Below are 228,005 nucleotides of genomic sequence, written 5' to 3'. Positions count from 1 at the left end.
CAATTTGTTCTTCCAGCCGCTGACGACATCACCTTCGCCGTCGAGCATGGCGTCATAGCCGATCCGCGCCACATCGGCCGGATTGTCCTTCTTTGCCTGGCCGATCGACGTATCCATCAAGTCGGTCCGTTTGAAGAATTCCGTTTCAGTCGCACCGGGCATCAAGCAGCTTACGGTTACGCCGCTGCCTCTCAGTTCCTCGCGCAGCGCGAAGGAGAAGCTGTTGATGAAGGCCTTCGTGCCGTTGTAGACGGCCTGGTAGGAGCCCGGCATGAAACCGGCGATCGAACCGGTCAGCAGGATCCGCCCTTCACCACGGGCCCGCATATGATTGCCTATTTGCTGAACGAGATAGATCGTACCGGTGATATTGGTGTCCACCACCTTGCGCACGTCGGCGAAATTCTGATCGAGAAAACCCTTGCCAAGACCACGGCCGGCATTCGCCATCAGGAGATCGACGGACCGACCGTCGGCCTCGATGCGCTCGATCAATCTATCGACGCCCTCAAGAGTCGAAAGGTCAGTCTCGATGGGCTCGACCGCGACACCGAAAGCTTTCAGTCGGGACGCCGCCTGCACGATGCGGGCTTCGTCAGCGGCGAGATCGTAACCATCCCGTGCGGCGCATAAGGCAAGCTCAAAGCCGATGCCGGTGGAGGCACCGGTAATAACGGCCATGCCTTTCGTCGAAGCAGTTTCGGCCATGTTGTTTCTCCTAGGGCTTGAGGACAACCTTGATGCAACCATCCTGTTTGTCGCGAAACGTTTTGTAGAGATCAGGACCGTCCTCCAAAGACGCCCGATGTGTTATGACGAATGAAGGATCGATTTCGCCTTTCTGAATGCGCTCCATCAGAAGCGGCAGGTAGCGTTGGACGGGCGTCTGGGCCATCTTGAACGTCAGGCCACGGTTGATCGCAGAACCCAGCGGGATCTTGTCGAGATAGCCGCCGTAGACGCCGACGATCGAGACCGTGCCGAAGTTCCGGCAGCAATGGATCGCCTGACGCAAGACGTGGGGCCGGTCGGTCCCCATGAAAGTTGCGACCTTGATGCGGTCGATGCGCGAATCCCAGCTTGCCGAGGCGTCCGCCTCGGTGCCTACCGCATCGATGCAGGCATCCGCTCCGCGGCCGCTCGTCAGTTCCATGATCCTGTCGTAGATATCCTCATCCCGGAAATCGAGCGTGATGGCACCCGATCTTTGCGCGAGCGCCATGCGCTCCGGCACGGTGTCGATGGCGATTACCCGTTCGGCCCCAAGAATAAAGGCGGACTTGATCGCCATCTGACCCACTGGCCCGCATCCCCAGACCGCGATCGTCTCGCCCGGCTGGATGTTGCAGAATTCAGCCGCCATGTAGCCGGTCGGAAAGATGTCGGAAAGAAAGAGAACCTGCTCATCGCTCAGACCGTCCGGCACCTTGATCGGACCGACATCGGCATAAGGCACGCGCAGATATTCCGCCTGTCCGCCGCTGTAGCCGCCGAGCAGATGCGTATAGCCGAACAGGCCGGCGGGCGAATTTCCCCACATTTTGGTGACCTTTGAGGGATCGGGATTAGACCGTTCGCAACCTGAGAAGAAGCCCCGCTTGCAGAAGAAGCACTCGCCGCAGGAAATCGTAAAGGGAACGACGACACGATCGCCGACCTTGAGCTTGCGGTTGTCCTTGCCGACTTCGACGACCTCGCCCATCGTTTCGTGGCCCATAATGTCGCCACTATGCATGTCGGGCATGACGCCATTGAAAAGGTGAAGGTCCGAGCCGCAGATGGCGCAGGCGGTAACCTTGATGATCGCGTCGCGACCGTCCTCAATCTCCGGATCGGGTACGCTCTCGCAGCGGATGTCATGTTTGCCGTGCCAGGTAAGCGCCTTCATGCGTCGTCCTCCTCTTGTCAATTCTGCTGCCTTTGTTCCTGCATTGTCGCAAATCGGAAGCCGCTACGGCACGCGACGATCTTTGGCAGGTTCGGTTGATGATCCCAAACCTCAGCGTAGCGACCTTGTTCCCTACAAATCGTTGGCCAGTGCTATTGCGATCGCTTCTTTGGGGTCCAAGGTCGCCGGGTTGGCAAAGGCGCCTTCAGCATTGATGATCGCAGCCATTGCAGGCGGCGCCCACACGCAGTCAGCGCACCGGTTCAATCGGCCCGGCGCCCTAGCGTGTCGGCAACATAGGCGCCGCGTGTGCCCATCGGCCGGGGCGTACCGGTTGTGGTATCCTTTGTCGTCTGATGCTCAAGCTCGGCATTGAGCTCGGCGCCAATGATGAGGATGGTGACGGAGAGCCAGATCCAGACGAGCAGGCCGATCAACGCGCCGAGTGTCCCGTAGGTGGCATTATAGTTGGCGAAGTGGTCCAGATAGAAAGCAAATCCAAGCGACATTGCCGACCAGGCGATCGTCGTCAACACCGCTCCCCAGGTCAGCCAGCGCAACCTTGCTGGTTCGCGGCTCGGTGCGAACCGATAGATCGTCGTGACCGCGCCGGCGACGATGATGAGCAGCAACGGCCAGCGGCCAAGAGGGCGAGCTTCTCTTTCAACCCGTCGAGCCAGACATAGGACAGAATGAGCGGTATGACCGCAATCAGTGCCACGACCGCGATTGCGCCGACGATGGTGCAGAGCGTGAAGGCAAGGCCTATAAGGTTGAGGCGGACGAGCCCGCGTTTTTCCTTTTCCTCGTAAGCTACGTCCATCGCATCAAAAAGGGCGAGCGTGCCGCTATGAGTGCTCCACAGCGCGAAAGCAAGGCCGACGAAAAACGTTATTCCCAGACTTTCTTCCCGTCGGCCGGCGAGCGCCCGGATCTGGTCGGCAACGATGTCAAAGGCGCCGGGTGGCAGCATGATCGCAAGCTTGCGCAGATGATTTGCGATGGTGAGCGGATCGGCGGCGAGGCCGTACAGGGAAACGAGAGCGGCAAGAGCGGGAAACATCGCCAGCAGCAGGTAGAAGGTCACACCCGCCGCGATCAGCATCACCCTGTCTTCGCTGACCTCCCCGACAACGCGCCAGAAAACGTCCCGCAACCCTCGCATTGGGATTTCTTCCGGAACATCGGCCTCTCTGCCGCGACCAACATCGTGACCGGGCGCAGCATTTATCTGAGATCGACCCCTGACCCCTCCAAGAGACAAAGCGAGGCCAGCAACAGCCGCAAGCCCCAACATAATTTTGGGTACGTTGTGCCGTCGCATTCCCATAGTTATGTGCTCCGTTGCTTGCCACTAGGCCCTATGCAATGAGGTCAACCAGATATCAAAGCTATCGTTGATCGCTCGGCACGCGGCTGCTGATGGCGCAATCGTGCAAAAGGCCGATTTGTTCCAATCATCTGATTACTCTTCTGCTCGAGGGTCTGCCTGATCGTCGAGTTCCAAAAAGATGAAGGCGTTAAGACGGAAAGACTCCTGTCTGGCGCCGGGACCATCGCCCCGCGACTGTGTCCTCCGGTGAAACCAAAACCGCCGAAAGTATTAGGGTCACTCGAAGTACAGCCGAATGGACCCGGAGCCTTGTCCGTCGAAACATCGTCCCTTCTTTCCCGTCGGAATTGGCGTTATGCAGCAGGTGCTCGAGCTCGCCATAGGCCAGTATCGGCATGGCCGGGGGAAGCGCCGCCGGGTGGCGCATAGCCACTTTCCTTACTGGATTCAAAGCTGCAAGGACTTCGTTCGCCAGCTGGCTCGGGCTCGGCCGGCGGGCTGTATTTTTCTAGCGCCACAGCAAGAGGTGGGTCGCGTTGCCAGCGCCTCCTACCGTACCAAAGCTTGACTTCTGGTGGTGGCGCAGATGGGCGGTAACTGCATGACCGAGCGCGAGGACGGTACGGCATTGGGCAACATTGTTACGCGCTCAGCGCCGGTCAACGCGATTGCGCGCAGGGCCGAAACGAACAGGCTCGCGGTCGTACCAAGTGATTTTTCACCCGGTCGTGTTGATCAAGTTCACCGGATGGCCAGAACCATCAGCGCGGCTTTCCAACTGTTGGCAAGGTGAAATCCGGCGCCAGTGTGTGGGAAGCTGGAGAAGGCCGAAACCGAAGACGAGTTCAGAGAAAAGCTTCGGAATGCTCGCCTTGGTCCTGTCCGCGTCGCAAGTGCGAACCATCCTAGTCGCGGCTCAGTTTTGTCCCAGGCCACCTCGCCTGAAGTCAGGGGTCCATATATCCGGATGCCCGGATCGTCAGATTGGCCTCGGTGACGGGTATCGAAAAGATCAAGGCGCCCGTTGCCAGCGACTGTGCCGGCACGTAGTCGAATGTCGCTTCCGAGATCTCTGTCCCGCCGTCCAACCTTTTGGCCTCGCCTTGAACGTGCACCGCAGAGGCGGTCTTATTTGCATCATTTTGGACAGCGAAACGGACCTGATGGTCTGAATCCCCCGCCATAGGCGGAAGCCTTTTGATCGAGAGGCGGGGCGGCAAAGGCGATTGTGTAATCGCCTGATAAAAGATGAAACCGATCATGGCTGTCACGAGCAGCGTACTCGCCAGCCCGACCGCCCATTCGACAGGGTGAGGCTTGTTTGCGGTGCCGTTCGGCTTATCGTCCACTGGACTCCTCATAGTATCAGTCGCGCGGCAGCCGCGCCGATCGAACATGGCAGGCCAAGAACGATGACGGCGGTGAGCATCGGCCAGATCGTCGCATCTCCAAAACGCTCGAAAGTCCACAATGCGTATGCGCTGACAAGAAGGGACATCACATATCCCGGCAGTGTGAAGCGGATGACGACATGCCAGGCGGGCACCTCGTCGCCGATCTCATGTCCGCCCTTGAAGGAAACGGCATAGACGAACCCGTGCATGACAAGGAGGGAAAGTGCAACGACAGCCAGGACGTGCCATGGCGTCATTTTGTAGGATAGCAGGATCATCTCCTCGGTCGGCGCGACGTTAAGGCCAAGAAACAGCGCGCCAATCGCCATCAGAAACATCTCGCCGGCATAGTCTGCCGGCCCCTCCTGGATCGGATCGTCGTCGTCCTCGGTGTTGTCTCCCGGATCGCCATTAAGCTGGCTACGGGCGAGAAGTGCGCCGATGCTTGCCGGAACAGCCTGCACGGCGATTTTTCCAACGACCTCGTGAAATGGCTGACCAAACTGCAGGACACCGACCGCGGTCAGGACTGCGGTGGAGGAGACGATGCCAATTGCATAGGCGATGGCCGCGTCCCGGATCGCATCGCTCCAGGTATGGGTAGCCTCGAACCCGACATTGTTGGACAGAACAATGAGCAGCGGAATGTTGAGGAGAAGCAAGATCAGCAATCGGCTACGATCCATGTAGAAGCCAAGTTCCCACATCTCCATCGTCATGAACATCGGCAGGGCAAATATCAGCGCGCCTGCAAGCCCGCGGCCGAGTCCCGCAGCAAATCGGGTGCCGTTCCATTTTCTGGATTGTCTCTGCTGTGCGTTCGAAGCCATCATCGCCATGAAACTAGGCAAGCGGTGGCGCTTGGCCAGTGCCACGAGCGGCGCCAGGCAACATTGGCAAGCTATAAACATATTTGATAGACGCAGGTCGCGTAAGGCTAGGTCTTCACGACGCAAAGTCGAGCATGACCTGGTTCCGGCCAGGACCGTTTAGGACGGCAAGGCATCCTTGAACCGGACCGTTGCGGCAAGCCTTCCTCGTCAACGATTTCGAACGTCTACCCGTCCATTTCCCGGCCGGATTTCAGCCGTTCTGCCATGAGTTCACGCGCATGCGCCTTTGCTTCCTCGATTGCGACGGCAACGTTGGCGCACACGCTTCCTTCGGGGTCGCAGATTAGCTCGTCGCCATTCCTGATTTGAAAACAGTATCGCATGCTTCACCGTTTGGAGTTGCCACGTCCGTTCGCCCCGATCAACCGCTCGTATTCCTGCTCGGGAACGCCATAGGAGCCGGCCGCAAATTCTTCCAGCCCCGCACGGTTGCGGATTATGATCGACCCCCTTAGCGAGCGGATCAGGTGATGGCCTTCAAGGACGTGGAGCGAGGTCGTCACGCCGGGGCGGCGCGCCCCTAACATCAGCGCGATATAGTCGTGCGTTATCGCCATCTCGTCGGTGCGAAGGCGGTCGTGGCACATCAGGATCCAGCGTGCCAGTCGTTGCTCAAGCAGGTAGCGGACATTGGCAAGTGCTGTGTAGGCGACCTGGGTTGCAAAAACATGCATGTATTTGATAAGGGGGACCTGAAAGTTCGAACTCCTCATGGTCGCTTCGCGCATCGCGGCGATCGGAACGCGGTAACCTGCTCCCCCGACATTCATTTCGATCAGGTAAGGGACCGTATCGTCGCCGATGATCGTGGCAGTGGGCACAAAGCCTTCCCAACCGAACATGCCGGCTTCCGCCATCTGGCCTGTCGACGAAACAGTCATGACAGCCCCGACGCCGCTTTCGAGAAAATAGACATGTTCGAGCTTTTCCCGAGGCACGGCAATCCTGAATTGCGACGGGAGATCGACCATCTCCAGGTACGGCGAAAGGAGGCCAAAATCGTCCCGATCGAGAGCCGTCAGCATACGATTGGATATTTTATCCTGGCTAGGGCCCATCTCTTCCTCCCATCGCCACTGGCCAGGAGCACGCCGCAGGGCCGGCCCGGAGGCGTATCAATCTCTATTGAACGCCATTTCAGAGCTCGTGGTTCCGGTCCTGCTCGCAGATAAACATCATTGTCGCCAGAGGCGGAAGATCCGCGAGAAGCGATTGACTACGGCCATGCGCCTCGACGGGCTGCGTGTCCCGGTCGCCAGTTCCTGCGCCCGCTCCGCCATATACGGCCGCATCGGTGTTGAGTATTTGCCGCCAGCGGCCGGAAAATGGGACCCCGATCCGGTAACCGGGCCGTGACATCGGGGTGAAGTTTGAAACCACCAGTATCGCAGAGCGCCGTTCGCGGTCATAGCGCAGCATTGCGAGGACCGAGTTTTCCGCATCGTCGGCAACTGCCCATTCGAAGCCGTCAGCCTCGGTGTCGCCATAGTGCAAGCAGGGAAAATGTCGGTAAACGCGGTTGAGATCCCGCACCAGCCGCTGCAGGCCAGCGTGAACAGGATCATCCAGAAGATCCCATTCGATGGAACCGTCATGGCTCCATTCCGATCTCTGGCCGATCTCGCATCCCATGAAGATGAGCTTCTTGCCGGGGTGGCCCCACATGAAACCGAAGAGGGCGCGCAGATTGGCCATTTTCTGCCACTTGTCCCCCGGCATCTTCGAAAGCATCGACGCTTTCCCGTGAACGACCTCGTCATGGGAGAATGGCAGAACAAAACGCTCGCTATAGGCATAAATCATGCCGAAGGTCATCGAGCCGTGATGATATTTCCGGTAAATCGCATCGTCGGACATGTAATGAAGCGTGTCATGCATCCAACCCATGTTCCATTTCATGTCGAAGCCCAGGCCGCCTGCTTCAGGTGACTTGGTCATGTTTGGAAAGGCGGTCGATTCCTCCGCGATCATCAGTGCATTCGGGTAGCGTTCGTGGACGATGCTGTTGAGGTGCTTGAAGAATTCGATGGCTTCGAGGTTTTCGCGCCCGCCATAGCGGTTCGGTACCCATTCGCCATCCGCGCGGCTATAGTCGCGGTAGAGCATCGATGCGACGGCATCGACGCGCAATCCGTCGATATGATAGTGCTCCAGCCATTCGAGCGCGCTGGCGATGAGAAAGCCTTTGACCTCGTTGCGGCCAAGATTGTAGATCAGGGTATTCCAGTCTTGATGAAACCCTTCTCGCGGGTCTTCATGCTCGTAAAGCGCAGTCCCGTCGAACTGCGCCAGGCCCCACACGTCAGTCGGAAAATGCGCCGGAACCCAATCAAGCAAGACACCGATACCGGCGCCGTGGCAGCGATCGACGAAATAGGCAAAATCTTCGGGTGTGCCGTAGCGACCGGTCGGTGCGAAGAGACCGAGTGGCTGATAGCCCCAAGATCCACCGAAGGGATGCTCCATGATCGGTAGTAGCTCAATGTGAGTGAAGCCCATGTCGCGAACGTAGGGAAGGAGCCGCTGCGACAGCTCTACCCAGTCGAGCGCGCGTGCGCCATCCTGCATGTCGCGCAACCAGGAGCCGGCATGAACCTCGTAGATCGAGAATGGCTCGCCCAGCCGGTCCGCCCGCCGCCGCCCCCCGTCCATCCATGCGGCGTCACTCCAGGAGAACGGGTCGATCGAGGCGACAACGGAGGCGGTCGACGGCGCCGGCTCTGCCGCCCGTGCCACCGGATCAGCCTTCTGGGCGAGAAGATTGCCGTGCCGATCGAGGATCTCGAACTTATAGCGCTCACCAACGGTAAGATGAGGGATGAATATCTCCCATATGCCGGCCTGCGGGCGAAGTCGCATCGGATGACGGCGGCCGTCCCAGGAATTGAAGTCGCCGACGACCGATACGCGCCGAGCATTCGGTGCCCAGACGGCGAAACGTACGCCGGCCACTTTGTCGACTTCAAGCGGGACGGCGCCCAGTACTCTGGTGAGATTATAATGCGTGCCTTCCGAAACGAGATGAAGGTCGAGCTCGCCAAGCAGCGGCCCGAAACTGTAGGGATCATCGGTCAGCTGGACCCCGTCTGGCCAGTGGATCCTCAGACTGTAAGGGCCATGGTCGGCAAGGATCGCTCCAAAGAGGCCGGTCGGGTGAACGAGATCGGCCGAAGCAAGCGGTGCACCACTCTGGCGATCGATCACCTCAAGTCCCAATGCTCCAGGAAGAAAAGCTCTGAAGCTGACGCGGCCGTCACCGGCCGGGTGCATGCCGAGGATCGAAAAAGCATCGCCATGCCTTCCCTCGGTGAGAGCTTGCAGCGCATCCGCCTCCAAACCGAAGAAGATGTCGGCGAGGTCGGTTATCATAAGCGGGTCTCCGAAAGTCGGGTCAGGATGTTGGCAAAGCCATTGAGCGGGATCGGCAGCCATTTCGGACGGTTTCGCGCTTCATAGGCGATCTCGTAGGCGGCCTTTTCGAGGAGGAAAATGTCGAGGACGCGCCGGATCTCTTCCGAGGTCTTCGGCAGATCGGGTGAGGCTGAAAGCGCCTTGACATATGCCTGCAGGAACACCTGTTCTGCGCTTCTGCCAAAACGGGTAATGACCTCACGACGCCGTGCATCGTGATGATCGGATATCGCGTCATTTTCGAGCATGGCAGTCGCCGTCAGGTAGTCCAGCGAACGCAACAGGCCGGCAGCGTCACGGAGTGGGCTTGTCTTGGCCCTTCTTTCAGCGAGGTTGCGTGCCGGTTCTCCCTCGAAATCGATGATGACGGCATCTCCTTCGGTGACCAGGATCTGGCCAAGGTGAAAGTCCCCATGCGTCCGGGTCAGCAGCGTGCCTCTTGCCAGGCCAGCGAGATCTCCGGCGAGTTTGATGATCCGGTCCTGTTTGCCAAGAAGAAGCCCGATACGCTCACGAAGGTCGCCATCGACGTCTTCGCCGATGTCCACCAGTTTGGAAAACGCATAGGCGATTTCGCCGGTGACGGATTTTCTGATGACATCGACGTCCCCATCGCCCGCCCGGAACGGTGAAAATGCCTCGTCTTCGGTCGGTCGTGACAGGAGCACATGCAGTTCACCAAGCCGCTCTCCGACCATGGCAACGAAGGTCAGTAGTGGTTGCAACTGCTCGTCGGCCGTCTCAATTGCGGTTTCGGTCATGACGATCTCGTCGGCAACCCGCCGGAGATTGCCAAGCATCCAATTCCACGCATCACCCTGGTTGCGGATGGCACCCTGGACGATGATCAGGGTCGAGCGCCTGCCTTCGCCATCGGTGCGTACAACCTCGCCAAGCAACGGTGCGGTATGTTCATATCCGTGCTCGGTCAGATGGCGGGTCATTTCGACTTCGGGATGGACGCCGATGAAGATATGGCGGATGAGCTTGATCATCGCCAGGTCGCCGACAATGAGCGAGCTGTTCGACTGTTCGGCCGATAGCCAGCGGATTGGCATGTCGTCGCTCAGCGCCAGACAATCGATCCGGTCGGTACCAACGAACTCGATCTGGCCTGTCCGACCGCTGACGATCGAGCGGTCGCAGAGCCCTCTCAGGATGCCGCGTGCCATTGTTTCGACCGCAAAACCATCGGTTAGGAAGCCGACACGCCTGCCCTGTCTTATACGCGCAAGCGACAGCTGTTGGCCAAGCACGTTCGGCGCCGTGTCGTCCCATTCGGCTGCCAGCGGCAGCTGGTAGGTTTCGACATGATCGGGAAGCACGGCCTCCAGCTCGCCGAGCACGACACCCTCGGCAAACGGAATGGGTGACGCCGAGACAAGCCGCGCCTCTTGAAGGGGCTGGTCCTTGGCGCCGAACCAGCGGCGCTTGGACAGATAGGCCGGCAGAATATCGCGGCTGAGGATCGCCGCATGCTGGGGCTGTTCGACGAGCTCCGTCAGACTGCGCCGGACGACGAGCGTGAGGAAGTCGGCCAATTGCTCGGGCGGGGCCATGCGCCAGGCGGGACCATCTGCTTCGGCATTGAGCTGGAACCAGAAAAATCCATAGGGAGGCAAGGTCAGCAGATAGGTCAGCTGGCCGATCGGCGGGAAAGGCGACATACCGGTCAGCTCGATGGGAATGCGGCCTTCGAAGGCTGATAGGTCGAGCTCGACAGCCTGGGGGAGCCGCGAGAGATTGACCACGCACAGGATGACTTCGTCGTCATGCTCGCGAAGATAGGCAAGAATGCGCCGGTTGCTCGGCGTGAGAAAACGCAGCGTGCCGCGCCCGAAGGCGCTGTGGCGGCCGCGCAATGCCAGCATGCGCCGGGTCCAGTTCAACAGGGAATGGGCATCGGAGACCTGTGCCTCGACATTGAGGGCCTCGAACCCATAGAGCGCATCGGCAACCAGCGGCAAGACGAGGCGAGCGGGATCTGCTCGCGAAAAGCCACCATTGCGGTCGGGCGACCATTGCATCGGCGTTCGCACGCCATCCCGGTCGCCAAGATAGATATTATCGCCCATGCCGATCTCGTCTCCATAGTAGACGACGGGCGTACCGGGCATGGACAGGAGGAGCGCGTTCATCAATTCGATACGCCGGCGATCACGCTCCATCAGCGGCGCCAGGCGGCGACGGATGCCCAGATTGATCCGGGCGCGCTTGTCGGATGCATAGGTCTCCCAGAGATAGTCGCGCTCGGCGTCGGTCACCATTTCCAGTGTTAGCTCGTCATGGTTCCTCAGGAAGATCGCCCATTGGCAGGTCTCGGGTATGTCGGGCGTCTGCCGCATGATGTCGGTGATCGGAAAGCGGTCTTCCTTGGCGATTGCCATGTACATGCGCGGCATCAACGGGAAATGGAAAGCCATGTGGCACTCGTCGCCATTCCCGAAATATTCGCGTGTGTCCTCCGGCCACTGGTTTGCCTCGGCTAGCAGCATCACGCCTGGATGGGTGGCATCTAGCGCTGCGCGGATCTGTTTCAGGATCGCGTGAGTTTCGGGCAGGTTCTCGTTGTTGGTGCCCTCACGCTCCACTAGATAGGGGATCGCGTCGAGCCGAAAGCCGTCGATCCCGGTTTCGAGCCAAAAGCGCATGATATCGATGAGCTCCTCCATCACCCGGGGATTGTCGAAGTTCAGGTCCGGCTGATGGGAATAGAAGCGGTGCCAGTAATAGGCACCGGCGACCGCATCGAAGGTCCAGTTCGATTTTTCCGTATCCAGGAAGATGATGCGGGTCTCGGGAAATTTCTGGTCATTGTCGGACCAGACGTAAAAATCGCGGTCAGGGCTGCCGGCCGGCGACTGCCTGGCTCGCTGGAACCAGGGATGCTGGTCGGATGTATGGTTGATGACGAGCTCGATGATTACCCGGATGTTGCGTTCGTGGGCGGCCGCGACGAATTTGCGGAAATCGTCGATCGTCCCGTAATCGGGACTGACATTGCGATAGTCGGCAATGTCGTAGCCGTCATCGCGCCGTGGCGAGGGAAAGAATGGCAGGAGCCAGATGGCGTTGACGCCGAGCGCGGCGATATGATCGAGTTTCTGATAAAGGCCCTCGAAATCACCGATCCCATCGCCGTTGGCGTCGTAGAAGGACTTGATGTGCAACTGATATATGATCGCATCCTTGTACCAGAGCACGTCGTCAGTGATCGTTTTTCTGTCTTCCGTGAAGGCTATGTCCATCTCAGGCCTCCCCTGCCCTGACCCGCCATATGGCGAAAGGCAAATGGGCCGGGTCCAGCCTGATCGTTTGCCACTTTCCGGTTCGCGTGAAATTCTGGCCAGTGACGAGATCCTCTAATGCGAGCGTGCCTGTATCGGCCACACCGTACTGCCAGAGCGGGAACTCGACGTTGCTTTCCTCGATGCCGTTGGGATTGAGCGTCACCGCGATCAAGAGGGCGTTGTGGCGTCCGGCCCCCGCCTTTTCGAAAAACATGATCTTTTGGTTCGACGAGGGCAGCAGCGTCAGGCCGAGATGCGATTGCAGCGCGAGATTGTCCCTGCGGATCCGGTTCAGCATGGCGATTTCCGCCTTGATATTGCCCGGGCGGTCGTAGTCCCAGGCGCGGATTTCGTATTTTTCGCTGTCGGCATATTCCTTGCGCTTGGCGTCGGGGCGCCCTTCGCAAAGCTCGAAGCCGTTATAGACGCCCCAGAGACCGGAGAGCGTTGCGGCAAGCGCAGCGCGTATGACATAGGCAGGACGCGGCGCGTTCTGCAGGAAATCCGGGTTTATGTCATGCGTGTTGACGAAGAAGTGCGGGCGGAAAAATTCGCGAGCCTCGCTCGTCGTGAGCTCGCTCATATACTGCTCGAGCTCCCATCTTTCGTTGCGCCAGGTGAAGTAGGTGTAGGATTGTGAGAAGCCGATCTTGGCCAGACGATACATGACCTTCGGGCGGGTGAAGGCCTCCGACAGGAATATGACGTCTGGATGGCGCGCCCGGATATCCCCGATCATCCATTCCCAAAAGGGAAAGGGTTTTGTATGCGGGTTGTCGACGCGAAACAGCTTGACCCCTTCATCGACCCACATCTCGACGATGTCGCGCAGTTCCGCCCAGAGCGCTGGTATGGCGTCCTCGGCGTAAAAATCGACATTGACAATGTCCTCGTATTTTTTCGGAGGGTTCTCGGCGTAACGAATGGTGCCGTCGGGGCGCCAGTCGAACCAGCCGGGATGTTCGCTCAGCCAGGGATGGTCGGGAGAGGCCTGGATTGCGAGATCGAGCGCGATTTCTAATCCAAACCGCCTCGCTTCATCAACCAGGCGCTCGAAGTCGTCGAAGGCGCCGAGCTCAGGATGAATGGCCTCGTGGCCGCCGGCTTCCGATCCAATCGCGTAAGGGCTGCCGGGATCGGCGGGGGCGGCGACCAGTGAATTGTTGCGGCCCTTCCTGTTGGTGCGGCCGATCGGATGGATCGGCGGGAAATAAAGAACGTCAAACCCCATGTCGCGGATCGCCGGCAGGCGTGCGATGACGTCCTCAAACGTACCGTGGCGGTTCGGATCGCCGCTCTGCGAGCGCGGAAAAATCTGGTACCAGCTCGCGAAGGCCGCCTCGCGCCGCTCCGACTCGACGCGATACACAGCTGATCGGGACTTGAAGGGCCGCCGATCGGCAAAACTCATCAGCTCGGCCATTCGCGGGGCAAGCAGGATGTCGAGCTTGCCCATGCCTTCACGGCGCTCGAGTTCGGCCAGGAATGCGCCAAGCTCGGTCCGTTGCTCCATCCTCATGGTGTCGGCGGGCTCAGCCGCGGCCCTGGCAATGAGTTCCTGTCCCTCGATCAACTCCAGCCGCAGGTCGAGCCGGGCCTCGTGCTTTTTAAGAAGTTCGTACCGGAAGATGGCGAAGGGGTTTTTCCAGGCTTCCACGCAAAATTCGAAACGGCCTACCCGATCGAGAACGAAACTCCCTTGCCATCGGTCATTTTCGGAAAGTGCCATGCGTGCCTCATGCCATTCCCCTTGGCCGCGTGGACGATAGAGAAGTGCCGCTGACAGGGGGTCGTGACCGTCGGTGAAGATATCGGCCTCGACCATGACGGCCTCGCCGATGATGCGTTTGACAGGAAACCGACCGTCGTCAACCTGCGGCTCGACTTTTTCGATGGCGATGCGGGGCGATCGCGTGGCGTCATTAAGCACCAACTCCCCTGCTTCGGCCGTTATGGCGGGACGAGCTCGGGTTGCAATGACGCAAACCTCGCCGGGGCCGAGACGTCGGCCGGCCGAGACCGCATCGACGGGCACGAATGGCGAGACTAGGCGATTGAGGATCGTTTCGGGGACGGTGCCCGGGCGACGCAAGTCCCTGTTGACTGCTATCAGCCGCACCTCCTCGGCAGTCCTGATATCTGGCCTGTTGGCCTGCGCGATGACCGTCACCTGAGGTGACATCTCGCTTTTGAGAAGCAGTCGCGGCCTGGACGCGTCGTTGTCACCCGATATCAGGTTACGCAACTCGGTCGAAATATCGAAGGCGCCTTCAGCTTTAACACGACGCAGACCGCCACCATGGCCATGCGTCGGATCGAGCGGCAGCATTGCACCGAATTCGAAGCCCATCGGCACGAGAAGTCCGTCGCCGAACTCGACCGCCAAACGCAGCGCGCGGCGCGACCGTCTCTCACGGATCTCCCTGCTTTCCGTGCCGTGAGCAAGCCGCTTGGCGAAAGGCGCTTCCGGAAAGGCAATCTGCGGTCCGAGCGAGCGCTGCAGCCGATATTCCTCCAGGATCCAGCTTTCACGCAGATCCCACCAAGCAAACGACGAGAAGCTGCCATCGAAGCCGCAGTCGCGCAAAGCATGGCGCAGCGCAAAGTCGGTTCCCGGCGTATAGGCAAAATAGCGTGTTGTTGGGTTTGCAGCCCTGGAGGCAGCGATCAACTGCTGCCAGTCGCGGGGCGACAACACATCCAGCCCGACAATCCGGTAGCCGGCAATGCCGCAAGCGGCAAAGACTGCCAACCGAGCCTGCCACTCCTCGATCACGGCGCTTGATGGGAAAGGCCCGGCTTCGAATGGCGTCACCGGCGATCGTCGCGGGTCGAGAGACAGCGATTCCAGATCACGCTCTTCGCCACCCCGGCTGACGGCAAGGTCCAGCATCAATTCGACGCCACGTTCCTTTGCATCCCTTGCAAGGCTGGCGACGGCTTCGTCGCAGGGCCCTTGCAACTGAAGGGCCGGATCGAGCGCCTGGTAATCCAGCGCTGAAAAAAGACTCTCTCCGGTTCTCAGAAATGGTGGGGCTGAGAGTACTGTATCGAAACCCAGAAACCGGGCATGATCGAAGACCTCCAACCATCGGTCCCTGCCAGATAACAAAAGCGGATTGACGTAGTAGATCCGCGGAGGATTGGTGGAAGCGGTCGGTTGAGATGCTGTCGTCATCAGTCGGTGGGTCTCCACGCGTCCAATCGAATGGCCGATCTTGCAATTGCCGAGTTCAACCAGCGAAGGCTTTAGTTGTTCCCTGGCGACGCGACACAGGATGAGGTCGACCGGTGGATGTCGCCGACGGTTCCATTTTATGAAGAGACATTATGTCGGATGGGCTTGGGGAGCCGACGGTTCCCCGCCGACCTCGTCCTGTGCGACTATTAACCCGGCACGCTACCCGTATGGATAGGAACGGTAGCGCGAACTGAAATGGGACAAGCTTGGGCCGCCCGTTTCGATATGATCGGTGACGGTCTTTGCCAGCGCAGCGAAATCGTAGGGCTTGGTCAGAAAAGCAGCACCCCTGATATGCGAAATATCGACCTTGCGCCCTGACGTCACCCATATCGGAACGGATGATCTTGTCCTCCTCACAAGTCCGGCAAGGTCGAGACCTGTCAGGCCGCCAGGCATGTCGACATCCGTGATGAGCGCCTCGATCTTGTCATGTCTGGAAAAAGCAGCCACCGCTTCGAGGACGGTCCCGCATTCGATCACCACGTGCCCCGCATCGATCAACGCGTCGGCGAGCGCGAAGCGGATCAGCATTTCGTCTTCCACGATCAGCACTTTTGCCATTCCCGCACCTCTATGTGTTGAGATGACAGAGGAACGTCGCGATGTCCCATTCCGATACAATTGACGACCAGAGACCTGCGTTTATGGTTAATCAATTGTGAATGAATGGTCGGCCTTGGATTACACGGGCTGACATTTGGAAGTGTGGCTTGTCGAAGGTGCGGAGTGGCAAACTCGATCCGCAGGGAACCACCTGCAAAAACCCCTCCCCGGCCGGGGCCGGTGCGCTATCGCGTCGAGCCGTAAATCCATGCGATGGCTGCGGTGATGGCAACAGCGGCAAGCGGATTGCTTTTGATCCACCCTCTGGCACCGTCAAGAAATCCTTCCTGCTTTTGCGGTTCGCTTGCTGGCGGCGCTCCGGCCACCGACGTGCTGGATTGCGAGACCGGATCGGAGGCTGGAAACGTATCCTCTAGGGCCTGGTCCAGCTCGCCCTTGTTTTCCTGCTCCTTGTTCTTGGCCTTGTCGAGTTCGTATGCCTTTACGGCGGGGGATTTCACGGCGTTCATGTCTTTTCTCCACGTGTTCGCCCTTTTTAACGTCGTCCCGGTTTTGAAGTTCCGCGGCTGGCCGCAAGGGCGCTTTGAGGCCCTGAGACCAGAGACGTTCTGGTGCTTTGCCGGCGCCAGCTTGGCATCTGCTGGCAGCGGCAGATTGGGCGGAGGATGAAGTAGTCGGGATCCTCCATGCCGAAACCGAAAGCTCTTCGGCGTCGGAGATCGCCGACCGGCAGGCACGACCGATCGGCTTGGTCCCGTCTTCTTCGCTACGACGGCGCAGGACGGTTGGGCTTATACGGCTTAGAAAAAGCGCTCCCGATAGGAAAGGACGCCTGGAGGCGGCTCACTGTCCGAGGGCGGCAGACGCGTGATCCAGGTTATCCCGTGTGCGCGGATCGGCGTTCATGTCGCGCTCCGGCTGGTCGGTCGGGCAATTCCAGAACCGATGACACTACGCAGAACCAATGATATTATCGTCGGCCAGCGTCGGTAATCCCGGCTGTTCCTGGCCTCCCGCCGCGCGGCCAAAATCGCTTCTACGATCGGCCGCGATCATCGGCGATCATGTCAACTTCCCGACCAGAGCCGCATAGTCGGAGAACGTGAAACGTTGGCCACGCTGATGGGCCTGGTTCGCCAGGCTTAGGAGGTGGATCGGAACAGGACGGCGGCCTGATTGGCCTCGGATAGCTGATGGGTGTCGTCCTGCTCGACAGCGCTTCTTGCCCGTTCGAGTGCAGCGCCAATTTCCTTGTGCTCCAGCACGTCCCTATCGGCCAGCGTCTCGCAGAGCGAGGCGAGCGCCATGACCATGCCTTCCAGTTGAAGATTGGCGGTATTCAAATTGTCCTCCAGCGATGGGGTTGGTGTGCGATCCTGGCCCGTCAGGCCGTTGGATCGCGAACGGATTTCGGCACTTCTTCGAGCAGCAGTCTGAATTCGGTGATCGGCCGTCGATCTTCATCGAAGAGCTCGACCGAGACTATATTAAGCGGTGCTTCAGGCAGGCCGTCGCGGGCCATCTCGGCAAGGGCAAGCCGTGCCTGCTGCTTTGCATCCTCAAGGCTTGGAAACTCATGTGCAAGTTCGGTCGGTTCCGGGCTCGTGCGATCGATGACCTGAAAGATGAATTTTGGCATCGCGACCTCCATGCCCGACAACATCGGACAGCTCTCTTTGTTCCCGCGCGAGAGGATGCTGCTGTCGACAAGCGATGAAAGTCGACGTGACTTGCCGGCCCAACTTGCCTGTTCGGGTGCTTCAGTGGAAATTGCGGCTTTTGACCTTCAGAGTGTCGATATGCAGGTCCGGGATGAAGATGTCGCGCGACTTCATCGCCGCCGCCGCCGTTTCGCGCGGATCGGCTCTTTCGGGAGAACCATGGGCAAACTCGTCTCCCCTTCCCGTCGCCAGGCGGAATTCCACATCCCGGTCAGCAAGATCGTTCAGGCTGCTCGACATGTCGAAGAGTTGCTGGGCAACGAGATGAACGACATCGCCCTCCCGCTGGATGCGCCCGTTGATCGCCATCATCGAGGCGCCGAGCGCAATCCGTCTCGACCGCTCAAAGAGCTTGGGCCAGATGACGACATTGGCAACCCCTGTCTCGTCTTCCACCGTCAGGAAAATCACACCCTTTGCCGAGCCCGGCCGCTGACGCACCAGGACCAGTCCGGCCGCCATCAACCATCGGCCGTCGGAGGCCGACATTGCCTCCGAACAGGTGACGATGCGGCGCTCGGTAAGCTCTCGACGTAGGAAACTGACCGGATGGTCCCGAAGCGTCAGTCCTGTATGCCCGTAGTCGAGGACGACGTTATGACCCTCAGCCATCGGCCGGAGGTCGACGGCTGGCTCCTGTTGCTCTCCGACCGTCCTTTCCCCCCGTGCGGCGGCCGCCGCAAAGAGCGGCAATGGCTCATCTCTTAGCGCCTTGATCGCCCATAGGGCATCGCGACGCTCGAGGCGGAAGGAGGGTCGGAAAGCATCCGCCTCGGCAAGTTCCACCAGGCAGGCGGCGGGAACACCGGAACGACGCCACATGTCGTCGACACTGTCGAAGGGTTGATCGGCTCTTGCAGCGACGATCCGCGCGGCATCAGCCGTTGCCAGGCCACGTACCATGCGCATGCCGAGCCGAACTGCGAGCCGGTTGGAACCCGCGACCGGTTCCAGCGTGCAATCCCAGCGGGACCGGTTGACGCAGACGGGCCGGATGGCGACGCCGTGTTCCCTTGCGTCGCGCACGATTTGGGCCGGCGCATAAAAACCCATCGGCTGGCTGTTCAACAATGCCGCACAGAAGACATCCGGATGGTGGCACTTCATCCAGTTCGAGGCATAGGCAATCAGCGCAAAGCTTGCGGCATGGCTTTCCGGAAAACCATAGGAACCGAACCCTTCGAGCTGACTGAATGTCTTTTCGGCAAATTCGGGCTCATAGCCGTTGCGGATCATTCCGGAGATCAGCTTGTCCTTGAAGCGGCTCACCCCGCCGGTGAATTTGAAGGTCGCCATGCTTTTTCTGAGCTGATCGGCCTCACCGCCGGTGAAGCCCGCGCAGACCATGGCGACCTTCATGGCGCTTTCTTGAAACAGCGGTACGCCGAGCGTCTTGGCGAGAACGGATTCCAGCTCGGGCGTCGGATATTCGGGCTTCTCCTTGCCCTCCCGGCGACGGAGATAGGGATGCACCATGTCGCCCTGGATTGGACCGGGGCGGACGATCGCGACCTGGATGACGAGATCATAGAAGGTTTCGGGCTTGAGGCGTGGCAGCATCGACATTTGCGCGCGGCTCTCGATCTGGAAGGTGCCCAACGTATCGGCCTTGCGGATCATTGCATAAGTCTTCGCATCTTCCTGCGGGATCGTCGCAAGATCGAGATCTACATTCTTCTCCTTGCGCAGCAAGGCAAAGCTCTTGGCCATGCATGTCAGCATGCCGAGCGCCAGCACGTCGACCTTCATGAATTTGAGTGCCTCGACGTCATCCTTGTCCCACTCGATCACCTGCCGATCGACCATGGAGGCCGGCTCGATCGGCACCAGATCGTCGAGCCGGTCATGCGTCAACACGAAGCCGCCCGGATGCTGGCCGAGATGGCGTGGCGCACCCATCAGCTGCTGGGCAAGGCGGAGGGTGAGTGCAAGCCGGCGGTCGTCGGGATTGAGGTTTAGGTCCCGAACATGTTGTTCACCGACGGCCTCGCTCCAGACCCACACCCCCGATGAAAGTGCCTTGATCAAATCCTCGGGCAGTCCGAGCGCCTTGCCGACGTCACGGATGGCGCCCTTCGTCCGGTAGCGCGTGACAGTGGCGCAGAGTGCCGCCTTATGGCGCCCGTACGTCCTGTAGATCCACTGGATGACCTCCTCGCGCCGTTCGTGTTCAAAGTCGACATCGATGTCGGGCGGCTCGTCGCGTTCCCGGCTGACGAAACGTTCAAACAAAAGGTCGTTGGTGTCAGGGTCGATGCTGGTAATGCCGAGAATGTAGCAGATGGCACTATTGGCGGCCGAGCCCCTCCCTTGACAAAGGATGCCCTGGCTGCGGGCGTAACGAACGATCGAAAACACCGTCAGGAAGTAAGGCGCGTAGCGCATTTCCTTGACGAGATCGAGCTCGTGGCGGATGGAGCAAAGCACCTTCTGCGGCAAGCCATCGGGATATCGCGCCGGGATGTGTTCCCGGACATAGTGTTCAAGCGACTGCTGCGCGTCCATGCCGGCAACAATTGCTTCCTCAGGGTACTGATAGGTCAGTTCTTCCATGGAGAACGTGCAGCGCGCGACAATCTCCATCGTCCGCGCAAGCGCTTGCGGATAGCGTGCAAACAGCCGCTGCATTTCCTCCGGCGACTTGAGGTACCGGTCGGCATGGCGTTCGCGCTCGAAACCGACATCGTCGATCGTCGTGCGGTTTCGAATGCAGGTCACCACGTCCTGCAACTGCCGCCGGGCGGGCTCGTGAAAGAGCACGTCATTGGTGACGACGGTTTTGACCTTGTGGCTGGCAGCCATCACGGCAATTTCGTGCAGCCGGAGCTGATCGTTCGGCCGGCGTCTGAGGCTCAAAGCTGCATAGGCTCTGTTTTGGAAAATCTCCGCCGTCTTTCTGAGCTGGAGGGCGCATGTCTCATCGGCGAGATCCGGCACCAGGATGGCGATCAGCCCTTCCGCATAGAGAGCGACGTCGTCGAGCGTCAGGATGCATTTGGCCTTCCCGCCCCTGCTCTTTCCGAGCGTCAGCAATCGTGCCAGCCGCGAGTAGGCCGCACGGTCTGTCGGGTAGACGAGGATCGACATGCCGTCCGCCAGGTCGAGACGACAGCCGACGACCAGGCGAAGACCGGTGGCTCGCGATGCCTCCAGTGCCCGCACGATACCCGCTAGCGAATTGCGGTCGACAATGCCGAGAGCCTCTATGCCGATGGCCTTGGCGGTCGCAAACAGTTCGTCGGCCGAGGATGCGCCGCGCAAAAAAGAAAAATGCGTCGTGACCTGCAGCTCGGCATAGCTCATGTGAAGATTCCATGCATGAACCAACGATGCGATCCGGTCTCGGGGTCGACACCGTCGCCAGCGCGATAAATCCAGTAGCGTTCACCGGTCTCGTCCGCGACGGTGAAATAGTCGCGCACGGCGACCCATTCCGACGATCGCTGCCACCATTCACCGAAGATGCGCTCGGGCCCGTCGGCCTGTTTCACCCGGTATCGCTTACCGCGCCAGGTGAACCACACGGGAGGGTGGTCGGGCAGCAGCGCCATGACCTCGATCGGTTCCGGGCGATCCATCAGCCGGACCGGGCGCGGCCAGTTCAACGGCCAGCTCTGTCCCTGCTCTTCGGCGACAGGCGAGATGCTTTGCAGTGATCGCTCCGCAACGTCGCTGGCCACGGCGCGACGCGGTAGAGACGGAATTTTCCACGATTGCCGAGAATGTCGACGAAAGCGCCGATATCGACCTTGGCCTCTTCGATTAGGGCGGAAGCAAACTGCCTGTCTTCAAGCGGCTCGACCATGATGGCAGCAAGGCTGAGCTTCTCGATGCCGAAGCCCGGATCGATGCGTTCGATCCGATCGTGCAGGAGTTTGGTCAGCCAGGCAATGTCGCGGACAGGCTTTGCAGTTCCGGCCCTCAGCGCCTGGACCGTATTGTCGACCCGGTGGACGATGAGGTCCGTGCGGCGTACGCCAAGGCCCCTTGCCTGAAGGACACGGCAGAGCCTGTGCACCAGCAGCGAGACATATTTGGCGATCGTCTCCGCAGCGCCGATCGGATCTGCGAAGGACCTTGACACTTCGACGAAGTCGGGCGAGCGGATTGGATCGATGGGCTCGGCTACCCGGCCAAACATCTGGTCGAGCCTGCGCGTGATCTCCGGGCCAAAGCGCAGGGTCAGCGGTGCTCTTGGCGTTGCCGTCAGTTCACCGACGGTGCGAAACCCGAGGATACGCAAACCTGTTACGACCTCCGCGTTGAGACGAAGCGAGGCAATCGGCAGATCGGTCACGGCATCGACTGTCCGGCCTGGTGCCACCACGCTTGTCTCGTTGCCGATCGAGCGCGCCAGCGCATGGGCTGCTCCCCAGCTGTCTGCGACCGCTGCCCGTGCCGCCAGACCTTTGGCGCGGAAGCTGTTGACCAGGCCTGACAGCATAGGCCCCTCCCCGCCCTGCAGATGGTCGGCACCCTCGGTGTCCATGACGATGCCGTCAGGTGGGTCCAAGGCAACGACAGGCGAATATCGGGTAAGCGCCCAAAGGGTGATGCGCTCCAATACCGCAAGATCGCCTGCAGGATCGGCATCGACCATGTTAAGTCCCCGCACGAATGCCTGCGCCTTGGCGGCCGGCATGCCGATAGTCAGGCCAAGCTTTGCGGCGTTTGCGTCGACCGCCGACAGCCATCGCTTCGACCCGCTCTTTGCGACCACGACAAGCGGTGCGTCAGCCGGAAGGGACGGATCGGCGCGTCTGATCCGATCTGTCCGCAGCGTCGGAAGATATACGGAGACGACCCTGGCCATCACATGCCTCGACGATGAAATCTGTACTTTCTCCGGCCTTGATCCTGATCAATTCGGCGAGCCACCTGGCTCTACCGATGCCGGGAACGGGCAGCGGCTCGGACGGCAAGACCGAAACGCGCCAGCGCGAGGCAGCGGCCGTCGGATGCCCGAAATCACTTGCTTCCGTCTGGCGTCGCCAGCGCCGGATGATCAGCCCGAGCGTTCCGGATCTCTCCGCGGCCAGTTGCAGGCGGCGTGAAACGACCATTGGCAAGCGCACCGTTTCGGCCACGACCGCGCCAAGCCCGCCGAAGCGCAAGGCCTCCTCACAGGCCTCAAGCACATATTCCTCGTGAACCGCCTCGACATAGATCACGCGATCCGGATGAAGGCCGGTCTGCGCGAGCGCGGGTGCGAAGAGATCGGGACGCGCCAGGCACCACACGACCGTGCCCTTGGTGCGGGCCGCTATGCCTGCAACAAACAAGGCAGCAGCAGCTCCGTTGACGGCGCCGGCCCCGCCTCCGGCGAATTCGTGGATAGCGCCATAGGCGAGTCCCCCGCCGGGAAGCTTCTCGTCGATTTCGCCGACACCGAAGGGCAAAACCGCCTTCGGACGGGCAGCCGCCCCTTCGAGATGCTGGATGCGCTCTCGAAGCTCGTAGATAATTCGGTTTGCGCCTGGCCGAGCCATTGTCCGGTCTTCATCATATTAAACCTATCCACACCGCAGGAAGGCGGATATGTTCTTTATTTGTTCCTAATTCAGACGTGAGTCAACGTAGCTGTAGAGGTGAATATTCCTAACAGGGCGCTATCCGCGCCTTTAATGGCAAAAAAATAGAGTTAGTTCAACTGAATGGCCGGATTCCAACCAACTTGAAAAATATCGGCATAAGAAAAAATACCTATGTTTGCTGCCCCTCCGGCCTCAACTCTCCGTGGCCGTCTGCAGGCAAATCCAGGAAATCCTTGCTGCCGCAGCAATGATCGAAACAGTCGCCCGACGGGCCGCCCGGCTCCTGACCGGATGGCCAGCTTTTGCTTTTGAAAGCAGGGAACTTTTCGTTTGGTCTGACGTTACAACGCGGCAGATAGTGCGCCGGAGCTGATGGCTGGAAGAATGATGCGCGTCCAAACACCCATTTTGACTGCCTCCGTGCTTGCAATTTTGGTTGCGCTTGTCGCCGTCAATCCATTCGGCCGTCATCTGGTCGACCCCCGCTCGACATCAGCAATTATGAGAGAGGGTCATTGACGAATGCGCCGCTCGATCTCGTCTGCGGCGTGCTCAGCTGTGAACACGCGTGGTCGGACGAAGCTTGATAGCACGGCCAAATGCCTATGATCGCGCTTATATCCCGCCTTTGAAATCCTGTTGCCTCTATCCCGCCATGCTGCCTCGTTCAGCGCAAAAGAACACAAAACCAGGAGAATGATTTGGCCCGTCCAAAAGGCAATCCGATCGACGCTGTCGTTGGACAAAACCTGCAGCGCATTCGAAAAAGCAGAGGAATTAGCCAAACCGCACTTGGTGAGGCGCTCGGCATTTCCTTCCCGCAGATCCAGAAATACGAGACAGGCATCAATCGCGTCAGCGCCAGTGCGCTTTACGAAATGGCGCGCGCCCTCGGGGTGTCACTGGATGACTTGTTCAGCGGGGCCGAACAGATTTTCAGCAACGATCCGACGCGAGAGCCAAACCTCGCCGGACGACGACCGACAGAAATCGATCAGATCCAGAACCCTGCCATTCGCGAGGCGATGCGGAGTCTCATCACGCTGGTATCCGGGCCGGGCACGCAAAATGAGGTCGGAGCGGAAATCGCGCAATAGCGTTGCGACCTGGGTCGTCGTTCACTTAATCGGGCTTTAGCCGAAGCAACCATGTGCTCGCTGTTCTGCCCAAGCGTATTCTCCACAATGACAGTACTGACGGACAAGGGCCTGCGGCACCGGCTGTGCGGCGGCAGTTGGCAGCGAGGTCGCCGTCATTGTTGCGAGACAATGTGCTCTCCAAGGACGTCCCCCACATTCAGATTATAGCTGAACAGGTGAATCTCGATATGCAGCCGCCGCTGAACCTGCTGACGGCGTCCGTGCAAAGTTTACCGAAATGTTTCCCAAGCGATGCCGAGCTACCACCCTTGGGCATCAATCTTGCTGAAAACTTCACCTCCCACACGAGGCGAAACCTCTAAACTGGCTCTGCACTCGTCAGCTCTAGAAAGGGAGGAGACGATGACAGACGCGTTGAGCGGGATTGTATTTTTGACAAGGTCAGACCTCGCTACGAGAGGCTGCGCGCTGACGACCAAGGACGTGCACGAGGCCGCAGCGCGAGCCTGGGCCGAAATCCGGTCCGGGGCTGCGCGCGGCGGCAAGGCGGTCCTGTCCTTGCCCGAAGACGAGTTTTGGTCGGTCCCCGATTTTACCGCCTTCAAGCCTGATTTTGCCCAAGAACGTCTCGGCTGGAAGCTGTCGTCTCTCTATAGCGTCAGCTCGACGCATGGCGGGGTGAAGATCATCGGTGCCAATGCCTTCAATCGCAGCCTCGGGCTTCCGAGATCAACATCGACCTTCATCCTGCTCGACAAGTTCACACTTCGCCCGATTGCGATCCTCGACGAGACGGCGCTTTCGGCAGACCGGACCGGGACCTATGCCTCACTCGTCGCAGAAGCATGTCTTGCCCGTGGCACTGCCTCCTGCGTCTATCTGGTTGGAGCCGGGCCGGTTGCGCAGAGCGTCATCCGGTCGCTTGCCTTTTCCTGCGCGGACAGGATCGAGCAGATCTTCGTCCGCGCCCGCAGATTGGAAAACGCCCGCGCGCTTGCAATTGCGCTCTCGGGCGAAGTCAAGATCCCGCTCGTCCCTGTCGATGATAACCGGACCATGCGCTGCTGCTCCCTGGTCGTCACCGCGTCCAATGCCCGCGAACCAGTCTTTGCGGACGAGGATCTGGCGCAAGAGGCGACCACGCTCCATCTTGGAGGCAACGAGGCGCCGGAAGATTATCTGAAACGGGTGTTTCGAACCGGCCTCATGGTTTGCGACGATCTCCAGACCGTTTCGAGGCGCAATTCGCAAAGCATCGCCCTGCATTTTTCCAGCCGAGGCCTGTCGCTGGAAACGATCGGACCGCTCATCGGCATACGCGAACTCGCAAATCCAGCACCCTGGTACGAAGACAATGCCGGACCGACCTGCGTTACCTGTGTCGGCCTGCCAATGCTCGATCTCTTCGTCGCCCAGGCGAGCTTCGATAAATATTGCCGTGCACATGCAGGATCGGAGGTGGCTCGGACATGTCCTATCTGACCCGCATTCTGGCCGAGCATGTGCGGGCGGCACCGACAGAATATTGTCCTGCCATCGCTGACGTCGCCAGACGTTGTATCCTGGATCTGCTGGGCGCTGCTATCGCAGGCCTAGCCATGCCGAGCGCGGTAGCTGCGCGCACCATGGCCGCACCGGTCTTTGGCAGCGGCGAGGCGCCGATTTGGTGCGCCGGCAGGTGCGCGCCGGCGGGTGCCCTTTTCTGCAATGTCACTGCCGCATCCGCGCTCGACATCGACGACGGCAATCGCGCGGCTCGCGGCCATCCGGGGGCATGCGTCATCCCCGCGGCGTTGCTGATAGCTGGCCAGACCGGAGCGACGGGACGTGAACTGATCAGCGCGATCATCTGCGGCTATGATGTCGGCGCGCGCATCGCCGCCTCGCAGACGACGGACGGAATTCGCACACGCCAGTCCGGTCGCTGGGCAGCCTTCGCTTCGGCCGCGACAGCCGGCCGCCTGTTGCAGCTGGAGCCTGTCCGGCTTTCGCATGCTCTCGCCATTTCGGGCGTGATGGCGCCGAACCAGCTTGCCAATGGCAGTTCCGGCTACTCGCGGCTGACAGGCAACGATGTCAAGGAAGGTATCGCATGGAGCAGCCTGCTCGGCATAACGGCGGCCCATCTCGCGGCTGCCGGTTTTACAGGGCCTGAGGACCTTCTCGATCACCCGGACTATTACGATGGCAGCCGCATTCTCGGCGGGCTCGGTCGCCATTGGGAAATCGCCGACACCTATTTCAAGCCCTATGCCTGTTGTCGCTACATTCACCCCGCACTCGACGCCTATAGCGAGCTCGCCGCAGATACGATTGGTCCCGACGACATCATCGAGGTCGAGGTCCAGACCTTTGCCTGGGCCTTGAAGCTTGCCAACAAGGTATCGCCGGAGAGCCTGGTCGACATGCAATACAGCCTCCCCTTCTGCATGGCGATCCTCGCCGTCGATGGCGTGCAGGCGCTCGCACCGATCGATAAAGCTGCGCTTGGCCGGACGGACCTGATCCGTTTCGCGCAGAAGGTTCGGCTGAGCGTCGATCCCGATCTCGACCGGTTCTTCCCGGCGCAGACTCTGTCGCGCGTCGTCATACGCACCCGGACGCTCGAACTGACCTCTGATATCCACACTCCGCTGGGCGACAAGACGCGGCCGATGGGCTGGGAGGCCATCTGCCGGAAATTCCGCAATCTGACACGCCACCAGCTTCAGGACGCAGAGCAGCAAGACATCATTGGCGCCGTCGCCGCGCTGCCAGGCGGGGGCGCTGCCGCGATTGCTGATCTCCTGCAGGCGCTCCGCCGGACGTGCTAGCAGACTGGGATCTGCTTCAGGCGAGCGGAAAGGACATCAGAAACCGATCCGCCGATCGACCGACGAGGCTTCCATTGAAGACGACGATCCGGCCGGCGACGAGAACGTGACGGACACGGCCATGATTATGGGCCTCGCTGATGACGATATCGGCGCGTTTTCCCGTGGCGATCAAACCGCGGTCGCCGGCCAGTTCGGGCACAATGCGCGCAACATTGCCGGTCGCCAATGCGATCGCCGCTGCGGGCGCGATGAGCCTTTTTTGGACCAGGCGATGAATGGCCTCCAATATGCCGTCCCAGTCGCCGCCGGCATAGTCGGTAGAAAGCGTGTCGGCGAGACCGGCTTCGATCAGGGCATCGAGATTGTCCGGGCCGTTGCGCCATCGCGTGGAAATGCAATCGAGCGTCGACACATCGACGAAGGCGCCGAGATTGCGGAGCGCGCGCGCCGTTTCCAGTGCTTGGCTTGTCGTGAAGGAAGGATGATTGCTGTGACCTGCGACGATGCGTGCCTTGGGATGGATCCTAGCGAGGTCGATCAGCTGTTCGCCCGTCGGCGCCGCATTGTGAAAGATCGCAGGCATGCCCGTGCGCGCGGCCTCCGCGGCGATTTCGGCAAGACCGCGGCGCGCAAGCGCAACTGATGGCATCACCGTATCGTGGATCAAAGTCGCAAGGGTCTCTGCAGAGAAGTGGCCGTCGAGCACGCTTTCCTCGATGATCCGTCGGAGCGCCTCACGGTCTCCGCCATCTTTTCGCTCGAGCCTATGGCCGAGAACAACGTCCTTGAGTTCGCGTGCCAATCTTGGGTGGACAACGACTCCCGAAGTCTTCTCGATCGCGGCTGGAAGAAATCGATAGTCCTGTGCCCCGCCGCCGAGCGTCTGGCCGCCGCCGGCCTCGCCAAGCGCCTTGGCGCCATTTGCGAGCATGTCGTCGATGGTCGCCGTCAGGTGGCGTCCGGAAAGACCGCTCCCGTCAGCGGCCACCGCCGCAGCGAGGCTCGACGGCGTGTGGCCGGTGCTGATGTGGATGTCGAGCGGATGGGACGCGTCTCGCCCGGCGTCGATTTCGTCGGTCAGGGCAAGCCCGCAGACATTCAAGACGGTGGTCGTGCCGGACAGGAGATGGCGGTTACGCTGATAGAGCACATCTTCTTCGCCAAATGGCGGAGATCCGCTCGGCATCGACGGCCCGTGGACACAGCCATGCGCGTGAGCATTGATCATGCCGGGCAGGACCGTGCAGCCAGCAGCATCGATTACGGCATAGTCTGGCGCAACCATTAGGTCATCCGACTGAGTAACGGCTTCGATCGTTTGGCCGGACACGAGCACGCTCGCTCTCTTCAGCACTGTCACGCCGTCACCCGTGATCAGCTCGCCATTTACGATCGCAATCGGGCGATGCGGGCTCATCCGTTTCCCCTTCCTCTCAGGATCCTTTGACATCCAATCCATAACCGATGCCGCGCACGGTGCGGATGATGTCGACCTTCATGATCGGCGAGAGCGCCTTGCGGAGCCGGCCGATGTGGACGTTGACCGTTCGCGGGTCGACAAAGACGCCCTCCGGCCAGGCTCTTGATGCCAGTTCTTCGCGCCGGAAGGCGCGGGTTGGCTCACTGATCATCTGACCCAACAGGGCGAACTCGATCGGTCCAAGATGGATGTCGCGACCTTCATAGGTGATGCGGTGGGCACGAGCGTCGACAATCACTCCTCCATGGCTGATCGTCTGTGGCTCCACGCGCTCTATCGGCTGCTCCTCGTCGGCACCAAGCAGTCGTTTAAGGGCGCGCAGATACCGATCGGGCTCGACCGGGCGCATGAACGCCTCTTCGACGCCGACCTCCAGGAAGGCTTCGAAGCGATGTGCAGCCCCGGCCGGGACAAGCGTCACGATGCGAACATGGTCGGTCGCCGCATCCGCCTTTAGCACCTTGCAGAGACCGACCGCGAACTCGTTCCCGCCGTCGACGATGAGCCCGACATTGTGTTTTTCCTTCACGGCCACGATGGTTTCGACCGGTCCCATCGCAAGGTCGGTGGCAAAACCCTCCACTTCGAGAATATGGCGGACCGACAGGCTGAAGTCGGCGTCGAGCGAGCTTATGACGACACTGGGTTTCACAACAGAACCGCGAGAAATAGAACTTCCCTCGAATTCAGCAACTTATGGATGCAACGATGCCACGAACGTCCACTGACCGCAAACGCTATGATATTAATTATTGTTTCCCGTCCGGGGCCGCGATTTCGCCTCCCCGTTCGACCAAAGCGTCCCCTCAGATCTGCGACTTGAAGCGGCTGGGTTCTATGCTCTCCTCGCCCGATGGAAAAAAAGCGACAGGCGGGCGCCATTCTGATTGCGACCGACGACTTCGCCTCCGTCGGGCGGATCGCCGCCGCTCTTGGCGCCGACAAAATTGCAAGCACAGTGGTCCCGCCCGCCCAGGCGACGCAGGTCTCGGCACACGATGGCTTCCGCATTCTGATCATCTCGACCCTCGTCGAAAATCTGGGTCTCGATCTCTGTCGGGCGATCCGCAGCGCAAGTGCGATGTCTATCATCCTGTTGCTTCCGGCTGACAGGCAGCTCGATGGGGTCGAGGCCGGCGCCGATTACTGTTTGCCTATTGGCACCGAGATGCGCCAGTTGATGGTGCATGTGCGCGCCCTGCTGCGCAGATCCGAACTGGACGAGCAAGAACGCTGGCGCGTGCTGCAGTTCGACGGCTGGCGTATCGATCCGCACCGACGCCTGCTTTCAGCACCCGACGGTTCAAACGTTTCGCTGCTCGCAGCCGAGTTCGAGCTCCTGATTGCGTTCTGTCGCCAGCCCGGAACTGTCCTGTCGCGACGGTTCCTGTTGGATGCGACGCATATCGGTCTCGGCAGACCACTCGAGCGCAGTGTCGATGTTCATATCTGCAGGCTCCGCCGCAAGCTCACCGAAGCCGGGAATGGCGGCGAGCTCATCCAGACCGTGCGTCTTGGTGGCTACGTCCTCGTCGCGCGCGTCAACCCTGAATAAGTACGGATTCCAATTCTCGTCTCATGAGTGTTTAATCCGGCTAATAGGGATATGTCAGTTGCGATTATTGCCTCGGTCGACGGCTGGTTTTGAACGTCGTGCGGCCGGCCAGCGGGAGCGATGTGTCTTGAAGAAGAGATTGGATGATCTGATTGATGTTTTAAGTCTGTCAAACGATGAACGCTCGGCACGCACTGCGCTTTTGACGTTTGCCCAGCAATGCGGCTTCGAACGCTTCGCCTACATGAACGTGCGTTCCGGGGACACCGAAGCTTTCACCAACTATCCGCAGGAGTGGCAGGAGATCTATTTCGCGAACGACTATCAGAAGGTCGACCCTGTCATCACTGCCGCCAAGCGTCTCCTGAAGCCTTTCTATTGGTCAGCAAGCCCCCTGCGGTGGACATCCTCGCCCGAAGAACGAAGATTTTATGAGCATGCTCGTCAATTCGGCATCGTCTCCGGCCTCTCCATGCCAATCCGCATCGAATTTGGTCGGATAGCGGTCTTGACCCTCGCGTCGCATCTGCCCGATTTCAAGGTTAACGGGATGATTGATGACATCCGGGCGACGACCGCGACAGCGTTGGTGCATGCAACGTTAAAAATCAGCGATCCTTCGACTATGAAAAAACCCCAGGTCAGCCTGAGCGTTCGGGAAAAGGAATGTCTGAACTGGGCCGCTCTTGGTAAATCGATGTCGCTGACGGCCGATATCCTCGGAATCAAGAAAAATACCGTTCGCTACTATCTCGATGCCGCGAAGCGGAAGCTCGGTGCCTATAATACGATGAATGCTGTCTATCTGGCGACACGCCTTGGGCTGGTTTAGAAAGCCCGAATTACGCCGAGAAGTAGAACGGAATACCGTTTCCACAAGTTACACGCAAGCGTCAAAGTTTATCACAACCCAGCATTTTAGCGCCAATGCGGGGAGAATTTGATGACAACCATTGCACCAGCATCATATTACGGCACTCGCTATGCCGGCTCCGACAAGACGAATTCGACGAAGTCCGAGCAAGCCTATTCCCTTCCAGGGGACCAGGAGGCCAAAGCGAGGACAGGCTCTGACACGAGGGTCGATTCGAGGCCCTCTTCAGCAACCTTCAAATTCATGGGCCGGGTGATCGATGCGACCAATCTCGCCGTTGACCTCAAGCCGATGAACATCTCCGAGCTGCCGGAGGACGAATATCAGTCCTTTATCGAAGGAGAAGCGGCAAGAATCGAGGCCAACAGAAAGTATCTGGAAATGCAGCACACGCAGTTTCCGGAGCCTCCGGATCTGTCGGACTATCCCGGCAACAAGCCGTATGCAACGGTCACCGTCGACGGACGGGTCGTGGCGACGATTTTCAATGACGGCTCTGTACAGACCGACGACAATGCTCTGGGATCGAAACTCAAGGACATCCTGAAGGGCAGCATCAATGGGACGAACGGACCCGACCTCGCTCAGGACCGGGCCGACCAGATCGCCGACATGTTCGGCGGCAGGATCTCGAAATCAGCGACGGCGCTGACTCAGCCTCAATATGCAGCACTCCCGAAGATCGTCGTCCAGCAGCCGACGATCGACTACGAGGCGATGATGAGCGATCCGCTCTATGCCCAACTTCAGAAACAGACCGGCAATCTCGAGATCTTGAAGCAGCAGAGAGAAGCATTCCTGTCACAACAGTGATGGGACCGCCAATCGGGGCGAGAGCAGTTTAAAAGCCTCGCCCCGATCGAAAACGCCGGCAGCGGCGTTTTCATTAGACTTCTTCAATTAGGCAACCATCGGCGGAATGAGCGCAGGCAGGTTGAAGGCGCCGTCATTGGTCTGAAGGATATCGATCACATAGTGACCGCCCTGGAAGTAATCCTCGATGATCACGGCATTGTCGATGACACCGTCGGCCGTGTCGTTGAGCGAGGTGATCAACAGATCGTCGCCGCCCGAGACGAAGAACTGGACTTCGGCTGCCGCATAGGAGACGATTAGGCGATCCTGCGTGTCGAAGACGGTATCCGTGCGCGGCGCGCCCGTGTCGGTGACGCCGTCGTTGATGACGTCGATGCCAGCACCGGTGAATTGATACTGATCGTTGCCCGCACCACCCCAAAGGCGATCGTTGCCGACGCCGCCATCCATGATGTCGGCACCTGCATCGCCGAAGAAGACGTCGTTGCCAGCTTCACCGAACATCGTGTCGGCTCCGTCACCTCCGACGAACGTATCGTCGCCCGTGCCGCCCGCCATTGTGTCATTGCCGGCATCGCCGGTCAGCCAGTCATTTCCGGCATCGCCGTAAAGCTGGTCGTTGCCCGCACCGCCATAAAGAGAGTCGTCGCCGTTTCCGGCGATCAGCGTATCGGTTCCGTTGCCGCCGTCGAGCAGGTCGTTGCCGTTGAAGCCATATAGGGTGTCGTTGCCCTCGCCGCCTTCGACCCAGTCGTTATAGGCGCTTCCATAGACGGTGTCGTCGCCGCCAAGGGTGTAGATCGACCACCATGCCTGATGATCGGGCCAGCCTGCGGGTGGCGTCGAGGTTTCGCCGCGCAGGTCAACAATATTGACGTTGTTGTCATAGGTACGACTTGGCATGTCCTTCTCCTCTTCGATTGGCAGACGCGCTGCCGTTGCTGCCGACGCAATCTCCCTGGCCTCATACCGGGATATGACGCTTCGACATTCTTGGGATGGGCCGCGCCCATCATGGTTCGTGAGCTATTCCTCCCGAAAAACCCGGGCCGCGTGATCGCGGATGGGTTTGGTGAAATAGGAAAGCACGCTGCGATCGCCGGTGCGGACAAAGGCCTCAACCGGCATTCCGGGCACGAGGGACAGATCGTCCAGGCGCTGGCGTTCGTCATCGGGTATTGCCACGCCTGCGCGATAGAAGCTCGATCTCGTATGTTCGTCCGTTTCGAGATCGGCCGAAATGCGAATGAGTGTTCCCCTCAGCTCCGGCGTGGTATTGCGATTGAAGGCTGTCAGTCGCAGTGTCGCTGCCTGGCCGATCGCAAGCTGGTCGACGTCTTGCGGCGCAACCCTGGCCTCGACAGTCAACGGGCTTTCCTGCGGAACGATCTCCATCAATATCTCGGCGGGTGTTATGACGCCGCCAATCGTGTGGATCGACAGCGCATGAATGGCGCCTGCGATCGGCGCCCTGATGTCGATATGCTTGAGCTGTTCGAGAGCCGTCACCTCCTGCTCCACAAGCTCGGCCTTCTGGTTGTCGACATCACGCAGTTCCGCCGCCACATCAGCGCGCATCGTCTGATCGATCTGTAACAACTGGAGTATCTCCGAAATCCGGCCCCTCGTGGCGGCAATCGAGGCAACAAGAGCACCACGTTCGCCCTCAAGCCGTGTTGCGTCGCGATCAAGGCTGTTGACCCGGTTCAAGCTGGTGAGGCCTTGCGCAAACAGCCGGCGCTGGCCCTCGAGTTCCTTGCCGATCAGCTCGATCTCGCGTGCTTTTGCCGCTTGCTGAACGTCGAGCCCCTTGATCTGCTCTTCCATTTGCCGGCCCTGTTCCCCGAGCCGTGCCTTCTGGCCCTCACGCGAGACGCGACGATCATCACACAGCCTTCGCTCGCTCGTCATGGTCGCTTCCGCGACCTCAGGAGCAAGACGCTCGAGGAGAATGGCCGGGATCATGACCGTGGCGATTCCGTCGCGCTCCGCTTCCAGGCGCGCCTGCCGGGCGTGGAGGTTGTTGAGGCTCTTGGAAACCGCATCGAGATTGGCGCGGATGACGGTGTCATCGAGGCGAATGAGGATTTCGCCGGCGTCAACCAGTTGCCCCTCCTTCATCCGCAATTCGGCAACGATGCCTCCGGACGGATGCTGCACCTTCTTGACATTGCCATCGACCACTAGCGTGCCGACAGCGATCACCGCGCTCGATAGGTCCGTCGTGGCGGCCCATCCGCCGACGCCACCGAACAGCAGGGCGACAGTGGCTATTCCTGCAACGAGATTGCGACGCAGCGACCGCGACAACGAGAGATGCCCATCCGTCGTCATTGCGCCGCCTCCCCTTCAATGACCGTCAGATTGGCAAGCGAAGCGGCGCGCGGCGCGCGCGGCCTCTGCTCCTGAAGGCTTTTCAATACTTGGTCACGCGGCCCGAAGATCTTCGCAGCTCCATTTTCCATGACCAGCAGGAAATTGATCTGTGACAGCACGCTGTTTCGATGAGCGACGACGACGACGATGCCGCCACGCGCCCTGATGGCTGCGATTGCTTCGGCGAGCGCTCTCTCACCTTCACCATCGAGGTCCGAATTCGGTTCGTCGAGCACGACGAGGAACGGGTCTCCATAGAGCGCGCGTGCCAGCGCGACGCGTTGACGTTGACCTGCAGAAAGGTTGCGTCCGCCCTCGCCCACCTGCGTTTCATAACCATCCGGCAGCGCGACGATCATGTCGTGGACGCCGGCGGCCCGGGCAGCGGATATGACCGCAACGTCGTCGGCATCAGGCACCAGCCTGGCGATATTGTCGGCAATCGTGCCGGGAAACAGATCCGACGTCTGCGGCATATAGCCGATATGTCGGCCGCGTTCGCGACTCGACCACTGGTCGAGAGCAGCACCGTCGAGGGCCACCTTGCCTTTTGCAAGCGGCCAGACAGCAGTGATGGCGCGCACAAGCGACGATTTTCCCGAAGCACTCGGCCCGATCACGCCGACCACCGTCCCGGCGCGGGCCTGAAATGACACGTTTTGAACCGTCATTCGCTGGCGCTCGCCCGGAGGAGCCACAAATGCGGCGTCCACCACGAGCGATCTTGTCGGCGCCGGTAGCGCCGTGCGGTCAGCCATCTCCGGGAAGAATGCGAACATGTCCTGCAGCCGTTGCCAGGCCTGGCGTGCTCCGACCATGTTGCGCCAATTGGCGATCACCTGGGGAGTAGGTGCCATGGTTGCAGCGCATTGGTTCTGGACGGACTCTACTGGGCGAAATCGTCTCGTTATTTCGAGGGGCGGACCAACGTCGTCCAGATTTCCACCGTGTTTGGAAGGGACCCGGATTACTGGACCCTTGCACTGCTCGGAACTGACCAGCACGCGATGCAGGTCGAACCCGCGGAGCGGTCTGCGCTCCAGCACGCCGCCGAATAGCGTTGGCCACCGGCTATCGCACGAACTCGGTGGTTTAGCGGCCGACATCGAACGCACGCTGAATTCTGACAATGGCCTGAGAACGGCCGCTACCGCGCTAAACCCGTCCGACCCTTTTCGTCGTGATGCTCGATTATTCGTGCATGCCTGGCAGGACTGAACTCAAGACCTGCCGCACTGTGCCGCGAATGACGCCTTCCTGATTGGGATCACCCTTCATCAGCGTGGTTGTGAGTTTCTTGACCTGCTCAAACGTGAGATGCGGCGGCATCGGCGGGACTTCGGGGTCGGTTTTGACCTCAAGGACAACTGGGCGATCCGAGGCAAGCGCCTCGTCCCAGGCCGGCCCCAAAGCTTCTGGGCGATCGACAAACAGGCCCTTGAGGCCGATGAGTTCGGCAAACCGGTGGTAAGGTATGTTGGGAATGCTTTGCGAGGCCTCGAACTTCGGATCGCCCTCCATCACCCGCTGTTCCCACGTTACCTGGTTGAGGTCTTCATTGTTGTAGACGCAGATGATAAAGCGGTGATCGGTCCAATCACGCCAGTATCTGGAGACGGTGATCAGCTCGGCCATGTTGTTCATCTGCATGGCGCCGTCTCCGACCAGCCCGATGACGGGGCGTTCGGGGTGGGCGTATTTGGCAGCGATGGCGTAAGGAACCGCAGCACCCATTGATGCCAGTCCGCCCGAGAGCGACGCCATCATACCGGTCCGTATCTTGATGTCGCGGGCATACCAGTTCGCGCACGAACCGGAATCGCTGGTCAGTATGACATTGTCCGGCAACCTTGAGGACAGCTCCCATGCGACGAGCTGCGGATTGACGGGATCGGCCTCGGCATGGGCGCGTTTGTCGAGGAGCGCCCACCACGCAGAAACGTTCTTTTCAACAGTGCGACGCCACTTGTCGTCCTTTTGTTCGATAAGGGGCAGCAGCGCCTTCAGGGTTTCCGCGGCGTCCCCGACGAGATTGACGTCCATGGGATAGCGAAGCGACAGCATGCCAGCGTGAATGTCGATCTGGACTGCCTTCGCCTGTCCTTCCGCGGGCAGGAACTCTGAGTAGGGAAACCCGGAACCGATCATCAACAGTGTGTCGCAGTCGCGCATAAGATCCCAGGAGGGTTCGGTTCCGAGCAGGCCGATCGACCCGGTAACCCAGGGCAGCGAGTCTGAAAGGACGGCCTTGCCAAGCAGCGCTTTCGCGGCCCCTGCGCAAAGCCGATCGGCGACGGCGATCACTTCTTCGGTTGCGCCAAGCGCGCCGGCACCCACCAGGATAGCAACCTTCTCACCAGCATTGAGGACATCGGCCGCGGCCTGCAGGTCCTCCTGATATGGCACGATTTTGGGGGCTCGATAGCCAAAGCCGGAATGAACCGTCCCGTGAACGCGCTCCGGCTCCTCGTAGGGCAGCTCCTGCAAATCGTTGGGGAGGATCAATGCCGTCACTGTGCGGTTCGACAATGCGATGCGAACGGCGCGATCGACAAGATGTCGGACCTGCGCAGGCGTTGAAGCCTGATGGACGAAATCCCTAGCGACATCCTTGAACAGGGCGGGGAGATCGACCTCTTGCTGATAGTGTCCGCCAAGCGCGCCGCGCGCCTGTTGTCCGACGATCGCCAGAAGCGGCTGATGGTCGGCCCGGGCATCATACATGCCGGTGACGAGATGGGCCGCCCCTGGGCCTGAGGTCGCGATGCAGACGCCGAGTTCGCCAGAAAACTTTGCGTAGGCAGCGGCCATGAAGGCAGCCATTTCCTCGTGGCGTGCCTGGATGAATTCGATTTTGTCGCTTGCCCGGTTCAACGCTCCGAAGACGCCGTTTATACCGTCGCCGGGGTACCCGAACATGCGCTTGACGCCCCAAAGGTGAAGGCGGGAAACAATAAAGTCACCCACTGTCTGTGCCATGGAAAATGCCTTTCGATGTCATGGTCAGCGTATGTGTCAACAAACCCTCGCCTGGCCGTGTTGGTTCCGCCCGCGAACAGGAGCTGGTCAAAACGCAAGGCGGTGACATCGGCTGCGCCCACCCCGGGGACCATCACCGGAACTTTGCCGCGAAACCGCAGTTTTCCTTTTTTCACATCAGCTAAGGAGATGTTCCATGCCCCAAGGTGACAAGTCCGCCTATACCGACAAGCAAAAGCGCAAGGCTGAGCACATCGAGGAAGGCTACGAAGACCATGGCGTTTCCGAGAAGGAAGCCCAGCGCCGAGCTTGGGCCACCGTCAATAAGGAAAGCGGTGGTGGCAAGAAGTCCGGCTCCGGCCGCGGCCATGCCGAGAACCATGCCTCCTCCGAAAAAGGTGGGCGCAAGGGCGGTGCTTCGGCTGCATCGCGAACTAAGGAGGAGCGTTCGGCTTCCGCCAAAAAGGCGGCGGCAACCCGAAAGCGAAACGAGCACCACGCTCATCACTAGCCTGAAGATGGCGCCATGACCGATGGCGCCTTTCCCTTGAGGAGCCGCCCATGCCGAAAAAAAATCAAAACAGAAATGGTCGCAGGACGTGACCGACAACAGCGATGCGATGGACCTCGAAGGCGGGGTCTTTAAGCAGCGCAGCGCCAAGACGATCGCGCCGACTTTCTGGCCAATGCGGTGAACTGCGCGCTCGCTACTCGCAGCCCTGCGCGCAGCGTCGCGCCTCTGCTGGAATTTGCCCGCACCTGAGCGGCGCAGCCTCTGCGCGCATCGTTCGCCTTGATGGGAGCCGAACCGACGACACGGCATGGCTTCAACACTGGTTTCAGCAAGTTAGAAACGGCTGCAAACGCGCTGAGCTCAATGCCGCTAAACTACGGTTGGGAGTTCAGCGCGCTGTTGAGATCATTCAGCCCGACCATCAGCATCATGGGATCAGATGGCGAAGGTAGAAAGCCGACCGCCTCATAGAAGGTTCGCGCATCATCGGAAATCGCATGCACAAGCAGGCCGCGGATGCCGAGGATCTCAGCGGCATTGAGCAAGCGTAAGCCTGCGTCGCGCACCAATGCTCTGCCGATCCCGCGCCTCTGATAGGACTGATCGATGGCGAGACGACCAAGCACGGCAACCGGAATTGGATCGGGCATGTTGCGCCGAAAACGGCCTGGCGCTTCCGGCTGTTTCACTGCCCCGGAAGCGAGTGCGTAATAGGCGATGACGCGATTTTCTTCACACACGACAAAGGTGCGCGATGCGCCGCCTGCCTGATTGGCGCGGGCGCGGCGACGCAGCCAGTCGTCCAATTCGGGGACACGGGAATTGAATTCTGACAGCTCGTGATGATCGGCCAGTGGGATGGGTGCACTGAGAGTCACGCCTCATCCCACGGCGCTTTGGTGGACATCGTGCGTTTCAGACGCTCATTGGGCTGTGCGGGTGCGTCCAGTCGGGCAAGGTATTCGGCATAAATTTCGGGGCTAACCGTGAATATGGTATGATCAAGCAGCACCTCCTCGGCACGGCGCTCTGAAGCCTCCAGCATGAAATCCGTGCGCGTCTTGCCGAGCAATTCGGCGGCGCGGTCGATCAAGTTGCGGGTCGCAGGTTTGATACGCATATTCAACGGCACGCTGGCGTCCTGGCTTTTACTTGTACGCGAGGGGGTGGGCATAGAAATCTCCTGTCTCCACCAATCATATAGCGTAACGACATCATCTTCACAAGCGCCGTAAAGATGATGTCGTTACAAGTTCCGCTTTGGTGTTTCGGGGTCGAAGTCCAGCTCAGGTGAGGTGACGACATCGGTGTGCTGGACATCCTCGCCTGGATCGTTCTCGTCGTGCTCGTCCTCAGCTCTTCCTCGCCATGCTTCCAGGCATGATTGCCGCACTCGGAACCATCCATGGGCGCAGGCAGTGACCATCGGAGGATGGGTCACGCTGTTCCTGGGCTGTGCGCTCTGGCCCCTGGTGCTCATCTGGGCCTATGTCGGATGGCTTGATGGCGATGTCGTGGCCGCTCTCCGTAACTTGTCCGGCACATCCTCGCTGGGATCGACGGTATCCCTTGGCCACGGTCCTCGTCATCGAGGGATGTTCACTAAAGGGTGGATTACCGCCAGACGGTCCGAGCTCTTGAGGAGAGGTGAACCGACGAGCGGCTAATATTGGCGGTGATCATTTCGTCATAACAAGGGTTTGTGGGGTCGAAGCAGACCGGTAAGACTTTCTTGATGTGAAAGTACCCCAGTCTTCCGCAGTATGAAGAATGCGGTATGCCCACTCCTCGAATTGTCGGTCATGGTTTTCCATCATCCGCGTTGCGGGCTTACATCGAGTGGCTCACCACTAATGGGATGGTCCGCCTCGCCCCTGCGCTTCATCCCCTGGCCCTTTCGATAGGCCAGAGCTTACTTCATAACGCATTGCTTCAACGGGGCAAGGTCATGCGCCAACCGTCACAAAATCGATTGGTCGATACCGTCTTACATATTGTCGATGATCGACGGGACGCCTTCGGAAACCTCGGGAGGTCGCGCGGCATTTTGGATGGCCGGTATAATGTCCTCCACCCGATCGACAACGATTGGCTGGATCAGATGGCGGCTATGCAAAAATCCAACTTTTTCCATGTGTTCGATCATGGAGAGCATCGGATTCCAGAAGCCCAATATATTGGCGAAGACCATAGGCTTCCGATGCTGTCCTAGCTGCGCCCAGGTCATGATTTCAACGATCTCTTCGACAGTGCCTATCCCACCCGGCAACGCGACAAAAGCGTCGGAACGTTGGAACATGGCGTGTTTACGCTCATGCATCGTCTCAGTAATGGTCAAATCATCGAAAATCCTGAGCGCATCAGCGGTCGATTCGCGATTTGTCAGAAACTTGGGGATGATAGCGCCGACCTTGCCGCCGTTTTTCAGCGCTGAGAGGCCGACGGCGCCCATCACGCCGTTGGTGCCACCGCCGTAGATCAGTTCCAGCCCCGCCTTGGCGATGGCAGCACCTAATTTTTCACCGGCTTCAACGAACGCAGGATCGTTGCCCGGTGAAGAACCACAATATACGCAAATCGAATGAATGTTTGTCATTGCATCATAAACGGTAAGGCAGAAGCTCTAGTCAAGAGACGGGATGTTCCGCCGCGTTGGGTCCGCCCTCCCCTCGTCACTCGGCGAGCGCTGAGACCCTCGGAACACTAGAGCGAAGGGAGCGACGACGAGACCGTTCTTATGAACTGTCCCGGGACCGACCGTCACAGCCAAAGCTCGCTATTCGGCCACTTGAGCCCCAACAACGCTGATCTATATGCATCTCACCGCTTATTCATGCTGCATAGGTAAGACATGTCTGAAACATCAGATGAAGTGGAGACGATCGACACGCCGCGCATTTCCACCGGGGTCGCGGGCCTTGATGTGATCCTTGAAGGTGGCTTGGACGAAAACCGGCTTTACCTCTACGAGGGCCGCCCCGGCACAGGCAAAACCACGATAGCCTTGCAATTTCTTCTCGAAGGCGCTCGGCAAGGGGAGCAGGTGCTGTATATAACGCTGTCGGAGACGGAACGCGAACTGCAGCTCGTCGCCAAACGCCACGGCTGGTCGCTCGACGGCGTCAGCCTCTTCGAGCTTGTTCCCCCGGAAACGACGCTCGATCCGGATCGCGAGCTGACGGTGTTTCATCCGGCGGAGATGGAACTGAACGAGACGACGAAGCTCATCCTCGACCGAGTGTCCGAGCTCAACCCAAAGCGGGTCGTCATCGACAGCCTGTCCGAGTTGCGTCTGCTGGCCCATAGTCCTCTGCGTTACCGGCGGCAAGTGCTCGCGCTGAAGCACTATTTCACCAGCCGACAGTGTACGGTCATTCTTCTCGACGATTTATCGTCTCAGCAAAACGACCTTCAGCTCCATTCCATTGCGCATGGTGTCGTCTTGCTGGAGCAGACCGCGATCGACTACGGCGCGGAACGTCGCCGCCTTCGCGTCGTAAAGATGCGCGGGATCAAGTTTCGCGGGGGCTACCATGATTTTATCATCGAGAAGGGCGGGCTCCACGTCTTCCCCCGGCTGATCGCAGCAGATCACCATCTTGCGTTTGAGGAGGAGTTTACCTCGAGCGGCATCGCAGAACTCGATCAGATGCTGGGTGGCGGGCTCGAGCGCGGGACGAACGCCTTGTTTCTCGGCGCGGCCGGGGTGGGAAAATCGTCGCTCGCCCTGACCTATGCTCTGGCGGCCGCCGACCGTGGCGAGCATGCCGTCATCTATGCTTTCGACGAAGGGCGTGGAACCCTGCAGGCGCGGGCCAGGACTCTCGGCTTCGATTTGCAGAAACATTTGCAAAGCGGGATGATCCGCTTGCAGCAGATCGATCCGGCGGAAATGTCGCCAGGCGAATTCACGGCCAACGTCCAGAGAAGCGTCGAGAACGATGGTGCCCGCGTCATCGTCATTGACAGCTTGAACGGTTACATGAATGCAATGCCGGACGAGCGTTTCCTGATCCTGCAGATGCACGAATTGCTGACCTATCTCGGGCAGCGCGGTATCATGTCGATCCTTGTTCTCGCTCAACATGGGCTTGTCGGTCCTCTCGAAGCGCCGCTCGACCTGAGCTACCTCAGCGATGCCGTTGTGATGCTGCGTTATTTCGAGGTGCACGGCACGGTTCGCCGCGCGATCTCGGTCGTCAAAAAGCGAAGCGGCCAGCACGAGCATAGCGTTCGCGAATTCAGCCTGTCGGATAAAGGCATTTGGCTTGGGCCACCGACGGCCGGCTTCATTGGCGTGCTGGCGGGATCGCCCCATTTTACCGCAGCTCCAGCAGTAAATTCAGTTGACGGACGTGATGGCGTTAAGTGAATTCGAGCCCGAACCCGTTCTCGTCTTTGCACCGGTGGGCAGGGATGCGGCCGCGTCCGTCGAGCTGCTCATGCGCAACGGGATCGCTGCCAAAGCATGCGGTGATCTTTACGCGTTTGTGAGAGAACTTGAAGCCGGCGCATCAGCAGCGTTTCTTGCCGAGGAAGCGCTGTTTGGAACAAATGCCAGCTCGTTATACAAATGGGTCGCCGACCAGCCACCGTGGTCGGACCTTCCCTTTATTTTGCTCACCAGCCGCCAGGAGCAGATGGGCATCGAAGGGTGGCGGCAGGACGTGATCGCCAAGCTGCGCAATGTGGCGCTTCTGGAGCGACCGGTCCAGGCGCTCACGCTCGTCAGCAGCTTGCAATCAGCACTTCGTGCAAGGAAACGGCAGTTGCAGCTGCGCGCGCTGCTTGAGGAACGCGAGCGTTCGGCACAGCAGCTTGAGCAACTCGTTGTGGCCCGAACCGAGGCGCTTGAAGCAGCTAACACAGCTCTGCGGGACCAGATACGCGTCCGGGCCGAAGTTGAGGAGAAACTTCGTCAGGCTCAGAAGATCGAAGCCATTGGCCAGTTGACAGGGGGCATCGCTCACGACTTCAACAACCTGCTGATGGTCATTTCCGGAGGCCTCGAAATGCTCGATCGGCAGGCGGACCCGGCGAGGCGCAAGCGGCTGATGGACGGCATGCGGCAAGCTGCTGAAAGAGGATCGGGCCTGACACGCCAGCTGCTGGCTTTCTCCCGGCGTCAGGAGCTCAAACCGCAAACCATCAACCTGGCGCGCCAGATCGGCGGCATGCGGGAGTTGCTGGACCGTAGCTTGAGGGGCGACGTCCACGTCGTCATTGATCTCTCACCAGACTTGTGGCCGGTCGAAGTCGATGCCAGCGAACTCGAACTCGTGGTTTTGAACCTCGCGGTCAACGCGCGCGACGCGATGCCGAAGGGGGGCACGATCAAGATTACCGGCGAGAATAAAGCGGCACGGGCAGAAGCTGACGGTCACGGCGACTTTGTTCGCCTCGTCGTCGCTGACGATGGCTCCGGAATGACGCCTGAGGTGCAGGCGAGGGTATTCGAGCCCTTCTTCACGACGAAAGATATCGGCAAGGGATCGGGTCTTGGTCTCGCGCAGGTTCACGGCTTCGCTCAGCAGTCCGGCGGAACGGTCGAGATAGAAAGTCAAGTTGGGAAAGGAACCACGATCTCGCTACTGCTACCGCGCTCCTCAAACCGTCCAGCGTTTGATCAGCACCACCTGGTCGATCTGCATGTCGCAAGGCGGCGAGCAGAAGCTGCCGGTAACGTCCTGCTGGTCGAAGACGACGACGAAGTCGCGGCGCTCGTTGCTGAGATGCTCGACGAGCTCGGATTTGAGGTGGTGCGGGCAGCGTCGGCTGCAGCTGCACTTGGCGCCTTGGCCAACGGCCGCAGCGTCGACCTCGTGTTCTCGGACATAATGATGCCAGGCGGGATGAACGGTGTGGAGCTCGCGAAGGAGATCCGGCTCCGCCGGAGCGATTTGCCCGTCCTGCTCACTAGCGGTTATTCCGAGGCGGCAAAACAGGACGCGGAGGCACAGGGGATCAAGATCCTGCGCAAGCCCTACCAATTGGCGGAGCTCGAAGAGGCCCTTCGGCGAACCATGGCCGGTGGAGACGGAAATTGAGGGTGCAACAAACAACAGCGGGAGCGGCTCGACGGGTATCTGCTCATCCAAGAAGGACCGTGTGTCCTTTCGCCAGTCATGTGTGTGGGAGTGCGCAGATGGGGAGCACGCCGATCGCGCGCCGTCTTCCGTCGTTCGCCGATTGCTTAACTTCTCGCCATATCCCTCCAATGCAAGTCCACCGCATTGCATCGCGCCGCGCCATCTGCACCTCAACGAGCAGGCCATAGAATGAACACTGCTTCCCATTTCCCCGCCGAACGCCTCCAACAGGTCCTCGACAGCGCAGTCGACACCGGGATCATCATGCTCGACGTCGATGGCATAATCACCGGCTGGAGCAAGGGCGCTGAAGCTCTCCTCGGCTGGTCGCAGGACGAAATGCTGGGCAAAACTCTGGTGGCGATCTTTCCGCCGGAAGGAGGAGCCGCCGCGCTGCTCGAGGCGGAACTGACCGACGCCAGGACCAGCGGAAAGGGAAGCGGCGAAGGATGGCGGCTGCAGAGGGGCGGTGGCCGCATCTGGGCCGTTGGTGAGACAACGCCGATAATGGATGATGAGAGAAAGCTTGTCGGTTTCGTGAAAGTGCTGCGTGATCGCACCGAGCAGCGCGAGACGGAGATCGCGCTGCGAGAGCGTACCCGCGCGCTCGAGATCCTCAATCGAGCCGGAGCAGACCTCGCGCGCGAGAATGACCTGGAGAAGGTTGTTCAACTGGTAACGGATGCCGGTGTCGAGCTTACCGGAGCGCAGTTCGGCGCATTCTTCCACAACGTCATCAATCCATCGGGCGAGAGCTACATGCTCTACACGCTATCCGGTGTACCTCGCGAGGCGTTCTCGAAGTTTCCCATGCCACGCAATACGGCTGTCTTTGCACCGACCTTTCTCGGAGAGGGGATTGTGCGTTCCGCCGATATCACCCAGGACAGCCGGTACGGCAAGAATGAGCCGCGAAAAGGGATGCCGGAAGGTCATCTTCCCGTACGGAGCTATCTGGCCGTGCCAGTCATCTCGCGAATGGGCGAGGTAATTGGTGGACTGTTCTTCGGGCATGCTGACATCGGCGTGTTCGACGAGGCGTCAGAAAGCGGTCTCGCTGGCCTCGCCGGCGAAGCTGCGGTCGCCATCGACAACGCCCGGCTGTACGAGGCCGCACAACGTGAGCTGCAGGAAAGACGCCGCGCTGAAGAAGCACTCAAGGAACTGAACGCCAATCTGGAGCATCTCGTCAAGCAGAAGACGGAGGAGCTGACCCAGAACGCAGAGGCGCTGCGGCAAGCCCAGAAAATGGAGGCGGTTGGGCAGTTGACGGGGGGAGTCGCCCACGATTTCAACAATCTACTGCAGATCATTGTCGGCAATCTCGACACGCTCACGCGGAACCTGCCGCCGGAAGCGGGGCGGTTGCGACGGGCAGCCTCGCAGGCGATGAACGGCGCGAGGCGGGCAGCGGCCCTGACGCAACGGCTTCTCGCCTTTGCCCGGCGGCAGCCGCTCGACCCCAAGCCGATCGATGCCAACAGCCTGATCCGCGGCATGTCCGAACTCCTGCACCGGACGCTCGGCGAGATCTACAACATTGAAGTTGTACTCGCCGCCGGCCTCTGGAAGGCGGAAGCCGATCCCAACGAACTGGAAAGCGCGCTTCTTAATCTCGCAATCAATGCGCGCGACGCGATGCCTGAAGGCGGCAAGCTGACCATCGAGACATTCAACGCTCATCTGGACGAAGCCTATGCTTCAGCGCACGCAGAAGTGATCCCCGGACAGTATAGTGCCATCAGCGTCTCCGACACTGGGTCGGGGATGGACGCCGATACGCTGTCGCACGTGTTCGAGCCGTTCTTTACGACCAAGGACCAGGGCAAGGGCACCGGGCTTGGCCTCAGCCAGGTTTATGGGTTCGTCAAGCAATCGAAGGGCCATGTGAAGATCTACTCGGAAGTCGGAGAGGGAACGACGGTCAAGATCTACCTGCCGCGGCTCTTGTCGGACGGGGCCGATGAAGATGTGGTAGAGGCACCTGCTATCCCCGACGCTGCGCCCGGCGAGGTCATTCTTGTCGTCGAGGACGATCCGGATGTCCGTGCCTATTCGGTCGAATCGCTGCGCGAACTCGGCTACCATGTACTCGAAGCCAAGGACGGCCCTGCGGCTCTGCAGGCGCTGTCGACCCACGGTAAAGTCGATCTGATCTTTTCGGATGTGGTGTTGCCAGGCGGCATGAGCGGCGCAGACGTGGTTGCTAAAGCGCGTGAGACTGACCCGACGCTGAAGGCGTTGTTCACGACAGGCTATTCCCGCAACGCCATCGTTCATCATGGCCGGCTCGACAAGGGCGTGCATTTGCTGCCCAAGCCATTCTCCTTCGAGGATCTGGCCGTACGCGTCCGGGATGTCCTCGACCGTAACTGATGGCTCGACAGCCAGCCTTTCTGGCCGACACGCCCTCCAGCGAGGCGATGCGCTCGCGCAGGTCGGAAATAACCCGTAGACGCCGTCGTTGCGGCCCGCAATTTAGACCGCAACTCTTGGCTGGAAGGAAGCGTTGGAAAGAGGTTTGACACGGAAGGTTCCGACGGGAAGTGGCCGCAGGATTTCATCTTCGGGTACAAGCCGGTCAAGCCAATCCATCCGTTGATCGCGCGTCAGGACCGCCATCTGCCGGTCATGATAGGGCGCGATGTCGGCATTCGCCTCGATCGTCAGTATGGCATAGGCCTCGGGCCAATCTGAAGAGCCCGGCCGCCAGATCCCTGCGAAATAGAACCAGTCGCCGTTGGCGAGCGAGAAAATGAAATTCTTGCCCCCACTGCGATGACGGAACTCGGATGCCGGCACCAGGCAGCGGCGGGTTGAAAACGTCTTTCCTTCAGAGCGGACGACATTGACCGCGCGCGACCCACCATCGAGCGGACGCAGCCCCCAGGGCAGCTCGACCATCTCCACATCGCCGTCCCGCCGTCTTATGATAACGCGACGCTCGTCGAGCGGGGCGTCGGACTGGAAAACCTTCGCGTTCACCATATGTAGAACATAGCAAGAACTCAGCTTCACGACAAGACTGCGAGGAACACATGTGCAATGATTATCGGTTGACGGTGGACGTGGCTTCGATCGTCGAGGATTTCGCCCACCTCAAGATCAAGATCCGTTTTGGTGAAGGTGCACCGAACGTTGATGCACGCGAGGACATCAAGATCACCGACATGGCGCCGATCGTCCGCACGATCGAGGGCGCGCGGGGTGAAGGCGATCTAGTGCAGCGGCGCTGGAGCTGGCCGGGACTAAACAAGCGGCCGGTGTATAACTTTCGATCGGACGGACGCGAGTTCAACTCCAATCGCTGCCTGATCATCGCAGACGGCTTCTACGAGTTCACCGATCCAACGGAAAAGGGGAAAAAGCGCAAGGACAAGTGGCTGTTCACCAAGAAGGAGGAACCGATCTTCTGCGTCGCCGGCATCTGGCGCGACACGGATGACGTCGGGCAAGCCTTCACCATGCTGACAACGGAGCCTGGCCCGGATATCGCACCTTACCATGACCGGCAGATCGCTATCCTTGAGCGGGACGCCTGGGCCGACTGGCTCGATCCCTCTGTCTCGGCGAAATCTCTGATCAGGCCGCTTCCCGCCGGCACCCTCAATGTCGAACAGGTCGGCTGACGCGTTTTCTGTTCCACTACCGCATCTCGACAGGCTGAATTGGAACAAAATGCGCGCTGGGGGCTTCTCAGTTGCGAGGTCGCGTGCCGTCCAACCGGACGTGACAGGGATGATGAACGCGCTCCTTGCGGCCAACGAAACGGCAGCCGAGCGTCCCACCTGTCCGGCCTGCGCCTCAGCTCCGTCGTCATTCGACGCGGATGAAGGAAGTGTACCGGGGATCGCGATGGCCAGCGACAAGCTCTCAACCTACAAGCAGAAGCGCGACTTTCAGAAGACGCAGGAGCCGAACGGCCAGGCGAAGTTGAAGGGTTCGAACCGTCGCCGCTTCGTCATCCAGAAACATGACGCGACCCGATTGCATTACGATCTCCGGCTTGAGCTCGGTGGTGTGTTCAAATCCTGGGCGGTGACCAAAGGCCCGTCTCTCGATCCACACGACAAACGTCTTGCCGTCGAGGTCGAGGATCATCCGCTCGACTACGGGGACTTTGAAGGCACGATTCCGAAAGGCCAATATGGCGGCGGCACGGTGATGCTCTGGGATCGCGGCTATTGGGAGCCGGAAGGCAGCAAGAGCCCCGAGCAGGCTCTTGCTAAGGGCGACTTCAAATTCACCCTCGAAGGCGAGCGACTGCATGGCAGCTTCGTTCTCGTGCGGATGCGTAGTGACCGTGACGGCGGCAAACGCACCAACTGGCTGCTGATCAAACACCACGATGATTTCTCCGTCGAGGACAACGGCGCGGCAGTCCTGGAAGAGAACGCAACCTCTGTTGCCTCCGGCCGGACGATGGAAGCGATCGCTGCCGGCAGGGGCAAGAAGCCAAAACCGTTCATGATCGAAAGTGGCGACGTGCAGGCGGATGCCGTGTGGGACAGCAACCACGGCCTTGCAGCGGAAGAACGCAAAGCAGAAACGAAGCCCAAGAAGAAGCCGACGCCGACAAAGCCAACGAAATCCGCGATCGCGGAGTTTATCGCGCCGCAGCTCTGCGAAACGCGCGAACGTCCACCTACGACGGACGGCTGGATCCACGAGATCAAGTTCGACGGTTACCGGATCCAGATGCGTATCGAAAACGGCGGTGTGACGCTCAAGACCCGCAAGGGCCTCGACTGGACAGGCAAATATCCGGCCATCGCTGCTTCCGCCGCAAACCTGCCCGACGCGATGATTGACGGGGAGATCTGCGCGCTCGATGAAAACGGGGCGCCGGACTTCGCCGCGCTGCAGGCGGCGCTATCGGAAGGCAGGACGGATGCGCTGGTATATTTCGCCTTCGACCTGATGTTTGACGGCAATGAGGATCTTCGAGAGCTGCCGCTGACGGAGCGCAAGGATCGGCTGCAGACATTGCTGAGCGATGCAGGCGACGATCCACGCCTGCGTTTCGTCGAGCATTTCGAAACCGGCGGCGACGCCGTCTTGAAGTCTGCTTGCAAGCTCTCGCTCGAAGGGATCGTCTCAAAGCAGGCCGACGCTCCCTATCAATCTGGCCGCACCGACACCTGGGTCAAATCGAAGTGCCGGGCAGGCCATGAGGTGGTGATCGGCGCATATGCCACGACCAACGGCAAGTTCCGGTCGCTGCTGGTTGGCGTCAACCGCGGCAGCCATTTCGTCTATGTCGGCCGTGTCGGCACGGGCTATGGCGCCGGCAAAGTCGATGTTCTGCTCCCCAAGCTGCGCGCGCTGGAAACGGCCAAGTCACCGTTCACCGGTATCGGGTCGCCGAAGAAGGATGCCAACGTCGTGTGGGTGAAGCCGGACCTGGTGGCGGAGATCGAGTTCGCGGGCTGGACCGCCGATGGCCTTGTCCGCCAGGCAGCGTTTAAGGGCCTGCGGGAAGACAAACCAGCAGCGGAAGTCGTCGCCGAGAAGCCTGCCTCACCCGTAGAAGCCGATGTGCCTGATCCGGAGGCAGAGGCCGAAAAGCCAGCGCCGGCAAAATCCTTCCGGAAGGGCGGCAAGGCAAATGTGATGGGCGTGTTGATCTCCAATCCCGAGAAACCGTTGTGGCCCGACGCTGGCGACGACAGGCCGGTCACCAAGGTTGAGCTTGCGAACTACTACGAAGTCGTCGGACCTTGGCTCATCGACCACATCAAAGGCCGGCCGTGCTCGATCATCCGGACGCCCGATGGCATAGGCAGTGAGCAGTTCTTCCAGCGCCATGCCATGCCCGGAACGTCGAACCTCTTGGAACTGGTGACCGTCTTCGGCGATAAGAAGCCCTACCTGCAGATCGACCGCGTAGAGGGCTTGGCGGCCATCGCCCAGATCGGCGGCGTGGAACTGCACCCCTGGAATTGCGAACCGAAACAGCCCGAGGTCCCGGGTCGGCTCGTCTTCGACCTCGATCCCGGTCCGGACGTACCCTTCTCCACCGTCGTCGAGGCAGCCCGAGAGTTGCGTGATCGGCTGGAGGAACTCGGCCTTGTCAGTTTCTGCAAGACCACGGGCGGCAAGGGGCTGCATGTCGTCACGCCGCTTGCGGTGGCGAAGGGCAAGAAACTGGCATGGCCCGAGGCAAAAGGTTTTGCGCACGACGTCTGCCTGCAGATGGCGCGGGAGAACCCAGAACTTTATTTGATCAAGATGGCGAAGAACCAACGCAACGGCCGCATCTTCCTCGACTATCTGCGCAACGATCGCATGGCGACTGCCGTGGCGCCACTGTCGCCGCGCGCCCGGCCCGGCGCTCCGGTGTCGATGCCTCTCGCATGGAGCCAGGTGAAGACGGATCTCGATCCGAAGCGATTTACCATCCGCACCGTGCCGGCACTCCTGGCGAAGACGAGTGCCTGGCAGGACTACTGCGATGGGCAGCGATCGCTCGAACAGGCGATCAAGCGCCTTGCCAAGTCGATGAATCAGGCCGCCTGAACGCGCGATCGGTCAGATGCCATAGCGCCGGTCGAGTTCTTTAAGGGCAGACTGCACTTCATCGATCGAGACTGGCTCTGGTGTTCCTGGCACCTGGCGGAGGGCTGGCTTTGAATCAACCGCATAAAAATCCGATGCCCAGGCCGCGAGGATTGCTCGCTTGTCATCGACGCAGAGAGACGGCGCTCTCACCACATCGATTGGCCTCCGAAGCTGCGCACCCTGAAGCAGGATCGTTGGTCCCATGGCCATAGCGTTGCTGGCCGCCTGCTGCAACATATCGTGTATCATCGGACCACCTCACCGCACGTGCGGATCTTTGTCCCGCCGCAGGTGCGACGCGGGGATCACGTTATTTTCCGGTGCCAGCAGATCATGTTTCTCGGCAAAGGCGGCGAAGAGCCCACGCGCGGTCTCCGCTTCGATTTCACCGCGCAACGCGGCACTGCATGCCCTGAGCGCCACCGAGTGCGCCGCGTCCCGCAACGAGGCCGGCCATTCGGCAAGATGCCGGTAGGCGTCCATCACGCCGCGAACCTCTGCCGGAAAGCCAAGGCCGACAAGAATGAAAACTGGCTGTCTGAACATATCGGGTTTCATCGCTCTCTCCTTCCCAACCCGGAATGTTGATGGATGGACGCCGTCGCAACGGCGCCCTGTTCTGCGGATAACGCAGTTACGCGGCCTTTTGCGCTTCGATCTGCGCTGGAGCAGCAGACGTCATTGCGGGAGCGCTCTGGATGGAGATCTTGCGCGGCTTCAGTGCCTCCGGGATCTCGCGAACCAGATCGATCGACAAGAGACCGTTGCTGAGGTCGGCCCCGTTCACCATGACATGATCTGCAAGTTCGAACCGATGCTCGAAGGGACGGCCGCCAATGCCGCGATGCAGGTAGCCTTCGTTTGCTGCTTCCTGCTTCTTGCCGGTGACGGTCAGAAGATTGGACTGGAAGGTGATGTCGAGATCGTCCTGCGCGAAGCCCGCCACCGCAATCGAGATCCGGTAGCTGTCGTCACCGGTCTTGACGATGTCATAGGGCGGCCAGTCGCTGATCGAGCGGGCACGCTGGGCGTTTTCGAGAAGATTGAAGACCCGGTCGAAGCCGACGCTCGAGCGGAAGAGGGGTGCATAGTCGTAAGATGTTGCCATAGCCATATCCTCCTTGAAGCAACATGGGTACGGGAGGGCCGAAAGACGACGCCTCCAGCAAAGCCAGCCCTGTCATCAGCGGCTGACGTAATCGATTTGGTTTTTGGCATATTTTGATTCAAGAGTGCGGCCAGAAAAAATTCTGGCCTTTTTGCGTGGGCCGGCCCGCCACTCAATCTAGCGCGTAAACCGCCGCGTTATCCTGAACTTCCCGAAGTCCCTTGTAGGACGCGTGCCGCAAATTGCCGTCGTCGGTCCAGCCCCGGAACTCGATCTCGGCAATCAGCGTCGGCTGGGCGAAGATATAGTTCTTGCCCTTCAGCGGAACCACAGGCGTCCTGGTCTTCAACATATCGAGCGTCGTCTTCAGGTACGTCGCGTCCTTTTCCTTGAAGCCCGTGCCGACGGCGCCGACATAGACCCAGTCATGGCCGCGGCGAGCCGCAAGCAAAAGGCTGCCGATCCCGCCTCGCGCGGCGGCTGACTGCTCGTACCCAATGATCATGAAGCTCTCGCTCTGGACGCACTTGATTTTCAGCCAGTCTCCCGTCCGGCCGGAGCGGTACGGGCTGTCGCGGTGTTTGGCGATGATACCTTCCATCCCAAGCAAGCGGGCGTTTTCCAGAAGCTCGGCGCCGTCGCCTTGCACCTCTTCGGAAAGCTGTATCGCACCAACCGCGCCATCGAGCAGATCTTCTAATAGGTGCCGGCGGAGCGACAGCTCAGTCTTCGTCAGATCGTGCCCATCGAAATACAGGAGGTCGAAGGCGAATAGGATGGACTCTGTCGAGGCCCGTTTGCCGCCGCGTCCGCCTAGCGATCGCTGCAGCGCTCCGAAGTCGGAGCGGCCCTCACCGTTGAGGACGACAGCCTCCCCGTCGAGGATCGCTGTCCCGCCCCCAAGCTCCTTAGCTGCAGCCGCAATTGTTGGGAACCGGTGTGTCCAGTCGTGGCCGCCGCGGGTGATGATCCGAACACCGCCTGGCTCGATGTGAATTGCCAGGCGATAGCCATCCCATTTAATTTCGTAGGCCCAGTTGGGGCCTGCCGGTGGGACGGACTTTAACAGTGCGAGGCATGGCTCGACCCGATCGGGCATTGGATCGAAAGGAAGGTTCGGCTGCGCGGGATCGCGCTTACGGCGCGGCTGGGATTTCGCGGTGAAGCTGTCGTCGTGCAGCAACGGCTTGGCGCGTTTGCTCATTTGCCGTTCCGGCTTTCCGCCGCTACCGACTTTTTCAAGGCATCCATGATATTGATAACGTTACTCGCCGCGGGCGACGAGGCCGGCGTCTTGACCTTGGTCTTCGTTGGCTTCTTCAGCGTCTTCTTCTTTTCGGCGATGATATCGAGCAGCCGGTCCTGCACCGGATCGATCACCATCTTCGGATTCCAGTGCTGCGTCTGCTTTTTGATCAATTGCTGCACCAAAGGCATCATGTCGGAATCCGCCGTCTCATCGCCGATGCCTGCAAAATAGGTATCCTCGTCACGGACTTCATCCCCAAATCGCAATGTCCAAAGCACAATGCCCCTGCCGCGTGGTTCCAGCATGACGGCGCGTTCGCGGCGGGAGATGACCAGCCGGGAGATGCCGACCATGTCCTGGGCTTCCATCGCGTCACGGATGACCGAAAACGCTTCCTGCCCCACCGGGTCGTTGGGCGACAGATAGTAGGGGGTGTCGAGCCAAATCCACTCGACGCTGTCGCGCGGCGTGAACGTCGAGATGTCGATCGTCTTGGTGCTTTCGAGGGCGACGTTCTCCAACTCCTCGTCTTCCAGAATGACGTATTCGTTCTCACCCCGCTGGTAGCCCTTCACCTCGTCTTCGTCCTTCACCTCTTTACCGGTGACGGAGTCGACGTAATGGCTGACCAAGCGGTTCTGGGTCTCGCGGTTCAGGGTATGGAAGCGCACCTTCTCGTTCTCGGAGATCGCTGGCATCATCTGCACGGGACAGGTTACGAGGGAGAGCTTCAGATAGCCTTTCCAGTAGGGGCGGACAGCCATTCCTTCCTCCGATCAGCTCGCGCGGCGCGTCGGCGCAGCAGCAGACTTGGATTTCGCAGCCACAATAGGCTTGGTCGCCTTCTGCCGGCCAGCGCCCTTATTGGCATTGGCGGCGGTGCGTTTCGGCTCCGCTTTCTTCGCGACCAGACCGGCGCTCTCGCGCAGGGCCTGGAGAAGATCGCTCTGCTTGGATTCTGCGGGCGCTTTCTTTTTCGGCAGCGAACGACCTTCGATCTTGGCCTTCACCAGCTCGGCAACGGCTGTTTCGTAGCGATCTTCAAATGTACTGGCGTCGAAGCTTCCCTTCTTGGTGCCAATGATGTGCTCGGCAAGCTCCAGCATCTCGCCTTCGATCTTGAGATCTGGGAGTTCCTCGAAGGCTTCCGCCGATGAGCGGACTTCGTAGTCGAAGTTCAGCGTGGTAGCGATCAAACCCTTGCCATGCGGCCGGATCAGTACCGTGCGCATACGGCGGAAGAGCACCGTACGCGCGATCGCCGCGACTTTGGCTTTCTTCATGCCATCGCGCAGCAGCATGAAGGCATCGGTCCCCATCTTGTCGGGTGCCAGGTAATAGGGCTTGTCGAAATAGACGTCGTCGATTTCGTTGCAGGGAATGAACGCGTTGATCTTCAGGGTCTTGTCGCTCTCGGGTACGGCGGCCGCGACCTCATCCGGCTCGAGAATAATGTACTGGCCGTTTTCGATCTCGTAGCCTTTGACCTGATCGTCCCGCTCGACCGGATCACCCGTTTCGCTGTCGACGAACTCGCGCCTCACACGATTGCCAGTCTTGCGGTTCAGCGTGTTGAAGGCAATGCGGGCCGACGATGATGCGGCGGTGTAGAGAGCCACGGGACAGGCAACCTCTCCGAACTTGATGAAGCCCTTCCAATTCGCTCGCGGAGCAACCATGACGCAATCTCCCTACACGACCTAGGCGATTCAAGCGAATCGGCATGGAATTGTTCCGAGTCGAAACGAATCATTTTTCAATGACTTAGCGCGATTAGGCCCGCCCGTTTTGCGAGTCCTGCGTAGAGTCCTGATTCGCATGCATCTTTTGGACGCCACGCGCGTTTTGGTGTGCAGCAACCACGAAGGAGTCCCGCCATGAGCAAACGCGAACTGATCGACACCGGTACCGACAAACGCTATGTCCGTCGTGACAAGGAAGGGAAGTTCAAGGAAAGCGTCGAGGTCTCGAGGTCGCTGTCAGCCGACGCGCGCCACGATGCCAAATACGACGCCAAGCCGGGCCAGGGCGACAGGGGCGATCGCAAGCACTGACGGATGAAGCTCGCCCCGTACAACGCCAGGGGCATCAACGGACGGGCTCGACGTGCGGCTTCGCTGGCTGGACGAGGCGAAGGCCGACGTCGTTTGCCTGCAGGAACTGAAGGCGCCGCACGAGAAGTCTCCCCCCGAGAGACAGAGCGCGCCTGGTACGGTGCGATCTGGCACGGCCAGAAACCCTTGAATGGCGTTGCGGTCCTCGTCCGCGATCAGGACCCGCGCGAAACGCGTCCAGGACTTCCAGGCGACCCCGACGACAGCCGCAGCCGCTACATCGAAGCGGCGATCGACGGTATCGTCGTGGGTTGTCTTTATCTTGCAAATGGGAATCCCGCGCCTGGCCCAAAGTTCGACGACAAGCTCCGCTGGTTCGAACGGTTGCACGCCTACGCGGATGAACTGCTGGAACTCGATGTGCCAGTGGCGCTCGTCGGCAACTTCAACGTCTGCCGAGAGACCTCGACGTCTACAAGCCGGAGCGGTGGATGGACGACGCGTTGTTTCGTCCGGACGTGAGAGCCGCGTTCGCCGACCTCGTGGCCCTGGGCTGGACAGACGCGATGCGATACCTCCATCCCGATGAGCGCATCTATACATTCTGGAAGTATTTCCGGAACGCCTTCGCTCGTGATGCCGGTTTGCGCATCGACCATTTTCTGCTGAACCCGTCCCTGCCTGGACGGCTAACGGCGTGCGGTGTCGTCAAGTTTGCGCGTTCTTGGGAGCACACGAGTGATCATGCACCCACCTGGATTGAACTCGATGACCGGTAACTTACCTTATGGCCAGATACCCGTCTACCCGCCCCTCTCCCGGGAGTCTGCGGCGGAGATATCAATAGAAGGAGCGATTAGAATACTGAAGCGCGGTTCCGCTTTCCAATGTCGGTAGATTGGCTTCCTCAACCTTTGAGAGATGCAGGAAAACGTCGTCAGTGCCTTCGTCAGGCGTGATGAAACCGAAACCCTTAGCTGGGCTGAACCATTTCACCTTACCCGTGAGCATATATGATTTTCCTCTACGAGGAGAATTGCCTGAATTTTTGCAGCCGCCATTCGCATACGCGGGCGGCAATGGCTCCCTTAAGCACCGGGATTTAGTTCGCGAAAGGTAATCGAATAACGAAGCTTGTCGACCGCAGGGATGGAATGCTCCCAGACAGTTCGTGCATCACCCGCCATCACGTATGCCGATCCAGGTTCGAGAATAATCGAGCTGCGCTGCCACTTGTCGCCGTGGCGTCGCCTTAGCCTGAATGTGCAGGGAGAGAGAAGCGAAATTCCCACCACCCGACCGAAGACAAATTTATCCTTGTGCCAGCCGATCGGAGCGCCGGAACCATATTCGGTCACCAAAGCCTGTTCCAACCGGTCGGGATCGATACCGGCGAAACTGCCGGCAAGCGCGCGCACGGGCAAAAGAAACGGCGGAATATCGTTGCCTTTCCGAACCCGCTGGGTATCGAAGTCGTATTTCCAGCCGTACGAAACCGTCCTGCGCTTGCCTTCGAAGCCGTGGAAATCGAATGCCGCGAACGGAAGTCCGGGCATCGTTTCCAGAAGGGCCCGCTGCAGATTGTCGGGGACGACATCCGGCGTATAACGAAACCCGTTCGGCAGCGCAGGCTCGATTGCACCGAAGAGGTCATGCTGTTCCATTATGCTCATATGCGGCTCTCAAAGTTGCCTATTGCCTCAATGGACGCTCGGCGTTTTCATCACGGTCGCGAAGTCCTCGGCGACCAGTTCGCTGACGGCGATCAGGATCTCCTCGCGCGAGAAACCCGTCTGCAGCGCACTGCGGATCAGGTCCTGAAGCTCAGGTTCTATGACGTCGCGGCAATCCTCCAGGCGCTCTTCGGAAATCGTTAGGCTGGTGAGTTCTTCCATTCGTTTATCCTTTCGAGGACTGTCGCACGGCGTCGGGGCGCGATAGGGCACTACCGAGCGGAGGCCTTCCGCGTCGGCGCGGCGATCAGCCCTTCACGCTGCAGCTTCTTGTGTGCGGCTTTGCGATGGCGGCTGATCGCCTGCGCCTTTTCCCGAACGCGGCGTTCGGACGGCTTTTCGTAAGCGCGCCCTTCCTTCATTTCGCGAAAAAGTCCTTCGCGCTGCATCTTCTTCTTCAGAACCCTGAGGGCCCGACATTGTTGTCTCTGACGAGCACTTGCATTGTCTTCTTCTCTTGTGAGCATCGTAATCAGCCGAGCTGTTCGGCGATAATTTCCTGCAGTTCGCGGCGTGTGAGGAGGCAGGGATATGGTTTCCACTTTCCGGTCGGTCGAACGACGGTCTCATCGCGATCCCGCGGCTTCGCGGCCGCAGGCGCGGCAGCGATGTTTATCTTGTTCAATGAGTTTCCTTTTGCCTGCCAATCGGCAGGCATCATCAGTACTCGTTGGATTGGCCCGTCACGAAACAGTCGGAGGGCGCCAGCTTGCCGTCGGCTAAAAAGACGACGGACGAATCCCAAAGGGTTGTCTGGCAGGTCCAAGACATGGGTACTCGCAAAGAATATTACAATCCCCCGGAGTGGGCATCCGTGCACTGTCACTAAAGGCGGCCACGGCGTTGAGCCCATTTGCAATACGCGAAAACGCGTCCGCCTTCGGCATGCCCCATCGCTACTGATTGCCGGACAGGGCAACGCGTCGTCCATTGCGTTCAGCGTGGGGTAATGCCCAACCAGTTCAGCCGCGAGTACGCGCGTCTATTTGGTCTGCTACCACTGCGAGATCTTGCCCATGCCCGGAACTGAGAGCGCATTGCCAGCGCCTTCCCTTGCTAAAGGTCAATCACAACGCGCCGCAAGATCGCCTTGAAAGGAGCTCGAATCGTCGGCCCCGTCGTTCAGGTGGCTTATATCTGCGTTAAATTTTGAAATACTGCGCCGCACAAAGAAGCTGACCGCAATTCACAGAGCGCATGTGTCATCGAACGAAAGAGGCAAAAGTCATGAGATCTACACTTCGTATTACGCCTATTCTTGTTTTCCTCAGCACCATTCCGGCTTTGGTGGCTTGCTCCGCAGGCTCTGAAATTCCCCGTGGTCGGTGCGATCCCGTAGCTGCACGCGCGCTGGTCGGGCAACCAAAGCCGACCGACAAGGAAGCCGGGCAACAAACTGGGGCAACCGTCGTACGCCAAATTGCACCCGGTCAGCCCGTCACCCATGATTTCCGAGATAACAGGGTGACCCTCGAGACCGATCCGACCTCCGGCCGCGTGGTGGGGGCAACCTGCGGGTAGGCCAGACAACAAGGTTGGCCGGTGCGATTTCGTCCTCGATGGTGATGAACACGGGTGGACCGCACATCCGACTTTAGTGGGGTCAAGGCTTCAATCCCCCGGCTGCACGGTCCGCGCGTGTAACTCGCGACGAAGAGTTTAGTTCCCCGAATCATCCGCGACTGCAACCTCCGACTATTGACTCCCGAAACAACGAGAACATAATAAGAACCCGTTGCAAGGCAAGTGGGCCGCGCGGCGACCTCCTTGCCGCACACTCTCGGAACTCCGCGCGGCCCTCAACCTTGGTCACAACATCATCCCAAAGACGTTTTGACGAGATCCGCCTGCCAAACAAGCAGGTCGTACGCTGGCGCTTGTCGATCACGAAAACCGCTGGGAGATTGCAGCCTACCGCATTCCGTCAGGCAGCGAGCTTCTGATGTTTGTAACTGGCGAGCCAATCCAGCGATCGTCCGCGGGCGGCCCGAACCTTTTGCTGAACAACATTGCGCGAAAACAAAAACGGCAAACGGATGGAACTTTCCGTCCACAACCCCGTTTGACGCGCGGATCGTGCGGCGAACCCTTTCCGTGGTGATCCCTTCAAAGCCCTGCGGTTCGTTGCGCGGTCCACCTCGCCGGGAACTTCTCGCCCTTTTTTCCGTTACAGCAACTCGGTACGCTTTGAGGGACTGAACATGCCGGTTTTTTATTTCCATGTTCGAAATGGCGAAAACTTCGAAGAAGATCCAGAGGGGATTGATCTCCCTACAATTGAGAAGGCGGAAGAGGAAGCTATTCTCGGAGCGAGGGAAATTCTAGCGGAAAGGCTGCGGTCTGGTGAGGTCGTCGACGGCCAGTCCTTCGTCATCACTTCTGAAGATGGTCGCGTTCTTCGCGAGGTCCCTTTCAAATCTGTGTTGAAGTTCGACTAGCGCAGATCGGATAGTATCCTAATTACTTACTTGTCCTGGCGGCCGATGTTTCGTCATATTTACTGCCGGCCCTTACTTTCTGCCCCCGTAGCGAACCGTGCACCCCGAGGCGTTAGGCAGAAATGCGGGACCGGCACCATCGCTTGGCTTCACCTCGTATTCAGTTTCGACCTGCGAGGATCAGCAATAAATGCAGCCTATTTGGTAGGCGAGTGCACGAAGCCAGGTCCGACAGTTTTCATTCGGCCTGAAAGCTTTGCTGGATAGGCATCCAGAAATCGCCCCTTATGGGCCGACGGCAAATCATTTAACCGAACTAATCGAGACCTATGGCGATGCCTTGAGGTCCAGAGAGAAATACCAGACCGATAGCGGTAATCACGGAATAGTTGTCGCTCACTATATAAGCGTCTGCATGAATTGGAGGAGCACCTCCTATAGAGCCTGATCCCCAACAAGCGGTAGTAGCGCTTTATCCGGCGGGTGGCTGGTGAGCTAGCCGCCATTTTGCGCCGCAGACAGCCGCTGGCGCTCCATTCGATCGATCGGTTCTCTCAAGTCGAGCAAGATATCCCGAGCGTCGTAAACCGAGCCCTGAGCCGTCTTGACTTCATCGATCTGGCGCTGCTGGTCGATGAAGCGCTGGTCATAGTTGCCGAACACTCGGTCCAGTTCCTCCCGCGGCACCTGGGCGTCACGTAGTTCCTTGACGCCAGAATCGGCCTGGCGCGGTCTTCTGCGCTGCGCTGAGTGCTCCTTCCGGTTCCTTCCGAGTGACCATCTTGTCAGCGAGGATGCTGACAGACTGCTTCAAGTCGTTGGTCGCCTCCCGGATCGGGATATAAGCCAAGCCGCCCAGCATGACGGCAACGTCCAAGAATTGGGCCCATATCGCAGTACAGCTCGACAGCACGCATTGGCTTGTCATTTTCATCCACGAGAACGGCGTCGTTTCGACGGTGTTGGACAGCGACGATTTCATCGACGTGATCCTAGATCAGGCCAAGAGCGCGACGCTGTGACCGCGGGCACATGTCACGCGGTTTTCACACGACAGTCTGCACCCTCACGTTTAGGTTCTCGCGCGATACGGGTGGCCAGGCGTTTTGTGGAGTTACTACGTTATGAAAATCGACATGTCGACCGAATTTGATCAAGTCATCCTCATCTTCGAGGATCCAAGCCGCCGGCTGATAGTTCGAACCGCTCTTGAGGCTGCCAACGCTTTGATCAAGGAGTGGCCATCAGATGATGGCGAGGAATTTCTAACCGCGGTGAAAGCGTGTCTCGACGTGATGACGGGAAAAACCAGTAGCAGGGAGCTGAGAAGCGCTATTCTCCGGGCAGCTAACGAAGCTGGTGTGGCCGCGGTCGCCGTCATCCATTGAAAATCTCCACCCGCATCGAGGCGCTGGCCGAGCCGGACCCGACCGGCGGGCCCAGTTGCAAATACCGATCGGCCACTGTCACGAGTTGTTGAGTATCGCTGAGCCCGTTCGCCTCTTATCTCTTAGACGTGCTCTCCGACTGCCGCGGAAGGACCCGCCATGGCAAGAATCGACTACGTGGAAGACTCGGTCTACACCGAAATCCTGGGTGCTCCGCAGACCGCCAATCTGCTGCGCGCCATCTTCAATGCGCCGCCTTGGGCCGAAGCATTTGTCAGGCTAGGCATCGTACAGATGACGCGCTCGGCGCTTCCCCTAGAATCGCGAGCTGATCTTCATCCGCATGGTCCACAAGCACCGCACCGGCTATATTCTGCACAACCACCACGATGGCGCAGTAAAATCCGGGCTGACAAGCGAGCAAATGCAGGAATTACAAAAACCGGGCCATGCCCCCGCACATTTTTCGCCGCGCCAGCTCAGCATTCTGGCCCTCGTCGATGCCGCTGGACTGCCGGCAGAGGCCGATGGTGCGTTGGTGCGGGAGGCGAAATCCCATCTGAGCGACGCGGAAATCATCGAGGTGTTCGGGCGTGATCGGCCTTGCCTTCACCGTCTCCTGCATCACCGTTTCGCTGGATATCGCACCGGACGGCGAGCCCTTCAAGCATATGGATGCTCTGAAGTCCGCACTCAGTCCGTGAAGCGCGCCTTCGCCGTAGAGGCCATCATCATCCCACGCTGGACTTATTGGCAATCTATATCACGACAAAAACCCATCAGACGATGATGGGGCGGTGGCGGGATAGCATCTGGTTGTCATTTCATTGACATCCACCGCTTATATGTCGGCCTCGCTGATGCTGCACCATCAGTCGGAGAAGGGTCCCTTCGTCCTAACTCAGGGTCCTTCTCCACCCATCGCAATTTTTGCTCTGCTGGGCCGGCACTCTGACGCGGGCAGTTAGTTGAGAAGCTGCGATCGACTAAGCAAATTTACGGCCGTGCCCTTGAGCGTATCAATCGTGCTCAATGGCGCCTTTGCCTACAATAGCCTGCTCTAACAGCGTGGCAACCTTATCGGCGGCAGGGCCATCACCAGGGACGGGATAAGTACACCTGAGGTCGCGAAGTTGATCTCTCAGTTCCCTGAGGTCCACCGTCATGCGGCACCACGGTCTTCGCACTTGGTCCCAATCAGGCAATGATAGGACGAACCAGGCGACTGACAAAAATTAGCTCCATCATCGGAACTTTACAGGTCTCCCAAAGTTGAGCGCAAGGATCGTGCGGCGAGATCTCCAGTCAACCTGCCCATCAGGCGTCGCGCGATCCCTGTTTAGCCCCCCAAAACTGGCCCGTTTCGGCGGGCTTTTTTTCGATCGCAGCGACCTCTTTATTTTTCTGGGAACCTTTCCTTGAACTTTGCGTTCACGAAGCCGTGGGGATGTACGCATGTCGCGCGCTTCTCCATTTTTCCAGTCCGCTCTCCTAGCCCCGCCCTACGCGGGGCTTTTTTCGCTCGATCGTTTCCCACAACAATTTATAGCCTGTCGCCTCTTTGCGAGGCAAATGATGAGAGGGCGCTAAGGGCGGCCTTTCTAGCATCGGACTTTGGTCCGATTCTATCCGCAAATTTCGTCCTGCTGGCGCCCTGAGGTCTGAATGGGCGCTGGCAACATCAGATTTTTTCCCTGTTCCCTCAGTGTATCAGCGGGAACGCCCTTCGGAAGGTGATAACCGGCACGCGACAACGGCCATCCGCTGCGCTGACGATTGTTTATATTGTCGAGGCTTAGTCAGGCGTTTTCCGGCAATGATCCACGATGAAGATAAACCCTCCGGCACTGCGTTTCCGATTCGTCATCCTCATTGCCGGGGCCGCGATCATCGGCAGTCTGGCATGATCATCGGGCCATCGGACACCAGCACGGTCTGGGTGCCCGATAGTTCAGCCGGCCATCGGTCTCCATTGATGAACATGGCCGTGAGGCGTACTTCATGCCTGTTGCTATCAGCGATTTTCTCCGCGCGACGGCGTCGGGTCGGCTTTGATGTCGGTTCCGACAGCCAGACGAGGCATTCGCGAGGCGTCGACACTTTTCGCCTTCGGCCACGCCGGCGCCTATGACACCTACCTGGAAGGCCTACGCATCGTCGATCTCGGCGACGCCGATATCGTCCATACCGACACGATGAAGAGCCATGCCAATATCGAATATGGCGTGCGAAAGATCCTGGCCGCCGGCGCGCTTCCGGTCGTGTTCGGCGGCGACCATTCGGTCAACATTCCCTGCATCAACGCCTTCAGCGAGCAGGAGCCGATCCATGTCGTGCAGTTTGATGCGCATCTCGACTTCGTTGACGAGCGCCACGGCGTTCGCTTCGGCCATGGCAGTCCGCTGCGCCGCGCCTCGGAAAAACCCTGGGTCACCGGCATGACCCAACTCGGCATCCGCAATGTCTCCTCTACCGCCAAGGAAGGTTATGATTATGCCCGGGCGCAGGGCTCAGATATCGTCTCGGTCCGCCAGATCCGCAAGCTTGGTGTCGATGCCGTTCTGGAGCGTGTTCAGGCTGGGAAACGCTATTACCTGACGATCGATATCGACGGCTTCGATCCGTCGATCGCGCCGGGCACTGGGACCCCGAGCCATGGCGGCTTCATCTACTATGAGGTCCTGGAACTGATCGCCGGGCTTGCCAAACGTGGCACGATCATCGGCGTCGATCTCGTCGAAGTGGCGCCGGATTACGACCATACAGGCTCGACGGCCATCTTGGCAGCCCAGCTGCTGCTCAACACGATTGGCAGAATCTTCATAAACGCGAAGCAGCAGAGTTCTTAGACAAACCCGACACGAGCGCTATTCGGGAAGCCTTATACAAATTGATATGTTTAGTTACAGAGGCGGGTGAAAGGGCGTCGAATAGGAAAGCTAATCGCTCTGCACTCATCAAGTTTGGAAGCAACAAACGCTATCCAAGATGCATCAAAGGGACGCAAAATTGATCGAACGTGCGGTCGGTTACCTTGTTTGCAATAGGACACCAGACGATAGAACGCAGTTAGTGCTTACTTCGTCAAATTTGGTCCGGCTCGGCCGGTTTCTGCGGTCAGTGCGTCCGCGACGACACCACGTGCGGTTTTTGTGGACGCCTATTCTTAGGCGACGCCTCCGATGCGGCGCGATCAATCGCCCAGTCTACTTCTCGAAAGCCGCGGGTGCGCATCCCTCGGGGCCATCGCGTTCGGCGATGATCTTAGCGTCGAACCACCGAGCAAGCTTCTCCCCGCGCTTGTTGCCGCTTGAGGTATTCCCGACGATCGTAGAAAGCCGCAGTCGGCTGAAGCCGTATCCGACCAGCGCTGCGGCCACATCGAGCGCGAGCGCGAAATGGTCCCGTTTTGCGGGAGCGAGTTCGACTCCGAGAACTGGCGCGTCGTCTCTCGACATACGAAGCCCCGCGCAGCCGCACGGCTCTCCCCTTCGTCCGTCGAAGATACCGATCTGGAAATTGTGCGTGGCGTAGCTTTGCTCCATTCGCTGAATAAATCGAAGAGATCATTAGGCCGCTGAACGTCTGAAGCTTCAAAGTCATAGAGCGCGAGATAGCGCGGATCCATCTGGTAACCCAGAAACGCGGCTCGATCCGTATCTGTGAAATCCCCCAAGAGAAAACGGGGATGCTCGATCATCAATGATGTCATTCGGCTCTTTTTCATTGTTTTACCAGTCGCAACGGCTTTGAATTTGGCAGCAGCCCGCATGGCTGCTTCGCGTTTGGCTAGGGGAACCGCGACAGACAGCTAACCATTAGCGCATCCAGGAGAATGGAACAAGAACCGTCTAAATGCATTATGACGGTTCCAATAGACGGGAGAAGCTGTTAGGAGAGAAAAGCATGACAAGACGCGAAATAACTCATCGTCGGGCCGCCATTGGCAGGCATACGCTGTTCCTCCGGGAAGCGGGACCGAGGAGCGCTCCCGTCCTGCTCCTGCCGCACGGATACCCGTGCTCTTCCTATCAGTTCCGGAGGTTGATGCCGGCGCTCGCCGATCAGTGGCGCACCGTAGCCTTCGACTGGCCGGGTTTTGGCTACAGCGACACGCCTGACCCCGCCGAGTTCGGCTATGACTTCGACGCTTACGCCGAGGTGCTCGGCGATGTCGCTGAGGCGCTCCGCCTGGAGCGCTACGCGCTCTGGCTCCACGACTACGGCTCGCAGATCGGTCTCCGGCATGCCATCGCCCAGCCGGAGCGGATCGCCGCGCTGATAATTCAGAACGGCGACATCTACGAAGACGTGCTCGGCCCTAAATACGAGACGATCAAAGCGTGGTGGGCCGACAGGTCGCCCGAGAAGCACCGCCCTCTCGACGCGGCCGTAAGCGAGGACGGATTTCGTAAGGAGTTCGTCGGTGAAGTCTCGGAGGAGGTGGCAAGCCGAGTCCCCCCTGACCTTTGGAAACTGCATTGGCCGCTCATGGACACCCCAACACGCAAAATGGTGTCAGTCGGCCTGATGGAAAAGCTGGAGCAGAACCTCGACTGGTTCCCGCGCTATCAAGCCTATCTGCGCGAGCACCGCCCGCCGACGCTGGTGGTGTGGGGCCCACAGGACGGCTACATGCCGGAGGCGTCGGCGCGAGCCTACCAGCGCGATCTCCCGGACGCCGAGTTCCACATTCTCAACGATGCCGGCCATTGGCTACTGGAAACGCACTTCGAACAGGCGCTACCGCTCGTCCGCGAGTTCCTCTCTCGGGCGCTCCGATGACCGCGCCTCTAAGCGAAATCTCGAACTAGAGGAGACATACATGGTCACAAAGCCCACAATTGCACGTATCTGGCGCGGCCGTACTCGCTGCGACGTCGCCGACAGCTACGAGCCCTATTTGCGAGCCGAGGGCATCGCTCCGCTTCAGGAGGTTGCCTTAGGCGTCCAGCTCTTTCGAGAGGACCGGGACGAGGTGACGTGGTTCACGACTATCTCCTATTGGCCGGACATTGAGGCGATGACCGCCTTCACGAAGGGCGATCCGATCAAGGTTCATCATCTCGATCGCGACGCAGAGTTCTTAATCGAGCTGCCGGAGCGCATCGAGCTCCATCGCATCCTGATTGACAATCAGAGCCTGCGTTGAACTCGCCTCGTTCCAGGGCGACGGCGCCGATTAAGGAAACAAATGAAAGCTACGCGATGTCACTGCCCCACCGCATTTCAGGCAATCTCGCGCTTGATCTCGCCAACACCATCAGTTGGCGCAGCACGGCCTGGGAAGTCGACCATCTGGCGACCTTCGATGACGTCTTGGCGTGGTCGAAAGAAGTCGGCCTGATAGGCGACGAGTTCGTCGCATCGCCGCCGGAGCAAAGGACACTGCTCGAGCAAGTCCTTGCGCTTCGCAAGGCGGTCTATGCGGCGGGTTCGGCGATCGCGAGCGGCCTCGATCCGCTGCGCACGGATTTGGACGTCATTCGCGATATTGCAGCGGTGGCTCTGCGCCATGCTTCGCTTTCCGGATCCCCGTACACATTGCATTTTGAGGGAATCTATCGTGTGACGGGCACCTTCGCATGGTCAGCCCTCGACCTGCTTCGTGGCGACGAACTCTCTCGACTGAAGCAGTGTCCACCGGATGATTGTCACTGGCTTTTCATCGATCGCACGAAGAACGGCTCAAGGCGCTGGTGCGACATGGGCACCTGCGGCAATCGCGCCAAAAAGATGGCGTACAGAAAGGGGCGCGTTAACTCGAAACAACTTCCATGAGCAGATAGCGGGACTCCGCACCGGGGCTGTCACGAAGCCATTTCATGGCACTGTTTCGCGATTTGCTCGGTACAACGCCGCAGGCTTATTTGACGGGATGGCGTTTGACTCTTGCTCGACGGAAGCTCGCCAAAGGAGGGAAGGTGAAGTCAGCGGCGCGTCAAGTCGGCTTTGGCAGCGCGGCGGCCTTCTCCAGCGCATTCTTTCGCAAATTCGGGGACTGGCCATCAGTCCGGTCATAGGCGCGATTGAGGTTGCCGGGCGGTGCTGTTGACCTTAGCGTGCCATCTTTGAACCAAGGTTGCAGAGGCTGTCTCGTTGCGTCCAAGCTCCGCCGCCTTGAGCAGTTCGAACCGGAGACCCCTGGTTTGCGCACATTTGAGAATGTGATTTCAACCGTTTTCGCCGGCGAACAGATTGGCGCAATGGGAGCGTCCTTGGTACCCACATTGAGAAGGACGACCACTTGTTTTATATGATGCTTGATGAGGCGGATATGAGAACGACCGTGGCAATCGACGACGATGTTCTGATCGCCGCAAAAGCGATGGCCACCCAGCAGCACCGGAGCGTCGGCGAGGTCATTTCTGAGCTGGCGAGACGTTCTCTGCGCCGACCGCCCAGCAGCGGCGAGCGCAATTTCATTCCACTGCTCTCAACTCGGCCGGATACGCCGCCAGTGACGCTCGAAATCGTGAACTCCATGCGTGACGAACTGCCGTGACTTTCCTGCTCGACGTCAATCGCGCCAGGGGTGTTTGGATTGTCAGAGCCCATGTGAACTTCACCATGCAATTAGTGATGGTAACGGGTAAAACTGGTTCCGGCGGGACAGGTAAGCCTAATTCCGGTCATGGTCGAATGTAATCAGGGAATTCTGCACTGATAACGTCGATGATAGAAAGGGTACCCGAAAGGTGCTTCTTTAACGCCGCCGCAGCACTCTCCGGCTTGCCGGACGCCACGGCCTCAACAATCGCCTCGTGATCCGCGATCACCATCTGCATTTTTCCAGGCATTGGCAGGTTTAGGCGACGCAGTCGATCGAGGTGAACACTCTGGCGTCGAACATTTGCCCAGAGCTGCAGGATGCCGCTCCTTTCATAGAGTTTTCTGTGAAACTCGCGGTCGATGCCGTCAAATGTGTCGTAGGTTTCGGGCGTTGCCACCGCTTTCTGCCTGGCAAGAATTTCTCCAAGCTCGGCTGCGGTCTCGGCGGGCGCAGCCTCCGTTAACCTTCGCACCGCTTCGAGTTCGATCGATAACCGCAGGAACTGCGCTTGCCTGGCATGGTCGATATCGATCTTCGCCACAACCGTCGCATATTGCGGATAGACATCGACGATCCCCTCTTCCTGCAGCCGCATCAGGGCGTCACGTACCGGCGTCTGGCTGACCCCGAACTCCAACTGCAACGATGCCCGCGACAAAATCGTGCCCGGCACCAATTCCACCTTGAGAATCCGCTCCCGCAGAATTTCATGCACCTGTAGCGCCACCTGCCGCGAACGGTCCAGTTGGCTGCCCCTCATCACACTACCCATGCCATTTCCATCCACTTGCTCGCTAGCGCAGTACTAAAACATAAAAGCGGGGTTGATGCACTGATGTTTTAGTGCTTCAATACATTATTCGCTTTTCACACTAGGCGAAACCCGGGCCGGGAGGGCTCGCACCTTGGGAGGAAAACCATGCGACTGTTGATCAGCGGCGTGACCGCAATTGTTATGGCTCTCGGCTTGGCCTGTCCGAGCCAGGCGCAGGACAAGACCAATATCTCCATCACCCGGCAGCCCGGCATTCTCTATCTTGCCAGCCATGTGATGGAGACGCAGAAACTCATCGAGAAGCAGGCTGCCAAGGAAGGCGTCGAGGGCGTCACCGTCGAATGGCGGACCTTCAGCGGCGGTGGCGCCCAGACCGACGCCCTGCTTGCCGGCAATGTCGATGTCGTCAACACCGGCACCGGCAACCTTCTGCTTCTGTGGGATCGCACCCGCGGCAAGGTGAAGGGCATCATCACCAGCTCAGCTCAGCCGGTGATCATGGTTTCCAACGACCCGCGCATCAAATCGCTGAAGGACATTGGCGAGGGCGACAAGATCGCCGTGCCGACCGTCGGCGTTTCCACCCAGGCGATTCTGCTGCAGATGGCGGCCGCCAAGATGTATGGCGACGATCAGGTCAAGAAATTCGATTCCAACACCGTGCAGCTCGGCCATCCGGATGCAGTGGCAGCCATCGCCAACTCCAAGCATGAAGTGAAGAACCACTTCTCCGCACCACCGTTCCAGTATGTCGAGCTGAAACAGCAAGGTGTCCACAAGGTCACGGATTCCCGCGAAATCCTTGGCGGTGCCCTGACCCAAGCCACCTTCTTCACCACCACGGCCTTCGCAGAAGCCAATCCGAAACTGGTCAAGGCACTGCGAACGGCAACCGAAGAGGCCGTCGCCTTCATCAAGAAGGATCCGAAGGCAGCGCTTGAAGCCTATAAGTCCGTCTCCGGCGACAAGACCAGCCTCGACGATCTTCTCGCCATGCTGAAGGAACCCGGCATGGACGAATGGCGCACCGACCCGCAGGGAACGATGAAGTTTGCCGCACATCTCAACAAGATCGGCACGCTGAAGACCATGCCAAAGGCCTGGACGGACTATTACCTGCCCGACAGCGCCTATCTCAACGGCAACTGAGCCCGTCGCGACACCAGCAGCGGCGGACACGCTCGCCGCTGCTCCTCTTAGGGAGTGAACCCATGATGCAGGCAAATATTGCCGCCGCCGAGCGCATTGCGCTGGCTGCCGACAAGGCACCGCTTCTGTCCGTTGACCACGTGACACTGCGCTACAAGACACCCAACCTTCTCATCACCGCCACCGAAGACGTCAGTTTCAATGTCCGCGAATCCGACCGTTTCGTGCTGCTCGGCCCTTCCGGCTGCGGCAAGTCCACGCTGCTCAAGGCCGTCGGCGGTTACATGACGCCATCTGCAGGCACGATCCACATCAACGGCCGTCAGGTGAAGTGTCCCGGGCCGGATCGCATGATGGTGTTCCAGGAATTCGACCAGTTGATGCCGTGGAAGACGGTGCTGGAAAACGTCATGTTCCCGCTTCTGGTCGCCCGCAAGCTGCCGAAGGCCGAAGCCGAGGCGCTGGCCCGCCAGTATATCGACAAGGTCAAGCTCACCCGCGCTATCAACAGCTATCCGCACACGCTGTCGGGCGGCATGAAACAGCGCGTGGCAATTGCCCGCGGCATGGCCATGCAGCCGGACATCCTGCTGATGGACGAACCGTTCGCCGCCCTTGACGCGTTGACCCGCCGGCAGATGCAGGACGAACTGCTGCAGCTCTGGGAAGACACCAAGTTCACGGTCATCTTCGTTACCCACTCGATCGCCGAGGCGATCAAGATTTCCAACCGAATCCTGCTACTCTCGCCGCATCCCGGCCGGGTGAAGGCAGAGGTCGTCGATGTCGACAAGATCAGCCACGAGGACGGCAGCGCTGCAGCCCTCGAGCGCGACATCCATAACCTGCTGTTCTCGAACGAGCCCGGTCACAAGGAATAGAGCCATGCTGTCCGCAAACATCATTCTGGCGGCCGATGTCGAGGCCAACAAACCCCTTGACAACATCAAGCCGGTGGAACAGAAGCTCAGCGCCTTCGAGACCCTGTGGGGCATCGGAGCATTGCGCAAGACGCTGCTGATCCTGACGCTCGCCATCATCTGGCAGGTCTACTCCTCCTATCTCGACAACCCGTTGCTGTTCCCGACGCTCACCGACACGATCGCCACGCTGATCGACCGCTTTGCCGACGGCACGCTGCTGGCCCGTATCTGGACGACGCTGCAGATCCTGTTCATGGGTTATGCTGTCGGCACCGTGCTTGCCGCGTTCCTGACCGTGCTTGCCATCAACACCCGCATCGGCACCGATTTCCTCGAAACCATGACGGCAATGTTCAACCCACTGCCGGCGATCTCGCTGCTGCCGCTGGCGTTGATCTGGTTCGGGCTGGGTGCCTCCAGCCTGGTTTTCGTGCTCGTCCACTCGGTGCTCTGGGCCGTTGCCCTCAACACGCATTCCGGCTTCCTTGGCGTATCGCGCACCTTGCGCATGGTCGGGGCCAACTATGGTCTCACCGGCATTTCCTACGTGCTACGCATCCTCGTGCCGGCTGCCTTCCCGTCCATCCTCACCGGCCTCAAGATCGGTTGGGCCTTTGCCTGGCGCACGCTGATCGCCGCCGAACTTGTCTTCGGCGTCTCGTCCGGACAGGGCGGTCTCGGCTGGTTCATTTTCGAGAACCGCAACCTGCTCGACATCCCGGCCGTGTTCGCCGGCCTGCTCACCGTCATCATCATCGGCCTTATCGTCGAAAACCTGGTTTTCCAGACGATCGAACGCCACACCATCCAGAAATGGGGCATGAAGGAATAGCGTCAGGCTGTTCCTTCGCATTCCCGAGAAGGTCATTCCCATGACGAAAACAAAGACGCCCGAAACGCTGCGAAGCGCCCGCTGGTTCGCGCCCGACGACCTGCGAAGCTTCGGTCACCGGTCGCGCATGATGCAGCTTGGCTATGCGGAAGAGGACTTTCGCGACAAACCAATCATTGGCATTCTCGATACCTGGTCGGAACTCAACACCTGTCATTCGCATTTCAAGGAACGCGTGCAGGACGTGAAACGCGGCGTCAGCCAGGCCGGCGGCTTCCCGGTGCAGATGCCGTCGCTCTCCGTCGATGAGAGCTTCACCAAGCCGACCTCCATGCTCTACCGCAACATGCTGGCGATGGAAACGGAGGAGATGATCCGCTCGCACCCGCTCGACGGCGTGGTGCTGATGGGCGGTTGCGACAAGACCACGCCCGGCCTCGTGATGGGGGCGATTTCCGCCGGCGTGCCGATGATCTACCTGCCGGCCGGCCCGATGCTGCGCGGCAATTATGCCGGCAAGGTGCTGGGGTCAGGCTCCGACGCTTGGAAATACTGGGACGAACGCCGTGCCGGCAACGTTACCGATGAGGAATGGCTGGGCGTACAGGGCGGCATCGCCCGCTCCGCCGGCACCTGCATGACCATGGGCACCGCCTCGACCATGACCGCGATTGCCGATGCCATGGGCCTGACCCTGCCCGGCGCCTCGTCGATCCCGGCCGTTGATGCCAACCACCAGCGCATGTCGGCCTCTTGCGGCCGTCGCATCGTCGACATGGTCTGGGAAGATCTCACCCCCGACCAGATCATCACCGACGCCGCCTGCCGTAATGCCGCGATCGTTGCCATGGCCACGGGCTGTTCCACCAATGCCATCGTGCACCTGATCGCCATGGCGCGCCGCGCCGGCGTCAACCTGACGCTCGACGACCTTGATGCACTCGGCCGCGTCACGCCTCTCATCGCCAATGTCCGGCCCTCCGGAAAAGACTACCTGATGGAGGACTTTTTCTATGCTGGCGGTTTGCGCGCGCTGATGAAGCAGATCGAGGATCGGCTCGAACTTTCCGCCTTGACCGTTACCGGCAAGACCATGGGTGAAAACCTCGAGGGTGCGCAGGTCTATAACGACGACGTCATCCGCCCGCTTTCCAACCCGGTCTATCATGAGGGATCGCTCGCCGTGGTGCGCGGCAATCTCTGTCCCGACGGGGCTGTGATCAAACCTGCCGCCTGCGATCCGAAGTACCATGTGCACCAGGGCCCGGCCATGGTGTTTGACAGCTACCCGGAGATGAAGAAGGCAATCGACGACGAGAATCTCGATGTCACGCCCGACCATGTTCTCGTGCTGCGCAATGCCGGCCCTCTCGGCGGACCCGGCTTTCCCGAATGGGGCATGTTGCCCATCCCCAAAGCCCTGATCAAAAAAGGCCACCGCGACATGCTGCGCATCTCCGATGCCCGCATGTCCGGCACATCCTACGGTGCCTGCGTGCTGCACGTGTCGCCGGAGAGCTATGTCGGCGGGCCGCTGTCGCTTCTGAAAAACGGCGATATCGTCCGTCTCGATCTGCCCAATCGTCAACTGGACATGCTGGTCGGCGAGGATGAGCTTGCCCGCCGCAAGGCCGAATGGAAGGCGCCTGAACCCCGCTTCCAGCGCGGTTACGGCTGGATGTTCTCCCGCCACGTGACCCAGGCCGACCAAGGCTGCGATTTCGATTTTCTGGAAACCGGTTTCGGCAAAAATGCCGGCGAGCCGGATATCTATTGAGGAAGGGAATACAGATGACCGATTACGTGCTGAGTGACGCGACCCGCGCCAAGTTCAAGAAGATCTCGACCGCCTCGATTGCCACGGCGCTGTTTAAGCGCGGCCTGCGCAACCAGTTCATCCAGGGCGTGGTGCCGGTTGCCGCGAAGGCGGATACCATGGTCGGCCAGGCCTTTACGCTGCGTTATATCGTGGCCCGTGAGGATCGCAACCCGATCACCGTCTTCCGCAACGCCGACCACCCGCAGCGCGTGGCGATCGAGACCTGCCCTGCCGGCCATGTGCTGGTCATGGATAGCCGCAAGGACGCTCGCGCCGCCACCGCCGGTTCCATCCTTATCACCCGACTGGCGCTGCGCGGTGCCGCCGGCGTCGTCACCGATGGCGGCTTCCGTGATGCCGCAGGTATCGGCGCACTCGACATGCCCGCCTATCACGCAAGACCGTCCGCTCCCACCAACCTCACCCTGCACGAAGCGATCGACATCAACGTGCCCATCGCGTGCGGCGACGTCGCCGTGTTCCCGGGAGACGTTGTGGTCGGCGATCGAGACGGCGTGATGGTAATCCCAGCTCATCTTGCGGAAGAACTTGCCGAGGAATGCACGGCGATGGAAAGCTACGAGGATTTTGTCCTCGAGCAGGTCAAGGCTGGCGAAGCCATCATCGGTCTTTACCCGCCCACCAAGGATGAGCACCTAGAAAAATACGAAACCTGGCGACAAACACGTCGGTGCTAAAAGCCGGTTCGTGTAAGCCCTAGGTGGAATTGAACCCATTAACAGTGGTCATGATGACGGGGTCGAACGTCGATGCGCTCGTTTACGTTGTTTATCGATGATAAAGTCAGTTATCATGGATACAAGTTGAGGTAGGGATGTGGCCTTGGCAGTCGGAGCGGCATCGTCAACTTAACGAAGCGTGGATGTCGATGTGAGATGACGGGCCATGACAGACCGTGATCCGCTGTACCGCCGCCATCGCTTTCCCGCTGAAATCATCGCGCATACTGTCTGGCTCTATTTGCGTTTTCCTCTCAGCTTGCGGATGGTCGAAGACATGCTGGCGGCACGAGGGATTATTGTCTCGCATCAAACGGTCCGGCTTTGGGCAGAGAAATTCAGCCGGTCGTCTTGGTGACAAGTGGCACCTCGACGAGGTTGTCGTTTCGATCCGCGGCAAGAAGCACTGGCTCTGGCGCGCCGTCGATCAGGACGGTTTCGTCCTCGACGTTCTGGTGCAAAGTCGTCGCAATGCAAAGGCAGCCAAGCGTCTGATGCGCAAGCTGTTGAAGAGCCAGGCGCGCGCGCCGCGTGTGATGATCACCGACAAGCTTCGATCCTACGACGCTGCAAAACGCGAGATCATGCCAAGTGTCGAACACCGTTCACATAAAGGATTGAACAATCGAGCGGAGAATTCCCATCAGCCAATCCGGCGGCGAGAGCGGATCATGAAGCGCTTCAAGTCACAGCGCCATTTGCAGCGCTTCGTCTCCATCCATGATCCGATTGCCAACCTGTTCCACATCCCCGCCACGACATCTCATCCAGCCATCATCGAGACCTGCGTTCAGAGGCAATGAACCTGTGGGCAAAAATCGCTCGGACGTGAGCCGCCACAGTGCAAGCTGGCTACGACTGCCTCGTGCCCGTTAAGTTTACAATGCCCTTGATAGAGAGCGGCAGCTTGGAATGCGCGTCAAATGCCGATACGGGCTTGCCCCCTGCCTGCGGCAGCTTGAAGAGCAGTGATGTAAAGGCTTTTGAAGCTTCACGTTTCGACATCATCCGTCATTTTAAATGACTTTCCATCGAGAACGACTGTGTTCAATAAGTCATCAACGACTATTGGAGCGGTGACTCGATGGAAAAACCGATCGCGCTGGAGAATATCTCCGAAAATACAGTGTTTCGCAAAGGCGACGTCTTCGTTCTCTTCGGCGAATTGTTCGGTCGCGGCTACGCGACCGGCCTTCTCGACCAAGTCCGGAAAGTCGGAATGCGGATCGTCGGAATTACGGTCGGGCGGCGCGACGAAAAGAATGTCCTGCGGCCTCTGACCGACGATGAGCTCTGTGAAGCGGAAGCAAGGCTCGGCGGAACAATCATAAACGTTCCGCTGATGGCTGGCTTCGATCTCGACGCGCCAGCAGACGGTCCCACGCCTACCGACCTTCTTGCCGGGCTAACGCTCGAAAGCTGGGAGCGTGAAAGGCTCGACTGGGAATATATAGAAAAATGCCAGGCCGTAGGGACGGCACGGTTTACGGATTCATTGTCGCAGGTCATGACCATCCTCGACGGCATCATTGCCGACGGGAGCAACGTTTTCTTTGCCCATACGATGGCCGGAGGCATTCCCAAGGCAAAAGCCTTCCTGGTCGTCGCCAACAGAATCTACAAGGGAACGGGACCGCGACACATGTCGTCGCAAGCCCTGGTCGAAAGCGATATGGGCAAACTGATCCTTCGCAATTTCGACGAGGTGTCGGCAAATACCTTCCGCCATCTTATCGATTTCAGCGCGGCGATCCGGGAGCGCGTGGAAGCCTCGGGCGGCCAGGTTAGGTACACGGCATATGGCTATCACGGCACGGGTATCCTGATCGACGGAGAATACCGGTGGCAGACATACACGAACTACACTCAGGGCTACGCCAAGATGCGCCTTGAAGGTATTGCCGAGGATGCCTGGGCGATGGGCGTGAAGGCGAGCGTCTACAACTGTCCCGAGATCCGGACCAATTCATCCGACGTATTCACGGGCATTGAACTGCCTCTCATACCCCTTCTGCTTGCGCTGAAGAAGGAGAACGGTGGCGAATGGGCGGCCGAACAATGGCGAAAATGCCAAGAGCTTCTGGCGGATGGTTTCACGATAGATGACGTCATCCGCAAGATCAGTGACCTGCAGGCGAGCGAAGTCATGACCCCATTCTATAACTTCTCCGCGTGGCCGATGCCCAACAACCAGGGACAGGCCGACCTGACGATCGGCACGTCGAACCAGATCACCTCGATGCACCGTGACAGCAAAGTCATGATCAGCGATCTCCTGAGCGCTCTGGTCGTGGAAGCGACCGGACAACTTATTTTCGGTGCATCATCTTCACCTTCCGGGCCAGTCCGGTGGCTCAACCACGACATCGTGGCCCGCCGCCTCAATGCTTCCCACGGAGAATACAAGACTACATCGAAAGGTAAAACACGCCGATCGTGTGATGACGCTGCATCAAGCCTGGAGATTGCCTGACTGTTAAATGGCCATGGGGGTCAGGTGCTGGCCAGCAACAATCCCTATGCTAGCAACATCACCTCATTGTTCGGTCGTTCGAACGCGGATCCGCCCTTTCGGAGGAGCCGTCGCAGGCATATCCACCATCCTGTCTGCCGATTGGCACCAAATGAAATCCTCAAGAAACATGAAAATGAAGGTTGCGAATTCTGTTCGGAGATCGGATCGGGAGAGCGGGCTTCCAGACGATCAACTTCTTAGCTCTCACGATGGCGACCGGTACGCGAGCGTGGCCTTCTCGCCAACATAAACCCGTTTGCCGCTCAGTTTTCTTCTGCCCACGTCCCAATCAACATGGTCATGAAGCGCTCTGCCGCCGGCGAAAGCGTCCCACCGCGACGGCGCACAATGCCGATCGTTCGCGAGATTTCAGGATTGCGAATAGGTCTCGTGACGAGGAATGGGTGCTCTTCCTGCGGAGTAGCGAGTTTCGGCAGAACCGAAATTCCAAGCCCGGCCTCCACCAAACCAAGCGATGTTGAAAGATGTGTGACTTCGTAGGACCAACGCAGTTTCAGGTTCGATTTCGCCAGCGCGGCATCGAGAAGCGTACGGTTGCCGCTGGACCGATGTACTGTAATCAGTTGATAGGGCGCCAGATCGTCCCATTCGAGTTCGCTCTTCGCTGCCAGCGGATGATCCTTGCGTGCCGCCAGCACGAATGGATCTTCGATGAGCCTCTCGAAGATGAGGTCGGGATCTGAAAAACCCATGATATTGATGCCGAACTCCACCTCGCCGCGGGCGACTGCCTGCAGACCGTCGGTGGCCGGCAGATCGAGAATGCGAAAACGAATATTCGGATACTCGGCGCTGAACTGCTTAATGACGGTCGGCAAAAAGTAGAAAGCGGCCGTTGGCAGACATGCGATCGTCACAAGGCCGCTGCGCTGAGATCCGACGTCACGCACTGCAAACAGCGACGTGTCGAACTCCTCGAGCATGCGCCGCACCAGGGGGATCAGCTCTGCGCCAAGCGCGGTTGTCGAGACATGACGTGTGGTGCGCTCGAGCAAGGGCGCCCCGATTGCCAGCTCCAGCTTCTGAATTCGACGGCTGAGTGCCGGCTGGGACAGATTGAGCGCTTCGGCAGAGCGATGGAAGTTTTCCAGTTCGACGACCGATAGAAATGCGCGCAGATCCAATATCTCGCAATTAATGCTCATAACGCATCATTCCCTCTGATATTAGCATTTCACATATCAATCATTTTGCCGCTTACTGCAACAAAGAAGCTGATTGATATTTAAATCACATCAGTATGCGGGCACAACCATGAACGACCTGATTTCCATTCCCTGTGTTCTGATGCGAGGTGGCACCTCCAAAGGACCGTTCTTTCTCGCATCCGATCTTCCATCGGATGCGCGTCAACGCGATCAAATCCTGCTTTCGGTCATGGGCTCTGGTCACCCATTGCAAATCGATGGAATCGGCGGCGGAAACCCCGTCACCAGCAAGGTCGCCATCGTCGGTCCAGCAACCCTACCGGATGCCGATGTGGATTATCTGTTCGCCCAAGTTCGCATCGATCAGCAGTTCGTCGATACCTCTCCCAATTGCGGAAACATGCTGGCCGCCGTCGGGCCGTTCGCGATCGAGGCCGGATTGGTCCAATCGACTAGCGGCGTAACCCGCGTGCGTATCCACAATGTCAATACCGGCAAACTGATCGAAGCCGAGGTTCCGACCCCCGATGGCCGTGTCGCCTACTTGGGAGATGCTTCGATCGATGGTGTGCCCGGCAATGCGGCGCCGATCGCCTTGACGTTTATGGATGCTGCAGGGGCATGCACAGGCAAGCTTTTTCCCACCGGCAACCCGCGCGACAGCATTGACGGTATCGATGTCACTTGCATCGATTGCGCTATGCCGATGATGCTGCTTGAGGCCGGCGCCCTCGGCGTGACCGGCAATGAAACCACCGCCGAGCTCAATGCCAACGGTCCATTGCTCCAGCGGCTCGAAACTTTAAGGCTCCAAGCCGGCCGACGCATGGGTATGGGTGACGTCAGCAATCAGGTCACGCCAAAGCCGGTTCTCATCTCCAGGCCCAACAACGGCGGCGATCTCGGCGTGCGCTATTTCATGCCGCATCAGTGCCACCCATCTCTCGCAACGACCGGTGCGGTCGGCATAGCTACGGCCTGCATCAGCGACGGAACCGTCGCCTCGCGGCTGATCGGAGATCGCAAGCCACCGGTCATTCTCGTTCTCGAACATCCAAGCGGCCATTTGGAAGTGAAACTGGATACCCGCGACGGCAAGACAGTTGCTGGAATCCTGCGTACGGCCCGGCGCCTCTTCGAAGGCCAGGTCTTTGCAAAACCTATCGCGCAAATGGTTTGCGCGGCATAATCGAAAGTGGTTGCCGGGAGGGCGCCACGCATCAGGGAGGAATACACATGCGTAAACTATTGCTCGCACTTGCGGCAACGGTCGCTTTCGCCGGTTCGGCTATTGCGGAACCCGTCCGCATCAGCGTCGGGTCCTACAACCTCAACAACCTGCCCTTTCCGGTCGCAGCTGGCCTGGGTCTCTTCGAGAAGGAAGGTCTTGAGGTCACCGTCGAAAACTTCGCATCGGGCGGTTCCAAGACGCTGCAGGCGCTCGTTGCCGGCTCCACGGATATTGCCGTCGGCTTCTACGACCACACCATCCAGATGCAGTCGCAGAACAAGGCTGTTGTCGCCTTCGTGCAACTGGCCCGCAATTCCGGGCTCGTGCTTGCCGGTGGAAAGAACGCTGCGTTCGATCCTTCCAAACCTGAAACGATCAAGGGCGCGAAAATCGGTATCACAGCGCCGGGCTCGTCTTCAGACTTCTTCGTTCGCTATTATCTGCAGCGCCACGACCTATCGGCTGACGACGTCTCGTTGATCGGGGTCGGCTCCGGTTCAGCTGCTGTTGCGGCGCTCGAGCAAGGGAAGGTTGATCTATTGGTCAACTACGATCCGGCGGCGACCTTTATCGAAGCCAAGGGTGTCGGCAAGATTTTGATCGACGCCCGCAGCGACGAGGGTGCCACGGAAATCTACGGTGGGATCTACCCGACCTCCGTCCTTTATGCGACGCAGGCCTATATCGATGAGAATCCGGAAACCATCCAGAAAGTCACAAACGCGACCGTGAAAGCGCTTGCCTGGATGAACACACACAGCGCTGAAGAGATCGTCGAAAAACTGCCGAAGGAATTCATCTCCGGTGACCGGGACACCTATGTGAAGGCCGTCGAGAATGCCAAACCGATCTTCTCGGTCGATGGCAAATTCAGCGAGACGGATACTCAGACACCCCTCGCCGTCCTGAAGAGTTTCAACGAAAAGGTTGCTGCCGCGACCATAGATCTTTCCAAGACCTACACGAACGCATTCGTGGACAAAGTCACCGACAAGACCATCAACTAACCCAGGAGGAGGCCATGGCATTGGCTGTCGTAAAACCCATGTCCGTTCCGTCGGGCGAGCTAAACAAAAGGCCAATGGTATCGATTGACGCGGTCACGATGTCATTCGGCTCCTATGTCGCGGTGCAGGACGTGAACCTGACGGTGGCCGATGGCGAGTTTCTCGCCATCGTGGGACCGACAGGCTGTGGCAAAAGTACCGTTCTCAACGCCATTGCCGGTCTTTTGAAGCCTGCCAATGGAACAGTGGCGATCGACGGCGCTCCGGTTAAGGGCGTCCAGAACGATATCGGCTATCTCTTTCAGCAGGACGCACTGCTGCCATGGAAGACATCGATCGAGAATGTCGAGCTCGGACTGCTGTTCAAAGGTGTGCCAAGTGCCGAGCGGCGCGAGCGTTCTATGAACTGGCTTGCGAAAGTCGGGCTGAAAGGGTTCGAGCATCGCTATCCGCATCAGCTTTCGGGCGGTCAGCGCAAGCGCGTGCAGATGGCGCAGGCCCTGATCTCCGGCCCCAAAGTCATCCTAATGGACGAGCCCTTTTCGGCCCTCGATATCCACACACGGCACCTCATGCAAAACGAACTCCTGCGTCTGTGGCAGGAAGAGCGCAGGGCTGTCGTAATGATCACGCATGACCTCGAAGAAGCAATAGCCCTCGGCGACCGGGTCGCAATTCTTGCAGCTGGCCCCCGTTCACGGGTCATCGAAAGCTTCCCGGTGGAACTCGAGCGCCCCCGCGACGTCGCGGAAATTAAACTCGATCCACGCTTTATGGATCTGTATCGAAATATCTGGGCTTCCCTGCGCGGCGAAGTGGAGAAAAGCTATGAACGTCGTGACTGAACGCATCATCCAGCTCGGGATGCTAATCTTTATCCTCGGCGGCTGGCAGCTCGGCGTAACCGCCGGCTTCATCGATGTTTTCTTCTTTCCAGCCCCGCTCGACATCTTCAACCAGATGATCCGCTGGATTGTTGACCCCAGCTTCTATCGTCATGTGTCAATCACCCTGACGGAGACTGTGCTCGGCTACATCATCGGCACGGGCCTTGGCGTCGCAGCCGGTGTATGGCTCGGTCTCAGCCGCAGTGCGGCACGGATTTTGGACCCCTTCATCAAGGGCCTGAACGCCATTCCGCGCGTCGTGCTTGCCCCAATTTTCGTGCTTTGGCTTGGTCTCGGCCTATGGTCGAAGGTAGCGCTCGCGGTAACGCTTGTCTTCTTCATCACCTTCTTCAACGCCATGCAGGGCGTTCGCGAGGTCAATCAAGTTGTCCTCGCAAATGCAAGGATCCTCGGGGCCAAACGTTCCGATCTGTTGCGGCATGTCTATTTTCCGGCGGCGGCCAGCTGGATCCTGTCCTCCCTTCGCACCTCGGTCGGTTTCGCGGTGGTCGGCGCCATCATTGGTGAATATCTCGGCTCCTCTGCAGGGCTCGGTTACCTGATCGCGCAGGCGGAAGGCAACTTCGACGCGGTTGGAGTGTTTGCCGGCATCATCATCCTGGCCGTGTTCGTGCTCGTCATCGACCGAATCCTCGATGTTCTGGAAGGCCGGCTGATCAAGTGGAGACCGAACGCCGCAGAAGAAAGAGCGGCGTAACTCATCGGATCAGTTTCCATGTGAGTTAGAGTTTGGGGCGCTGTTATCAGCACCCCATTCTTTTTGGCCTTGTGTTCGAAGCGCAACCAGCACCGGCTTGATATGCGGCGCGAGCTTGGACGGCGTCATCTTCTCGCTCCTCTGGATTGCGTTGATCGCGAGCATCGACTTTGTCCCTGCCGCTTTGGCCATCGGCGCGTCATGGCCGCCGTTGTTAGTGTCCTGTCGGTGCTGGTTTTCCGGCACGCACCAAAAGCCTGGGACAGAACCCGGACCTCTTCGAGGGCACCCTCCTCCTCCGGCCGCTGGCGATCCAGGGTGGATCAAGCGGGAGTCGTGTTCAGCGACCGAAAATTCTGACCTTGGCCGATGGCATGATGCTTGGGCTTTTTGCCCAGGTCGGGCTGCTAGCGCATCTGTTCTCGCCTGGTCATTGGCGCCGGGGAACTTGGCATGCCGGTCTTCCCCAATCTAGCGGGTAAAGCCAAAGATTACGATGGGACAACGATCAGCGTCCTGTTACGAGCGGCGACAGTCGAATCCAGCGTCCCGGTAAAACAGCGAGATGTCTCCGAAATACGCGAGCTGGGGATCGAGATCTTTCCGGGCGATATCCTTGCCGCTTCCATTAGCGCATTGGCGGCTGAATGTTTTTTGCGTTTGTTATTCGTGAGGAGAATAATGCGGCTCATTGGCGCGGAAACTACGTTCCGTTAGAAGTTACCACCCCTCAGTCGAGGCATCGCCCGGAATGGCGTGGAGGCAGACCCGTCCTTTAATGTTAGCAGCGTGAGGCCGAGGCAGCAGCCCTCAATCATTCGCCATTCAAATCCCTCAGTGTCGCCAGAGGCATACCCGACTTCGCAACAACAGTCGAAATTATGCGTTCGCCTAACAGGGCTTTGCTTGGGAACTGCTACCTGCAATGCTAGGGATGCAATGCCGGAGCCCTCGCCGGGTAGGAACCTAATACTCTGCCGGCATCGCATACACTTCGGCGGCTGGATCCGCGAGAAACGAGCGCACCGTGGGTGGCAGCTGGCGTGACGACAGCGGCAGAGGCCCGCAGCGCCCAAGAAGTTCGCGGAGGTCAGGCTCGACGCCGACGTGGCGCCAGATAACACGTGAGGCATAGGGGAGGTTTTCCCTTCGCCAGGAAATCCCCATTGTCGTTCCACGCAAATAGACGCGCTGGTATTCATCGAATGGCAGGAGGATTGTCTGCGACAAGATGGAGTTCGGCCCGGTGACACGCTCCGTGATGAAGATCCGGTTACGATAGAAGGCCGCAAGCCCAACGTATTTTGAAAGCTGCTGGATTCCATTTCCGGGATCCCGCAGACGTTCCATTGACTTGACGTGCATCAACCCGCCTTGCTCTGTCAGCCTACTGCATGAGCATACGACCATTTCCGGCCAAGATGGCGAGCGGTGATAGGTCTGGAAGTAGCCGATGTGACGCCTGAGTGCGCGCAGGTTGCCTGGAAACGCGTTGAAAAGCTCGGAACCTTCGTAGGCGCCTACCACCGATTTGCTGAGACGTTCGCGAAAGAGTGTGGGCGCGAGGAAAAAATCCGCTGCTTCGACATCGAAATGGTTAGCAATGCGAGCCAGGTTATGGGCGGACGGTCTCGTCTGGCCGTTGATGTATCGATTGAATTGTTGCCGGTTGATATCGATTGCACGGCACAGATGCGAAATTGAACGCTGCGTTGCGCATGCAATCTTCAGGTTCTCGACCAGGTGAGGCATCGGTAGCTCCGTCTTGACCAAGCTAGCGTAAACTCGCTTAAAAGTGCGTCAAGTCGCGAAATTGCGTGAGTCTGTCTGGCGCTTAACGTCCCTCTTAACAAAACTGAACGAGGGAACTGTCATGACGCATCAAAAGGATCAATTTTCGCAGTTGAAAATCGGCCGCCGGCATTTCCTGGGGGGAGCCGCAGCACTTGGCGTATTGCCAGCCCTTACCTCCGGCCTCCTGATGCCGCTGGATGCCGGCGCGCAGGAAGCGAAGCGTGGCGGCCACCTGAAGCTCGGCCTCAAAGGCGGTGCGACCAGCGATACGCTCGACCCGGCGACGTATAGCGCTTCCGTCTTGTTCGTCATTGGCCGCCTCTGGGGCGACACGCTCCTCGAATCAGATCCCAAGACCGGCGCACCCCTGCCGTCGCTGGCAACGTCCTGGACGCCGTCAGCAGATGCATCCGTGTGGACCTTCAAGATCAGGAACGATGTGCAATTTCACGACGGCAGCAAGATGACCGTCGCCGATATCGTCGCGACGCTGAAGCGGCACGCGGACAAGAACTCGCAGTCGGGCGCTCTTGGACTCATGACCTCGATCACAGGCATTGATGAAAAGGCCGGTGATCTTGTCCTGACGCTGAGCGAAGGCAACGCGGATCTGCCGCTCCTTCTCACCGATTACCACCTGATCATCCAGCCGAAGGGCGGCGTCGACAAGCCGGCGGCGGCCATCGGTACCGGCCCTTACATTCTGAAGAGCTTTGAGCCCGGCGTGCGGGCAACCTTCGAGAAGAACCCGAAGGATTGGCGCGCCAATCGCGGCTTTGTCGACAGCGTCGAAATCCTCGTCATTAACGACAACACCGCCCGCATTGCAGCGCTCGCGTCCGGCCAGGTCCATTTCGTTAATAATGTCGACCCGAAAACCGTACCGATGCTGCAGCGGGCACCGACCGTCGAGATCGTCCGCAATGCCGGCAAGGGCTTCTACTGTTTCCTGATGCATTGCGACAGAGCACCCTTCGACAATAACGACCTTCGCCTTGCGTTGAAATATGCCATCGATCGCCAGTCGATCCTCGACAAGGTTTTGGGCGGCTACGGAACGATCGGCAACGACTATCCGGTCAATTCCAACTATGCGCTTGCGCCGACCGATATCGAGCAGCGCCCTTATGATCCGGACAAGGCCGCCTTTCACTTCAAGAAATCGGGCCTTGACCGTCCGGTTCAGTTGCTGACCTCGGATGCTGCCTTTCCAGGCGCTGTGGATGCGGCAATCCTGTTTCAACAAAGTGCGCGCAAGGCGGGGATTGCGCTCGACGTCAAGCGCGAACCGGAAGACGGCTACTGGACCAACGTCTGGAACAAGCAGCCTTTCTGCGCGTCTTTCTGGGGCGGTCGGCCGACCCAAGATTCACGCTATTCCACCTCCTACCTTTCAACCGCGGAATGGAACGACACGCGTTTCAAGCGTCCGGACTTCGACAAGCTGGTGCTGCAGGCAAGGGCCGAACTCGACGAAACCAAGCGCAAGGTGCTTTATCGACAGCTGGCTCTGATGGTGCGAGATGATGGCGGCTTGATCCTGCCCGTCTTCAACGACTACATCATGGCCTCTTCGAAAACACTGAGGGGCTATGTCGACGATATCGGCAACGATATGTCCAACGGCTATATCGGCAGCCGTGTGTGGTTTAACGCCTAAACCTCTTCGGGATATGTCACCATGACCGAGCACAGCTTCACCACCATCGAAAACCAGTGGATCACGCTCGGCGACGGGACGCGCCTTGCCGCACGCATCTGGATGCCCGACGGTGCGGACGCCGATCCGGTGCCGGCCGTCTTCGAGTTCCTGCCCTATCGCAAGCGCGATGGAACGAGCCTGCGCGATGAGTCGACCTATCCGGTCTTTGCCGCCGCCGGCATTGCCGGAGTGCGTGTCGACATCCGTGGCTCGGGCGAATCCGAAGGCGTGATCGATGGCGAATATACCGAGCTTGAGCTTGCCAATGCCTGCGAGCTGATCGCCTGGATCGCTGCCCAGCCCTGGTCCAATGGCTCGGTCGGCATGATGGGCATTTCCTGGGGCGGGTTCAACAGCCTGCAGGTCGCAGCCCTTCGACCCCCGGCATTGAAGGCCGTCATCTCGATCGCCTCGACCGTCGACCGCTACAATGACGACATCCATTACAAGAACGGCTGTCACCTTTCCGCACAGCTCTCTTGGGCGGCGACCATGCTCGGCTACCAGTCCCGCCCGCCCGATCCTGCCATCGTCGGTGATCGCTGGAAGGACATGTGGCTGGAGCGGCTGGAAAACGAGCCGTTCTTCATGGAGGAGTGGCTTAGCCACCAGCGACGCGACGCGTTCTGGAAACACGGTTCGATCTGTGAGGATTTCTCAAGCGTCGAGATCCCGGCGCTGGTGATTGCCGGCTGGGCCGACGGCTATCGCAATACGCCGCTGAAGGCGATCGCGGGGCTTGGGGCGGGAGCCAAGGCGCTGATTGGTCCCTGGGTTCACAAATATCCGCATTTCGCCTTTCCAAAGCCGCGCGCCGATTTCCATGGCGAAGCGATCGCCTGGTGGAACCGCTGGCTGCGCGGCGAAGAAAACGGTGCGGAAAACACGCCGCAGCTTCGCGCCTATATTCTCGATGCCGTGCGCCCTGCCCCGCGCCGCGATGCCGATCCCGGTTTCTGGGCCGCCGTAGACATATGGCATGCGCCGACAATGCAATTCTTCCACGTCGGTTCGTCGGGCCGGATCGAGGAAGGTAAGGCCGAGCCGCAGGCATTGGCGCACGAGGTCTATCTGCGCTCGCCGCTCGATACAGGAACAGCATCGGGGGAATATTTCACGCTGAAACCGGATGCCGAAATGGCCATCGACCAGCGCGGGGACGATGCCGGTTCGCTCATATTCGAGACCCCACCACTTGCCGAAGATCACGACTATCTCGGCCAGCCTATTGTTACCCTGGCGCTACGCTGTGAGGAGAGGACCGCAAATCTCTGCGTACGGCTCGTCGATGTGCATGAGGACGGTGCCGCGACACGCGTTTCCTTCGGCGTCCTCAATCTTGCTCATCGTGAGGGCAATGCCGAGCCCAGACCCATGAAGAGCGGAGAGCGGACGACGGTGCGCCTGCTGCTCGATGCCTGCGGCTATCGCTTTCGCGCCGGCCATCGCATTCGCCTTTCGCTTTCGACGGCCTATTGGCCGATGATCCTGCCGCCGCCGACTGATCCCGGCCTTGTCATCGATACAGCCTCAATCGAACTTGCCCTGCCGATACTTACCGATCATCGCCTCATCGCCGTGAAGGAGCCGGATAATCCCGATTCACTGCCGAAATATATCGAGCATGCGGCGGGCTCGACGAAGCGGCAAGTGGTGCGCGATCTCTCGGCCGGCGTCACCCGCTATGAAATCCACGAGGATACCGGCCTTTTCGAACATCCCGGCACTGGTCTGTCGACACGGCAGCTGCGCGAAGAGATCTGGTCGATCGCGCTCGACGATCCATTGTCGATGGCGGGCATCTCGACATGGACCTGCGACATGCAACGCCCCGGCTGGTTCGTTCGCACAGTCGCGGTTTCGGCCATATCCTGCACGGCAAAGGATTGGGTGATCAGCGCCTCGGTCGTTGCCTATGAGGGTGAGACGCGGATCTTCGAAAAGGTTTTCGAGAAGAAGCGTATCCCCCGCGACCTGATGTAGATAGATGCGTGTGAAAGCTGCTCCAAGCGCATCCGATGTATCAGCCGGCGGCAACGGACGGTTACTCGCTCGAGCTTTTTTCCCTTCTTCTGAGGTGGAGAAAGACAATATCTAGGCTAAGTCGGGAAGGAGTTGCCTTGCGCGGTTCCTAAGGTGAGACCATCTTAGTGCAGGTTGAGCGCGGCTATTCGGCGGTCTCATCGATGAAGGATGCCCGAGCCCATTCAGTGAGATCAAAGGCGGGCTCAAACCGGATGCTCGTGTCTTCGAGCATGTCTTCCGGGGGTGTTGGTCGCTTAGACATGCCCGCCACTACCAGCACTTGCCTTTGCCAACTCCTGCGCGAACTTCTCATGCCGTGCATTTTTCAGAAGTGGCATTGGGATACCCTGGGAGGATTCAATGAATGATGATGACGAACTGATAGCCGAGATCGCGGCCCGAGCTGACCGGGCAATGGAGAACGCGCCTCGGGAAATGGACCTGAAAGCTCTCTCCGTAGTTCTAGCCCAACGCTTCGGGCATCGGTCACCAGAGGAGATTGAAGAGCAGCTCGTCGCCGTTTGGCGCGCTCGTGGCCTTTATTGGCACATGTGAGAAAGATCCTTTCCTTCCTTGGCCTGCCTGTGGAGAAGTCGAACAACGTGGAAAGCTGGATCTCAGGCTTTCACACCGTGAAGTTGCCGTTTCTCTTCCGCGATTCAATCGGATCTGTCCTGCTCAGCTTGCAACCAACACAGGAGCAGGCAATGCCACACTACATGATTAGCTACGACCTCCGGAAAGTCCGGAACTATGACGGTCTGATAAAGACACTTCGAACCATGAAGTGCATCTCGCCGCTGAAGTCGCTCTGGGTTGGCAGCCTTGTCGGACCTGCCAGCGCTATCCGACAAATCTTGGCCAACGAGATGGATTCTGACGACGGTCTTGTCATCGTTGAAATCAAGCCCGGATCAGACTGGGCGACAAAAGCGCCAAACGAACATGCAAGCACATGGTTTTCCAACAACATTACCAAGGCGGGATAGTTGCAGCGCCCGCCAGATCCCCTCACCGGGTGGCTGATACGACTGGCATGCCGTGAGGAAAGCGGCAGCCATGCAGGAAACAGCTACAACGACCGCCAGGATGAGGAGCGCCCGCTTCCAGTTCGACATGACGCTCCCCTCCTCGATTACTGGCTGACTTTTTCGAATGTCAGGCGATAGACAGCGCCCGGTTCGAACTGCTCGATGGCGGCCGGGTTGGTGACGGTCATGGGAAGCTCGCCCGAGGGCGTATACTTCGACCAGTCTTCATTGCTTTCCGGAAGGCCGCGAAGGTAGGCGCCGAAGGCAGCGGACATCTTCACTTCGACATTGACGTCGCCGGGATTGGTGGTGGCGCGATGGTTGATTTCCTTCGCGTAGAACATTGCCTGTACGCTCATGGCGTCTTCTCCTTGTTGGTCCGGATAGCGCCTGACTCGGGAACGAAAAAACCCCGCCATTTCTGACGGGGTTGTCGAAGGAAGCTGAAACCGCTTAGCGGATGTAGAGCTGGAACACAGACCGCGGGTAGTAGTAGCCGTCGCTGTGGCGACGATAACCCTTGCGGTAGTCCCTGTAACCACGATGACCGTTCCAGTAGCCGCGACGGTCGCGCCCTTGTTCATAACGGTCCCGGCGGTCGTGACGATATTCGCGGCGGCGGTCGTCGCGGTGGTACTGCGCAAGTTCGACGCTCGAAGCGACCTGCGGATGCTGAGCCGCCATGGGGGCGGCTGAGGCCATGCCAAAGCTAGATGCTGCGATAACAGCAGCAACTATAGCAGTACCGATGCGAGAAAAACTATTCATGGTTACGCCTTTCCATTTCTAATGTGGGCGACCATGCTCTTACGGGGATGAACGTTATGTGAACTTGCCGTTCATGTTTACACCCGCCTCGGCGAACCGGGCGGGCTGGTTTTGGTTGCGGAGGGAGGATTCGAACCTCCGCCCTCCAGCTTATGAGGCTGGCGAGCTACCGGGCTGCTCTCCTCCGACATGAGGTCGGCCGCCTCTTGCGCGAAGCTGCAACTTAGGCGATTATATCATGCCCTGACTTTTCTCGCGGTGTAACCAGGAGGATGACTATGAGTGTCAAGGCTCTACTTGGATGTGCGCTTGCACTGGCGGTTTTCGTCTCACCGGTGGCGGTTCCCCGGGAGGCGAGCGCTCAGGTTATCGTCGGCTCGGGCAGCAGCCTAAACCACGGACGAGGTATATCCTGCCCTCAGGGAGCGCGGCTGCTTCGTACCCGAGGCTTTCGCGGTGTCCGTCAGACGAATTGCCGCGGCAGGTACTTTACCTATCGCGGGGTTCGCAGAGGGGTGAGCTACGAGATCGCAATCCGTCAAAGAGATGGGCGCATCGTCAACCAGCGGCGCACTAGCCAAGGGCGGTAACGCCTTCATGCGGCCACCACTAGTGCGGGCCACGACAAAACCCGCCTCGGCGACGGGGCGTGCTGAGAGGTTCTGTCGCAAACTTTTGGAACGGGTACGGAAACAGCTATCGCTGGACACACCTATGCTGCGAGCGCGGCGAATTGCTGAAATGCGGATTGGCCACTCGTTGGAAATTGCCGCTTGCGGATCATATGCGCCACTTCGATGCCATCCAATGTTGCTGACGCAGCCTTGAAGGATTTGAAGCCCTTCATCGGACGGGTCAGCTTCTTAATATACCGATGGTCTTGCTCTAGCATGTTGTTGAGGTATTTGACCTGCAGGATCTCGATCAGCCAGAACCATCCCTGCAACAGCAGGAGCCAGTTCAGGTTTTGCAATCCTGCCAGGTTCGCACCGCTCTTGTCGATGACGACCTTTTCAGGCCAGCCGTTGTTCTCGATTGTGCGGGTGAAGAAGGCGCTGGCCGCAGCCTCATGGCGGTGTTCAGACAGCATGAAATCAAGGGTTTTGCCGAATTTATCGACAGCGCGATAGAAACAGGTCCATTTGCCTTTGACCTGGATATAGGTCTCGTCCATTCGCCAGGAACTGCTGGTCGCGGATTTGCGGCGATGGGCCCGGCAGGCAATAAGTGGCGAATACTTCACAACCCATCTGTTCAGCGTCGCGTGGTCAACGGCAACGCCGCGCTCAGCCACAATCTCTTCCAAATCACGATAGGAGACCACATATCTGACGTAGAAAAACACCGCGTATAAGACCACGTCTTTCGGGTAGTGACTGCCTTTGAAATCGACCATGATCGGGGAACTCAACAATGCCTGCTCATCTTCAACCCAGATCTATGACATGACCATACAGGTTGCAAATCCGCTGGAAAGTTTGCGACAGAACCGATAAACCCGCCATGACTCATGGCCTTATCGAGCTTTCAACGACAACACCAAGGTCATGGGGTTCGCCGGCGAGGCCATAAACCCATAATGCTCATAGAAGGCCTTGGCTTCGTCGGAGATTGCGTGAACGAGGAGACCGCGAATACCCATGATATGCGCTGCCTGTCCGGTGCGCAGCACGGCGTCCTGCAACAGTGCGGATCCGATACCTTTTCCCTGCCAGTTGCGGTCAATGGCCAGACGGCCAAGCACCGTCATGGGAACGGGATCGGGCATGTTGCGCCGGATTGCTCCCGGCGCATCTGCGACCGCGAGCGCTCCCGATGACAGGCAATAATAACCTACAACGCGCTCGCCTTCGCACACCACATAGGTTCGCGAGGCGCCGCTGACCTGATTGGCCCGCGCCCGGCGGCGCAGCCATTCATCGAGGCTGTCGTGCCCGCTGTCAAAGAGCTGGAGATCGTGCGCTTCGCCGAGAAGCACCGGTGCTGACAACATTACGGCTGCCAGGGTTTGGGTGCGTTCATCAGCCGTTCGAAGCCTTCGCCGCCCGGCGGCTGGTCGAGCACGGCCAGATAGTGTTTATAGCTGTCGGGATCGACCTGCACCAATGTCTGGTCGAGAAGCGCGTCTTCGGCGGCGCGGCGCGCGGCATCGATCATGAAATCCGAGCGGGTTTTCCCGTGGGCCTTGGCGGCACGGTCGATCAGGACGCGGACGTCCTCACGAACCTTCAAATTGACGGGGCGTTTATGGCTGGCGGTTGCGTTTTTGCTGGTCATGGCGTTTTTTCCTTCAAGCCAATATAGCACAAACGCATACACAATGTGTATCTATTTCTTGCGGCATCGCGGTTCGATGGCCTTAAGCCGCCATTTCAGCTCTCCGGATATGAGCGTCGATGGCTTCCATGGCGAACGGGTCCGGCATCACTCCCAGTAGCAAGCTCGCCCTCAATCTTAGGAAGCTGCGATAGCCGGTTCGCTGCATCCATCTCGATGTTCACGCTCATGTCCTGAACCTCGATGATGAAACTGCGGTTGGATGTTCGAGCAAAGGGGCGGAAGCCAATGAGCAGCCGGCCCGAAGCGGACTACTGAGGCAAACTGGGTTGACCGATGTTCGGCAACAGAAGCTGCATTGGGTAAGGAAGAGCAAGTTTCGGCATTTCATCGAAAGATGTATATTTCAAGCGGACCGTCTCGGTATCCGTATATCCGCCTGCTTCTCCGCGCGTCAGGCATCTGAATAAAACAACCAGATATTTGACCTCATCTCCGTTCGGATAGGTGTATCGAAACTCTCTACCGCCAAATACCGCCAGAACTTCCGAGCGGTTAACCGTAAGGCCGGTTTCTTCAAGTACTTCACGCTCTATCGCCTGCTCCGGCGTCTCGCCCAACTCGATGGCCCCAGCGGGTAGACTCCACCCTTCACCTGAACCCTTGTCGGGGGCGATATTCATGCTGTCTGTGGCGCTTGTTTTTCTGATAGCGCTCAAGCTTGCGGCACGTGGCAAGCCGGTTGGGTAGAGCGCATTGACATGCTCCCGCTAGGAACGAATGTTTTTGATCGCTGCCGCAAATGGCGGGGCAGAACCTCTATGCCACACGGTCGCCTTGACAGGAGTCGAACCGGCGACCTGGTCTTCGTGTCAGCCTCTCCATTTCAAGGATATAAGACGTGGAGACGTAGGGCACGAGCCAATCCATTTCGGGAAAGCAGGGAAAACGTCGGTGCCAAGATTCGCCTCTTTCGCTTGGCGTTGCTATCTCTCTTAGCCGCCCAGCTAGAAATGCTCCCAACCCAAGCCGCGGGTCCCGCGAACGCACGGCCGAGCATCATGATTGCCTTGTCGGACCCGTCGAGACCGCCTGCCCGACGAAGGAACGCCGCCGACCGGAAACCGGCGCACAGGCTCGCAAGCTGCGCCGCGTAGATACTCACGGTCATCGGTGTTTGGCTCCGCCGATCGACCGAGGCAATGCTGTCGACAACAGAAACCGTGGGGCGTTCAACGTCCGGGGCCTCGATATACTGGAGGATTTGGAGGAGATTCTAGGTGCTCGTCTCAATCTGCCTGACGGTTGGGAAGGACATGCACATTAAAGCAACATCGAGGCGCCGCGGTCGAGATAGGTATCGAGGAATTGTTCAAGGCGGGGGGTTCTCGGCTTCTTAAAGACCTCCTGGGGCGATCCGCTGAAGAGCACCTTGCCGTGGTCGAGAAAGATGATCTGCTGGCCGACGGTCGCAGCAAAACCTATCTCGTGCGAGACAACGACCATGGTCATGCCCTCGGAGGCCAGATCGCGCATGACGTTCAAGACTTCGCCAGTCAACTCCGGGTCAAGCGACGAGGTGGGCTCATCAAACAGCATGATCTTGGGCTTCAGCGCCAGGGCCCGGGCGATCGCCACGCGCTGCTGCTGTCCGCCTGATAGCTGCGAGGGATAGTGCCCGGCCCGGCCCTCGAGACCAACCTTGACGAGCTGGGCCATTGCCCGCTCCTCCGCATCCTTGCGGCTCATCTTGTGAACCGTCTTCAATGCTTCGCTGACATTGCCGAGGGCCGTCATGTGCGGCCAGAGATTGAACTGCTGGAACACCATGCCGATTTGGGCACGGATCGCCCGGTTGGTGGCGGCGGAGATGCGCTCGCGCCGTCCTTGAGAATCCTCGGTAAAGCCAAGCACCTCGCCGTTGATGGAGATCGTCCCGCGCGTTGCCTCCTCAAGAAAAGCCATACAGCGCAAAAGAGTGCTCTTGCCGGAACCGGAAGGGCCGATCAGGCAGGAAACCCGTCCGGGCTCGATAGCGAGATCGATACCATGAAGGACCGTGGTCTCTCCGAAAGTCTTGATGAGATTCCTAACTGCTATTGCGGGGACGCTCATGCGTTAAAAAACCTGAATCTGGAAAGTTTCGTTTCAGCAAGGTTGCCAAGCCAGCCGGTGACTTCGACGAGCACCCAATAGAAAAGCGCCAATGCGGAGAGTGCTTCGACGAAGGCATATTGCTGCGACCCGATTGCACTCAGCGTGGCCGTCAGCTCCGGCACGGTGATAATGGACAAGACCGCCGTCTCCTTCATCAGGATGACCACCATATTCACGGATGGCGGCAGCACCAGCATCGTCATTTCCGGCAATAGAATGCGCCTGACGATCTGCCCCTTTGTCAGGCCGACACACTCGCCAGCCTCGATATGGCCCTTCGGCACAGCCTGGAAGCCGGAGCGGAAGATCTCGCTGAAATAGGCCGCGCCATAGATCGAAATGCCGATCAATCCGGCGGGCAAGGGATCGAGATCAAGGCCGACAAAGGGGCCGCCGTAATAGACCAGGAATATCTGGATGAGAAACGGCGTGCCGCGCAGTACGGCTACGACGGCACCCAGCGCCTTGTTGATCAGCACGCCGCCATATTGCCGGGCGACTGCCGTCAGGAAGCCGATGACGGCTGCAGCGATGGTGCCCAGAATCCATATCATGATCGTCACGCCGGCACCGCTGACGATGGCGGGCCATTGCCCGATGAGGACATTGATGTCGAAGGTCAACGCGGCGCCCCCGGGAGTCTATTTTCGATCAGGCCGCCGGCAAGCGCCATCAACCAGTTGATCACCAGATAGATGAGACCGGCGGATGCGAAGAGCTGCAGCGGCAGGAAGGTGCTGCCGGCAAGGTCCTGGGCCATACGCGTCAGTTCGACGATGCCAACGACTGAGACCAATGACGACGCCTTGAGAATGAGGATCGCCTCGTTGACAAGAGCTGGAAACGTGAGGCGCAAGGCGATCGGAACCTTGATGCGTCGGAAGATCTGGCGCGGCGTCAGACCAACCATTTCCGCCGACTCCACCAAGCCTAGAGGCACGCTGGTAAAGCCGCCGCGCAGGTTCTCGGCCTGGTAGGCTGCCGTGCAGAGCGACAGGCCGATGATCGCGGCCACGATGCTCGGCACATTGATGCCGATGACCGGCAGCAGATTGTAGATCAGCAGCAGTTGCACCAACAGCGGCACGCCGCGAAAGAAGCTGATGAAAATCTGGGCAGGTCGCACGAAAAGCCCTCGCCCCGACAGCAGCATTCCCGACAGAAGGATCGCAATCGCAAAACCGATGAGGATCGACACAACACTGATGGTCACCGTGTAGATCGATGCCTGCAGAAGCAACTCGAAGAGTTTGACGGACATTGTTCAGATTTCGCTCGCTTGGCGGTGAGGAAGATCCGGTCGCATTTCTCGGCCATGCCCCGGCAACACCGCGGGCATGGCCGATTTCCGATGGCCGATCAGAATGCCGGGTCCTTAACGGAATCTGGTGTGTCGAAGCTCGCGCCGAACCACTTCTTCTGTAGCGTCGCCATCCGGCCGTCAGCTTTGATCTTCAGCATGGCGGCGTCGATTGCGTCCATCAGTGGCGCATGATCTGCATCCTTCAGGCCGATAAAGCCGAAATAGGATTTTTTGCCAAAGGGCGGCATCACGACTTCGAACGTGCCTTCGCGCTGCTTGGCGACGAAAGCAATATTCGGCAGTGAATTGGCAACACCGGCGATGCGGCCGGCCGCGAGATCCGCATAGGACTCGGTGAAGGCCGGGTATTCGCGGATATCGACCTTTGTCGGCAGGGCTTCGGAAAACTCCTTGAGCTGATCGAGCTGGGCGGTCGCCTTGCCAACGCCAATCTTCTTGCCAGCGATATCTTCCGGCTTGTTGATCGTCTGGTCGCCGGCCTTTTTCAGGATCGCGATGGTCGCCTCGGCAAGCGGCGGGGTGAAACGATAGCGCTCCATGCGCTTCTTGGTGATCGTTGCTGGGCCTGCGACGACGTCGAACTTGCCGGCTTCGAGCGCCGGGAAGACGCCATCCCAGGGAAGCGTCACCCATTCGATTTTCACGCCGAGTTCCTTGCCGATCTCGCTAAAAAGATCGACGTTCAAGCCGACATGTTCGCCAGCGTCGATGAAATCGAACGGTGCGAAGGCCGTCTCGGTACCGACCTTCATGCTGCCGGCGGCCTTCACGGCGGCAAGCGTGTCCGCCGCATGGGCGGAAATCGTCGCGCCAAACAGAAATGCAGCGCCGACCAGGCCCTTCAGAAGCGAATTCTTCCTCATGTTTTTCTCTCCAGTTTTTAGCCTTCCGGTGGAAGGTCCAAGTTCCCCAATCGTTGTCCCGCCGAGCGGATTTCTCTGATCCGCTTTTGTCTATACAAATAGATACAGGCCGGCCTACACTGTCAAACGCTAAACTCGGCGGAAGCAAGATTTGTGCCGCACAGTGCCAGTAGCGGCGGCTTTGGTGGAAATTGAATGTCATCGCTGGATCGAGGTGAGTTATGGTCTCAATTCATCAGAGAATTTTCGAAGACATCGAAACCAGGATCATGGCTGGTGTTTGGCAACCTGGTCACCGCATCCCCTTCGAACACGAGCTAGTACAAGAGTATCAATGTTCCCGAATGACCGTGAACAAGGCTCTTTCGGCCCTGGCGGGACGCGGAATGATCACACGCCGCCGCAAGGTTGGCTCCTTCGTCGCCTCCCGGCAGATCGACCGCACCGTGATGGATATCCAGGACATTTCCACGGAAGCTGAATTGGCGGGGCATGACCACAGCTACAGGATCCTGCGGCGAAGGCTCGAGACACTGGACGATGCCACCGCGGCAAAGCTCGGCGAGACGACGGGATCGGAGATCCTGCGGCTTCACTGCCTGCACAGCGTGGACGGCAAGCCAAATGCGCTGGAGCGGCGCATTATCATGCTCGCCATGGTACCGTCTGCCAGAACCGAAAGCTTTGCTTCGGTTCCGCCCGGCAAATGGCTGCTGGACATGGTGCCTTGGTCGAAGGCAAGGCATGTCATTCGTGCGGTTTCGGCCGATGCCGCCACGGCACGCCTGCTTGAGACCGAGCGTGGCGAGGCCTGCCTGACTCTGATCCGTCAGACATGGCAGGGCAGCCGGACGGTCACTCACGTCGAGATCATCCATCCCGGCGACCGTTTCCAATTCGCCGGCGACTTTCATCCGACGGAGAGAGGTATCCCAGATCAACCGCCGCGGAGAAGCTCCTTTTGACGGTAAAACAGCCTATCAGGACGGTGCCGCTCAAGGGCTTACAGGCGTTCGAAGCCGTCGGCCGCTGTGGCGGCGTAAGCGCCGCGGCCCTCGAGTTGAAGGTTTCCCCCGGCGCGATAAGTCAGCAGATTCGCAAGATCGAGAGCTTTCTCGGCGTCACCTTGTTGGAGCGCAACGGTCGCACTGTGGAACTCACCCAATGGGGGCGGCTCTATCACCAGGAAATAGCGAAGGGTTTCGAGCAATTCGCGCTCGCGGAACAGATATTGGAACGGGCGCGCAATGAGAATGCTCTGGTTCTCAGCGCCCTGTCTTCCGTTGTCAATAAATGGATAGGGCGCCGGATCTTCGACTGGCAGGCCCTTCACCCGAATGCTCATGTCAGGATTGTCGGCCGCGACAAGGAACCGCGCATGGGCTTCGACGACGTCGATTTCCGCATCAGCTATGGATCGGATGTGCTGCAGCATGAACACTATACGGAACTGTTCCGCGATTGGGTCGTCCCGGCCTGCTCGCCGGCGCTGATCAAGGGCAAGACGCCCTCCGTCGCGCGGCTTCTCGAATATCCACTCCTGCATGTCCAATGGGAGCGGCACTTCACACCCTATCCAAGCTGGCGCGAGTTTGCTGCTAAGACGGGCACCGCGTTCGAGGAGAGCACAGCCGGTCTTTCCTTCACTCTGTCGAGCAGTGCGATTGACGCAGCCGTCAACAAGCGCGGCGTCGTCCTGGCGCAGATGTCTATGATTGCCGATGAGCTCGAGGCACAGACGCTCGTCATCCCCGTCGACACACGCATCGCGCTGCGCGAAAGCTATTATCTCGCCTGGGATCGCGCGGCGTTGCAGAAGCCCCATGGGCGCGAATTCCGCGATTGGCTGGTGGCTGTTTCCCGTCAGCAGGCCCTGACGTCCGCGCCCGCGCCGACACTTTAGAAAAACTAAAACAGAACTCAGCTACGCGATCTTGATGAAAATTTGTGCCTGACGATAATTTGCGCAGGCGGTTTCCCGCGGTGGCATGACCGACATGGCAGGAGAGTTCGATGGCGCGGGCCGACAAGATGAAACTCGGAACTTTCGTCTATACGTTCGGTTTTCATCCCGCCTCCTGGCTGCATCCGGCAAGCGACGTCAATGGCGCCAACGACTTTGCTCATCTGCTCGATGTCGCCAAACGATCCGAGGCGGCCAAATTCGATTTCATGTTCATGGCGGATTCTCCCGCCGCTGCCGTCGGTGACGCGAATGCGCTTGCCCGCATTCCCACAAAGATGAACCGTTTCGAACCCCTCTCGCTGCTTTCGGCTCTGGCGGTCACAACCGATAATCTCGGTCTCGTGGCGACGGTCTCGACGAGCTATTACGAGCCGTACAATGTCGCGCGTCTGTTTTCCTCAATCGACCATCTGAGCAAGGGACGCGCCTGCTGGAACGTCGTCACCTCCGACCACGACGAAACCGGCTACAACTTCAACCGCGAGGGGCTCGACCCACATGCGTTGCGCTATGAGCGCGGCAACGAATTCGTCGACGTCGTGTTCGGTCTTTGGGACAGCTTCGAGGACGGCGCGTTGCTTCTCGACCGTGAAAACGGTGTCTACTATGACAAGAGCAAACACCATACGCTCAATCATAAAGGCAAGCACTTCCAGGTTCGCGGCCCCCTTAACATCGCGCGAACGCCCCAGGGTCGCCCTGTCATCGCCCAGGCGGGCGGTTCTGAACCCGGAATGGACATGGCGGCACGCACGGCCGAGATCGTCTTCAGCCTCGCGTCGAATATCGAGCGCAACCGAGCCTTCTATCAAAACGTCAAAAGCCGGATGCCGGCCTATGGACGCGATCCGGACGATCTGAAAATCATGCCGGGCATCGTTATCAACGTCGGTGAGACCGAAGCCGAGGCCAAGGCGAAGGTGGATTATCTGATCAATAAAATGCATCCGGACGTTGGCCGGCTGATGCTCTCCGAATTCCTGGAAGCGGACCTGCGCGACGTGGCTCTCGACAAGCCTTTCCCCATGGATCGCTTGCCGGCGGCGCCCAAGGGATCGCGCGCCCTGTTCGACGAACTGGTCGATTTCGTCAGAAGCGGCCGCACCGTCGGCGAACTCATCCGGCACTATGCCGAGAAGCATACCGGAAATGGCATGACGGGCACGCCGGTCCAGATTGCCGACTACATGGAGGAATGGTTCGAGACACGCGCCGCCGATGGCTTCATCCTGATGTTTCCGACCTTGCCGTCCAGTCTCGACGACTTCGTGCGGCTCGTTCTGCCGGAGCTTCGCCGCCGCGGGCTGTTCCGCGACGAATACGAGGGCAGAACCTTGCGCGAGAACCTCGGCCTCTCAATGCCGGCGAACCGCTTCGCCAAAACGCAAGCAGCGGGCCTATGAGCGCAGAAACCTTGATCAGCGAAGCGGACTTCAAGCTTTCGATGCGTCATCTGGCAGGTGCCGTCAGCGTGATCACCGTCGGAGACGGGGAAGACCGCACCGGCTTCACCGCGACGTCGGTCTCTTCATTTTCGGCGGAGCGACCCTCCGTCATCGTCAGCGTCAATCGTGCCTCTTCCTCATGGCCAGTGCTGCAACGGTACGGCTGCTTCTGTGTCAACGTGCTCGCCGCCGATCAGCAGACTGTGGCGCAATCCTTTGCCGGCCTAGATGGACGCAAAGGCGCCGAACGCTATGGCGATGCGGGATGGTACCGCCTGAAGACCGGCGCGGCCGTCCTTGAAAAGGCTCTTGCAGTGCTGGATTGCAGGCTTGAAACCGCATTCCACCATCATTCCCATGCAATTTTGATCGGGCATATCTGCGCGATCAAAATCCGAAAGAGCATAGGGCCGCTTCTCTATTGGCGCGGCACTTTTCATCAACTTCCGGCAGAGGCTGAGCGCCGCGGTCTAGAAAAGACGCTCGGACAATAGGCCTATCGACGCGACATCCGCATTGGCAAATGCAAGCCTGAGGTAACGCTCTTGTCCCTCGCCGAAATAGGCGCCGGGTAAACAAACGACGCCGGATTCCCTGGCGAGTTTTTCGGCCACCTCGGAAGACGATCGATCGGCGAAAGGGTGGCGAACAAAGGCGAAATAGGCGCCGATCGCTCCAATCTCCCAGCCTGGCAGCCTGGACACGACCAGCCTCAGCGCATCCGCCCGGCGAGCGATCTCGGCACGGTTGCCGGCCCGCCAGTCGGCGAGCAACGGGATGGCCGATGCAACGGCGATCTGAGCCGAACGCGGTGCGCAGATCTGCATGTTGTCCATCACTTTCGCAATCTCGGCGACGAGTTTGGGTCCTGCCGTGATCGCACCCAGCCTATGGCCAGGAATGCAGAAGGATTTCGAGAAGCTGTAGAGAAGAACGAGCGTATCCTCCCAACCCGGCTCTGACAGCAGCGAGTGCGGCCGTCCGTGATCGGCGCCGAGGAAATCGCGATAGGTCTCATCGAGGATCAGCCAGGCGCCATATTTCCGGCAGAGAACGAAAAGCTCATGAAGCAGCTCCGGCGGATACACTGCCCCGGTCGGATTGTTGGGTGTAACGACCGCCAGCATCTTCGCGCCGGCCGCAAGTGCCGCCTCGGCCGAACGCGTATCGGGAAAGAACCCGTTGGCGGGATCGCAGTCGACCAATCGCCGCCCGATACCCAGCATCGACAGCGTCGTGTCATGATTGAAATAGAAGGGATTGGTGAGCGCTACGGTATCGCCTGCGCCAGCAAGCGCGATCGCGGCACACATGAACGCCTGATTGCAGCCGGCCGTAATGTGAATATTGCCGGCGGAAATGGCCGCGCCGTAAAGCTCGGCAACATGGGCAGCGTAGGTCTTGCGCAATAAAGACTCGCCCTCGATCGGCCCGTATCCCGTCATCGCCTGTTGTCCGGCCGTCTCGCCGAGAAGACGCAGCATCTCCGGATGTGCAGGATAGCCGGGCACGGCTTGCGAAAGATCGATGAGTGGACCCTTCAGCCCTTTGTATTCACGGCCCCATGCAACGACGGACGGAATGGGCGGGGCAGAAAGGCGGGAAACGAGCGAATTGAATTTTGCGGCGGTCATATCGATTTCTCTTTGATCCCGATTGCTACAACGATACCAATGGCTTTCTCAACCTCTTTGTTGGGTCAGACGAAACTGAAGCGGAGACGCATGCCGATGGCGTGGGACAAAATGCGGCTTGAGCAGCTGCGCTCGGAGTTTGCGGACACCAATGGCGGCGAGATATTCGATGAGACGTTTCGAAAAGTGGCGGACAAGATCATCTCCAAAAATGGCACGCGACTGGCGCCATATTCTGGAGTGCCAACGTTCCTCAGCGCACCCTATATGCAGGTCGCTGCCGAAGAGCCGGACTTCGGCAATCTCCAGGTCGCAATCACGGGAATCCCGATGGATCTCGGTGTCACCAATCGCCCAGGCTCCCGTTTCGGACCGCGCGCACTTCGCGCCATCGAAAGGATCGGCCCGTACAATCACGTTCTCGCCACGGCGCCGGTTTTTGATCTTCGGGTCGCCGACATCGGCGACGTTTCATTCCAGAGCCGTTACCGGCTAGAGCTCAGCCACGACGACATCGAAAGGCGCATTGGCCAAATCGTTGATGCCGGCGTCGCCCCGCTTGCGGTCGGAGGCGATCATTCGATCAGCCATCCGATTTTGAGGGCCATCGGCCGGCAACAACCGGTCGGTCTTATCCATATCGATGCCCATTGCGACACAAGCGGTGCATTCGATCGGACAAAGTTTCATCACGGCGGACCGTTCCGGAACGCTGTGCTGGACGGCGCACTCGACCCGACAAGGACAATCCAGATCGGCATCCGCGGTTCGGCCGAATATTTGTGGGAATTCTCCTATGCGTCGGGAATGACCGTGATCCATGCCGAGGAGATCAGCGGAATGGGGATCGCGGCGGTCGTCGCCAAGGCAAAATCCATCGTCGGAGACGGCCCGACCTATCTTTCCTTCGACGTTGACAGCCTTGATCCGAGCTTTGCACCCGGCACGGGCACGCCTGAGATCGGTGGATTGACCACGCGTGAAGTCCTTGAATTGATCCGCGGGCTGAAAGGCGTAAATCTGGTCGGCGGCGACGTCGTCGAAGTTGCACCGCAATATGACGCAACGAGCAACACTGCACACGCCGCAGCGCAGGTGCTCTTCGAGATCCTCAGCCTGATGGTGTTCAGCCCATCAATCGGCAGACGCTGAACATTCTGTTCAAGGAATGCGAGAAATGCGGGCAGTCTCCTGACAAAGCTGTTGAACGCCAACGAACGGTAAAAGCAACATCGCTAGTAAGCAGCGGTTATGGCTGAAGCCGGGGATGATCATAAAATCCGTTCGGCGCTAGAGGGCGCTGGTATCACCTTCGCCTCGGTACATTTGCGCAGATGGCTTTACGGCATTGCAATAGCTGATAACGCAGTGCAATATAACTGTCACAGATCTGCGGAGTCGTCCACCCCCGCGCTCAGGTCAGTGGCATCGCCACTGGACGCATCGGTGTGCCCGTCGCTCCACGCAATTTGATGCATGCGCCGAAGAAGGCAAATTCGTAGAGCTTCTCGCTAGCAAGTTCCTCGAGGTAAGCCATTTCCAGGATGGGAACACCTGCTTCCGCCAGCAGATAGGTGTGTACGGGGAAGAAGTTTAATTCATGCGCCGACGGCGTCTGTTCGAGGGTCAGGTTGTCGGCGCCGATCATGATGGCACCGTGCTTGGAAATATACTCCGCGCCCTCGCGGTTGAGGCCAGGTGTATTCCTAGTGAAGGCCATGTCGGGCCATAACCGCATCTGGCCAGTGCGGAGCAAAACGACATCGCCGGGCAGGATTGTTAGGCCCTGCTTCTTAAGGCAGTCCTCGATGTCGGCTTTGCCGATTGGATGGCTCGGCGGCAGCGTGTCAACGCCATACATGGCCGCGATATCGAGAAGAACACCGCGTGCAAAAATCGGCGGATATTTTTCCGGGCCGCAAATATCCCAGGCACGGCTGCCGAGGTGATCGCGTGCCGTGAAGCCATTGAAGATCTCGCCATTGTAGCCGAAGTGGTTGAACGTATCGATATGCGTGCCGCAATGGGTGTACATCGAGATACTGTCGCCGGAATAGGCGACAAGTTCATTTTGTTCGCGCGTCACGCCCATGGTATTGGCGACGATTTCGCCCTGCGGCGTGTGGGTCATCCATATCTGGTAGGGCTGGTCGCCAGCACCGAACCAGCCGGGCATGCCGACGAAATGGTCGACCGAGAGGTCAAAGACCTTCGACGCGTCGGTGCGGCCGATGATCGCCGAGCGCGACCTGGCGTCGATCAGGTTGAGCATGCCGATCTCGTCGTCACTGCCATAGGGGCTCTTCGTCACCTTATGGAATTCGGCATTGTAAGCGATGATCTTGCTCTTGGTCGCTTCGTCGACATAACAGGCCATGCACATTGCCACTCTCCTTGTTCATCTTCGCAGCCGCCAGCCGGTCGCCTTCAGATCGTTTCGCCGCGAATGACCGGTTCGGCGACAAGCGCCACCGACAGCAGCTGCTCGTCAGTCCGCGCCAGCCCTGACAACAGGAAGCCGACCGGCATGCCGGCGTCACCTGCGCCGCAGGGGATCGACACACCGCACCAGTCGAGGAAATTGCCGAGCAGCGTGTTGCGCAGCGTCTTGCCATTGGTGGCGAGGAAGAGTTGGTCGTCAGTCTTTAGCGGCTCGACCGGCGGCGCCACATGCGCGACGGTCGGGAAGGCGATCAGCCGGCCACCGACCAGCCGGTCCACCGCCTCGATGAGCCGCGTGCGGGCAGACAGAATGTCGAGATAGTGCGAAAGGCTGATCTTCTCGCCGAAGCTGGTACGCGAGACCACGCGCGGATCGATCAGCCCGGCATCCGGCCCGGTAATCCGGGCCTGGTGCAGCCAGTAAGCCTCTGCCGTCACCAGGGCTCCGTGGCTTGCCATCAGCTGCAGAATTTCCGCAAAGGCCGGGATCTCCAGCCGCGTGAATACGACACCGGCGCCCGACATACGCTCGACGGCCGCCTCGAAGGCTGCAAGAACACCCGGCTCGGCATCGTCGAAGACGATGTTGGTGGGAATGACGACCTCCAGTCCGGCAAGCGGATTGTAACTGACCGTCGGTGCCATGGCTCCACGCATCGCCGCGTCGATCCAGACGGCATCCTGCACCGAGCGACAGAGCGGCCCGAGCGAATCGAGGCTAGTGGCAAGCGGAAACACGCCCGCCATGGGATAGCGCCCACGCGTCGCCTTGTAGCCGACGATGCCGTTCAGCGCTGCCGGGATGCGCACCGAACCGCCGGTGTCGGAGCCGATCGAGACCGGCACGACACCAGCCGCCACCGCCACGCCCGAACCGGAGGACGAGCCGCCCGGAATGCGGGCGACGTCCGTGCTGCGGGGGTTTTTCGGCGTCCCGAAATGCGGATTGATGCCAAGGCCGGAGAAGGCGAACTCGCTCATGTTGACCCGGCCCATTGCGAGCATGCCGGCCGCAGCGAGCGCAGAGACGACGGCGGCATCGGCCGCAGCCGGTGCCTGATCGCGAAGAAGCAGCCTGGATCCTGCCGCCGTAACGCTGCCGGCAACATCGAAGAGATCCTTCCAGGCGACCGGAATGCCTTCGAGCAAACCGAGCGAACGACCGTCTTTCAGCCGCTTCGACGAGGCATGCGCCTCCGCCATTGCCCGCTCCCGCGTCAGCGAGATGAAGATCGCTTTGTCGTCATGGTCCTCGATCGCCCCAAAGACCTGCTCCGCCACCGCAACAGGATCGACGCTGCCGCCCTGGATGAGGGTGGACAACTGGGCGATCGAGAGGGAGCCGTAAGAGAGTGTCATTCTGTCGTTTCCAGTTCCACTCACGCCGCCACGAACTGCATCCAGCGGCGCACGAGGTAATTGTGTTCGTCCATGGTCGTGTTCCAGACGGCGATCGAGTTGGCGCGCTGCCAGTAGGAGCCGCCGCTGCGCACGGCACCCGCCTTAACGCGGAGGAGCCCGTCAGGGCCTGGCAGGTCAGTCGCCGCCGGCAGGCCTTCGTACCAATAGTCCCATTCGGCCGGCGTCATGTGCGGCCGCGAGCGTGCCGGCGTCGACATGTAATAGCCCTGCCGGGCCACCACCGCGCCGGGCCAGCCGGAGATCCACCAGTTGAGATAATCGTATGCCGCGTCGAGCATCCGGCCGGAGAGCCGCTTCGACAGGCAGAGCCCGCCATGCCAGGCGCGGTAACCCTCGGCAGGATTGGCGAGTTCGACGGGAAAGCCGCGCAGGTTCAGCTTGCTGATCCCGAGCGACCACATCGACTGGATCTGCGTGTCGCTCTTCGTCATCAGGTTCGCCGCGTCCTCGGCCGAACGCCAGAAGCCGCGGAAAAAGCCGGCCTTCTTGCGCTCTTCCAGAATGTCGAGCAACCGATCGATCTCCTCGATGCTCATGTTGCCGAGATTGTTAAAGGTCATAAGGCCGGCCGACTGCGCCGCAAGTGCTGCATCGAAGATGCCGATCGCCGGCTCGTTGACGAGGGCTGCGCGTCCGTGCCAACGCGGGTCGAGCAGTGCCGCCCAGGAGGTCATCTGGTTGGAATTGGCCGCATCCGTCCGGTAGGCGAAGCTGTCGAAATTATGGGTCGTCGGCAGCATCGAAATGCGCTGCGAGGGCGTCTCGGCAAGCGCCAGGTTCGGCTGGACGAAAAGCTTGGTCACCGGCGCATCGCCCTGCCCAATCCGCGCATTCGGCCCGATGCGGCCCGTCTTGGTCAGATCCGTAATCTCGTCCCAGAGAGTGATCCGCTCGATGTCGATCGGCTGCACGGCGCGCCAGTACCAGACGATGTCGAGGTTGTGGAAACACTGGTCGTAGATGTCGTAAGCCATCGGCTCCAGCGCCGCCTTGTGCTGGGCGGTCATGAAGTCCTGATTGTCGAATTCGATGCCGATGCCGAGATCGCGCTCAGCACCGAGCCGGAGTTCTTCCAGCAGCGAAATCGCCGTGCCCAGGATGCGCAGCTTGATCCGGCCCTCTGTATGGAGGGCGGGCGTCGGGAAACTCTTCGGCGTCGGCATTTTTCTCATGGCTGCGTCTCCTCGACCCGCCGCGGCGCGCGCTGTGCCGCACCCAACCCGTTGAAGGCGTTGAACGATCGCTCGATCGCCGCGGGCGCGATGCCATCGACGATGAAGACGATGCGGGAACGCCGGTCCCCGCCTGGCCAGGATTGCATATGGACGGGCGGATGGACCAGGTGCTGCACCCCGTGAACCGCCACGGGAAAGTCTTCGCCCTTGATGTTGAGAATGCCCTTGACCCGAAGGATGCGGTCGCCGTGCCGGTTGAGCAGCATGGTCAGCCAGATGCCGAAGGCTGTCCAATCGACCGTGCCTTCGCTCACCAGCACGAAGGACCGAATGCCGCCGGAATGTTCGCCGGCAAGACGAGGCCCCGGATCGTCGCAATAGAAGCCGCCCGGCGATTGCATCGCCTCGGCGCGGCCCGTTGTCGTGTCCTCCAGCAGCATGATGACATCAAAGACATCGTCCGTCGAAAGGACGATCGGCGCATCCGGATTGATCTGCCGGATCATCGCCGTGACCTGCGCGACTTGGCCGGCCTCGGCGATATCGGCCTTGGTCAGCACCAGAACATCTGCCACCGCCACTTGCCGCATCGGCTCGCGATAGGCGGCAAGCTGTGTCCCCGCATTGACGGCATCGACCGTGGCAATTACGCCCGAGGACCTGAAATGATGCCGCAACACCGGATCGGCCTTCAGTGTGGAAAGAACGGGAAAAGGATCGGCAAGCCCCGTGCTTTCGATGACGATCCGGTCGAAGGGCGGGACGATGCCGCGCTCGCGCTTCGAATGCAGGTCGCGGATCGCGTCTGCCAGTTCGCCCCGCACCGTGCAGCAAAGGCAACCGGATTGCAGCAGCACCATGTTCTCGTCGATCCGCTCGAGCAGATGATGATCGAGCCCAACCTCGCCGAATTCGTTGATCAGCACCGCAGCCTTCGAGAGCACCGGATCGGTCAACAGCCGTCGCAGCAACGTCGTCTTGCCGGATCCGAGAAAGCCGGTCAGCAGCGTGACGGGCGTGAAGTCCGGAAAGGCATTAGTCATGGCCGCTCGCCTCCAACCGGTCGAGAAGCGGCTCGGCCAATGGATCGAGCGGGCGGCCTGCAAGCCGCTCGGCCGCCGGCCAGAGGTGTCCGAGATCCTCGATGATCTCGGTCTTTCCGGTCCGGGTCGACAGCAGGAAGGAGGATCCCTGCCAGTCGGAGATACCAAGCCCGAAGGCATCGAGAATGCGGTTGGCGATCGCAACACGGCGGGCGCGCTCGCGCCGGCGGTCGATCCGCTCGGCGGTACGGGTATAGACCCCGGGCCGCGCGACCGCGTCGGCCCAGTGCTCGTTGCCACCCAGAATACCGCAGAGCGAACACATCGCCTTGCCTCTTACTTCTTGCGCGGGAAGCGTTTGGCGAAGTCGTCGGCGATCTCGTTCATCGTCACGAACTTGACGCCGGGATGCTTGATCATGTGGGCGTAGAGACGCTCCAGCATCATCAGAACCTGCGGCCGGCCGGCGACATCAGGGTGGATCGTGATCGGAAAGACGGCGTAATCCATCTCGCGATAGACCCAGTCGAACTGGTCGCGCCACATCTGCTCGATGTCATGCGGGTTGACGAAGCCGTGGCTGTTCGGCGCCTTCTTGATGAACATCATGGGCGGCAGGTCATCGAGGTACCAGGATGCCGGAATCTCGATCAGGTCGGTCTCGTGACCGCGCTTCAGCGGCACCATCCAGTCCGACGGTTTCCTCGAATAGTCGATCTTGGTCCAGCTGTCGCCGACGCGGACATAATAAGGCGTGAAGTCGTTGTGCATGAGCGAGTGGTCGTACTTGATGCCGCGCTCGAGCAGGAGCTCGTTGGTGACGTTGGAGAATTCCCACCAGGGCGCCACATAGCCGGTTGGCCGCTTGCCGGAGAGCTTGGTGACGAGGGCGATGCACTTGTCGAGCACCTCCATTTCCTGCTCGCGCGTCATGGCGATCGGATTTTCATGCGTGTAGCCATGGATGCCGATTTCGTGGCCGGCATCGGCGACGGCCTGCATCTGTTCCGGGAACGTCTCGATCGAGTGGCCGGGGATGAACCAGGTGGTCTTGATGCCGAAACGCTCGAAGAGCTTCAACAGCCTCGGGCTGCCGACCTCGCCGGAAAACAGGCCGCGCGAGATGTCGTCCGGCGAATCCTCGCCGCCATACGAGCCGAGCCAGCCGGCGACGGCGTCCACGTCGATGCCGAAGCTGCAGAAGATTTCTTTTGCCATTGCGGGGTCTCCTTGTGATGGTCTCGTTGGTCCGGCTTTGATCGGCCGGTTTTCAGTGGGCGGGAATGACGGTGGCATTTTCCGCCTTGAAGGCGATCGCGACCGGCGCATCGACCGGAAAGGCGCCGGGCGGATACTTGTCGACATGGGCTTCGAGCGCCAGCACGCGTCCGTCCGGCAGAGCGACCGAAAGATGCGAGATATGCCCGACGACGTCGAAGCGGCGGATCCTGGCATCGATGACATTGCCGTCGGCGGCCTGAGCGATCGCTTCGCGGCCGCCCTTGTCGAGCGCATGCACCTCGATCGCTTCCGCAGGGATCACGACACTCACCGCGTCTCCGTCGGCGACCGCGCCGTTGGCATCGCCGGTGAGAAGGCCGAGCGGCGTGTCGACCATGACATGTCCCTTCTCGTGGCCCTTGACCGCACCCTTGAAGATCGTGTTGCGGCCGATGAACTGCGCGACGAAAGGCGTGTTGGGCCGCGTATAGAGCTGGTGCGGCCGACTGATCTGCTCGATCCGGCCCTGGTTCATCACGACGATCCGGTCGGACAGCGCCAGCGCTTCGGACTGGGCGTGGGTGACGAAGACGAAGCTCACGCCGAGCTCGCGCTGAAGCAGCTTCAATTCGCTCTGGATCGTCTTGCGCAGATTGGCGTCCAGGGCGCCGAGCGGCTCGTCGAGCAGCAGGATATCAGGCTCGACCACGAGGCCACGCGCAAGCGCGATGCGCTGTCGCTGGCCGCCGGAAAGCTTGTCGCATCGCTTGTCGGCGATGCCCTCGAGGCCGAGCTTTTCCAGGATACGATCGACCTTTGCATTCCGCTGCGCTTTCGGCATGCGCTTCACCTCGAGGCCGTAGCCGATATTGCTGCGCACCGTCATGTGCGGGAAGAGCGCGTAATTCTGGAAGATCATCGAGGTCGGCCGTTGTGCCGGACCGATATCGTTGATCCGCTCGCCCTTGATCATCAGATTACCGGAGGAGATGCTTTCGAAGCCGGCGATCATCCGCAGCGTCGTCGTCTTGCCGCAGCCCGACGGACCAAGAAAGGCGATGAACTCGCCCTTGTCGACGGCGAGGTTGAAATCGATCACGGCCGGCGTTCCGTTATCGTAGACCTTGCCGATCTGGTAGAGTTCGAGGTCATGTATCATGGCGGTCATTCCGGGTTGCAGGTGGAAGGACAGGCGGCCGGAGCCGCCTGCCAGTTGGCGCCTTCACCACATCGCGGATGGGATGAAGGGGCGCTGGGAGTGACGCATCAGGCGCTGAGGAACTCATCCCACTTCTGGATGAGGTGGTCGTATTCATCCGGCCACTGGTGCCAGTAGGCAACGTTTGCCGCGCGGGTCTCGAGCGAACCGCCATCGCGCAGATCGCCCTCCTTGATGCCGCGCTCCGCCGCACCGACCCATGGCTTGCCTTCGTACCAGAAGGCGTATTTCTCCGGCGCCATCTTCTGCTTGATGTTGGTGGTCGGCGAATAATAACCCTGTTCCGACACTGTGATGCCCGGTTCGCCCGACAGCCAGTAATCCGCATAGGCGACAACGGCTTCCTTGTTGGGCGTGCCCTTCAGCATGGTGTTGCCGATCGACCAGGCGCGATAGCCTTCCTTCGGGATGGCGTATTTGCAGGGTTTTCCCTGCGCCTTGACGGCCATGACGGCCGGCTGCCAGGCGTCGCAGACGACGATTTCGCCGGATGCGAGGAAATTGACGAGTTCGCCGAAATCACCCCAGAGAGCGCGAAACTGGCCGTCCTTCTTCTTCGAGATCAGGAACTTTGCGGCTTCGTCGATTTCCGCGGCGGTCGGATTTCCGGGATTCTTGACGTTGGAGAGGCCGAGCGTGTTCATCGCCATGACCGCCTGGCCGAAAGCCGTCAGCGGGTCGGTATTGAGACCGGACTTGCCTTTGTACTTGCTGTCGAAGATCGCCGTCCAGCTGTTGGCTTCCTCGTCGGAGAGCACGTCCGGATTGTACCCGACGGAGTCGAAATTGAAGACCGAAGGCACCATCCAGAGCGCCGTCTGCTTTTCGTCGGTCCAGATCTGGCCGACGATCTGCGCCTTCGGATCGAACCGCGGATCGGGCTTGGTGAATATCTCGCGGATATTCGACCAGCTCTTCAGACCCGAAGTCTCGATCGGGTCGGCATTGTCGGTCATCACGACCGAGGGAAGGCGCTCGCCAATCGTTTCCCAGACGTCATAATCCTTCGAACCGGAAAGGATGCGGGTCTGCGCATCCGGGAAGGTCGCCGCCGTGCCGGATGTCGTGCCAACGCCGCTGGCCGCCTTGAACTCGGCGAGGATGCGTTCCTGCACAGTGACCGAAAGGCCGATCGTGCGCAGCTGCTCGCCGGCAAGGCCGGTTGCCTGTGCATAGGCTGCCCGCGAGGAGAGGAAGTGTGTGCCGCCGCCGATGGCAAGCGCCATGGCGCCCGCGGATCGTTTCAGCAGCGAACGTCGATTCATGTCCATCGAAAGTGTCATTGTCGTTCTCCGGTTTTTTGTTCCCCGGGATGGCCTCCATGACCACCCATCGTTCTCGTCCGGCCTCGGCGTCAGGGCGGGATCGGTCCTGACGCACCCTCCGTCAGTATCGGCCCACGAGGAGCCCCCCATCCACGACCAGCGTCTGGCCGGTCATGTATCTCGCGTTGTTCGAGGCCAGGAAGACGATCACATCTGCAACGTCTTCCGGTTCGCCGAGCCGCCCCATCGGGATGAAGGCGCTTGCCGCTTCGGCGCCCTTCGGTCCCAGCGAATTTTCTTCCGAGAGAAGCTGTGCGGTGCGGATGTAGCCGGGTGCCATGCCGTTGACGCGGATGCCGTCGCGGGCAAGTTCGACCGCCAGGCCGCGTACGAGGCCGACGACGCCGGCCTTGGCGGCGGAATAATGCACATGTTCGTCCCAGCCGTAGGCGACACCCATGATCGACGAAAGCGCCACCACCGCACCTGATTTACGTGCCTTCATTCCTGGCGCGGCGGCGCGGACCACGCGGAAGATGCCCTTGAGATCGATGTCGAAGGTCAGCTCCCACCTGTCATCGTCGAGCACATCGAGCGGCGCCTTGTGGGCGATGCCGGCATTGGCGATGATGACGTCAAGGCGGCCGTGGCGCTTCTCCACGCTGGCCACCGCAGCATCGACCGCCGATGTCGACCGGACGTCTAGCTCGATGAATTCGGCCGAGCCGCCCGCAGCCTCGATCTCCGCTACGGCAGCGCGCCCTTCGTCCTTCAGGACGTCGGTGACGATCACGTGGTCGCCGAGCTTGGCGAATGCCAATGCGGTCGCCTTGCCGATGCCGATACCGGCGCCGGTGATCAGCACGATGCGGGGTGTCGAAGAAATCGTGGTCATTGTGTTTTCCTGACTAGAGCATGACGTCGCCGGAGTTCGGGCCAAGCGTTTGGCCGACGAACAGGCTGGCGGCAGGCGATGCGAGAAACGAAACGGTGGCGGCAACTTCTTCCGGCTCGCCGAAACGGCCGAGCGGCAGCTCGGCGGCCTTGCGGACGCGCCATTCCTGCGAGAGTTCGCGCACCAGCGGCGTGTTGATTGGCCCGGGGGCGACGGCATTGACGCGCACCCCGCGGCTCGAGACCTCGCGGGCGAGCGATTTCGTCATGCCGATGATCGCCGCCTTGGCGCCGGCATAATGGACGAGCTCGATGCCGCCGATCTGGCCGAGCTGCGACGCGACGTTGACGATGACCCCCTCCCCGGCAGCGAGCATTGATGGCAATGCGAGCTTGGTCATCAGAAAGGTGCCGCGCACATGGATCGCAAACATCCGGTCGAAATCTGCGACCTCGAGGTTCTCGAACAGCGCCTGATGGACGATGCCGGCGCAATTGACGAGCAGTCGCGGATGGCCGAAGGCTGAGACTGCGACCTCGTAGACGCGCGCCGTATCCGTCTCGGCAGAGACGTCGCCGGCAGCCGCTGCCGCCGTGCCGCCGGCAGCGGCGATCTCCTCGGCCACCGCTTGCGCGCGGTCGAGGTGGAGATCGTTGACGAGTACGGCATAACCGTCCTGCGACAGCCGGGTTGCGATTGCGCGGCCGATGCCGGATCCTGCCCCCGTGACGATAGCTGCAGGTATCGACATCACGCCTCCTCCTGGATCGCGACACGCTTGGCGCGGCGTATGGAAAGCATCATGAGGACGGCGTAGATGCCGAGCAGCGCAAAGGAGAAGATCGTCGTCAGCACGCCGAAGGCGAAGACGTTTGGATGCACCTCCACAGAGAAGGTTCCGTAAATGGCGAGTGGCAGCGTCAGGTCGCGGCCGGATGCGAACAGCGTACGCGAGAATTCGTCATAGGACAGGGTGAAGGCAAAGAGCATGGCCGAGAGCACGCCCGGAAAGATCAGCGGGAACGTCACCTTGCGGAAGGTGCGTGCCGGCGACACGCCTAGCGACCACGACGCCTCCTCCACACTCTGGTCGAAGCGGTTGAGGATCGCCAGCATGACGAGAAAGGCGAAGGGATAGGTGTAGACGACGTGCAGCACGAAGGCCGTTCCCCACCAGTGCCGGTCGATGCCGAGCGCATTGGCGACGAGCGCCATGCCGAGCCCGACCAGAACGCCGGGGACCATCATGCCGAGAACGATCAGGTAGAAGACGACGCCTGAGCCGGGGAAGCGCCGACGGAAGGCCTGCGCCGAGGTGACGCCGAGCACGGTGGAGACGATCATCGTCATCACCGAGAGTACGAGCGAGCGCACCAAGGCTTCGTTGATCGGCAGAGGTGCGATGCGCGATGGCGGCGTCAGGCCGAAGAGATGCTTGTACCAATAGGTCGACCATTCGATGATCGGGAATTGCGGTCCGCCTTCCGGTCCCGTCTGGAAGGACAAAATAGCGAGCACCACCATCGGCGCGTAGAGAAAGACGAGGAAGAGCGCCGTGTAGATGCCGAGGGAGAACTTGATGCCACCAGCCTGCATGTCAGAGCTCCTTCCTGAGGTCGACGACGCGCAGCAGCGCGGCGACGACAATGCCCATGAGCACGGTGAGCACGACGCCGACGACGGCAGCGAAGGCCCATTTCAGCGACCCGACCTGGGTAACAATGATGTTGCCGAGAAGGTTCACCTTGCGGCCGGAGAGGGCCGCCGCCGTCGCGAACTCGCCGAGCACCATGACGGAGACGAATATTGCACCGACCACCACGCCCGGCATGGTGAGCGGCAGGATGATGGTGCGGAAGATGCGCCAGAAGCCGGCACCGAGATCCTGCGCCGCCTCGATGACGCTCTGGTCGATGCGGCCCATCATGAAGGCGATAGGCCCGACCATGAAGACACAATAGATCTGCGTCATGCCGATGATGACCGAGAGCTCGGAAAACAGCAGCACCTCGATCGGCTGGTTGATGATGCCTAGACCCTGCAGGATGAGATTGATCGCCCCCTCCTTGCCCAGCATCGGCCGCCAGGCGAGCACGCGGATCAGGAAAGAGGTCCAGAAGGGGATGACGCAGAGAACGAGAAGTGCCGTCTGGATCGTCTTGTTCTTGACGAAGAGACCGACATAGAGCGCTGCCGGGTAACCGACGACCAGCGTCGAGACGAGCACGATCAACCAGATCCTGACGGTCGTCCACAGAGCGCTGAGATAGGTGTCCGTGGTAAAGAAGGTGACCCAGCTCTTGATGGTGAGATCAGGCGTGATCTTGAAGGTCGTCTGCGTCCAGAAGGACACGTAGACCATCATCATGATCGGCGTCACCAGGAAAAGCAGCATCCAGATGACGCCCGGCGCCAACAGCCAGAGCGTCTTGCTGGATGCCTTCTTGACCGGTTTCACGACGCTTTCGGTCTCGGCTGTTGTGGCACTTATCGACATCAATCAGTCTCCCGTCCCGCGTTGTGCGGCAAGAGTGTCAGGCGTAAACGAGGGCATCCCGGCGCTTCCAGACGAGCGCGTAGCGCGAGTGAGGCGTACAGGACGGCGGCTTGCTCCGACTGAGGTGCGATTCCACCTCGAAGACGCGGCCGTCATCGAGCGAGAAGAAGGAGTTGATCGCGGCGCCCGAATATTCGTCGGCGACGAAGGTCGCCTCGATCTTCACCTCGTCGTCGCCGACCGGCGCTTCGGCCGGGCGGATCGCGACACGGTCGTAGCGGATGGCGTAACCGGTGCGGTCATCGCGGAACTGCGGCTGGTCGTCGAGGGGGAAGGCACCGTAAGGCCCGAGGAAACTCTCGCCGGCGAGCCGGCCTTCGAAGAGATTGTAGCAGTTGAGGAAGCCCGCTACCGACAGCGATTTCGGTCGGTTGTAGATCGTGTCGGCGTCTGCCGCCTGCGCAATTCGGCCGCTGTCGAGCACCAGCACCATGTCGCCCATGGCAAGCGCTTCGCTCTCGCTGCCGGTCACGTGCAGGAAGGTAACGCCGCAGCGCTCGCGGATCAGCCTGAGTTCGCCGCGCATGCGGGCGCGAAGATTGGCGTCGAGCGCGCCAAGCGGTTCGTCGAGCAGCACCAGCGACGGTTCGGTGACGAGCGTGCGTGCCAGTGCCACGCGCTGCCGCTGGCCACCGGAAATCTGCGCAACGCCGCGATCCTCCAGGCCCGACAGACCGACAAGCGCGATCATGTCCTTGACCCGGGCCTGCACGATGGCGGGATCGGTTATGGGGTTTTCGACACGATTTTCCAGTCCGAAGGCAATGTTTCCGGAGACCGACAGATGCGGAAAGAGGGCAAAATTCTGGAACACGAAACCGATGTCGCGCAGATGCGGCGGCATTGTCTCGATCCGCTGCCCCTTGAACATGACCGTGCCGAGGTCCGGCTGCTCGAAGCCGGCGATGACGCGCAGCAGTGTCGTCTTTCCCGATCCGCTCGGCCCCAGAAGAGAAACGTAGCTGTCGTTCGGCAGCGACAGGTCGATGCCGGCGAGCGCGTTCAGCACACCGTAGGTCTTGGTGACACCTGCGAGCTTGAGAACCGAAGACAAGAGCCTCTCCATTTGGCGCCAGGCACGGATCGCCCGCCCTGCCGTCGCGCCTTGCGAAACGGCAGACGGAACCGTTCGTGTGCAGCAAAGCACGCGGCGGAAATCGATCGGCAGTCTGGCGTTTTTTGTCGTTCACCTCGGGAATGCTTCTGGCGGCATCCCTATGCTGAATAGATGACATAAATGATTTTTGTATTCAATAGACTTTTTTCTAAAACAACCGGCCTTTTGGATACGTCAACGCGCGGCGGCACTGGATGAGAGGAAGGGCGAACAGCGACGCATCCGAAGCCGCGTCAAACCTGCGCAGTTTTTGAGCATTTTTCCGCTGAAAATCGCGTATTTCTGCACCAAATGCGCGGTTGTCGTGCAGCGGCTCGCGCCGTCTAGACCATTTGCAACGCAGAATGGTCGGGATGGCCGTGATGCACCACATCGTTCAGCATCACCTCACAAATGCAATTTTGGTATGCAAAAGACATTTATTTTGCCATAGTCTGAACTATCAAAATGGACTAAAGAGAATTCCCGCTTTATTGCCATCCGCTCTTGGATGGAGGATGCCCCGCCTCATGATACGCAATCTCCCAGCACAGACGGCCCAGCGTCGGTACGAGATTGCCGAGCACATCCTGCGAGACAATATCGTCGGCGGGCGGCTGCCACTGGGTCTGGTTCTGCTCGAGGGGCCGATCGCCGACATTCTCCAAACGTCCCGCGCACCGGTGCAGCGCGCCCTGCTTCGTCTGGAGGCGGACGGCCTCGTCCACCGCTTCCAGGGACGTGGCTTCCTGGTCGGTCCGCAGGATGCGGGTCTCGTCCCAAACCGCACTGATATCAAGTCCCTCGGCCTTGTCATCGCCCAACATGCCGACGAGGCGCTGCAGAGCCGCTCGTCCTGGGCGCGCATCTACAATACGGTGGAGCGCGACGTGGCCGGCTGCGTCGTCTTCGGCCAGTACCGCATCATCGAGATCGAGCTCGCCAATCATTTCAAGGTCAGCCGTACGGTTGTACGCGACGTCCTGAGCCGTCTGCAGGAACGTGGCCTCGTCCGGAAGAACCAGAGTTCCCACTGGATCGCCGGCCCGCTCACGGCCCAGACGATCAAGGATCATTTCACGCTCCGACGCATGCTGGAGCCCTCGGCGCTCAAGGCTGGCGCTACTGCCGTCGACCGCGAACGCCTGACCGAACTCTTCACCCGCCTGGCCGGTCTCGAAGCTTCGCAGCCGGTCGACCACCTGGAGAAACTCGAGGAGCTTCAGGAACAGATGATCGACATCTGCGTGCTGACGACGTCGAACGAGAAGACACGGGAGCTGATCCGCAACAACCTGCTCCCCGTCAACGCTGCCGAGCGGCTGCTGCGTCATCTCGGCCTGCCTGATGATCCGACCGCCATTACCGAGATGCGGCTTATCGTCGAGCTTCTCATGCGCGGCGCCGTCGACGCTGCCGCCGCCATGCTGGAGACGCATCTCGACGCCTCCATGAAGCGCATGATCGCCCAGATGAAGATCGTCGCCATCATTCCCGGTCCGAGCGTGACCGCCGATTACCTGACGCGCGTCGAGTGATCGGCCAGCCATCATCGTCACCTCATGATAAGCTTTGGCGGAGACGGTCGAGCAGCTTCGCCTGATCGGCCCTCGCCTTCAGCGCCTGGTCCATCGTTACCTCGACGAACCGCGCCGGCGTATGCGGCTGCAACTGACCGATGAGGTCCATGTCCGCCGAAATCACGGTGCCGACCATGAAGTAGCCGCCGCCCGAGACCGCGTCGCGATGGAGGATGATCGGCTCCGTCCCGCCCGGCACCTGAATCGAGCCGTAGGGGTAGCAGCTATCGACGATGTTCGACGGATCGGAACCGGCGCCGAAGGGCTGCTTGCGGTCAAGGAACTCGAGCTTGCGCCCGCCACGAAAGCGGTAGCCCATGCGGTCGGCCTCAGGCGCCACTTTCCATTCGTCGGCGAAGAAGCTTGCCTTGGCCGCATCGGTCAGCCGGTCCCAGTAGAGCCCCGGCAGTACGCGAAGCTCAGCCGGCGTTGCTACGTTACGGCGCAACTCTTCGGTGACGCTTTTTCCGTCTTCGGCAAGGTCGGCTTTTCCGACAGGCAGTTCGTCACCGGCCATCAGTGCCCTGCCCTTGTAGCCGCCGAGTGCACCGATCGGATAGGTGGATCGGCTGCCAAGCGCTTCCGGCACGTCGATACCGCCTGCGACCGCAATCAGGATGCGCGCGCCGGATTTCAGGAAGTCGAAGCTCAACACCTGGCCCGCCCTGACCTTGAAAGCGGTCCAGCCGGGCTGCGCCACGCCGTCGACCTTGGCCGGCATGTCGGCACCGGTGACGGCCACGAGCCGATCCTCGGCAAATTCAAGCTTTGGCCCCATGAAGACCGCCTCCAGACCCGCTGCCCCTTCCTCGTTGCCGACGAGCAGATTGGCGGCACGCATGGCGTAGCGGTCCATGGCACCACCGATCGGGATGCCGAGGTGGAAATAGCCGGGACGGCCGAGATCCTGGACGCTCGTCGATAATCCCGGGTGCAGCACCTTAATGGTCATTGAGAATGCCCTCCAGTGCGGCGTTGTAACCGTCGATGTCCTTGCTGAATTCGCGCAGATCGAACCGGACCTCACGGATCGGCGGGCTGAAGAGCCTTTTGTCGACCTGCTCGACCGCCGTGTCGTATCTGTCGCGATCGACCGGCTTGAACTTGACGATGTCGCCGGGATGGAAGAACACCATGAAATCGCGCAGGTAACTCGTTTGCTGCGTCGGGTCGAAGATCGGCATCGGCGTGACGCCGAACATCTGGTAGCCGCCGGCGCCACGCACCGAATAGATGCAGCTAAAGCAGCCACCATGGCCGACCGTCAGTTTGGGCGTATCGGTGCGTGGCCTCAGATATTTCGGCACTTCGATCTGCCGCTGCCGCTCTACCATCTGGTACATGAAGGGCAGCCCAGCCACGAACCCGACCATCGACACGAACCAGGGAGAACCGGCATGTGCGGTAATGAAATCGTCGACGCCGCCGTAGCCGTTGATTTGCGCGGCATAGTCGAGATCCGTTCCGCCGGGCTCCTGATGCCTCTCACGAAAACGCATCAGCGTCTCATGCGTCCACGGATCATTGTAGAAGACCGGGATCTCGATAATGCGGGTCTTCAGGACCGGCTCGGAATTTTCCGCCACGCCCTCGATCGCCTTGACCTCCCGCAGGATGTCGTCCGGCTTGATGAGATCGGGATTGAACCTCACCTGGAACGACGCGTTGGCCGGGCAGATCTCGCTAACACCCTTGATCTGGCTTTCCCGGACCGCTCTCGCCATGGACAGGCTCTTGAAGAATGCCTCTAGCGACATCTCGTTGCTGCACTCGACGAAGAGGTGTTCGTCACCGCCAAACGTATATCGTGCGGGCATCAGGCAACCTCCTGGGTCCGGCCGGCCAGTGCGGGAAAATCCTGCTCCAGCCATTGTTCGAGAAAGCGAGTGTGAACGGCACCCTTGGCGACACTTGCGTCACGGGCGAGTGCCAGGTGCATCGGCACTGTCGTCGGTACGCCTTCGATCGCCAGTGCTGTGAGCGCCGTGGCGAGCTTTTCGAGGCAGGTCTCGCGTGTCTGCGCGTGCACGATGAGCTTGCCGAGCAGGGAATCATAAAAGGGCGGGATCGTGTAGCCTTCATAGAGCATCGTATCGAAGCGGATCCCTTCTCCTTCCGGGACGGACAGCAACGTGATCGTGCCCGGCGATGGCTGGAAGGCCTTGAATGGGTCCTCGGCATTGATGCGGCACTCGATCGCATGGCCGCGGGCCACGATGTCTCGCTGTGCGACCGACAGGGCCGCACCACCCGCGACCTTGAACATTTCCTGCACCAGATCGAACCCGGTCATCATCTCGGTCACGGGATGCTCGACCTGGATGCGGGTGTTGACCTCGATGAAATAAAAGGCGCCCGTTTCGGCGTCGTAAAGATACTCGACCGTGCCGGCGCCGCGATAGCCGACCTCGCGCGCCAGCGCCACGGCGCTCATGCAAAGCCGTTCGCGCATGTCGGCAGGCAGCAGGAAGGCGGGTGCCTCTTCCCACACCTTCTGGCGCCGCCGCTGCAACGAGCATTCGCGTTCGAAGAAATGCACGAAATTCCGTCCGTCGCCGAAAATCTGCACCTCGACGTGCCGGGCGCGGCTGATGACCTTTTCCATATAAAGTCCGCCGTCGCCGAAGGCGGCCAGCGCCTCGGCCGAAGCCAACGGAAACTGCTGCTCCAACTCAGCGATGTTGCCGACGATCCGGATGCCACGTCCGCCGCCGCCCGCCGCCGCCTTGATCATGACAGGAAAACCGATCTCGGCTGCGAGCAAACGCGCGTTGTCGAGCCCGGCGACCCGCCCGTCGCTGCCGGGCACCGTTGGTACGCCCGCACGTTTTGCCACCTGCCGCGCCGCCACTTTGTCACCGAGCGTGCGGATCGCATCGCCGGGCGGGCCGATGAAGATCATGCCGGCATCGCGCACCGCATCGGCGAAGTCGCCGTTTTCGGACAGAAAGCCGTAGCCCGGATGCACGGCATCGACGCCGGCCGCCTTGGCGGCGGCAATGACCGCCTCGATGTTCAGATAGGATTTCTTGGGCGCCGGCGGGCCGATGTTTACCGCCTCATCGGCCAACTTCACGGCCAGCATGTCCGTGTCTGCTGCGCTATACGCCTGCACGGTCCGGATGCCGAGCGCCTTCGCCGCCTTGATGACGCGAACCGCAATTTCCCCGCGATTGGCGACAAGCACCGAGCCGATCGTCATGCTACGACCTCCGCGATGACCTGTCCGGCCATGACAGGCTCCTCATTGTCGACGAGGAAGGTAATCGCCTTGCCGGCAACACCGGCTGGAACCTCCTGGAATGTCTTCATGACCTCGATGACGCCGATCGTATCGGCCTCGGTGACATCGTCGCCATCCGCTTTGAAAGGCGGCGCATCCGGCGCGGAAGCCCGGTAGAAGGTGCCCGGGAGTGGTGAACGGATTTCAATCTTGCTCATGGTCGGTCTCCGCAAAGTCTAATGGCCAAGGATCTGCGACACCGGCGCGATCCGGATACCGGCGCCGACCAGCAGCTCGCGCACGCTTAGAACGATATCGAGCGCGCCGAGCGTATCGGAATGAAAGCAGATGGATTCAAATTCGATGTCGATGTCCTTGCCCGTGACCGTGCGGACCTTGCCCTCCTGGCAGGCGCGCAGCACTTTCTGGGCCAGCACCATCGGATCGGGACGGCCGGCATCGCGGGTAAAGACGATCGAGCCGCTGTCGTTGTAGTCGCGATCTGCATAGAACTCGCGCACGACCGGCTGTCCCGCATCAAGCGCTGCCCTGTGCGTCGCCGAACCGCCCATGCAGAAGACAAAGGCGTTGGGCGAGACGGTGCGCATATACTGGACGAAGATCTGCGCCAAATCCGGATTGACCGCCATCTCCATGTAGAGCGCTCCATGCGGCTTGACATGCTGCACCGGCACGCTGTGGCGGCGGGCGAACTCGCGCAGAGCCCCCACCTGATAGATGATGTCGTTGACGAGCTCCTTGCTGCTGCCGACAATCTTGCGGCGACCGAAGCCCTGCAAGTCGTTATAGCCGGGATGGGCGCCGACCCCGACGCCATGGGCGGCGGCAAGTGCCACGGTCTCGTTGATGAGATTCGGATCGCCGGCATGGAAGCCGGTGGCGATATTGGCCGAGCTGATGTGGGAGATCAGCAGCGAATCCTTCGTATCGCCGATCCGCCAGCGGCCGAAGGCTTCTCCCATATCGCAGTTGATGTCGATGATGCTCTTCAAACTGTCTATCCGCTTTTGTCCTTTGGTAAAACGCTACGCGACAAAACAGGATTTGAAAAATTCAATTTTTAGGTCATCATTATCGATAAATCAGATACATGCGCCTAAATCTCAGGCAACAGATAAGTGGTAGAGTTCAATAGCTTGGCTAGATTTTGCCTCTAATGCGCGAGGCTCGAGCACGAAACAAATGCACTCGATCAGATTTATTTACGCCGATTTCAGATATTTCGATGGGAGATATAGACGATGAGCCTCAGCTTCCGGCAACTCCGCTATTTCGTCGCAACGGCCGAACAGGGACAGATTTCCTATGCGGCCACACAGCTCTCGATATCGCAGTCGGCAGTGACGACTGCAATCAAGGAGCTGGAAAAATCGATCGGCGTTTCTCTTTTCATCCGCACGCCGCAGGGCATGGAGCTTACCGCCGCCGGCCGGCAGTTTCTTTCCTATGCTTACGAGATCCTCGCCAAGGTCGATGAGGCAACGCATCTGAACTATGTTAGCGGCGATCTCGAAGGAGATCTGACGGTCGCAGCAACCTACACCGTTATCGGCTATTTCCTGCCGCTCCACATCGAACGCATGCGCCGGCTCTATCCCAAGCTCCGAATCCAACTCTACGAGGTGAACCGCGAGTCGATCGAGGAAGGCCTGCTTGCCAACCGCTACGACATTTCGGTGCTGCTGACCTCGAATATCCTCAACAGCGCCCTCACCACGGAAACGCTTTTGCGGTCCATCCGCAGGCTTTGGGTGCCGGCACAGCATCCGCTGCTGAAGCGCGTGGGCGTCGGTTTGCGGGATATCGCCGAGGAGCCCTATATCATGTTGACCGTAGACGAGGCGGCCTATTCATCGCTGAAGTACTGGAGCACGACGCCCTATCAGCCGCGGGTGATGCTGCGCACCTCGTCGATCGAGGCCGTGCGCTCGATGGTTGCCAACAGCCTCGGCGTCGCCATCCTGTCTGATATGGTGCACCGCCCCTGGTCGCTGGAGGGCCGGCGGATCGAGACCGTCAATATCAAGGATCCCGTGCCACCGATGGACGTTGGTCTCGCTTGGCGCGCCAATATCGAGTTCACACCCGCTATGCATGCCTTTCGCCGGTATTTTCAGCAGGCATTCGGCCTGCCGGGTACCAATGCATGAGTTTTGCCCTTTCAAGCGACCATGTCAGTGAGCTGAGCTGCCGAACCCGTCCATAAACGTGGAGTTTTAGAGGAAACACTCCGCGGTTTGATTGCCTTTAGTTCGTCAAGTCTTCAAATAGGTATCGCATTTTCGATATGGGTCTCCGGTTCGGTGGCTGGTTCGGTCGTTGGCCGCGTTACCATGCAGGAGTGCGTCCCGGGCAACATGCGGGCAACGACGGTCGCGTTGTCGATCACGATTTCTGCGATCATCGGAATAGCGACGGGACCGACCCTCGTGCCGATTATCGCCGGACTGTTGCCTGACACCGGCAACGCCCTCCAACCTGCAATCGTGGTTGTTTCCGTGGTGCCAGCCTTGCTCTTGATCGTACGTTCGGCCTCGAGGGTTTCGGCGGCCTCAGCAACGGACAGTTGAACATCTGCTTTGGCCAGATGCTCATGTCATTTGAGCATGATTTGACCTCAGCGCATCATGTGCCGCGGTAATATCCGTGCTGCCGCTACTGTCGCAACGATCGCTCATGTCTTTCAGCTCTGCTAAGGCCGGTGCGGGAACGCCGATTTCGTTCGCGAGCTTGACACGGCTCGTTGCGGCGCGCAGCGCAAATCCGAAGGCGCCACACTCACGACCCAGGTCTATCGCTTCCTGAAGGTGCCGCATCGCGCCGTCTGCATCTCCATCCCGCCAGCACATCAAGCCTCGAAGATGCAGAAATTCGGCGTCGCACCAACGGTCTCCACGCTGCCGACTGTAGTTCATGCCCTCATCGATGCTCCGGCGAGCAACCGCGACTTTATCATGCGAAAGCGCCGCGTGAGCGAGCATCACATACCGCAGGGGTAAATGGATCAGAAAATTGCAGTCGCGAATGGCGGCGATTGCTTCCCTCAACCGTTGGATCGCCTCCACGTCTCCGCGCGCAGCGTCGATCGCTGCCTGATGAAAGCGGGCAAACGGCGGCCAGGTGTCGATCTGGCGGGTCTTCAGGCGCTCGGCCAGCATCGATGCTCGCTCCTGCGCTAAATCAATTCGCCCACATAGCAAGGCTATGGGCGTGGCCGCGACTGCCAGCGAATGCGCGCAAGACAAGTCGTGGTTCAAAGTCAGCGCGGCGTTCAGTGCTTCCTCCGCAATCTCAAGTGCACGCCGATGCTGGCCGACTACCCAAGTGGACAACGAAAGATGATTTCGGAAATTGACGAACCTGTCGATCTGGAACCTCGAGGTCTGACCACGATTGCCGAAAGTCGCGTGCTCGCGAGCCAGGCGCTCGAGACCCGCATGTCCGGATTTGATGTTCCCTTGATAGAATTCGCAGGTAAACAACTCCCGATCGGCATTGGGAGCCGCGGAATAATCGTCTATGGACGCCATGAAGCGGCGGAGATCGGCAATCGTTTCAAACGCCCTTTGATGAAAGCCCATGGCGGTCTGGACCATTGCTAGGCCCATCTTGGTTCGAAGACAGTGTTCCACGCTTCCGGCTTTTAAAGCGAGCTCGAACCCCCTCATCCAAGTCGCTTCGAGTTCGTCATCGAAAGGATAGCGATAACAAAGATTCCAACCATGCGCGGCAACCAGCTTCATCCGGAGCAGGAGGTGATCACCGGACAGGTCGTCCAACGCCGACAGCGCCTTTTCGACGCGTGTTCCGCTTTCCGCCATTGTCGAGAATTCGACCCAGAACGGCAAGGCAGCAACAGTCAGCCGTACCCCGAGCTCGGCCTGCCCATCCGAACCATAGGCCCAATCGATCATGCGGCGGAGGTCAGCGCTCCAGCCGCCGTAGAGCGCCACCCAATCTTCACGCGGCCGCCACGTCCATTCCACTTCCGCCCTTTCGAACAGCGCAAGAATGAAGCGGCCATACGCGATCATGGCCGCCTGCTGCTCGCCCTGCCCTATGAGCCGTTTGTTGGCGAAGGTTCGGGTACTGTCGAGCAACCGGTAACGGCGACGCCTCCCCGTGTAATTGACTGACACCATGGATTTGACCGCGAGGGCTTCCAGCCACGCGGTGACGTCCTGGTCATTCGCCAGATGGCCAAAGGCGTCGATGACATCGTCAAGCGCGAAGGTGCCACCAAAAACGGAAAGGTGACGGAGTAGCCGGGCTTCATTCTCCGGGAGCAGCCGATAACTCCAGTCGAGCGTCGCGGTGAGCGTCTTGTGCCGGTCCATGCCATCTCCGCGCGAGGCAAGCGCTTCGAAATCAAATTCAAGCATTTGCAGCAGCCCCGCAGGACCGTTGGCCGGGAGTTGTGGAACCGCCAGTTCGATCGCCAGCGGGATACCATCGAGACGCTGGCTCAATTTCGTCAGCGCAGGGACATCCGCGTCCTTCAGCCGATAGCCATGTGCCTCCGCGCGTCGAACCAGCAATTCGATCGCCGAAAAGACCATTGCCGATCCGGCATCGAGAATTGCGTCCTCGGGTGGACACCGAAGAGGGGAAAGCCGATGGACGATCTCGAACCTGCATCGTAACGGCTCGCGGCTTGTCGCGATGACTGTCAACCCGCGCAATGCGTGGGTCAGGTGATCTGTTATGCCGGCCACGGTCGCTAAGAGGTGCTCGCAATTATCCAGGACTAGAAGCTGGTTCTGACCGCTCAGCGCATCAACGAGACCATCTAGCGCGTCGATTGGGCTGCTTTCGATGCCGAGCGCACGGCTGATGGCCACGGCGACGAACTGTCCGTTCTCGAGCGCGGCTAGGTCAACGAAACACACGGCCTGCGCCTCGGTATCGCTGATGCTTCGTGCGACTGCGATCGCGATGCTTGTCTTGCCGACGCCGGCGGGTCCAACGATGGATAGCAGCCGTGTCTGGCGCAATGCCTCGGCAATCTCCGCAAGCGCATCGGCGCGCCCGACCAGCGGCCTCGACGGCGGTAGCGCTCCGTCGATCTCCTTGATCGACGGAGGAAGAGTCGACTCGCGCGGACTCAGCACCGTTAGAGGTGCAACGAAGCGATACCCCCGTCCGGGGACGGTCGCTATGCAGGGAACGTCAATGCCGTTGGCCCGCAGCGCGCGACGCAAAGCAGCAATGTTGACCTTGAGGTTACTCTCCGCGACGAACAGGCCAGGCCATGCCGCTTTAAAGAGTTCGTCCTTGTTGACGACCTGGCCCGGTCGACGCACGAGCGCGTGGAGCAAATCCATGGCGCGCGATCCCAGGCGGATCGGGATATTGCCGCAAAGCAGCGATTGCCGCGCGGGCGTGAAACGGCACTTGCCGAAGCAATAGGTCGTGGAATCGATCGCATCAACCCCTTCCACCATTCCTCCTTTCGCGGCTGCGATTGTAACGATGCGATGCGTCGCAGACGCCCGCCCTGACGACGGCGGCTCGCGAGATGGATTCCGAGCCTAATAGTCTTATACCAGCAGATTCACCTTTTTTAACCGGCCATGTCGATGCCGCAGTGATATCAAGGTTGCGGGCTGACCAGGTGAAGGAGATCCGACAAGGTTCGCAAAGGTCCCGCCCGCATTCAGCAGGTTTCCAGCGTCCGGTGGTCGTTGTTGGCCATGGCTGCCCGCGCCTGGACCCGGATTTATCGAGGAACACAAGGTATGCCGCGCGCGCTCAGCACACTGACATTGTCGGACGCCAAACGGATGCTTGAGGCCGGTGAGGCAAAGGCGGCCGAGCTTGGCATTCCCTACAATGTCGCCGTGGTCGATGCGGGTGGTGCGCTGATCGCATTCTCGCGTCAGGACGGCGCGCTGGAAGGAAGCATCGATCTCGCCATCGGTAAGGCGAAGACGGCGCGGATGTTCGACAAGACGACCGAATATCTCGCTGAACTGGCACAGCCTGGAGCGCCTCTGTTCGGGATAGAGCAGAGCAACGGTGGCCGCGTCGTCATTTTCGGCGGCGGCTTGCCCGTCGCGATCGGCGACCAGATCGTCGGAGCCGTCGGCACCAGTGCCGGTTCGGTCGAGCAGGACATCGCGGTCGCAGAGGCGGCGGCCGCGGCGATCGCAAAAGATCCAAAACCCTGAAGGAGGCAGTGATGAAAGCCGCGCGCATTCTTGAATACAAGAAGCCCCTCACACTCGAGGACATCAAGGTTCCAGACATTCAGCCTGACGAGGTCCTCGTAAAGGTCGCTGCCTGCGGCATGTGCCGTTCGGACGTGCTCCTGATCGATGGCTTCTTCCAGGGCTATGGCGATATTCCACCCCCCGTTATTCCCGGCCACGAGATTACTGGCACGGTCGAGAAGGTCGGTGGCGTCGTGGCCAAAGCTGCAGGCCTGGAGGAAGGTGATCACGTCGTCGTGTCACCCGGCTGGGGTGACGGCGTCTGCAAGCATTGTCAAGTCGGCAACACTCACATCTGCCCCAATGTCCGCTGGCCTGGCTTTGGTCCTTATGGTGGCTTTGCCGAATATATCCCGGTGCCGGCTCGTTATGCGATCAAGGTCGCCAGGCATCTCAAGTTCGAGCAACTTGCACCGCTGACGGATGCCGGACTTACCCCCTATCGTGGACTCAAGAAGATCCGCGATGCCGGCGGGCTTGGCCCGGACCGGGTAATCGGCGTATTCGGCATCGGCGGCCTAGGTGCCTACGCCGTCCAGTATGCCAAGCTGCTCGGTGCAGGCGGCCCTGTCGTTGCAGTCGCCAGGAACGAGGAAAAACTCCAGGTCGCAAAAAAATATGGCGCCGACCACATCATCGCGATCGAAGGCAAGTCCTCCGAAGTGGTGGGAAAGGAGCTCAAGAAGGCGACCGGACAGGACAAATTCGACGCGATCATCGACTGCGCCGGTGCGACCGAGATGATGCAGCTCGCCTTCTCGCGTCTCGCGATCGGCGGGCACTATGCCGATGTCGGCTTTATCGGCGACCGGATCAACGTTCCTCTGTTCCCACGCGTCCACGGCGAGCAGACTTTTCACGGCTCGTTCTGGGGAAACAACGCAGATCTGATCGAAGTTATGGCGCTCGCCGCAGAGGGCAAGATCCAGCACACGATCAAGACGATCTCGTTCGATGACATCAATGAGTACATCGATCTCATGCGCGACAACAAGGTCGTCGGGCGCGCGGTCGTCACATTCTGATGCCGTGCATCAAAAGAACAAGTCGAACGAGATGTTTAGGAGACAATCATGACCCAGCATGTTCTGTTCATCGTCACCAATGCGGCTGTGATCGGACCGCATAGTCGAAAAACCGGCTTCTTCTTTGCGGAAGTCGCCCATCCGTTCGATGTGCTCGATGCCGCCGGCATTGCGGTGGAGTTCGCCTCGCCGGTCGGCGGATGGACGCCCTACGACGCCTATGACGAGAAGGATCCCGCGCAGAAGGCGTTCTTCGAGAGCAAGGCCTTTCGGCGGCTCAATCGCAGCCGCAAACTCTGCGAGGTCGACGCTGCTGACTACGATGCCATTCTTGTGCCCGGCGGACTTGGGCCGATGGTCGATATTCAGCGCAATGCTGAGGTGCAGGGAGCAATCGTCCGCGCCTGGACGACCGGCAAACTCGTGACAGCCGTCTGCCATGGACCCTGCGCGCTGCTAGGCGTCGACATCGGTGACGGCAAACCGTTCGTATACGGCAAGAAGCTCACGTCGTTCTCGAAGAAGGAAGAATACGACTATGCGCGCGAGGACGTGCCCTACGAACTCGAGGATGCGCTGAGAGCCCAGGGCGCGGAATACTCGTCGGTTGCCAACTGGCAGCCGCACGTCGTCGTCGATGGGCGCTTGATAACAGGCCAGAACCCGGCGTCAGCAGGTGAACTTGGGAAAAAGCTGCTCGCAGCTTTGCGAGACGTTGCCGCTTCGGCCTGAAGCGGCAACGTCACATGGGAGAACCACCATGTCGCAATCATCGGTGAAAATCACGGCCAGCCTGACGGCTCATCCCGGCAAAGCCGAAGAACTGCGCGAGTTGCTGCTCGGCATGGCGCCGCTTTGTCGGGCAGAACCGGGCAATCTGCGCTGGGATGTCTGGCGGGATACCGCACTGCCCGAGCGCTACGTGCTCGACGAGCTATATCGTGACGCCGAGGCGGCGGAAGCGCACCGCCGGACGCCGCACTACCACGCCTATCTCGCCAGAGTTCCTGCGTTGGCGGATCGCTCCGCGCTCATTCTCGAAGCTGTCGCGCTTGAAGAATAACCGATCCGGAGGGTCTCCATGCTTGAGGTCGTGCAAGCCTATGATCGCCAACATATCGCCGATTTGCCGACGGACGATGCCAGCGCGCTCGAACGCAAGTTCACCGTCGCTCGCGAGCGCTTTGAAGATCGGGACAGCTGGCTGAAACCGCACCAACGCATAGCCGTACTGCATCGGCTTGCGGATCTGGTCCTGCAGCAACGCGAGACGTTCGCGATGCGCATTGCGCGCGAAGGGGGCAAGCCTTACACCGATGCGCTGGTTGAAACCGATCGCGCCATCGACGGGATCCGCGACGCCACCGATCTGCTTCGCACCCGCGGCGGCACCGAGATACCGATGGGGCTGACCCCAGCCAGCGAGGGGCGGCGCGCCTGGACGATCCTAGAACCCATCGGCGTCGTTGCTGCGATCTCGGCGTTCAACCATCCCCTCAACCTCATCGTGCATCAGGTCGCGCCGGCGATCGCCACGGGGTGCCCGGTCATCGTCAAACCCGCGGCCGCGACACCGCTTTGCTGCCTCGAGCTGGTAAAGCTCGTCCATGAGGCCGGCATGCCGGAAGGCTGGGTTCAGACCCTACTCCCCGAGAACCGCGATCTGTCCAGCGCTTTTGCGAGCGATCCGCGAGTCGCCTTCCTGAGCTTTATCGGATCGAGCGCGGTGGGCTGGCACCTGCGGGCCAATCTGGCTCCCGGAACGCGCTGCGCACTCGAGCATGGTGGTGTGGCGCCGGTGATCATAGACCGCACCGCTGATATCGACGCGATTATCGAGCCGCTCGCCAAGGGCGGCTATTACCATGCGGGCCAAGTCTGCGTCTCGGTCCAGCGAATCTATGTCCACGAGGCACTCAGGGATGCCTTCGTCGAACGGTTCGCCGAGCGCGTCGGGCGACTGCGTGTCGGCGATCCCCGCCTTGCCGAAACCGAGGTCGGCCCGCTGATTGAACCGAAGGAAGCCGATCGGGTCGCCAGCTGGGTCGAGGAAGCAGCGTCGGGTGGCACCCGCTTGATCGGAGGTGGACGCCTCAGCGACACGACGCTGGCGCCGGCGATCCTCATCGATCCGCCGAGAAAATCGAAAGTGTCACACGAGGAGGTATTCGGCCCAGTCACCTGCATATTTGCGTTTGCCGACCTTGATGATGCCATCCGCGAGGCAAATTCACTGCCGGTCGCATTTCAAAGCAGTATCTTCACGCGCGATCTCGCCGTCGCGCTCGACGCAGCCGAGCGTCTCGACGCCTCGGCGGTCATGGTCAATGACCACAGTGCCTTCCGCACCGATTGGATGCCGTTCGCCGGCCGGAGGACATCCGGCTATGGCGTCGGTGGCATTCCCTATACCGCCCGCGAGATGACGGCGGAGAAAATGATCGTCTTCAAACGGTGATTGAGACGTCTTACCGAGCACCTGCTCGTCGTTAGCTGGCAAGACGAAGCCAAGTTTGTGTCGGCTGACCTTGCCCCGTACTATCGCGCCTCTCCGTGGATCCTTGTCTCGATGCGGTAGAGACCCTTGGTTGCGGTAATGTAGAGCCAGGTCCGATCACTCTCTGTGGCTAGTGCAATATTGGTCACCGCGCTTACATCTGGCACAGGAACAAATGCAATCTCCTTTCCATCCGGGCTATAAACTCTAACGCCCAACCGACTGGCTGCGGAGACCGCAGCATAGATGTTGCCAGCCGAGTCCACCGCAATGCCATCAGGGCCAGTCTCTTTCCCGTAGTCGACGAGAACTTTCTGATTGCTGGCCGAACCGTCGGCTGCGAGGTCGTAAGCCAGCAGACGCATTGCTCCGCTCGCCTGCGGGACCTTGTCGATGCGCCAGTCACTGAGCAAAGGATCGAGTTCGGCCACGTAAAGGGTCTTCTGATCCGGCGAGAGTGCAATACCGTTTGGCCGAGCTATGTCAGCGAGAATAAGATGGACGGAGCCATCAGGGTCGATGCGATATACGCCCGATACGGGCTGCTCGATTGTCTCATAACCGAAATAGCGCGGGTCGGTGAAGTAAATGCGCCCCCTCTCGTCGATGTCCAGATCATTGGGTGCGTTGAAGGGTCGGCCTTTGTAAAGGCCCGCAAGAATGGTCGAGCGACCGGTTTTCGCGTCGGTCCGGATGACACTTCGACCGCCGAAGTCCGCACCCTCGGTGACCACCATGTTGCCGTCGTGGTCGAACTTGATTCCGGCTGCCATACCGCTCGGCGAGCGGTACAGCGCGGTCTGACCCGTGACAGGATCGTAGACCAGATGTTGCCGGCCTCCATACCTGTGGCAAAAGTCATAGTTAGGTCGCAGAAGTAGACCCTACCGTCCGGGCCAACTGCAGGTCCTTCTGTCCAGTAGCCGCCGTCGAAGAGCTTCTCAAGCTTGGCTCCAGAGGCAACAATCGGACCTGCGACAAGCGGAGCCGTCTTTATCTCGGCTGCGCGGGACAACGTCGCGGTCGTTCCAATGATGACGGCGGCAGCAGCTATGGCATGCCATTTCGGCTTTAGACCCCAAAAACTTTCCAGGCGGGTCATTTGATCACTCCAAGGTTCAGGTGGGATGGATTGGCCATCGGAATAGGCCGGATTATTCGATATCCGTTTTCCCCTAAGCGAGAAAACCACGTGCGCCGCCGCACATAACTGCATAGGGTGCAGCAATAGACATAGAATAGGGGGAAGTTGTCGTATGGAGTTGGATCAAGGTCGCGCGGACGAATATTCAGCTTTGCTGGCCGTGGCTCGAACAGGCTCGTTCAACGCCGCCGGCCTGGCGCTTGCACGTCACCCCACGATCGTTTCGAAGCGCATCGCCGCACTCGAGCGCCGGCTGGGAGTGCGTCTCCTCGAGAGGACGACGAGACGGGTGCGCCTGACGGACGTTGGGGCGCGCCTCACCGACCGCCTGGAGAACGCCGCCGCCGCCATCTTCGAAGCCGAGCAGGAGGCTGCCGCCAGTGGATCAGAATTGCGGGGGCGGCTGCGTCTTGCTTTCCCCGCCGCCATGGGACGGCAATGGCTGGCGCCTGCGCTGCCCGATTTTGCTCACCAGTACCCTGGCCTTAATATCGAGGTGGATTACGCCGAGCGCTTCGTCGACCTCGTCGGTGAGGGCTTCGACGCGGCGGTTCGTCTTGGAACGCTCGGCGACAGCCGGTTGATCGCACGCAAACTTGCAGATCATCGGATCGTTCTTGGCGCGTCTCCAGGCTATCTGGAACGGCGCGGAACTCCTCGCCTTCCCAAGGACCTAGCAGCTCACAATCTGCTGCGCTACACGGGGCCGGTATCATCTCCTGAATGGAAGTTGCGGAAAGGCAGTTTCAGCGAGACAGTCCTGCCTGATGGAAACTATCGCTCGAACGACATCGGTGCGTTGCTCGAAGCAGCAAGGCAGGGCATCGGCATCGTCGCGTTCGGAGACTGGTTGATGTCACGCGATTTCGAGAACGGCGCATTGGTTCAGGTGCTGTCGGATTGGCGGTTTCTTGAAAACGAGGGAATCTATCTTGTGCGACCCTCCAGGGAGTTTGCGCCGGCGAGAACTGAAGCATTTATCCGCTGGATGACCGCTTTATTCGCGAGCGGCGTGCCATGGCACCGCTCAGAGTCGGACTGATTGACATTAAGTGCGGGCTCTGCTGTCGCATGTTGTCGATCACTGAAAGAATCCCGCCCACGACTGTGTGGAGCGGGTCGATGATTGGCGATCGTCAAGCCGCAACAGGGGCTGTGATGGGATCACTTTCCGATATTCAAGTAGGTCTGGCAGGGACGATGGCCGCGCGCCGCACCCGATCTCGCTGGTCATCGATATAAGCCTCGATATCTGGCTTTACGATTAGTGCGTAATTGACCGTAGATATAAGATCTATATCTCATAGTGACGGTCACAGGCCTTTTGCAATCCCGGCCCGATCCCCCCGCTTCCATGAGAGACATCCAGCAAAAGAGCATCACCGTTCGGGGCTTCATGAACGTGGAATTCATTGATCCGCAACCTGCGTCTTTAAAGGAGGCTGCAGGTTGGATCAGCGACGGCAGGTTGAAGTGGCGGGAGGACATTGTTGACGGCCTTGTACATGCCCCGGCCGCATTCATAGGTCTTCTTGAGGGGCATAATTTTGACAAGCTGGTCGGGTGTCGAGCGAGCGGTAGAATGTCGGCCGATGCCAGTCGACTAGTCTCGAACCCGATCGTATTCTTCTTGCGCGCGCTCACGCGGTTCAAATCCAAGCTTGACCAGCTCCGCACTTGCATCGGGGACGTCATCCAAACTCGGTATAGTGATGTCGATGTCGATGATCGGCTTCGCGGCCAAGCCCGGTACGGCAGTGCTGCCGATGTGGTCAACAGACACGACAAATTTCCCGAGTGTCGCTCTCAACAGGACTTCAGTGGCAGAGAAATCATTCGTCCAATTTGATCGAAAGCGGAGAGTTCGACTAAGGTCGGCATGGGCGTACCGTCAACAGAGGAGATAGCTGACGTTAACCGATTCATCTAATCCATGTCTCCTCCTGGCGGAGGATTACCGTCGCGGAGGTCAGCATTTAGCTCTAACGGATGGCGCAATGAGGCGGTATCCGGTTCGGAGCTCATCGTAGCTGCGCCTTGGTGTCAGGTCCCTTCTACTCGGCCGCAATCCTACCAAGCCGGCTCGCCGATTGAATTGTCTCCAAATCATGTAGCCGGACGCTCGGGCAGACCTTCTTGGCGATCTCGGTCAGGTGCTGATGATGCGTCAGATAGATTACCTGCCCACGCCCGGCCATCTCGGTGAACAAACGGAAGGCCTCCTCGGCACGGAAGTCATCGAAGGTTTCCATGATGTCGTCGGCGATGAACGGAATGGGTGCGCGATTGGCAACGAACTCGTGATATCCCGCCACCCGAAGCGCGAGATAGAGCTGGAACCGTGCGCCCTTGGACAGCTCGTCGGCGATCTTCGAACCGCCGTTCGCCGAGACCGCGATCAGGAGTTCTCCATCCTTGCCGGGCTGGGCGGCGACACCCGTGTAGGCACCGCGACTGATGGTCCTGAACGCATCCGACGCCCTTGTCATCATCCCGCTTCGATGCCGATCTCTAAAGAGCTTCAGCGCCTGCTCGGCGGCGGTTATCCCCGCGCGAAGTTCGAGGTAGCGCCCGGCGCGTTCTTCGATCTCCAACAAAATGGTGCGCCGCTGCTCCTCGATTTCCGCGACGACGGAATCGCCGCCTATGGCGTCGAGCGCTTTCTGCATGGTGGAGCGCTCATGGAAGACGTCGTGACATTTTCTGTCCTGGTCTTCGAGGATTGGCGTCAGCAAAGCTAGCTGGCCCTCCAATTCTTCTCTATTCGCCGACGCGAGCCTCTCCTCGACGTCACCGATATCGTTCGCACCACTGATCTCGATGAGTTCTTGCTCGACGTCAGAAATGGAAGTCCGCAGCACCTGCCGCTTCGAGGAAAGCTCGATAAAGGTCTCGACCTCATCTAGCGTGGTACACTCGAAGAACGCTGCCATCTTTCCTATTTGGAGATCGAGTACCTCCTTGGTGACAAGGTATTCGCGCTCTTCTTCTCGCTTCTTGTCGAGATCGCGTCCCAGCTTCTCCCGTTGCTCCCTGCCCCGCTCTGCAACCATGAGACGGTCGGTGATCGTCCGCGTAAGCTCCGTGAGAGAGGCGGATTTCGGGATTTCCAGGCTGTCGCATAATTCGAACACCGAAGCTTCGAACAGTGCGCTATCCTTTTCCATCTTCTGGATTCGATCGCCGAGGCTGTCTTTGGCTTCGATTGCCGAAGCTAGTTTTTCGAGAACGTCGAGGATCCCGTTGACTGCATCTACGTCTGGGAGGATCGACGCCTCCCCTAACCAGCAACCGTTGCAGAGCTCGAACCATCTGGCGTCCCATTCCTGCGCGGCTTTCAACGCATCGGTCATCGCACGGGCGCGCGCGGCGTTATCCTCCTTCAGTCGCACCAGACGGTCTGCCTGATCCATGGCGAGGTTGAAGGCATCGAGGCCCTCTTCGGCGGCTGCGAACAGCGTTGCCAGATCGGCGTCGCCGCGGGCGGCCAGGCCCGTTGCCTTGATAGCCGCAAGCAACTGTTCCTTCGATTGCTGGGTCCTGTCATGGATTTCCGCGACTTCCTGGTCGATGGCCGATAGATCGTCACGTGCCCTTAGGGCAACGGTCCTTCTACGCAGCCATTCTTCCAGTTCTGAGGGATCAACACCAAATTCGGCACTGGACGAAATCGATGCCAACGTTGGGGACATCTCCGCTCGTAGTTCCGCGAGGGAACGTGCGGCCGCTTCAATACGCTCGCGGGCAGTTTCGATATCGGAACCTGCGGATGCTCGGCTCATCATCAACTGCGCCAGCTTGCTGGCCTCTGCGAAATGCAGGAGCCGTTGCGAAACGAGGTGATCGTCCGCTCTCATGGCATGCTCAAAAGCGTCAGCCGATTGCACGTCCATCGCCTGACGATGTGCAACCCATGCCCTTTCACGGGCGGCTCTGCTAGCCGCGACTGAAGGTTCGTCGATCTCCCCTGCCCGAGCGCGGAGGACTTGGATCTCCGCGTCCATCCGTCTGGCGTCCGGCTCAAGGCGCTCAAGTTCGGCGCGCGTTGTCTTCGTCCGCTCCCGACCGTCCTGGTATCGAGTCCTCCAATCGTTCAGCTTTGCGGCCGACGGCACGCTCATTGCCGCCAGGTCGGTCGGACTGCCGGCCCAGGGAGCCAGATGCGCGAGGCTTTCCGACAATACGCCATCCGCGTTCTCGCGCCGCCGCATCAGGGAACGGAACGCGACCTCGTCGCCGGCTTTCGGCAGAGCTTTAACCGTCGCCGCAAGTACTTCGAAAGCCCTGATCCGTGCAGGATCGCGAAACTCCTCGAAGAGCGAAATCCGGTTGCCCTCATCCTGAAGGGCGCGTTCCGAACGGATAAGCTCTTCCTCCGCGGAAGCGCGACGAGCTTCGACCCCGGACCTGGCGCTGATGAGCGATCTGAGTTTGCCGACGGTCGCCGCATCCAGAACCAACCGCGCAGGCGTTTTCTCGTCGGCTTTGCCTAGCTGCAGAAGGAGCGTTTCGACAGAGAGTTCAGCGACCCGGCCAGTAAGCTTCGGGATGTCGACCTGCGCCGTCAGGTATCTGGGTTCGAATGTTTTCGTGAGATCGGCGACGCGCGCCGCGAGGCCAAGAGCGACAGCGTCATCGGCCATCCCGTCAATCTCGTTCTCGATCTCCGCAATAGTACGGGCAACCTCGTCCAGCTTGACGCGGATTTCGATTTCACCCTTGCGGATTGCCGGGAGTTCGATCTTCCACGATTCCGGTGGATCGGACACCGTCTCGAGGGCATCGAGCTGGCCTCGAAGCCCGGTAAGCCTGCGCATCGTCGGAAGCGCTCGTAGGACACGGTTGATCTCGTCAGCCTGGCGCTGGGTGTTCGCACGCTCGGTCAAAGCCTGATTGTAGAGACCGTCGAGGCGCTGCAGTTCAGCCAACCTCTTACGATACTCGGTGGCCTGGAGGTCGAGTTCTTCGCGTTTTTGCTTCAGCTCCGTCAACCGCAGCTTGAGCTCACTCAGTTGGCTGCTGCGTCCCGAAATTTATAGAAGGTGTCCGCATCCCCGCGGATCGTCAGGAGTTGGCGGCTGAGATCGGAAAGCCCGGCGCTGGCGGAGAAAAGCAATTCGCCCAGGTCTCCCTTGCTTGCCAGAATACTTTCACCACCTTTTTCGAGTGTGATGTCGTCCAGCGAAAACATTGTCGAGAACGCGTCACGATCTATTCCGCCAAGGTCGGCCCGGATCTCCGTATCGGCGAGGCTGCGTTCTTCACGATCGAGCAAACTGTTCTGGGGCCGCTTGATACGGACGAAGTCTCTGTCCTGACCTCCCACATGAACGTTCGCCCCTAAGCGCATCGTATTATAGGGGTGCTGGAACCCGTATTTGGTCGTATTGCCGATCCCGAAGGTCAGATCGAGGATCGCGTCGAGCGTGGTCGATTTTCCAGCCTCATTCGGACCGTAAATGACATGGAGGTCTGGAGATCCGACGGGACGCGATCCGAAATCGATGACGGCATCGGTGAACTTCCCGTAACGCGTCAGGTCGAGACGGTTGATGCGCACGCTATTCTCCCTCGCCGCCGCGCAGACGCGCCAAGACCTGCGACGCACCGTCCTTGGCAAATTGCGCCAACAAGTTCTCGAAAGACCCCTCGTCCTTGCCGAAGATCTCGCGGAGCTCGGCCGGGAGCTGGGCCCGCAGTTCGTCGGCGATCGAGCGAACCTCGTCGCGATATTGGGTCGAGCTATGGATCTCGCTGTCGATAATCGCTGCAAGTTCGTCGAGCGCGCTCGGCCGTGCATCTTGCTGTTTGGGCGCAACCGACGACGTCACGACCTTCTCGATCCAGACATTCCCGATCGTCGCACCGCGTGTCTCGAGTTCGGTCCGGAGAAGGTCGGCGTCTCGCCGGATGCGCCACGCGAGTTCGGTGGCTCCGGTTATTTCGACGCGGGCAACCAGTTGGTCGGCGGACACCGCTGAAGAAAGGCGTTCCAGTTTGCCTTTCGCCTCCAGAACCACATCTTTCCAATCAGTCGCCCTGGAGATATCGACGACCAGTCTCTCGAACTGGGCGATGGCGGTTTGGCGTTCTTCGACGACGACGGAGCGGTCATCCCTTATCGTGACGAGGGAGACGGACTTGGGGCCGTCCTCGTTTATATCCCTCCCCTGAGGAATACCGGGCATGACGATCGCGGAGGATGAGTCCTCGACCGCCGACCTCTTGTGAATGTGGCCGAGTGCCCAGTACCGAAATCCCGTTTGGCGGAGGTCGGCGACGCTACATGGAGCGTACAAATCGTGTCCCGCAGAGCCGCCGAGACTGGTGTGCATAATGCCGATGTTCACGGTATCCGGAACAGGAACGGCGTATTGTCGAAGGAGGCTCTCGGGCGCTTGCGGTTTCGCGAAACTCAGTCCGTGGATTGCCACGGGGAACCGGCCGGGAGCTCGGTCGATGGCGATGGTTTCCGCCACGGAACCGAACACTTTGACGGAATCCGGCATAATTAGCTCCGCGGTGATTTTGGAGAGCGCATCGTGGTTGCCGCGAATGATGAACGCCCTGATGCCTGCCTCGTGCAAACGCGCAAGCTGCTCAGCTAGGAACCGCGCGGTCTTCATCGATGTCTGGTCGCCATCGTAGAGATCGCCAGCGATGACCAACGCATCTACCCGTTCATCCAGGCATAGATCGATGATGCGGACAAACGACCGTCGGGTCGCCAATCCAATCAGCTCGGAAAGCTCGGCATTGCGCAGGGCCAGCGTCCGCAGCGGGGAGTCGAGATGAATGTCGGCGGTGTGGATGAATCGATAGACCAAAGCAGAACCTCATCTGTTGGTCGATCTTCGTAGCCCTTACAATTTGCCCGCGCCAGCCCTTATTCTCGGTTTGTTCTGGCAATCCCCAAAAAGCTGGGTGCTATGACGGATGCTCGCAAGGGCTCTGCCATTTCGGGCCTTGACCTGCTCCATACCTTTTGTTCGACACCTCTACGCCGATGGCGCGTGAGCATCCTTCACGAGTTCGGCTTTAAGGCGTGCGGTTTCCAAACCGAGTTCGATGAACTGGCGAGCATGTCGGGCCAAAGCAACATTGTCGTCCCAAAGGTTTCGCCAGATCGCCGTCTTCAACGACAAATCTTTGTCAACGATGGCCGTTGAGAAAGATTCGAACGTGACGTAATCGTCCCATCCGATGGCGACCAGAGCGTCGAAGATGGCGGCAAAATCGATGTTGCCCGTTCCGAGATAACCACGATGGCTTTCGCCGATGTGGACATAGCCGATCTTGTGGGCGGCATTGCGTATTGCCAGTCCGACGTCAGCTTCCTCGATATTCATGTGGAAGGTGTCGAGATGCAGGAAGACGTTCGAGGCACCTGTGTCCTTGATGTACGCTAGGCCTTGGGCTGCCGTATTGAGCATGTTGCTCTCGAAGCGGTTGACGATTTCGAGATTGAGGGTGACGCCGGCTGCCTTCGCACGATCGGCGACCCGCGACAGCGTGGTAACACTCGTTTCCCATCCCTTGCGGGACAACGCATGCTCCTGCTTTCCATGCGAGGAACTCAGGATACCGGCGAGCTTTGTGCCACCTAGATCGCGAACCAACGCAACGGCTCTGTCGAGTATGGCCTCACCGTTGGCGATCACCGACGGATCATCACTGGAGATGTCACCATCGGTCGGAAGACCCATGCTCACCGCGACGTCGAGGCCCAGTTCCCTGATGCGGGACGCGAGCCATTTCACGTCGACCAGCTTTGGATCGAGATAGGAAAACTCCACCAGCTTAAAGCCAAGTTCATGCGATCTGGTAAGTGTACGCTCAAGCTCATCGCGAGACGAGCCAGCACTCCAGACGAACGAGTGGACGCCGATTTTGGACATGACACTAATATCCTGAATTTCATTGAAGCGAAGGCTCGCCAGGCCCGAAGGCGCCGGCGAGCTCCTGGGAGGAAACGTTAGCGGGCTGCGGTCCAGCCCTTGTAATCCTTGACGTTGTCAGCAGTGATCAGCTTCGGGTCGAGCAGGACGGTGTTCTCCGCCGGCTTCTTGCCGTTCAGAACATCGACAGCCATCTTGAGGGCGTCGCCGGCCATGACGTACGGGTCCTGGGAAGCCGAGGCCTTGATCATGGAATTGCCGCTTGCAAGCGACTTTTCGATATCTGGGGCACCGTCAACGGCAGTGATGAAGAACTCGTTGCGGTTCAGCTGCTTGGCGGCAAGCTCGGCACCGATGCCCGTCGGGTCATTGATGGCGAAGACGGCGTCGATCTTGTCGAAGCGCGTCAGCAGGCCCTGCATGACTGCGAGGCCGCCATCACGCGAGCCCTGACCGTTCTGGTCGTCCGACAGGATCTTGATGTCCGGGCTCTTCGCGAGCACGTTCTTGCAACCCTGCACGCGGTCGAGGATCGAGGACGATGCCGGGCCGTTGATGATGACGACGTCGCCCTTGCCCTTGAGCTGATCGACGATGTACTGGCACGCCTCTTCACCTGCCTTGATGTTGTTCGTCATGACCGTGACGTCAGCGCCCGGAGCCGAAACGTCGAAGGCGGCAACGATAACACCTGCAGCCTGGGCCTTCTTGACGGCCGGAGCAATCGCCTTGGCGTCGACGGCGTTCAGCATGATGATGTCAACGCCTGCGGCGATGAAGCTGTCGATCTGCGAAACTTGCTTGTTGAGGTCGTAGTCTGCCGAAACCGAGGTGACCTGTACGTTCGGATTGATTTCCTTGGCGCGATCCTCGATGCCCTTGATGGTCGCAACGAAGAACGGATTGCCAAGCAGACCGACGGAAATGCCGATCTTCTCCAGGTCTTTGGCGGCTGCCGGCATTGCGATGGCTGCGGCCAGAGTGGTCGCTGCGAGCAGTTTCGAAATCATGCGCATATTTTCCTCCTTATGGCGCTTCCTGCGCCCCGTTATCCGGCAACCCCGGTTCCTCCAGTCGCACGTCAGGTGCGGCTAAGTCCTTTGAGCCTGTAGCGGTCGAGCGCTACGGCCACGATGATGACAAGTCCCTTGATGATGTACTGCCAAATGTCGGAAACGCCGACGAGGATGAGGCCGTTGGACAGCACCGCGATGATGAGTGCGCCGATCAGCGTACCCCAGATCGAACCGACACCGCCGACGAAGCTGGTTCCGCCGAGAATGACGGCTGCGATCGCGTCGAGCTCGTAGGATTGACCAAGTTGCAGGCCGTTCGCAGCATACAGGCGGGCTGCGGACATCACGCCGCCAAGCCCCGAGAGCAGACCCGACATCGAGTAGACGAAGAGCAGCACCAGCGGGACCTTGATCCCGGTGAGGCGCGCTGCCTCGACGTTTCCGCCGACAGCGTAGATCCACGTGCCCAATACCGTGCGCTTCAGGATGAACCACGAGATCAGGATGGTCGCCAGAGCGATGATCGCCAGCCATGGCACGCCGAAGAAACTGCCATTGCCGATGAAGTCGAACGGCAAGTCGGGATTGAAAACCGTCGTGTCGCCGCCGAGAAGTCGGGCGATGCCGCGCATAGCGGTCAGCGAGCCGAGCGTGACGATGAAGGGCGGAAGCTTCAGCGCCGAAATGATCGTGCCGTTGACGACACCACAGGCAAGTCCCACGCCGATCGCAGCAGGAATACCCAGCATGCCGACGTCCGGCCAGAGAGACACGATCACGCCAACCATGGCCGAGGCCGCAAGGATAGAACCTACCGACAGGTCAATGCCGCCCGTCAGGATCACGAAGGTCATCCCGGCAGCCAAAACAGTATTGATCGATGCCTGTTGCATCACGATCGACAGGTTGTTGACGCTTAGAAAGCGGCCGCTCAACAGATGAAAGCCGATAGCCAGGATGACGAGCACTGGCAACATACCGAGCGCGGTAAGCGTCGATCTGAATCTTGCCTTGCCTGCGTTCAGCTGGTCGGTTGATGTCGAGGTCATATCTTTATCCCGTCGTCTTTGTTGTCCGGCTTCAGGCGACTTTCGATGCCGATCCGGTGGAAAACGCCATGATGGCTTCCTGGCTGATTGGCTGATCGGGCGTCGCCAGAACTTCACCCGCGATGCGGCCTTCGCGCATGACGAGGACGCGATCGGCGATGCCGATGATTTCCGGCAAGTCACTCGAAATCACGACGATCGCGATGCCTGCCTGCGCGAGCTCGTCGATGATCCGGTAAATCTCGGACTTGGCACCCACATCGACACCGCGCGTCGGCTCGTCGAAGATGATGACCTTGGGCTTCGTTTCGAGGAGTCGTGCAATCAGTGCCTTCTGTTGGTTGCCACCCGACAGAGCGCCGACATTGATGCTTGCACTCGACGTGCGAATGGAAAGCGATTTGATCGCGCGGGTGGCACGCTCCCTGGCGGCGGCGAAATTCAAGATGCCACCGGGGCCGGCGTCCCTGCTGATAACGCCGATATTGATGTTTTCGTTGATCGTCATATCGAGGAAGAGGCCAAGGCCCTTCCGGTCCTCTGTGAGATACGCGATCCCTGCATCCATCGCGTCCCGCGGTCCGCTAATGGCCAGTTCCCGGCCCTCCAAAGACACCGTGCCGGCCGTTTTGGGGTCCGCGCCGAAAACGAGGCGCGCTAGTTCCGTCCGACCGGACCCAACCAGGCCCGCGATGCCGAGGACCTCGCCTGCCCTTGCGTCGAACGAGCATCCGAGAACTCGGCGGCCGTCACCAACATCTTTCACTGAAAGAACCGTCTTGGCCGCCTGCACAGGTGCACGGTGTTCCTTTTTGTAGAAAGTGGAGAGATCGCGACCGACCATCATCGAGACCAGTCGTCCGGCGGACAGTTCTTCGCGCTCGAGCGTGCCGACGTAGGCGCTATCGCGCAGAACGCTGACACGGTCTGCGAGCGCGTAGATCTCTTCCATTCTATGGCTGATGTAGATGATCGCTATGCCGCGCGCCTTAAGCCCCGCGATGACCTCGAAAAGGCGTTCCGTCTCCCTGGAGGTCAGCGAAGTCGTCGGCTCGTCCATGACGATGATCCTCGCGTTGGTGGTCAGGGCACGCGCGATCTCCACCATCTGACGTTCGCCCAACGAGAGCGTTGCCACGAACTGTGACGGTCCGAAGTTAATGCCCAGCTGCTTGAGAATTGGCTCGACACGGGCGCGTGCCGCAGCCTTATCGACGACACCATAGCGCGACGGCTCGGCACCCAGGAACATGTTCTGTGCAACCGTCAGGTTCGGCGCGAGCGACAGTTCCTGATAAATGACCGCGATGCCATTTGCCTTGGCCTTGATCGGATCGCCGGACACGATCGGCTTTCCGTCGACGAGGACAGCACCGCCAGGATCCGCAACATAGGCGCCGGAGAGAACCTTCATCAGCGTCGACTTCCCGGCGCCGTTCTCACCCATCAAGGCATGGACTTCGCCGGGATAGACGGTCAGCGAGACGTTGGTAAGAGCCTTGGTGCTTGCGAACGTCTTGCTGATATTGCGCATCTCCAGGATGGGTGCTTGCGTTTCGGTGTTTGCCGCGCTCATGCGTGGAACTCCTTCCTTGGCTGCGTCGCCTCCGGCCCGTCGACCTCAGCTAGTGTTCGCCACGTGTCGCGGTATGCTTCAAGACCAAAGATTTGCGCCGGCGCTACCTGACTGGTCTCATTTGCGAACGGCTCTAGGCCCATCGTGTCGAAAACAAGAGCCGCGGCACCAAAGGCACTGCCTTCGGCCGTCGCGCTGGTGAAGATCGGCTGCGCGGGCCGCAGTTGGGCGAGTATTTCGGCAAACAACCCGGTCTTGACTAGGCCACCGTCTATGACGATCGCGTTATCGGACCGAATGAGATCGAGGGACAGACTGGTCATGAGAACGACGTATAGAAGCGCGGCGGCCGCCCTCTCCTCGCCTTCCACCTCCGGTCCCACGAACCGGCCTTCGAAGCCTTGCATCGGGCCGCCCAGCGCGAACGACGGCAATGCGAACACGCCTTTTGCGATTACCCGAGACAATGCCTCAAGACTCACAGGCTTGTTCCAACCGCCACTGGCGCGATCGTACTCTCTGCCGCCCATGAAACGGATCGTCGGCGCTGGCTTTCCATCGACCGTAACGTTCGCGAGCATATCCCTATCTTCGTCCAGCGCTTCGAGCGGGCATGCCGAATTGAAGATCACGACCCACGTCCCGGTAGACACGAGGGTGAAGTCCTGGAATCCAACCGAACGATAGTAGTAGAGGGCCGAATTGCTGTCGTGAACGCCATTGTGGACATTGACGGAGCGCGCCTCACCCGTTCCGTCTGTGAGGTTCCAATTGCCCAAAACAGCGCCTGCTTTTTCGAAAGCGGGCATCTTCTCACGCCAACCTCGACTATCGACCAGACTGCTGAAATCACCGCGCAGCGGTGCCCAAAGGTGAGAGTGGCAGCCGATGTAAGATACCTCGGACACCTTGCGGCCAGAGAATTTCCACGACCAGAACTGGGGATAGGGAAGAACAGCATCGGCGCGGCTCAGCGCCTCGGGCTTGACGGCCTCCAGCCAAAGCATGTGCCGCCCGTAGTTGAAACCCAGCGGCAGCCTTGGAGAATATGTCTCGGAGAAAGCCGGGATCGACATGTCGATGCGATCCCCCAGCGACGGAGGAGGTTCCTGTTCATAGTCGAGGATCGGATGCACCAGGTGATCCTCCTCAACGAGCGCAAATGTGCAGCCATGACCGGAAAAGATGACGTGTCCGACCGAGTGCACTTCAATCGCACGCGTCAGCGCGGTCTTCATCCAGCCGAACAGAGCGGCGTCGTCGAGCACGCGAAAACCTTCGTACTCGCCCCATGACGGCTTCGTTCGCGTCTCCGAAAGTACCGAGCCATCCGCTCCGAACACGAAGAGTTTCGAGTTGGTCTTGCCGAGATCGAAGACCGCGATCGCGTTTGGTGGCATCATGACTGACCTCCGACCGTCGCGATCATTATCGTAACCCCCGCATCCTCGAGCATCTTTGCTCCGACGTCCGACAGTCCGTCGTCGATGACGATCGTGCCGATACGGGAAAGCGGGAGAACGACATTGCGCGGTTGAATCGAGAGTTTGCGGCTATCTGCCAGAAGCACGATTTCGTCCGCACAACCGCTCAATTCCCCAATCGCCTTCGTTAACAACGGGTGCGATTCCAGAAGTCCCTCGCTGCTGATACCCTGAGTGCCAAGGAAGAACCGCGAGGCGAAGAAGTCGGGCGCGCCGGCGGACGCATCGTGGATAATTCCGGGCTCTCGATACAGCACCCCGCCCGCCAAGGTCAGATGGCAAGTCCCGTGCTCGCCGACATATGCGGCCAAAGGCATGGAGTTCGTGTAGAGGCGGACGTTGCGGCGAGCCAATTGCAGACCGAGTTGATAGCAGGTCGATCCCGCATGGACGATTATCGAGTCCCCGTCTCGCACCAGACCCGCGGCCATCTCAGCGATCGCACGCTTTGCATCAACAGCAATGTCGCGGTTTTCGTCATATGGCCGAGCAGAAAGGCGCGCCACGGTCGATGACTCGTTAGCGGATATCCCACCGTAGACCTTTCGAGCAATTCCGATGTCGTGAAGCTTATCGATATCTCTTCGGATTGTCGCAGGGGAAACGCCAAGCCGCTTCTGCAGGTCACGCACGGACGCGAAGGGCCGCTCGCGAAGCATTTCTGCGATCAGGCGATGGCGATCGGAATCGTTCAAGACAGTCCTCCACTGACGCTTCTCCCTGAGCGCTTATGACGAACTATAATCACATCATGTATAGGATCGCAACACGAGAGACGCAAAATCTTCATCGTTGACGATCTGCAATCACATTTATAGGATCGAGCAAAAGTTCGCTCATGAGCCAGCCGAACCGGAAGGCGAGTATCAACGCAGCAGGAGGGAAAGATGATATGACCCGACCGGACCCCAGGAACACGGAACTATTCAAGAGTTTTCTCGGGCTTTCCAGCCAGATTGGCAGCGACATCCTCAAGACGCAGGGCGCGGGCGGCAATACGTCGATCAAGAGCGACGGCGTGATGTGGGTGAAGGCATCGGGCACGTGGCTTTCCAAGGCGGATATTGAAGACATCATGGTCCCAGTTGTCGTCGATCCGCTGGTTGCAGCGCTTCGCAATGGCGACGTACGGGCCGAGAAGTCCACCGATTTCGTTGTTTCCGAACTGAATTCCAGCGGCCTTCGGCCATCGATCGAAACCAGTTTTCACGCGGCACTCAAAAGTCCGGTGGTCGCGCACTATCATTGCGTGAACGCAATTGCTCTGGCCGTTCTTGAAGACCGCGAGGCTATGCTGGCTGAATGCATGAGTGCCGTCTCCGATCTCAGATGGGTCACGGTTCCATACAGGCGTCCAGGAACTCCACTCGCCAGGGAGATCGAGAAAGCAGCCGCATCGATGCCGGACGTCCTCATCCTGTTCAATCACGGGATCATCGTTTGCGGTGACACGGTTGAGGAAGTCGCCGGTCGTATCCAGCGTGTCTCGAAGGCCCTTTCACGCCAAACCCGTAACAGCGGTCTGGCCGACGTCGATGCGCTGGAACGGATTGCGAAGAATTCCGGCTATCATCTGGCGCGCGACAGTGAAAGCCACGCCGTCGCGCTTTCGAATGTCAATCGAGGAATTGCACTTGGCGGCTCGCTTTATCCGGACCACGTCATTTTCCTTGGAACGGAGATAGGCGTGCTTTCAGAGGGGCAAAGCGCGGCCGACCTCGAGGCCGCATCTCACCGCGAAGGTCGTGAAGCTCCGAAAATGCTGATCGTCCCGGACAAGGGAGTACTCTTGTCCAGCACCCTCACTGCAGGTGGCGAGGTTATGGCCCGTTGCCTCTCGGAGGTGGTGGGCCGCATCCCTGAAGAGGCGTCGGTAGTGTATCTTTCGAAAGACGACGAATATGAATTGACGCACTGGGAAGCAGAGCAATATCGACAAGCGCTCGACCGAGGCTCCGAAAGGCGGAACGCGTGAGCGCCAAAAATAGCCAACCAGTTGCACTCGGAATCGATATCGGCACGTCCGGCGCTCGGGCCTCGGCTATCGACCGTGCGGGAAATCCGGTCGGCTTCGCCACGGCACCGTTCGTGTCGCCGGACGAGATGCGGCAACCCGCCTGCTGGTGGGACAGGGTCAAGGAGGCGATAGAGCGTCTCGCCGAAGCAACCGACTTCAGCTCGATTGAAGGCGTTGCTGTTGATGGCACGTCCGGGACGGTTCTATCGCTCGATCGTGCCAACGAGCCGACAGGTCAGGTCCTCATGTACAATGATCCCTGCCCTGATGCTGCAATCATCGAAAGCATAGCAAGTGAGGCTCCGGCGACCAGCACGGCAGTCGGCGCGAATTCGGGCCTTGCCCGAGCCATCTATTTGTCGCGCCAGGACCGTGCTCATGCCATCGTACATCAGGCCGACTGGATCCTGATGAAATTGGGTTGCCCAGGGCGGGTCAGTGACGAAAACAACGCACTCAAGACCGGTTTCGATCTGGGAACGGAACGCTGGCCGGATTGGATCGAAGCCGCGGGAATGGACGTATCCAAGCTGCCCATGGTCTATCGTGCGGGCCAAAAGGTCGCTCCGGTCGAGGGATACCTGCTGGAACTGGGTCTGGCCAAATCCGCTTGGTTCCATGCGGGAACGACCGACGGCTGCGCTTCGTTTCTTGCTACGGGAGCATCGGCCATTGGCGACGCGGTAACCGCCCTCGGATCCACGATTGTGCTCAAGCTTGCATCGGACGCTCCGATCAGCGCGCCCGAATATGGCATATACTCGCACCGTGTCGGGCGGTTTTGGCTTGGTGGTGGTGCTTCCAACAGCGGTGGAAACGTCGTGCGCGCCCTACTCGGCGATGACCGTCTGGACGAACTCACCCGAAAAATCGACCCGGACCGCAAACTGGATCTGAATTACTATCCGCTTCTGCGACCCGGCGAGCGTTTTCCGATCAACGATCCTCATTACCCGCCCCGGCTCACGCCGCGTCCCGCCGAGGATCACGCATACTTTCAGGCAATCCTTGAAGGCATGACCGAGATCGAGAGGTTGGGTTATCAGCGGTTAAGCGAGTTGGGAGCGCCAGCAGTGACAAGCCTTCGAACGGTTGGGGGCGGAGCGCGAAATCCCGTTTGGACCGCCATGAGGGCGCAGGCTATGGGGGTGGACACTTTGGCTGCGAAATCGGTCGAGGCAGCCGTCGGTACAGCTGCGCTGGTGCTTTCCCGATTGGATGGCGGAAATGCCTGAACTAACGCCGATCACTCTACCTCAACTCGCGCCGGCATATGACGTTTTCTTCGTCGACCAGTTCGGGGTACTGAGGGACGACGCCGGTCCCTATGAGGGTGCAATCGCTGCCCTGTCCAAGCTCGCATCGGCGGGCCGGAAGGTCGTTATCCTATCCAATTCAGGCAGAAGCGGTGAGTACAATTCCGAGCGGCTCGTTAGCCTCGGTTTTGCTTCAGGAAGCTTCGATTTCTTTGTCACATCGGGAGACGTGGCATTCGATATCCTCTCTCGACCTGAAAAGGCCATACCGAAAAAGGCTCGATGCTTGACGATATCCAGCGGTGGAGACACCAATCTCGCCGATCGGCTTGGGCTCATCTCCATACAAGACGCCTCCGACGCCGAAATTGTCATCATCTCCGGCAGCGAAGCCGAACGAATACCGATGGATGACTACCGCGAAATGCTGCGTCCGGCGGCCGAGAACGGAATCCCCTGTTACTGTACCAATCCCGACATCCATAAATTGAGCAACGGCTCCATCGCGCCGGGCGCAGGCACCATCGCCAAGCTCTACGAGGGGATGGGCGGTCACGTCACCTGGCTTGGAAAACCGTATCCCGAAATCTACGAACACGCATTGAAGCTCGTTGGTGTCACCGACCGTCGTCGCGTAGTCTGCATTGGCGATAGCATCGATCACGATATTCTGGGCGCGAAGTCGGCTGGATTGGATTCCGTGCTGGTGCGTACCGGTATTCTTGCTGACGTCAGCGATGAGCAGATAGAAAAACTCTGCGAAAATGCGCGTGCCTACCCCAGGAATATCCTCCAGCATTTTGCATTTTAGTCCCGGACTTTGGCGCTGGATTTGCGGTCTTGGAAGGGTTGGCGTAGTCCCGAAGGCCGCCGCCAGTCTCGCTAGCAATTGCTCCGCCGGGCGTTAACGCGGAGGGGTTGCGTTTCGGCGCAACGAGCGCCGAAACCAATCGTGGCTATACGCGAGGAAGCTTAGAGGGGCAGTTTTCAGTGAAACCGTTGCCGACATTTAGAAGGCGTAGCAAGCGATACCGGGCGCGGACGAACATTTGAACGGAGAACAAGATGGCGCGAAAAGCACGAGACCCGATCGATGCGGTCGTTGGCGGAAATCTGGCACGTATCCGGAAGACGAAGGGATTAAGCCAATCCGCCATCGCCGAGGCTTTGGGGATTTCGTTTCAGCAGGTGCAAAAGTACGAGAAGGGTTCAAATCGCGTCAGTGCCGGCGTTCTCTACCATCTGTCGCAAGCTCTCAGCGTTTCCATGGACGACTTCTTTAAAGGTGCCGAAACCGTCGAGCGGGATACGATCTCCCTACAGGCGACAGGTCGCGTGTACGTCTCCGGCGACCTTGACCGGGTGAAGAATGCTGGCGTCAGGAAAGCCCATGCGAGCCTTATCAAATGCGTTTCGACAGAAGTGGACGACGATTCACATTGGTCTGCGTCCGGTTCTCAGTGAGCCCGTCGCCTCTGGTACAGCAAGGCTCGTGCTATGAAACCTCCTCGGCACTATGGCGCGAAAGGCACGAGATGTCCCACTAGAGATCTGTTCCCAATTCTTTGGTTAGCACCGGATTATCCCCTGCGGCATCAATGACGGTCCATCCGAGCGCCCGATAAAACCAACAGCATCTCTCGCAGCGTTCACGACCAGTTTCTCGACGCTATGAGATGATGCGAGCGCTTCGAGATGGACCATGAGCGTACGGCCATCCTTTTCGTTGGAAATCCTGCCTGATTCCGACCGTTCGAACACACGCTTCCCTGTCGGCCATCAGATCGAGACGAGCCGCACCGACAGCCCTGCTGCCAAGCATAAGCAGAAACGGGATATGCCCTGGCATACGGTCATCCGGATGGTTTGCGTCCTATCCAGTCAGGCCACGAGCCTCGAACAAGATAGTTCGGCGGATGTCGTGATAGCTCGCCATTGTTCATCCGTGATCACATTGACGACCTCGACGGTTATCCTTGCGTGCCATACAACGACGTGTGTTCGCGTGTGGTGGTCGCGACCTTGAGCTTATCGATCTCGCGCTGGCTCTGGTCAGGGAGACACACGGAAACGACGTGGCGCTAGCTGTCGCGAAGCGGCTGGTCGTGGTCGCACGGCGCCAGGGCGGCCAGTCGCAGTTCAGCCCGTTCCTCATCGCCCCCGCGGATCCGACGTCGCAGATCGCCAGGATCCAGCAGCACGTGATGGACCACCTGCGTGAACGGCACACGCTTGAATCTCTGGGGAAGCTTGTCGGAATGAGCACACGCAGCCGACACTTCGTGCAGGCCACAGACCGCACCCCGCACGAGTTCGTGGAGCGGTCAAGAGTAGACGCCGCGAGGAACCTGCTTGAGGGTAGCGATCTTCAGCTGAAGACGGTCGCCTACGACTGCGGATTTGGCACGGCCGACAGGATGCGGGCCGTCTTCACGCAGCGGCTCACCGTCACTCCAGCCCAGTATCGCGCAAGCTTCCGGAAGACGCGGTGATTGTGCGGCCACACCTAGAGCCGCGACCGTTCGGCCAGTTCCAGAAGCCGGCCGCAAGCCTCGCGGAGATTTCTCTGGGGAGCATTCGCGACGCCCAGAAGCAGCCCCGACTGTGCGTTTCCTGGCGACACGAACCACGGCGAAAGCGGCGCCGGAAACAGACCGAATGGGAGAGCCTTGCTTACCACGGCGACGTCCGAAATGTCGTTCTGCAGCCTGAGCAGGACCGCGAGACCCGGTGTCGAAACATCAACGACGCAGTCGGAGCTCGGAAGGGCAGCAAGCACGGCCTGCTGTCGCGAGGCATAGAGACGCTTCATGCGGCGTAAGTGCCTTAGATAGTGGCCCTCCCTGATGAACTCCGCGACAGCCATCTGCACTGCGGGACCTGGCGCTGGCATGAGGCAGGCGGCCATCTCCGCGAACAACGGCACCAGCGCAGGGGGCGCGATGACGAAGCCGAGCCGGAGCGCCGGGCTGATGGTCTTGCTGAAGGAGCCGATGTGGATGACACGTCCTATTCGATCCAGCGAGGCAAGAGCGGGGGCGGCTCTACCCGTCAGCTGCAGTTCACTCAGGTAGTCGTCTTCCACAACCCATGCATCATTCGCCGCTGCCCAGTCGAGCAGAAGCAGACGTCGTTCGAGGGACAGGGTGTGGCCCAGGGGTGCCTGCTGCCCCGGTGTGACCACCGCGAGCCTCGCGCCGGGGCATGAGCGCATGCCGTGTTCGACGTCGATTCCCTTCGTATCGACCGGGACCGGCGTGACCGAGAGACCGGCAAGTTCGACCCCTCGTCTAGACCAGGGGAAACTTGGCTCTTCCAGCCAGGCGGCGTGCCCGGCCAGCTTCAGGGCGCCGAGTGCAAGCCCCAGACCTGCAGCATATCCGTTGGTCACTATCACCTGGTCCGGCGAACAGTTCATGCCACGGGCTATGGCCAGAAAGGAGGCGATCTCGCGTCTCAGCTCTAGCTCCCCACGCGGATCCGGGTAGAGCAGCGGCGCCCTCGCTCCGCTACGCACCGCCTGGCCGTGCAGACGGGCGAACAATGTTGCCGGGAAGACATCCGTGGCAGGCACGCCCATCTGAAAGAACGCAGGTCCCTGCGTCATTTCCAGATACATTTGCATGAACGCACCGGGATCTACCCGCGTCTGCATATCCGCAACGGCACCCGGCCGCTGCGCCACGCGGGTGCCCGCCGCCCTTGAAGCCTCGATCAGCTGCGCGGCAGCAAGCTTGTCATAGGCGGCCCGGACGGTTCCGCGCGCGACCCCAAGCTCGGCCGAAAGGTCCTGCCAGGAAGGCAGACGCGCTCCCTGTTCCAATACGCCGTCCTCGATCGCCTTCCTGATTCCGGAGTGGATCTGTTCCGAGAGCGATGTCCGTGCGGAGCGGTCGATGGAAAGGCTAAGTTTGGTTCCCATGGGTTCATGGTACACTGTTTCTGCATGTTCTTGGTTCTTTTCTTTGTGCCACGGCAGCGGCATCTTCAGGCCATCGAAAGGAGCACGTCCATGAAGATGAAAAACCTGTTGCCCGCCGCCTTCGCGGCACTGTCCTGCATCATGGCGTCGCAAGCATTGGCGCATGATCCGCGGTCCGAAACGGTCACTCCCAGATTCCGGGAGGCTATCCCGAACGTACCGGGCAAGTCGCTTGTCGCCGTCGAAGTCGACTACGAGCCTGGTGCGGCCTCCCAGCCGCATACCCATGCCAACTCAGCCTTCATCTACGCTTACGTCCTTTCTGGCGAGGTCGAGTCGAAGGTCAACGACGGCCCGGCTCGCATCTACAAGGCCGGAGAAGGCTGGTCGGAGCCGCCTGGCGCAATTCATTCCATTAGCCGCAATGCGAGCTCGACGGAGCCAGCCAGGCTGCTTGCCGTCTTCGTCACCGATACCACTGAAACGAAGCTCACTTTCCCCGTGAAGCAGAAGTAAGGAGAACCGACATGACACAGAGGCTTGATTACAACCAGGTGGCCCCGAACGGAGCGAAGGCTCTTGGAGGCGTATATGGATACATCACCCAGAGCGGCCTGTCGGGAGAACTTGTCGACCTCGTCTATCTGCGCGTATCGCAGATCAACAACTGCGCCTACTGCCTTGACATGCACACCCGCGAGCTGGTCAAGCGGGGCGTCAGGGCCGAGAAGCTGGCCCTCCTTCAGGCCTGGGAAGAAGGCGGCAACCTCTTTTCCGAGACGGAGCGTGCAGCTCTCGCATGGGCGGAGAGCGTTACCCTCGTGGCGCAGACGGGCGTGCCGGACAGCGCCTATCAGGCGGCGCGGAAGGTTTTCGACGAGAAGCAGCTCGTCGACCTCACCATCGCGATCAGCCTGATGAACAGCTATAATCGCATGGCCATCAGCTTCCGCAACACGCCGCAGGCAGTGCGGTAAGCCGGCCGAAAGTCGGTCCCAATCAACCGATGAATGGAGCGTGCCATGATCCCGCTGGAGATAGCCGGCATACGCATTCCTGACAGCAAGCTCGCAGGGGATGTCACCCAGCTTATACGCGACACGGAGAGCGAGCTGCTCTTTCACCACTCGTGTCGCGTCTACTTCTGGGGAGCCATGAGCGGGAAAAGCAAACGGCTCGTCTACGATCCCGAGCTGCTCTACGTCGCCTCCATGTTTCATGATCTCGGACTAACGGCGCAGTTTGCAGACAGCCGCCTTCGCTTCGAAGTGAATGGGGCAAATGCCGCGCGCGACTTCCTGCACGCGCGTGGCATCTCAGAGGGCGACATCGAAACGGTGTGGAACGCGGTCGCCTTGCATACGACGCCCGGAATTCCAGAGTTCATGCGTCCCGAAATTGCGCTGCTCCAGGCCGGAGCCGGGATGGACGTCGCCGGGCGAGGATTCGAACATTACACAGAGGCGCAGCGTAATGCTGTCGTCGCGGCGTTTCCTCGCGAAGCCGACTTCAAAGACGGGATCGTCGACGCGTTCTACCAGGGCATGAAGCATAGGCCGGAGACCACCTTTGGAACCTTCAATGATGACTTTCTGGCCGCGAAGGATCCGCAGTTCAAGCGGGTGAATATGTGCTCGGTTATCTGCCATTCGCACTGGGAACACTGAAACCTTCCTGAAGCGTGAGCAGAAGCGTCAGGACACACCAACAGGCCTTCCGTGGCAGCTGCATCCCGCGAAATCTCGGCGGGAGGCAGACGTCGGGAGGATCTCGTCACAGCGTTCGACCGGCGCTCCGGAGGACGGCCAGACAGCAACCTTCTCACTCACCGCATGAGCCATCTGCAGCGACCACCCAACCGGCGCACAGGTCAGGTGTGTCCTTGGACACGGTTCGGCAATAGCGTGACATTCTACGATGACAGGTACAGACATGACTGAACGAAATTTCCTGGTGACAGGTGCAAGCAAGGGCATCGGTCGCGCACTTTCAAATCGCCTCGCCGCCGCAAGCCACCATGTGGCCGGCATCGCCCGCGGAAAGGATCCTGACTTCCCTGGTACTTTGGTCTCAGTTGATCTCAATGATACACAGGCCTCAGAAGTGCATTCAGGGAACTAGCGCAGCTCTACTCCTTCGACGGCGTTATCAGCAATGACGACGGGGACCCCGCTCCGATAATCAGTCCCTTCAGAAGGAAGTCGAAGACCGGTTCAGGCTGTCCCTGGACCGTGATGACCACTGACGGCATCCGGTGTCAATCATAAGGAGATAGGCAGGTTCTACGAGGTCCCACATAGGACTGGTAGCTGTTGTCCCATTCGCGATAGGATACATAATGGTCATAGCACCATTGCGCATGCGCTGCGGCGAGACGCCCGCGCTTGGACGGAGGCGGACTTGTTGCGATCGCTCCCGCCGCTACGCCGGCGGCGAAGGCGGTCGCCGGAAACCAGTAGCCGTTATAGTAGCGATAGCCCGGCCGAAAGCCGAAGACGCCTCTGTATCCGTTGTAGTAGTAGAAGCCGCCCGCCGCATAGAAACCGCGGCGGAAGTAAACCGCCGTCACATTGTCCGTGCTGATCAAGGCATCGGAGATCGGCTGCATCGGGATCGCCTCGGCCGGCTGTATCGTGGTCGCGAGCGTCAGCAGGCCCGATCCGATCGTCGTTGAAATTTTCATCATGGTCTTGGTCCTGCCAAATACGAAATGCGCGTGTTACCGGCGCAGCGACCGCAATTCCCTGAGCGACAGCGCCCGGTCGCCATCAATATCCGCCTTGACCAGACGCTCGGGAATGAAGTTGGCGAACTCATCGCGCGAAATCTTGCCATCGCCATTCCTGTCCATTATGGCCTTGCGCTGCTGCAGGTCGGCGAGCTGCGCACCGGCGCTGCCACCCGTTGCGGATTTTGCACGGTCGACCGCCGCCTGGATCTCCTGCGGATCGAGAACACCGTTACGATTGGCATCCAACCGATCGAACAGTTTCGCTCTGCCCGCTTCGATCTCGCTGAATGCGAGCTTCCTGTCGCCGTTCGTGTCCAGCTCGCGAAACATGTCCCCCGCGCGCTCCCGCTCGGAGGCCATAGCGCTGCAGCTCCCAAGCAGCACTGATCCGAGGATTGCGATCGTTCTTTTCATTCTCGTCTCCATTCCAAAGACAGATGGCCCACCGCGGGCCGTCCTTCTGCAGGCGTCTACGCAGCGACGGCCCGGCTCCTACGCGGGGTGTCAAACTTTGACCGACATCGAAGTCGACCGCGCCGAACCCACGGGCGAGACTATTTTCGATGACGGCGTAGGAGGATGGACGGGATGACGTATCGGCATACGAGGTCGCCAACAGTGCGGCCGAACCGATACGAAAGGATCGTTATCATGAATACTTCGACCATCGTCGCGGCGCTGCTCATGGCGCTTGCCTCGTTCTCCATTGCGCATGCGCAGGACGCGACCAGCGACCGCGTCTTCCGCAAGGCCGACACAAACGGCGACGGCAAGGTCTCGGCTGACGAGTTCCGCGCCGATACATCCCTCTTCGATCTCACCGACCGCAACGTCGACGGCAAGATCTCTCCCGCCGAGGCCGCCTTCATCCGCAACCTCTTTGGGAATCCTCACGGCTGAACCCACGGACCTCAAACGAAGGAATTCAAGAAATGCTGACCTCTTTCAAATTCTCCTTGCTCTCGCTCGCCACGCTTGTCGCCATTTCGGCGGCCGGTCCAGTCGCTGCCGAGGAATGGACGAGGACAACCCCGCGCGGCGGCCAGATCAGCCGGAGCGTGACCAATGACGGCGACGGCGTCTATTCGGGAACGACCACGCGGACCGGCGCCAAGGGCGGCAGCTATACCTCCAGCTCCAGCTGCGGGGCAGGCGTTGTGACACGCTGCTCGAGGAGCTATTCCGGCGTAACCGCAAACGGTAAGACCTTCTCTGGCGAACGGCTGTCGGCGCACGGACCTTACAACACGCGCTCGGTCGGCAGCTTTACCGGCCCGGGTGGCAATCGTTACGTTGGGTTTCGCCGCTTTCGCCGCTGACACTAAGAGCCGTATCGTCGTGGAAAAACCGAGGCAGCGCGAAGATGACGATCTGCTGGGCCGTATTGCGGCTGGCAGTCAGGGCGCGCTTGCCCAGTTGATTGCTCGTCACGGCCGCGGCCTGCGGATTTTTGCCGCGCGCTATCTCGGCAATGCGAGCGATGCGGAGGACGTGGTGCAGGACGTGTTCGTAACCGTGTGGAAAAACGCCGGCCGCTTCGATCCGCAGAAGGCGCGCGTCTCGACCTGGCTTTACAAGATCACGGCCAATCGGTGCATCGACCAGCGCCGCCGGCGATTCCTGCGCAATTTCATCGGCCTCGACGATCTCGACTGCGACCCGGCATCGGAAGCGCCCGACGCCGAGGCGCGGGTTTCGGACCGGCAGGAACTGTCGATCGTGCGCGGCGGCATCGCCGCCCTCCCCCAGCGCCAGCGCATGGCGCTGCTGCTGAAGGTGGTGGCGGACCTTGACGTCCCCGCCATTGCCGAGGTCATGGGGACCAGTACCGGCTCGGTGGAACAGTTGCTCGTGCGCGCACGACGCGGGCTGCGGAATCATGTGGCGGCTCATGAGGGCCGCGAAAGGAACGTGTGATGACAGAGGACGAATTCGCGCAGCTGACACGTCGCTTCGGCAAGGACGTCACGGCGTGGCCGGCGCCCTATCGGCAGCAGGCATTGCTTTTGTCCGCGGGGAGGCAAGACTCGTTGTCCGATCGGGACGAGGCGCTGGATCGCCTGGTTCTGGAAGCGGCATTGGACGATACCGACGAACAGCGCCTGGCCAGCCAGGTGCTGGCGCGCATCGACGCCGACCGGGGCCGGACGTTCGGCACGCGCCTTTCGTCCTTTCTGCTTCGGCCGGCCACGATGACAGCGTGCAGTGCACTGCTGTTCCTGGCACTGGCTGCTGGCGGCTATCAGCTGGCAGCCTCTGAGGGCAATGCCCTCGACGCGAAGCTACTGGCGCTGGCCACGGGTTCACCGGCAAACACCGGGCTTCTTGATCTTTCCCCCGATGACGGCACGGAGAATGCGCTATGACGCGGCGATCGATCTGGACAGTAGTTCTCATCCTGCTTGGCCTTTCGGTCGCGCTCAACGTTTTCCTGATCGGCTATACCGCTCACGGCTTGCGCGAGGGAGTGTCAGCCCGCAGCCTCGTCGAGAACGTCGCCAGCATTTACCCGCCCGACGTCAGGCAGGAATTTCGCAGCGTCATGCGCGAGAACCGACCGCGCACCTTCGCGGCATTGCGCGATCTTCGTCGTGCCCGCACCAGTCTGGCCGCTAAGATCGCCGCTTCACCCTTCGACGAGGTCGCCGTCCAGGCCGCGATGAAGGACGTCCGCGACGCGACCGACAATCTGCAGGCCGTCATCCAGGATTATCTCTTAACGGCGCTGAAACGCAGCAAGAGCAAATCCGCGTCCTGAAGCCCGGCCGGACATGACAGGAACACAATCCGCCATTGAATTCCGGTGCGGCAGGGCGATGCCGAGCCGGCCAGGCAGGAAGAGTGATCAATGAAGCACGACAGGCTCATCCTAAGCCTGCTGCAGCAGGAAGTGCTGGGCTCACTCCGGTCGCTGCGCCGCGGCGATCTCGCGTGGATTATCCTCGGCGGCGGCGCGGTTATGGCCTATGCCGCAGCCGATGCCGTTGTGGCCCTGCATGCCGCCGCGCCGCTGCTGCGGAATTCGCGATGGCTTTGGTTCGCTGGCCTTCCGGCTGGAGCATTTCTGCTAGGGTTTTTCGCCGGTCTCGGGGCCATCCATCTCGCTTTGTCGCGCGCCTATGCGCCGTTTATGGCGGCTCTTCCCGTCTCCAACAGGGAGCGGCGGCGCATGGCGATTTTGGCGATCGCCTGCATCGGAACCGGTTTGGCAGTGCTTGTCGTCGGCTTTACCGCGTTGGCCTGCGTCTTGATCGCCAAGTCGGATTCGTTCATGTGGGCTATTGTCGCCGCGCCTCCTTTTGCCGCCGGTTTTGCGGCAGCAGTTGCTGCGCAGCTTCGCGTCCCCTCTTTTCTGCCAGCACGCAATGGCGATCATGAAACCGGCGGGGACAGACCGCTACTGACGCTCAACCGCTTAGACCGCGCCCGGCCGAGCTGGGCCGCCGCCTGGGCCTGGAACCTGCGCGCCGGCACTGTGATGCTGTCATGGCGCATTTTCGGAGCCGGCTCAGTGATGGGCCTTGCTGTTCTGATCTCGGCCGTCGGCGCGCTCGCCTATCATCGGGCCGCCCCAGGCGCGATCACCGGTCTGGTAGGTGGGCTCACCGTCTTCATGCTCGCAATGCGCTATCATCCGCTTGGCTCACCTGTGCTGCGCACCGCGCCGATTGGCTTCGGGCGGGCATGGCTGCGGTTCTTGTGGCTTCCACTGCAGTTGTCGACAGTCTTCTTCCTGTTGCCAACCGGGGCTGTGCTGGCGGCGGAACCATCCTCGTGGTCGTTACTCGCGGCGAGCGGGGTGTGGCTGTTGATGCTGAACGGCGCCTATGCGGTTTTCGCCGCCTATTTCATGGCGAAACCTCGGATCGCGGCGTTCAGCTTCCTGGCGGCGATCGCCTATGCCACCTACGAATTCTCCGAATACGGCCGCACGGTCGTTCTCGGGTTTCTCGCCCTTGTCATATGGCTGTTCTACCGAACGCGTCGGAGGTTCTATTATGGATGACAGCGCCCATGGATCCACGGACATGAGGGAGCTTCTGCGCCTATCCAACCTGAGCGCGGGTTACGGCGGCCGCGCTGTCATCGCCGGCGTCGATCTGACGATGCGGAGCGGCGAAATCCTCGGACTTCTCGGCGCCAACGGGTCGGGCAAATCGACGCTGATCAAGTCCATCACCGGGCAGCTCCGTCCGCGGACCGGGGCCATCGCCATCGACGGCATCGATCTCGCCCGGACGCCGGAGCAGGCCAAGGCGCGGTTTGGGCTGGCCATCGACGTCACAGACTTGCCGGCATCGCTTTCGGGACGCCAATATCTCGACCTCGTCGCCTCGCTTCGTTCATGCGCCCCCACCGACTGGCGAGACCGTGACTTGCCGGCACGACTGGGTATAACGGCCTGGCTTGATCGGCCAATCGCTGAATATTCACTCGGCACACGCGCAAAGATCGCAATCACAGCAGCCCTGATCGGCTCGCCACCGCTGCTGATCTTCGACGAGTCCCTGAATGGCCTGGATCCGCTCGCCGCTTGGGAGATGAAGTCGCTGTTGATCGAGCTCGCCGCCAGCGGAAGACATGCCGTCCTCATCTCCACGCACGTCGTGGAAACCATACCCCGCCTTTGCAATCGAGCCGTGTTCCTCGCCAAAGGCAAAGTCTCGCAATCATGGGAAAGTGATGATCTTGCCAAAATGCGGGCAACACCTGGCGCTTTCGAAGAATGCCTTATCAGCATGCTCAGGCTCAACTGCAGGTCCCGCGTCCTGGGGAGCCCGGAGACGGCCTAACTCGCAAATCCGTTTCAATTGAAGGATGAACCACAGATCCATCATGAGCGGCTGCGCTCCGATCAGAAGGAGAAGACCAAGCAGGCAAGCTAGTGCAGCGTTCCACTGATGACCATCTTGGAGACGAACGCTGACAGGAGCTTGTGGTCGAAATGTCCGGGAGAGTTCATCATCATGTTGATTGCCTCAGCCTGTGAGAAAGCCGGCTTGTACGGGCGGATGGTTGTCAGCGCCTCGTATACGTCGCAAATGGCAGCAACGCGAGCAACATAAGGGATCTTCCTGCCCGACAGGCGATCGGGATAACCGCTGCCATCATAGCGCTCATGATGGAAACGGCAGATATCGAGCACTTCATGCGGCGCCGAGCCCGCTTTCGCCACCATCTCGTAACCCTTTTGCGGGTGAGCGCGGACAAGATCCATTTCCTCGGCGGTTAGCTTCCCTGGTTTGTTCAGGATCTCATCAGGAATTATCATCTTTCCGAGATCGTGTATGAGACCGCCTAGGCCAAGAACACGCACTTCCTCTTGCCCATGACCGAGAACGCGCCCGAACGCGATCATCAAGGCGCTGACCGCAAGCGAATGAAGAAACGTGGTTTCATCCTTCTCCTTCAGCTTGGCAACAGCAATCAGCGCGCCAGTGTTGTCGAGCGTTTCCAACATGATGCGCTCAACCGCACTGCTCGCTGCCTCGTCTGCAAAACAACCGTTTGCGCGAGCATCCTCCAGCACATGACGAAGATGCGGTCCGATCTCCTGAATGGATTGTCTCGCGCGGCTGATCTCAGCCTTTGAAAAGATGGCCAGCAATTGCGCCTCAAAGCTTGCCATAGCGTTGCGTTGCGGCGCTCCTTCGACATCTACGCCCTTCGTGATGTCAATGACCACGCTTCTTACATGTCCATTGGCAAGCCTTCTGACATCATCGCCTTTGGAGACCAGAAAAGGCTTGAACCGAGCGGCATCCACTTGGGTCGTAAACTCCATATCGTTGATGAACATGCCGACCCGGAGCTGATTCAATTGGATGCGTTTGAGCATTTATGATCTTCCTGAAAATCTTGCATTATCGATTGATGAAACGAAGCCGGAGAAACAGAAGATCTATCTCAGCTGGAGTACCTGAGTGGCTCCGAGAAGGACCCGCGACGCACGAGCCGCTGGCCGCGCGCGCTTAGGAACTGACCCGCCTTCAGGGCGTCCATCGCTCTGGCGAAGAGATAGCCCTGACCCAGCCTGCAACCGAATGCTTCGAGACGGCGGGCCTGTTCCTCGTCCTCGATGCCTTCCGCCACCACGCGGATGCCAAGCTTACCTGCGATCGAAAGCACGCCTTCGACGATCACCATCCCGGCGTCATCAATGCTCGTTCGGTCAATGAAGGATTTGTCGATTTTGATGATGTCGACGGGCACCGTCAGAAGATGGGTCAAGGAGGCATAGCCGGTCCCGAAGTCGTCGAGCGCGACTTTCAGGCCCTCCAAGCGCAAGGCTTTGATCTCATCCGCCACCACGTGGTCTCGCTGTCCGAGGTAAACAGATTCCGTCACCTCGAGGATCAGGTGATCAAGGGGGACATCCGCATCTTCGAAGACTCGGCAAATTTTGTCACGCAATCCTCCCTTGCGAAAGTCGGCAGCTGACAGATTTACGCCGACATGCTGTAGAGGAAGCCCGTCGTCGAGCCATGTCCGCATGTCCTTCGCAACTTTGGCCAACATCCGCTCCGTCAGCGTTGAAGCAACGTGGGCGTCTTTGGTCGCCTCATGAAAATGAGCGGCTGCAACAACGTCGCCGGAGTTGGTCTTCATCCGGCACAAGGCCTCCAGACCGACAGCCTCGCGCGTATCAAGGCGCACGATCGGCTGGTAGTAAGCCTCGATGCGGTTCTCGGATAGTGCAAGGCTGACGTCCCTTACCGCCCTGAAGCGGCGCGTCAACGCTGTCCCGAGTCCCGAATGGTACTCGACGAATTGTCCACGGGCATGCTCTTTGGCGTGGTAGAGCGCGATGTCTGCATTTTGTCGGACTTGCTCAGGATCGATATCGTCGGTCGCCAAGGCACCGCCGAGTGTCGCCGCAGGAAAGACGACGTGGCCCGCGCAATCTGTTGGAGGTTCGAGTACCCTCAGGATCTGAATCGCTTTCCGCTGCAGATCAAGTTCGCCTTCGCCGACGGCGATGATTGCGAATTCGTCGCCGCCCAGCCGATAGGTCCTTTCCCTGCCCGCGGCTGTCGCGATGCGCTCCGCCAGAACGCGGATCAGAGCATCGCCAGCCGCGTGACCAAACGTATCGTTCACCGGCTTCAGATTGTCGACATCGGCTATTATAATGCCCCAGCCGTGATTTGCAGGCGGCGTCAGGGTTCGAAGAGCGAGATCGAAGGCAGCCCGGTTATGGAGCCCTGTAAGTCCATCCGTGTATGTCAGACGCTGACGCTCGGCTACCCGTTCTTCACGCTCGATTGCGATCGAGCACAGATGCACACATGCATCCACAATCGTTTGCTCAAGCTCGCTTGGTCCCCGGTTCTCCCGGTAATAGAAGGCGAAGGTACCGATGACGCGGTCGCCGCTCTTGATCGGGCTTGACCAACAAGCCTTCAAGCCAAGCGCGAGAGCAAGGGCAGCATAGTCGGTCCATATTGGGTTCGTTTCTATATCGGTGACGACAACCGGCGACCCAAGGAAGGCGGCGGTCCCGCAAGAACCTGCATAAGGCCCTATTTTGACGCCGTCCACCGCGGCGGAATATGATGTTGGGAGCGACGGCGCCGCCAGCGTCGACAAACGGACGCCATCGGACTTGAGGACTGTGGCCGCAATGCCCGGAATCGCTGCTTCAACCTTTGAGCACAATGCTGAAAGCGTGGTCGCCAGCGGCTGGCCTTTGGCAATCATTTCAAGAATGGCATTCTGCAATTCTAGGATCATGAAAGGGCGTCTCGAAAGGGAAGCCCTCTTTAACAGCCGCAGTTTCCGATCAAGTTACCGTATCGATTAAATATTGATCAATTTGGCGGCTGGGTTGGTGGGTCAGTCGATGTCCCCGCTCAGATTCGGCGGCGACGTATAATCAGTCCATCGCCGCTCGCGCCAGCAATGAACATCTCTCGGAACCGAGGCGCGCCCGCGTTGGAAAATCCGAAAATCGGGACGATCAGGAAGGCTACCGGCTTGTGAAGGCCGTGCTCCAATTTATGGCCGGCGCCATGATGATTGCCGGAGCCTTGACGCGGATTTCCGCGCCGGTGGGTTTGTTTATCGATGCCATTGGTGGCTCGCCGGTGTTTCCGGCGGTATAGGTAGACAAGCGACAGCTCAAATGCGCCTGCGTCGGCGGCGACTGCAGGCTTCCGCTGGGTTTCATCTGCCTTGCGGAGAACCTGATGATGGTCGCGGGTGGCGGTCTGTGCGGCCATTTACAGGCTCCAGACGACAAGACTGCGAATTTCAAATCTGGTTTCAGATGGTGACAAGTGTTGAGGGAACCGGCCCCGATTTGTGCTCGTTTCGCCCTTGAAAGGAGCGACTACACAAATGCCAGCCACAGCAGATAAAGAATATACGCCCTCCACCCTCCACGACCGCTACCAGATGGACCTCGGCGAAGCCAAAAGGCTGATCAACAGTTTCGGCAGCAATCGCCTCGAGCTAGATCGTCTTCTCGGATCGCGGGACAGGTCATCGCCTCAGGCCGGCGAAGAAAACGCGGCCGCAGCCTGAGGCGGATCGCTGGCTGGGTGCATTGGAAGATCGATATCATCGGCCCTCGTCGTGATAGCCCTCATCGCCAACCACTTTAGAGCTTGGCTTGGTCGACGTCGCTGAGGCGCAACGCTCTGCCGTCTGCCGCGACTATGGCGTCCATCTCCTCTGCAAGCGCGTCGCGATCATCGACACCACGCAAGAGGCGGCCGGCTAGAGTATCGAAACGTCCGGCGGCGATGTCGGCAATCAAGAGTGCAGCCCGCGACGGTTCGATGTTGACGCCATCATCGAAAAGCTTCTGGATCCCGGGCAGGTAGGTTTTTCCTGCTTCTGAAAAAAGCTGCATTTCGGTCATCGCACTCCGAACGAGGCCGGGATCGACCGCAAATGCGCGCACCCCCTGGCCGATGGTGGTGTCGTTCAGGCATTCCGTGAGCCGCATGACGGCGGCTTTGCTGGACGCGTAGCCAGAGCCATGGGGAAAGCTGTTGCCCGTTCCGCCACCAACGAGGTTTACAATCCGGCCCCTACCCCGCGCCAACATCATAGGGGCGGCCGAGCGGCAAGCATTGAAAGTGCCTCGCAGATTGATCTCGACATCCCGCCACCACACAAGAGGGTCACAGTCCCAAATCGGGCCAAAGCCCTGGAACGAGCCGTGATTGTTGATCAGAATGTCAACAGGACCCAATTCGGTCGCCACCCGGGTAAGGGCATTTTCAACAGCGGCAAGGTCGACGATGTCCGTCGAAATAGCGATCGCTTCCCCGCCCTCTCCCTCGATGAGAGAGACTGTTTCCTCAATCTCGGTCACCGTTCGCGCCAGCACGGCAACCTTTGCTCCCTCCCTCGCCTGCTCTAGAGCGATTTCTCGACCTATCCCCCTGCCACCGCCAGTTACGACCGCGACCGTATTCGAAAGGCGGGCCATGCTAACTCCTATGCATTGCCAAAATGATCTGGTGATAGAACTATGTGTGCGGCGGCGGCTGATGACAATGCCGCCCCCTGGCTTTTTTGGCTTGGGCTAATCCAGCGGTCGTCTTAGCCGACAAGGTCGCATAGCGCTACGCGGCGACCGAGAGGCTCGGGTCGGGCGCGAGATCGTTGGCTTCAGGAACCCGTTTGGATCCCTGCTGCGACGACAGCGCCGTGCCCGCTTGGCGCACAGGCAATCTCGTCAGGAATATTCATGACGCTTCAAGCTCTGCCGCAGCAGGGCCTCACCTACAGCGAGATTGCAAGGAGGATCGGGTTCGAGCGCAGCTGCTGAATTATCCGCCGCGATAGCATTGCCTCGGCAGGTCACAATTTTTACGAACCATTTCGCTCTTCGGCCGCTCTTAGTATATTCAGAGCTTGCCGGCATCCATGTGCCGCAATGGAGAATCGTCCGGAAGGTACAGGACGGACTGACGACCGATGTCCTCTATGGTTTCCTGACCACGGACCCGAACGATCTCGTGAAGCCGATCCATGAGAAGGCCATGCCGATGCTGTTGCTGTCGAAGGAAGAGACCGACACCTGGATGCGGGGGCCCTGGCCCGCCGTCTGCCAACTGACGCGCTCATCATCTCCTCGCGCGAACCGTACGGATCCACGATCGTCTCGACATCCGAAGAGCCGATGGAACAGGGCAGTGTGCTTTGACGCCTGAACTCTAAGCTTGATTGCGTCGGAAACGAAAAAGCCTGCCGCGGGAGGAGGTGCGGCGGGCCTCTCGAAATATTGAACATCGGCTGGGAGGAGGATTGCCGCGGCCATCTATTGCGCGTCGAAATCCAGCTTTGGAAGAACACCAATGCGCAGGCGGCAGACAGGGTGTCGGCCCGGGTCTAGCGTCAGTAGGTTAAGTTCTGTGAGATGACATTGACTTCGTCTCGATAGTGGCCGACCTCCTATCCTGGGCGTTCGTTGGAGTGCCATAATGACCGACCTCATCGTAATCGGAGATCAAGCATGTTCACCCACGTCATGATTGGCAGTAACGACTTGGAGAAGGCCAGGGCGTTTTACGACGCGACGTTCGTTGCTCTTGGTGGGCAGCGCGGCGAGATGGATGCCAGAGGCAGGCTGATTTATGTCCATGAGGGTGGCAGGTTGATGATCACGAAGCCGATTGACGGCAAGCCGGCGACTGCGGCGAACGGTGGGACAATAGGAATTGCCGCCGCAAGTCCCGACCATGTTCTGGCGTGGCATGTCGCCGGCACCGCCAACGGCGGCACGTCCATCGAAACCCCGCCTGTGGAGCGTCCGAACGGGGCGTTTGTCGCCTATCTTCGCGATCCGGACGGCAACAAACTCACGGCACGGTCTTCACCAACGAAATGAACAGGAGCAACAACTCCTTTAAGCTAACGAGCGCTTATCGGAAGCACCCCGAACGAGACCGCTCGAGGAAAAGCTGGCAGTTACACTTGGAGTGCCTCAACAAAGGTGAAGTGTGGTGGAATCCAAGAGTCCCGCTCATCGTCCTCGCTGTCAAACAAGTTAACCTTCTGGGTTGAGAGGCCTTGCCGAAGCCTTCATTTTACGGCGACCTGTGTCTTTCACTGCCTTGTCCCGACCTCGATACGAGTTTTCGTCGCTAAGCGGTTACTAAGCGAACGAAACGCGTTTTGCCGTCCAATCAGGAGCAGCAAACCATTGCCGTGGTAAACCTGTGCGCTAATTGCAGAAGAGCAAGTAAGAAGACCCTTATCGGCTCTTCGAGCTACCCCAGGGAGGCGGAAGTGGAAAATGACCTCGGCGGCCCCCGCCGCGTCTATTCGATCTCGCCCTCCTCGCCGTCAAGGATGCCGGCATTTGCGAGTGTACTCGCAGTTATCGCCATTCTCTATTTTGCCAAGGAAGTGCTTCTTCCTCTCGCAATTGCAGTCCTGTTGACGTTTGCATTGGGTCCGATTTCCTCTCGGCTGCGCAAGCTGGGTGTTCCCAAGATTTTGGCGGTCATAATCACCGTCGTGCTTGCTTTCCTCGCTCTCATCCTGTTCGGGCTTGTTGTGGCGGGACACGTTGCTGAGGTCGCTCAAAACCTCCCAGCTTATCAAGGCAACATCATAGCAAAGATCCGGGCGCTCCAGGAAAGTGGAACCGATAACGGCATTGTTCGGCGCCTGACGTCAGTCGTGGAGAGCGTCGGACGCGAACTCAACAGCGCCGAGCAGAGGTCAGCTACTCCAGGTGGTGGTTTCACGCCAAGGGAGCCTCTGCTAGTCGAAATATTCGCGCCTAGCCGGCCGATCGAAACGCTTACAAGCCTGATAGGTCCCTTGCTCGGTCCCATTGCGTCATTGGGCTTGATCATAGTCGTCGTTATATTCATGCTTCTAGAGCGAGAGGAGCTTCGCGATCGCTTTATCCGACTCGTTGGCTATGGAGACCTGCATCGCACCACTGAAGCAATCCAGGAAGCGGGCAGCCGCGTCGCCCGTTATCTTCTCATGCAGTTGGTTGTGAACTGCGCCTACGGCGTGCCCCTGGCCGTCGGTTTGTGGGTGGTTGGCATTCCCAATGCGGCGCTGTGGGGAATGCTTGCGATCGTCCTTCGATTTGTCCCCTACATCGGCCCCGTCATTGCGATGGTTCTACCGCTGTTCCTGGCCTTCGCAGTCGACCCGGGCTGGAGCCTCGTTCTTTGGGTTGGGGCCATCTTTCTCGTGCTGGAACTGACAAGCAACAACATCGTGGAGCCCTGGCTCTATGGTTCACGTACCGGGCTCTCTCCATTGGCGATCATTGTGGCGGCGATTTTTTGGGCGTGGCTTTGGGGACCGGTCGGTCTGATCCTTTCGACGCCGCTGACCGTATGCCTGGCTGTTTTGGGGCGGTACGTCCCACAGTTCGAGTTTCTAGAAGTTCTTTTCGGCAGCAACCCGGTACTCGATCCCAAGGAGCGCCTCTACCAGAGGCTTCTTGCTGGGGATCCTGACGAGGCGACCGATCTCGCGGAAGAAATCCTGGAGGAGGATTATCTGGAGGACTACTACGGCAAGGTTGCCATTCCGGCTCTTCTGCTCGCCGAGAAGGATCGGCGTCGGGGTGTTTTGACGGCAGAGCAGATGGAAAAGGTGTTTGGGGCCGCCATTGCTCTGATCTCGAACCTGGCCGAAATTGCCCAGGAAGAAGAGCAGGAAGAAGACGGTCAGGAAGAGAAAGAGTCGGCAAGTGGGCAACCCTCCACCCCCGCCAAGGAAGGTCATGGGATTGAAAGGGAACTGCCGGACGGGCGTGGCAAAACCGTCGTCTGCATCGGAGGCAGAGGCTCGCTCGATGACGCGTCAGCTGCGATGCTCGCCCAGGTCCTCCAGGTGCAAGGTGCCGACGTGGTCGCAGCAAGACATTCCGAAATTGCCAATCGCCGCGCCATGAGCCCCGTTCCGAAGCAAGCGAACGCCGTCGTGGTGTGCTTCCTCAACGAGGATTCGGCCAGGCATGCGGGCATACTCATTCGCCGGTTCAAGCGTATGTATCCGGCAATGCGCGTCGGCGCAGTCCTATGGGCGGAAGGCGAAGAGGATAGGCAATCGTCCGCGCTCGCGGAGGCTGACTTCATTGCCTCCACCTTGACCTCGGCGGCCCGCGAGGCACTGTCCAATGCACCGCCGTCAACATCGGTGGCACCGCCGCGCAAAATTCGGGTCAGACGGTCGCTCAACACGACAAACGCTGCCGCCGTGCAGTCACTTTGACATGTAGCGGCCTCACGGTTTGCCATTCTGACGACCAAATGCCGAAACGACATCCTCCACAGGGTCGTCGGGTAGTGCCGGCCCCGCATCTCCGGCCAACGGCCAGGGGTGTGCGCCGGGGACAGGAAGCTTGGGGCCGGCAAGAAATGTGACGAAACCAATGATCCTCGGGCAAGTCACTAATAGGACTTATTCACGTAGCATCAGTTCCGACTGTTGGCGAAACGGCGAGAGGGCGAAGTGGGGGTCTGCGCGTCATCGGATTGGGCGAGGTCCTCGCTACCGCGAAGTTGTGCGATCCCGAGCTGAACGACCTTGATCATGTCGGTCATCCGCTGCCCGCGGCTGTCCTGGTACTGTTCCAACGTGGGGGTATTACGAGCCACGTCGATCAGCGCAGAGATGCGATTTTCCCTAACCACTTTGGCGCCTGCAGCCCAAACCCGTTCGAACAATATTCGATCTGATTCAATAATTGGCATGATGTTCCGCTAGTCGATTGACCATAACGCAGAAGAGCTAGAGACAGGTCTCCCGCTTTTCAAGTGCGACAAAATTATGATTTCGTCACAACATTTTCCGTTGTTGTTGCGATACATCATTTATAGCTAAATAAGCGATAGTGCATATTAAATAAGCTACCCTGTAGCGGCTATATACTTACCTGATTTCCGGCCGGCACGATTTGTTCAGCCATACCAAGATCCAGGTTGGTGGACCGCGCAAACGAACCCCAGGGCTTAGAAGGGATCATCAGAGGGACAGGTTCGCCGCGCGATCCGCGCGCAAAACGCCGATCGTGACTGAAAGTTCCATTTCACCGATCGCCTGCCGTTTTTTGCATTCGCGAAATGTTCTTCAGCCAAACGTGAGGCGGCGCGCGCTGTCTCTGCCCATCCCTTTTACGACCAGATCCGCTCGCGCACCAAACTGACAAAACCGCCGTTCTAGCGGCCAAGCTCTTGTTCGATATGCTGTAGCATCTTGGGATTGAATTAATTGAGACTCTACACGCAAAAAGGAGTACGGTCCTCTCGTCGGCCCGGAAGTACAACGGTAGAGGCCGGTTGGGAGACCATGGGTGCTCTTGCCGCAACATTAGGTGCCGGCGATGTCTCTACTCCATCTGCTTTCGTTGCAGGACGAAGAAATCGATCTCATTACAGCAGTGGTTCAGAAATGGTCTTCCGCCCATCGGACACCCGTGGACAGTCAACGTGGACGCCGGGCAATGTGTGAGGCGGTGAGCATGGTCCTTCTTGCCAAGCAATCGCATGAACTTCTCTATGCAGAGCTTAGCCGCCACATGGACAAGCCCGTTATAGAGTTCGAAACGCACGCGCCTCCACTCGACAATATCCTGTCAGTTGAAACGGCAGGCCTGAAACTCATTCTGTTCGAGATGAAGGCTGCCGAGCGTGATCGAGGGCGCTAGCCAGTGCACCAATCGGTTTTAGGTGCGGAGCATGTCCTGGCAAATCCCCCCTTGAGCAGTTTGGGCCCGATCTCTTCCCCATTCGGTGCTTCGGCGTATCGTCGTAGCCCTTGATTTCGATCTGTAGCCCGCGTTCTTCCAAACGTTCTTTCAGCCGTCCCTTGGCGATCAGCGCCATCTTCCGTTCCTTGATGCACTTTGCGTGTGATCCTATCTCCGGGGTATCTATTCCCCACTGGAACGGCACTCCTCCTCCCAGCAATCGCATTGGCTTCCAGTCGCAGCGCACGGTGTCGCCGTCGACCGCCGTCAGGCTGGCGCACTTCAACATAGCGGTGATCATTGTATCGTGGCGCCATGCCGCGGCCATCCACGATAATTTAGCGGTTGATGCTTCTTGCACTACCAGAGCGTGATTGCCTTATTCTCCTCAAAGCCGTAGCAGCCCCGTTGCGGGCAGCGCGTGCCGACTGGCTCCTCATGGTCGCAATAGTGTTCCACGATCACGTTTGCGCCGGGCGTTGTCGAATGGCCTTCGTTACACATTGATCCACGCCTTCCACAAAGTGGCCTGATGCTCGTCGGTCTAACCGGCTGACGACTGCGTGGGACTAGAAAAGCCCCATGTCATTGCGAATGCGCCGGACCGTCCGATCGATGAGCGACGGCTGCGTGCCACGCTCTAGGGCTCGGGGCCATGCCTGGCTCTAGGTCTTCATATGCCTGGCGGCAGCAACAATGGTCGCCCCGATATCCGCAAATCCGAGCCCCGCCGGCCTGGTCGAGATCCACCGAGGGGCATGGGGCAAGTGCGGCACTATCGGCAGGATATTGTTCACGCCGCGGCGTCACGCCCCCCCGTCGTTCTCGTCAGCAGCGGAATGCCGATTGCTGCTCGAGAGACAGGATTTTCTCGCTGACACAGGATGGCGACAGACCGCGACGCTTGCGGTCGCGCGGGAGCCCCCACTGTCGAGTTTGTATGGGCCCGAGACCGGGCCAGCAATTGCTATGGGCTCAGACCGCGGATCCGCTCACCCAGGAGAAATTCGATGCCACTCGGATGAACAATTGACAAAAGACCTGATGTGATGGGGTTCGCTCCGACAACCGCTGGTTAAATGCTTACTGCAATCCGCGAGATCCGGCTATGCGATTAATTATTTAAACTAGGTTGTCCAATCTTCCACTCGTAGCCCGGGCACGCGATCAAATTCCCGGCGGTTATTGGTAACCATAATCAGTCCCCGCGAGCGCGCATGTCCCGCAATCAATTGATCATATGGACCAATCGGAGTTCCGCTACGCGCCAATTCAGCTCGCAGTTGACCGCTATGGTTTGCTGCCATTTCGTCGTACGGCAATACCTCGAGACGCGCTACGAAGCCCTCCACAACGGAAAGGTTCTTTTCAGGACTGGCTGACCTTTCCGCTCCGTAAATCAATTCCATTAGGCAAACCGAGCTGATGCACAGCTGATCATGGGAACGATTAAACGCGTCTCGAACCTGCTGCGGTCGATTTTTGATCGTAAAAATGCAGATATTGGTGTCGAGCATGTACTTCAGCATCAAAATGCCTCACGCTCCTGCAAAGCAGGTTGATCACGCTCGCTCATGAAGTCGGATGTCGCCTCCGCTCCTTCAAACCAGCTGTCCCAGATCTCACCAGCTGGTGCAATGATACGAGTGCGTCCCACCGCAACGATGTCGACACGCTTTACATCATCAGGCAAAGCAAGCGCCTTTGGCAAACGGATCGCTTGGCTACGATTGCTTTGGAATACTGCACCCTGCTCCATCTGCACGTCTCCGAATTGCATTGATTATGACGTAACCTAAATGGCTCTCTTGATGGGATATGTCAATGGGATATACGACTTAGGTCTGCTACCCACCATGCGATCCATGCCGCACCAGACGCCTTCGCCTTGACTGGAATCGAACCGAAGACCCGCGCCTTAGATGCTAAGTGAATGCAGGCCCACCGAACCGGCGCACGGAGGCGGGGTACCTCGTAGCGTCCTTCTATGGGACCGCGTTACTTCGAGATTGTTGCCCCTGGCCCCCCGACCGCTAACGAAATCGTCACGGCACGCACCTAGATCCATTGAAATGCTCCACCGGCGAGGCAATTTCAGAATCGAATACGCTCAAGTCGGGTCGAGCGATCTTTCCGGCGGGGTGGGTAGAACTCAGTGCTTCGAGGGCGCCCGTGATCCAAACGAAAATTGACACTCTCTGGCTCAGACAGTGCTGCGCTTTTCACCTTCAATATTTTCCCGACACTCCGCTTCTATCAAAGCTCTGCGACTTGCAGAATCGCATCGAGCAGCAGAGTACCGCGCCGCTTCTGCGTGTCCCCCTTCAAAGCCTGCACATGACGGTCGTCACGTTGATCGACGCGAGGAGTCAATTTAGGGTTCCAAATCATGAGGTCTGGAAGCTGGAAGGCGCTCGATGGACAGAGATCATCGATAGGCTAGTTGAGAAGACGCCGCCGGTTGATCTTGAATTCAGCGAGGTAGCTACTTCGGAGGCCGCTGTCTTCATTAAGGCAAAAGAGCCGCCAGAATTGCACAGACTGCGTGCGGACATTTCACATGCCATCTGCTTCGAGGATTGGCGTCCGAGACCACCTCAGATCGCCCACATCACGCTGTTTAGGTTTCATGCTGCAAAATCGATATCAAAGGTCAAAGTGAACGCCCGATTTGTCCCGATAGCGGCCACAGTTCGATCTCTTCAATTGCTAGAGGAACTGGTTTATCCGAGTATCGAGATCACCAGGCTGAGTGCGCCGCTACTACTGGGCGTGTGGGATGAAGCTTCGTAAACGTACCGGCAAACGTCTTGTTTTACCCTCTCGGTCAGCTCGCCTAGCGCCATAGGCATTCTGATGATCCGACCAATATCAATACTCCGATCTTGAGGTGACCAGTCGCGATGCGTCTCATAAGCCGATGGCAGAATTCCGCAGGGGAGCGTGTGCGGATTGCCCTTCGCCTGAAGGGTATCGATTACACCTATATCCCAGTCAGTTCGCTGGAACACGGCCAATTTAGCGAGCTCAACCCGCAGGGGCTGCTGCCTGCACTCGATGTCGGCGGCCGCATCATCGCCCAGTCGGCCGCCATTCTCGATTATCTTGAAACGACGTTTCCGGAACCAAGCCTGTTGCCTGCTGATCCGGTGACCCGCGCTCAAGCGAAGGCATTCGCAGCCCTGGTCTCTTCTGAAATGCATTCCCTGACGGTGCAGCGGGTGAGACGGTTTCTGACGAATGAATACGGCGTCGACGACAAGGGCGTCGAGTGCTGGGTTCATCATTGGCTGACATTGGGCCTCGAGGCGCTGGAGGCCACGCTTAAGCAACGGGCAGTTCACTCGGTCTTCGCTTTTGGCGACCGCCCGGGCTGGGCCGATTTGCATCTCATACCGCAGCTCAGCGCGGCGCGCCGGTTGCAGTGCGATCTAAGCCCTTACCCCCAGCTCCTGGAAGTGGAACAGCATTGCGTTGTCCTTGACGCCTTTCGCATGTCACGCCCTGAAGCCCAGCCGGATTTCCCGTCTTCACCGTGATCGAGGAGGCGGCTTTACGGTGAAGGCGGGATCAGTTTACGTTCAACCGTCCGCTCTGGCCGGGCGCAATCCATAGCAGGATGTCGTTGGTGATGGATCCTATCCGACGTTGCGCTCCCACCTTGGTTTCAATGTTCATCGAGGCGCAGCGCAGCGACGATTATCCCGCGGATTGGCACCAGCGCGCCCGCAAAAGCAGGCGTCTCCTTACTCGAGAAGCCTGCCCTTGTTTTTCGAGCTCGCGGATAATGCGTTCTCCATCGTTCCGATCAGGTCGCTGATCTCTGCCATGGAAGAACATATACACGCTGCCCCGGCTTCTAAGAGGCGCGCCTGTAGAGCATCATAAGCATGCCCGCCACCAATAAATCCAACGGACCTCATTCCCGCGCGTCTTGCCGCTGTCACACCCGCGACGGAATCCTCGACGACAATGCAATCTGTCGGATCGAACCCCATTTGCGACGCAGCAAACAAGAATACATCGGGCGCAGGTTTCGAACGCTTGACCTGACTGACAGAAAAGACGTTGGCACTGACATGGTCGAGCATCCCAGTGCGATCCAGATTGTTCGTCAAGGCTATGAGTTCCGTTGATGACGCCACACTTACGTCGTGCCCATGGTTCCTGATCGTTGTTATCGCTTCCTGCGCGCCAGCCATCGCTTTCAACTCCGTTGCAAAGCGGCGGTCGCATTCGTGTAAAATGTCGTCAACCCAGCCATCCGGTAGGTTCAAACCGTGGTCTTCGGCGAGCTTCTGCCATGCCGTCCGATGGGGAATCCCCGCAAACCGTTCGGAAATAGTCGATGCGGTTGTTGGGTGGCCCAACGCGGTCAGAGCCTCAGCGTCGACCGTATGGACTCTGAATCGATCAGCACGCCGTCACAGTCGAATATTACCAGCATCCCGGCTCGTTCCTTTAAAAAAAGCCCATCTGATGATGGGTCCGTGACCCCACCCGACGCCAAGACCTAAGTGACAGATTTAGCCATAGTCCCCGCCTCGGGACCATCGACATATGTCAAGCGACAACAGAGATTGACCACTTGTTTCGCGTCGGACCCCACGCGCACTGTCGTCACGCTGAAGACTTGGCTTAACTATGCGAGGATCGCACACCGCCCGCTCCCGGCGGCGGGTCACTGGCGGAGCGAGGATGTCCGGGCCGATCTCTTGCTCGATCGGGAGTGGCCCTGCCTACCTCAAGGATGAAACGAGGCCGCCTCTGGTTGTTTCGGTCTTCGCGCTGAGGTTCATTGAACAACTCAATCAGTTTCCCGAGAAAGGAGAGCGACAGCAGATACGGGTTCCGCCGGCAGAAGCCTCATCGATGGTACAGGAGCCGGAGTTGAAGGGCTTGTTCCGACTGGTGCATTGGAGCCTGAATGGTTGATAGCGCCTGTCTGCATGAGGTGACTAGCTTAAGAGGTGTCGCAGGTTACCTGAACTTGCGTTCTGAGCGGTCGACAATTTAGGGCTTGAGATGGATAGAAAGAATTCGACGGCTACTAAAGAATCGCGCAAGTAGAGCGATTCCACATCTGTGCGGATTCAGCGCCCCAGAAGGTATTGCCAAGTTGTTTGACTTGTCTGCGTGGGCTATTCGAGCCGGATGAATATCCCGTGCCAAATGCCGCGCCTGAAAGGCTTTCGCTTTGCCCGTGACATCATCGCCTATGCGGCATGGGCTTATCATCGCTTCGCGCTCAGCTTTGCCCTCTGGCATGACTACACCGCAGAATTGACCGCCTGAGCTCGGTCCAGTTGATCGCGCGCAACTTGCTTCAAACAACTTGGCGATACTCTTGTGGCTGTTGCAAAACAACAAGCCGATATTCTCCACCGGCCGGATGAAGCCGAGATTGATGCGGCCGGCCTCGATATGGCGGATTATGTGTCCGATGTCAGCGGGTCTGCCGGAACAGTTCTTTTTCCGCGACTGCAGGAATCATCATCTGGATGGAACCATGCGCGGCTTCCCGGCAAACTCCTGCTACCTACTTGAACGGTAGACGGTTTCAGACCTCGGTGGGGGATAGCAAAATTACTCTTCACGGAACGCACGGTTGAATTGATCCGTCAGGGGTTTGGCGAGAAACGAGATCGCGGTTCGCTCTTCCGTGGAAACGAAGACTTCTACCGGCATGCCGGGAAGAAGCCTGTTGTCGTCAAGTTTGGCGAGCTCGGTTGCCGGCACGGCGACGTCGGCGAGGTAGAATATCTGGCCGGTCGCCGGATCGGTGCTTGTCGCCGCGGATACGTAGGCGACGCTGCCATGAAGCTCCGGCGTCGCGCGCTGGTTGAAGGCCGAGAAGCGCATTCTTGCCTCCTGACCGATCGAAATCTGGTCGATATCGGTGGGAGACAGTCTGGCCTCTATTTTCAGTGCTGCGTCGGCCGGTACGAGGGTCAGCAATTTTTCCGCCGGGGTAATGACTCCGCCGATCGTGTGGACGAAAAGCTCGTTCACCGTTCCCGATAGTGGCGCCCGGATATCGGTTCTCGCCAGCCGGTCCTCGACCGCGATGCGCCGCTCCCGCAATTCGGACAGTTTCGGTTCGACGACGCTGAGTTCGCGCTGAGCCTCGGTGCGGGCAGCCTCATCGATGGCGATGATCTGCACCTGGATTTCGCTCATCCGTGCTCTCGACCGGGCGATATTGGCCTGGATCTCACCGCTTTCGCCCGTCAGTTTGGCAAGTTCGCGATCGATGACATATTTCCGGGAGGTATCGATGAGCTTCTTGTCGGCAAGGCCTTTGATCTTGCCATGTTCGGTTCGGACCAGTTCGAGTTCGTCGTCCTTTGCATCATACTGGGCGATGAGGCCTTTCAGTTCCTCTTCGAGCTGGGATATGCCGTATTGGAGCTGTTGTTTCTGGTTTTGCCTGTTGCGGCGGTTTCCATCGAAAAGACGGCGCTCGCCGGATGAGATCAGTGGAAACTCGGTGACGAAATCAGGTTCGAAGCTGATTTCGTCCTGATTGTCCCGCTCGGCGACCAGCCGTGCCTGGCGCCCCGTCAGCTCGATAAGCTGGGTCTTGACGATCGACAATTCAGCACGGGTCTGGGCATCGTCAAGGCGCAACACGATCTGCCCCTTGGTGACGATGTCCCCCTCCTTGACGGCGATTTCACTGACGATGCCGCCATCGCGATGCTGGATCGCCTTCAGGTTACGATCGACCTTGATGGTGCCCGATGCGATGATCGCGCCCCGCAACTGGGTCGTGGCGGCCCATCCGCCGGCACCTGCGAAGAGCAGGAAACCAAGCGCGACACCGGCAAGAACACGCGTTGCGACTGGGAACGTATTGTTCGTTTCGGGCGATTGCCCAAGCTGGGTGTTTAGTTGTTTTTGAGGCACGTCTTTTCTCCCCCGGCCATCATGTGTTCTCGACGATCACGAGGAGATGGTGCCCCGTCAGATTGATCGTCATTTCGTAATGCTGATCCTTGTCCATATCGACTTCGATGAAGGTGCGGCTCATCTCGTCCGTTCCCTCATGGCGAACGCGGATCGGCAATGGTTCGACGTCGGCCTTGTCGCCGTAGATCTCCTCGAAGCGATCCTCCAGCCCGTCCATGACCTCTTCGAAGATCTTGTATTTGGACACGTCGATACGGTCGCCGACCATGAAATCCAGGATCTGATGGACGACTGCGGCGCTGTCTTCACCGGCCGGAACGGTGAACTCGAACATGTCCTCACCCGCCCCGCCTTCGATGACAGCGGCCACCGGACCAACGCGGACAATGTCGTTACCGGCTCCGCCGACGACCTTTTCGAATCCACCGACGGCATCATAGCCCACATCGAAGCCGGTGGCCGTACCCGTGTTCAAATCGATGAGCACAGCATGGGCGGCCTGCGAATAATCGATCGTGTCGAAACCATCGCCTCCCTGGAAATCGTCATCCGACGCATCGGCGGCCGCGATGACGATATCGTCGCCGCCTCCGGCCGAGAGGCATTCGGCGGCGTCTCCATCGCGCAGCATATCGTTACCATCGCCCGTCTTGATGATTTCGAAGTTGCTGATCCCGTCACTGCCAATCTCCTCACCGGTTACGTCGGCAGCATTGAGGTCGACGACAACGGACATAACAGCTGCGGAATAATCGAGCGTATCTATGCCGTCTCCGCCGTCATAGCTGTCTGCTGCACAATCAAGGTCGCCTGTGACGACGTCGTTACCATCACCGGCTTTGACAAGGTCCGCACCGTCGCCGCCACAGAGATGATCATCGCCAGTATTGCCGTGCAACTCCTCAGCCTCTGCGCTGCCGGTGACCGAGTCGTCGCCCGCGCCAGCGCGAACGATTTCGAAATTCGCGATCGTGTCGGCACCGATCTCGGTGCCGGAGGCGCTGCCAGCGGCCAGATTGATCTCGGCCACCTCGGCAAGTGCCGAATAGTCGAGCGTATCGATCCCTGTCCCGCCGTCATAGGTGTCGTCTGCACGGTCGGCATCACCGGCGACCGTGTCGTTACCATCGTCTCCCCTCACCGTATCCTGGTCGCTGCCACCGCTCAGGACGTCGTTTCCCGCACCGCCACTGAGATTGTCGGTGCCGGTTTGTCCGAGAAGGATATCGTCGCCGTCTCCGCCGAACAGGCTGTCATTAGCGCCTTCACCCTCCAGAACGTCATTGCCGGCATCGCCGTTCAGGGTGTCATTGCCGTCGCCGCCATGAAGAATGTCGGCATCGCCGCCGCCGCTCAGAAGATCGTCCCCGTCATCCCCGAAAATGCTATCACGGCCTTCTTCGCCATACAGGCGATCGTTGCCATTGCCTCCGAAAATGTGGTCGTTACCCAGGCCGCCGAGAACAATGTCATGACCGTTGCCCGCAAAGATCGTGTCATCTCCACTGCCTGCGACGATGTTGTCGTTTCCATCCCCGCCATTGATGGTGTCGCTGCCGCCTCTCGCATCGATATTGTCATTGCCCCCCAGCCCGTCGATGTCATCGCCGCAACTGGTGCCAACCAACAGGTCATCGCCATTCGTACCGATAATGGGTGCGGGCTTGACGACGGAGAAACTGGCTGTCTGCACGACGGAAGCCATGCCGTCGGTAATCTGATAGTGGACGGTCACGGGGCCGAGTCCGTCGGCCTGATATGTCCAACCGCCGGTTGTCTGTACGAGCCTGCCCGAAGAGACCGTAATATCTTTGACCGACAGCGGGTCGCCATCGGGATCGAGGGTCCCTCTCAGGAGATCGGCAAGACCGATCAGCGCGATGGCGCAACCGGAAACATCGGCAAGCGCGACGGGAGTGCCGGCGCGCGGCGCGCGGTTGGGCGCCTTTTCCGGGGCTGGCGGAGGCTTGACCTCATCTCGCTCCGGTGCAGCCTCTGAAGCCTGGCTTGGACCTGTCCATGTATGGTCATCCGATATGCGGAAAGGGGCTCTCGATATTGGCTTCGAAGCCTTCCAGGCATTGTCGTTCGACGCGTGGAAGGACACCGAAACTCCACCTGATGTTTTCAGGAGGCTCAGACTTGGCAGGCTGAGCCTGTTGAATTCTATCGGTGGAGAGTCCTCCAGTGGATGACTTATGGCGTTCTTATAATTGGAAAGCTGCACACCCCCCTTCTTTCCAGTTGGCGCCTTTTCTTCCTCTTCGGTTTCTTGCGGCGCGATTGCGCCAGTGGAAACCGGATCGATCGGCGACAACCCCTCCTTGGGATCCGGGGTTGGCCTCGGTTCCGTCTCGCCGATCGGAAGGGCCTCCGGCTGGCTGGACAGTGCACTCTTCAGATAGAGCGCAAATCCCGTCAGAAAGAGCGTCATGAACATCGGCACTTTCGAAAGCTTGTCCTCATTCTTGAAGACATAACGATCGTGCGGGTCGTCTTCTTCCTTGACGGTTTTGGTTCCCTTTACCTCGATCATTCCGACATCCTCGCCATGATGCGCGAGCCGACCTGTGTTGCGGCCGCAGGTTTGCTCCCAGTGTCCGCCACCGATGGTTTGAGGATGTCGTCCTTGGGTCCGAACGCCACCATCTTTCCATTCTGGATAACGGCAACCATGTCGACGGCCGCGAGTGCACTCGGCCGGTGAGCGATGACGATCGCGATGCCGCCCCTGGCGCGAACCGTTTTGATCGTCTGTGTGAGCGCCGTTTCGCCCTCGCCATCGAGGTTCGAATTGGGCTCGTCCATGACCACGATGAAGGGATTGCGGTAGAGCGCCCTCGCAAGGCCGATACGCTGCCGCTGCCCGGCTGAAAGAGAGACGCCTTGAGGTCCGAGTGCGGTACGGTAGCCATCGGGCATACGCACGACCATTTCATGAATGCCGGTCGTTTGAGCGGCCTCGACGATCGCGCGGGGATCGACTTCTGGCTCGAGGCGCGAGATGTTTTCTTCGATCGACGCATCAAGGAGCGCCACATCCTGTGGCAGATATCCGACATGCTGGCCAAGATCCGTGTCCGACCATTGCGTAAGTTCGGCATCGTCAAGCCTGACGCTGCCGCGAAGGGTTGGCCACACGCCGGTCAAAGCACGTGCGAGCGTCGTCTTGCCTCCGCCACTCGGCCCTATGATGCCGAGCGCTTGTCCTGCAGCGATCTCGAAGCTGACTTCGCTGAGGAGCACCCGTCCGGAGCCGGGTGCCGCGACCGTTATCTTTTCGACTTTCAGCGAGTGCTTCGGCGCCGGCAGTGCCATCGGCGGAACGACGCCCGAAAGGGCGATCACCGTTTCCTTCAGTCTGTTGAAGGCCGTTCTGGCTGCGACAAAGCCCTTCCAATTGCCAATTGCCAGATCGACAGGCGCAAGGGCACGTGCCGAGGCAACGGAAGCCGCAATGATTGCGCCTGCCGACAACTCTCCCTGAATCGTTAACCAGGCGCCGAGGCCAAGTACAGCCGACTGCAGGATCATCCGCAGCACGCGGGATATTGCCCCGAACGTGCCGCTGATATCGTTAGTGCGCGTTTGCAGTTCGAGATGGTCCTGATTGGCGCGGTTGAAACGATCGACCGCGCGCCCTGCAAAACCCATCGCCTTCAGGATGTCGGCATTGCGGGCATTGGAATCGGCGATCGCGTTGCGCTCTATCCCCGACTTGTGCGTGGCGCTCGCCAGACGACGGGTCATCAGTTCCGTTGCGATCGTCAGCATCGAGAGGATGAAGGCGCCGGCGAAGGTGAGCGCACCGAGATAGGGGTGAAGCATATAGACGAAGAGCAGGTAGAGAGGCACCCAAGGCAGGTCGAACAACGCAACCGGCCCCTGGCTGCCGAGAAACGAGCGCACGGTATCGACGTCACGTCCCCGCTCGAGCGCTTCGGCTGTCGAAAAGCCGAAGCGGGGCATGTCGATTGCGACCTGATGCGCCATGGGGGCGATCCGACTATCGAGCCGCGCACCCATCCGCACCAGAATTTGCGATCGAATGATGTCGAAAAATCCCTGGAAGAGGTAGAGGCCGATTGCCAGTGCCGACAGCCCGAGCAGGGTCGGAACGCTGCCGCTGGTCAAGGCGCGGTCATAAATCTGCAGCATGTAAAAGGAGCCGGTCAGCGCGAGAACATTGATCACCCCTGACGTAATGAAGAGGAATACGAAAATTCCTCTCAGTCCGTGGGTCAGCTTCTCGATCTCTTTGCGCTTGGTGCCGGTCAAGGGAGTTTTAGGGCGCATGTCATTCACCACTTCTTGCTGATATTGGACTATGCGGCGTGCCGGAGAAGCCGGCACGCCGCATTTCGCGCTTTACAGGTTGAAGTCCGTAGTGGTGAGGTTGTGGTTCCCCTTGATGCTGAGGCGAAGTTCGGCGCTGCTGTCGCCGTCCACGCTCCCCTGCACCACGGTATAGTCGCCGTCGTCACGCGTTTCGTGGGTGACGATCAGTTGCGCAGCACCACTGAGTGTGGAGCCGGCCACCAGCGTGAAGGCCTGATTTCCGGAGACGCCATTGTTTGCATCCGTGCCGCTCAGGTCGATTTTGTCTCCCGGCTGGAAGCCAAGGATCGTATCGCCGTCTGCATCCTTTTCGGAATTGAACACGAACTTGTCGTTTCCGGCACCGCCGTCGATGATGTTGACGGACGCATTGGCAGTGATCGTGTCGTTTCCGGAGCCCGTGACGACATTCTCCATATTCCAGAGCGTATCGCTGCCCGATTGGCTGCTGGATGCACTGCCTCTGCCCATGAAGCCGCTGCCGAGGTCGACCGTTAGGTTGGCGGTGATCGCCGCCATATCCAGCGTGTCGCTGCCGGCATCGCCATAGTAGATGTCATCGCCGTCGCTGGCTTCGGCGACGAACATATCGTTGCCGCTGCCGCCATGAGCGGTGTCGTTGCCGGCACCGGTCTGGATCATGTCGTCGCCGGCATCGCCGAAGACGCGGTCGGATCCGGCATCGCCGTAGAGCATGTCGTTGCCGGCGCCGCCCATGAGGTCGTCGTTGCCGGCGCCGCCGAAGACCATGTCGTTGCCGGCCTCCCCGCTGAGCAGATCGTCGCCGTCATCGCCGCGCATGATGTCGTTTCCGGCACCGCCGGTGGCCACGTCATTGCCGGCGAATGCAACAATCATTTCTCCGCTTGCCGTGCCAAGGAGCACATCGGCAGCCGCAGTGCCGGCGATCGGAGCTCCGGTCGACGGTTCGGGAGCTGGCGTATCGTCTTCACCAGTGACGGTGTCGCTGAACTGCGGCAGGCCACCCTCGCTTGTGAAATGAATGCTGTGCTGGCTGCTTGTCATTGTCGTCACGCCGTTCGCATCGGTCGTGATTTCATAATCGTCGGCAGTTGCGCCGGCGGGCAGTTCGATGACGTCCTGCGGCCGCAGGGTGCCGACGATCGTGTCGTTGCCGCCGTTCGAGCGAAACACGATGCGATGCGCCGAGGTCAGGGCCGAGATGTCGACCGTATCGTCGCCGGCATTGCCGTCGATGGTAATCGTACTGAAGTTCAGGCTAGTGAACGGCGCATTGAAGTTGCCGATAACCTGGATCGTATCGCCGTTGCTTGTCCCCCCGTCCGGCACGTTCGGATTGTTACCGTTATTGGCCGTCGTATTGAGCGTATTGACGCTGATCTCCTCGATATTGTCGAGCTCGGCGATGACGGTCGTTGTTGCTCCGACCGTCCGAGTGATGACAATCTCGGTAAGGGCACCGACCACCGTAATGCCGGCTGCGACGGCTGCCGATCTTTCATAGATGCGGAATGTTTCGGTCGTTCCAGCCACCCCGTTTACGATGAAGGTGTCGGTGCCGCCGGCCTCGCCATTGACCATGTCGAAACCATCAGTGCCACCCGCAGCGTTCCAGGTGATAGTGTCATTGCCGGTACCTGCGAGAATGATGTCGTCTCCGGTGCCGCCGCTGATAGTGTCGTTGCCGTCGCCGGCATTGATATTGTCATTGCCGCCGCCGCCGGTGATGGTATTGGCGCCGGTATTGCCGACGATGATATCGTTAGCACCGGTACCGGTAATATCTGCGGTCGTAACCCGGTTGATGGTAACGGTGGCAGGATCGGTCAGTGTGCCGTCGCTGCCGGTATAGGTGAAGGAGCCGCCGGCCACCGCATTGTCGGAGAGGGTAATAATGCCTGCTCCCAATGTGGGGCCTGATGCGAGGCCGTTGGCACCGCCCACCGCCGTGATCGTCACCGCCGAACCTTCCGGATCCGTATCGTTGGCGAGCAGAGCTGCATGCGAGATCGTGAACGCGGTATTTGCGGCCACGTTTGTGATGACGGTGTCGTTGTTGGCGACCGGCGCATCGTTGGTCGCCGTGACATGGACGGTCGTGGTGGCAACCGTGCTTGAGAGCAGACCGTCATTGACGGTGACTTGCAGGACGCGGTCGACGGGTGCCGGGTTGTCCGAGTTGTTGGCGTACCGCACCTGCTGGATCGCCGTTTGATAGGAGGTGAGCGAGGCATTGCCGGTCAGTGTCAGGGTGATCTGTCCGGCAACGCTATTGTCGACCGACGATGTGATGCCGCCCGGCAGACCGCCAAGCACCGAGAGAACATCGCCGGCGCTGGCGTTGGTTAGCACGACGCGGGCCGAAGCAATGCTTGCGCCGTCATCAGTGATCAGGGCACCCAGCGCGATGGCGACGGGAGTACCATTTTCGGTGTAGTTCGTCTCGTAATTGTTGCCGGGCGCGCCCGGAACAGGTGTGACGGTATCGACCTCCGTAAGGATGTTGACGTTGTCGACGAAGAAGGTCTCGCCGGCCTCGAAATTGCCTGCAGTAAGGAAGCGGATCTGGGTATTCGCTCCGATCATGTTTGCGGGAATGGCCATAGAGAAGTTGCCGGTCGCATTGCCGCCAAACGTTTGCAGGGTCGTCCATGGGCCGTTTGTGGTGTTGCGTACCTGGATCGACACGGTCTCGCCGAAGTCGAGGTTGTCGCCCTCCCAGGCGAACGACAGGGTCGCCCTGGTGACGCCCGTAAGGTTGACCGCACGAGCAAGAGCCTCGCCGCCATCAATGCCCGGATTGAATTGTAGTCTGCCGCCGGCGACATTGATCTCACCAGTTGTCGGGCTACCGTCATCGCCGGTTTCGGTCCAGTTTCCTCCCCAGGCCGACGAGCCATTATTGTTGTTGTAGGCATTGATACCAAACGTATCCCGGTACGCTTGGGCCACTGTCAGCGTGCTGGTGGACGTCGTCGGACCGTGGAGATCCAGCGTCGGTGCCGACAGCGAGATGTCCTGATCGGTGAAGTCCAGGATTTCGACGTTACGGATGGTGTCCGTACCGTCGGTAGCCAGTCCGCCGGTATGGGCCACAGTCACGGTGCCGTTTGGATTGAAGGTGATGTCGTATTCGGCTCGCGCGCCGGAGAATACGGCTCTGTCCACATCGGCGATGCCATCGCTGTCCGGTTGGTCGTTGCTGTTCCGGATCGTCCGGACGATCGCCAGCTGAGCGGGATTGATCGTGCCGTTGAACATGGCGGCTGCCAGCGTCGTCATGCTGTTGTGCAGGGCGATCGGCTGACCGGCATGTTCCGTGTCCCCGGGTGCGAAGACACCAATCTGCACGTCGAGCCACTTGTCGCCGTCGATGATGTCGTCGCCGGCCTGGCCGGTGATGACATCGCTGCCGTCGCCGCCAAGAATGATGTCGCCGGAGCTATATCCAATGACACCAGCTCCGAGAACTTCCTGCAGGCCAGCAATCAGGGCGATGCCTTCGGCGTCGAGAGCGCTACCCTGGTAGCCTTCGGTACCCCCTTGAAGCGTGGGAAGCCGATCGGCGGCGAGAAGGTTCGTACCTTTCAGAACGTCGTTGAAGCGAGTGCCCGACAGGCCCTCGACGGATTCATATTCATCGAGCGCGGCGTTCTGCGGCAGTGTCGGAGCTTCGTCGAAGATGATGGGTATCGACAAGTCGGCGTTCACGAAGTTCGGGTTGTCCTTGTAAGTCGCCCAGTCAAAGCCGGACATGCCAACCATCTTGCCGCGACCGGCGCTGCCGACGAAGATTTCGTTGCCGCCTTCGCCGATGAACTCATCGAAGCCGCCATCACCCAGGAACACGTCATGGCCGTCGATCTCGTCATGCGAGAAAATTTCGTCGAAGTTGTCGCCAGGCGCACCGTCGAACGTGCCGGTTTCGATCCAGTCATTGCCCTCGTTGCCGAGGATACGTTCGGCATTCTTGTTGCCATAGATGAAGTCGTTGCCGGTGCCGGCGAAGACTTCCGAGCCCATGTCGGTGCCCAGGAAGATGAAATCCTGGCCGTCATTGCCCATCACCAGGTCGAGACCGGGACCGGCGTGAACCACGTCATTGCCCTTGCCGGCCTTGATATTGTCGTCGCCGCCGCTGTCGACGATAATGTCGTCGCCGTCGCCACCATTGATGATGTCGTTGCCGAACCCGCCTTCCAGCCGGTCGTTGCCGCCATCGCCGAACAGTGTGTCGTCACCGATGCCGGCAATGATGGTGTCGTTGGCTTCGGTACCGCCCATGACCACATGATCGCCGCCGGTGTAACGCAGGTAGTTGGTGTCTGCGCCGGGAGTTGCCGGATTGTTGCGGATGACGAGCTGCGTAAGGATGCCGTCGCCGAGCGGATCGGTGCTTTCGAGCGTGCCGTCGCCATCGAGATCGTTGAACTGCCGGGCCTGATTGACCTCGAGAATGAGGCCGGGGGTCGAGAAGACGTCCGACGGCAGATGGGTGGCATCGGTATTGCGCATGATCATCGCCGCGAAGGAGTTGTTCTCCATCTCGCCGAAGAGATGCAGGCCATCGAGGCGCTGCAGGTAGTAGAAGCGGTCACCGTTCTGCAGCTTTTCCATCTGCATTTCGAAGACGAAGTTGAAGGTCGAGCCCAGCATGCCGCCGAAGGGCATGATCGCTTCCGCCAAACCACCGATCCAGAGGTCGACATTGTTGAGACCGCCAAGCGTACCACCAGCATAGGCACCCGTCGCGTTGAGGAAGTCGAGACGGTCTGTCGGGACGGCGAGCCCGCCGACCGATACGCCGGTGATGACGGTGAGCGCGGCGTTGCGCTTGCCTTCAAGTGTCGTCTGGCTCTCAATCAATGAATGTGTGCCATAGGCCGCGACGAAGTTGATGATCGAGGCCTCGTGCTTCAGATGGCCGGCAAAATCCACCCAGCTTTCATAGGGCTTGAGCAAGACATCCTGATTGGTGGCATTATAGAACTGCGTACGGGCCGCATTCAGCGACGGTACGCCTGTGTCGCGGCCGCGGGCCAGGTTGATGGTGGCAAGATCGAGCGGCAGGCCGAGCAGGTTGTTGCGCAGCGCACTGGTGACGAACTCGTCGATTTCGTTGCCTGCCTGACGTGTCATGCCGCGGACGATAGCGCCGGCCGTGATATCCGCATCGACGGTCGACGTGCCGCCATTATTCTCGAACTGCAGCGGATTGAGGAAGCCTTCGATCAGCCCGATATGGTCAGGGTTGAAGTTCGGGTCGAAGCGATCGATCGACTCGGTCAGCATCGAGTGACCGAAGCGGTAGACCACATGCGCGAACTCGGCGACGATCGACGGATCGATCGTCACGTCGAAGCCGTCGGGAACCAGGAATACGTTGATGTTCGGCTGGATCTTGCGGGCGAATTCTTCGAACACGAGATGTTGGTACTGCATCTCGGTGCCGAACTTGGCGGCCTGGAAAAGGCGCTCACCATCCCAGACAAGACCTGCCGCACTGGCCGGAACCTCACTGACGTCGTTAATCAGCCATTCGTTCAGGAAGGCCACGGCTTCGGCCTGCGACGCACCGCCGTCCAGCATCGCAACGGCATCTGCGAACACCACTTCCTGAGTGTGCTCGACTAAGCGGTTGTGTTCCGAATGGAACACATGGTGCACGGCTGTCAGGCCGATATTTTCGTTGGCACGGCCATCGCCGGCGACATAATGCGCATCGAGCAATTCGTTGTCGTAGACGCCGGGCTCGTTGCCGGGGTTTTCAAGTCCGATCTCAATGTCACCATCGGCCAGTCCGTCCGGCACCGCGTTATGCGCGATATCGGCCAGGAACGCATGGCCTGTCAGGACAGCATTTGCCGGAACGAGGACACCCAATCCTCCGTTGGCAGCGGGGTTGCCTTCGACGAGGCCCGTTGTCGTCACCATCTGAGGATAGCCATTGGGGCCTCGGATGAATTCGCCATAGGGGTCGGTGGCCAGCAACGGAATATTGCCGACATTGGCGTCGACAAGCTGGATGCCCAGCATGGAGGCGGCTTGCGCCTTGAGATCAGCCCAGGTTGCCATGCCACCGTTGCCGCCCTCGATGAGTTTGCCCGTCGAAACGGGGTCGCCGGCAGCATTGAGCGTATAGGCCCGAAGGAAGACTTGATGAGACGGATGGGACGTGTAAGTCTGGTTCTGGTCGACGAACGATGTCGTCGTGTTGACCGGGCGATCGGTGTTGTCGGCGGCTTCGTTGACAGCCGTCAATGGGTCGTCATTCAAAATCCCATCGGCGCCGGGGCCGGCAAGGGTCGCGCGGGTCAGCACCATGAAGTTGGTATCGCTGCCCTCGACGTAAAGCGGATCGTCGGGCATCAGCGGAATGAACACGGTGCCATTACCGCCCTTGGCGACGAGGTCGAGACCGTGATCGAAAAACTGGCCGAACAAGGTGAACCACGAATTGAACGGTGCCGACAGCCCTTCATCGGGGGCGGCATTGGTGATTACGACGTTGACGCCATCGAGCTCGACGCCATTGGCATCGAGCAGTGTCATCAGAGCATCGTCTGCGGCATCGAGATTTGCCTGTGCGGTAGCCAAGTTGGCCGCAGTCTCAGCTGCAGCGTCCTGCAGAGCCTGGTTGTTCGGGCTTGCGGAGGCGGCGGCTTGGGCCTCGGCATTCAGGCGTTCGGCCGTACCCACGGCGTTGAACAGTGGGCGCAGCGGCTCATAGGCGGCAGTGATTTGCGCAGTGACCGTCATCTGCTGCGCCGCCGGAACAATGCCGGCGCGCTGCAGAGCCGTCAAGATCGCAGAGGGATTGCCGAGCGTTTGGTCGACGATCAGGTTCGAGATGGTGCGGACATAGGGGTCGAAGACGTCGCCGGCGCCGGACGGGCCGGGGCCATCATTGTCGACTGTCGGGTTGTATGAGACGGGAACCAGAGCGCCACCGGGGCCGGCAGGCACCATGATCGTCTTGAACTGTGTGCCGAGGGGTTCCGGGAATTCATTGTCGGCAGCACCCCACTCTGGATGCAGCGGATTGTTGTAGGTACCGTCGACCGTGCGCAGGCCCCAGGAAAGATTGTAGGTCGGGATCGACCCGCCGGGACCGAAGAGCGGCTTTGCGACATTGTTCGGATCGCCGGTCGATATGCCTTGCCGGAAGGCGGCGTCCGCTTCCGCGATTTTGATCTGTTTCAAGATGAAATCGAGATCCGACCGAATATAGGTGACCATTTTATTCCCCCCTTGGATTGTCCAGAAACCGCTATCGTTCCGGCAATGCTTTTTCCCCACCCTGCATTCGCAGGCGTCGTCTGCTTTGCTGCAGTTTTCTGTTGGGGTTCCGGAGATGAGATTGCGGAAACCAACAGAAAATCTTCAGCATTGTCTGCGACGATCAGATAATGTCTTCAGGCAAGGCGAGGAGATAGTTCCAAAGGTCCGCTGACATTCATGGACTTTGGTCTTCGGGAGGCCGGGACTTTGGGCCCGGAAACAAATGTGACTTACGTCCCTGTTAGGAAGAGCTCTGGCGGCCGGGGATCCGGGTTCTTGAACTATTGGCATGCCCTTGATCTGACCCAGCAATTTTTGATTGTTGCCGGGCTGGTCATCTGTAGTTCAATGGCAATTCTTGGCGAATGGCTGAACGGACAGATTGCTGCAAATCAATTGAGAAGCCGGGCTGAATCCGGCGCCCTTTACATGGAGGGCTTCCTTGCCCGCCACGTCGACGGCTTTGCAAATGATCCCCAGGTTGCCGATACCCGCCGCAAGGAACTCGACGATCTACTGATCGGCACTGACCTCGCACGCCGAGTGGAAGGCTTCAGGATCTGGCGCAATGATGGGACGATAATCTACAGCACCGACAAGTCGTTGATCGGAAAGGTGTTTCCTTCGCCGGATCTCAAGCGGGCTTTTGCGGGTCAGGTCCTCGCGCAACTTGAAACTGGCCACAACGATGGTGAAGTCCATGGAGCGAAGGTTGCCAGACCCCTCATCGAAATCTATGCGCCGATCTACCGCTCCGGCACGCGCGATATCATCGCCGTCGGAGAGCTTTACGAGGACGCTGCCGAATTCGTCGTTCAGCGCGGTCGGGTGCAGCGTCAGACATGGGCAATAGTCGGTGCAACGACACTCGCCATCATGGCGTTGCTGTATCTCATCGTCCGACGAGCGAGCAATATCATCGCCAATCAAAAGATGACGCTGAAGGCCCGGCTTGCTCAGGCACAGGCGCTGGCGGAGCAGAATACCGAGCTTCGCAAGGCGGCCGACAGGGCTCGAATGGACGCAACGAAGTCCAACGAGCAGCTCCTGAACCGGATCGGCGCTGATTTGCACGATGGTCCCGTTCAGCTGCTCAGCCTGCTGATCCTTAAACTCGGGGGGTCTTTAGAGGCGCCCATCCGATCAAGGATGACGTTCGATAGTGCGTCCGACGTCACAGAGGTCGATCTTGCTCCCTCGCATATTGCAGGTCAGGTCCTGGCGGAGCTGCGAGAGCTTTCGACCGGGCTGATAATGCCGGAGATCGAATATATGTCGCTGGAATCGGCCTTGCGCATGGCGGTCGATCAGCACGAATATGCGACGGGTTCGAAAGTCACATCGGAATATGACGGGCTGCCAGTGGGTGTCGCGCATTCGCTGAAGATCTGTCTTTACCGCGTCGTGCAGGAAGGCCTCAACAATGCTTTCCGGCACGGCGGCGGGCGCGACCAGCGGGTGTCGGCGTCAGCAGAGCCGTCGGCTATCACCGTTGTCATTGCCGACGACGGCCCTGGTTTTGAAATGAGCAGCGCAAAAGGGGGGCGCAGGCCACTCGGACTACAGGGTATTCGCAACCGAGTTGAAGCCTTCGGTGGTAGAGTGGAGATCCGCAAGCGCGCCCGCTCCGGAACGGAGCTTCAGGTCGTGGTACCGATGGAGGGGAATGGCATCTAGTGGCGTTGGATAGGATCGGTGCCGCCCTCAAGCTTCTGCGCGGCAAGTAATACTTCTAGGCGATTTCGTGCATTCAACTTCTGCATGAGGATAGTCATATAATTTTTAACGGTCTTCTCGCCAATCTGCAGGTCGGCCGCGATCTGCCGATTTGTGAAGCCCCGCAGCAACATCCTTATGATCTGACCCTCGCGTATGCTGAGCTTTACTTCCGTGCCTGTCATCTTTTTGAGGGAGGCTATCTTAAGTTCTTCGATGACCTTGCAGGCGAAGGCAGGGGTAATAAACATATCGCCGCGGTGGACGGTCGCGATGGCTTGAAGGAGCTCCTGTGCGCTACTTCCTTTGAGGACGTACCCGCTTGCGCCCGCGTTGAGGGCGCGCACGGCATAATCGCTGCCTGTCATTGCCGTGAAGACCAAGATCTTCGTCCGGATTTTTTCGACAAGCTTCGCGATCACGTCGAAAATGTTTCCCGGCATCATCAGGTCGACGATAAAGACGTCAGGTGCCAACCTCAGGCCGATGTCCAATATATCGTCCGCGCTCGATCCAGTTGCCGCAACAGAAAATGTGGGTTGCTTTCTAAGGATTTCAGTTAACCCAGCTAGCATTAGAGGGTGGTCGTCAACTAGCGCTACCGAGATTGGACACATCTTATACGCCCCTGTACAAAATAAACATATAATTGATATTCCGAAATTAATTTCATGTCCATCTACGCATTTCTAAGTATTGCTATTCATGGCAAAGTAAACATAGAGGATGATCTGGGAAGAGCTACGACAAAGTGGCCTACTCTCGCCGTGTCGGCAGTGAATTCACCTGTCGGCAAGCGAATGGTCAAGAAGCAGCAGACTGCGGGCGCCGTTGCGGCAGCCTGAACCGAACGTGCCCCGGATATTCAAACCGAAGCCGCCCCGTGTGCATGCCGCCTGACCCCCGAGAATTTACCGGTCTCAAGCATTTATGTATCGAGCATCATCTCATAGGCCGTGGTGGGTGAAAGGGCTTGAATTTTGCTACCGTCCTGTTTGGGTTGGTTTGAGCAAGTCAAAGGATCCAGTAAAAACGAATAACGACGAAAGGAAGCTGATGTGAGTATCCATACTGTCGCCCGCATGTCCTTCGCGGTTGCTTTCTCGCTATACGTCACACCGCTCCTTGCGCAGAGCAATTCAGTGCCGAGCGACTATCGGCTTGTCTGGTCGGACGAGTTCAATGGGAACGGCCTGCCCGACCCGCAAAAGTGGGTGTACGACACAGAAGCCAACAAGACCGGCTGGTACAACAACGAAAAGCAATATTATGCCGTCAAGCGGGTCGAAACCACCAAGGTGGAAAACGGTAAGCTCGTCATCACCGCTCGCAAGGAAAGGCTGACGACGGCGTCAGACTACGGCGGACAGGCCTATACATCTGCGCGTCTGATCACACGCGGCAAGGCTAGCTGGACCTATGGCTACTACGAAATCCGCGCCCGCCTGCCCTGCGGCGCCGGTACCTGGCCAGCCTTCTGGATGCTCGGTCCCGGCGAGATCCCCTGGCCCGACAATGGCGAAATCGACATCATGGAGCAGGACGGCAACGCCCCGAGCAAAATCACCGGTACCATCCATACCAAGGCCACTGAGGGAACATTCGGCATTGGTGGTGAAACCACCATCCGCGATGCCTGCGGCAAATTCCACACATACAATTTGACCTGGACGCCGAAGGAGATTTCGATCGGCGTCGATGAGCGCGGCTACTTTAGTTACCAAAATCCTGGCAAGGGTACGAAAAACTGGCCGTTCGATACGCCGCATTATCTGCTCATCAACCTGGCAATCGGTGGCGACATGGCGGGCAAGATCAACGACAAGATCTTCCCCGTCAGCATGGATATCGACTACGTCAGGGTGTATCAGAAAGCCGACTGAACCCTTGCGGCAATGCCGCCCTCCTTGGCGCCTCCGGGAGGTCAGCCATGCCGATTGCTGCCGGTGAAGCCGGTTTGGCGAGAGCCGCGCGACACCTGCTGCATTCGCAGAAAATATCTGCCTGCCGCCAATCAAGCGGGACCAACTGCCCCACGACCGAGTGTTCCGCTTGCAGGCCGGGCTCGCGACAGTCCGAACCTTCGCAGTCGACGACCGGCCCCTCCCCTCACCTGCCCGGCCGCGCGAGCGATCGTGCGATATCGATGATGTCGTCGCGTGAGGCGGTCGGATCCTCCCGGTTCCAGGCGACACCAAGCCCGATCTTGAAATCGATCCCCCGCACCTTCTTCAGCTCGAAGCCGCGGTTGGGCAGATCCTGTGTCCATTCCGGCACGAAGCCGATGCCAAGCCCGGCCGAGACGAGCGACACTAGCGAAAAGGTGTCGTCGCATGTATAGGCGACATTGTCGGTCAGATCGTGTTCCTCGAACTTTTCCGCGAAATAGCGCTCGCTGTAGGAGAGGTTCTGACGGGAAAACGAGATGATCTTCTCACTGCGCAGATCCTCGAGATCGATCTCACTCTTCAATGACAAAGGGCTCTGCTTGGCGACGGCCAACAGATAACGTTCATGGGCAATCGAGAAGAAGCGCAAGGAGCCGATATTCTCCACCGGCCGGATGAAGCCGAGATTGATGCGGCCTGCCTCGATATGGCGGATGATGTCGTCGGTGGTGCCGCTTTCGATATGCAGGCGGATATCGGGATATTTGCGGGCAATGCGCGACAGGAAGGACGGCAGCACGCCGATGGTGGCGGGATAGACCGTGCCGATCGCGATTCTCCGCGCCGTCTTGCCGGCCACCGACCGGGCGATCTCGGCTGACAGGTCCACCTCGCTGAGGATCCTGACCGATCGTTCGTAGAAGGCCGCCCCTGCCCGCGTCAGCTCCACCCGCCGTGTCGTGCGCAGCAAGAGCTGCACGCCGAGTTCCTTCTCGAGCGCCATCACCTGGTTCGACAGTGCCGGCTGGGCGATATGCACCTTGGCTGCCGCCCTGCCGAAATGCAGCTCCTCGGCCACTGCAACGAAGTAGGATAGCTGGCGTAGTTCCATGATGCCCACGTTTTGTTCTTTAATTTCACAACGTATTGTACATGGACCCGTGGTGCCCGTCATGAACAAAATGTGGGCATGGAGACTTTTTCTTCGAACCTCAAAAAGCGAGCCGAACAGCTTGGAATTTCAAACGCCGAGGTCGCTCGACGCGTCGGTTTGAGTGAACGCAGATATGGAAATTACATCTCCGGAACCAGGCAGCCGGATCTCGCTACGCTTGTAAAAATATCGTCGGTTCTGATGACAAGTCTGGATGAACTCCTATCAGACAAACCAGAGAGGGCCACGAAAAGCGCCAAGCAAAAACTCCAAGAACGCATCTCGTCAGCGGCCGAGGCTTTGAACGAAGATGACCTTGCGAGGGTGGCGATCATGCTTGATGCTTTGGCCGCAGCACGATCGTAGAGCCGAGACGTTTGGTGGAATAGCGACCACTCAGAGATTCGGTAGAAGTCCCTTTCTAGGCGACTTTTTAACATGCAAGACCTCGATAGTTCCTCATCGATCTGGCTCACTGGTTTCTGGGGCTTCGCTCCTGAAGAGGAAGGCGTTCTAGGTTTCACGGACAGAAAAGATCGAGACCGATTGTTTGGGCTCATCGGAGACCGGCAGTTGGTTTGCATCTACGGTGCTGCCAGCCCTGAGACAGATACAAGGCTGGTCCACCAACTTTTGGGCATCCTTGAAGTCGAAAAAACGCCCATCGACTCCTGGGAAAAGATGAGCGAGGCCGCAAAGCGTCGAAACATAGCCTTGGGCCGTCAAGACAAGTGGCGGTTTGCGGTGCCCGTGCGCAGGGCATGGCGCACGAGCCACGCCTTGGACATCAAGCAAGTTTTTCCAAATAGCTACGACTCGGTGAACGGCCGCTACATCGCAAGATTTGGGACGTGGTTAGCCGCTGACGAAGCACATTGGCTATTTGAGAAAGTTCCCTTCAGAGAAACAAGTGTGTTTGGCGAGCCGCCGCGAAAGACGGGAAATGGTTCGGCTGGGACTATGCCGTTATCGAAACTCCTCAAGCCATCACATGGTATCTTCGGCGCGTTCGGAGATCGGGCATTTGAAGTTCAGGACAGGCCGCATGACCTTTACCTTGCGCACTTCCCATCTTCGCCGGAGCTTCTTGCTGCTCGTCCGGTGCCTCGGGGTTTTGGGCTCGTTAAAATTGGCATCAGCGGTGATCTAAAGAATCGCTTGAAAGCGCTCAACATCAGCTTCCCCGAGACTTCAAAGATTGGCTGGAAAATAATCCGAAAAGCTAGATTCGGTGATCGTTCAGGCGCCGCAACTGCAGAAACTGCCTTTAAAACTGCAGCAATTGAAGGACTCGGTGCGAAGTCGCTGGGAAAAGCATTCTTCATCATGGAAATGGAGAAAGCCGAATTGCTATTCAACAAGCTTTCACCAGTCAGCGGGCTCGACCTCAGAGTTCGAGGGCGGTGATCCTCTCTACACCGTTCTTAGCGCTTTCCTGCCATAGTGCCGCCACAGAAATTCCGCCCAATCATGCTTGTATAACAGGCGGATGGCATAAAATGAGATTGCTGGCATTCCTCGCTGCGGCCCTTTTGCTGACGGTCTTCAACGCTCAAGCCCAGGTCTACGAGCCGTACGACGATTACGACGGCTACTATTATGACGATCCATATAGCCCTTATCCGCCACCTCCCCCTTACTATGAGCCAACGCCTCTCTTCCGGACCTTTGCTGGTGATGACGCGAGGACGCGTCTCGGCCAAAGCAGCCTCGCAGTCGATCCTGAATATCGACGCTTGCCTTGAACTCGGCGATTCGACGGCTATGGACTCTTCTCTTGTAAAGGCGCAATTTTGAAATAGGAGACGCAAGCTAGAAAACCGTCCGGCGCTGCATGTTTGAATGCGCAACTGACGCTTGACCTTGCTCCGAAAATTTCCGGGTGAGGTAAGACATTGTGCGCATATCCGTGCCCAGGCTGCGGCGGATGGCCCGCTGCAGTTCGTTCCGGATGCATGTGGAGGGAAAACCATGCCTGTTCTTCAACGCAGAGAATTCATCGTTCAGGGAAGCGCGGTTCTCGCCGGAATCGCGGGTCTTTATTCGCCGCTGGCCTACGCTTTTCCGACGCGGCCGGGCGAGAAAGTCATTCCATGGCTCGATCAGCCGACGGAAAGTCCCGATCCGGTAGGGATTCAAACCCAGCTTGTCTGGGAGGATTTGGACGCCTTCATAACTCCGAACGACAGGTTTTTCAGCATCTCGCATTTCGATCGACCGACGATTGACGACAAGGCCTGGTCCCTCGACATCGGAGGGCTGGTCAAGAAGCCCTTGAAACTGACGCTCGCCGACATCAAAGCGCGGCCGCGGCAGGAGGTAGTTTTCACCGTGGAATGCTCCGGCAACCACGGCTTCCCCTTCTTCACCGGCGGCATAGGCAATGCCCGCTGGGCAGGCACGCCGCTTGCCCCGATCCTCCAGGAAGCCGGGGTCCTTGATAGTGGCATCGAGGTCGTCTTCTTCGGCACCGACAAAGGCGAGGTCACGATTCGCGACATCAAGATGCAACAGAACTTCGCTCGCAGCATGTCGCTCGCCGACGCGATGAACCCCGACAACCTGCTCTGCTACGAAATGAACGGGGCGCCCCTGCCTGCCCCCAGCGGTTTCCCGCTGCGGCTGATAACTCCGGGCTGGTACGGGATCGCCAACGTCAAGTGGTTGAAGGGCATCGAGGTTCGCGACACCCGCTTCATGAGCCTGCTGATGGGCCGCGACTATGTCACCATCCGGGAGGAAGAGCACAACGGCGAGACCGTGTGGGCCGAGACCTCGGTCGGCCGGGCCTTGCTGAAATCCGCGCCCGCGAAGGTCACGCGCAACGACTCGGGTCACCGGGTCGTCGGCGCAGCCTGGGGTGCACCGATCGACCGGGTCGAACTGAAAATCGATCAAGGGCCCTGGATGCCGGCAGTCATCGATCACAGCGAGGAGGCCGAATACGCCTGGAAGATTTGGTCACTGGATTGGCCAAATCCCTCGCCTGGAGAACACACGGTGACCTCGCGCGCGATCAGTACCGCAGGGCAAATTCAACCGGCGATGGACGATCCCTTGATCGCCAAAAAGCACACATACTGGGAAAGCAATGGCCAGGTGACGCGCCGCATCCGCATCGTTTGAGAAACGTTGCTGCCTCGCACGTCGGCTGCTGAGTGAACGGAACGTTCCACCGAGAACCCCTCGCTTAGGATTGCGACATTTCAGGAGAAAGGCTAGCGGCCCTTCCGCTAGTCTGCCCCGTCTTTTTTTGCCCGCTCGATGAATTTCGCGGCGACTGCTTTGCCAAGTGCGGCACCGGCCCCGGTTGTCCATTTCATAGTGGATGCCGGCCCAGATGCGGGAATCGCCCGCTTCCTTGCCGACCGTTCGGATGAACTCCGCCTGGTCGGGGAACAGATAGGCAAGCACCTCGCATCGGGCAGTCGACAACGTGGAGTGATTCGACGGATAACTGGGATGGGCCGGCACTGCGAACAGGGGAGTGATGCTCGGGTCAAGCATGTTGGGTCGCAGGTACCAATAAGCGTATTTCCCGTCGTTGCTTGCAATGTAGGCGTCGTAGTAGACCGTTGCGAGCATCGCGTAAGCCCGTGCGGCGCGCGGAGGGTTCGAATCCGTCTTGTCCTCGAACATCCACTTACTGGCATAGTCATACCAGTCGGTGAACAGGCCGGATGGGCTTTGCCAGTAGAACGCCTTGTAGCTGTGGGGGAATTTTCGCTCAAACTGGCGGACTGCATCCGTCTCGGCCTTCACGGCCGCAGACTTGCAGTCGGGCGGAGGCGGTGGCCTGAATTCATCGGCTGTCTCGAGCAGGATCGGCCTCCAGTTTGGCATGGTTGCATTGGCGGGTTTGTCTCCGACCCACATGCACGGCCCGGTCGGCACCGTGCCAGTCCAGACGGCATCGGAGCCGTCGACCTTTGCCCGCGCAATCACCTGCTCTGCCACGCGTCGCCCCAGTTCGAGGCCGGCAGAAGAGTCGCTTGGGAACTGGACCCCGGCAAGGACACGCGACTGTGCGGCTTCTTCGGCCATCGCCTGGAACGACAACGCCTCGTCGGGAAAGAAATAGGCAAGAACGGTCGCGGCGGCTCCAGCGGCTGCCGCGTGTTCGGATGGATAAGCAGGACTCCGAGGCGTAGGTAGCGCAGTCGGCAGTGTCGTATCCACCTCGCTCGGGCGGGGGCGATTGTAGAAGTATTTCGACTCCCAAGCCGCGATGGTGGCGTCGTAGACCGCCATCGTCAAATAGGTGTAGACGCGATGCGCATTGGGAATCGTCTGGTTTGCGAGAAGACGGTTGTTGACCAGGTCGATCCATCGATAGCCGGGCGAGCCAGCGTCCCAGAATGTGATCTTGGCGGCGACCTGCGCATCGTTCTTTGCGACAAGTTCGCGGACCTGCTCCAACTCAGTTGCGGAAGTATCCGGTGGGGGCGAGACTCGGAAGTCTTTGCCCGACGTGATTACCCACGTCTTCCACATTCCAGCGTTTGGCTCTATCTGATCCGATTGGGCGAAAGCGAAGTTCCCTGACAAAAGGATTAGCGCGCAGGCCCTGCTAAAGCCGCTAAGCATTTTCGACCCCCATAGTTGATCCCCGGCCCAAAGACGGAAGGTTTCTGTTTTGACGGCCGTCCCACTTACTATTTTAGCTTTCTCTAATTATACCGCGAAGCGCTGCCAAGTAAAAGGATCAAAAATGAGAGCAGGTTGCGGTATGAAAATGTCCGCTCTCTGGCTCGATAGATGACGACCGTTACGACCGTCTTGCGGGCGCTTTGGCTCTGTGGCGGCGCGTCGGCTGTGCGCCATTTGCGGTCGTTGACGTAAGGAATAGTCTTCTTAAGATATTTCGGCATTAGTCGCCGAATGGCCCTTATCGCCTGCATTTATGGAGATACCACAATGCAATCCTCGTTTTTCGGCACCGATGCCGATATTTTGCAAGTGTGGCGGTGGCTCTTCGATACGCCGGAGATGAGGATTTTCGAAAGTTACTCCGTTCCCGACCAGGCCAACCAATGGTTTGTATCGTGGGACGATATTGTCGAATGCTATTACGAGGGTCGCTCCACACTTGTAGCATGGCCCGAAAATGTCGGCGGAGTTCCCTACGGTGAACACATCACCTTTACCGATGAAACTCAACGAGAACTCGGTGCTGTGGGCCGCAACGTCTTGCACAGCCCGGCCGCTATAAATGTCATCCGCAACAACAACCAAAATGGCTGTCTAGCCGATACGAGGATAACTTCATGGGAGGAAAAAAGCGTTCGGCAGCGCTCGATATTTTCAGACGTATATATCGACAGCGTGGATTGGAAGGCCTTTCGTTCGATATGCGGTGCCATCCAGCGAAAGATAAAGAAAATATCCCAAGCGAAACTCTGCCCTGCCCTATCATGCCTGATGCGTTCGAAAAACTAAACGCTGGCCAAATCAAATTATGGGGTTGGGGCGAAGAGTGCGACCATCAATCGCCTCACGTTATCGCCCTCGAATCATGACCGCTTCGGGCCGGAACCTGCCGCGATCGCTCACGCCATTTGTGTCAATTCCGCAGCTACATCAAGCCGATCCGAACCCTCGCGGCAGGCGCCGAGCATCGGGCGCACAAAGGACTCAATAATGCGTTCGAAGTCTCACAGGCCGACACGAAAGCGGGAGAAGATATTCGGCCGGTTCAAGTCACCGCGGCAAGCACAGAGGTTTCTCGCTGCCCACGACCAGATCAATCTGATCTTCCGGCCCCGCCGCCACAAAATCAACGCCGCGTCTTGCCGTCACGCCAGGGCGGATGCTGCCCTCTGGCATGACTACACCGCAGAAATGACCGCCTGAGCTCGGTCCAGTTGGTCGCGCGCAACTTGCTTCAAACAACTTGGCGATACCTCTTCGCTTTGAAGGAATTCGCACCTCCACGGGCCGCACAGACGAGCGCTTTCAACTGTTGCTCGTTGTGAACACCTTGTCGAAAGAGTTCGATGATGACGAGCGATGCACCTCCGTTGGACGGAAGCGGTAGAGCATCACCCTCCCACCAGTCGACGTTCAGGTGAGGCAGCAAACCCCATACTCTGCAGACCCGACCCCGCCATATGCATCGATCCAACAGGATTGCTGATAAAGAAGCGTATCGGAGCTTTCAGCATCGCGACGCGCGGATACGCGTGGGGAAAGCGGGAATTCGCGTCACACGAGGGCGTGAGGAAGGGCAGCCGGAGATGCACCGCAATCTTGATGCAAACCCTCGGCACGCTGGCCGAGCTCTTAGACTGTTCGCGGCGAGGGTTTGACCTGGCAGCTCGACGGTGGCATCTTCCCTCTGCGCCCTGCGCATAGAACCCGGCTACTTCTCATTGTCTACTGAAATCGAAGCCCCCGCACCGCGTTGAACGAGCACGAAGGGAGAGTCTTGGATGCCTGGCCCGCAGCGTTCCGCCCTAGGATCCCTCGTATTGATAGCGGCCGTCGTAGGTTTCGGGGTCGGCGCGTTTGCCTACACTGCTGGATGGCTCAGCCCTGACCGCCTTACGTCGACGAAGCTCGTAAGTGCGTTGGCGCCTCCTGGCGGCCCCGCTCTCGGACATCGGAGGAACCACGCAAAGGGCGTCTGCTTCACTGGCACATTCGAAGCGAACGGCAACGGTAGTGCAATTTCACGGGCGTCAATGCTTGCCGCCGGACAATACCCCGTCCTTGGCCGCTTCAACCTCGCAACGCCGGACCCGAATGCTGCCGATGCGACAGTTCGAGTTCGGGGCGTTGGCGTGCAGATCTCGGCGCCTGACGGCAACGTCTGGCGGATGGCTCTGATCGATCCGCCTGTTTTCGCGGTCTCCACGCCGCAAGGTTTCTACGATTTGCTTAATGCGTCCTCGAGCAAGAATCCGGAAGCGATGAAAGGATTTGTGGCAGCGCATCCAGAATTCGCTGCGTTCGGCGAGTGGGCGACCAAGGCTCCCTGGACGGCCAGCTACGCCGAGGTGGCGTTCAACAGCCTCAATGCATTCATTTTCAAGGATGGGTCGGGCGCAGAGCACGCCGTTCGTTGGTCTTTGCGTCCGGAGGCGCAGGCCGCGCCGATCACGGCCGAAGACTTCGCCAAGCTCGGCGCCAATCATCTTGAGCAAGATATAACCGAACGCGTTGGAAGGTCGCCTCAGCATTGGACGCTGGTGCTGACGGTGGCCGATCCCTCCGATCCAATATCAGATCCTACCAAGGCCTGGCCGCCGGGGCGGCGTACTGTCGAAGCTGGAACTCTGGTCGTGCAGAAAATCGAGCCGGAGGCGGACGGCCCGTGCCGAGACATCAATTTCGACCCGACCATCCTGCCTGACGGAATCAAGCTTTCCGATGATCCGTTCCCCGCGGCCCGCTCGGCAGCCTATGCCAGATCCTATGATCTGCGGACATCGGAAGCGAGCAGTTATCCTCGAACCGGAGCGAGCGCGAAGCCATGACGGACGGCATCAAGACACGATTCTCCACCATCCAGCGCTTGTTGCACTGGCTGATGGCGATAGGCATCCTGGCAATGCTCTTCATCGGCGTCGGAATGGTTTCCACCATCGGACGTCAGTATGTGCCGCTCTTGCTGACGCACAAGACGCTAGGGATCGCCATTCTTGTCCTTGCCCTGGTTCGCCTCGCGGTTCGCTTCATATCCGGCGCTCCACCGTTGCCCGCAAACCTTCCGGAACCGATGAAGCTTGCCGCCCATCTGTCCCACGTAGGTTTGTACGTGCTGATGATAGGGATGCCCTTGATCGGGTGGGCGATGTTGTCCGCCGCCGCTTATCCAGTCGTACTCTATGGCGGCATAAGGCTCCCCCCGATACTGCCGCAGAGCGACACCCTGCACGCACTCCTCTGGAGCGCGCATTACTATCTTGCCTTCGCGTTCTTCGCTCTTGTGTTGATGCATCTTGCGGCGGCGCTTTTTCACGGGCTCGTCCGTCGCGATGGGGTCCTCGAAACGATGCTGCCCGGCAGATAGCGGTGGTGTTCGTGAAAGGGCTATCGTCACCACCAGGCCTTCAACCGAGGCGGCGCTGAGTGTGATCATTCGGCCATAGAGTTCGCTTTCCTGGAACCGTCCATTGGCGGCCAACCACGAGCTCACGCCAGCCCCGAACCAGGCCTGGCTTCCCGGGGCTCCCTGATTTCCTTTTGACCGAGAGACTGCATTTGACATGACCGACACCGTTGTTCTTCTCCATGGCATCAGGAGGACCAGCCCTTCCATGCGCAAGTTTGAAAAGCCCTGCAGACCCAAGGCTCATTACCCGCAACGTTGACTACCCTTCGACCCGCTACCCCATTGAACGGCTGGCGCAGATCGTTGCTGAGGAAGTCGGAGATGCGGCTGAGAGCAACCGAGAAGGCCGTCTTCACCTGATAGGACATTCCATGGGTGGATTGGTCATCAGGGCCATGTTGAAGGACTACCGACCATCAAATCTCGGGCGGGTGGTAATGATCGGTACTCCAAATAATGGCAGTCAAGTCGCAGATTTCTTAAAAAAGTGCCGCTGCATAAAACAGCTTTCGGCCCAGCCGGCCAGCAGCTTGTCACCGATCAGAGCACGTTCGCCCATATTTTCGGTCCGGTGGATTTCGAACTGGGCATCATCGCCGGAACCCGAACCATCGATCCCGTCTCGTCATTGATCATTGGCTATCAAATAACCAACGACGGCAAGGTAAGTGTAGAATGCACGCGACTTGCCGGAGCCGGTAGGTGGTTCGAACTGGTTCAAGGCGCTCATCGGTGGAGCTTGCCGCCTCGAAGAAACGAAAGGGCTTGCGCCAGCTGCCGACCATATCGCAATCGCGGCCAACCACACATTCATTCCATCGAACAAAGGAGCTCGAAGTCTAGCTCGCTGGCAAAGTGTCTGGCCATTCCTGCGCCCGCGGAGGACGCGAAGAATACGAACAGATGCTTCCGTTACCGCATCCGCCGCGACATACGGCCCGTTGATTACCAGTTCGCGCGTGCTAGCAATTCTGCCAACACGACCGCTCGCGGGAAATCAATCAGACGACGGACGGCAGCGACGATCCGTTCATCGACAAGGATGGCGGCTGAAGGATTATCTGCCTCGATATATGTGAGGATGGCGTGCGATCCGATAACGCGAACACAGACTAGATGCCGTAATGGGCCGGCGTCTCATGAGTAGCCAGTTGGGTGGCTGTCCCTCAGAATGATGATGTTTTGGAACGAGGTCCGAGCGATCGGCCTCAAGCATCATGAGAGGAACAGCCATGGAGTATTATGCCGGAATCGACCTCTCGCTGAAAGAGACATGCCATCCCCGAAAACGATCGTCGTCAGGCGCGCTCCCTCCGGTTGGCAGAAGCCGAACGGCCACAATCCTCGACCGTTCGGTTCGAAAGCTTCGGGAAGTGTTGCAGTCCCGCACTAGCGGCGCTGATTTAGATTTTGCTAATATTTTATTTGGCGATTCGGATGGAAGCCGGTGGCGAGCGAGGTCGTCAGCGTCGCAGACAACGCCGGCCTGCACCCCCACAGAGGAAAAGGCGCGGTGCCTCGTCGGCCTCACGCAGCGCTCGGCCTCACTGATTACACCTTTTTCAAGCCCCAGATCCGAAGAAGTTCGAGCGGAGCGGAAATTGCCGCTTGAAGAACGTAAGGATCGGATACGTTCGGTCGCTTGCCTGTCGCAGCACCACGTATCGGGAGACCGTGTCCAAATCCGTCCAGGGAATACAAAGACACCGCGGGCGATCGTGCCGATTTCCACCTGGTGAGTGTGCCCCAGCGTTTCATGGTGATTTTACCCTCGCTCTCACCGGTACCGGTCACATCCAGCCATTGTGCCGCGGAAGACGAGGCATTGGTCGGATTGACAACCCTGTCGCCCGATCCCTGCCAGATCGAGATCGGCGGCCAGAGCATTGCGGTCGGCGAGACATTCCGAACAAGGCTGCCCCACTCACCAGGAGCTTTCGATACACCCGAGCGCATGGCACGGAGTGCAGACATGGCGTCCCTTGCGGCACCGAAGGGCATGCCGGCGATCATGGCAGCGCCCGCGAACCTCTCGGGGTAGGTTGCGACAAGCGCAGAGACCAGCGCCGCGCCTGCCGACAGCCCGACGATGTAGATCCGGGATCGATCGACGCGGTGACGACCGCAAGCATGTTCGATCATGTGGTGGACAGACATCACCTCGCCGCGGTCGCGAGCGACTGCGCTTGGCCGAAACCAATTGAAGCATCGCCGGGCGTTGTTGCCTTCAGTCTGCTCGGGATAGAGAAGGATGAATCCGCGTTTGCGAGCCAAGGTAGTGAACCCGCTGGCAGCATCAAGACTCTCAGCGGTCTGCCCGCATCCGTGGAGAACGACCACAAGCGGCGGATTTGCGGATGCTTGCCCCGGCGCATACAGCTTCATGATCAATCGGCCCGGATTGCTGCCGAAGCCGGTGACCTCGGCAAGAATGGTCTTGCCTCTAGAGCGATTGGACCGCGGTTTGGTTCGCTTCGGTGCAGGTGTCGAAAGGGTCTTTGCGACCACCCGAGCGAATTTATTCTGGGATTTGAACAAGCGTGACAGCTTGGGGAATTTGAACATCTAAGAATATACCGGTTGGTTCCACAGCGGCTCGCCATCCGCCGACATCTTCGTTGCAATGTTTTCCTTCGGCCCACTGGCCAGACAGGCTGGTCGTGACACAGCTTCTGTTTCGCGCGTTAGTTGCGTGGTAGCTTCCAATATTTGGGATCCGCGAGCTGGAGGACGTGGGGAGCACGTTTCGCATCACCAAAATGACTTTTCTCCAGCATGGTTCCGTTTGATCGGTTGCGCAATCGGGTCGATCGGGTATGCGGACTGGTAGCTAATGGTGAAGTCTGTCAGGGTAGCGTGTAAATGGCGATCCATCGCGTGCGAAGCAAGTCATGGCTGCCACGCGTGCGGCGCATCGCGGTCGTCGGTGCACTTGGCTATGAAATCAGCTCGGCCAGCTTGTCGAGCATGGAGCGCTGCCCCTTCAAGATCTTCGCGGCGGCTTCATTCAAGAAAAACCAGCCGGCACGGTCAACTTCCGGAAAGGTTTTCATCCTGCCAGACTTCGGCGGCCACTCCATAGTGAATGTCGAGCTGCGGACGTCGTCCACGTCGAGGTTGGGGTCCGCTTCGACGGCCCAGGCGACAACGGTCTTCCCGCCGGGCTGGCGATATGCGCCGAGTGGCAGAAACTCGCCATCGACCGCAATGCCCAGCTCCTCGTCCGTCTCCCGGATCGCCGCCGCGAGATCGTCTTCGCCCGACTCGACGAGCCCTTTCGGGATCGACCACGCGCCCTCGTCCTTCTTCGCCCAGAACGGGCCGCCGGGATGCACGAGAAGCACCTCGACGTCGCGGTCAATCCTCCGGAACACGAGGAGCCCGGCGCTACGGAGAGGCATGAAGAGACTTCTCGTTCGTGAAGCCGGGGGGCACTCGTCGCAGATCCGCCAACCGTCGTCGCCCATCCGCTGATTGGACTGCGTACGGCAGAGACATATGTACCGTATCTGCGGCGTTTCCCGATTGTCGGGCTGGATGGACCACCATCGACATAACCGCGCGGGAGTCCAGGGGTTCTGACAGAAGCATGGGAGAACCTTAAATTAGATTTTAATCAATCGTAGCTGAATTGCGCTGATGGTAAAGCGCACGATCAAGCCGCCACGTTCAATACCGCGCGCCCGAGAGGATGAAACTGGGCACTCCTATGTTATTGTTTGCGCGGTTTAGTTCTGGTCTACGCTTTTTGGGATGCTGGACCCGCCGCCGTTCGGAACGAACTGTCAGGCGGCTCTGCGCAGCTCGCTGACAAGCCTGACGCGGCTGTGGCTATCCAGCCAGCCGGCTGCGGCAAGCGTCCAGGCCCTTCCTGAGCCAGTCCACCGTTAAACTTCCCATTCCTGGCGCAGTGAAGTTTCAAATTTCATGAAATTGGCCATTTGTTACCCGTTTTTTCAAGGAAATTACCGTTTTTCATGGCATGGTCGTCTGAGAACGCAATTTCAGACGATAGATCGAATTCGCCGGCGACGCTCCTTTTCATGGCGATGGCGGTCGCGATGCTCAACCGTGAAGACGATGCGGGTAGTACCACGCACATCTTGCATGTCGCGCTAGTCTCCACATTTCGGAAAAACAGATGGTTCGATGGAGCGGGCTCACCTTGCCGCAACGCCTCTTCCGGCAACATCGTTACTGCGCCTCCTCAACCGGATAGACCCTCACAAGATGCTGCTCGATCTCGTCACGGTCGAAAATGAAACTCTCTGGCTTCACCATCCAATTAAGCTCCGCGTCTTCCTGATTCTCGGCCTCGCATTCCCAAATTTCCTGCACGGTGATCTTCAGCTCAATGCGGTATTTTGGCATTGCCGCCCTCCTCTCATCAATGACACGGCGTTGAAGCGATAGCCGATTTCGGAGCGTTACTGGACACCGGACCTGTCGGGTGGTCTGCCATCCTCGGGAAAATCCAGAAACTTGATATGCAAAAGCGCCGTAACCGCCGCGTCTCTGATCAATCCGAGCGAGCGTTCGACCTCGGCGTACCGCCAGTATCCCGCCCTATCCTGCGCCCGCACTTCCGGACTGAAACCATGCTCCTGGATATAGGTCAGCATGCTGGTGATGGTGCGGATGCTGCTCTCGATCTGGCTCTCCCGCGCGTCGGTCTTATCCATTTCCATCCGAAAGGCATCTTCACCGGTTTTTACAATCTTCATGCGTCAATCCTTTTTGACCGTCCCGCATCCCGGAAAGCGACCTTGATCATGGTCACCGCATCCGCACGGGGGAACGTCAGCTCGATGCCGAGCGCCCCGGAAAACGCCATCCACGCGTCCGGATGATCGGGTCGATGCCATAGTCAATCTGCGCGATTCGTAGCGGGCTCATGACGTCGCGGAGCATGTGAACCTGAACGTCCCAGGCCTCGGCGTCTCCATTCGTGAAGAGGTTCCTGCGAGGTATGGGCTCTGGATAGGCCGCCATGTCTGTGCTCCTTGCGCACGCAAATATTCATCCCGCTGCTCGGCAAGAGTTTGTCCAAGGGCAAGCCTCCGCACGATATCCGCTCTTTTCGCGAGGGCATGCGCGCGGTGATGGAAAACACAGGCTTCCATTTTCAGGGTCTGGGCGGATTTGATCGGCTCTGCTTCGCTCTCGGCGATGTTCTCGCGAATTTTGGCGATCTGTCGCTCCATGATATCGAGCATGACCTTGATGTCCTCTTGCTCGGCGAGCGGGCCATCATTTCCAGTGGTAGTATCAGCAAGCGGAACGGCAGCACCCATGGCGGCGATTGCGGAACCTGAAACGAACTGGCGGCGGCTTATGCTCATGACATACTCCTTCGGTTTCCGCGCGGGCGTGCCGCGCAGGTTCGAACCAATTATTTCTGAGATGCGAGAACGGATTTTACGCCGATATCGGAGGAAGTGAATCCTGTTTATTTTTTGAAATTCACGCCCCGACTCTTGACACATCCGGGCGGGAGACTTCGACCAAGATGATTTCCGGCTTTGCAGAAAGTCCAGGAACCGCAGTGCTGCCTACATGATAAATCGCAGCAACCTGAGCGCCGCAACTCTGTCGGTCATCCAAAACCTTTCTGAAAGCAGCATACGCGCATTCGGCCGACATTAAGTGAAAGCAGGGCTATCATCAGTCCGAAGAGAGCCACTTCGGGCCTGATAGAACTGCAGAGCGAGTCACAACCGCCCAGCATCGTGTCTGCGCTGCCGCTATTGGCGAAGTTGCCGTCCACACTCATGGCGGCAGTCTTCGAAGCCCCTGGATCATTCCCGCAGGGGCTTTTATCGGCCTGGCAGATATCACAGTGAGGCATAATTCCAGGGCAAGAGACCCTCAATCTGGCTTTGCTTGTGGGTAGCGGGGGTCCCGGGCGCACTTGATCAAGATGCTTTAGGCGTTTCGAACTGTCTTGCGAGGCGGGGACGACTGCATCGCGCCAATTGCAGTCCTACTCTAGCTTTTCGAAGCCGGGCATAAAACCAATGAGGGGCTCGCTCTTAATGTCTCTGACGCTTGTCGCATCTGAGCGCCATAAGCCGATGCCCATTGCTCAGGCGTGAAATCTGGAACCGGGCGAATGCCTTCGATTATGGCGACTGTATCATCGTGCTTGAGCGAGAATGTCGTAACAAGGTTCCCTTTTGGCAATGGCGAGGACATGGAAACGCGATGCGAACCGATATCCTCAAGGGTGACATTCTCCATCTGGACCCGATAGGCCGCCCCGTCGAAGGCGACGAAGTTGCCGTCTCGAATGGCCCAGAATGGCCCCTCACATCCAGTCCCAATGTAGGTAAGCGTCAGCACGGTCTTGCGCCCCACCCTATCCGACAGCGAGCCCGCGAAAGGAGCCGCGACGGCACCCACCAGGGGGCCGATCCCCAGGAGCGCACCAATCATGGCCGGGCCAAGACCGAATGACTGTTGCAGCTTGATGGCAAGGAACGAGAGCGTCGTGGCGCGCGCGATTATGACAAGACCTGATCCTGCCACAAGGAAGAGGACGTAGTTCAGTCGTTGTTTTTCGTGCTACATCGTCGTCCTCAGCAAATCATAGCGATCAATCGTTGCGCTACTGGTTACACAGATTTTTCCCGGCCGTCTCAGTCAGATGAAACGCGGTTTTTGCAACTGAGATGTCAGCGGGCGCCTCTGGCGTCCCGCGGCGCGCGAAAAGTGCAATTTTTTCCAATAAAGACCCGCTGTAGGCGAGATCCGACAGCAGGCGGATCGTTTTCCATCCACGGCCTATGAGCACCAGGAACAGGATGAGGCAGACGGCCACCACAGGAGACGGTTTCCTTTACGTTCGACCAGATGACCGTCGCGCGTTTCAGAGAGACCTTCCCACATGCCAGGTGGAGCGGTCGCCTCCAGTCCTGGGCCGTGCCCCGAAAGACCGCGCGCAAGCGCATATCTTTATGTCCATATCTTTCCGCTCCCCCGCATCTCCGCACCGGCATCAACTAAAACGAACGGCAGGTATCGTTGCCTTTTTGGCAATATAGAATGCGCATAATTGTTCTTTATTAGAACGCGAGATTCCCCCATCATCCGGCAATTGGTGGATAACGAGACGAAAAGTCCGATCGCCCAATCAACAGGGGAACTATCAGCATGTCTCAATTCATGATGAATCGCCGCCGTTTTCTATCCAATGCCGCCTTGGTTGGCGGCCTCGCTGCAACCCAGACCTTTATCGGGATCCGCGCCGGCAAGGCGGCCGATGTTGCCGAAGTTCGCATGCAGCTCGGCTGGCTAGCCTCGAATGGCCTTATCGGTGAGGTCGCCGCCCAGAAGAAGGGCTTTTTCACCGAGCAGGGCATCAATCTCACCATCGTCCCCGGCGGTCCGAATGTCGATGGCGTCGCCGGCGTTGCGGCAGGTCAATCCACGATCGGCCAAATTTCCTCAAGCCCGTCCGTCATGCTCGCGCGGTCGGCGGGCATGCCGGTCAAGGCGTTCCTTGCCGGATATCGCAAGCATCCATTTGCGTATTTCTCCCTGAAGAAGTCGCCGATCCGCGAGCCGAAGGACATGATCGGCAAGACGATCGCGACGCAACCGACGGCTTTCATCCTTTTGCGCGCGCTGCTGGCCCAGAACGGCATTCCCGAAGACAAGGTGAAGATGGTCAACATGGGTTCGGACATGAACCAGTTGATGACGGGGCAGGCCGATGCCGTCACCGGCTGGGTCACGAACACCAACGCCCTGAAGGTGCTTGGCGACGAGCGCGTCGACATGATGTTGTGGGACGCCGGGCTGAAGCTTTATGCCAACGTCTATTATACGACCGACGAACAGCTGGATAAACACGCAGACGTGCTGGTGCGCTTCACGACGGCTGCGGCCAAGGGTTGGGGTTACGTGCGCGACCATCCGGAAGAAGCCGTTGATATGCTCGTCGACGCCTATCCCAACCTCGATAAGGCAAGCGAGCTGGAGGCTGTTCAGCCTGTCATCGATTTCTCCTTCGGCGACAGCACCAAAGAGACCGGTTGGGGCGCAATGAACAAGGACAATTGGGCGGCACAGATCAAAGCCTATGCCGATCTCAAGCAATTTGCAGGTGCCACACCGACCGTAGACGACGTCGCTAGCATGGCGATCCTCGACGCGACAACCGAAATCCGCAAACAAATCGGGTGAACGTCATGATGAACGCCGCCACCATCAAGCAGCCACAGCCGATGGCAACAGCCGAAATGGCACGACTTGCCGTCTCCATTCGTGATTTGGATATTCGTTTCGGCAACAAGGGCAATGAATTCACTGCCCTCTCGAAGGTCTCTGTCGACATTCCAGAGGGATCGTTCGTCACGATGCTCGGCCCGTCCGGGTGCGGCAAGTCGACCTTGCTGCGCTGCATCGCCGATCTTGTCCATATCAGCGACGGTTTGGTCTCGGTATTCGGCCGGCCGCCGCGCGACGCACGCCAGGGGCGCGACTTCGCCTTCGTCTTTCAGGAGGCAACGCTTCTGCCGTGGCGGAGCGTCATCGACAACGTTCGCCTGCCGCTGGAAGTCGGCAAGCATGACAAGAGCGCCTATGCCGATCCCATGGAGCTGCTGGCACTCGTCGGCCTCAAGGGGCGCGAAAATGCTCTTCCGCATGAATTGTCGGGTGGCATGCGCCAGCGGGTCGCCATCGCCCGTGCCCTGGTAACCAAGCCGCGCATCCTTTTGATGGACGAGCCATTCGGCGCTCTTGACGAAATCACCCGTGACAAGCTCAACGAGGAACTCTTACGCATCTGGCGCGAGACGGGCACCACTATCGTCTTCGTAACCCATTCGATCCCGGAGGCAGTCTTTCTCGGCCAGCACGTGCTTATGCTGCAGGCCCATCCCGGCAGAGTGAAAGAATTCATGAAAGTCGATCTTCCCTACCCCCGCGCCCTTGCGATGCGCGACACGGTCGACTTCATCAAGGTGACCGCGCATCTGCGCGCGCTGCTGGAGGAATGCATATGAGCAACGCCGTGCACTCTGACTTCAGTCGCGTGGCCAAGACGCCGCGTAAGGTTGCCATCCTCGACGCAACCGTCGGAGTTTTCTCCTCGCACATGCCGGCGATCCTTGCGGCATTCGGCTGCATCGTGCTCTGGCAGGCGGTCATCTGGATCTTCAAGATCCCGACCTTCATGGCGCCGAGCCCACTTGATGTTCTCTATGCCTTTCGCGACAATGCCACGACACTGACGCGAAACGTCCTGCCGACGGTGCTGGAAGCTGTCCTCGGCTTCGTCTTCGGCAATCTTGTCGCCATCCTGCTGGCGATCTGGTTCGTCCACAGCGCGACGGCCGAGAAGGCCTTCTATCCGATCGCGGTCTTCGTCAAGGCGATCCCGATCATCGCGCTTGCGCCGATCCTGGTCCTGATCTTCGGCAATGGAATCGCTCCGAAGATCATCATCGCCGGCCTCATCTGCTTCTTCCCGACGCTGGTCAACATGGTGCAGGGACTTCGCTCCGCCAGCCCCGCAATGCTGGACCTGATGCGGGTGCTTTCGGCCAGCAATTCGGAGATCCTCTGGAAGGTCCGTCTGCCAAGCTCGTTGCCATTCCTGTTCGCCGCACTGAAGATTGCCGCAACGAGCAGTGTCATGGGCGCGATCGTCGCGGAATGGATCGGCTCCAGCTTCGGGCTCGGCGCACTCATCATCGAGGCGACCTACAATTTCCGCTCGCCACTGCTTTACGCAACGGTCGTCATCGCCGCCCTGCTTGCTGTGATCCTCTTCTTTATCGTCTCCGTCGCAGAAGCGAAGATGATCCGGTGGAAGCCGGCCGGACAACACTGAAGCCTTAAGAAAACATCGAGGAACACCAATGGAACAGGTTATTCATCAGCCTGCACGGGATATCCGTGTCGTCGATCGCTCGGATGTCGTCGTGGTCGGCGGTGGCCCGGCAGGGATTGCCGCAGCCGTCTCGGCCGCACGCAACGGCGCCAGCGTCACACTTGTCGAACGCTATCCCTATGTCGGCGGGCTTGCAGCCGGCGGCATGGTGCTCGTGCTCGACGATATGATCAACGAGCTCGAAATCACGGTGCGCGGCATCTGTATGGAGATGATCGAGCGCATGAAGCGCTGGGGGCTCTGCGTGACGCCGAGCGACCGTGATCGCCTGATCGAATTCCGCGATACGCCGGAGGCCTGGCAGCGCTGGGCGCGATGGGGCCTCTTCGACTTCCACACTCAAGCGATGCCACATCCGATCTGCTTTTCCGCCGCCTTCGATCCCGACGCCTTCAAGCGCGCCGCCTATGACATGATCGCCGAGGCGAAGATCAAGCTCAGAACACACAGCTGGTTCTCCTCGGCAATCGTCGAGGGCGGAACGATCAAGGGCGTCCTCTGCCAGACCAAGGAAGGCATGCAGGCAATCCTCGGCGATGTCGTCATCGATACGACGGGCGATCTCGATGTCGCCGCAAGTGCCGGCGCGTCTCATGTCGACTCCAACTTCATCCTGACGACGGTGTCGCGCTGGGGCGGGGTCGATACCGAAGCGGCAGAACGTTTCGAACAGCAGGAGCCGGAAGCCTTCAAGGCGCTCGATCACGAAGCCAAGCGGCTTATCGGCGGTTGCTGGTCCTTCTGGTGGCTGAAGACGCCGCTCCCCGGCGTCGTCTGGCTGAACTGCCCGCATATGCCGACCTTGAGCGGCCTGAAGGTCGAGGATTTGACCAAGGCGGAGATGGAAGGCCGCTCAAGGATCGCGAAACTGCTCGATTTCGCGCGGGAAAAGATGCCGGGCTTCGAGAATGCCTATGTCGTCGATTTCGCGCCGCAGACGGGCGTGCGCCAGACGCGGCTGCTGCAGGGAGACTATGTCGTGACGAAGGACGACGTCATGACCCGCCGGCATTTTGCCGACACGGTCTGCCGCGGCCGCGATTACTACACGCCCTACCGCGCGATGTTGCCCAGAGAGGTCGACCAGCTGATCGTTGCCGGCCGGCACTATTCGGCAACACCACAGGCGCAGAAATCCAGCCGCGAAATCCCTCCCTGCATGGCAATGGGCGAAGCGGCGGGTGTCGCCGCAACCGTCGCCCTCAATGCCGGGACGACCGTTCGCAAGGCAGATATCCGGGCAATTCAGAAGCAGATGCGGGCCCAGGGCGCTGACCCCGGCGATATCCCTTCGGAAAACGCGACATACTTGGAGGCTGCAGAATGACGACTTTGCCACTCGACGGAATCCGCGTGATCGACTTCACACAGGTCATGCTCGGCCCCTCCTGTACGCAGGTGCTGGCCGACTATGGTGCGGAAGTCATCAAGATCGAAAAGGTGAAGATCGGCGATCTCTCGCGCTGGTCTCTGGGCTCCGATCCGGACGGGCTCAACAATCCGGTCTTCTGCTCCTTGAACCGCAACAAGAAGAGCCTGGCACTCGATCTGAAAGAGCCTAGCGCCCGCAAGACCGTCCAGGTGCTGCTTGAGACGGCTGACGTGGTCGTCAACAACTTCCGGCCTGGCGTGATGGAGCGCATGGGCTTTGGCTACGAAGACCTGAAGAAGATCAATCCACGTCTGATCTATGCCGTCGGCACCGGCTTCGGGCTGACTGGACCCTATCAGCACAAGGGTGGCCAGGATGTGCTGGCACAGGCAGTTTCTGGCGTTATGCGCCGCAAGTCGGATAACAGCCACCCGACCTCGATCTATGCCACGCCGCTTGCCGATTATTCGGCCGGCATGCATCTCGTCCAGGGCATCCTGCTCGCCCTGCTGCAACGCGACAAGACCGGCGAAGGACAGCAGGTCGCCGTCAGCCTCTACAACTCCATGATCGCCATGCAGATGCAGGAAGGCACGACGCATCTGATGCGCCAGAAGGACCTGAACTGGGGCGCCTTCCCGCTAACAGGCGTCTTCGAGACGACAGACAGCGCGATCGTCATGGTCGGCGCGTTCAAGCCGAACCCCTTGCGCGATATTTGCGAAGCGCTTGAGATCGAAGACCTCTCGCAATATCCGCACTACAAGGATTTCGATGCGCAGATGGCGCGGCGGCCGGAACTGCAGGCGATCTTCCGCGAAAGTTTCGCCAGGAACAGCACCGCGCACTGGATCGCGCGGCTGGAAGGCGTGGACATCCTCTGCGCGCCGGTGCGCTCGCTCCCCGAGGCGCTGAAAGACGAGCAGACGATCATCAACAAGATGATTCTCGAGGCAGGCGAGACGGCAGCCGGTCCGATCCGCCTGATCGGCTCGCCGATCGACATGTCGGCCGCGCAGGTGACTGTGCGAATTTCTCCGCCGCAGCTCGGCCAGCACAATGACGAAATTCTGGCTTCGCTTTCCGAGGTGCAGGGAGACGCAGCATGAGCGTCTCCTTCACCGTAGGAGATCGCGTCGCCCGCGTGACGCTCGACCGGCCCGACCGGATGAACGCAGTCGATGCCGAGACGGAAGCCGAACTTGAGTCGATCTGGACGGAGATCGAGAAGCGCGACGATATCAACTGCGTCGTTCTGACAGGCTCGGGCGAAAAGGCTTTTTGTGCAGGCGCCGACCTCAAGGGCGGCAACGGCAGTTCCGGCGTCGATTACTGGACCGTCGGCCGGGAAAACGGCTTTGGCGGTCTCGCCTTCCGTCGCTCGCTCGACGTGCCCGTCATCGCCCGCGTCAACGGCTACGCGCTGGGCGGCGGTTTCGAGATGGTGCTTGGCTGCGATATCGTCATTGCGGTGGAGACGGCACGCTTCGGCCTGCCAGAAGCGCGCGTCGGCCGCATGCCGCTCGATGGCGGCATGATCCTGCTGCAGCGCAAGATCGCTTTCAATCGCGCCATGGCCGTCATGCTGACCGGACGGCAATTCAGCGCGCTCGAAATGGCTGACTACGGCATCGTCAACGAAGTGGTGCCGGCTGCGGATCTTGACGCCGCCGTCGATCGCTGGGCTGCGGATATCGTTGCCTGTGCACCGCTGTCGCTGCGCGCCATCAAGCAGACGGTGAATCGCACCGCTCATTTGAGCCCGGCAGAAGCGCAGGCGCTGCGGACGCCCGCCCTGATCAAGGCGTTGAAAAGCGAGGACGCCATGGAGGGTGTGGCTGCCTTCCGCGAGAAGCGGGCGCCCGTTTGGCAGGGCAGATAGGCATGTTATAGCTTCGAGATTGCCGAGGGCTTTTCATGCATGCCAGCATTCTGAAGTATTTTGCCGAGGTCGCACGTTCCGGATCGATCCGAAAGGCATCCGAGGAATTGCACGTTGCAACCTCCGCTGTCAGCCGTCAGATCAAGAAATTGGAAGATGAGCTCGGCACGCCGCTGTTCGAGCGCTTCTCCGACGGCTTGCGGCTGACATCAGCCGGCGAGATCGTGCTGCGCCATGCCAAGGAGACGCTGCAGGACTTCGAGGTCATGAAGTCCAATCTCGGCGACCTCCAAGGAAAGAATACCGGCCGCGTCCATATCGCCGCCCTCGATAGCCTGCTCGTCACGTTTCTTCCTGATTTCATAAAGAGGTTTCACAAACTGCATCCTGCGGTGGACTTTCGCGTCCGAGCGGGAGCCTACAACAATATTTTCCATTTCATGGCCGCTGGTGACATTGATATCGGCATCAGCTTTGATCTTGCGACACCACATGACCTGAAGCTCGTCGGCTCGATCCGCACAGCCTTCATGGCCATGGTCGCTTCGTCGCACCCATTGGCGCGGGCGAAATCGGTGACGTTGCCAGAATGCGCCCAGTATAAGCTGCTTCTGGCGCTCGACAGCGAAGTCGTCAGTTCGGCGATAGCGGTCGAACTTGCAGGGCTCAATCGGGTGGGACGAACCTTGGTCGCATCCAACAATCCAATCCTCCTCAAGCCATTGATCATGTCGGGTGACGGCATTGGCTTTTTTACTCCGGTTGGACTCTGGCCGGAAATCCAGACGGGCGAAATCGTTGCCATCCCGATCCGGGATTTCAAGCTCAGCGCAGTGGATATCGGTATTTTCGTGCCGCGCGACCGGCATCTGACCCATGCCAGCCAGGCGGTCATCGAGCTGCTCAATACCGAGCTGCGCAGGTTCGGCGAGAATTTGAGAGCCATCGTCAGCAGATGAGAAAAGCATGAAGAAGATTCGCCTGTTAAAATGTCCCGGCTATGGCCCGGCCACGCACGCCGAGAGATTGACAGACCTGCCATCACTCGGCGCTGTGACTGCGCTGCCCGGCGATCTGATCATGCCGTCACCTGTCAATGCTCACGACCATGGCTACGGCATCCGCACCCTTGATTTCGGTGCAACCGACGACGCTTTGGAAGTGTGGATACCGGGCCTCAGGCTGCGACCACGAACGGATGCCTATCTCGAAGCGCTTGTCGCCTTCGGCCGACTTGCCAGAACCGGCGTCGGCGCGACGATGCATTGCCACAACTCTCTCAACGTCGATCGTCTGGTCGACGAGGCGAGCGCTGTCATGCGGGCCGCAGGCGATGTCGGCATTCGGCTTGGCCTCTCCTGCCCACTGCTCGACCGCGATGCCTGGGCCTATGATGGCGGCCCGCAGCGATTGCGCCCGTTTCTCTCCGAAGGCGATTGGAATGCGCTCGCCGGCACGATTCCGAACTATGCGCCCATTCACGCACAGCTTGATGCCGTCGAGACTGTCGCCGCCGCCAATACCAATCTGCTCGTCGATGTGCAGTATGGTCCGATCGGGCCACAATGGTGTTCGAACGCGCTTCTGGAGGCGATTGCCGAAGCTTCCTCGCGCCATGATCGACGCATCCACATGCATCTGCTCGAGAGCCCGCGCCAACGCGCTTGGCTCGACCGCCGCTTTCCCGAAGGTGTCGTTACCTACCTCGACAAGATTGGCTTCCTCTCACCAAGGCTTGCCGTTGCTCATGGCGTTCAGTTGCGCCCCGATGAGCTGGAGCTGCTTGCCGACCGCGGCGTACAGGTCGTCAGCAATCCCACGGCCAATCTGCGTCTGCGCTCGGGCGTCGCGCCCATCGCATCGACGATTGCGCGCGGTGGCCCAGCCTTTGCAATCGGCCTGGATGGTACCGGATTGGACGACGATCAGGATCTCTGGCGCGAGATGCGGCTTCTCTATCTCCTGCACGGCGGGCGAGGCCTGACCCAACAGTTCACGGCGCAAATGCTCTTCGATGCGGCAATCAAGGTCGGCCGTCAGATCATCAATGCGTCAGATGTGCAGGATTTCACCATCGTCGATTACCAGGCACTGATTGCCGACTCACTGTTCGACGATGTCGATGAGGCGGAAGTCCTCTTGACCCGCATGCGTGCCGGATTTGCAAGAGGGCTATTCGTGGCAGGTCAGGAGGTCGTGCGGGACGGGAAACTGACGGGCATGGATTTTGATGCCGCGTTGTCGGAACTGCTCGCCCAGGCGAAAGCCGATTTGCCGAGGCTTGAAAGGCAGCGCCCTCTCGTCAGTGCCTTGTCGGCGGCCACCCGCGCTTTTTATGCGACCTGGCCCGGCATCGACTGAAGCCGGGCCAAAGCAGAACATGCGTCGACCCGCGCGCCAATTCGCAAAGCGCTGAGACCTTCGAGCTTCTTTGGGTCGGTTATCGGCAATTGTGGAAGCAGGACGCAGTTCCAGACAGCATTACCGGTGCGTTTGCCGACGAGGTATTTGACTGCCGGAATGAGGGGATTGGCGGCGATCGTTTGCCGCAAGCTGCCGACATGATCGAGAAGGCCTGCATTTTCCTGGTCGTGCCAGAGACGCTGCGACGAGCGCGGATCGATATTGACTGTTGCGGAGATGCAGCCGGCATAACCGTCACGCCCGGCATCGGCAAGCGCCGTTTCGCTGCTCGGAAAGACACGAAAGCCGGCGATCTTGGCGAGTTCCCGCGCATAGGCAAGGTTGCCAGAGCTGTCCTTAGACCCATGGATCCGCTCCGGAAAGGCTTGAGCAAGCCGAGCCGCTAGGGCCGGGGAGAACTCGATGCCCGTCAATTGCGGGAAATTATAGAGGTAAATCGCGATCGGCGTTTCAGCGGTCATTCTCACCAGTTCGGCAAACCATGCGAAAAGGCCATCCTCTTCGAGAGGTTTGTAATAATAGGGCGGCAGCACGAGCGCGGCCGCAAATCCGAGATCGAAAGCCCGGCGCGTCAGGGCGACGGTCGTTTCAAGATCTGGCGTGCCGGTACCGACCATAAGTCTGCTGCCATCCAGCCCTTGCGCCGCCGTCGTCATCAAGGCGCTGCGTTTGGCGGCGGAAAGCGAGTTTGCTTCGCCGGTCGTCCCAAGCACATTGAGGAAGTCACAGCCATTGCTCAGGCACCAGCGCGCATGCTCGAGGAAAGCGTCACCATCGATATCACCATGGCCATCGATTGGTGTCGGCACGGCGGCGATCACGCCAGCAATCCGGGTTTGCGTCATGAAAAAGCTCCTCCCATTCTATCGGATTCTGCTTTCGATCGGCTGCGATAGGCTGCCACGAAAGGATGATCGAGGCTGGTGACGCGGCTCTTATCCCAACCACCGGGGGCGCCCCATCCGGTGACGTTATCGGCAAAGAAATCGCGATTGACGTCGCGCAGGAACAGCCGGTCCGTTGGGATTTCCTCGTCCCACAAGATAGCGTCGACTGGGCACACAGAAAGGCAGAGTCCGCAATTGATGCATTCCTCCGGCTGGATGTAGAACATCCTTCCCCCCTCATAGATGCAATCGACCGGACAGGCGACCGTGCAGGCTCCATCCTTCGTATCGATGCAGGGTTCGGTAATTACGTAAGCCATGTTCTTCGCCTCATAGCGCTCTGGACGGCGCCTTCAGCAAACTATGACAAACTAGAGCGTTCTTAAGAAGCGCCGATTTTCGGCTCTTTCCTTGCCGAAACGGCAATGCTTGAGCCGAGCGAGCTCTTGGCGCCTTCTCACACGTCGGACGGGCAGAAGACCCGTCCGACAAGTTCGTTTTATCGTCGCCTCGTTTCAGAGGATCTTCTCGAACGAAGACACTAAGTGGGCACCCGAGGGGGCGCCTGCGCCTTGATGAACGACTTCGAGCGCTCCACCCGATCGACCGGTTCAGGGCGCCGCCGAAGGGATGGGTGCGCGCACTACGCGACGCGCTCGGAATGACGGGCGCGCAGCTCGGCACACGCATTGGCGTGCGACCTCAAACCGTAGAAGCCATAGAGAAGTCGGAAGCCGCAGGCACGATCCAACTCAATACCTTACGTCGCGCAGCTGAGGCGCTGGATTGCACCCTCGTCTACGCCCTCGTTCCAAACAGTTCGCTTGAGACTGTCATCGAGGCGCGCGCGCGGAAAATCGCAACGCGTGAGCTTCAGCGCGTCGCGCATACGATGCGGCTCGAAGCTCAAGGCACGGACGAGGCGGACTTCGAATCCCGCGTCCAGGCATATATCCGCGATAAACTCTCCGAGCGCGACCTCTGGAACGAGACATGACGGACCTGTTTCAGGAGCCTGAGGACGCAACACCCCTTGAACCGCAAGAGCGAGAGGGACTGCTTCAGACATGGATCACGCACCCCCGTGATCTCAACGAGGCGGAGCAGGAAAACATCGTCGAGGGTGCAGCCTGGGCGCGCGGTCGCCGGCGCGTATCGCTTGAGCGAATGCTCAGCGAGGACTTCATGCGAACACTGCACAAGCGGATGTTTGGCGACGTCTGGGAATGGGCCGGCACCTTCCGAACGACGGAGCGCAACATCGGCGTCCAAGCCTACCGTATCGGAGTGGAGCTCGCGAGCGTGTTAAGAGACGTCGGCTATTGGGTTGAACATGAGACATTTCCGTCGGACGAGATAGCGATCAGGTTCCACCATCGCCTGGTCGCAATACACCCGTTTCCGAATGGAAACGGCCGTCACGCTCGATTGGCGACCGATCTTCTGATCGAACGCCTTGGCGGCGAGCGTTTCAGTTGAGGCGGCGGCAGTCTGGCCGATGTTGGCGAACTGCGCGCTCGCTACGTTACAGTCCTTCGCGCAGCCGACAACCATGATATCGCGCCGCTGCTAGAATTCGCGCGCACCTGAGAGGCGGCGCGTTCGCCTTGAACGGATGTGAACCTGAAATCTCGAGAAAAGAAAAGGAAATCATTGAATTTCCTGTGTTTTCAACCTCCACCCAGGGAACTGTGTCATTAGTTAGCACATGTGCTTTGAAAGCCGATCATAGAGCCAACGTCAAATGTATCTTGGACCAATTATGGCTCACGGCTTTGCCGGTTTGATGTGATGTGGAATTGGGCAGACATATGCCCTTCCCTCGGCTTTCTCGGCCCATTCGTGTTTCGCCGCAGCCAGTAGCTCAGGTGATTCAATCAGAGATAGCCCCGTCGCGGCCAGCGTCTTGGCGGCGTGTGCCATCGCCTTGTGAGCCGCCGGGCTCTTGCCTTGTGCAACAACCTGCCATGTGTGCGGATTGGTGCCGATCGCCCAGGCCGGCGTCCAACATTGCGCCGTCGGCACAACCCAGCTGACATCGCCGACATCGGTCGAACCTGCGCGAAAATGCGACTGCCGTTCGAAATCCCTGAGGCCGAGATGCAGCGGGGTGGAGCCATCGACCCTTGCGTTGGAAAAGGCATCGCCCTTGATCTGGTAAAGCCGGATGCTGCTCTTGATCGCCTCGTCGGTAAACGTGTCCTGGATCGACTGGGCAAAAGCGATATCGGCCTCGTCGAAACGGATCGGGCCAAGCAAAACCATGTTTTCATGCATGGCCGTCTCAAGGGCGATATTGGGCAGGAGATTGGTCGCTGCCGTATCGAAGACGATCTCGACCTCGGTCTCGGTCATCATCGCGGCACCGCGTGCCACCTTGTGGACACGTTCGACGAGATCCAATGCCTGCGGCATTTCCGGTGCCCGGATCAAGTAAAGCACTTCCGCCTTTGCCTGAACCACATTCGCAGCCTTGCCGCCCGCATCGGTGATCGCATAATGGACCCGGCAATCCTGCGGCATGTGCTCACGCAGGAAATTGACCCCGACATTCATCAGTTCGACGGCATCCAGCGCCGAACGGCCGAGATGAGCAGCATTCGACGCATGCGCCGCCATACCCTTGAAACGGTAATAGTATTCGATGACCGCGAGATTGTTCGTAGAGCGGACGCCGTTGAAGGGGGCCGGATGCCAGGTGAGCGCGGTATCGACATCATCGAAAAGGCCGGCGCGCACCATGAAGGTCTTGCCGGAACCACCCTCTTCCCCGGGGCAACCATAATAACGCACGGTGCCGCGGAGACCGTTTTCCTTCAGGTGCTGCGCCAATGCGATTGCCGCCATCAGCGATCCGACGCCGAGAAGATTATGGCCGCAACCATGGCCCGTGCCATCCTCGTCAAGCGGCTGAGCCTTTGCGAGGCCCGCGGCCTGGCTCATGCCGGCCAGCGCATCGAACTCGCCGAGAAAGGCAACCACCGGCTTGCCTGAGCCGATCTCGCCGATGAATGCCGTTTCCATACCGGCAACGCCGCGGCGCACCGAGAAGCCGTTTGCCTCCAGAACTTCCGCCAGTGCCGCCGAAGAGCGCTGCTCCTCGAACTTCAGCTCGGCGAAATCCCATATCCTGTCGCTCAGCCGGGCAAAGTCGGGCTTCATCTCTTCGATCCGGGCGGCAATCGCCTTCACGGCCTCGTGGCTCATGGCATTTCCTCAAATGAAGCCCTGAAACGGGCACAGGTTCTCTCTCAGAGGCGATGCCGCCGCTGCTGGTTGTGGCAATAAGAAAAAAAGCCGTGCCATCGTTTGCCGATGGCACGGACATGCGGTCAGTCGACAGAGATTTCCCAGAGGCGGGCGTTGGACTGCCAGACAGGCTGCCCCTTAAGCGTCTTCGCCGCGCCCCAGACGTCGACCATGTCATAGAGGAAGATGCCCGGCATTTCCTTCAGCATCAGTTCGTGGAATTCGTCGAACAGCTTTTGCCGCTTGGCCTGATCGGCCTCGACATAGGCGGCCTTCATCAGTTCGACGGCCTTCGGATCGTCCCACATCAGCGAGGCGTTCTTGTCCTTGTCGCCGACATAGAAGGAATACATCAGTGCCGGGTCGAGGCGCGGCGCAACGGACTGTGAGATGACCTGGTAATTGCCGGAACGGCGGCGATCCACCTGCGTCGCATAGTCCAGAACCTCGATCTGGATGTTGAGCCCGGCCTGCTGCATCATGGCCTGCGCCATCACGGCTGCCGGGAAGCTCGGCACGTTGCCGCGCTTGTTGGCGATGATCGAGATCGGCTCGCCCTTGTAGCCGGCAGCAGCCAGTTCCTTCTTCGCCGCCTCGATATCGTAAGGCAGGCGCTTCTTCTGGGTTTCGTCGAAATAGACGCTGTCCTGCGAAACCATGGAGCCGTTCGCCTCGCCGGTGCCGTTCGAAGCGGCGGCGACGAGCTCGTCCAGATCGAGCGCCATTGCCATCGCGCGGCGGATATGCGGATTGCTCAGAACCTTGTCGCGCGTCTGGATATAGAAGAGGTTCTTGCCGTTGTTGCGCGCCACAATGAGCTGCATTTTCGGGTTCGTCTTGATTTCCGGGATCAGGTCCGGCGAAACTTCGGCCGTGTCGAGCACGCCCGATTCAAGGCCCGCCTTGATGGTCGACGGATCGGGAATGACCATGAACTTGATGCCATCGGCGAGCGGCCGCTTCGAGCCGACCATTCCGTCCGGCTTGCCGTCATTTTCCGGCGAGACATAGTCGGCGAATTTTTTCAGGTGGATATATTCGCCCTTCTTCCACTCGTCCCACATGAAGGGGCCGGTGCCGATCGGCTTGGCAAAGCTGCCATCGGCGGCAACACTTTCCGGCGAGATCATGCCGGTATAACCGCATTCCGGGCGTGACATCAGGCCGAGGAAGACGGCGGAAGGCTTTTCGAGCGTGATGGTGACGGTCGAGGCATCGGTCGCCTTCACATCGGCCACAGCCGCGGCCCCGCCCTTGGCGAAATCGCTAAGGCAGGTCCATTTCGTGTCCGGCTTCAGGTACCGGTTCCAGTTCCACACCACGTCGTCGGCCGTCATCGGCTTGCCATTGTGGAATTTCACGTCCGTCCTGAGCTTGAACGTATAGGTCAGGCCGTCAGCCGACATGTCGACGCTTTTTGCGAGCAGCGGCTTCACCTCGCCGCTGTTGTTGTAGCCGACGAGACCCTCGACGATGTGCAGGATGACGCCGTCGGTATTGCCGTCGCGGTTGACGCCGGGATTGGCGCTGCGCAGGTCCGAGCTCTGGGCAATCGTGATGTCGCGTGCAGCGGCAGCATTGGCCAAGGCGAGCAGGGCTGCGCCTGCGAGAAGAAGCTTTTTCAATGTCCTACCCTCTTTTTCGTCGTTGATCATTTGTTTGAAAAACCGTCCCAACAAGCCCGTGCGAGCCTGCCGATCGTCTCGAGCGACATCGTGTAGCCCGGCGTGCCATCCGCCATCACCTGGGGCACTTCGTCGGTGAAAGCGGAGATGATGTAAAACGGCGCGCCGTCGCGATAGACGATGCCGGCATTCATGCGGCCACGCTTGCCTGTACCACCCTTATGGGCAACGACGGTGCCGAACGGCAAACGCGAGGGAATGGCGTAGCGCAGGATCTGGTTCTTCAGCGTCTGCAGCGCATAGGCCGCCAGCTGCTCGGAGACGCCTAGTTTTTGGCGTACATCCCCCGAGGACTGTGCATCGAGGATCATCTGCAGAAGGGCCGTTTGGTCACGCGCCGTCGTCGTCGTCACCGATTTCAGCGTGTGATCGGCCGGCAAAGCGAGTGGCGGAATGAGGAAGCGGTGATGGGTTCCCGAAAGGCCGATCGACTTGCAGTAGGCATCGACCTCTTCCAGCGTCAACCGCTCGAACACCATCTTGGTGCAGACATTGTCGCTCAAGACCATCATGCCGGTGATCGCGTCGCGCAGCGAAATGACGATACCCGGCGTCAGGTAGCGGAACATGCCACTTGCCACTTCCTCGGCAAAGCGCGCCTCGTAGGTGATCGCCTCGTCGAGATCGAGACGACCGTCCTCGACAGCCTTCAGGGCCGCCATCATGATCGAGGTTTTTCGCGTGCTGGCAGACGGCGTCTCCTCGTCTGCACCGCGTTCGATCGTCTCGCCGGTCAGAAGGTTGCGGACCGAAAACCGCGTCACGAACGGCTGTGCGTCGCAGATTTCCGCCAGCATCCCGGCGACCGGTTTGGCACTGGATATCGTATCCATCTCAGCTCGCATCTCAGTTCTCCAGGCGCCATTTCAGTGTCACGCCGCCCTTGTCGTTCTGATCGAGGGCGGGAATGGCCGAGAGAAGCCGGCGCGTATAGGCCTCTTTCGGCTGGTCGAAGATCGTATCGCGGTCGCCCTCCTCGATGATCCGGCCGTCCTGCATGACGACGACCCGATCGGCCACCTGTTCGACGACGCCGAGATCGTGGCTGATGAACAGGCAGGAAAAGCCGTAGCGCTTCTGCAGGTCGGAGAAGAGGTCGAGAACCTGTGCCCGCACCGTGACATCAAGGGCAGACACCGGCTCGTCGGCGATCAGGAAGCGGGGCCGGCGCGCGACGGCGCGGGCAATCGCCACACGCTGGCGCTGGCCGCCCGAAAGTTCGTGCGGATAACGCTGGGCGTAATCGGCACCGAGCCCGACTTCTTCCAGCGTCTCCAGTGCGCGCTTGCGTTTGGCAGCCGCGTCGAGGCCCGGCACCAGCCGCAGGGCTTCCTCGACGAGGGCCAGAATGGTCATGCGCGGATCGAGCGAGGAATAGGGATCCTGAAACACCATCTGGCAGTTCAGACGGTAATCGGTCCAGTCCGCGTCGCGGGTGCGGCCCTGGAAGCGGATCTCGCCTTCGCTTTCCCGGACGAGGCCGGCAATCGTGCGTCCAAGCGTGGTCTTGCCGGAACCGGACCCCCCGACCAGCGCCACGACCTCGCCTTCATGGATCTCGATGCTGACGCCATGCAGGGCGCGCTTCGGCTTTGCCGTCTTGAACAGCGAATTGCGGCCCGGGTAATCGACGACGATATTCTGCGCCGAGACCATCGGCGCCTTTGCCGTTTCGATCACACGCGCAGCACCGCGGAAGGGCAGCGAAGAGAGGAGCTTTTTCGTATAGGGATGTTGCGGCGCATCGAGCAGATCCTCGGTGCGGCCCTGTTCGACGATCGTGCCCTTTTCCATGACGACGATACGGCTCGTGTAACGTGCGACCATTGGCAGGTCGTGGCTGATCAGAAGCACGGCCGTGCCTTCGGCCCGCGTCAGCTCGACCATCAGTTCCATGACATCGCGCTGGATGACGGCATCAAGCGCTGTCGTCGGTTCATCGGCGATCAGCAGCGCCGGTTTGAGCAGCATGACGGAGGCAAGCATGATGCGCTGGCGCATGCCGCCGGAAAATTCGTGCGGATAGGCGGTAAGCGCGCCCTCGGGATCGCGGATGCCGACACGCCGGAGCATGTCGAGAATGCGGGTCCGGCGCTCTTCCGGCGAAAGCTTCGTGTGAAGGACAAGCCCCTCCTCCAGCTGCCGGCCGATCGTCATCGACGGATTGAGCGAAGTCATCGGCTCCTGGAAGACGACTCCGATCTCGGCACCACGCAGACGGCGCAGCGCCCGATCCGGCATGGACATGACATCCTTGCCTTTGTAGGTGACCGACCCGCCGGTGACGCGGATCGCCGGTGGCAGGAGCGAGATCAGGGCGCGGGTCGCCAGCGTCTTGCCCGAGCCGCTTTCACCGACAATGCCGAAGATCTCGCCGGGAGCGATGTCGAAGCTGATGCCTTTGACCACCTGATGGCCTGTCCCTGCGACTTCGAGCGACAGGTCGCGAACGGTGATGAGCGGTTCGTTGGTCATTTCAGGCCCCTCATGCGCGGGTCGAGCTTGTCGCGGAGCGCGTCACCCAGAAGATTGATGCCGAGCAGCGTCAGCGCGATGCAGAGGCCGGGGAAAAGGCCGAGCCAGACAGCCTGCTGGATGAGCGGGCGGCCCGCCGCCAGCATATTGCCCCAGGTCGGCGCCGGTGGCGGAACTCCGAGGCCGAGGAAGGACAGCGCGCTTTCCGAGAGGATGGCCCAGCCGAACATGGAGGTGGCGAGCACGGTGATCGGCGCAACGCAGTTGGGCAGGACATGCCGGAACACCGTATAGAGCTCGCCATTGCCCATGACCCGCGAGGCTTCGATGAATTCCCGCTCGCGCAGGGACAGGACCGCTCCACGCACGACACGCGCCATGGAGGGCGTATAGGCAATGCCGAGCGCGAAGATGATGCCGTACTGATTGGCACCGAACACCGCGAGCAGTCCGAGCGCCAGAAGGATGCCGGGAAAGGCGAGAAGCGCGTTGTTGACCGCCATGATCACGCCATCCACCCAGCCGCGGGCATAACCGCTGACGAGGCCGATCAGCGTGCCGAAGAGCGTGGCGAAGAACACCGTCAGGGCGCCGATCCAGACGCTGGCGCGGGCGCCGATCATCAGGCGGCTCAGCACGTCACGGCCGAATTCGTCGGTGCCGAGCAAGTGCTGGGCACTCGGCGCGGCAAGGCGCGCCGTGAAGGAGAGTTTCATCGGATCGAAGGGCGTCCAGACGAGACCGATCGTGGCGGTGATGAGCAGGACCGCGACGAGAATGCCGCCGATCAGCCCGTTGAGAGCAAACTTTTTCATTCGGCCACCACGCGCGGATCGAACAGGGGATAGAGCAGGTCGATGACGAGATTGACCAAGACATAGGACAGCGACACGAACAGCAGGCATCCCTGGATCACCGGGTAATCGCGCGCAAAAATGCTGTCGACCATCAGCCGGCCGAGGCCTGGAATGGTGAACACCGTCTCGATGACCGCAATGCCGCCGAGCAGGTTGCCGAGGATCAGGCCGATCATCGTCCAGGTCGGGCCAAAGGCATTCTTGAACGTGTGACGCCAGAGGACAGCGCCTTCGGAAAGCCCCTTGGCACGGGCATGGGTGATATAGTCGAGACGCAGCACTTCCAGCGTCGAGGCCCGCGCCATGCGGATCAGCACACCCATTTCGTGGATGACGAGCGTCATCACCGGCAACACGAGATAGAGAAGGCCACCCGCTAGATTGTCGCCGATCGAGACATAACCGAGGACCGGCAGCCAGCCGAGCGAAAGGCCGAAAAACAGGAGCAGCAGCAGGCCGAGCCAGAAGGTCGGGATCGACAGAAGCACCGTTGCCGTGCCGACCAGCGCAAGATCGGTCAGGCTGTTCTGCTTCCAGGCGGCGATGACACCGGCCGGCACCGCAATCAGGCTCGCCAGCAGAACCGCAAACACAACAATCTCGGCGCTGACAAGAAAGCGCGACGCGACGAGCGGCAAAACCGCCTCGCCATTCACGATCGACTTGCCGAAATCCCCTTGTAGGACATTGCCGGCCCAGATGACAAATTGCTGGGGCAGGGACTGGTCGAGGCCGAGCTCGGTGCGCATGGCGGCGATCTGGTCGGGCTGCGCCATGTCGCCAAGCATCAGCGCTGCGGGATCACCGGGAATGAAGCGGATCAGCGCAAAGACCGTCACGGAGACGAGCGCGATCGTCGGAAGCGCCATCAGAAGACGGCTCAGGATGAATCTCAGCATTTTATCCCCACGATTGGCGCCCGCTTTTCCCTCGGACACCATCGGTTTCGTTGATGAGACTATGATGGTTTGAAGAAAGGTGCGCAATATTATGCAGTTTCGTCATATGTCTATGCAGAGTCCGCAGCCGTGACGGGCAAGGCCCGTACCGTGAATCAGAACACCATACTCACGATATCAAACGGCTTTTTGCGAAAGCAGTATCTGCTTTTTCAAGGCATCGCTGAGCCCCTGCGCGGCAATGGACAAGGGAACGCCACTTGCATGCGCCAAGCCGAATTCCTGTTTCGAACGGGGCAGGAAGGGCCGCTGCACGACCGGCAGGTCGCGGTAGAGATTGGCATAAAAGCTGCTGATGATCGTCACGCCGAGACCATGGGCGACATAGGAACAGGCCGAGCTGTTCGTATGGGTCTCGATCTTGACCATCTGTTTGACGCCCGCACGCTTGAACGCCTGATCCAGCGCCATGCGGTTCGGCCGCTGGCGGCCGATCAGGATCAGCGGCACGTTGCGCAGATCCTTGACGGTGATTTCTTCGAGTTCGGCCAGCGGATGATCCTGCGGTACGACGCAGACACTTTCCCCGGTCGCCACCCTGTCGATTTCGATGCCCGGCCCGCTCTCGCCCTCCATGCGCAAAAAGCCGATATCGATGACGCGTTCCTCGACCAGCCGGTTGATCGCCGTCGTCGTTTCGAAAAAAGTTTCGATGCGGACGCCGGGAAAATCGCGGATATAATCGATCAGCATGGCGGGCGCGAAATTTTCCCACATGCTGCTCGGCAGGCCGATCCGGACGATTTCCGGCCCCAGTGCGCCGTTGCGCAAATCCTCGGCGTGACCGGCCATGCGCTCGACGGCGAGCAATACGTTTTCTGCATCCCGCGCCAAAACGGCCGCTTCCGGCGTCGCGATCAGCCGTCCCCGGTCGCGCACGAAAAGCGAGATCGAAAGATCGCTTTCCAGCTGCTGCAGCATGCGGCTGACGCCGGACTGGCTGAGCCCCATCGCCTTTGCGGTCGCGATCGTCGAGCCGGTGGCGAGAAGCGTGCGCAGGACTTCTAGCTGCCTGATGTTCATTGCCCGCTCGCCCCCATTTCAAATCTCGCCCTCATGACCAGCCGGCGATGTTTTCGAGAAACAGGGCAGCGGTCTTCGAGAGCGAATGTTTTTCGCCGCTGATGAGGCAATAGGTCACCGGCAGATCGGGCTCAAGCACCAAGAAGCGCAGCGGCTTGTGGGCATATTCCCGTGCGATCAGCTCGCCGACCAGTGCGATCCCCAGTCCTTCCGCGGCCAGGGCGCAGGCGCTCGCCACCGAATGGGCTTCCAGCAAGGGTCGCTGCCGGATTCCATGCTGATAGAATAGCGCCTCGATCTGGTGACGAACCGGCCTTTCGCGGTTGAGCACGATGAGATCGTGGCCCTTCAGCTCGGCGATCGTCAGCGACGGGCGACCGGCAAGGGGGTGATCTTCATGCAGGGCGCAGACGATCCGTGACGGCAAGAGCCGCTCCTGTTTCAGGCCAGGCGTGGCAAGCGGCAGGCGCGCAAAACCGATATCGGCCTCGCCATCGGCCACCATGCGCTCGATCGCAAGATAGCTTCCCGAGGCAAGTTCGACGCGAACCGGACCGTTCGCGACCAGAAAATGGCGGATCATCTTTGGCGCCCGCGTGGATGACAGGCTGCCCGGAAATGCGATCCTCAGAAGCATGTCGCGCGACCGGCCGTTCTCCAGCTCGATCGCCGTCGTCTTCAAGGCCCGCAGACGATCCGATATGGCGCGGATTTCCGGCCCGAGCTGCAGGCCCTCGCGGGTGGCGGCAAGACGGTTCTTGTCGCGCTCGAAAAGGCGAACCCCGAGATAATCCTCCAGCTGCTGCAGGAGTCGACTTGCATTCGACTGGGAAATGCCGAGTTCGAGCGCGGCCGCGACCGTGGAGCCAGTGGCAGCGATCGCGTCATATGCCTCGATATGCTTCAAGCTAATCGCCGCGCTTGTCGCTTTCACCATGGACTGCATCACCTTCGCTAGACCTATCCGGAAACCGCATAAGATTGCGGTTAGATCCGGCTTCGAACATTTTGCGCTCAAGCAATCGCAGCGAGAGACATTCGTCAATGACCGGCATTCTTCTTAATATCGCAGGCGCGCTTTCCCGGCGGGCAACATTTTCGACTTCGGCGCGGAAGAAGGCCGCAGATGCCGTTATCGATACATTCGGATGCATGATCGCCGGCACCGAGGACAACAGCGTTATTGCGGTGACCGAGGCATTTCCCAGTGCAGGTGCAGGAGGGAGTAGCGTGCTGGTGACTGGAGGGCATTCAACGCCTTCGATCGCCGCATTGGTCAACGGGACAGCCGCCCATGCACTTGATTTCGACGACAATTTTCACCCGGCGCGGGCGCATGCATCTGCCGTTCTGGTTCCCGCACTCATGGCCGTGACGGCCGACCGCGCTGTCAGCGGCATTCAATTCCTCGACGCCTATTTGGTCGGACTGGAGGCCCAGGCCGCTGTCGGCTACGGCGTCAATCCATCTCATTACAACAGGGGCTGGCACGGCACGTCGACCGTCGGCGCGATCGGCGCGGCTGCCGGCGTGGCGCATCTTCTCGGGGCTGGCATCGATGAAATGGCGCAGGCGATGAGCCTTGCGACATCGATGGCGGGCGGGCCGAAAGGTCAGTTCGGAACACTCGCCAAACCGATCCATGCAGGCCTCGCCGCCCGCAACGCGGTCGAGGCGGCGATGCTGGCGCTATCGGGAATCGCGGGCCGTCTCGACATTCTGGAGCGGCCACAGGGCTTTCTCGACCTATTCGGCGGTGACGAGGCACGGGGCTGGTCGGATTGGCAGCCTGACGAGACGCCTGTCATAGAAAGCCGCGGCCTCGTCACGAAACTTCATCCGTGCTGCGCCTCGACACATCGGGCGATCGATGCGCTTCTAGATCTCGTCCAGGAGCACGCGCTTGACCCTGAGGACATCGCAGCGATCGACACCAAGGTCGGCATTTCAGCCGTGAAAAACCTTGCCTACCCCTCTCCTGCAGATTCGATGCAGGCGCGTTTCTCGATGCAATATTGCCTAGCGACCGCGCTGGAGAAAGGCTCACTTTCGCTTGCGGATTTCACAGCCGCTGCACTCGAAAATCCCGGCCGTCAGGCCCTGATGCAGAGGATCAGCATGCACGCCTACACGGCCGAGGAGGAGCGTGGGCACGAACGTCTTCCACACATCGTCACCCTGTCGTTAAGAAATGGCGACGTGCTTCAGAAGACACGGCTGTACGCCAATGGCGCGATGGAGATGCCGCTCACTTCCGAGCAGAAGCGAATAAAATTCGCCAACTGCCTGTCATGGCGGCAGATGAGCTATAAACATGCGGGATTTGATCAACTTGGTGACCTCTCTCGGGTCGATTCAGTCGACTCATTACTAAGCGTCTGCTTCTCCGCGACATCGACTGATTAGGCGCTATTGCCCGACCCGAGAGATAGGTGACGTTTCGTACCGGAGACATGGGTAACACTTTTCGCTTTTTGCGGGAGGTGTTGATGCCGTGGAGAGAGACTTCGGTGATGGAGGAACGTCTTCGATTTGTCGCCCGGCTGCTTGAGGGCGAAGGCATGAGCGATGTGTGCCGGGAGTTCGGCA

At 59.4% G+C, this 228,005-nt stretch carries 211 protein-coding genes, 1 tRNA gene and 21 pseudogenes (1 of these 233 running past the window's edge); 103 read left to right on the top strand and 130 right to left on the bottom strand.

Annotated elements, in window-relative coordinates:
- The 3 genes and pseudogenes from J2X71_RS20505 to J2X71_RS20495 all read right to left on the bottom strand — a co-directional run.
- A protein-coding gene (locus tag J2X71_RS20505) for an SDR family NAD(P)-dependent oxidoreductase (RefSeq protein WP_310384387.1) crosses the window boundary here: on the bottom strand, window positions 1-708 show its 5' portion. It extends 87 nt beyond the left edge of the window; only the first 708 of its 795 coding nucleotides appear in the window; its start codon is at window positions 706-708; the stop codon falls past the left edge of the window.
- 10 nt (window positions 709-718) lie between these two features.
- The gene (locus J2X71_RS20500) at window positions 719-1,888 is read right to left on the bottom strand and encodes a zinc-dependent alcohol dehydrogenase (RefSeq protein WP_310384385.1); all 1,170 of its coding nucleotides are present in this window, start codon (window positions 1,886-1,888) and stop codon (window positions 719-721) included.
- Between the two features lie 263 nt (window positions 1,889-2,151).
- Window positions 2,152-3,218 (bottom strand): annotated as a pseudogene (locus tag J2X71_RS20495) (YihY/virulence factor BrkB family protein).
- Window positions 3,219-3,822: 604 nt separating this feature from the next.
- On the opposite strand from J2X71_RS20495, the gene J2X71_RS20490 reads away from it, so the two are divergent.
- Window positions 3,823-4,014, top strand: coding sequence for a hypothetical protein (locus tag J2X71_RS20490; RefSeq protein ID WP_310384383.1), 192 nt, complete (start codon window positions 3,823-3,825; stop codon window positions 4,012-4,014).
- 154 nt (window positions 4,015-4,168) lie between these two features.
- On the opposite strand, the gene J2X71_RS20485 is transcribed toward J2X71_RS20490, so the two are convergent.
- From J2X71_RS20485 to J2X71_RS20425, 14 genes and pseudogenes are all read right to left on the bottom strand, one after another.
- Window positions 4,169-4,570, bottom strand: a complete 402-nt coding sequence (locus J2X71_RS20485) for a hypothetical protein (protein ID WP_310384381.1) — start codon at window positions 4,568-4,570, stop codon at window positions 4,169-4,171.
- An 8-nt stretch (window positions 4,571-4,578) separates the two neighbouring features.
- A complete protein-coding gene (locus tag J2X71_RS20480; RefSeq protein WP_310384726.1) occupies window positions 4,579-5,448 on the bottom strand; it encodes a TIGR02587 family membrane protein in 870 nt (289 codons plus the stop codon).
- A 224-nt stretch (window positions 5,449-5,672) separates the two neighbouring features.
- On the bottom strand, window positions 5,673-5,831 hold the full coding sequence (locus J2X71_RS38135; protein WP_405049733.1) for a DUF6894 family protein: 159 nt from the start codon (window positions 5,829-5,831) through the stop codon (window positions 5,673-5,675).
- Window positions 5,832-5,834: 3 nt separating this feature from the next.
- Window positions 5,835-6,566, bottom strand: a complete 732-nt coding sequence (locus tag J2X71_RS20475; protein WP_310384379.1) for a Crp/Fnr family transcriptional regulator — start codon at window positions 6,564-6,566, stop codon at window positions 5,835-5,837.
- Window positions 6,567-6,645: 79 nt separating this feature from the next.
- The gene (glgB, locus tag J2X71_RS20470; RefSeq protein WP_310384377.1) at window positions 6,646-8,877 is read right to left on the bottom strand and encodes a 1,4-alpha-glucan branching protein GlgB; all 2,232 of its coding nucleotides are present in this window, start codon (window positions 8,875-8,877) and stop codon (window positions 6,646-6,648) included.
- Window positions 8,874-12,167, bottom strand: coding sequence for a maltose alpha-D-glucosyltransferase (gene treS, locus J2X71_RS20465; RefSeq protein ID WP_310384375.1), 3,294 nt, complete (start codon window positions 12,165-12,167; stop codon window positions 8,874-8,876). Before treS ends, glgB begins: the two co-directional genes overlap by 4 nt.
- A gap of 1 nt (window position 12,168) precedes the next feature.
- Window positions 12,169-15,387, bottom strand: coding sequence for an alpha-1,4-glucan--maltose-1-phosphate maltosyltransferase (locus J2X71_RS20460; RefSeq protein WP_310384372.1), 3,219 nt, complete (start codon window positions 15,385-15,387; stop codon window positions 12,169-12,171).
- A 222-nt stretch (window positions 15,388-15,609) separates the two neighbouring features.
- Entirely contained in the window at window positions 15,610-16,014 is a 405-nt protein-coding gene (locus J2X71_RS20455; protein ID WP_310384370.1) for a response regulator, read from the bottom strand.
- Window positions 16,015-16,241: 227 nt separating this feature from the next.
- On the bottom strand, window positions 16,242-16,526 hold the full coding sequence (locus J2X71_RS20450; RefSeq protein WP_113325016.1) for a hypothetical protein: 285 nt from the start codon (window positions 16,524-16,526) through the stop codon (window positions 16,242-16,244).
- A 553-nt stretch (window positions 16,527-17,079) separates the two neighbouring features.
- Window positions 17,080-17,360: pseudogene (locus tag J2X71_RS20445) on the bottom strand (hypothetical protein).
- A 41-nt stretch (window positions 17,361-17,401) separates the two neighbouring features.
- Window positions 17,402-17,656: a DUF6894 family protein gene (locus tag J2X71_RS20440; RefSeq protein ID WP_310384367.1), complete on the bottom strand. Its 255-nt coding sequence runs from the start codon at window positions 17,654-17,656 to the stop codon at window positions 17,402-17,404.
- Window positions 17,657-17,777: 121 nt separating this feature from the next.
- Window positions 17,778-21,041, bottom strand: a complete 3,264-nt coding sequence (locus J2X71_RS20435; RefSeq protein ID WP_310384365.1) for an error-prone DNA polymerase — start codon at window positions 21,039-21,041, stop codon at window positions 17,778-17,780.
- A pseudogene (locus J2X71_RS20430) lies at window positions 21,038-22,551 on the bottom strand (DUF6504 family protein). Before J2X71_RS20430 ends, J2X71_RS20435 begins: the two are co-directional and overlap by 4 nt.
- A complete protein-coding gene (locus J2X71_RS20425) occupies window positions 22,472-23,227 on the bottom strand; it encodes an ImuA family protein (RefSeq protein ID WP_310384363.1) in 756 nt (251 codons plus the stop codon). Before J2X71_RS20425 ends, J2X71_RS20430 begins: the two are co-directional and overlap by 80 nt.
- A gap of 746 nt (window positions 23,228-23,973) precedes the next feature.
- Between J2X71_RS20425 and J2X71_RS20420 the strand changes: the two genes are divergently transcribed.
- The 3 genes from J2X71_RS20420 to J2X71_RS20410 all read left to right on the top strand — a co-directional run bounded on the left by J2X71_RS20420 (window position 23,974) and on the right by J2X71_RS20410 (window position 27,185).
- On the top strand, window positions 23,974-24,369 hold the full coding sequence (locus J2X71_RS20420; RefSeq protein ID WP_310384362.1) for a helix-turn-helix transcriptional regulator: 396 nt from the start codon (window positions 23,974-23,976) through the stop codon (window positions 24,367-24,369).
- Window positions 24,370-24,804: 435 nt separating this feature from the next.
- Window positions 24,805-25,854: an ornithine cyclodeaminase gene (locus tag J2X71_RS20415; RefSeq protein ID WP_310384360.1), complete on the top strand. Its 1,050-nt coding sequence runs from the start codon at window positions 24,805-24,807 to the stop codon at window positions 25,852-25,854.
- On the top strand, window positions 25,842-27,185 hold the full coding sequence (locus J2X71_RS20410; RefSeq protein ID WP_310384358.1) for an MmgE/PrpD family protein: 1,344 nt from the start codon (window positions 25,842-25,844) through the stop codon (window positions 27,183-27,185). Before J2X71_RS20415 ends, J2X71_RS20410 begins: the two co-directional genes overlap by 13 nt.
- A gap of 16 nt (window positions 27,186-27,201) precedes the next feature.
- Here the strand turns inward: J2X71_RS20410 and J2X71_RS20405 are convergent, their stop codons facing one another.
- Together J2X71_RS20405 and J2X71_RS20400 are read right to left on the bottom strand one after the other, a co-directional pair.
- Window positions 27,202-28,605 (bottom strand): amidohydrolase family protein, encoded by a 1,404-nt coding sequence (locus J2X71_RS20405; RefSeq protein WP_310384357.1) that lies wholly within the window; start codon window positions 28,603-28,605, stop codon window positions 27,202-27,204.
- Between the two features lie 16 nt (window positions 28,606-28,621).
- A complete protein-coding gene (locus J2X71_RS20400; protein WP_310384355.1) occupies window positions 28,622-29,320 on the bottom strand; it encodes a response regulator transcription factor in 699 nt (232 codons plus the stop codon).
- Window positions 29,321-29,521: 201 nt separating this feature from the next.
- Between J2X71_RS20400 and J2X71_RS20395 the strand changes: the two genes are divergently transcribed.
- The 3 genes from J2X71_RS20395 (at window position 29,522) to J2X71_RS20385 (ending at window position 31,910) form a co-directional block, all read left to right on the top strand.
- A complete protein-coding gene (locus tag J2X71_RS20395; protein ID WP_310384353.1) occupies window positions 29,522-30,223 on the top strand; it encodes a response regulator transcription factor in 702 nt (233 codons plus the stop codon).
- Between the two features lie 139 nt (window positions 30,224-30,362).
- Window positions 30,363-31,055, top strand: a complete 693-nt coding sequence (locus J2X71_RS20390; RefSeq protein WP_310384351.1) for an autoinducer binding domain-containing protein — start codon at window positions 30,363-30,365, stop codon at window positions 31,053-31,055.
- A 111-nt stretch (window positions 31,056-31,166) separates the two neighbouring features.
- Window positions 31,167-31,910 (top strand): hypothetical protein, encoded by a 744-nt coding sequence (locus J2X71_RS20385; RefSeq protein ID WP_310384349.1) that lies wholly within the window; start codon window positions 31,167-31,169, stop codon window positions 31,908-31,910.
- Between the two features lie 87 nt (window positions 31,911-31,997).
- On the opposite strand, the gene J2X71_RS20380 is transcribed toward J2X71_RS20385, so the two are convergent.
- The 4 genes from J2X71_RS20380 to J2X71_RS20365 all read right to left on the bottom strand — a co-directional run bounded on the left by J2X71_RS20380 (window position 31,998) and on the right by J2X71_RS20365 (window position 37,268).
- Entirely contained in the window at window positions 31,998-32,816 is an 819-nt protein-coding gene (locus J2X71_RS20380; protein ID WP_310384346.1) for a calcium-binding protein, read from the bottom strand.
- 123 nt (window positions 32,817-32,939) lie between these two features.
- A complete protein-coding gene (locus J2X71_RS20375) occupies window positions 32,940-34,247 on the bottom strand; it encodes an HlyD family type I secretion periplasmic adaptor subunit (protein ID WP_310384345.1) in 1,308 nt (435 codons plus the stop codon).
- Window positions 34,244-35,146, bottom strand: a complete 903-nt coding sequence (locus tag J2X71_RS20370) for an ATP-binding cassette domain-containing protein (RefSeq protein WP_310384344.1) — start codon at window positions 35,144-35,146, stop codon at window positions 34,244-34,246. Before J2X71_RS20370 ends, J2X71_RS20375 begins: the two co-directional genes overlap by 4 nt.
- A 334-nt stretch (window positions 35,147-35,480) precedes the next feature.
- On the bottom strand, window positions 35,481-37,268 hold the full coding sequence (locus J2X71_RS20365) for a thiamine pyrophosphate-requiring protein (protein WP_310384342.1): 1,788 nt from the start codon (window positions 37,266-37,268) through the stop codon (window positions 35,481-35,483).
- Between the two features lie 196 nt (window positions 37,269-37,464).
- Here J2X71_RS20365 and J2X71_RS20360 point away from each other — a divergent pair, with 196 nt between their 5' ends.
- Both J2X71_RS20360 and J2X71_RS20355 read left to right on the top strand, forming a co-directional pair.
- Complete coding sequence (locus tag J2X71_RS20360) at window positions 37,465-37,779, top strand: plasmid stabilization protein (protein ID WP_113321173.1); 315 nt, start codon at window positions 37,465-37,467, stop codon at window positions 37,777-37,779.
- An 88-nt stretch (window positions 37,780-37,867) separates the two neighbouring features.
- Window positions 37,868-37,939 (top strand): annotated as a pseudogene (locus J2X71_RS20355) (hypothetical protein); the annotation flags it as partial.
- A 217-nt stretch (window positions 37,940-38,156) separates the two neighbouring features.
- On the opposite strand, the gene J2X71_RS20350 reads toward J2X71_RS20355, so the two are convergent.
- Window positions 38,157-38,660, bottom strand: a complete 504-nt coding sequence (locus J2X71_RS20350) for a GNAT family N-acetyltransferase (RefSeq protein ID WP_310384339.1) — start codon at window positions 38,658-38,660, stop codon at window positions 38,157-38,159.
- Complete coding sequence (locus J2X71_RS20345) at window positions 38,657-38,956, bottom strand: DUF1778 domain-containing protein (protein WP_310384337.1); 300 nt, start codon at window positions 38,954-38,956, stop codon at window positions 38,657-38,659. Before J2X71_RS20345 ends, J2X71_RS20350 begins: the two co-directional genes overlap by 4 nt.
- 121 nt (window positions 38,957-39,077) lie before the next feature.
- On the opposite strand from J2X71_RS20345, the gene J2X71_RS38130 reads away from it, so the two are divergent.
- Window positions 39,078-39,449, top strand: coding sequence for a DUF3302 domain-containing protein (locus tag J2X71_RS38130; RefSeq protein WP_405049732.1), 372 nt, complete (start codon window positions 39,078-39,080; stop codon window positions 39,447-39,449).
- Window positions 39,450-39,769: 320 nt separating this feature from the next.
- Here the strand turns inward: J2X71_RS38130 and J2X71_RS20340 are convergent, their stop codons facing one another.
- On the bottom strand, window positions 39,770-40,378 hold the full coding sequence (locus J2X71_RS20340; RefSeq protein ID WP_310384334.1) for a TIGR00730 family Rossman fold protein: 609 nt from the start codon (window positions 40,376-40,378) through the stop codon (window positions 39,770-39,772).
- Between the two features lie 255 nt (window positions 40,379-40,633).
- Here J2X71_RS20340 and J2X71_RS20335 point away from each other — a divergent pair, with 255 nt between their 5' ends.
- The 3 genes from J2X71_RS20335 to J2X71_RS20325 all read left to right on the top strand — a co-directional run bounded on the left by J2X71_RS20335 (window position 40,634) and on the right by J2X71_RS20325 (window position 46,247).
- Window positions 40,634-42,154 (top strand): ATPase domain-containing protein, encoded by a 1,521-nt coding sequence (locus tag J2X71_RS20335; RefSeq protein ID WP_310384332.1) that lies wholly within the window; start codon window positions 40,634-40,636, stop codon window positions 42,152-42,154.
- Window positions 42,141-43,829: an ATP-binding protein gene (locus tag J2X71_RS20330; RefSeq protein WP_310384724.1), complete on the top strand. Its 1,689-nt coding sequence runs from the start codon at window positions 42,141-42,143 to the stop codon at window positions 43,827-43,829. Before J2X71_RS20335 ends, J2X71_RS20330 begins: the two co-directional genes overlap by 14 nt.
- Window positions 43,830-44,060: 231 nt before the next feature.
- Window positions 44,061-46,247, top strand: coding sequence for an ATP-binding protein (locus J2X71_RS20325; protein ID WP_310384331.1), 2,187 nt, complete (start codon window positions 44,061-44,063; stop codon window positions 46,245-46,247).
- Here the strand turns inward: J2X71_RS20325 and J2X71_RS20320 are convergent.
- Both J2X71_RS20320 and J2X71_RS20315 read right to left on the bottom strand, forming a co-directional pair.
- Window positions 46,237-46,317, bottom strand: a pseudogene (locus J2X71_RS20320) (damage-inducible mutagenesis protein); the annotation flags it as partial. The gene J2X71_RS20325 and the pseudogene J2X71_RS20320 sit on opposite strands and share 11 nt — an antisense overlap.
- 32 nt (window positions 46,318-46,349) lie before the next feature.
- The gene (locus J2X71_RS20315; RefSeq protein WP_310384329.1) at window positions 46,350-46,859 is read right to left on the bottom strand and encodes an SOS response-associated peptidase; all 510 of its coding nucleotides are present in this window, start codon (window positions 46,857-46,859) and stop codon (window positions 46,350-46,352) included.
- Between the two features lie 50 nt (window positions 46,860-46,909).
- Here J2X71_RS20315 and J2X71_RS20310 point away from each other — a divergent pair, with 50 nt between their 5' ends.
- Complete coding sequence (locus tag J2X71_RS20310; protein ID WP_310384327.1) at window positions 46,910-47,500, top strand: SOS response-associated peptidase; 591 nt, start codon at window positions 46,910-46,912, stop codon at window positions 47,498-47,500.
- Window positions 47,501-47,726: 226 nt separating this feature from the next.
- Window positions 47,727-50,390: a DNA ligase D gene (gene ligD / locus J2X71_RS20305; protein WP_310384325.1), complete on the top strand. Its 2,664-nt coding sequence runs from the start codon at window positions 47,727-47,729 to the stop codon at window positions 50,388-50,390.
- Window positions 50,391-50,402: 12 nt separating this feature from the next.
- Here ligD (J2X71_RS20305) and J2X71_RS20300 read toward each other — a convergent pair whose 3' ends face one another.
- The 6 genes from J2X71_RS20300 to J2X71_RS20275 all read right to left on the bottom strand — a co-directional run bounded on the left by J2X71_RS20300 (window position 50,403) and on the right by J2X71_RS20275 (window position 54,468).
- Entirely contained in the window at window positions 50,403-50,681 is a 279-nt protein-coding gene (locus J2X71_RS20300) for a hypothetical protein (protein WP_310384323.1), read from the bottom strand.
- Between the two features lie 9 nt (window positions 50,682-50,690).
- The gene (locus tag J2X71_RS20295) at window positions 50,691-50,990 is read right to left on the bottom strand and encodes a DUF982 domain-containing protein (RefSeq protein WP_310384322.1); all 300 of its coding nucleotides are present in this window, start codon (window positions 50,988-50,990) and stop codon (window positions 50,691-50,693) included.
- 76 nt (window positions 50,991-51,066) lie between these two features.
- Entirely contained in the window at window positions 51,067-51,540 is a 474-nt protein-coding gene (locus J2X71_RS20290) for an Hsp20 family protein (protein ID WP_310384320.1), read from the bottom strand.
- Window positions 51,541-51,712: 172 nt separating this feature from the next.
- A complete protein-coding gene (gene ligD / locus J2X71_RS20285; protein ID WP_310384318.1) occupies window positions 51,713-52,744 on the bottom strand; it encodes a non-homologous end-joining DNA ligase in 1,032 nt (343 codons plus the stop codon).
- Window positions 52,741-53,553, bottom strand: a complete 813-nt coding sequence (locus J2X71_RS20280; protein WP_310384315.1) for a Ku protein — start codon at window positions 53,551-53,553, stop codon at window positions 52,741-52,743. The genes ligD (J2X71_RS20285) and J2X71_RS20280 overlap by 4 nt, the downstream gene beginning before the upstream one ends.
- Window positions 53,554-53,565: 12 nt before the next feature.
- The gene (locus J2X71_RS20275; protein ID WP_310384313.1) at window positions 53,566-54,468 is read right to left on the bottom strand and encodes a Ku protein; all 903 of its coding nucleotides are present in this window, start codon (window positions 54,466-54,468) and stop codon (window positions 53,566-53,568) included.
- Between the two features lie 198 nt (window positions 54,469-54,666).
- On the opposite strand from J2X71_RS20275, the gene J2X71_RS20270 reads away from it, so the two are divergent.
- Entirely contained in the window at window positions 54,667-54,843 is a 177-nt protein-coding gene (locus J2X71_RS20270) for a hypothetical protein (protein WP_310384311.1), read from the top strand.
- 3 nt (window positions 54,844-54,846) lie between these two features.
- A pseudogene (gene xth, locus J2X71_RS20265) lies at window positions 54,847-55,622 on the top strand (exodeoxyribonuclease III).
- Window positions 55,623-55,683: 61 nt separating this feature from the next.
- Here xth and J2X71_RS20260 read toward each other — a convergent pair.
- The 5 genes and pseudogenes from J2X71_RS20260 to J2X71_RS20240 form a co-directional block, all read right to left on the bottom strand.
- Window positions 55,684-55,854 carry a cold shock domain-containing protein gene (locus tag J2X71_RS20260; protein ID WP_310384309.1) on the bottom strand — a complete coding sequence of 57 codons (171 nt, stop codon included), beginning with the start codon at window positions 55,852-55,854 and terminating at the stop codon, window positions 55,684-55,686.
- 77 nt (window positions 55,855-55,931) lie between these two features.
- Window positions 55,932-56,516 carry an alpha-ketoglutarate-dependent dioxygenase AlkB gene (locus J2X71_RS20255; protein WP_310384307.1) on the bottom strand — a complete coding sequence of 195 codons (585 nt, stop codon included), beginning with the start codon at window positions 56,514-56,516 and terminating at the stop codon, window positions 55,932-55,934.
- Between the two features lie 27 nt (window positions 56,517-56,543).
- Window positions 56,544-56,738, bottom strand: a complete 195-nt coding sequence (locus J2X71_RS20250; RefSeq protein ID WP_310384305.1) for a hypothetical protein — start codon at window positions 56,736-56,738, stop codon at window positions 56,544-56,546.
- Between the two features lie 50 nt (window positions 56,739-56,788).
- A pseudogene (gene rpsU, locus J2X71_RS20245) lies at window positions 56,789-57,021 on the bottom strand (30S ribosomal protein S21).
- A gap of 27 nt (window positions 57,022-57,048) precedes the next feature.
- Window positions 57,049-57,201: a hypothetical protein gene (locus J2X71_RS20240; protein WP_310384303.1), complete on the bottom strand. Its 153-nt coding sequence runs from the start codon at window positions 57,199-57,201 to the stop codon at window positions 57,049-57,051.
- A 572-nt stretch (window positions 57,202-57,773) separates the two neighbouring features.
- On the opposite strand from J2X71_RS20240, the gene J2X71_RS20235 reads away from it, so the two are divergent.
- Window positions 57,774-58,097, top strand: coding sequence for an I78 family peptidase inhibitor (locus tag J2X71_RS20235; RefSeq protein WP_310384301.1), 324 nt, complete (start codon window positions 57,774-57,776; stop codon window positions 58,095-58,097).
- A gap of 680 nt (window positions 58,098-58,777) precedes the next feature.
- Window positions 58,778-59,014, top strand: a complete 237-nt coding sequence (locus J2X71_RS20230) for a DUF6894 family protein (protein ID WP_310384300.1) — start codon at window positions 58,778-58,780, stop codon at window positions 59,012-59,014.
- Window positions 59,015-59,509: 495 nt separating this feature from the next.
- Here the strand turns inward: J2X71_RS20230 and J2X71_RS20225 are convergent, their stop codons facing one another.
- Window positions 59,510-59,677, bottom strand: a complete 168-nt coding sequence (locus J2X71_RS20225) for a hypothetical protein (protein ID WP_310384298.1) — start codon at window positions 59,675-59,677, stop codon at window positions 59,510-59,512.
- Window positions 59,678-59,874: 197 nt separating this feature from the next.
- Here J2X71_RS20225 and J2X71_RS20220 point away from each other — a divergent pair, with 197 nt between their 5' ends.
- Window positions 59,875-60,036 (top strand): hypothetical protein, encoded by a 162-nt coding sequence (locus J2X71_RS20220; RefSeq protein ID WP_310384296.1) that lies wholly within the window; start codon window positions 59,875-59,877, stop codon window positions 60,034-60,036.
- Window positions 60,037-60,138: 102 nt separating this feature from the next.
- Entirely contained in the window at window positions 60,139-60,402 is a 264-nt protein-coding gene (locus tag J2X71_RS20215; RefSeq protein ID WP_310384293.1) for a DUF982 domain-containing protein, read from the top strand.
- Between the two features lie 433 nt (window positions 60,403-60,835).
- Here J2X71_RS20215 and J2X71_RS20210 read toward each other — a convergent pair whose 3' ends face one another.
- Complete coding sequence (locus tag J2X71_RS20210; RefSeq protein ID WP_310384291.1) at window positions 60,836-61,027, bottom strand: hypothetical protein; 192 nt, start codon at window positions 61,025-61,027, stop codon at window positions 60,836-60,838.
- Between the two features lie 1,429 nt (window positions 61,028-62,456).
- Between J2X71_RS20210 and J2X71_RS20205 the strand changes: the two genes are divergently transcribed.
- On the top strand, window positions 62,457-63,251 hold the full coding sequence (locus J2X71_RS20205) for an agmatinase (protein ID WP_310384289.1): 795 nt from the start codon (window positions 62,457-62,459) through the stop codon (window positions 63,249-63,251).
- Window positions 63,252-63,608: 357 nt separating this feature from the next.
- On the opposite strand, the gene J2X71_RS20200 is transcribed toward J2X71_RS20205, so the two are convergent.
- A complete protein-coding gene (locus J2X71_RS20200) occupies window positions 63,609-63,947 on the bottom strand; it encodes a GNAT family N-acetyltransferase (RefSeq protein WP_405049731.1) in 339 nt (112 codons plus the stop codon).
- A 361-nt stretch (window positions 63,948-64,308) separates the two neighbouring features.
- Between J2X71_RS20200 and J2X71_RS20195 the strand changes: the two genes are divergently transcribed.
- From J2X71_RS20195 to J2X71_RS20175, 5 genes are all read left to right on the top strand, one after another.
- On the top strand, window positions 64,309-65,187 hold the full coding sequence (locus tag J2X71_RS20195) for an alpha/beta hydrolase (RefSeq protein ID WP_310384286.1): 879 nt from the start codon (window positions 64,309-64,311) through the stop codon (window positions 65,185-65,187).
- Between the two features lie 40 nt (window positions 65,188-65,227).
- On the top strand, window positions 65,228-65,554 hold the full coding sequence (locus J2X71_RS20190) for a hypothetical protein (RefSeq protein WP_310384284.1): 327 nt from the start codon (window positions 65,228-65,230) through the stop codon (window positions 65,552-65,554).
- 56 nt (window positions 65,555-65,610) lie between these two features.
- Window positions 65,611-66,183 (top strand): ABATE domain-containing protein, encoded by a 573-nt coding sequence (locus J2X71_RS20185; RefSeq protein WP_310384282.1) that lies wholly within the window; start codon window positions 65,611-65,613, stop codon window positions 66,181-66,183.
- Window positions 66,184-66,209: 26 nt separating this feature from the next.
- Window positions 66,210-66,425, top strand: coding sequence for a helix-turn-helix domain-containing protein (locus J2X71_RS20180; RefSeq protein WP_310384722.1), 216 nt, complete (start codon window positions 66,210-66,212; stop codon window positions 66,423-66,425).
- Window positions 66,426-66,679: 254 nt separating this feature from the next.
- Window positions 66,680-66,907 (top strand): CopG family transcriptional regulator, encoded by a 228-nt coding sequence (locus tag J2X71_RS20175; RefSeq protein WP_310384720.1) that lies wholly within the window; start codon window positions 66,680-66,682, stop codon window positions 66,905-66,907.
- Window positions 66,908-67,034: 127 nt separating this feature from the next.
- Here J2X71_RS20175 and J2X71_RS20170 read toward each other — a convergent pair whose 3' ends face one another.
- Entirely contained in the window at window positions 67,035-67,727 is a 693-nt protein-coding gene (locus J2X71_RS20170; RefSeq protein WP_310384280.1) for a GntR family transcriptional regulator, read from the bottom strand.
- Between the two features lie 147 nt (window positions 67,728-67,874).
- Between J2X71_RS20170 and J2X71_RS20165 the strand changes: the two genes are divergently transcribed.
- The 7 genes and pseudogenes from J2X71_RS20165 (at window position 67,875) to J2X71_RS20135 (ending at window position 75,666) form a co-directional block, all read left to right on the top strand.
- Entirely contained in the window at window positions 67,875-68,879 is a 1,005-nt protein-coding gene (locus J2X71_RS20165; RefSeq protein ID WP_310384278.1) for an ABC transporter substrate-binding protein, read from the top strand.
- A gap of 62 nt (window positions 68,880-68,941) precedes the next feature.
- Window positions 68,942-69,760: an ABC transporter ATP-binding protein gene (locus J2X71_RS20160; RefSeq protein WP_310384276.1), complete on the top strand. Its 819-nt coding sequence runs from the start codon at window positions 68,942-68,944 to the stop codon at window positions 69,758-69,760.
- Between the two features lie 4 nt (window positions 69,761-69,764).
- Complete coding sequence (locus J2X71_RS20155) at window positions 69,765-70,634, top strand: ABC transporter permease (RefSeq protein ID WP_310384274.1); 870 nt, start codon at window positions 69,765-69,767, stop codon at window positions 70,632-70,634.
- Window positions 70,635-70,674: 40 nt separating this feature from the next.
- Entirely contained in the window at window positions 70,675-72,411 is a 1,737-nt protein-coding gene (gene araD, locus J2X71_RS20150; protein ID WP_310384272.1) for an L-arabinonate dehydratase, read from the top strand.
- A gap of 14 nt (window positions 72,412-72,425) precedes the next feature.
- Window positions 72,426-73,151 (top strand): ribonuclease activity regulator RraA, encoded by a 726-nt coding sequence (locus J2X71_RS20145; RefSeq protein ID WP_310384270.1) that lies wholly within the window; start codon window positions 72,426-72,428, stop codon window positions 73,149-73,151.
- 208 nt (window positions 73,152-73,359) lie between these two features.
- Window positions 73,360-74,025: pseudogene (locus J2X71_RS20140) on the top strand (IS6 family transposase).
- 252 nt (window positions 74,026-74,277) lie between these two features.
- Window positions 74,278-75,666 (top strand): enoyl-acyl carrier protein reductase FabMG, encoded by a 1,389-nt coding sequence (locus J2X71_RS20135; RefSeq protein ID WP_310384269.1) that lies wholly within the window; start codon window positions 74,278-74,280, stop codon window positions 75,664-75,666.
- 305 nt (window positions 75,667-75,971) lie between these two features.
- Here J2X71_RS20135 and J2X71_RS20130 read toward each other — a convergent pair whose 3' ends face one another.
- Window positions 75,972-76,874, bottom strand: coding sequence for a LysR family transcriptional regulator (locus J2X71_RS20130; RefSeq protein ID WP_310384267.1), 903 nt, complete (start codon window positions 76,872-76,874; stop codon window positions 75,972-75,974).
- A 109-nt stretch (window positions 76,875-76,983) separates the two neighbouring features.
- On the opposite strand from J2X71_RS20130, the gene J2X71_RS20125 reads away from it, so the two are divergent.
- Genes J2X71_RS20125 through J2X71_RS20110 form a run of 4 tightly spaced genes read left to right on the top strand, consistent with a single transcriptional unit; the run spans window position 76,984 to window position 80,720 of the window.
- On the top strand, window positions 76,984-78,066 hold the full coding sequence (locus J2X71_RS20125; RefSeq protein ID WP_310384265.1) for a 4-oxalomesaconate tautomerase: 1,083 nt from the start codon (window positions 76,984-76,986) through the stop codon (window positions 78,064-78,066).
- A gap of 47 nt (window positions 78,067-78,113) precedes the next feature.
- Window positions 78,114-79,115, top strand: coding sequence for an ABC transporter substrate-binding protein (locus J2X71_RS20120; protein WP_310384263.1), 1,002 nt, complete (start codon window positions 78,114-78,116; stop codon window positions 79,113-79,115).
- A 14-nt stretch (window positions 79,116-79,129) separates the two neighbouring features.
- Window positions 79,130-79,960: an ABC transporter ATP-binding protein gene (locus J2X71_RS20115; RefSeq protein WP_310384261.1), complete on the top strand. Its 831-nt coding sequence runs from the start codon at window positions 79,130-79,132 to the stop codon at window positions 79,958-79,960.
- Entirely contained in the window at window positions 79,944-80,720 is a 777-nt protein-coding gene (locus tag J2X71_RS20110; protein WP_310384259.1) for an ABC transporter permease, read from the top strand. The genes J2X71_RS20115 and J2X71_RS20110 overlap by 17 nt, the downstream gene beginning before the upstream one ends.
- Before the next feature lie 9 nt (window positions 80,721-80,729).
- On the opposite strand, the gene J2X71_RS20105 is transcribed toward J2X71_RS20110, so the two are convergent.
- Entirely contained in the window at window positions 80,730-80,966 is a 237-nt protein-coding gene (locus J2X71_RS20105; protein ID WP_310384257.1) for a hypothetical protein, read from the bottom strand.
- A 207-nt stretch (window positions 80,967-81,173) separates the two neighbouring features.
- On the opposite strand from J2X71_RS20105, the gene J2X71_RS20100 reads away from it, so the two are divergent.
- Entirely contained in the window at window positions 81,174-81,437 is a 264-nt protein-coding gene (locus J2X71_RS20100; RefSeq protein ID WP_310384255.1) for a hypothetical protein, read from the top strand.
- Between the two features lie 249 nt (window positions 81,438-81,686).
- Here J2X71_RS20100 and J2X71_RS20095 read toward each other — a convergent pair whose 3' ends face one another.
- Complete coding sequence (locus J2X71_RS20095) at window positions 81,687-82,472, bottom strand: helix-turn-helix transcriptional regulator (RefSeq protein WP_310384253.1); 786 nt, start codon at window positions 82,470-82,472, stop codon at window positions 81,687-81,689.
- Between the two features lie 121 nt (window positions 82,473-82,593).
- On the opposite strand from J2X71_RS20095, the gene J2X71_RS20090 reads away from it, so the two are divergent.
- The 4 genes from J2X71_RS20090 (at window position 82,594) to J2X71_RS20075 (ending at window position 87,230) form a co-directional block, all read left to right on the top strand.
- Window positions 82,594-84,174: an ABC transporter substrate-binding protein gene (locus J2X71_RS20090; protein WP_310384251.1), complete on the top strand. Its 1,581-nt coding sequence runs from the start codon at window positions 82,594-82,596 to the stop codon at window positions 84,172-84,174.
- A gap of 21 nt (window positions 84,175-84,195) precedes the next feature.
- Window positions 84,196-86,199: a CocE/NonD family hydrolase gene (locus J2X71_RS20085; protein ID WP_310384249.1), complete on the top strand. Its 2,004-nt coding sequence runs from the start codon at window positions 84,196-84,198 to the stop codon at window positions 86,197-86,199.
- 402 nt (window positions 86,200-86,601) lie between these two features.
- Window positions 86,602-86,796, top strand: coding sequence for a hypothetical protein (locus J2X71_RS20080; RefSeq protein WP_310384247.1), 195 nt, complete (start codon window positions 86,602-86,604; stop codon window positions 86,794-86,796).
- 47 nt (window positions 86,797-86,843) lie between these two features.
- Window positions 86,844-87,230, top strand: coding sequence for a hypothetical protein (locus J2X71_RS20075; protein WP_310384245.1), 387 nt, complete (start codon window positions 86,844-86,846; stop codon window positions 87,228-87,230).
- A 146-nt stretch (window positions 87,231-87,376) separates the two neighbouring features.
- On the opposite strand, the gene J2X71_RS20070 is transcribed toward J2X71_RS20075, so the two are convergent.
- From J2X71_RS20070 to J2X71_RS20015, 12 genes are all read right to left on the bottom strand, one after another.
- Window positions 87,377-87,631 carry a hypothetical protein gene (locus tag J2X71_RS20070; protein WP_310384243.1) on the bottom strand — a complete coding sequence of 85 codons (255 nt, stop codon included), beginning with the start codon at window positions 87,629-87,631 and terminating at the stop codon, window positions 87,377-87,379.
- A 94-nt stretch (window positions 87,632-87,725) separates the two neighbouring features.
- Complete coding sequence (locus J2X71_RS38125; RefSeq protein ID WP_405049730.1) at window positions 87,726-88,040, bottom strand: hypothetical protein; 315 nt, start codon at window positions 88,038-88,040, stop codon at window positions 87,726-87,728.
- Window positions 88,041-88,152: 112 nt separating this feature from the next.
- A tRNA-Met gene (locus tag J2X71_RS20060) sits at window positions 88,153-88,230 on the bottom strand.
- A 522-nt stretch (window positions 88,231-88,752) separates the two neighbouring features.
- On the bottom strand, window positions 88,753-89,436 hold the full coding sequence (locus J2X71_RS20055) for an IS6 family transposase (protein ID WP_310384241.1): 684 nt from the start codon (window positions 89,434-89,436) through the stop codon (window positions 88,753-88,755).
- A 120-nt stretch (window positions 89,437-89,556) separates the two neighbouring features.
- Window positions 89,557-90,033, bottom strand: coding sequence for a GNAT family N-acetyltransferase (locus J2X71_RS20050; RefSeq protein ID WP_310384239.1), 477 nt, complete (start codon window positions 90,031-90,033; stop codon window positions 89,557-89,559).
- Window positions 90,033-90,317, bottom strand: coding sequence for a DUF1778 domain-containing protein (locus tag J2X71_RS20045; protein WP_310384237.1), 285 nt, complete (start codon window positions 90,315-90,317; stop codon window positions 90,033-90,035). The genes J2X71_RS20050 and J2X71_RS20045 overlap by 1 nt, the downstream gene beginning before the upstream one ends.
- A gap of 311 nt (window positions 90,318-90,628) precedes the next feature.
- Entirely contained in the window at window positions 90,629-91,000 is a 372-nt protein-coding gene (locus J2X71_RS20040; protein WP_310384235.1) for an NUDIX domain-containing protein, read from the bottom strand.
- A gap of 203 nt (window positions 91,001-91,203) precedes the next feature.
- Entirely contained in the window at window positions 91,204-91,521 is a 318-nt protein-coding gene (locus tag J2X71_RS20035; RefSeq protein ID WP_310384717.1) for a sterol carrier protein domain-containing protein, read from the bottom strand.
- Between the two features lie 119 nt (window positions 91,522-91,640).
- Entirely contained in the window at window positions 91,641-92,432 is a 792-nt protein-coding gene (locus J2X71_RS20030; RefSeq protein ID WP_310384234.1) for an amino acid ABC transporter ATP-binding protein, read from the bottom strand.
- A complete protein-coding gene (locus J2X71_RS20025) occupies window positions 92,429-93,097 on the bottom strand; it encodes an amino acid ABC transporter permease (protein ID WP_310384232.1) in 669 nt (222 codons plus the stop codon). Before J2X71_RS20025 ends, J2X71_RS20030 begins: the two co-directional genes overlap by 4 nt.
- Window positions 93,094-93,735 (bottom strand): amino acid ABC transporter permease, encoded by a 642-nt coding sequence (locus J2X71_RS20020; protein WP_310384230.1) that lies wholly within the window; start codon window positions 93,733-93,735, stop codon window positions 93,094-93,096. Before J2X71_RS20020 ends, J2X71_RS20025 begins: the two co-directional genes overlap by 4 nt.
- Window positions 93,736-93,833: 98 nt before the next feature.
- Window positions 93,834-94,661, bottom strand: a complete 828-nt coding sequence (locus tag J2X71_RS20015) for a transporter substrate-binding domain-containing protein (protein WP_310384228.1) — start codon at window positions 94,659-94,661, stop codon at window positions 93,834-93,836.
- Window positions 94,662-94,882: 221 nt separating this feature from the next.
- Between J2X71_RS20015 and hutC the strand changes: the two genes are divergently transcribed.
- The 4 genes from hutC (at window position 94,883) to J2X71_RS19995 (ending at window position 98,566) form a co-directional block, all read left to right on the top strand.
- Window positions 94,883-95,626 (top strand): histidine utilization repressor, encoded by a 744-nt coding sequence (hutC, locus tag J2X71_RS20010; protein ID WP_310384225.1) that lies wholly within the window; start codon window positions 94,883-94,885, stop codon window positions 95,624-95,626.
- Window positions 95,623-96,564, top strand: a complete 942-nt coding sequence (locus tag J2X71_RS20005) for a LysR family transcriptional regulator (RefSeq protein WP_310384223.1) — start codon at window positions 95,623-95,625, stop codon at window positions 96,562-96,564. Before hutC ends, J2X71_RS20005 begins: the two co-directional genes overlap by 4 nt.
- A 110-nt stretch (window positions 96,565-96,674) precedes the next feature.
- A complete protein-coding gene (locus tag J2X71_RS20000; protein WP_310384221.1) occupies window positions 96,675-98,030 on the top strand; it encodes an LLM class flavin-dependent oxidoreductase in 1,356 nt (451 codons plus the stop codon).
- Entirely contained in the window at window positions 98,027-98,566 is a 540-nt protein-coding gene (locus J2X71_RS19995; protein WP_310384219.1) for a flavin reductase family protein, read from the top strand. Before J2X71_RS20000 ends, J2X71_RS19995 begins: the two co-directional genes overlap by 4 nt.
- Here J2X71_RS19995 and J2X71_RS19990 read toward each other — a convergent pair.
- Window positions 98,543-99,706 carry an aminotransferase gene (locus J2X71_RS19990; RefSeq protein WP_310384217.1) on the bottom strand — a complete coding sequence of 388 codons (1,164 nt, stop codon included), beginning with the start codon at window positions 99,704-99,706 and terminating at the stop codon, window positions 98,543-98,545. The two genes, J2X71_RS19995 and J2X71_RS19990, sit on opposite strands and share 24 nt — an antisense overlap.
- Before the next feature lie 96 nt (window positions 99,707-99,802).
- Here J2X71_RS19990 and speB point away from each other — a divergent pair, with 96 nt between their 5' ends.
- Window positions 99,803-100,858 carry an agmatinase gene (gene speB / locus J2X71_RS19985; RefSeq protein WP_310384215.1) on the top strand — a complete coding sequence of 352 codons (1,056 nt, stop codon included), beginning with the start codon at window positions 99,803-99,805 and terminating at the stop codon, window positions 100,856-100,858.
- A gap of 262 nt (window positions 100,859-101,120) precedes the next feature.
- Here speB and J2X71_RS19980 read toward each other — a convergent pair whose 3' ends face one another.
- The 13 genes from J2X71_RS19980 to J2X71_RS19920 all read right to left on the bottom strand — a co-directional run bounded on the left by J2X71_RS19980 (window position 101,121) and on the right by J2X71_RS19920 (window position 114,011).
- A complete protein-coding gene (locus J2X71_RS19980; RefSeq protein WP_310384213.1) occupies window positions 101,121-102,089 on the bottom strand; it encodes a cyclase family protein in 969 nt (322 codons plus the stop codon).
- A 44-nt stretch (window positions 102,090-102,133) separates the two neighbouring features.
- Window positions 102,134-103,507 (bottom strand): amidase, encoded by a 1,374-nt coding sequence (locus J2X71_RS19975; protein WP_310384211.1) that lies wholly within the window; start codon window positions 103,505-103,507, stop codon window positions 102,134-102,136.
- 20 nt (window positions 103,508-103,527) lie between these two features.
- Window positions 103,528-104,742 carry an extracellular solute-binding protein gene (locus J2X71_RS19970; RefSeq protein ID WP_310384209.1) on the bottom strand — a complete coding sequence of 405 codons (1,215 nt, stop codon included), beginning with the start codon at window positions 104,740-104,742 and terminating at the stop codon, window positions 103,528-103,530.
- Window positions 104,739-105,788 (bottom strand): GTP-binding protein, encoded by a 1,050-nt coding sequence (locus J2X71_RS19965; RefSeq protein WP_310384207.1) that lies wholly within the window; start codon window positions 105,786-105,788, stop codon window positions 104,739-104,741. Before J2X71_RS19965 ends, J2X71_RS19970 begins: the two co-directional genes overlap by 4 nt.
- Window positions 105,781-106,113, bottom strand: a complete 333-nt coding sequence (locus J2X71_RS19960) for a hypothetical protein (protein WP_310384205.1) — start codon at window positions 106,111-106,113, stop codon at window positions 105,781-105,783. The genes J2X71_RS19965 and J2X71_RS19960 overlap by 8 nt, the downstream gene beginning before the upstream one ends.
- 11 nt (window positions 106,114-106,124) lie before the next feature.
- The gene (locus J2X71_RS19955; protein ID WP_310384203.1) at window positions 106,125-107,006 is read right to left on the bottom strand and encodes a polysaccharide deacetylase; all 882 of its coding nucleotides are present in this window, start codon (window positions 107,004-107,006) and stop codon (window positions 106,125-106,127) included.
- Between the two features lie 52 nt (window positions 107,007-107,058).
- Window positions 107,059-108,168, bottom strand: coding sequence for an ABC transporter ATP-binding protein (locus tag J2X71_RS19950; protein WP_310384201.1), 1,110 nt, complete (start codon window positions 108,166-108,168; stop codon window positions 107,059-107,061).
- Between the two features lie 107 nt (window positions 108,169-108,275).
- Window positions 108,276-109,511: an extracellular solute-binding protein gene (locus tag J2X71_RS19945; RefSeq protein ID WP_310384199.1), complete on the bottom strand. Its 1,236-nt coding sequence runs from the start codon at window positions 109,509-109,511 to the stop codon at window positions 108,276-108,278.
- Window positions 109,512-109,614: 103 nt separating this feature from the next.
- Window positions 109,615-110,388 (bottom strand): SDR family NAD(P)-dependent oxidoreductase, encoded by a 774-nt coding sequence (locus J2X71_RS19940; protein ID WP_310384197.1) that lies wholly within the window; start codon window positions 110,386-110,388, stop codon window positions 109,615-109,617.
- Window positions 110,389-110,401: 13 nt separating this feature from the next.
- The gene (locus tag J2X71_RS19935) at window positions 110,402-111,139 is read right to left on the bottom strand and encodes an SDR family NAD(P)-dependent oxidoreductase (RefSeq protein ID WP_310384195.1); all 738 of its coding nucleotides are present in this window, start codon (window positions 111,137-111,139) and stop codon (window positions 110,402-110,404) included.
- Window positions 111,139-111,984 (bottom strand): ABC transporter permease, encoded by an 846-nt coding sequence (locus J2X71_RS19930; protein ID WP_310384193.1) that lies wholly within the window; start codon window positions 111,982-111,984, stop codon window positions 111,139-111,141. Before J2X71_RS19930 ends, J2X71_RS19935 begins: the two co-directional genes overlap by 1 nt.
- A gap of 1 nt (window position 111,985) precedes the next feature.
- Complete coding sequence (locus J2X71_RS19925) at window positions 111,986-112,885, bottom strand: ABC transporter permease (protein ID WP_310384191.1); 900 nt, start codon at window positions 112,883-112,885, stop codon at window positions 111,986-111,988.
- 37 nt (window positions 112,886-112,922) lie between these two features.
- Complete coding sequence (locus J2X71_RS19920) at window positions 112,923-114,011, bottom strand: ABC transporter ATP-binding protein (protein WP_310384189.1); 1,089 nt, start codon at window positions 114,009-114,011, stop codon at window positions 112,923-112,925.
- A 548-nt stretch (window positions 114,012-114,559) separates the two neighbouring features.
- Here J2X71_RS19920 and J2X71_RS19915 point away from each other — a divergent pair.
- Window positions 114,560-115,579 carry a GntR family transcriptional regulator gene (locus J2X71_RS19915; protein ID WP_310384187.1) on the top strand — a complete coding sequence of 340 codons (1,020 nt, stop codon included), beginning with the start codon at window positions 114,560-114,562 and terminating at the stop codon, window positions 115,577-115,579.
- Window positions 115,580-115,601: 22 nt separating this feature from the next.
- Here J2X71_RS19915 and J2X71_RS19910 read toward each other — a convergent pair whose 3' ends face one another.
- Genes J2X71_RS19910 through J2X71_RS19890 form a run of 5 tightly spaced genes read right to left on the bottom strand, consistent with a single transcriptional unit; the run spans window position 115,602 to window position 119,857 of the window.
- On the bottom strand, window positions 115,602-116,573 hold the full coding sequence (locus J2X71_RS19910) for a biotin-dependent carboxyltransferase family protein (protein WP_310384185.1): 972 nt from the start codon (window positions 116,571-116,573) through the stop codon (window positions 115,602-115,604).
- Window positions 116,563-117,438 carry a carboxyltransferase domain-containing protein gene (locus J2X71_RS19905; protein WP_310384183.1) on the bottom strand — a complete coding sequence of 292 codons (876 nt, stop codon included), beginning with the start codon at window positions 117,436-117,438 and terminating at the stop codon, window positions 116,563-116,565. Before J2X71_RS19905 ends, J2X71_RS19910 begins: the two co-directional genes overlap by 11 nt.
- On the bottom strand, window positions 117,438-118,823 hold the full coding sequence (locus J2X71_RS19900; protein ID WP_310384182.1) for an acetyl-CoA carboxylase biotin carboxylase subunit: 1,386 nt from the start codon (window positions 118,821-118,823) through the stop codon (window positions 117,438-117,440). The genes J2X71_RS19905 and J2X71_RS19900 overlap by 1 nt, the downstream gene beginning before the upstream one ends.
- Window positions 118,820-119,062 (bottom strand): acetyl-CoA carboxylase, encoded by a 243-nt coding sequence (locus J2X71_RS19895; protein WP_310384180.1) that lies wholly within the window; start codon window positions 119,060-119,062, stop codon window positions 118,820-118,822. Before J2X71_RS19895 ends, J2X71_RS19900 begins: the two co-directional genes overlap by 4 nt.
- Window positions 119,063-119,080: 18 nt before the next feature.
- Complete coding sequence (locus tag J2X71_RS19890; RefSeq protein WP_310384178.1) at window positions 119,081-119,857, bottom strand: 5-oxoprolinase subunit PxpA; 777 nt, start codon at window positions 119,855-119,857, stop codon at window positions 119,081-119,083.
- 249 nt (window positions 119,858-120,106) lie between these two features.
- On the opposite strand from J2X71_RS19890, the gene J2X71_RS19885 reads away from it, so the two are divergent.
- Window positions 120,107-121,015, top strand: coding sequence for a LysR family transcriptional regulator (locus J2X71_RS19885; protein WP_310384176.1), 909 nt, complete (start codon window positions 120,107-120,109; stop codon window positions 121,013-121,015).
- Between the two features lie 441 nt (window positions 121,016-121,456).
- Here the strand turns inward: J2X71_RS19885 and J2X71_RS19880 are convergent, their stop codons facing one another.
- The gene (locus J2X71_RS19880) at window positions 121,457-124,309 is read right to left on the bottom strand and encodes a winged helix-turn-helix domain-containing protein (protein WP_310384174.1); all 2,853 of its coding nucleotides are present in this window, start codon (window positions 124,307-124,309) and stop codon (window positions 121,457-121,459) included.
- Between the two features lie 294 nt (window positions 124,310-124,603).
- On the opposite strand from J2X71_RS19880, the gene J2X71_RS19875 reads away from it, so the two are divergent.
- From J2X71_RS19875 to J2X71_RS19855, 5 genes are read left to right on the top strand one after another with little or no spacing between them, the layout of a single operon-like run.
- The gene (locus J2X71_RS19875; protein ID WP_310384173.1) at window positions 124,604-125,035 is read left to right on the top strand and encodes a heme-binding protein; all 432 of its coding nucleotides are present in this window, start codon (window positions 124,604-124,606) and stop codon (window positions 125,033-125,035) included.
- A gap of 11 nt (window positions 125,036-125,046) precedes the next feature.
- Window positions 125,047-126,102 carry an NAD(P)-dependent alcohol dehydrogenase gene (locus J2X71_RS19870; RefSeq protein ID WP_310384171.1) on the top strand — a complete coding sequence of 352 codons (1,056 nt, stop codon included), beginning with the start codon at window positions 125,047-125,049 and terminating at the stop codon, window positions 126,100-126,102.
- A gap of 48 nt (window positions 126,103-126,150) precedes the next feature.
- The gene (locus tag J2X71_RS19865; RefSeq protein WP_310384169.1) at window positions 126,151-126,834 is read left to right on the top strand and encodes a type 1 glutamine amidotransferase domain-containing protein; all 684 of its coding nucleotides are present in this window, start codon (window positions 126,151-126,153) and stop codon (window positions 126,832-126,834) included.
- Window positions 126,835-126,862: 28 nt separating this feature from the next.
- Window positions 126,863-127,165, top strand: coding sequence for a putative quinol monooxygenase (locus J2X71_RS19860; protein WP_310384167.1), 303 nt, complete (start codon window positions 126,863-126,865; stop codon window positions 127,163-127,165).
- 18 nt (window positions 127,166-127,183) lie between these two features.
- Entirely contained in the window at window positions 127,184-128,560 is a 1,377-nt protein-coding gene (locus J2X71_RS19855; RefSeq protein ID WP_310384164.1) for an aldehyde dehydrogenase family protein, read from the top strand.
- Between the two features lie 80 nt (window positions 128,561-128,640).
- Here the strand turns inward: J2X71_RS19855 and J2X71_RS19850 are convergent, their stop codons facing one another.
- Window positions 128,641-129,426, bottom strand: a complete 786-nt coding sequence (locus tag J2X71_RS19850; protein WP_310384715.1) for an SMP-30/gluconolactonase/LRE family protein — start codon at window positions 129,424-129,426, stop codon at window positions 128,641-128,643.
- 429 nt (window positions 129,427-129,855) lie between these two features.
- On the opposite strand from J2X71_RS19850, the gene J2X71_RS19845 reads away from it, so the two are divergent.
- On the top strand, window positions 129,856-130,785 hold the full coding sequence (locus J2X71_RS19845) for a LysR family transcriptional regulator (protein WP_310384162.1): 930 nt from the start codon (window positions 129,856-129,858) through the stop codon (window positions 130,783-130,785).
- A gap of 561 nt (window positions 130,786-131,346) precedes the next feature.
- Here the strand turns inward: J2X71_RS19845 and J2X71_RS19840 are convergent.
- The 10 genes from J2X71_RS19840 to J2X71_RS19795 all read right to left on the bottom strand — a co-directional run bounded on the left by J2X71_RS19840 (window position 131,347) and on the right by J2X71_RS19795 (window position 143,461).
- Entirely contained in the window at window positions 131,347-131,553 is a 207-nt protein-coding gene (locus J2X71_RS19840) for a GrpB family protein (protein WP_310384159.1), read from the bottom strand.
- Window positions 131,554-131,797: 244 nt separating this feature from the next.
- A complete protein-coding gene (locus J2X71_RS19835) occupies window positions 131,798-134,734 on the bottom strand; it encodes a hypothetical protein (RefSeq protein ID WP_310384157.1) in 2,937 nt (978 codons plus the stop codon).
- 17 nt (window positions 134,735-134,751) lie between these two features.
- Complete coding sequence (locus J2X71_RS19830; protein WP_310384156.1) at window positions 134,752-135,303, bottom strand: AAA family ATPase; 552 nt, start codon at window positions 135,301-135,303, stop codon at window positions 134,752-134,754.
- A 1-nt stretch (window position 135,304) separates the two neighbouring features.
- Complete coding sequence (locus J2X71_RS19825) at window positions 135,305-136,570, bottom strand: DNA repair exonuclease (protein WP_310384153.1); 1,266 nt, start codon at window positions 136,568-136,570, stop codon at window positions 135,305-135,307.
- A 171-nt stretch (window positions 136,571-136,741) separates the two neighbouring features.
- Window positions 136,742-137,641 (bottom strand): sugar phosphate isomerase/epimerase family protein, encoded by a 900-nt coding sequence (locus tag J2X71_RS19820; protein ID WP_310384151.1) that lies wholly within the window; start codon window positions 137,639-137,641, stop codon window positions 136,742-136,744.
- Window positions 137,642-137,718: 77 nt separating this feature from the next.
- The gene (locus J2X71_RS19815; protein ID WP_310384149.1) at window positions 137,719-138,657 is read right to left on the bottom strand and encodes an ABC transporter substrate-binding protein; all 939 of its coding nucleotides are present in this window, start codon (window positions 138,655-138,657) and stop codon (window positions 137,719-137,721) included.
- Window positions 138,658-138,722: 65 nt separating this feature from the next.
- Window positions 138,723-139,706: an ABC transporter permease subunit gene (locus J2X71_RS19810; RefSeq protein ID WP_310384147.1), complete on the bottom strand. Its 984-nt coding sequence runs from the start codon at window positions 139,704-139,706 to the stop codon at window positions 138,723-138,725.
- Window positions 139,707-139,737: 31 nt separating this feature from the next.
- On the bottom strand, window positions 139,738-141,282 hold the full coding sequence (locus tag J2X71_RS19805; protein WP_310384145.1) for a sugar ABC transporter ATP-binding protein: 1,545 nt from the start codon (window positions 141,280-141,282) through the stop codon (window positions 139,738-139,740).
- The gene (locus J2X71_RS19800; RefSeq protein ID WP_310384143.1) at window positions 141,279-142,685 is read right to left on the bottom strand and encodes a carbohydrate kinase; all 1,407 of its coding nucleotides are present in this window, start codon (window positions 142,683-142,685) and stop codon (window positions 141,279-141,281) included. Before J2X71_RS19800 ends, J2X71_RS19805 begins: the two co-directional genes overlap by 4 nt.
- Window positions 142,682-143,461: a DeoR/GlpR family DNA-binding transcription regulator gene (locus J2X71_RS19795; RefSeq protein WP_310384141.1), complete on the bottom strand. Its 780-nt coding sequence runs from the start codon at window positions 143,459-143,461 to the stop codon at window positions 142,682-142,684. The genes J2X71_RS19800 and J2X71_RS19795 overlap by 4 nt, the downstream gene beginning before the upstream one ends.
- A gap of 143 nt (window positions 143,462-143,604) precedes the next feature.
- On the opposite strand from J2X71_RS19795, the gene J2X71_RS19790 reads away from it, so the two are divergent.
- The 5 genes and pseudogenes from J2X71_RS19790 to J2X71_RS19770 all read left to right on the top strand — a co-directional run.
- A complete protein-coding gene (locus tag J2X71_RS19790; RefSeq protein WP_310384139.1) occupies window positions 143,605-144,741 on the top strand; it encodes a class II aldolase/adducin family protein in 1,137 nt (378 codons plus the stop codon).
- Window positions 144,738-146,018: an FGGY-family carbohydrate kinase gene (locus J2X71_RS19785; protein WP_310384137.1), complete on the top strand. Its 1,281-nt coding sequence runs from the start codon at window positions 144,738-144,740 to the stop codon at window positions 146,016-146,018. Before J2X71_RS19790 ends, J2X71_RS19785 begins: the two co-directional genes overlap by 4 nt.
- Entirely contained in the window at window positions 146,011-146,850 is an 840-nt protein-coding gene (locus J2X71_RS19780) for a TIGR01459 family HAD-type hydrolase (RefSeq protein ID WP_310384135.1), read from the top strand. Before J2X71_RS19785 ends, J2X71_RS19780 begins: the two co-directional genes overlap by 8 nt.
- 254 nt (window positions 146,851-147,104) lie before the next feature.
- A complete protein-coding gene (locus tag J2X71_RS19775) occupies window positions 147,105-147,503 on the top strand; it encodes a helix-turn-helix domain-containing protein (protein ID WP_310384133.1) in 399 nt (132 codons plus the stop codon).
- A 566-nt stretch (window positions 147,504-148,069) separates the two neighbouring features.
- A pseudogene (locus J2X71_RS19770) lies at window positions 148,070-148,531 on the top strand (GlxA family transcriptional regulator); the annotation flags it as partial.
- Window positions 148,532-148,545: 14 nt separating this feature from the next.
- On the opposite strand, the gene J2X71_RS19765 reads toward J2X71_RS19770, so the two are convergent.
- Entirely contained in the window at window positions 148,546-149,961 is a 1,416-nt protein-coding gene (locus J2X71_RS19765; protein ID WP_310384130.1) for a PLP-dependent aminotransferase family protein, read from the bottom strand.
- Window positions 149,962-150,051: 90 nt separating this feature from the next.
- Between J2X71_RS19765 and J2X71_RS19760 the strand changes: the two genes are divergently transcribed.
- Genes J2X71_RS19760 through J2X71_RS19750 form a run of 3 tightly spaced genes read left to right on the top strand, consistent with a single transcriptional unit; the run spans window position 150,052 to window position 151,628 of the window.
- Window positions 150,052-150,477 (top strand): cupin domain-containing protein, encoded by a 426-nt coding sequence (locus J2X71_RS19760; protein ID WP_113322378.1) that lies wholly within the window; start codon window positions 150,052-150,054, stop codon window positions 150,475-150,477.
- Window positions 150,478-150,488: 11 nt separating this feature from the next.
- Window positions 150,489-150,938 (top strand): carboxymuconolactone decarboxylase family protein, encoded by a 450-nt coding sequence (locus J2X71_RS19755; RefSeq protein WP_310384128.1) that lies wholly within the window; start codon window positions 150,489-150,491, stop codon window positions 150,936-150,938.
- A 45-nt stretch (window positions 150,939-150,983) separates the two neighbouring features.
- Window positions 150,984-151,628: an HD domain-containing protein gene (locus J2X71_RS19750; RefSeq protein ID WP_310384125.1), complete on the top strand. Its 645-nt coding sequence runs from the start codon at window positions 150,984-150,986 to the stop codon at window positions 151,626-151,628.
- A gap of 590 nt (window positions 151,629-152,218) precedes the next feature.
- Here J2X71_RS19750 and J2X71_RS19745 read toward each other — a convergent pair.
- Both J2X71_RS19745 and J2X71_RS19740 read right to left on the bottom strand, forming a co-directional pair.
- Entirely contained in the window at window positions 152,219-152,647 is a 429-nt protein-coding gene (locus J2X71_RS19745) for a BA14K family protein (RefSeq protein ID WP_310384122.1), read from the bottom strand.
- Between the two features lie 33 nt (window positions 152,648-152,680).
- Complete coding sequence (locus J2X71_RS19740) at window positions 152,681-153,106, bottom strand: EF-hand domain-containing protein (RefSeq protein WP_310384121.1); 426 nt, start codon at window positions 153,104-153,106, stop codon at window positions 152,681-152,683.
- Window positions 153,107-153,343: 237 nt separating this feature from the next.
- Here J2X71_RS19740 and J2X71_RS19735 point away from each other — a divergent pair, with 237 nt between their 5' ends.
- From J2X71_RS19735 to J2X71_RS19705, 7 genes are all read left to right on the top strand, one after another.
- The gene (locus J2X71_RS19735) at window positions 153,344-153,592 is read left to right on the top strand and encodes an EF-hand domain-containing protein (RefSeq protein ID WP_310384119.1); all 249 of its coding nucleotides are present in this window, start codon (window positions 153,344-153,346) and stop codon (window positions 153,590-153,592) included.
- 32 nt (window positions 153,593-153,624) lie between these two features.
- Window positions 153,625-154,011 (top strand): hypothetical protein, encoded by a 387-nt coding sequence (locus J2X71_RS19730; RefSeq protein ID WP_310384117.1) that lies wholly within the window; start codon window positions 153,625-153,627, stop codon window positions 154,009-154,011.
- Window positions 153,986-154,609: a sigma-70 family RNA polymerase sigma factor gene (locus tag J2X71_RS19725; RefSeq protein WP_310384115.1), complete on the top strand. Its 624-nt coding sequence runs from the start codon at window positions 153,986-153,988 to the stop codon at window positions 154,607-154,609. Before J2X71_RS19730 ends, J2X71_RS19725 begins: the two co-directional genes overlap by 26 nt.
- Window positions 154,609-155,058: a hypothetical protein gene (locus J2X71_RS19720; RefSeq protein ID WP_310384113.1), complete on the top strand. Its 450-nt coding sequence runs from the start codon at window positions 154,609-154,611 to the stop codon at window positions 155,056-155,058. Before J2X71_RS19725 ends, J2X71_RS19720 begins: the two co-directional genes overlap by 1 nt.
- On the top strand, window positions 155,055-155,450 hold the full coding sequence (locus J2X71_RS19715) for a periplasmic heavy metal sensor (RefSeq protein ID WP_310384111.1): 396 nt from the start codon (window positions 155,055-155,057) through the stop codon (window positions 155,448-155,450). The genes J2X71_RS19720 and J2X71_RS19715 overlap by 4 nt, the downstream gene beginning before the upstream one ends.
- Window positions 155,451-155,540: 90 nt before the next feature.
- On the top strand, window positions 155,541-156,698 hold the full coding sequence (locus tag J2X71_RS19710; RefSeq protein ID WP_310384109.1) for a hypothetical protein: 1,158 nt from the start codon (window positions 155,541-155,543) through the stop codon (window positions 156,696-156,698).
- Window positions 156,699-156,720: 22 nt separating this feature from the next.
- Window positions 156,721-157,485, top strand: a complete 765-nt coding sequence (locus J2X71_RS19705) for an ABC transporter ATP-binding protein (protein WP_310384107.1) — start codon at window positions 156,721-156,723, stop codon at window positions 157,483-157,485.
- Window positions 157,486-157,574: 89 nt separating this feature from the next.
- Here the strand turns inward: J2X71_RS19705 and J2X71_RS19700 are convergent, their stop codons facing one another.
- The 3 genes and pseudogenes from J2X71_RS19700 to J2X71_RS19690 all read right to left on the bottom strand — a co-directional run.
- Window positions 157,575-158,531, bottom strand: a complete 957-nt coding sequence (locus tag J2X71_RS19700) for an HD-GYP domain-containing protein (protein ID WP_310384106.1) — start codon at window positions 158,529-158,531, stop codon at window positions 157,575-157,577.
- Between the two features lie 68 nt (window positions 158,532-158,599).
- Window positions 158,600-160,426 carry a GGDEF domain-containing protein gene (locus J2X71_RS19695; RefSeq protein WP_310384104.1) on the bottom strand — a complete coding sequence of 609 codons (1,827 nt, stop codon included), beginning with the start codon at window positions 160,424-160,426 and terminating at the stop codon, window positions 158,600-158,602.
- Window positions 160,427-160,620: 194 nt separating this feature from the next.
- Window positions 160,621-160,695 (bottom strand): annotated as a pseudogene (locus J2X71_RS19690) (Na+/H+ antiporter NhaA); the annotation flags it as partial.
- Here J2X71_RS19690 and J2X71_RS38120 point away from each other — a divergent pair.
- Window positions 160,696-160,968, top strand: a pseudogene (locus J2X71_RS38120) (hypothetical protein); the annotation flags it as partial. It abuts the pseudogene before it with no gap.
- A 64-nt stretch (window positions 160,969-161,032) separates the two neighbouring features.
- Window positions 161,033-161,218 carry a hypothetical protein gene (locus J2X71_RS19685; RefSeq protein ID WP_113322326.1) on the top strand — a complete coding sequence of 62 codons (186 nt, stop codon included), beginning with the start codon at window positions 161,033-161,035 and terminating at the stop codon, window positions 161,216-161,218.
- A 76-nt stretch (window positions 161,219-161,294) separates the two neighbouring features.
- Here the strand turns inward: J2X71_RS19685 and J2X71_RS19680 are convergent, their stop codons facing one another.
- Window positions 161,295-162,134: an SDR family NAD(P)-dependent oxidoreductase gene (locus tag J2X71_RS19680; protein ID WP_310384102.1), complete on the bottom strand. Its 840-nt coding sequence runs from the start codon at window positions 162,132-162,134 to the stop codon at window positions 161,295-161,297.
- A gap of 156 nt (window positions 162,135-162,290) precedes the next feature.
- Here J2X71_RS19680 and J2X71_RS38115 point away from each other — a divergent pair.
- The 4 genes and pseudogenes from J2X71_RS38115 to J2X71_RS19665 all read left to right on the top strand — a co-directional run.
- Window positions 162,291-162,467: pseudogene (locus tag J2X71_RS38115) on the top strand (ISL3 family transposase); the annotation flags it as partial.
- A 97-nt stretch (window positions 162,468-162,564) separates the two neighbouring features.
- Window positions 162,565-162,854: pseudogene (locus J2X71_RS19675) on the top strand (SOS response-associated peptidase); the annotation flags it as partial.
- Window positions 162,855-163,163: 309 nt separating this feature from the next.
- Complete coding sequence (locus J2X71_RS19670) at window positions 163,164-163,538, top strand: VOC family protein (RefSeq protein WP_310384100.1); 375 nt, start codon at window positions 163,164-163,166, stop codon at window positions 163,536-163,538.
- A gap of 368 nt (window positions 163,539-163,906) precedes the next feature.
- Window positions 163,907-165,898 (top strand): AI-2E family transporter, encoded by a 1,992-nt coding sequence (locus J2X71_RS19665; protein WP_405049736.1) that lies wholly within the window; start codon window positions 163,907-163,909, stop codon window positions 165,896-165,898.
- Window positions 165,899-166,101: 203 nt separating this feature from the next.
- Here J2X71_RS19665 and J2X71_RS19660 read toward each other — a convergent pair whose 3' ends face one another.
- Window positions 166,102-166,380, bottom strand: a complete 279-nt coding sequence (locus tag J2X71_RS19660) for a hypothetical protein (RefSeq protein ID WP_310384098.1) — start codon at window positions 166,378-166,380, stop codon at window positions 166,102-166,104.
- 629 nt (window positions 166,381-167,009) lie between these two features.
- On the opposite strand from J2X71_RS19660, the gene J2X71_RS19655 reads away from it, so the two are divergent.
- The gene (locus tag J2X71_RS19655; RefSeq protein WP_310384096.1) at window positions 167,010-167,333 is read left to right on the top strand and encodes a hypothetical protein; all 324 of its coding nucleotides are present in this window, start codon (window positions 167,010-167,012) and stop codon (window positions 167,331-167,333) included.
- Between the two features lie 402 nt (window positions 167,334-167,735).
- Here the strand turns inward: J2X71_RS19655 and J2X71_RS19650 are convergent, their stop codons facing one another.
- The 4 genes and pseudogenes from J2X71_RS19650 to vapB all read right to left on the bottom strand — a co-directional run bounded on the left by J2X71_RS19650 (window position 167,736) and on the right by vapB (window position 169,134).
- Window positions 167,736-167,879, bottom strand: a complete 144-nt coding sequence (locus J2X71_RS19650) for a hypothetical protein (protein WP_310384094.1) — start codon at window positions 167,877-167,879, stop codon at window positions 167,736-167,738.
- 161 nt (window positions 167,880-168,040) lie between these two features.
- Window positions 168,041-168,175: pseudogene (locus J2X71_RS19645) on the bottom strand (hydrolase); the annotation flags it as partial.
- A 327-nt stretch (window positions 168,176-168,502) separates the two neighbouring features.
- On the bottom strand, window positions 168,503-168,904 hold the full coding sequence (vapC, locus tag J2X71_RS19640) for a tRNA(fMet)-specific endonuclease VapC (protein WP_310384091.1): 402 nt from the start codon (window positions 168,902-168,904) through the stop codon (window positions 168,503-168,505).
- Window positions 168,904-169,134, bottom strand: a complete 231-nt coding sequence (gene vapB, locus J2X71_RS19635) for a type II toxin-antitoxin system VapB family antitoxin (RefSeq protein ID WP_113185894.1) — start codon at window positions 169,132-169,134, stop codon at window positions 168,904-168,906. Before vapB ends, vapC begins: the two co-directional genes overlap by 1 nt.
- 578 nt (window positions 169,135-169,712) lie before the next feature.
- Here vapB and J2X71_RS19630 point away from each other — a divergent pair.
- Together J2X71_RS19630 and maiA are read left to right on the top strand one after the other, a co-directional pair.
- Window positions 169,713-170,168: a 2'-5' RNA ligase family protein gene (locus J2X71_RS19630; protein ID WP_405049729.1), complete on the top strand. Its 456-nt coding sequence runs from the start codon at window positions 169,713-169,715 to the stop codon at window positions 170,166-170,168.
- 110 nt (window positions 170,169-170,278) lie between these two features.
- The gene (gene maiA, locus J2X71_RS19625) at window positions 170,279-170,914 is read left to right on the top strand and encodes a maleylacetoacetate isomerase (protein WP_310384086.1); all 636 of its coding nucleotides are present in this window, start codon (window positions 170,279-170,281) and stop codon (window positions 170,912-170,914) included.
- A gap of 207 nt (window positions 170,915-171,121) precedes the next feature.
- Here the strand turns inward: maiA and J2X71_RS19620 are convergent, their stop codons facing one another.
- A complete protein-coding gene (locus J2X71_RS19620; RefSeq protein ID WP_310384084.1) occupies window positions 171,122-171,745 on the bottom strand; it encodes an HAD family phosphatase in 624 nt (207 codons plus the stop codon).
- A 784-nt stretch (window positions 171,746-172,529) separates the two neighbouring features.
- Here J2X71_RS19620 and J2X71_RS19615 point away from each other — a divergent pair.
- A pseudogene (locus J2X71_RS19615) lies at window positions 172,530-172,658 on the top strand (IS6 family transposase); the annotation flags it as partial.
- A gap of 81 nt (window positions 172,659-172,739) precedes the next feature.
- Here the strand turns inward: J2X71_RS19615 and J2X71_RS38110 are convergent.
- From J2X71_RS38110 to J2X71_RS19590, 5 genes and pseudogenes are all read right to left on the bottom strand, one after another.
- Window positions 172,740-172,817 (bottom strand): annotated as a pseudogene (locus J2X71_RS38110) (LysR family transcriptional regulator); the annotation flags it as partial.
- Between the two features lie 144 nt (window positions 172,818-172,961).
- Window positions 172,962-174,284, bottom strand: a complete 1,323-nt coding sequence (locus J2X71_RS19605) for an HlyD family type I secretion periplasmic adaptor subunit (RefSeq protein ID WP_310384081.1) — start codon at window positions 174,282-174,284, stop codon at window positions 172,962-172,964.
- A gap of 19 nt (window positions 174,285-174,303) precedes the next feature.
- On the bottom strand, window positions 174,304-176,823 hold the full coding sequence (locus tag J2X71_RS19600; RefSeq protein WP_310384079.1) for a cadherin-like domain-containing protein: 2,520 nt from the start codon (window positions 176,821-176,823) through the stop codon (window positions 174,304-174,306).
- Window positions 176,820-178,583 carry a type I secretion system permease/ATPase gene (locus J2X71_RS19595; protein WP_310384078.1) on the bottom strand — a complete coding sequence of 588 codons (1,764 nt, stop codon included), beginning with the start codon at window positions 178,581-178,583 and terminating at the stop codon, window positions 176,820-176,822. The genes J2X71_RS19600 and J2X71_RS19595 overlap by 4 nt, the downstream gene beginning before the upstream one ends.
- Window positions 178,584-178,655: 72 nt before the next feature.
- Complete coding sequence (locus tag J2X71_RS19590) at window positions 178,656-185,846, bottom strand: peroxidase family protein (protein WP_310384076.1); 7,191 nt, start codon at window positions 185,844-185,846, stop codon at window positions 178,656-178,658.
- Window positions 185,847-186,164: 318 nt separating this feature from the next.
- On the opposite strand from J2X71_RS19590, the gene J2X71_RS19585 reads away from it, so the two are divergent.
- Complete coding sequence (locus J2X71_RS19585; RefSeq protein WP_310384075.1) at window positions 186,165-187,565, top strand: ATP-binding protein; 1,401 nt, start codon at window positions 186,165-186,167, stop codon at window positions 187,563-187,565.
- On the opposite strand, the gene J2X71_RS19580 is transcribed toward J2X71_RS19585, so the two are convergent.
- Window positions 187,562-188,221 carry a response regulator transcription factor gene (locus J2X71_RS19580; RefSeq protein WP_310384072.1) on the bottom strand — a complete coding sequence of 220 codons (660 nt, stop codon included), beginning with the start codon at window positions 188,219-188,221 and terminating at the stop codon, window positions 187,562-187,564. The genes J2X71_RS19585 and J2X71_RS19580 overlap by 4 nt on opposite strands.
- A 441-nt stretch (window positions 188,222-188,662) precedes the next feature.
- On the opposite strand from J2X71_RS19580, the gene J2X71_RS19575 reads away from it, so the two are divergent.
- Window positions 188,663-189,487, top strand: coding sequence for a glycoside hydrolase family 16 protein (locus J2X71_RS19575; RefSeq protein WP_310384070.1), 825 nt, complete (start codon window positions 188,663-188,665; stop codon window positions 189,485-189,487).
- A 226-nt stretch (window positions 189,488-189,713) separates the two neighbouring features.
- On the opposite strand, the gene J2X71_RS19570 is transcribed toward J2X71_RS19575, so the two are convergent.
- Window positions 189,714-190,604, bottom strand: a complete 891-nt coding sequence (locus J2X71_RS19570; protein WP_310384069.1) for a LysR family transcriptional regulator — start codon at window positions 190,602-190,604, stop codon at window positions 189,714-189,716.
- Between the two features lie 78 nt (window positions 190,605-190,682).
- Between J2X71_RS19570 and J2X71_RS19565 the strand changes: the two genes are divergently transcribed.
- The 4 genes and pseudogenes from J2X71_RS19565 (at window position 190,683) to J2X71_RS19550 (ending at window position 193,772) form a co-directional block, all read left to right on the top strand.
- Window positions 190,683-191,012 carry a helix-turn-helix transcriptional regulator gene (locus J2X71_RS19565; protein WP_310384067.1) on the top strand — a complete coding sequence of 110 codons (330 nt, stop codon included), beginning with the start codon at window positions 190,683-190,685 and terminating at the stop codon, window positions 191,010-191,012.
- Window positions 191,013-191,084: 72 nt separating this feature from the next.
- Window positions 191,085-192,053, top strand: a complete 969-nt coding sequence (locus J2X71_RS19560) for a GIY-YIG nuclease family protein (protein WP_310384065.1) — start codon at window positions 191,085-191,087, stop codon at window positions 192,051-192,053.
- A gap of 92 nt (window positions 192,054-192,145) precedes the next feature.
- Window positions 192,146-192,310: pseudogene (locus J2X71_RS19555) on the top strand (L,D-transpeptidase); the annotation flags it as partial.
- Window positions 192,311-192,617: 307 nt separating this feature from the next.
- Complete coding sequence (locus J2X71_RS19550; protein WP_310384064.1) at window positions 192,618-193,772, top strand: sulfite oxidase; 1,155 nt, start codon at window positions 192,618-192,620, stop codon at window positions 193,770-193,772.
- Window positions 193,773-194,660: 888 nt separating this feature from the next.
- On the opposite strand, the pseudogene J2X71_RS19545 reads toward J2X71_RS19550, so the two are convergent.
- A pseudogene (locus J2X71_RS19545) lies at window positions 194,661-194,897 on the bottom strand (phosphatase PAP2 family protein); the annotation flags it as partial.
- Window positions 194,898-195,563: 666 nt separating this feature from the next.
- Between J2X71_RS19545 and J2X71_RS19540 the strand changes: the two are divergent.
- From J2X71_RS19540 to J2X71_RS19520, 5 genes and pseudogenes are all read left to right on the top strand, one after another.
- Entirely contained in the window at window positions 195,564-196,085 is a 522-nt protein-coding gene (locus tag J2X71_RS19540) for a hypothetical protein (RefSeq protein WP_310384062.1), read from the top strand.
- 125 nt (window positions 196,086-196,210) lie between these two features.
- Window positions 196,211-196,499, top strand: a pseudogene (locus J2X71_RS19535) (DDE-type integrase/transposase/recombinase); the annotation flags it as partial.
- Between the two features lie 578 nt (window positions 196,500-197,077).
- Window positions 197,078-198,124: a catalase family peroxidase gene (locus J2X71_RS19530; RefSeq protein ID WP_310384060.1), complete on the top strand. Its 1,047-nt coding sequence runs from the start codon at window positions 197,078-197,080 to the stop codon at window positions 198,122-198,124.
- Complete coding sequence (locus J2X71_RS19525; protein ID WP_310384057.1) at window positions 198,121-198,660, top strand: cytochrome b; 540 nt, start codon at window positions 198,121-198,123, stop codon at window positions 198,658-198,660. The genes J2X71_RS19530 and J2X71_RS19525 overlap by 4 nt, the downstream gene beginning before the upstream one ends.
- 221 nt (window positions 198,661-198,881) lie before the next feature.
- On the top strand, window positions 198,882-199,334 hold the full coding sequence (locus J2X71_RS19520) for an esterase/lipase family protein (protein WP_405049735.1): 453 nt from the start codon (window positions 198,882-198,884) through the stop codon (window positions 199,332-199,334).
- Between the two features lie 207 nt (window positions 199,335-199,541).
- Here J2X71_RS19520 and J2X71_RS19515 read toward each other — a convergent pair.
- The 10 genes and pseudogenes from J2X71_RS19515 to J2X71_RS19470 form a co-directional block, all read right to left on the bottom strand.
- Window positions 199,542-199,811: pseudogene (locus J2X71_RS19515) on the bottom strand (type II toxin-antitoxin system RelE/ParE family toxin).
- A 442-nt stretch (window positions 199,812-200,253) separates the two neighbouring features.
- Window positions 200,254-201,267: a PHB depolymerase family esterase gene (locus J2X71_RS19510; RefSeq protein WP_310384055.1), complete on the bottom strand. Its 1,014-nt coding sequence runs from the start codon at window positions 201,265-201,267 to the stop codon at window positions 200,254-200,256.
- A gap of 371 nt (window positions 201,268-201,638) precedes the next feature.
- Complete coding sequence (locus tag J2X71_RS19505; RefSeq protein ID WP_310384054.1) at window positions 201,639-202,103, bottom strand: NUDIX domain-containing protein; 465 nt, start codon at window positions 202,101-202,103, stop codon at window positions 201,639-201,641.
- Window positions 202,104-202,627: 524 nt separating this feature from the next.
- On the bottom strand, window positions 202,628-202,894 hold the full coding sequence (locus J2X71_RS19500) for a hypothetical protein (RefSeq protein ID WP_310384053.1): 267 nt from the start codon (window positions 202,892-202,894) through the stop codon (window positions 202,628-202,630).
- Between the two features lie 2 nt (window positions 202,895-202,896).
- On the bottom strand, window positions 202,897-203,073 hold the full coding sequence (locus J2X71_RS19495; RefSeq protein WP_310384051.1) for a hypothetical protein: 177 nt from the start codon (window positions 203,071-203,073) through the stop codon (window positions 202,897-202,899).
- Between the two features lie 56 nt (window positions 203,074-203,129).
- A complete protein-coding gene (locus tag J2X71_RS19490) occupies window positions 203,130-203,426 on the bottom strand; it encodes a hypothetical protein (RefSeq protein ID WP_310384049.1) in 297 nt (98 codons plus the stop codon).
- Window positions 203,427-203,594: 168 nt separating this feature from the next.
- Window positions 203,595-204,044 (bottom strand): hypothetical protein, encoded by a 450-nt coding sequence (locus tag J2X71_RS19485; protein WP_310384045.1) that lies wholly within the window; start codon window positions 204,042-204,044, stop codon window positions 203,595-203,597.
- Between the two features lie 121 nt (window positions 204,045-204,165).
- A complete protein-coding gene (locus J2X71_RS19480; RefSeq protein WP_310384043.1) occupies window positions 204,166-204,345 on the bottom strand; it encodes a GrpB family protein in 180 nt (59 codons plus the stop codon).
- A gap of 345 nt (window positions 204,346-204,690) precedes the next feature.
- Window positions 204,691-205,230, bottom strand: coding sequence for an MFS transporter (locus tag J2X71_RS19475; protein WP_310384041.1), 540 nt, complete (start codon window positions 205,228-205,230; stop codon window positions 204,691-204,693).
- 79 nt (window positions 205,231-205,309) lie between these two features.
- Complete coding sequence (locus tag J2X71_RS19470; protein ID WP_310384039.1) at window positions 205,310-205,525, bottom strand: hypothetical protein; 216 nt, start codon at window positions 205,523-205,525, stop codon at window positions 205,310-205,312.
- 329 nt (window positions 205,526-205,854) lie between these two features.
- Here J2X71_RS19470 and J2X71_RS19465 point away from each other — a divergent pair, with 329 nt between their 5' ends.
- From J2X71_RS19465 to J2X71_RS19430, 8 genes are read left to right on the top strand one after another with little or no spacing between them, the layout of a single operon-like run.
- Window positions 205,855-206,889 carry an ABC transporter substrate-binding protein gene (locus J2X71_RS19465; protein WP_310384037.1) on the top strand — a complete coding sequence of 345 codons (1,035 nt, stop codon included), beginning with the start codon at window positions 205,855-205,857 and terminating at the stop codon, window positions 206,887-206,889.
- 5 nt (window positions 206,890-206,894) lie between these two features.
- Window positions 206,895-207,713: an ABC transporter ATP-binding protein gene (locus J2X71_RS19460; protein WP_310384034.1), complete on the top strand. Its 819-nt coding sequence runs from the start codon at window positions 206,895-206,897 to the stop codon at window positions 207,711-207,713.
- Window positions 207,710-208,543 carry an ABC transporter permease gene (locus J2X71_RS19455; protein WP_310384032.1) on the top strand — a complete coding sequence of 278 codons (834 nt, stop codon included), beginning with the start codon at window positions 207,710-207,712 and terminating at the stop codon, window positions 208,541-208,543. The genes J2X71_RS19460 and J2X71_RS19455 overlap by 4 nt, the downstream gene beginning before the upstream one ends.
- 28 nt (window positions 208,544-208,571) lie before the next feature.
- Window positions 208,572-209,930, top strand: a complete 1,359-nt coding sequence (locus tag J2X71_RS19450; protein ID WP_310384030.1) for an FAD-dependent oxidoreductase — start codon at window positions 208,572-208,574, stop codon at window positions 209,928-209,930.
- On the top strand, window positions 209,927-211,084 hold the full coding sequence (locus J2X71_RS19445; protein WP_310384026.1) for a CaiB/BaiF CoA-transferase family protein: 1,158 nt from the start codon (window positions 209,927-209,929) through the stop codon (window positions 211,082-211,084). Before J2X71_RS19450 ends, J2X71_RS19445 begins: the two co-directional genes overlap by 4 nt.
- Window positions 211,081-211,857 carry an enoyl-CoA hydratase-related protein gene (locus J2X71_RS19440; RefSeq protein WP_310384024.1) on the top strand — a complete coding sequence of 259 codons (777 nt, stop codon included), beginning with the start codon at window positions 211,081-211,083 and terminating at the stop codon, window positions 211,855-211,857. Before J2X71_RS19445 ends, J2X71_RS19440 begins: the two co-directional genes overlap by 4 nt.
- A 35-nt stretch (window positions 211,858-211,892) precedes the next feature.
- Window positions 211,893-212,816, top strand: coding sequence for a LysR family transcriptional regulator (locus J2X71_RS19435; protein WP_310384022.1), 924 nt, complete (start codon window positions 211,893-211,895; stop codon window positions 212,814-212,816).
- Between the two features lie 7 nt (window positions 212,817-212,823).
- Window positions 212,824-214,218 carry an amidohydrolase family protein gene (locus tag J2X71_RS19430; protein ID WP_310384020.1) on the top strand — a complete coding sequence of 465 codons (1,395 nt, stop codon included), beginning with the start codon at window positions 212,824-212,826 and terminating at the stop codon, window positions 214,216-214,218.
- On the opposite strand, the gene J2X71_RS19425 is transcribed toward J2X71_RS19430, so the two are convergent.
- Together J2X71_RS19425 and fdxA are read right to left on the bottom strand one after the other, a co-directional pair.
- Window positions 214,191-215,126, bottom strand: a complete 936-nt coding sequence (locus J2X71_RS19425) for a dihydrodipicolinate synthase family protein (protein WP_310384018.1) — start codon at window positions 215,124-215,126, stop codon at window positions 214,191-214,193. The genes J2X71_RS19430 and J2X71_RS19425 overlap by 28 nt on opposite strands.
- Window positions 215,123-215,488 (bottom strand): ferredoxin, encoded by a 366-nt coding sequence (gene fdxA, locus J2X71_RS19420; protein WP_310384017.1) that lies wholly within the window; start codon window positions 215,486-215,488, stop codon window positions 215,123-215,125. The genes J2X71_RS19425 and fdxA overlap by 4 nt, the downstream gene beginning before the upstream one ends.
- 245 nt (window positions 215,489-215,733) lie before the next feature.
- Here fdxA and J2X71_RS19415 point away from each other — a divergent pair, with 245 nt between their 5' ends.
- Complete coding sequence (locus J2X71_RS19415) at window positions 215,734-216,165, top strand: mobile mystery protein A (RefSeq protein ID WP_310384712.1); 432 nt, start codon at window positions 215,734-215,736, stop codon at window positions 216,163-216,165.
- Window positions 216,162-216,758, top strand: a pseudogene (locus J2X71_RS19410) (mobile mystery protein B). The gene J2X71_RS19415 and the pseudogene J2X71_RS19410 overlap by 4 nt, the downstream one beginning before the upstream one ends.
- 177 nt (window positions 216,759-216,935) lie before the next feature.
- On the opposite strand, the gene J2X71_RS19405 reads toward J2X71_RS19410, so the two are convergent.
- The 8 genes from J2X71_RS19405 to J2X71_RS19370 all read right to left on the bottom strand — a co-directional run bounded on the left by J2X71_RS19405 (window position 216,936) and on the right by J2X71_RS19370 (window position 226,323).
- Complete coding sequence (locus J2X71_RS19405) at window positions 216,936-218,375, bottom strand: M20 family metallopeptidase (RefSeq protein WP_310384015.1); 1,440 nt, start codon at window positions 218,373-218,375, stop codon at window positions 216,936-216,938.
- A gap of 125 nt (window positions 218,376-218,500) precedes the next feature.
- A complete protein-coding gene (locus J2X71_RS19400) occupies window positions 218,501-220,042 on the bottom strand; it encodes an ABC transporter substrate-binding protein (RefSeq protein ID WP_310384014.1) in 1,542 nt (513 codons plus the stop codon).
- Between the two features lie 26 nt (window positions 220,043-220,068).
- Entirely contained in the window at window positions 220,069-220,935 is an 867-nt protein-coding gene (locus J2X71_RS19395; RefSeq protein WP_310384710.1) for a serine hydrolase, read from the bottom strand.
- A 13-nt stretch (window positions 220,936-220,948) separates the two neighbouring features.
- A complete protein-coding gene (locus tag J2X71_RS19390; protein WP_310384012.1) occupies window positions 220,949-222,577 on the bottom strand; it encodes an ABC transporter ATP-binding protein in 1,629 nt (542 codons plus the stop codon).
- The gene (locus J2X71_RS19385; RefSeq protein ID WP_310384010.1) at window positions 222,574-223,392 is read right to left on the bottom strand and encodes an ABC transporter permease; all 819 of its coding nucleotides are present in this window, start codon (window positions 223,390-223,392) and stop codon (window positions 222,574-222,576) included. The genes J2X71_RS19390 and J2X71_RS19385 overlap by 4 nt, the downstream gene beginning before the upstream one ends.
- A complete protein-coding gene (locus J2X71_RS19380; RefSeq protein ID WP_310384008.1) occupies window positions 223,389-224,333 on the bottom strand; it encodes an ABC transporter permease in 945 nt (314 codons plus the stop codon). The genes J2X71_RS19385 and J2X71_RS19380 overlap by 4 nt, the downstream gene beginning before the upstream one ends.
- Before the next feature lie 177 nt (window positions 224,334-224,510).
- Window positions 224,511-225,416, bottom strand: a complete 906-nt coding sequence (locus J2X71_RS19375; protein ID WP_310384006.1) for a LysR family transcriptional regulator — start codon at window positions 225,414-225,416, stop codon at window positions 224,511-224,513.
- Window positions 225,417-225,447: 31 nt separating this feature from the next.
- Entirely contained in the window at window positions 225,448-226,323 is an 876-nt protein-coding gene (locus J2X71_RS19370) for a LysR family transcriptional regulator (protein WP_310384004.1), read from the bottom strand.
- A gap of 137 nt (window positions 226,324-226,460) precedes the next feature.
- Here J2X71_RS19370 and J2X71_RS19365 point away from each other — a divergent pair, with 137 nt between their 5' ends.
- Window positions 226,461-227,822, top strand: coding sequence for an MmgE/PrpD family protein (locus J2X71_RS19365; protein WP_310384002.1), 1,362 nt, complete (start codon window positions 226,461-226,463; stop codon window positions 227,820-227,822).
- Window positions 227,823-228,005: the final 183 nt, after the last annotated feature.

The sequence above is a fragment of the Rhizobium sp. 1399 genome (assembly GCF_031455475.1).
GTDB lineage: Bacteria > Pseudomonadota > Alphaproteobacteria > Rhizobiales > Rhizobiaceae > Rhizobium.
Note: the sequence above shows the minus strand (reverse complement) of the source record. Positions and strands in the feature narration are given on the sequence as shown.

Coding starts and splice junctions, on each gene's coding strand:
- J2X71_RS20500 (WP_310384385.1), bottom strand. CDS start 1,888: ATGAAGGCGCTTACCTGGCACGGCAAACATGACATCCGCTGCGAGAGC.
- J2X71_RS20490 (WP_310384383.1), top strand. CDS start 3,823: ATGACCGAGCGCGAGGACGGTACGGCATTGGGCAACATTGTTACGCGC.
- J2X71_RS20480 (WP_310384726.1), bottom strand. CDS start 5,448: ATGATGGCTTCGAACGCACAGCAGAGACAATCCAGAAAATGGAACGGC.
- J2X71_RS38135 (WP_405049733.1), bottom strand. CDS start 5,831: ATGCGATACTGTTTTCAAATCAGGAATGGCGACGAGCTAATCTGCGAC.
- J2X71_RS20475 (WP_310384379.1), bottom strand. CDS start 6,566: ATGGGCCCTAGCCAGGATAAAATATCCAATCGTATGCTGACGGCTCTC.
- glgB (WP_310384377.1), bottom strand. CDS start 8,877: ATGATAACCGACCTCGCCGACATCTTCTTCGGTTTGGAGGCGGATGCG.
- treS (WP_310384375.1), bottom strand. CDS start 12,167: ATGGACATAGCCTTCACGGAAGACAGAAAAACGATCACTGACGACGTG.
- J2X71_RS20460 (WP_310384372.1), bottom strand. CDS start 15,387: ATGACGACAGCATCTCAACCGACCGCTTCCACCAATCCTCCGCGGATC.
- J2X71_RS20455 (WP_310384370.1), bottom strand. CDS start 16,014: ATGGCAAAAGTGCTGATCGTGGAAGACGAAATGCTGATCCGCTTCGCG.
- J2X71_RS20450 (WP_113325016.1), bottom strand. CDS start 16,526: ATGAACGCCGTGAAATCCCCCGCCGTAAAGGCATACGAACTCGACAAG.
- J2X71_RS20440 (WP_310384367.1), bottom strand. CDS start 17,656: ATGCCAAAATTCATCTTTCAGGTCATCGATCGCACGAGCCCGGAACCG.
- J2X71_RS20435 (WP_310384365.1), bottom strand. CDS start 21,041: ATGAGCTATGCCGAGCTGCAGGTCACGACGCATTTTTCTTTTTTGCGC.
- J2X71_RS20425 (WP_310384363.1), bottom strand. CDS start 23,227: ATGGCTCGGCCAGGCGCAAACCGAATTATCTACGAGCTTCGAGAGCGC.
- J2X71_RS20410 (WP_310384358.1), top strand. CDS start 25,842: ATGTCCTATCTGACCCGCATTCTGGCCGAGCATGTGCGGGCGGCACCG.
- J2X71_RS20405 (WP_310384357.1), bottom strand. CDS start 28,605: ATGAGCCCGCATCGCCCGATTGCGATCGTAAATGGCGAGCTGATCACG.
- J2X71_RS20395 (WP_310384353.1), top strand. CDS start 29,522: ATGGAAAAAAAGCGACAGGCGGGCGCCATTCTGATTGCGACCGACGAC.
- J2X71_RS20385 (WP_310384349.1), top strand. CDS start 31,167: ATGACAACCATTGCACCAGCATCATATTACGGCACTCGCTATGCCGGC.
- J2X71_RS20380 (WP_310384346.1), bottom strand. CDS start 32,816: ATGCCAAGTCGTACCTATGACAACAACGTCAATATTGTTGACCTGCGC.
- J2X71_RS20375 (WP_310384345.1), bottom strand. CDS start 34,247: ATGACGACGGATGGGCATCTCTCGTTGTCGCGGTCGCTGCGTCGCAAT.
- J2X71_RS20370 (WP_310384344.1), bottom strand. CDS start 35,146: ATGGCACCTACTCCCCAGGTGATCGCCAATTGGCGCAACATGGTCGGA.
- J2X71_RS20365 (WP_310384342.1), bottom strand. CDS start 37,268: ATGGCACAGACAGTGGGTGACTTTATTGTTTCCCGCCTTCACCTTTGG.
- J2X71_RS20360 (WP_113321173.1), top strand. CDS start 37,465: ATGCCCCAAGGTGACAAGTCCGCCTATACCGACAAGCAAAAGCGCAAG.
- J2X71_RS20345 (WP_310384337.1), bottom strand. CDS start 38,956: ATGCCCACCCCCTCGCGTACAAGTAAAAGCCAGGACGCCAGCGTGCCG.
- J2X71_RS20340 (WP_310384334.1), bottom strand. CDS start 40,378: ATGACAAACATTCATTCGATTTGCGTATATTGTGGTTCTTCACCGGGC.
- J2X71_RS20335 (WP_310384332.1), top strand. CDS start 40,634: ATGTCTGAAACATCAGATGAAGTGGAGACGATCGACACGCCGCGCATT.
- J2X71_RS20330 (WP_310384724.1), top strand. CDS start 42,141: ATGGCGTTAAGTGAATTCGAGCCCGAACCCGTTCTCGTCTTTGCACCG.
- J2X71_RS20325 (WP_310384331.1), top strand. CDS start 44,061: ATGAACACTGCTTCCCATTTCCCCGCCGAACGCCTCCAACAGGTCCTC.
- J2X71_RS20315 (WP_310384329.1), bottom strand. CDS start 46,859: ATGGTGAACGCGAAGGTTTTCCAGTCCGACGCCCCGCTCGACGAGCGT.
- J2X71_RS20310 (WP_310384327.1), top strand. CDS start 46,910: ATGTGCAATGATTATCGGTTGACGGTGGACGTGGCTTCGATCGTCGAG.
- ligD (WP_310384325.1), top strand. CDS start 47,727: ATGGCCAGCGACAAGCTCTCAACCTACAAGCAGAAGCGCGACTTTCAG.
- J2X71_RS20300 (WP_310384323.1), bottom strand. CDS start 50,681: ATGATACACGATATGTTGCAGCAGGCGGCCAGCAACGCTATGGCCATG.
- J2X71_RS20295 (WP_310384322.1), bottom strand. CDS start 50,990: ATGAAACCCGATATGTTCAGACAGCCAGTTTTCATTCTTGTCGGCCTT.
- J2X71_RS20290 (WP_310384320.1), bottom strand. CDS start 51,540: ATGGCAACATCTTACGACTATGCACCCCTCTTCCGCTCGAGCGTCGGC.
- ligD (WP_310384318.1), bottom strand. CDS start 52,744: ATGAGCAAACGCGCCAAGCCGTTGCTGCACGACGACAGCTTCACCGCG.
- J2X71_RS20280 (WP_310384315.1), bottom strand. CDS start 53,553: ATGGCTGTCCGCCCCTACTGGAAAGGCTATCTGAAGCTCTCCCTCGTA.
- J2X71_RS20275 (WP_310384313.1), bottom strand. CDS start 54,468: ATGGTTGCTCCGCGAGCGAATTGGAAGGGCTTCATCAAGTTCGGAGAG.
- J2X71_RS20270 (WP_310384311.1), top strand. CDS start 54,667: ATGAGCAAACGCGAACTGATCGACACCGGTACCGACAAACGCTATGTC.
- J2X71_RS20260 (WP_310384309.1), bottom strand. CDS start 55,854: ATGCTCACGGGTAAGGTGAAATGGTTCAGCCCAGCTAAGGGTTTCGGT.
- J2X71_RS20255 (WP_310384307.1), bottom strand. CDS start 56,516: ATGAGCATAATGGAACAGCATGACCTCTTCGGTGCAATCGAGCCTGCG.
- J2X71_RS20250 (WP_310384305.1), bottom strand. CDS start 56,738: ATGGAAGAACTCACCAGCCTAACGATTTCCGAAGAGCGCCTGGAGGAT.
- J2X71_RS20235 (WP_310384301.1), top strand. CDS start 57,774: ATGTGTCATCGAACGAAAGAGGCAAAAGTCATGAGATCTACACTTCGT.
- J2X71_RS20230 (WP_310384300.1), top strand. CDS start 58,778: ATGCCGGTTTTTTATTTCCATGTTCGAAATGGCGAAAACTTCGAAGAA.
- J2X71_RS20220 (WP_310384296.1), top strand. CDS start 59,875: ATGACGGCAACGTCCAAGAATTGGGCCCATATCGCAGTACAGCTCGAC.
- J2X71_RS20215 (WP_310384293.1), top strand. CDS start 60,139: ATGAAAATCGACATGTCGACCGAATTTGATCAAGTCATCCTCATCTTC.
- J2X71_RS20210 (WP_310384291.1), bottom strand. CDS start 61,027: ATGCAGGAGACGGTGAAGGCAAGGCCGATCACGCCCGAACACCTCGAT.
- J2X71_RS20205 (WP_310384289.1), top strand. CDS start 62,457: ATGTCGGTTCCGACAGCCAGACGAGGCATTCGCGAGGCGTCGACACTT.
- J2X71_RS20200 (WP_405049731.1), bottom strand. CDS start 63,947: ATGGAGCAAAGCTACGCCACGCACAATTTCCAGATCGGTATCTTCGAC.
- J2X71_RS20195 (WP_310384286.1), top strand. CDS start 64,309: ATGACAAGACGCGAAATAACTCATCGTCGGGCCGCCATTGGCAGGCAT.
- J2X71_RS20190 (WP_310384284.1), top strand. CDS start 65,228: ATGGTCACAAAGCCCACAATTGCACGTATCTGGCGCGGCCGTACTCGC.
- J2X71_RS20185 (WP_310384282.1), top strand. CDS start 65,611: ATGTCACTGCCCCACCGCATTTCAGGCAATCTCGCGCTTGATCTCGCC.
- J2X71_RS20175 (WP_310384720.1), top strand. CDS start 66,680: ATGAGAACGACCGTGGCAATCGACGACGATGTTCTGATCGCCGCAAAA.
- J2X71_RS20170 (WP_310384280.1), bottom strand. CDS start 67,727: ATGGGTAGTGTGATGAGGGGCAGCCAACTGGACCGTTCGCGGCAGGTG.
- J2X71_RS20165 (WP_310384278.1), top strand. CDS start 67,875: ATGCGACTGTTGATCAGCGGCGTGACCGCAATTGTTATGGCTCTCGGC.
- J2X71_RS20160 (WP_310384276.1), top strand. CDS start 68,942: ATGATGCAGGCAAATATTGCCGCCGCCGAGCGCATTGCGCTGGCTGCC.
- J2X71_RS20155 (WP_310384274.1), top strand. CDS start 69,765: ATGCTGTCCGCAAACATCATTCTGGCGGCCGATGTCGAGGCCAACAAA.
- araD (WP_310384272.1), top strand. CDS start 70,675: ATGACGAAAACAAAGACGCCCGAAACGCTGCGAAGCGCCCGCTGGTTC.
- J2X71_RS20145 (WP_310384270.1), top strand. CDS start 72,426: ATGACCGATTACGTGCTGAGTGACGCGACCCGCGCCAAGTTCAAGAAG.
- J2X71_RS20135 (WP_310384269.1), top strand. CDS start 74,278: ATGGAAAAACCGATCGCGCTGGAGAATATCTCCGAAAATACAGTGTTT.
- J2X71_RS20130 (WP_310384267.1), bottom strand. CDS start 76,874: ATGAGCATTAATTGCGAGATATTGGATCTGCGCGCATTTCTATCGGTC.
- J2X71_RS20125 (WP_310384265.1), top strand. CDS start 76,984: ATGAACGACCTGATTTCCATTCCCTGTGTTCTGATGCGAGGTGGCACC.
- J2X71_RS20120 (WP_310384263.1), top strand. CDS start 78,114: ATGCGTAAACTATTGCTCGCACTTGCGGCAACGGTCGCTTTCGCCGGT.
- J2X71_RS20115 (WP_310384261.1), top strand. CDS start 79,130: ATGGCATTGGCTGTCGTAAAACCCATGTCCGTTCCGTCGGGCGAGCTA.
- J2X71_RS20110 (WP_310384259.1), top strand. CDS start 79,944: ATGAACGTCGTGACTGAACGCATCATCCAGCTCGGGATGCTAATCTTT.
- J2X71_RS20100 (WP_310384255.1), top strand. CDS start 81,174: ATGCCGGTCTTCCCCAATCTAGCGGGTAAAGCCAAAGATTACGATGGG.
- J2X71_RS20095 (WP_310384253.1), bottom strand. CDS start 82,472: ATGCCTCACCTGGTCGAGAACCTGAAGATTGCATGCGCAACGCAGCGT.
- J2X71_RS20090 (WP_310384251.1), top strand. CDS start 82,594: ATGACGCATCAAAAGGATCAATTTTCGCAGTTGAAAATCGGCCGCCGG.
- J2X71_RS20085 (WP_310384249.1), top strand. CDS start 84,196: ATGACCGAGCACAGCTTCACCACCATCGAAAACCAGTGGATCACGCTC.
- J2X71_RS20080 (WP_310384247.1), top strand. CDS start 86,602: ATGAATGATGATGACGAACTGATAGCCGAGATCGCGGCCCGAGCTGAC.
- J2X71_RS20070 (WP_310384243.1), bottom strand. CDS start 87,631: ATGAGCGTACAGGCAATGTTCTACGCGAAGGAAATCAACCATCGCGCC.
- J2X71_RS38125 (WP_405049730.1), bottom strand. CDS start 88,040: ATGAATAGTTTTTCTCGCATCGGTACTGCTATAGTTGCTGCTGTTATC.
- J2X71_RS20055 (WP_310384241.1), bottom strand. CDS start 89,436: ATGGTCGATTTCAAAGGCAGTCACTACCCGAAAGACGTGGTCTTATAC.
- J2X71_RS20050 (WP_310384239.1), bottom strand. CDS start 90,033: ATGTTGTCAGCACCGGTGCTTCTCGGCGAAGCGCACGATCTCCAGCTC.
- J2X71_RS20045 (WP_310384237.1), bottom strand. CDS start 90,317: ATGACCAGCAAAAACGCAACCGCCAGCCATAAACGCCCCGTCAATTTG.
- J2X71_RS20040 (WP_310384235.1), bottom strand. CDS start 91,000: ATGAATATCGCCCCCGACAAGGGTTCAGGTGAAGGGTGGAGTCTACCC.
- J2X71_RS20030 (WP_310384234.1), bottom strand. CDS start 92,432: ATGAGCGTCCCCGCAATAGCAGTTAGGAATCTCATCAAGACTTTCGGA.
- J2X71_RS20020 (WP_310384230.1), bottom strand. CDS start 93,735: ATGTCCGTCAAACTCTTCGAGTTGCTTCTGCAGGCATCGATCTACACG.
- J2X71_RS20015 (WP_310384228.1), bottom strand. CDS start 94,661: ATGAGGAAGAATTCGCTTCTGAAGGGCCTGGTCGGCGCTGCATTTCTG.
- hutC (WP_310384225.1), top strand. CDS start 94,883: ATGGTCTCAATTCATCAGAGAATTTTCGAAGACATCGAAACCAGGATC.
- J2X71_RS20000 (WP_310384221.1), top strand. CDS start 96,675: ATGGCGCGGGCCGACAAGATGAAACTCGGAACTTTCGTCTATACGTTC.
- J2X71_RS19995 (WP_310384219.1), top strand. CDS start 98,027: ATGAGCGCAGAAACCTTGATCAGCGAAGCGGACTTCAAGCTTTCGATG.
- J2X71_RS19990 (WP_310384217.1), bottom strand. CDS start 99,706: ATGACCGCCGCAAAATTCAATTCGCTCGTTTCCCGCCTTTCTGCCCCG.
- speB (WP_310384215.1), top strand. CDS start 99,803: ATGGCGTGGGACAAAATGCGGCTTGAGCAGCTGCGCTCGGAGTTTGCG.
- J2X71_RS19980 (WP_310384213.1), bottom strand. CDS start 102,089: ATGTGCATGGCCTGTTATGTCGACGAAGCGACCAAGAGCAAGATCATC.
- J2X71_RS19975 (WP_310384211.1), bottom strand. CDS start 103,507: ATGACACTCTCTTACGGCTCCCTCTCGATCGCCCAGTTGTCCACCCTC.
- J2X71_RS19970 (WP_310384209.1), bottom strand. CDS start 104,742: ATGAGAAAAATGCCGACGCCGAAGAGTTTCCCGACGCCCGCCCTCCAT.
- J2X71_RS19965 (WP_310384207.1), bottom strand. CDS start 105,788: ATGACTAATGCCTTTCCGGACTTCACGCCCGTCACGCTGCTGACCGGC.
- J2X71_RS19960 (WP_310384205.1), bottom strand. CDS start 106,113: ATGTGTTCGCTCTGCGGTATTCTGGGTGGCAACGAGCACTGGGCCGAC.
- J2X71_RS19955 (WP_310384203.1), bottom strand. CDS start 107,006: ATGGCAAAAGAAATCTTCTGCAGCTTCGGCATCGACGTGGACGCCGTC.
- J2X71_RS19950 (WP_310384201.1), bottom strand. CDS start 108,168: ATGATACATGACCTCGAACTCTACCAGATCGGCAAGGTCTACGATAAC.
- J2X71_RS19945 (WP_310384199.1), bottom strand. CDS start 109,511: ATGACACTTTCGATGGACATGAATCGACGTTCGCTGCTGAAACGATCC.
- J2X71_RS19940 (WP_310384197.1), bottom strand. CDS start 110,388: ATGACCACGATTTCTTCGACACCCCGCATCGTGCTGATCACCGGCGCC.
- J2X71_RS19935 (WP_310384195.1), bottom strand. CDS start 111,139: ATGTCGATACCTGCAGCTATCGTCACGGGGGCAGGATCCGGCATCGGC.
- J2X71_RS19930 (WP_310384193.1), bottom strand. CDS start 111,984: ATGCAGGCTGGTGGCATCAAGTTCTCCCTCGGCATCTACACGGCGCTC.
- J2X71_RS19925 (WP_310384191.1), bottom strand. CDS start 112,885: ATGTCGATAAGTGCCACAACAGCCGAGACCGAAAGCGTCGTGAAACCG.
- J2X71_RS19920 (WP_310384189.1), bottom strand. CDS start 114,011: ATGGAGAGGCTCTTGTCTTCGGTTCTCAAGCTCGCAGGTGTCACCAAG.
- J2X71_RS19915 (WP_310384187.1), top strand. CDS start 114,560: ATGCCCCGCCTCATGATACGCAATCTCCCAGCACAGACGGCCCAGCGT.
- J2X71_RS19910 (WP_310384185.1), bottom strand. CDS start 116,573: ATGACCATTAAGGTGCTGCACCCGGGATTATCGACGAGCGTCCAGGAT.
- J2X71_RS19905 (WP_310384183.1), bottom strand. CDS start 117,438: ATGCCCGCACGATATACGTTTGGCGGTGACGAACACCTCTTCGTCGAG.
- J2X71_RS19900 (WP_310384182.1), bottom strand. CDS start 118,823: ATGACGATCGGCTCGGTGCTTGTCGCCAATCGCGGGGAAATTGCGGTT.
- J2X71_RS19895 (WP_310384180.1), bottom strand. CDS start 119,062: ATGAGCAAGATTGAAATCCGTTCACCACTCCCGGGCACCTTCTACCGG.
- J2X71_RS19885 (WP_310384176.1), top strand. CDS start 120,107: ATGAGCCTCAGCTTCCGGCAACTCCGCTATTTCGTCGCAACGGCCGAA.
- J2X71_RS19880 (WP_310384174.1), bottom strand. CDS start 124,309: ATGGTGGAAGGGGTTGATGCGATCGATTCCACGACCTATTGCTTCGGC.
- J2X71_RS19875 (WP_310384173.1), top strand. CDS start 124,604: ATGCCGCGCGCGCTCAGCACACTGACATTGTCGGACGCCAAACGGATG.
- J2X71_RS19870 (WP_310384171.1), top strand. CDS start 125,047: ATGAAAGCCGCGCGCATTCTTGAATACAAGAAGCCCCTCACACTCGAG.
- J2X71_RS19865 (WP_310384169.1), top strand. CDS start 126,151: ATGACCCAGCATGTTCTGTTCATCGTCACCAATGCGGCTGTGATCGGA.
- J2X71_RS19860 (WP_310384167.1), top strand. CDS start 126,863: ATGTCGCAATCATCGGTGAAAATCACGGCCAGCCTGACGGCTCATCCC.
- J2X71_RS19855 (WP_310384164.1), top strand. CDS start 127,184: ATGCTTGAGGTCGTGCAAGCCTATGATCGCCAACATATCGCCGATTTG.
- J2X71_RS19845 (WP_310384162.1), top strand. CDS start 129,856: ATGGAGTTGGATCAAGGTCGCGCGGACGAATATTCAGCTTTGCTGGCC.
- J2X71_RS19820 (WP_310384151.1), bottom strand. CDS start 137,641: ATGTCCAAAATCGGCGTCCACTCGTTCGTCTGGAGTGCTGGCTCGTCT.
- J2X71_RS19815 (WP_310384149.1), bottom strand. CDS start 138,657: ATGCGCATGATTTCGAAACTGCTCGCAGCGACCACTCTGGCCGCAGCC.
- J2X71_RS19810 (WP_310384147.1), bottom strand. CDS start 139,706: ATGACCTCGACATCAACCGACCAGCTGAACGCAGGCAAGGCAAGATTC.
- J2X71_RS19805 (WP_310384145.1), bottom strand. CDS start 141,282: ATGAGCGCGGCAAACACCGAAACGCAAGCACCCATCCTGGAGATGCGC.
- J2X71_RS19800 (WP_310384143.1), bottom strand. CDS start 142,685: ATGATGCCACCAAACGCGATCGCGGTCTTCGATCTCGGCAAGACCAAC.
- J2X71_RS19790 (WP_310384139.1), top strand. CDS start 143,605: ATGAGCCAGCCGAACCGGAAGGCGAGTATCAACGCAGCAGGAGGGAAA.
- J2X71_RS19780 (WP_310384135.1), top strand. CDS start 146,011: ATGCCTGAACTAACGCCGATCACTCTACCTCAACTCGCGCCGGCATAT.
- J2X71_RS19775 (WP_310384133.1), top strand. CDS start 147,105: ATGGCGCGAAAAGCACGAGACCCGATCGATGCGGTCGTTGGCGGAAAT.
- J2X71_RS19765 (WP_310384130.1), bottom strand. CDS start 149,961: ATGGGAACCAAACTTAGCCTTTCCATCGACCGCTCCGCACGGACATCG.
- J2X71_RS19760 (WP_113322378.1), top strand. CDS start 150,052: ATGAAGATGAAAAACCTGTTGCCCGCCGCCTTCGCGGCACTGTCCTGC.
- J2X71_RS19755 (WP_310384128.1), top strand. CDS start 150,489: ATGACACAGAGGCTTGATTACAACCAGGTGGCCCCGAACGGAGCGAAG.
- J2X71_RS19750 (WP_310384125.1), top strand. CDS start 150,984: ATGATCCCGCTGGAGATAGCCGGCATACGCATTCCTGACAGCAAGCTC.
- J2X71_RS19745 (WP_310384122.1), bottom strand. CDS start 152,647: ATGATGAAAATTTCAACGACGATCGGATCGGGCCTGCTGACGCTCGCG.
- J2X71_RS19740 (WP_310384121.1), bottom strand. CDS start 153,106: ATGAAAAGAACGATCGCAATCCTCGGATCAGTGCTGCTTGGGAGCTGC.
- J2X71_RS19735 (WP_310384119.1), top strand. CDS start 153,344: ATGAATACTTCGACCATCGTCGCGGCGCTGCTCATGGCGCTTGCCTCG.
- J2X71_RS19730 (WP_310384117.1), top strand. CDS start 153,625: ATGCTGACCTCTTTCAAATTCTCCTTGCTCTCGCTCGCCACGCTTGTC.
- J2X71_RS19720 (WP_310384113.1), top strand. CDS start 154,609: ATGACAGAGGACGAATTCGCGCAGCTGACACGTCGCTTCGGCAAGGAC.
- J2X71_RS19715 (WP_310384111.1), top strand. CDS start 155,055: ATGACGCGGCGATCGATCTGGACAGTAGTTCTCATCCTGCTTGGCCTT.
- J2X71_RS19710 (WP_310384109.1), top strand. CDS start 155,541: ATGAAGCACGACAGGCTCATCCTAAGCCTGCTGCAGCAGGAAGTGCTG.
- J2X71_RS19705 (WP_310384107.1), top strand. CDS start 156,721: ATGAGGGAGCTTCTGCGCCTATCCAACCTGAGCGCGGGTTACGGCGGC.
- J2X71_RS19700 (WP_310384106.1), bottom strand. CDS start 158,531: ATGCTCAAACGCATCCAATTGAATCAGCTCCGGGTCGGCATGTTCATC.
- J2X71_RS19695 (WP_310384104.1), bottom strand. CDS start 160,426: ATGATCCTAGAATTGCAGAATGCCATTCTTGAAATGATTGCCAAAGGC.
- J2X71_RS19685 (WP_113322326.1), top strand. CDS start 161,033: ATGCCAGCCACAGCAGATAAAGAATATACGCCCTCCACCCTCCACGAC.
- J2X71_RS19680 (WP_310384102.1), bottom strand. CDS start 162,134: ATGGCCCGCCTTTCGAATACGGTCGCGGTCGTAACTGGCGGTGGCAGG.
- J2X71_RS19670 (WP_310384100.1), top strand. CDS start 163,164: ATGTTCACCCACGTCATGATTGGCAGTAACGACTTGGAGAAGGCCAGG.
- J2X71_RS19660 (WP_310384098.1), bottom strand. CDS start 166,380: ATGCCAATTATTGAATCAGATCGAATATTGTTCGAACGGGTTTGGGCT.
- J2X71_RS19655 (WP_310384096.1), top strand. CDS start 167,010: ATGTCTCTACTCCATCTGCTTTCGTTGCAGGACGAAGAAATCGATCTC.
- J2X71_RS19650 (WP_310384094.1), bottom strand. CDS start 167,879: ATGTGTAACGAAGGCCATTCGACAACGCCCGGCGCAAACGTGATCGTG.
- vapC (WP_310384091.1), bottom strand. CDS start 168,904: ATGCTGAAGTACATGCTCGACACCAATATCTGCATTTTTACGATCAAA.
- vapB (WP_113185894.1), bottom strand. CDS start 169,134: ATGGAGCAGGGTGCAGTATTCCAAAGCAATCGTAGCCAAGCGATCCGT.
- J2X71_RS19630 (WP_405049729.1), top strand. CDS start 169,713: ATGACGGTCGTCACGTTGATCGACGCGAGGAGTCAATTTAGGGTTCCA.
- maiA (WP_310384086.1), top strand. CDS start 170,279: ATGCGTCTCATAAGCCGATGGCAGAATTCCGCAGGGGAGCGTGTGCGG.
- J2X71_RS19600 (WP_310384079.1), bottom strand. CDS start 176,823: ATGATCGAGGTAAAGGGAACCAAAACCGTCAAGGAAGAAGACGACCCG.
- J2X71_RS19595 (WP_310384078.1), bottom strand. CDS start 178,583: ATGCGCCCTAAAACTCCCTTGACCGGCACCAAGCGCAAAGAGATCGAG.
- J2X71_RS19590 (WP_310384076.1), bottom strand. CDS start 185,846: ATGGTCACCTATATTCGGTCGGATCTCGATTTCATCTTGAAACAGATC.
- J2X71_RS19580 (WP_310384072.1), bottom strand. CDS start 188,221: ATGTGTCCAATCTCGGTAGCGCTAGTTGACGACCACCCTCTAATGCTA.
- J2X71_RS19570 (WP_310384069.1), bottom strand. CDS start 190,604: ATGGAACTACGCCAGCTATCCTACTTCGTTGCAGTGGCCGAGGAGCTG.
- J2X71_RS19565 (WP_310384067.1), top strand. CDS start 190,683: ATGGAGACTTTTTCTTCGAACCTCAAAAAGCGAGCCGAACAGCTTGGA.
- J2X71_RS19560 (WP_310384065.1), top strand. CDS start 191,085: ATGCAAGACCTCGATAGTTCCTCATCGATCTGGCTCACTGGTTTCTGG.
- J2X71_RS19550 (WP_310384064.1), top strand. CDS start 192,618: ATGCCTGTTCTTCAACGCAGAGAATTCATCGTTCAGGGAAGCGCGGTT.
- J2X71_RS19540 (WP_310384062.1), top strand. CDS start 195,564: ATGCAATCCTCGTTTTTCGGCACCGATGCCGATATTTTGCAAGTGTGG.
- J2X71_RS19530 (WP_310384060.1), top strand. CDS start 197,078: ATGCCTGGCCCGCAGCGTTCCGCCCTAGGATCCCTCGTATTGATAGCG.
- J2X71_RS19525 (WP_310384057.1), top strand. CDS start 198,121: ATGACGGACGGCATCAAGACACGATTCTCCACCATCCAGCGCTTGTTG.
- J2X71_RS19520 (WP_405049735.1), top strand. CDS start 198,882: ATGGCATCAGGAGGACCAGCCCTTCCATGCGCAAGTTTGAAAAGCCCT.
- J2X71_RS19510 (WP_310384055.1), bottom strand. CDS start 201,267: ATGTTCAAATTCCCCAAGCTGTCACGCTTGTTCAAATCCCAGAATAAA.
- J2X71_RS19505 (WP_310384054.1), bottom strand. CDS start 202,103: ATGCCTCTCCGTAGCGCCGGGCTCCTCGTGTTCCGGAGGATTGACCGC.
- J2X71_RS19500 (WP_310384053.1), bottom strand. CDS start 202,894: ATGTTGCCGGAAGAGGCGTTGCGGCAAGGTGAGCCCGCTCCATCGAAC.
- J2X71_RS19495 (WP_310384051.1), bottom strand. CDS start 203,073: ATGCCAAAATACCGCATTGAGCTGAAGATCACCGTGCAGGAAATTTGG.
- J2X71_RS19490 (WP_310384049.1), bottom strand. CDS start 203,426: ATGAAGATTGTAAAAACCGGTGAAGATGCCTTTCGGATGGAAATGGAT.
- J2X71_RS19485 (WP_310384045.1), bottom strand. CDS start 204,044: ATGAGCATAAGCCGCCGCCAGTTCGTTTCAGGTTCCGCAATCGCCGCC.
- J2X71_RS19480 (WP_310384043.1), bottom strand. CDS start 204,345: ATGTCGGCCGAATGCGCGTATGCTGCTTTCAGAAAGGTTTTGGATGAC.
- J2X71_RS19465 (WP_310384037.1), top strand. CDS start 205,855: ATGTCTCAATTCATGATGAATCGCCGCCGTTTTCTATCCAATGCCGCC.
- J2X71_RS19460 (WP_310384034.1), top strand. CDS start 206,895: ATGATGAACGCCGCCACCATCAAGCAGCCACAGCCGATGGCAACAGCC.
- J2X71_RS19455 (WP_310384032.1), top strand. CDS start 207,710: ATGAGCAACGCCGTGCACTCTGACTTCAGTCGCGTGGCCAAGACGCCG.
- J2X71_RS19450 (WP_310384030.1), top strand. CDS start 208,572: ATGGAACAGGTTATTCATCAGCCTGCACGGGATATCCGTGTCGTCGAT.
- J2X71_RS19445 (WP_310384026.1), top strand. CDS start 209,927: ATGACGACTTTGCCACTCGACGGAATCCGCGTGATCGACTTCACACAG.
- J2X71_RS19440 (WP_310384024.1), top strand. CDS start 211,081: ATGAGCGTCTCCTTCACCGTAGGAGATCGCGTCGCCCGCGTGACGCTC.
- J2X71_RS19435 (WP_310384022.1), top strand. CDS start 211,893: ATGCATGCCAGCATTCTGAAGTATTTTGCCGAGGTCGCACGTTCCGGA.
- J2X71_RS19430 (WP_310384020.1), top strand. CDS start 212,824: ATGAAGAAGATTCGCCTGTTAAAATGTCCCGGCTATGGCCCGGCCACG.
- J2X71_RS19425 (WP_310384018.1), bottom strand. CDS start 215,126: ATGACGCAAACCCGGATTGCTGGCGTGATCGCCGCCGTGCCGACACCA.
- fdxA (WP_310384017.1), bottom strand. CDS start 215,488: ATGGCTTACGTAATTACCGAACCCTGCATCGATACGAAGGATGGAGCC.
- J2X71_RS19405 (WP_310384015.1), bottom strand. CDS start 218,375: ATGAGCCACGAGGCCGTGAAGGCGATTGCCGCCCGGATCGAAGAGATG.
- J2X71_RS19395 (WP_310384710.1), bottom strand. CDS start 220,935: ATGGATACGATATCCAGTGCCAAACCGGTCGCCGGGATGCTGGCGGAA.
- J2X71_RS19390 (WP_310384012.1), bottom strand. CDS start 222,577: ATGACCAACGAACCGCTCATCACCGTTCGCGACCTGTCGCTCGAAGTC.
- J2X71_RS19385 (WP_310384010.1), bottom strand. CDS start 223,392: ATGAAAAAGTTTGCTCTCAACGGGCTGATCGGCGGCATTCTCGTCGCG.
- J2X71_RS19380 (WP_310384008.1), bottom strand. CDS start 224,333: ATGCTGAGATTCATCCTGAGCCGTCTTCTGATGGCGCTTCCGACGATC.
- J2X71_RS19375 (WP_310384006.1), bottom strand. CDS start 225,416: ATGAACATCAGGCAGCTAGAAGTCCTGCGCACGCTTCTCGCCACCGGC.
- J2X71_RS19365 (WP_310384002.1), top strand. CDS start 226,461: ATGACCGGCATTCTTCTTAATATCGCAGGCGCGCTTTCCCGGCGGGCA.